The 189,838-nt window shown below is 74.0% G+C and carries 158 protein-coding genes, 6 tRNA genes, 1 other RNA gene and 1 riboswitch; of the genes, 84 read left to right on the top strand and 81 right to left on the bottom strand.

Translation table 11 applies throughout. The annotated features are described in order from the left end of the window. Positions 1-209 precede the first annotated feature (209 nt). The 11 genes from glgB to ACUXPL_RS10690 form a co-directional block, all read right to left on the bottom strand. Positions 210-2,540 (bottom strand): 1,4-alpha-glucan branching protein GlgB, encoded by a 2,331-nt coding sequence (gene glgB, locus ACUXPL_RS10640; RefSeq protein WP_454183738.1) that lies wholly within the window; start codon positions 2,538-2,540, stop codon positions 210-212. A gap of 40 nt (positions 2,541-2,580) precedes the next feature. Next, positions 2,581-4,680 carry an alpha-1,4-glucan--maltose-1-phosphate maltosyltransferase gene (locus ACUXPL_RS10645; protein ID WP_454183740.1) on the bottom strand — a complete coding sequence of 700 codons (2,100 nt, stop codon included), beginning with the start codon at positions 4,678-4,680 and terminating at the stop codon, positions 2,581-2,583. A 101-nt stretch (positions 4,681-4,781) separates the two neighbouring features. Beyond that, positions 4,782-5,573: an ABC transporter ATP-binding protein gene (locus ACUXPL_RS10650; RefSeq protein ID WP_180536880.1), complete on the bottom strand. Its 792-nt coding sequence runs from the start codon at positions 5,571-5,573 to the stop codon at positions 4,782-4,784. Next, positions 5,566-6,555: an ABC transporter permease gene (locus tag ACUXPL_RS10655; RefSeq protein WP_454183742.1), complete on the bottom strand. Its 990-nt coding sequence runs from the start codon at positions 6,553-6,555 to the stop codon at positions 5,566-5,568. Before ACUXPL_RS10655 ends, ACUXPL_RS10650 begins: the two co-directional genes overlap by 8 nt. A gap of 129 nt (positions 6,556-6,684) precedes the next feature. After that, positions 6,685-7,695 (bottom strand): ABC transporter substrate-binding protein, encoded by a 1,011-nt coding sequence (locus ACUXPL_RS10660; RefSeq protein WP_454183744.1) that lies wholly within the window; start codon positions 7,693-7,695, stop codon positions 6,685-6,687. 231 nt (positions 7,696-7,926) lie between these two features. After that, positions 7,927-8,916 (bottom strand): 23S rRNA (guanosine(2251)-2'-O)-methyltransferase RlmB, encoded by a 990-nt coding sequence (gene rlmB, locus ACUXPL_RS10665; protein WP_454183746.1) that lies wholly within the window; start codon positions 8,914-8,916, stop codon positions 7,927-7,929. Positions 8,917-8,987: 71 nt separating this feature from the next. After that, positions 8,988-10,583, bottom strand: coding sequence for a DUF6297 family protein (locus ACUXPL_RS10670; RefSeq protein WP_454183748.1), 1,596 nt, complete (start codon positions 10,581-10,583; stop codon positions 8,988-8,990). After that, on the bottom strand, positions 10,580-11,299 hold the full coding sequence (locus ACUXPL_RS10675; protein ID WP_454183750.1) for an ABC transporter ATP-binding protein: 720 nt from the start codon (positions 11,297-11,299) through the stop codon (positions 10,580-10,582). Before ACUXPL_RS10675 ends, ACUXPL_RS10670 begins: the two co-directional genes overlap by 4 nt. Before the next feature lie 28 nt (positions 11,300-11,327). Continuing rightward, complete coding sequence (cysS, locus tag ACUXPL_RS10680) at positions 11,328-12,785, bottom strand: cysteine--tRNA ligase (protein WP_454183752.1); 1,458 nt, start codon at positions 12,783-12,785, stop codon at positions 11,328-11,330. 74 nt (positions 12,786-12,859) lie between these two features. Beyond that, positions 12,860-14,158, bottom strand: coding sequence for a 2-C-methyl-D-erythritol 2,4-cyclodiphosphate synthase (ispF, locus tag ACUXPL_RS10685; protein ID WP_454183754.1), 1,299 nt, complete (start codon positions 14,156-14,158; stop codon positions 12,860-12,862). Positions 14,159-14,287: 129 nt separating this feature from the next. Continuing rightward, complete coding sequence (locus ACUXPL_RS10690) at positions 14,288-14,770, bottom strand: CarD family transcriptional regulator (RefSeq protein ID WP_002858073.1); 483 nt, start codon at positions 14,768-14,770, stop codon at positions 14,288-14,290. Positions 14,771-14,971: 201 nt separating this feature from the next. Between ACUXPL_RS10690 and ACUXPL_RS10695 the strand changes: the two genes are divergently transcribed. Further along, the gene (locus ACUXPL_RS10695; protein ID WP_454183756.1) at positions 14,972-15,523 is read left to right on the top strand and encodes a hypothetical protein; all 552 of its coding nucleotides are present in this window, start codon (positions 14,972-14,974) and stop codon (positions 15,521-15,523) included. 91 nt (positions 15,524-15,614) lie between these two features. On the opposite strand, the gene ACUXPL_RS10700 is transcribed toward ACUXPL_RS10695, so the two are convergent. Next, positions 15,615-16,295 (bottom strand): response regulator, encoded by a 681-nt coding sequence (locus ACUXPL_RS10700; protein ID WP_454183758.1) that lies wholly within the window; start codon positions 16,293-16,295, stop codon positions 15,615-15,617. Continuing rightward, positions 16,292-17,521, bottom strand: coding sequence for a sensor histidine kinase (locus ACUXPL_RS10705; RefSeq protein WP_036384686.1), 1,230 nt, complete (start codon positions 17,519-17,521; stop codon positions 16,292-16,294). Before ACUXPL_RS10705 ends, ACUXPL_RS10700 begins: the two co-directional genes overlap by 4 nt. 163 nt (positions 17,522-17,684) lie before the next feature. Between ACUXPL_RS10705 and phoU the strand changes: the two genes are divergently transcribed. Beyond that, positions 17,685-18,353, top strand: coding sequence for a phosphate signaling complex protein PhoU (gene phoU / locus ACUXPL_RS10710; protein WP_180536871.1), 669 nt, complete (start codon positions 17,685-17,687; stop codon positions 18,351-18,353). A 97-nt stretch (positions 18,354-18,450) separates the two neighbouring features. Here phoU and ACUXPL_RS10715 read toward each other — a convergent pair whose 3' ends face one another. Beyond that, complete coding sequence (locus tag ACUXPL_RS10715) at positions 18,451-19,209, bottom strand: phosphoglyceromutase (RefSeq protein WP_180536870.1); 759 nt, start codon at positions 19,207-19,209, stop codon at positions 18,451-18,453. 49 nt (positions 19,210-19,258) lie between these two features. On the opposite strand from ACUXPL_RS10715, the gene ACUXPL_RS10720 reads away from it, so the two are divergent. After that, positions 19,259-20,101 carry a hypothetical protein gene (locus ACUXPL_RS10720; protein WP_002858066.1) on the top strand — a complete coding sequence of 281 codons (843 nt, stop codon included), beginning with the start codon at positions 19,259-19,261 and terminating at the stop codon, positions 20,099-20,101. A gap of 23 nt (positions 20,102-20,124) precedes the next feature. Here the strand turns inward: ACUXPL_RS10720 and ACUXPL_RS10725 are convergent, their stop codons facing one another. Further along, positions 20,125-20,421, bottom strand: a complete 297-nt coding sequence (locus ACUXPL_RS10725; protein ID WP_180537524.1) for a DUF2516 family protein — start codon at positions 20,419-20,421, stop codon at positions 20,125-20,127. Between the two features lie 81 nt (positions 20,422-20,502). Here ACUXPL_RS10725 and tmk point away from each other — a divergent pair, with 81 nt between their 5' ends. Continuing rightward, a complete protein-coding gene (tmk, locus tag ACUXPL_RS10730; protein ID WP_454183761.1) occupies positions 20,503-21,162 on the top strand; it encodes a dTMP kinase in 660 nt (219 codons plus the stop codon). Beyond that, entirely contained in the window at positions 21,159-22,349 is a 1,191-nt protein-coding gene (locus tag ACUXPL_RS10735) for a DNA polymerase III subunit delta' (RefSeq protein WP_454183763.1), read from the top strand. The genes tmk and ACUXPL_RS10735 overlap by 4 nt, the downstream gene beginning before the upstream one ends. 29 nt (positions 22,350-22,378) lie before the next feature. On the opposite strand, the gene ACUXPL_RS10740 is transcribed toward ACUXPL_RS10735, so the two are convergent. Beyond that, complete coding sequence (locus tag ACUXPL_RS10740) at positions 22,379-23,113, bottom strand: HAD family hydrolase (protein ID WP_454183765.1); 735 nt, start codon at positions 23,111-23,113, stop codon at positions 22,379-22,381. Positions 23,114-23,295: 182 nt separating this feature from the next. Here ACUXPL_RS10740 and ACUXPL_RS10745 point away from each other — a divergent pair. Beyond that, positions 23,296-23,369, top strand: a tRNA-Thr gene (locus tag ACUXPL_RS10745). Positions 23,370-23,441: 72 nt separating this feature from the next. On the opposite strand, the gene ACUXPL_RS10750 is transcribed toward ACUXPL_RS10745, so the two are convergent. Together ACUXPL_RS10750 and ACUXPL_RS10755 are read right to left on the bottom strand one after the other, a co-directional pair. Further along, positions 23,442-23,891, bottom strand: a complete 450-nt coding sequence (locus tag ACUXPL_RS10750; RefSeq protein WP_098093612.1) for a hypothetical protein — start codon at positions 23,889-23,891, stop codon at positions 23,442-23,444. Continuing rightward, positions 23,888-24,949 carry an NAD(P)H-quinone oxidoreductase gene (locus ACUXPL_RS10755; RefSeq protein WP_454183767.1) on the bottom strand — a complete coding sequence of 354 codons (1,062 nt, stop codon included), beginning with the start codon at positions 24,947-24,949 and terminating at the stop codon, positions 23,888-23,890. The genes ACUXPL_RS10750 and ACUXPL_RS10755 overlap by 4 nt, the downstream gene beginning before the upstream one ends. A gap of 135 nt (positions 24,950-25,084) precedes the next feature. Between ACUXPL_RS10755 and ACUXPL_RS10760 the strand changes: the two genes are divergently transcribed. The 3 genes from ACUXPL_RS10760 to ACUXPL_RS10770 all read left to right on the top strand — a co-directional run bounded on the left by ACUXPL_RS10760 (position 25,085) and on the right by ACUXPL_RS10770 (position 30,367). After that, positions 25,085-25,172: transfer RNA gene (locus ACUXPL_RS10760), tRNA-Ser, on the top strand. 142 nt (positions 25,173-25,314) lie between these two features. Beyond that, a complete protein-coding gene (locus tag ACUXPL_RS10765; protein ID WP_454183769.1) occupies positions 25,315-27,579 on the top strand; it encodes a bifunctional metallophosphatase/5'-nucleotidase in 2,265 nt (754 codons plus the stop codon). A gap of 31 nt (positions 27,580-27,610) precedes the next feature. Next, the gene (locus ACUXPL_RS10770) at positions 27,611-30,367 is read left to right on the top strand and encodes an ExeM/NucH family extracellular endonuclease (protein ID WP_454183771.1); all 2,757 of its coding nucleotides are present in this window, start codon (positions 27,611-27,613) and stop codon (positions 30,365-30,367) included. An 84-nt stretch (positions 30,368-30,451) separates the two neighbouring features. Here ACUXPL_RS10770 and ACUXPL_RS10775 read toward each other — a convergent pair whose 3' ends face one another. Continuing rightward, positions 30,452-32,407, bottom strand: coding sequence for an FAD/NAD(P)-binding protein (locus ACUXPL_RS10775; RefSeq protein WP_454183773.1), 1,956 nt, complete (start codon positions 32,405-32,407; stop codon positions 30,452-30,454). A 291-nt stretch (positions 32,408-32,698) separates the two neighbouring features. Here ACUXPL_RS10775 and ACUXPL_RS10780 point away from each other — a divergent pair, with 291 nt between their 5' ends. From ACUXPL_RS10780 to ACUXPL_RS10795, 4 genes are all read left to right on the top strand, one after another. After that, positions 32,699-33,568: a PRC and DUF2382 domain-containing protein gene (locus ACUXPL_RS10780; RefSeq protein ID WP_255167716.1), complete on the top strand. Its 870-nt coding sequence runs from the start codon at positions 32,699-32,701 to the stop codon at positions 33,566-33,568. A gap of 197 nt (positions 33,569-33,765) precedes the next feature. Then, positions 33,766-33,854, top strand: a tRNA-Ser gene (locus ACUXPL_RS10785). A 574-nt stretch (positions 33,855-34,428) separates the two neighbouring features. Further along, entirely contained in the window at positions 34,429-35,184 is a 756-nt protein-coding gene (locus tag ACUXPL_RS10790) for a hypothetical protein (protein WP_454183775.1), read from the top strand. Positions 35,185-35,277: 93 nt separating this feature from the next. Next, positions 35,278-36,069, top strand: coding sequence for a hypothetical protein (locus ACUXPL_RS10795; RefSeq protein ID WP_454183777.1), 792 nt, complete (start codon positions 35,278-35,280; stop codon positions 36,067-36,069). A 195-nt stretch (positions 36,070-36,264) separates the two neighbouring features. Here ACUXPL_RS10795 and ACUXPL_RS10800 read toward each other — a convergent pair whose 3' ends face one another. Continuing rightward, positions 36,265-37,116 carry a hypothetical protein gene (locus ACUXPL_RS10800; RefSeq protein WP_454183779.1) on the bottom strand — a complete coding sequence of 284 codons (852 nt, stop codon included), beginning with the start codon at positions 37,114-37,116 and terminating at the stop codon, positions 36,265-36,267. Positions 37,117-37,312: 196 nt separating this feature from the next. Between ACUXPL_RS10800 and ACUXPL_RS10805 the strand changes: the two genes are divergently transcribed. Continuing rightward, on the top strand, positions 37,313-38,668 hold the full coding sequence (locus tag ACUXPL_RS10805; RefSeq protein ID WP_180536860.1) for a polysaccharide deacetylase family protein: 1,356 nt from the start codon (positions 37,313-37,315) through the stop codon (positions 38,666-38,668). Between the two features lie 45 nt (positions 38,669-38,713). Here ACUXPL_RS10805 and ACUXPL_RS10810 read toward each other — a convergent pair whose 3' ends face one another. Further along, a complete protein-coding gene (locus ACUXPL_RS10810) occupies positions 38,714-39,865 on the bottom strand; it encodes an MFS transporter (RefSeq protein ID WP_454183983.1) in 1,152 nt (383 codons plus the stop codon). 141 nt (positions 39,866-40,006) lie between these two features. On the opposite strand from ACUXPL_RS10810, the gene ACUXPL_RS10815 reads away from it, so the two are divergent. Beyond that, positions 40,007-41,482, top strand: coding sequence for a phosphomannomutase/phosphoglucomutase (locus ACUXPL_RS10815; protein WP_180536859.1), 1,476 nt, complete (start codon positions 40,007-40,009; stop codon positions 41,480-41,482). A gap of 10 nt (positions 41,483-41,492) precedes the next feature. Here the strand turns inward: ACUXPL_RS10815 and ACUXPL_RS10820 are convergent, their stop codons facing one another. Beyond that, positions 41,493-43,688: a RecQ family ATP-dependent DNA helicase gene (locus ACUXPL_RS10820; protein ID WP_454183782.1), complete on the bottom strand. Its 2,196-nt coding sequence runs from the start codon at positions 43,686-43,688 to the stop codon at positions 41,493-41,495. 71 nt (positions 43,689-43,759) lie between these two features. Between ACUXPL_RS10820 and ACUXPL_RS10825 the strand changes: the two genes are divergently transcribed. Continuing rightward, entirely contained in the window at positions 43,760-44,218 is a 459-nt protein-coding gene (locus ACUXPL_RS10825; protein ID WP_180536857.1) for an RrF2 family transcriptional regulator, read from the top strand. 95 nt (positions 44,219-44,313) lie between these two features. After that, a complete protein-coding gene (locus ACUXPL_RS10830) occupies positions 44,314-45,504 on the top strand; it encodes a globin domain-containing protein (RefSeq protein ID WP_454183784.1) in 1,191 nt (396 codons plus the stop codon). 68 nt (positions 45,505-45,572) lie between these two features. Here the strand turns inward: ACUXPL_RS10830 and ACUXPL_RS10835 are convergent, their stop codons facing one another. Then, positions 45,573-47,417: a phosphoenolpyruvate carboxykinase (GTP) gene (locus tag ACUXPL_RS10835; protein ID WP_454183786.1), complete on the bottom strand. Its 1,845-nt coding sequence runs from the start codon at positions 47,415-47,417 to the stop codon at positions 45,573-45,575. A 244-nt stretch (positions 47,418-47,661) separates the two neighbouring features. On the opposite strand from ACUXPL_RS10835, the gene ACUXPL_RS10840 reads away from it, so the two are divergent. After that, positions 47,662-47,735 (top strand) — tRNA-Arg (locus tag ACUXPL_RS10840). Between the two features lie 79 nt (positions 47,736-47,814). Here ACUXPL_RS10840 and ACUXPL_RS10845 read toward each other — a convergent pair. The 3 genes from ACUXPL_RS10845 to upp form a co-directional block, all read right to left on the bottom strand. Further along, a complete protein-coding gene (locus ACUXPL_RS10845) occupies positions 47,815-48,339 on the bottom strand; it encodes a SixA phosphatase family protein (protein ID WP_454183788.1) in 525 nt (174 codons plus the stop codon). A 70-nt stretch (positions 48,340-48,409) separates the two neighbouring features. Beyond that, positions 48,410-49,198, bottom strand: a complete 789-nt coding sequence (locus ACUXPL_RS10850) for a winged helix-turn-helix domain-containing protein (RefSeq protein ID WP_036316068.1) — start codon at positions 49,196-49,198, stop codon at positions 48,410-48,412. A gap of 474 nt (positions 49,199-49,672) precedes the next feature. Continuing rightward, a complete protein-coding gene (gene upp / locus ACUXPL_RS10855; protein WP_010079486.1) occupies positions 49,673-50,308 on the bottom strand; it encodes a uracil phosphoribosyltransferase in 636 nt (211 codons plus the stop codon). An 83-nt stretch (positions 50,309-50,391) separates the two neighbouring features. Here upp and tadA point away from each other — a divergent pair, with 83 nt between their 5' ends. Both tadA and ACUXPL_RS10865 read left to right on the top strand, forming a co-directional pair. Beyond that, positions 50,392-50,898: a tRNA adenosine(34) deaminase TadA gene (gene tadA / locus ACUXPL_RS10860; RefSeq protein ID WP_454183790.1), complete on the top strand. Its 507-nt coding sequence runs from the start codon at positions 50,392-50,394 to the stop codon at positions 50,896-50,898. Positions 50,899-50,972: 74 nt separating this feature from the next. After that, positions 50,973-51,063: transfer RNA gene (locus ACUXPL_RS10865), tRNA-Ser, on the top strand. A gap of 66 nt (positions 51,064-51,129) precedes the next feature. Here the strand turns inward: ACUXPL_RS10865 and ACUXPL_RS10870 are convergent. Further along, positions 51,130-52,218: a CocE/NonD family hydrolase gene (locus tag ACUXPL_RS10870; RefSeq protein WP_454183792.1), complete on the bottom strand. Its 1,089-nt coding sequence runs from the start codon at positions 52,216-52,218 to the stop codon at positions 51,130-51,132. Between the two features lie 105 nt (positions 52,219-52,323). Between ACUXPL_RS10870 and ACUXPL_RS10875 the strand changes: the two genes are divergently transcribed. From ACUXPL_RS10875 to ACUXPL_RS10910, 8 genes are all read left to right on the top strand, one after another. After that, a complete protein-coding gene (locus tag ACUXPL_RS10875; RefSeq protein ID WP_180536852.1) occupies positions 52,324-52,782 on the top strand; it encodes a 23S rRNA (pseudouridine(1915)-N(3))-methyltransferase RlmH in 459 nt (152 codons plus the stop codon). Beyond that, the gene (locus ACUXPL_RS10880) at positions 52,779-57,833 is read left to right on the top strand and encodes an ATP-dependent helicase (RefSeq protein WP_454183795.1); all 5,055 of its coding nucleotides are present in this window, start codon (positions 52,779-52,781) and stop codon (positions 57,831-57,833) included. Before ACUXPL_RS10875 ends, ACUXPL_RS10880 begins: the two co-directional genes overlap by 4 nt. Before the next feature lie 133 nt (positions 57,834-57,966). Then, positions 57,967-58,479: a VOC family protein gene (locus ACUXPL_RS10885; RefSeq protein ID WP_454183797.1), complete on the top strand. Its 513-nt coding sequence runs from the start codon at positions 57,967-57,969 to the stop codon at positions 58,477-58,479. Between the two features lie 14 nt (positions 58,480-58,493). After that, positions 58,494-59,435: a DNA-formamidopyrimidine glycosylase family protein gene (locus tag ACUXPL_RS10890; RefSeq protein WP_454183799.1), complete on the top strand. Its 942-nt coding sequence runs from the start codon at positions 58,494-58,496 to the stop codon at positions 59,433-59,435. 76 nt (positions 59,436-59,511) lie between these two features. Further along, positions 59,512-60,762, top strand: coding sequence for a glucose-1-phosphate adenylyltransferase family protein (locus tag ACUXPL_RS10895; RefSeq protein ID WP_454183801.1), 1,251 nt, complete (start codon positions 59,512-59,514; stop codon positions 60,760-60,762). Positions 60,763-60,808: 46 nt separating this feature from the next. Continuing rightward, positions 60,809-61,855 (top strand): pseudouridine synthase, encoded by a 1,047-nt coding sequence (locus ACUXPL_RS10900; protein ID WP_454183803.1) that lies wholly within the window; start codon positions 60,809-60,811, stop codon positions 61,853-61,855. Further along, positions 61,852-62,457, top strand: coding sequence for a DedA family protein (locus ACUXPL_RS10905; RefSeq protein ID WP_454183805.1), 606 nt, complete (start codon positions 61,852-61,854; stop codon positions 62,455-62,457). Before ACUXPL_RS10900 ends, ACUXPL_RS10905 begins: the two co-directional genes overlap by 4 nt. Before the next feature lie 2 nt (positions 62,458-62,459). Next, positions 62,460-64,796, top strand: a complete 2,337-nt coding sequence (locus ACUXPL_RS10910; protein WP_454183807.1) for a hypothetical protein — start codon at positions 62,460-62,462, stop codon at positions 64,794-64,796. 12 nt (positions 64,797-64,808) lie between these two features. Here ACUXPL_RS10910 and ACUXPL_RS10915 read toward each other — a convergent pair whose 3' ends face one another. Then, positions 64,809-65,132 carry a hypothetical protein gene (locus ACUXPL_RS10915; protein ID WP_454183809.1) on the bottom strand — a complete coding sequence of 108 codons (324 nt, stop codon included), beginning with the start codon at positions 65,130-65,132 and terminating at the stop codon, positions 64,809-64,811. A gap of 126 nt (positions 65,133-65,258) precedes the next feature. Here ACUXPL_RS10915 and ACUXPL_RS10920 point away from each other — a divergent pair, with 126 nt between their 5' ends. The 6 genes from ACUXPL_RS10920 (at position 65,259) to ACUXPL_RS10945 (ending at position 70,432) form a co-directional block, all read left to right on the top strand. Next, a complete protein-coding gene (locus ACUXPL_RS10920; protein WP_454183811.1) occupies positions 65,259-66,386 on the top strand; it encodes an oxidoreductase in 1,128 nt (375 codons plus the stop codon). A gap of 56 nt (positions 66,387-66,442) precedes the next feature. Next, positions 66,443-66,982 carry an NUDIX hydrolase family protein gene (locus ACUXPL_RS10925; protein ID WP_036316089.1) on the top strand — a complete coding sequence of 180 codons (540 nt, stop codon included), beginning with the start codon at positions 66,443-66,445 and terminating at the stop codon, positions 66,980-66,982. Between the two features lie 2 nt (positions 66,983-66,984). Continuing rightward, positions 66,985-67,884: a DUF6707 family protein gene (locus ACUXPL_RS10930; protein ID WP_454183813.1), complete on the top strand. Its 900-nt coding sequence runs from the start codon at positions 66,985-66,987 to the stop codon at positions 67,882-67,884. A gap of 116 nt (positions 67,885-68,000) precedes the next feature. After that, entirely contained in the window at positions 68,001-68,573 is a 573-nt protein-coding gene (locus ACUXPL_RS10935; RefSeq protein ID WP_454183815.1) for a GNAT family N-acetyltransferase, read from the top strand. A gap of 74 nt (positions 68,574-68,647) precedes the next feature. Beyond that, on the top strand, positions 68,648-69,442 hold the full coding sequence (locus ACUXPL_RS10940) for a glutamine amidotransferase (protein WP_454183817.1): 795 nt from the start codon (positions 68,648-68,650) through the stop codon (positions 69,440-69,442). 30 nt (positions 69,443-69,472) lie between these two features. Further along, positions 69,473-70,432 (top strand): ornithine cyclodeaminase family protein, encoded by a 960-nt coding sequence (locus ACUXPL_RS10945; protein WP_454183819.1) that lies wholly within the window; start codon positions 69,473-69,475, stop codon positions 70,430-70,432. A gap of 47 nt (positions 70,433-70,479) precedes the next feature. Here ACUXPL_RS10945 and ACUXPL_RS10950 read toward each other — a convergent pair whose 3' ends face one another. Beyond that, a complete protein-coding gene (locus tag ACUXPL_RS10950; protein WP_454183821.1) occupies positions 70,480-71,427 on the bottom strand; it encodes a LuxR family transcriptional regulator in 948 nt (315 codons plus the stop codon). 228 nt (positions 71,428-71,655) lie between these two features. Between ACUXPL_RS10950 and ACUXPL_RS10955 the strand changes: the two genes are divergently transcribed. The 3 genes from ACUXPL_RS10955 to ACUXPL_RS10965 all read left to right on the top strand — a co-directional run bounded on the left by ACUXPL_RS10955 (position 71,656) and on the right by ACUXPL_RS10965 (position 77,326). Then, positions 71,656-74,691, top strand: a complete 3,036-nt coding sequence (locus tag ACUXPL_RS10955; RefSeq protein WP_454183823.1) for a S8 family serine peptidase — start codon at positions 71,656-71,658, stop codon at positions 74,689-74,691. A 114-nt stretch (positions 74,692-74,805) separates the two neighbouring features. After that, positions 74,806-76,149: a tRNA guanosine(34) transglycosylase Tgt gene (gene tgt / locus ACUXPL_RS10960; RefSeq protein WP_454183825.1), complete on the top strand. Its 1,344-nt coding sequence runs from the start codon at positions 74,806-74,808 to the stop codon at positions 76,147-76,149. Positions 76,150-76,384: 235 nt separating this feature from the next. After that, positions 76,385-77,326, top strand: coding sequence for an endonuclease domain-containing protein (locus tag ACUXPL_RS10965; protein WP_454183827.1), 942 nt, complete (start codon positions 76,385-76,387; stop codon positions 77,324-77,326). Positions 77,327-77,425: 99 nt separating this feature from the next. Here the strand turns inward: ACUXPL_RS10965 and ACUXPL_RS10970 are convergent, their stop codons facing one another. After that, positions 77,426-78,640: an acyl-CoA dehydrogenase family protein gene (locus ACUXPL_RS10970; RefSeq protein ID WP_454183829.1), complete on the bottom strand. Its 1,215-nt coding sequence runs from the start codon at positions 78,638-78,640 to the stop codon at positions 77,426-77,428. Positions 78,641-78,766: 126 nt separating this feature from the next. Between ACUXPL_RS10970 and ACUXPL_RS10975 the strand changes: the two genes are divergently transcribed. Continuing rightward, the gene (locus tag ACUXPL_RS10975; RefSeq protein ID WP_454183831.1) at positions 78,767-79,372 is read left to right on the top strand and encodes a TetR/AcrR family transcriptional regulator; all 606 of its coding nucleotides are present in this window, start codon (positions 78,767-78,769) and stop codon (positions 79,370-79,372) included. 10 nt (positions 79,373-79,382) lie between these two features. On the opposite strand, the gene ACUXPL_RS10980 is transcribed toward ACUXPL_RS10975, so the two are convergent. The 3 genes from ACUXPL_RS10980 to ACUXPL_RS10990 form a co-directional block, all read right to left on the bottom strand. Next, positions 79,383-80,018: a GNAT family N-acetyltransferase gene (locus tag ACUXPL_RS10980; protein WP_454183833.1), complete on the bottom strand. Its 636-nt coding sequence runs from the start codon at positions 80,016-80,018 to the stop codon at positions 79,383-79,385. Between the two features lie 99 nt (positions 80,019-80,117). Beyond that, on the bottom strand, positions 80,118-80,441 hold the full coding sequence (locus ACUXPL_RS10985) for a putative quinol monooxygenase (protein WP_010079505.1): 324 nt from the start codon (positions 80,439-80,441) through the stop codon (positions 80,118-80,120). Beyond that, positions 80,438-81,064, bottom strand: coding sequence for a DUF4126 domain-containing protein (locus ACUXPL_RS10990; RefSeq protein ID WP_454183835.1), 627 nt, complete (start codon positions 81,062-81,064; stop codon positions 80,438-80,440). Before ACUXPL_RS10990 ends, ACUXPL_RS10985 begins: the two co-directional genes overlap by 4 nt. A gap of 131 nt (positions 81,065-81,195) precedes the next feature. Here ACUXPL_RS10990 and ACUXPL_RS10995 point away from each other — a divergent pair, with 131 nt between their 5' ends. The 3 genes from ACUXPL_RS10995 to ACUXPL_RS11005 all read left to right on the top strand — a co-directional run bounded on the left by ACUXPL_RS10995 (position 81,196) and on the right by ACUXPL_RS11005 (position 83,728). Then, positions 81,196-82,041 (top strand): hydroxymethylpyrimidine/phosphomethylpyrimidine kinase, encoded by an 846-nt coding sequence (locus ACUXPL_RS10995; RefSeq protein ID WP_180536832.1) that lies wholly within the window; start codon positions 81,196-81,198, stop codon positions 82,039-82,041. A gap of 56 nt (positions 82,042-82,097) precedes the next feature. Further along, positions 82,098-83,153, top strand: coding sequence for a hypothetical protein (locus tag ACUXPL_RS11000; protein ID WP_454183837.1), 1,056 nt, complete (start codon positions 82,098-82,100; stop codon positions 83,151-83,153). 89 nt (positions 83,154-83,242) lie between these two features. Beyond that, positions 83,243-83,728, top strand: coding sequence for a hypothetical protein (locus ACUXPL_RS11005; RefSeq protein WP_020624818.1), 486 nt, complete (start codon positions 83,243-83,245; stop codon positions 83,726-83,728). Between the two features lie 251 nt (positions 83,729-83,979). Here ACUXPL_RS11005 and ACUXPL_RS11010 read toward each other — a convergent pair whose 3' ends face one another. Both ACUXPL_RS11010 and ACUXPL_RS11015 read right to left on the bottom strand, forming a co-directional pair. Next, positions 83,980-85,239 (bottom strand): sensor histidine kinase, encoded by a 1,260-nt coding sequence (locus ACUXPL_RS11010; RefSeq protein WP_454183839.1) that lies wholly within the window; start codon positions 85,237-85,239, stop codon positions 83,980-83,982. A gap of 21 nt (positions 85,240-85,260) precedes the next feature. Then, positions 85,261-85,434 carry a hypothetical protein gene (locus tag ACUXPL_RS11015; protein WP_406892197.1) on the bottom strand — a complete coding sequence of 58 codons (174 nt, stop codon included), beginning with the start codon at positions 85,432-85,434 and terminating at the stop codon, positions 85,261-85,263. Between the two features lie 151 nt (positions 85,435-85,585). Here ACUXPL_RS11015 and ACUXPL_RS11020 point away from each other — a divergent pair, with 151 nt between their 5' ends. Continuing rightward, complete coding sequence (locus ACUXPL_RS11020; RefSeq protein WP_036383951.1) at positions 85,586-86,269, top strand: response regulator; 684 nt, start codon at positions 85,586-85,588, stop codon at positions 86,267-86,269. A gap of 11 nt (positions 86,270-86,280) precedes the next feature. Here the strand turns inward: ACUXPL_RS11020 and ACUXPL_RS11025 are convergent, their stop codons facing one another. The 3 genes from ACUXPL_RS11025 to gcvP form a co-directional block, all read right to left on the bottom strand. Beyond that, positions 86,281-87,114 (bottom strand): thermonuclease family protein, encoded by an 834-nt coding sequence (locus ACUXPL_RS11025; protein WP_180536828.1) that lies wholly within the window; start codon positions 87,112-87,114, stop codon positions 86,281-86,283. A gap of 116 nt (positions 87,115-87,230) precedes the next feature. After that, entirely contained in the window at positions 87,231-88,397 is a 1,167-nt protein-coding gene (gcvT, locus tag ACUXPL_RS11030) for a glycine cleavage system aminomethyltransferase GcvT (RefSeq protein WP_454183842.1), read from the bottom strand. 12 nt (positions 88,398-88,409) lie between these two features. Beyond that, positions 88,410-91,346, bottom strand: coding sequence for an aminomethyl-transferring glycine dehydrogenase (gcvP, locus tag ACUXPL_RS11035; RefSeq protein WP_454183844.1), 2,937 nt, complete (start codon positions 91,344-91,346; stop codon positions 88,410-88,412). A gap of 161 nt (positions 91,347-91,507) precedes the next feature. Then, positions 91,508-91,624, bottom strand: a riboswitch (glycine riboswitch). A 202-nt stretch (positions 91,625-91,826) separates the two neighbouring features. On the opposite strand from gcvP, the gene ACUXPL_RS11040 reads away from it, so the two are divergent. Both ACUXPL_RS11040 and ACUXPL_RS11045 read left to right on the top strand, forming a co-directional pair. Next, positions 91,827-92,198, top strand: a complete 372-nt coding sequence (locus ACUXPL_RS11040; RefSeq protein ID WP_454183846.1) for an ectoine synthase — start codon at positions 91,827-91,829, stop codon at positions 92,196-92,198. An 89-nt stretch (positions 92,199-92,287) separates the two neighbouring features. After that, entirely contained in the window at positions 92,288-93,028 is a 741-nt protein-coding gene (locus ACUXPL_RS11045; RefSeq protein WP_454183848.1) for a YoaK family protein, read from the top strand. Here the strand turns inward: ACUXPL_RS11045 and ACUXPL_RS11050 are convergent. Next, positions 93,003-94,211 (bottom strand): acyl-CoA dehydrogenase family protein, encoded by a 1,209-nt coding sequence (locus ACUXPL_RS11050; RefSeq protein ID WP_454183850.1) that lies wholly within the window; start codon positions 94,209-94,211, stop codon positions 93,003-93,005. The genes ACUXPL_RS11045 and ACUXPL_RS11050 overlap by 26 nt on opposite strands. Before the next feature lie 150 nt (positions 94,212-94,361). On the opposite strand from ACUXPL_RS11050, the gene ACUXPL_RS11055 reads away from it, so the two are divergent. Together ACUXPL_RS11055 and ACUXPL_RS11060 are read left to right on the top strand one after the other, a co-directional pair. Further along, positions 94,362-96,134 carry an AMP-binding protein gene (locus ACUXPL_RS11055; protein WP_454183852.1) on the top strand — a complete coding sequence of 591 codons (1,773 nt, stop codon included), beginning with the start codon at positions 94,362-94,364 and terminating at the stop codon, positions 96,132-96,134. Between the two features lie 78 nt (positions 96,135-96,212). Then, the gene (locus ACUXPL_RS11060; RefSeq protein ID WP_454183854.1) at positions 96,213-96,770 is read left to right on the top strand and encodes a MarR family winged helix-turn-helix transcriptional regulator; all 558 of its coding nucleotides are present in this window, start codon (positions 96,213-96,215) and stop codon (positions 96,768-96,770) included. Positions 96,771-96,799: 29 nt separating this feature from the next. On the opposite strand, the gene ACUXPL_RS11065 is transcribed toward ACUXPL_RS11060, so the two are convergent. Next, entirely contained in the window at positions 96,800-97,573 is a 774-nt protein-coding gene (locus tag ACUXPL_RS11065) for an SDR family NAD(P)-dependent oxidoreductase (protein ID WP_454183856.1), read from the bottom strand. Between the two features lie 179 nt (positions 97,574-97,752). Between ACUXPL_RS11065 and ACUXPL_RS11070 the strand changes: the two genes are divergently transcribed. Genes ACUXPL_RS11070 through ACUXPL_RS11085 form a run of 4 tightly spaced genes read left to right on the top strand, consistent with a single transcriptional unit; the run spans position 97,753 to position 102,209 of the window. Beyond that, entirely contained in the window at positions 97,753-99,279 is a 1,527-nt protein-coding gene (locus ACUXPL_RS11070; protein ID WP_454183858.1) for a CoA-acylating methylmalonate-semialdehyde dehydrogenase, read from the top strand. Positions 99,280-99,313: 34 nt separating this feature from the next. Beyond that, on the top strand, positions 99,314-100,231 hold the full coding sequence (mmsB, locus tag ACUXPL_RS11075; RefSeq protein WP_454183860.1) for a 3-hydroxyisobutyrate dehydrogenase: 918 nt from the start codon (positions 99,314-99,316) through the stop codon (positions 100,229-100,231). Beyond that, positions 100,228-101,025, top strand: a complete 798-nt coding sequence (locus ACUXPL_RS11080) for an enoyl-CoA hydratase (protein WP_036383972.1) — start codon at positions 100,228-100,230, stop codon at positions 101,023-101,025. The genes mmsB and ACUXPL_RS11080 overlap by 4 nt, the downstream gene beginning before the upstream one ends. Further along, the gene (locus tag ACUXPL_RS11085; RefSeq protein WP_454183862.1) at positions 101,022-102,209 is read left to right on the top strand and encodes an enoyl-CoA hydratase/isomerase family protein; all 1,188 of its coding nucleotides are present in this window, start codon (positions 101,022-101,024) and stop codon (positions 102,207-102,209) included. The genes ACUXPL_RS11080 and ACUXPL_RS11085 overlap by 4 nt, the downstream gene beginning before the upstream one ends. An 87-nt stretch (positions 102,210-102,296) precedes the next feature. Here ACUXPL_RS11085 and ACUXPL_RS11090 read toward each other — a convergent pair whose 3' ends face one another. Then, positions 102,297-103,430 (bottom strand): acyl-CoA dehydrogenase family protein, encoded by a 1,134-nt coding sequence (locus ACUXPL_RS11090; protein WP_180536818.1) that lies wholly within the window; start codon positions 103,428-103,430, stop codon positions 102,297-102,299. A 165-nt stretch (positions 103,431-103,595) separates the two neighbouring features. Here ACUXPL_RS11090 and ACUXPL_RS11095 point away from each other — a divergent pair, with 165 nt between their 5' ends. Next, complete coding sequence (locus ACUXPL_RS11095; RefSeq protein ID WP_180536817.1) at positions 103,596-104,543, top strand: PaaI family thioesterase; 948 nt, start codon at positions 103,596-103,598, stop codon at positions 104,541-104,543. A 138-nt stretch (positions 104,544-104,681) separates the two neighbouring features. On the opposite strand, the gene ACUXPL_RS11100 is transcribed toward ACUXPL_RS11095, so the two are convergent. Genes ACUXPL_RS11100 through ACUXPL_RS11110 form a run of 3 tightly spaced genes read right to left on the bottom strand, consistent with a single transcriptional unit; the run spans position 104,682 to position 108,287 of the window. After that, the gene (locus ACUXPL_RS11100; RefSeq protein WP_257643185.1) at positions 104,682-106,418 is read right to left on the bottom strand and encodes a cytochrome b/b6 domain-containing protein; all 1,737 of its coding nucleotides are present in this window, start codon (positions 106,416-106,418) and stop codon (positions 104,682-104,684) included. Positions 106,419-106,470: 52 nt separating this feature from the next. Continuing rightward, the gene (locus ACUXPL_RS11105; RefSeq protein WP_454183865.1) at positions 106,471-107,508 is read right to left on the bottom strand and encodes an electron transfer flavoprotein subunit alpha/FixB family protein; all 1,038 of its coding nucleotides are present in this window, start codon (positions 107,506-107,508) and stop codon (positions 106,471-106,473) included. Continuing rightward, positions 107,505-108,287, bottom strand: coding sequence for an electron transfer flavoprotein subunit beta/FixA family protein (locus tag ACUXPL_RS11110; protein WP_180536816.1), 783 nt, complete (start codon positions 108,285-108,287; stop codon positions 107,505-107,507). Before ACUXPL_RS11110 ends, ACUXPL_RS11105 begins: the two co-directional genes overlap by 4 nt. 179 nt (positions 108,288-108,466) lie before the next feature. On the opposite strand from ACUXPL_RS11110, the gene ACUXPL_RS11115 reads away from it, so the two are divergent. From ACUXPL_RS11115 to ACUXPL_RS11125, 3 genes are all read left to right on the top strand, one after another. Beyond that, on the top strand, positions 108,467-109,381 hold the full coding sequence (locus ACUXPL_RS11115) for an NUDIX hydrolase (protein WP_454183867.1): 915 nt from the start codon (positions 108,467-108,469) through the stop codon (positions 109,379-109,381). Between the two features lie 184 nt (positions 109,382-109,565). Continuing rightward, positions 109,566-110,984: an L-serine ammonia-lyase gene (locus ACUXPL_RS11120; RefSeq protein ID WP_454183869.1), complete on the top strand. Its 1,419-nt coding sequence runs from the start codon at positions 109,566-109,568 to the stop codon at positions 110,982-110,984. 107 nt (positions 110,985-111,091) lie between these two features. Beyond that, entirely contained in the window at positions 111,092-112,189 is a 1,098-nt protein-coding gene (locus ACUXPL_RS11125) for a YihY/virulence factor BrkB family protein (RefSeq protein ID WP_454183871.1), read from the top strand. Positions 112,190-112,277: 88 nt separating this feature from the next. Here the strand turns inward: ACUXPL_RS11125 and ACUXPL_RS11130 are convergent, their stop codons facing one another. After that, positions 112,278-113,279 (bottom strand): thermonuclease family protein, encoded by a 1,002-nt coding sequence (locus tag ACUXPL_RS11130; protein ID WP_454183873.1) that lies wholly within the window; start codon positions 113,277-113,279, stop codon positions 112,278-112,280. Between the two features lie 150 nt (positions 113,280-113,429). Further along, complete coding sequence (locus ACUXPL_RS11135) at positions 113,430-114,362, bottom strand: tryptophan-rich sensory protein (protein WP_454102168.1); 933 nt, start codon at positions 114,360-114,362, stop codon at positions 113,430-113,432. 114 nt (positions 114,363-114,476) lie between these two features. On the opposite strand from ACUXPL_RS11135, the gene ACUXPL_RS11140 reads away from it, so the two are divergent. Together ACUXPL_RS11140 and poxB are read left to right on the top strand one after the other, a co-directional pair. Next, entirely contained in the window at positions 114,477-115,373 is an 897-nt protein-coding gene (locus ACUXPL_RS11140) for a haloacid dehalogenase (RefSeq protein WP_454183874.1), read from the top strand. A gap of 130 nt (positions 115,374-115,503) precedes the next feature. Continuing rightward, on the top strand, positions 115,504-117,219 hold the full coding sequence (poxB, locus tag ACUXPL_RS11145) for a ubiquinone-dependent pyruvate dehydrogenase (RefSeq protein WP_135040504.1): 1,716 nt from the start codon (positions 115,504-115,506) through the stop codon (positions 117,217-117,219). 87 nt (positions 117,220-117,306) lie between these two features. On the opposite strand, the gene ACUXPL_RS11150 is transcribed toward poxB, so the two are convergent. Further along, positions 117,307-118,869 (bottom strand): amino acid carrier protein, encoded by a 1,563-nt coding sequence (locus tag ACUXPL_RS11150; protein WP_406892647.1) that lies wholly within the window; start codon positions 118,867-118,869, stop codon positions 117,307-117,309. Positions 118,870-119,086: 217 nt separating this feature from the next. After that, positions 119,087-119,172, bottom strand: a tRNA-Ser gene (locus ACUXPL_RS11155). A gap of 155 nt (positions 119,173-119,327) precedes the next feature. Between ACUXPL_RS11155 and ffs the strand changes: the two genes are divergently transcribed. Continuing rightward, positions 119,328-119,424: signal recognition particle sRNA small type (gene ffs / locus ACUXPL_RS11160), an RNA gene on the top strand. 16 nt (positions 119,425-119,440) lie between these two features. Beyond that, positions 119,441-120,427, top strand: coding sequence for a tRNA glutamyl-Q(34) synthetase GluQRS (gene gluQRS / locus ACUXPL_RS11165; protein ID WP_454183877.1), 987 nt, complete (start codon positions 119,441-119,443; stop codon positions 120,425-120,427). Between the two features lie 39 nt (positions 120,428-120,466). Here gluQRS and ACUXPL_RS11170 read toward each other — a convergent pair whose 3' ends face one another. Next, the gene (locus tag ACUXPL_RS11170) at positions 120,467-121,132 is read right to left on the bottom strand and encodes a malonic semialdehyde reductase (RefSeq protein ID WP_454183879.1); all 666 of its coding nucleotides are present in this window, start codon (positions 121,130-121,132) and stop codon (positions 120,467-120,469) included. 78 nt (positions 121,133-121,210) lie between these two features. On the opposite strand from ACUXPL_RS11170, the gene ACUXPL_RS11175 reads away from it, so the two are divergent. Together ACUXPL_RS11175 and recR are read left to right on the top strand one after the other, a co-directional pair. Then, positions 121,211-124,696: a DNA polymerase III subunit gamma and tau gene (locus tag ACUXPL_RS11175; RefSeq protein ID WP_454183881.1), complete on the top strand. Its 3,486-nt coding sequence runs from the start codon at positions 121,211-121,213 to the stop codon at positions 124,694-124,696. A gap of 115 nt (positions 124,697-124,811) precedes the next feature. Further along, positions 124,812-125,411 carry a recombination mediator RecR gene (gene recR, locus ACUXPL_RS11180; RefSeq protein ID WP_454183883.1) on the top strand — a complete coding sequence of 200 codons (600 nt, stop codon included), beginning with the start codon at positions 124,812-124,814 and terminating at the stop codon, positions 125,409-125,411. 43 nt (positions 125,412-125,454) lie between these two features. Here recR and ACUXPL_RS11185 read toward each other — a convergent pair whose 3' ends face one another. Both ACUXPL_RS11185 and ACUXPL_RS11190 read right to left on the bottom strand, forming a co-directional pair. Next, positions 125,455-126,711: an ABC transporter permease gene (locus ACUXPL_RS11185; protein ID WP_454183885.1), complete on the bottom strand. Its 1,257-nt coding sequence runs from the start codon at positions 126,709-126,711 to the stop codon at positions 125,455-125,457. Further along, positions 126,708-127,721, bottom strand: a complete 1,014-nt coding sequence (locus ACUXPL_RS11190; protein WP_454183887.1) for an ABC transporter ATP-binding protein — start codon at positions 127,719-127,721, stop codon at positions 126,708-126,710. Before ACUXPL_RS11190 ends, ACUXPL_RS11185 begins: the two co-directional genes overlap by 4 nt. A gap of 228 nt (positions 127,722-127,949) precedes the next feature. Between ACUXPL_RS11190 and ACUXPL_RS11195 the strand changes: the two genes are divergently transcribed. Continuing rightward, positions 127,950-129,236, top strand: coding sequence for an aspartate kinase (locus ACUXPL_RS11195; protein WP_430754230.1), 1,287 nt, complete (start codon positions 127,950-127,952; stop codon positions 129,234-129,236). 245 nt (positions 129,237-129,481) lie between these two features. Here the strand turns inward: ACUXPL_RS11195 and ACUXPL_RS11200 are convergent, their stop codons facing one another. Beyond that, a complete protein-coding gene (locus ACUXPL_RS11200; RefSeq protein ID WP_454183890.1) occupies positions 129,482-132,466 on the bottom strand; it encodes a S8 family serine peptidase in 2,985 nt (994 codons plus the stop codon). 266 nt (positions 132,467-132,732) lie between these two features. Here ACUXPL_RS11200 and ACUXPL_RS11205 point away from each other — a divergent pair, with 266 nt between their 5' ends. From ACUXPL_RS11205 to ACUXPL_RS11215, 3 genes are all read left to right on the top strand, one after another. Continuing rightward, positions 132,733-133,803, top strand: a complete 1,071-nt coding sequence (locus tag ACUXPL_RS11205) for a 3-methyladenine DNA glycosylase (RefSeq protein ID WP_454183892.1) — start codon at positions 132,733-132,735, stop codon at positions 133,801-133,803. A gap of 95 nt (positions 133,804-133,898) precedes the next feature. Further along, positions 133,899-135,758, top strand: a complete 1,860-nt coding sequence (locus tag ACUXPL_RS11210; protein WP_454183894.1) for an alpha/beta hydrolase — start codon at positions 133,899-133,901, stop codon at positions 135,756-135,758. 191 nt (positions 135,759-135,949) lie between these two features. Then, a complete protein-coding gene (locus tag ACUXPL_RS11215; RefSeq protein WP_010079551.1) occupies positions 135,950-136,105 on the top strand; it encodes a hypothetical protein in 156 nt (51 codons plus the stop codon). A gap of 37 nt (positions 136,106-136,142) precedes the next feature. Here the strand turns inward: ACUXPL_RS11215 and ACUXPL_RS11220 are convergent, their stop codons facing one another. Beyond that, a complete protein-coding gene (locus tag ACUXPL_RS11220) occupies positions 136,143-136,589 on the bottom strand; it encodes a YchJ family protein (RefSeq protein ID WP_454183896.1) in 447 nt (148 codons plus the stop codon). After that, positions 136,586-136,750, bottom strand: a complete 165-nt coding sequence (locus tag ACUXPL_RS11225) for a hypothetical protein (protein ID WP_454183898.1) — start codon at positions 136,748-136,750, stop codon at positions 136,586-136,588. The genes ACUXPL_RS11220 and ACUXPL_RS11225 overlap by 4 nt, the downstream gene beginning before the upstream one ends. A gap of 176 nt (positions 136,751-136,926) precedes the next feature. Between ACUXPL_RS11225 and purS the strand changes: the two genes are divergently transcribed. From purS to ACUXPL_RS11245, 4 genes are all read left to right on the top strand, one after another. Further along, positions 136,927-137,193: a phosphoribosylformylglycinamidine synthase subunit PurS gene (gene purS, locus ACUXPL_RS11230; RefSeq protein ID WP_180536795.1), complete on the top strand. Its 267-nt coding sequence runs from the start codon at positions 136,927-136,929 to the stop codon at positions 137,191-137,193. Then, positions 137,190-137,984 carry a phosphoribosylformylglycinamidine synthase subunit PurQ gene (gene purQ, locus ACUXPL_RS11235; protein ID WP_454183901.1) on the top strand — a complete coding sequence of 265 codons (795 nt, stop codon included), beginning with the start codon at positions 137,190-137,192 and terminating at the stop codon, positions 137,982-137,984. The genes purS and purQ overlap by 4 nt, the downstream gene beginning before the upstream one ends. Beyond that, a complete protein-coding gene (gene purL, locus ACUXPL_RS11240; protein ID WP_454183903.1) occupies positions 137,981-140,287 on the top strand; it encodes a phosphoribosylformylglycinamidine synthase subunit PurL in 2,307 nt (768 codons plus the stop codon). The genes purQ and purL overlap by 4 nt, the downstream gene beginning before the upstream one ends. 241 nt (positions 140,288-140,528) lie before the next feature. Further along, positions 140,529-140,909: a YtxH domain-containing protein gene (locus tag ACUXPL_RS11245; protein ID WP_454183905.1), complete on the top strand. Its 381-nt coding sequence runs from the start codon at positions 140,529-140,531 to the stop codon at positions 140,907-140,909. A gap of 63 nt (positions 140,910-140,972) precedes the next feature. Here ACUXPL_RS11245 and ACUXPL_RS11250 read toward each other — a convergent pair whose 3' ends face one another. The 3 genes from ACUXPL_RS11250 to ACUXPL_RS11260 are packed head-to-tail and all read right to left on the bottom strand — an operon-like array spanning position 140,973 to position 143,906. Next, entirely contained in the window at positions 140,973-141,719 is a 747-nt protein-coding gene (locus ACUXPL_RS11250; protein WP_454183907.1) for a hypothetical protein, read from the bottom strand. Next, complete coding sequence (locus ACUXPL_RS11255) at positions 141,716-142,426, bottom strand: Tat (twin-arginine translocation) pathway signal sequence (protein ID WP_454183909.1); 711 nt, start codon at positions 142,424-142,426, stop codon at positions 141,716-141,718. The genes ACUXPL_RS11250 and ACUXPL_RS11255 overlap by 4 nt, the downstream gene beginning before the upstream one ends. 58 nt (positions 142,427-142,484) lie before the next feature. Then, positions 142,485-143,906, bottom strand: a complete 1,422-nt coding sequence (locus ACUXPL_RS11260) for an LLM class flavin-dependent oxidoreductase (protein ID WP_454183911.1) — start codon at positions 143,904-143,906, stop codon at positions 142,485-142,487. Between the two features lie 496 nt (positions 143,907-144,402). On the opposite strand from ACUXPL_RS11260, the gene ACUXPL_RS11265 reads away from it, so the two are divergent. The 3 genes from ACUXPL_RS11265 to ACUXPL_RS11275 are packed head-to-tail and all read left to right on the top strand — an operon-like array spanning position 144,403 to position 147,133. Then, complete coding sequence (locus tag ACUXPL_RS11265; protein ID WP_454183913.1) at positions 144,403-145,251, top strand: ABC transporter ATP-binding protein; 849 nt, start codon at positions 144,403-144,405, stop codon at positions 145,249-145,251. Then, a complete protein-coding gene (locus ACUXPL_RS11270; protein ID WP_454183915.1) occupies positions 145,248-146,267 on the top strand; it encodes an aliphatic sulfonate ABC transporter substrate-binding protein in 1,020 nt (339 codons plus the stop codon). Before ACUXPL_RS11265 ends, ACUXPL_RS11270 begins: the two co-directional genes overlap by 4 nt. Beyond that, positions 146,264-147,133, top strand: coding sequence for an ABC transporter permease (locus ACUXPL_RS11275; protein WP_454183917.1), 870 nt, complete (start codon positions 146,264-146,266; stop codon positions 147,131-147,133). Before ACUXPL_RS11270 ends, ACUXPL_RS11275 begins: the two co-directional genes overlap by 4 nt. A gap of 31 nt (positions 147,134-147,164) precedes the next feature. On the opposite strand, the gene ACUXPL_RS11280 is transcribed toward ACUXPL_RS11275, so the two are convergent. Beyond that, entirely contained in the window at positions 147,165-148,421 is a 1,257-nt protein-coding gene (locus ACUXPL_RS11280; protein ID WP_454183919.1) for an acyl-CoA dehydrogenase family protein, read from the bottom strand. 211 nt (positions 148,422-148,632) lie between these two features. Here ACUXPL_RS11280 and acs point away from each other — a divergent pair, with 211 nt between their 5' ends. Next, positions 148,633-150,837, top strand: a complete 2,205-nt coding sequence (gene acs, locus ACUXPL_RS11285; RefSeq protein ID WP_454183921.1) for an acetate--CoA ligase — start codon at positions 148,633-148,635, stop codon at positions 150,835-150,837. Here acs and ACUXPL_RS11290 read toward each other — a convergent pair. From ACUXPL_RS11290 to ACUXPL_RS11315, 6 genes are all read right to left on the bottom strand, one after another. Beyond that, positions 150,786-152,075: a M20 metallopeptidase family protein gene (locus tag ACUXPL_RS11290; RefSeq protein WP_454183923.1), complete on the bottom strand. Its 1,290-nt coding sequence runs from the start codon at positions 152,073-152,075 to the stop codon at positions 150,786-150,788. The genes acs and ACUXPL_RS11290 overlap by 52 nt on opposite strands. Positions 152,076-152,126: 51 nt before the next feature. After that, positions 152,127-152,843, bottom strand: a complete 717-nt coding sequence (locus tag ACUXPL_RS11295) for a hypothetical protein (RefSeq protein WP_454183925.1) — start codon at positions 152,841-152,843, stop codon at positions 152,127-152,129. A gap of 50 nt (positions 152,844-152,893) precedes the next feature. Beyond that, positions 152,894-153,772, bottom strand: coding sequence for a siderophore-interacting protein (locus ACUXPL_RS11300; protein WP_454183927.1), 879 nt, complete (start codon positions 153,770-153,772; stop codon positions 152,894-152,896). A 108-nt stretch (positions 153,773-153,880) separates the two neighbouring features. Next, positions 153,881-155,260: an LLM class flavin-dependent oxidoreductase gene (locus ACUXPL_RS11305; protein WP_454183929.1), complete on the bottom strand. Its 1,380-nt coding sequence runs from the start codon at positions 155,258-155,260 to the stop codon at positions 153,881-153,883. Beyond that, positions 155,257-156,636: an MFS transporter gene (locus tag ACUXPL_RS11310; RefSeq protein WP_454183931.1), complete on the bottom strand. Its 1,380-nt coding sequence runs from the start codon at positions 156,634-156,636 to the stop codon at positions 155,257-155,259. Before ACUXPL_RS11310 ends, ACUXPL_RS11305 begins: the two co-directional genes overlap by 4 nt. Beyond that, positions 156,633-158,021, bottom strand: coding sequence for an acyl-CoA dehydrogenase family protein (locus tag ACUXPL_RS11315; protein ID WP_454183933.1), 1,389 nt, complete (start codon positions 158,019-158,021; stop codon positions 156,633-156,635). The genes ACUXPL_RS11310 and ACUXPL_RS11315 overlap by 4 nt, the downstream gene beginning before the upstream one ends. 187 nt (positions 158,022-158,208) lie before the next feature. Between ACUXPL_RS11315 and ACUXPL_RS11320 the strand changes: the two genes are divergently transcribed. The 7 genes from ACUXPL_RS11320 to hutG all read left to right on the top strand — a co-directional run bounded on the left by ACUXPL_RS11320 (position 158,209) and on the right by hutG (position 164,797). Beyond that, positions 158,209-159,093, top strand: a complete 885-nt coding sequence (locus ACUXPL_RS11320; RefSeq protein WP_454183935.1) for an EamA family transporter — start codon at positions 158,209-158,211, stop codon at positions 159,091-159,093. A gap of 9 nt (positions 159,094-159,102) precedes the next feature. After that, the gene (locus ACUXPL_RS11325; protein WP_454183937.1) at positions 159,103-159,909 is read left to right on the top strand and encodes a DUF1648 domain-containing protein; all 807 of its coding nucleotides are present in this window, start codon (positions 159,103-159,105) and stop codon (positions 159,907-159,909) included. Positions 159,910-159,917: 8 nt separating this feature from the next. Then, entirely contained in the window at positions 159,918-160,454 is a 537-nt protein-coding gene (locus ACUXPL_RS11330) for a metallophosphoesterase family protein (RefSeq protein ID WP_454183939.1), read from the top strand. Positions 160,455-160,660: 206 nt separating this feature from the next. Continuing rightward, on the top strand, positions 160,661-161,593 hold the full coding sequence (locus tag ACUXPL_RS11335; RefSeq protein WP_454183941.1) for a hypothetical protein: 933 nt from the start codon (positions 160,661-160,663) through the stop codon (positions 161,591-161,593). Between the two features lie 193 nt (positions 161,594-161,786). Then, the gene (locus ACUXPL_RS11340) at positions 161,787-163,157 is read left to right on the top strand and encodes an O-acetylhomoserine aminocarboxypropyltransferase/cysteine synthase family protein (RefSeq protein WP_454183943.1); all 1,371 of its coding nucleotides are present in this window, start codon (positions 161,787-161,789) and stop codon (positions 163,155-163,157) included. A gap of 3 nt (positions 163,158-163,160) precedes the next feature. After that, positions 163,161-163,676, top strand: coding sequence for a CoA-binding protein (locus ACUXPL_RS11345; RefSeq protein WP_044658668.1), 516 nt, complete (start codon positions 163,161-163,163; stop codon positions 163,674-163,676). Between the two features lie 74 nt (positions 163,677-163,750). Then, positions 163,751-164,797 (top strand): formimidoylglutamase, encoded by a 1,047-nt coding sequence (gene hutG, locus ACUXPL_RS11350; RefSeq protein ID WP_454183945.1) that lies wholly within the window; start codon positions 163,751-163,753, stop codon positions 164,795-164,797. Positions 164,798-164,837: 40 nt separating this feature from the next. Here the strand turns inward: hutG and ACUXPL_RS11355 are convergent, their stop codons facing one another. Then, complete coding sequence (locus tag ACUXPL_RS11355; RefSeq protein WP_454183947.1) at positions 164,838-165,515, bottom strand: GntR family transcriptional regulator; 678 nt, start codon at positions 165,513-165,515, stop codon at positions 164,838-164,840. 103 nt (positions 165,516-165,618) lie between these two features. Here ACUXPL_RS11355 and ACUXPL_RS11360 point away from each other — a divergent pair, with 103 nt between their 5' ends. Together ACUXPL_RS11360 and ACUXPL_RS11365 are read left to right on the top strand one after the other, a co-directional pair. Beyond that, positions 165,619-166,281, top strand: coding sequence for a flavin reductase family protein (locus ACUXPL_RS11360; protein ID WP_134377008.1), 663 nt, complete (start codon positions 165,619-165,621; stop codon positions 166,279-166,281). Beyond that, the gene (locus ACUXPL_RS11365) at positions 166,278-167,588 is read left to right on the top strand and encodes an MFS transporter (protein WP_454183949.1); all 1,311 of its coding nucleotides are present in this window, start codon (positions 166,278-166,280) and stop codon (positions 167,586-167,588) included. Before ACUXPL_RS11360 ends, ACUXPL_RS11365 begins: the two co-directional genes overlap by 4 nt. 121 nt (positions 167,589-167,709) lie before the next feature. Here the strand turns inward: ACUXPL_RS11365 and hutH are convergent, their stop codons facing one another. The 4 genes from hutH to hutU form a co-directional block, all read right to left on the bottom strand. Further along, complete coding sequence (gene hutH / locus ACUXPL_RS11370) at positions 167,710-169,314, bottom strand: histidine ammonia-lyase (protein WP_454183951.1); 1,605 nt, start codon at positions 169,312-169,314, stop codon at positions 167,710-167,712. Positions 169,315-169,343: 29 nt separating this feature from the next. Beyond that, positions 169,344-170,549: an imidazolonepropionase gene (hutI, locus tag ACUXPL_RS11375; protein ID WP_454183953.1), complete on the bottom strand. Its 1,206-nt coding sequence runs from the start codon at positions 170,547-170,549 to the stop codon at positions 169,344-169,346. Between the two features lie 48 nt (positions 170,550-170,597). After that, positions 170,598-171,974: a YjiH family protein gene (locus tag ACUXPL_RS11380; RefSeq protein WP_454183955.1), complete on the bottom strand. Its 1,377-nt coding sequence runs from the start codon at positions 171,972-171,974 to the stop codon at positions 170,598-170,600. Between the two features lie 116 nt (positions 171,975-172,090). After that, the gene (gene hutU, locus ACUXPL_RS11385; RefSeq protein ID WP_454183957.1) at positions 172,091-173,788 is read right to left on the bottom strand and encodes a urocanate hydratase; all 1,698 of its coding nucleotides are present in this window, start codon (positions 173,786-173,788) and stop codon (positions 172,091-172,093) included. Between the two features lie 150 nt (positions 173,789-173,938). Between hutU and ACUXPL_RS11390 the strand changes: the two genes are divergently transcribed. Next, the gene (locus tag ACUXPL_RS11390) at positions 173,939-174,652 is read left to right on the top strand and encodes an IclR family transcriptional regulator (protein WP_180536764.1); all 714 of its coding nucleotides are present in this window, start codon (positions 173,939-173,941) and stop codon (positions 174,650-174,652) included. Between the two features lie 113 nt (positions 174,653-174,765). On the opposite strand, the gene ACUXPL_RS11395 is transcribed toward ACUXPL_RS11390, so the two are convergent. Then, positions 174,766-175,305: a hypothetical protein gene (locus ACUXPL_RS11395; RefSeq protein ID WP_180536763.1), complete on the bottom strand. Its 540-nt coding sequence runs from the start codon at positions 175,303-175,305 to the stop codon at positions 174,766-174,768. A 136-nt stretch (positions 175,306-175,441) separates the two neighbouring features. Beyond that, positions 175,442-176,227, bottom strand: coding sequence for a carbon-nitrogen hydrolase family protein (locus ACUXPL_RS11400; RefSeq protein WP_454183960.1), 786 nt, complete (start codon positions 176,225-176,227; stop codon positions 175,442-175,444). Between the two features lie 170 nt (positions 176,228-176,397). On the opposite strand from ACUXPL_RS11400, the gene ACUXPL_RS11405 reads away from it, so the two are divergent. Then, a complete protein-coding gene (locus tag ACUXPL_RS11405; RefSeq protein WP_454183962.1) occupies positions 176,398-178,617 on the top strand; it encodes a catalase in 2,220 nt (739 codons plus the stop codon). 117 nt (positions 178,618-178,734) lie between these two features. On the opposite strand, the gene ACUXPL_RS11410 is transcribed toward ACUXPL_RS11405, so the two are convergent. After that, complete coding sequence (locus tag ACUXPL_RS11410) at positions 178,735-180,024, bottom strand: adenylosuccinate synthase (protein ID WP_069941931.1); 1,290 nt, start codon at positions 180,022-180,024, stop codon at positions 178,735-178,737. Between the two features lie 136 nt (positions 180,025-180,160). Here ACUXPL_RS11410 and ACUXPL_RS11415 point away from each other — a divergent pair, with 136 nt between their 5' ends. Continuing rightward, positions 180,161-180,712, top strand: a complete 552-nt coding sequence (locus ACUXPL_RS11415; RefSeq protein ID WP_454183964.1) for a hypothetical protein — start codon at positions 180,161-180,163, stop codon at positions 180,710-180,712. 21 nt (positions 180,713-180,733) lie between these two features. Here ACUXPL_RS11415 and bioD read toward each other — a convergent pair whose 3' ends face one another. The 9 genes from bioD to ACUXPL_RS11460 all read right to left on the bottom strand — a co-directional run bounded on the left by bioD (position 180,734) and on the right by ACUXPL_RS11460 (position 189,557). Then, positions 180,734-181,441, bottom strand: a complete 708-nt coding sequence (gene bioD, locus ACUXPL_RS11420) for an ATP-dependent dethiobiotin synthetase BioD (RefSeq protein ID WP_454183966.1) — start codon at positions 181,439-181,441, stop codon at positions 180,734-180,736. After that, positions 181,423-183,894 (bottom strand): aminotransferase class I/II-fold pyridoxal phosphate-dependent enzyme, encoded by a 2,472-nt coding sequence (locus tag ACUXPL_RS11425; RefSeq protein WP_454183968.1) that lies wholly within the window; start codon positions 183,892-183,894, stop codon positions 181,423-181,425. The genes bioD and ACUXPL_RS11425 overlap by 19 nt, the downstream gene beginning before the upstream one ends. After that, complete coding sequence (gene bioA, locus ACUXPL_RS11430) at positions 183,891-185,270, bottom strand: adenosylmethionine--8-amino-7-oxononanoate transaminase (RefSeq protein ID WP_454183970.1); 1,380 nt, start codon at positions 185,268-185,270, stop codon at positions 183,891-183,893. The genes ACUXPL_RS11425 and bioA overlap by 4 nt, the downstream gene beginning before the upstream one ends. A gap of 7 nt (positions 185,271-185,277) precedes the next feature. Then, entirely contained in the window at positions 185,278-186,516 is a 1,239-nt protein-coding gene (gene bioB / locus ACUXPL_RS11435) for a biotin synthase BioB (RefSeq protein ID WP_454183972.1), read from the bottom strand. A gap of 107 nt (positions 186,517-186,623) precedes the next feature. Beyond that, positions 186,624-187,001: a hypothetical protein gene (locus ACUXPL_RS11440; RefSeq protein WP_454183974.1), complete on the bottom strand. Its 378-nt coding sequence runs from the start codon at positions 186,999-187,001 to the stop codon at positions 186,624-186,626. Between the two features lie 125 nt (positions 187,002-187,126). Then, positions 187,127-187,720 (bottom strand): GNAT family N-acetyltransferase, encoded by a 594-nt coding sequence (locus tag ACUXPL_RS11445; RefSeq protein ID WP_454183976.1) that lies wholly within the window; start codon positions 187,718-187,720, stop codon positions 187,127-187,129. Between the two features lie 269 nt (positions 187,721-187,989). Continuing rightward, positions 187,990-188,481: a hypothetical protein gene (locus ACUXPL_RS11450; protein WP_454183978.1), complete on the bottom strand. Its 492-nt coding sequence runs from the start codon at positions 188,479-188,481 to the stop codon at positions 187,990-187,992. 140 nt (positions 188,482-188,621) lie between these two features. Continuing rightward, a complete protein-coding gene (locus ACUXPL_RS11455; RefSeq protein ID WP_454183980.1) occupies positions 188,622-189,308 on the bottom strand; it encodes a helix-turn-helix domain-containing protein in 687 nt (228 codons plus the stop codon). A 24-nt stretch (positions 189,309-189,332) separates the two neighbouring features. Further along, positions 189,333-189,557, bottom strand: a complete 225-nt coding sequence (locus tag ACUXPL_RS11460) for a recombinase family protein (RefSeq protein WP_257643179.1) — start codon at positions 189,555-189,557, stop codon at positions 189,333-189,335. Positions 189,558-189,838 lie beyond the last annotated feature (281 nt).

Raw genomic sequence — 189,838 nt, forward strand, 5'->3', positions numbered from 1 at the left:
ACCCCGCCTCCCGGTCACCCGGTCGGCGTCTTGAGCACGAGATGGAACTCTACACACGAATCCCACCGAACACAAAATCAGGGGTGACACCCGACCTGCAGTCAAGGGTGGGTGGCCGGTTTCCGCCTGTTCTCGCGGATTCCTTCGGCCTGGCCGGCTCCGTTCGACGCTCCCGAGCCGAGACCGCCGCCCGTGACGTGCACCACGCCTCAGCGCGTGCCCGTCGTGTCCGGGTTCGGCTGGAGCCACAGGGTGGTCAGCGCCGGCACGTTCACCGTGACGTGAGCCGGCTGCCCCTGCCACTGGCCCTCATGGGCAGCGACCACCTCGGACTGGCCGGTCTGCTCCCGCCAGCCGTCACCGTGGAAGTCGGTCGCGTCGGTGTCCAGCACCACCGTCCACTCCCCCGCGGACGGCACCCCGACGCGGAGCCCCTGACGCGGCGAGCCCGAGAGGTTGGTGATGCACAGCAGCGGGGCACCGCCCTGCTCGGCGGCCGGGGCCGCGGCGCCGTCGTCGTCGATCCGGGGCTCCGGCACCACCTGCGCAGCGGGCAGGCGGAGGAACACGAGCGTGTTGCCGTCGGCGTCGCCGCCGTCCACCCACGCGAATCCCTCCGGGCTGTGGTCCTGAGACCACAGCGCCGGCTTGCTGCGGTAGAGCGCGTTGAGCTCCCGGATCGTCAGCTGGACCCCGCGGTGCGCCTCGTCCCACGAGACGGGCCAGTCCAGGCCCTCGCCCTCGGACCACTCGCTCGGCTGCGCATACTCCCCGCCCATGAACAGCAGCTGCTTGCCGGGGTGCGCCCACATGTATCCGTAGTAGGCGCGCAGGGTGGCCAGCTGCTGCCGACGGTCGCCCGGGATGCGGCCCAGCAGGGAGCCCTTGCCGTGGACGACCTCGTCGTGGGACAGCGGCAGCACGTAGTTCTCCGAGTAGGCGTACACCATGGAGAACGTCCACTGCCCGTGGTGCCACCGGCGGTTGACCGGGTCCTGGGACAGGTAGGCCAGGGTGTCGTGCATCCAGCCCATGTTCCACTTCTTGCCGAAGCCGAGACCGCCCGCGTCCACGGGAGCGCTCACCCCGGAGAAGGCCGTGGACTCCTCCGCGATCATGTGGACGCCGGGGTGCAGGCGGTACACGGTCGCGTTGACCTCGCGCAGGAAGTCGATGGCCTCGAGGTTGTGGTTGCCGCCGTGCACGTTGGGCTCCCACTGCCCGTCCTCGCGCGAGTAGTCCAGGTAGAGCATCGAGGCGACGGCGTCCACGCGCAGCCCGTCGATGTGGAACTCGCCGAGCCAGTAGAGCGCGTTGGCCACGAGGAAGTTGCGGACCTCGGTGCGGCCGAAGTCGAACACGAGGGTGCCCCAGTCCGGATGCTCACCCCGCCGGGGGTCCGGGTGCTCGTACAGGGCGGTCCCGTCGAAGCGCGCGAGCGCCCACTCGTCCTTCGGGAAGTGCGCCGGCACCCAGTCCACGATGACGCCGATCCCCGCCCGGTGGAGCGCGTCCACCAGGTGCTTGAACTCGTCCGGGGAGCCGAACCGGGAGGTGGGGGCGTAGTAGCCGGTCACCTGGTAGCCCCAGGACCCGCCGAACGGATGCTCCGCGACCGGCAGGAACTCCACGTGCGTGAACCCCAGCCACTGCACGTACTCCACGAGCTGCTCGGCCAGCTCGCGGTAGTCCAACCCGGGCCGCCACGAGCCCAGGTGCACCTCGTAGATGCTCAGCGGGCGCTCGTGCGGGTCCGTGACGCGGCGGCGCTCCATCCAGGTGCGGTCCCCGAAGGCGTAGTCGGACTCCAGCACACGGGAGGCCGTGGCCGGAGGGGCCTCCGTCCAGCGGGCCATCGGGTCCGCCTTCTGCCGCCAGAGCCCGTCCCGGCCGAGGATCTCGAACTTGTAGCGGTCGCCGTGGCCGACGCCGGGCGCCAGCAGCTCCCACACGCCGGAGGAGCCCAGGGACCGCATGGCGTGGGTCCGGCCGTCCCAGCCGTTGTGGTCGCCCACCACGCGCACGGCCCGCGCGTTCGGCGCCCAGACCGCGAAGGCCGTGCCGACGGCCTCGTCGGCGGAGGTGCGGACCACGCGGGCGCCGAGCACCTCCCACAGCCGTTCGTGCCGGCCCTCCCCGATCAGGTGCAGGTCCAGCTCGCCGAGCGTGGGCAGGTGCCGGTACGCGTCGTCCTGCTCCTGGACGGGGCCGGTCGTGCCGTCCTCGGTCTCGTACGCCACCTCGACGCGGTAGTCGCCTGCGGCGGCCCCGGCCACGCGGGGCGTCGGGGCCACGCCCGCGAACACGCCGTCGTGCTCATGCGTCAGCTCCACCCGCTGCCCGTCGCCGGCGCGGACCACCGTGACCGTGCGCGCCAGCGGGCGCAGCACGCGGTAGGTGACCGCGGCGCCGTCGGGATGCGGGTGGGCGCCCAGCACGGTGTGCGGATCGTGGTGCCGGCCCTGCGCGACGGCGGCCAGCACCTCCGGGTCCACGGCGAGCGGGGCGACGGCGGGGCGGGGGGCGGCGGACGGGGTCATGGCGGTTCCTGTTCTGGGGACGGCGGGCGTCGGGAGCGGCTCAGCCGTTCCGGACGACCCGCAGGACGTGGGCGGGCTCGACGTTCGGGTCCAGGCGGACGTACGGGGTGCGGCCCCACTGCCAGCGCTGGCCGGTGAGCAGGTCCTCCACCTCGACGGCCCCGGACGCGTCACGGTCCTCGGGGCGCAGACGCAGCGCCTCGAGGTCCAGGTCCAGGGTCGCCTCGACGACATCGTGCGGGTTCGTGGTGACGACGACGATCAGGGTGTCCTCCGCGGGACCGGCGTCGGTGACCGCCTCGGCGTCCCGGTGCGCACCCTCGGGCCGGGCCGAGCGCGTCTTCGAGAACACGAGCAGGTCCGGGTGCGTCGAGGCGTGCAGGGTCAGGTTCTGCAGGTCGCCCAGCGCCGGGTGCGCGGCCCGGATCTCATTGAGCCGGGTGAGGTACGGGGCGAGCGAGGCGCCCGCGGCCTCCGCGCCCTCCCAGTCCCGGGGGCGGTACTCGTACTTCTCGTTGTCGATGTACTCCTCCGCGCCGGGCCGGGCCACGTGCTCGAACAGCTCGAACCCGGCGTAGACGCCCCACAGCGGGCTGGCCGTGGCCGCGACGACGGCGCGGATCCGGAACGCGCCCGGGCCGCCGTGCTGCAGGTACTCCGTGAGGATGTCCGGCGTGTTGACGAAGAGGTTGGGGCGGTAGAACGCCGGCGTCTCGTGCGAGATCTCCTGGAGGTACTCCGCGAGCTCCTCGGCGGTGTTCCGCCAGGTGAAGTACCCGTAGGACTGCTGGAACCCGACCCTGCCCAGGGCGTGCATCATCGCGGGACGGGTGAAGGCCTCGGCGAGGAACACGACGCGCGGCTCCTCGGCGCGGACCTGCGCGATCAGCCACTCCCAGAACCACAGGGGCTTGGTGTGCGGGTTGTCCACGCGGAAGATGTGCACGCCGCGGGCCACCCAGCCCCGCACCACGTCCAGCACCGCCTGGGCGAGGCCGTCCGGGTCGTTGTCGAAGTTCAGCGGGTAGATGTCCTGGTACTTCTTCGGCGGGTTCTCCGCGTACGCGATGGTGCCGTCCACGCGGGTGGTGAACCACTCCGGGTGCGCGGTGACCCACGGGTGGTCCGGGGAGCACTGCAGGGCCAGGTCCAGGGCCACGTCGAGGCCCTCGTCCGCGGCCGCGGCCACGAACGCCTCGAAGTCCTCGACGGTGCCCAGGTCCGGGTGCACGGCGTCGTGTCCGCCCTCGGGCGCGCCGATCGCCCACGGCGAGCCCGGGTCCTGCGGCCCGGCCGTCAGCGTGTTGTTCGGGCCCTTGCGGTGCGTGGTGCCGATCGGGTGGATCGGTGGTAGGTAGGCCACCTGGAAGCCCATCCGGGCGACCGCCGGGAGCCGGCGGGCCGCCGTCGCGAAGGTGCCGGAGGACCACGTGCCGGAGGCCTCGTCGAAGCGGGCGCCCTCGGAGCGGGGGAAGAACTCGTACCAGGCGCCGCGGCCGGCGAGCTCGCGCTGCACGTCCAGCGGGTAGAGCTCGGAGCTCGTGAGGTGCTCCCGTACGGGGCGGGCGTGGAGGACGGCGGACACCTCCGCCGACTCGGCGGAGGCCAGGCGCTGGGCCGGGATGAGCGACTCGTCCTCGAGGCCGCGAACGACCTCCTCGAACACGGCGCGGTCCTCGGCCGAGCGCTCCGCGTCCTCGGCGGCCCGGCGGAACAGGGCGGCGCCCTCGGCGAGCATCAGCTCCACGTCGACGCCGGCGGCGATCTTGACGGTGGCCGCGTGCTTCCACGTGCCCACCGGGTCGTCCCAGCCCTCGACCACGAACTGGTGCAGGCCCGGCTCGGCGGGCCGCAGCGTGGCCACGACCTCGTCCAGCCCGGGCCGGCCCGGACGCATCTGCACCCGCTGCACCTCGGCGCCGGCCGGGTCGAGCAGGCGGACGGTGGCGCGCACGGAGTCGTGGCCCTCGCGGAACACGGTGGCGCGGACGGGGATGTCCTCGCCGACCACGGCCTTCGCCGGGAACCGGCCGTCCAGCACGACGGGCTGCACGTCCGTCACCGGGATGCGCCCCGTGACGGTCTGGAGGCGGACATCGGCTGCGGTGGCGCTCTGGGTGTCGGGCTTCACGGTGCTCACGCCACGACGCTACCCCGCGGCCGCGCCGGTGAGAACGGCCGGCCCGCCCGCCCGCCGTGGGGCGGAGGGGCGGGCCGGGGACGGGGCGCCGGACGGAGCGCTCAGGACAGCATGGTCTTGTCGTCCACGACGGCGCCCTTGATCTTGCCGAACTCGGCCAGCAGGTCCGCCGGGGTGCGCCCGGCCTTCTCCTGCTCGTCCAGCTCGAGGATGATCCGGCCGTCATGCATCATGATCAGCCGGTTGCCGACCTCGAGGGCCTGGGACATGTTGTGCGTGACCATCAGCGTGGTGAGCCGGTGCTCGGCCACCACCTGCCGGGTCAGGCGGGTCACCAACTCCGCCCGGGACGGGTCCAGGGCGGCGGTGTGCTCGTCCAGCAGCAGGATCTTCGGGCCGGAGAACGTCGCCATGAGCAGGCTCAGCGCCTGACGCTGGCCACCGGAGAGCAGCCCCACCTTGGCGGTGAGGCGGTTCTCCAGGCCGAGTTCGAGCTTCGTGAGCTCGTCGCGGAACATCGCGCGCCGGGCGCGGGAGACGCCCCGCGAGAGCCCACGGGCGTGCCCGCGTCGCCAGGCCAGGGCCATGTTCTCCTCGATCGTGAGGTTCGGGGCCGTGCCCGCCGTCGGATCCTGGAACACCCGGCCGATCGAGGCCGCGCGGCGGTGGTCCGGCATGCGGGTGACGTCCCTGCCGCCCACGGCCACGGTGCCGGTGTCCGGGAGCAGCTTGCCGGCGATCGTGTTCAGGATCGTGGACTTGCCGGCCCCGTTGGAGCCGATCACGGTGACGAAGTCGCCCTCGGCCAGGTGCAGGTCGATGCCCTGCAGGGCGCGCCGCTCGTTGACGGTGTTCGGGAAGAAGGTCTTGGAGACCTGCGAGATCTCAAGCACGGGGGGCCTCCTCGGAGACGGATGCGGCGGGGGTGGCCCCGCCCGGCTCGCCGGTCAGGGGCATGCCGGCGGTGGCCGGAGCGGCGGCGGCCGGCCCCGGGGTCGCGGCCGTGCCCCGCGTGCGCAGGCTCAGGCGCGTGGCGAAGCCGAAGCGCGGCAGCAGCAGGGCCACGACGACGAGGGCCGCGGAGATCAGCTTCATGTCGTTCGGGCTCAGGCCCGCGTTGAGGGCGAACTGGATGATCAGCCGGTAGAGCACGGCGCCGACGATCACGGCGAGCGTGGCCCAGAAGACCGTGCGCTGGCCGAACACGGCCTGGCCCACGATCACGGACGCCAGGCCCACGAGGATGAGGCCGATGCCCATGGAGATGTCCGCGAAGCCCTGGTACATGGCCAGCAGGGAGCCGCCGAGGGCCACGAGGCCGTTGGAGATCATCAGGCCGAGGATCTTCATCCGGTCCGTGGAGACGCCGTACGAGCGGATCATCTCCTCGTTGTCGCCGGTCGCCTGCAGGGCGAGGCCCAGGTCTGTGTGCAGGAACCAGTCGAGGATCAGCTTCACCACGAACACACCGAGGAAGAGCACGAGGATCGAGCCCCAGTTCCGGGCCAGGCCCAGATCGCCGAGCCACGTGAACAGGGTGTCCTGGCCGAGCAGGGGGATGTTGGCCTTGCCCATGATCCGCAGGTTGATCGAGTAGAGCGCGATCATCGTGAGGATGCCGGCGAGCAGGCCGTCGATCCGGCCCTTGGTGTGCAGCAGGCCGGTGACGAGGCCCGCGAGCGCGCCCGCCACGAACGCGGCGAGCATGGCCAGGGGCACCGGCGTGCCGCCCGTGATGAGCACGGCGGCCGTGGCGGCGCCGGTGGTGAACGAGCCGTCCACCGTGAGGTCGGGGAAGTCGAGGATGCGGAAGGTCAGGTACACGCCGAGCGCGACGACGGCGTAGATCAGACCCAGTTCCACTGCGGTCAGCATGGGGTGGGTGCCTTTCGGGCGGTGCGAGGGGGACGGACGACGGCGGGCGGGGTGGGCCGGCCGTCGACGTGCTCCGCGGCGGCCCGGACCCCGTGGTCCGGGCCGCCGCGGAGGCGGGCGGGCGCGGGATCAGCCCTCGACGAGCTGGTCGGCCTTGTCCTTGAGCTCGGCGGGGATCTCGACGCCGTAGGCCTCGGCGGCCTTCGGGTTCAGCACGAGCTGCAGGTTGGCCGGGTCGGCGTAGCCCACGGGCAGCTCGGCCGGCTTCGCACCGTCCTTGAGGATCTTCACGGCCATCTCGCCGGCCTGCTTGCCGTGCGCCGTGTAGTCGATGCCGTACGTGCCCAGGGCGCCGCGCTCGACGGAGTCGATGTCCGCCGAGATGACGGGGACGCGCTGCTCCTTGCCGTAGCCCACCACGGTCTCCAGCGCCGAGACGACGGCGTTGTCCGTGGGCACGTAGATGCCGTCCACGCCGGACAGGGACTGCACGCCCTGCTGGACCTCGGACGAGTTGGTGATGGTGGCCTCCTTGACCTCGAGGCCCAGCTCCTTGCCGGCCTCCTTGGCCTGGTCCACCTGGACCTTGGAGTTGGCCTCGCCGGAGTTGTAGACGATGCCGACGGTCGTGGCGTCCGGCTTCACGTCCTTGAGCAGCTGCAGCTGCTCCTTGACCGGGTTGCGGTCCGAGACGCCGGTGACGTTGCCGCCCGGGGCCTCGTCCGAGGCCACGAGCTCAGCGCCCTTCGGATCGGTGACCGCCATGAACACGACGGGCTTGTCCTTCACGGCCGAGGCGGTGCCCTGCGCGGCGGGGGTCGCGATCGCGGCCACGAGGTCCACGTCCCCGTCGTTGGCGAAGGTGGAGGCGATGGAGGTGACGGTGGCCTGCTCGCCCTGGGCGTTCTGCTCCTCGAACGTCACGTCCAGGCCGGCGTCCTCGAACGCCTCCTTGAAGCCCTCGGCCGCACCGTCGAGCGCCGGGTGGGAGACGAGCTGGTTGATGCCCACGGTGTAGGAGCCGTCGCCGCCGGCGGCGGAGGACGAGCCGGAACCGCCGGAGCCGGAGTCGCCGCACGCCGTGAGCCCGAGGGCGGCGACGGCGAGGGCGGCGGTGAGGGAGAGGGAGCGGTGCTTCATGAGACGGACCTCGTTCTGACGGTGCGGTGCGGGATGCGCTTGCCGACGGGGCCCGTCGGACACAGTGCAGACACTGTGCGCGGTGACGCGCGTCACGGGCAAGACGTGGGCGTGTCCACGCGACATCCTGCCATGTGACCGGCGTCACTGTGGACACTCTGCCCGCGTTGGCGCTGTGTGCGACACCCGCGTCCCGCCCGGCCGTCATCCCGGGCGGGGGCGTCGTCGAGGTCAGCGCCCGCCGGCGCGCTGCACCGAGATCTCGTACAGGGAGATGCCCACCGCCATGGAGGCGTTGAGGGACTCCATCGTCGAGTCGATCGGGATGGACACGATCTGCTGGCAGTGCTCCCGCACCATGCGGGACAGACCCTTGCCCTCGGCCCCCACCACGAGCACGAGCGGCTCCGTGGCCAGGGCGAGCCCGGGCAGGGAGACGTCCCCGCCGCCATCGAGGCCCAGCACGAAGTAGCCGGCCTTGTGCAGGTCGACGAGGGTGCTGTTCAGGTTGCCGGCCTGGGCCACGGGCACCCGCGCGGCCGCGCCGGCCGAGGTCCGCCAGGCGGTGGCGGTCACGCCGACGGAGCGCCGCTCGGGCACGATCACGCCGTCCGCGTCGAACGCGGAGCCGGCCCGGATGATGGCGCCGAGGTTGCGGGGATCGGTGATGCCATCGAGTGCGATCAGCAGCGGCGGGGTCCGCAGGTGCCCCTTCTCGTGCTTGGCGAGCGCGTCGAGGGCCAGGGCCGTGGCGTCCGCGTACTCATAGGGCGGGATCTGCAGCACGATGCCCTGGTGCACGGCCTCGCCGGAGAGGCGGTCCAGCTCCGGCTTGGTGTTCTCCAGGACCGGCACGCCCTGCTCGAGGCAGAGGCGCAGGGCCTCCTTGACGCGGTCGTCCATCTCGATGCGCACGGCCACGTGCAGCGCCTTGGCCGGGATGCCGGCGCGCAGCGCCTCGAGCACGGGGTTGCGGCCGGAGACCGTCTCGTCCGTGAGCTTCACGCGGCCGCGGACCTGATCCTTCACGGGGCCGCGCTTGGCGGCCGAGCGCTCGGCCAGCTGCTTGGCGCGGTGTGCCTTGTGGTAGACCCGGTCCTCGGCCTTGGGGGTGGGTCCGCGGCCCTCGAGCGCCTTGCGACCGTGGCCGCCGGTGCCCTTCATGGGGCCCTTCTTGCCCTTGGGCTTGCGGGATCCGCCGGAGCGGGGTGCGGTGGACATGGCGGGACTCCTGCGTGCCGGGGACGGGGTCGACGCGCTCGGGCGCGCCGGATCGGCCTCCAGTCTAGGTGTCAGCCCGCGGGACGCACGTGCCGGCCGATCCCCCAGGCGATCAGCGCGACGACACCGGCCACCCCGGCGAAGCCGAGCGGCACCGCGGAGAGCAGCGGGGTGAGGGCCAGCGGCGCCACGGCGAGCACGGCCGCGTCCGCGCCGCGCACGGCGTCTCGGACCAGCGGGCCCGCCGCGCGCGTGGTCTGGGCCGGCTGCATCACCGCGCCCCAGTCCACCGGGTCCGGCGTGGCGGTGCGCACCACGGCGCCGGCCAGGCCCACACCGGCCAGCGCGCCGCACAGCACCACCGGCCCGAGGGAGGGTCCGACGCCGTGCGTCCCCAGGGCCAGCACCAGGCCGAGCCCGGCGCCCCACGGCACGAGCACGAGCGCGGGGGCCACGGTGTGGACGCTCCAGGCCGCGTCCCGGCCGATCGGCAGCAGGCGCTCGAGCTCCAGGCTCCGGCCGACCTCCTCGGCGCCCGCGCCCACCGCCCGGGTCGCCAGGACGGCCGCCACCGCGACGCCGAGGGCCAGGACCAGGGGCAGTCGCCCCGGCTCGGAGAGGACCAGCAGCGCCGGCAGGGCCCACGCCGAGGCGAGCCGTCGCCCCACCCCCGGCGTCCGCGCCAGGACCGCCAGGTCGGCCCGCGCCCACGCCCCCGCCGGCGAGGCCCGCCCGACGCGCAGCAGCGGGCTCACGCCGCGGCGCCGACGGCCCGGCCCCTCCTCGAGCGCGAGCGCCGCGCCGGCCTGGCGCACGCTCAGCAGGAACATGGCCGCCCCGAGATGGGCCGCCGCGTCTCCCGCGGACCGCAGGTCGCGGTGCGGGATCCGGTGCAGGCGGGAGCGCGTCGCCGCCAGCAGGGCCGCGGCACCGAGGCCCGCGACGGCGGCCGCCCCCAGCAGCGTCCCGGCGCCGGCGCCGCCCGCGCCGCGCGCCAGGCCGGCCGCGACGTCCGCGCCCGCCAGGGCCGGCAGGACGGGCAGCAGCGCCGCCACCGGGGACCAGCGCAGCAGGGCGAGCAGGTCCCGACGCCGCCCCGAGGCCTGGACGAGCGCGCAGCCGGCCAGGACGAGCGCCGTCGTCGCCCCGGCGAGGAGCCCGGCCGCGAGCGCGTGGGACCAGGCCTCGCCCGCGGAGATCCCCGCGCCCCCGCCCGCCGTGGTGCGCGCGTAGAGCAGCCCGTGGGCCGTCGCGAGCCCCGCCCCGCCGCCGAGCGCCGCGCCGGCGACGACGCGCAGCAGCAGGGCCCGCCACAGCCAGGGGGCCGTGGGCGCGGGCAGCCGCAGCCACCACTGCGCCTGGGCCCGGTCCACGGCCACCGGGCCCAGGGTCGCGCCCAGCCGGAGGAGCCCGGCCAGGGCCAGCACGACGGCGGCCGCGGCGAGGGCCGCCCCGCTCACCGGCGCCTCGCCGGGCAGGCGCCCCCACTGGACGGCGGCGCGCTGGAGCTGGGTGGCGGCGCCCACGATCCCTGTGAGGAACGCGCCCAGGGTGAGAGCCGCCAGCACCGCGACGTAGACGTCCGTGATGCGCTCCCACCGCCGGGCCCTGGCCCGCGGGCGCTCCTGGCGGGCGACCCACAGGTCCGGCCGGAAGCCTGGGCTCACGTGCGCTCGCGGATCCATGCGGCCCCCTCCGCCACGGCGGCCTCCCGCACCCGGCCGTCCACGATGAGGCACCGCGTGGCGGCCCCGGCCAGGACGTCGGGGTCATGGGTGACCAGCACCAGGGCGGACGCCGGCTCGAGCGCCGCCAGGCGGGCGGTGAGGCGCTCGCGCATGCCGGCGTCCAGGCGCTGCTCGGGCTCGTCGAGGGCGAGCAGGCGGAAGGGGCGCAGCAGGGCCGCGGCCAGCAGCAGGCGGCGTCGCTGCCCGGAGGACAGCCGGGACGGCGGCGCGTCGGCGGCGTCCCGGAGGGCGAAGAAGTCGAGTTCGCGATCGACGACGCGGTCGGGCTCGGGGACGCCGTGGCCCAGGGCGACGAGCGTGAGGTGCTCGGCGACCGTGAGGGTGGGGAAGTACGCGTCCTCGTCTGTCAGGACGCTCAGGGCCCGCCGGTGCGCGGCGGACTCCGGCAGCACCGGCAGCCCCTCCAGGCGCACGCGCCCGGCCACCGGCTCCTGGTCGCCGACGAGGGTGCGCAGCACCGTGGACTTGCCCGCGGCGTTGGCCCCGACCACGCCCACGCGCTCGCCGGGCCGCACCACCAGGTCCAGGCGCCCCGTCACCGGGACCCCGGCGTAGCCGCACTCGAGCGCCTCGGCGTGCAGCAGCGCCGGCTCCGTCACCGCGTCCGCCGTCCCGTCCACGTCAGCCCCGTCCATGTCAGGCCCCCTCCCGACGTGATCCCGGTCAGTCCGCCAGGCGCCATGTGGCGCCGTCGGCGCTGTCCTCCACCACGACGCCGGCCGCGGCCAGCGCGTCGCGGATGCGGTCCGCGGTGGCCCAGTCCTTGTCCGCGCGGGCCTGCGCCCGCGCCTCGATCTGCGACCGGACGAGCGAGTCGAGCGCGTCGGCCACCGGGCCGGCCGCGGCGTCGTCACCCTCGGGCACGTCGTCCAGGCCCAGCACCGCGGTCATGGCCTCCACCTCGGCCAGGCGGGCGGCCGCGGCGGCGAGATCCTGCCCGGCCAGCGCCGAGTTGCCGGCGCGCACGGCCTCGTGCAGGGCCGCGAGCGCCTGGGGGACGTTGAGGTCGTCTTCCATGGCGGTGCGGAAGGCGGCGGGCACGCGGTCCGCGAGCGCCCCGTCGGGGGCGGGCGGGACGGCGCCGGCGGCGCGGGCGCGTGCCGTGAAGCCCTCGATGCGCTCGACGGCGGCCTCGGCCTCGTCGAGGGCGCCGGGCCGGTAGTCGAGCTGGGAGCGGTAGTGGGCCTGCCCCAGGAAGTAGCGCACCGCCGTCGGGCGGGCCATGCCGAGCATCTCCGCGGGGGAGATCGTGTTGCCCACGGACTTGGACATCTTCTCCCCGCCGTAGGTGACGAGCCCGTTGTGCAGCCAGAAGCGGGCGAAGCCGTCACCGGCGGCCGCCGACTGGGCCAGCTCGTTCTCGTGGTGCGGGAACCGCAGGTCCAGGCCGCCGCCGTGGATGTCGAACTCGGCGCCGAGGTACTTCGTGGACATGGCCGAGCACTCCAGGTGCCATCCGGGGCGGCCGGCGCCCCAGGGCGACTCCCACACGGCGGTGGCGGGCTCGCCGGGCTTGGCGCCCTTCCACAGGGCGAAGTCGCGGGGGTCGCGCTTGCCGCGCGGGTCGGCGTCGGGCGCGTCCTGCATGTCCTCCACGCGCTGTCGGGTGAGCTCGCCGTAGCGCTCCCACGACCGGACGTCGAAGTAGACGTCGCCCGAGCCGTCCTGCGCGGGGTAGGCGTGGCCGCGCTCGATCAGGCGCTCGATGAGCGCGAACATCTCGGGCACGTGCCCGGTGGCGCGGGGCTCGTAGGTGGGGCGGCGGACGCCGAGGGCGAGGTAGGCGGCGTCGAACGCCTTCTCGAACCGGTAGGCCAGGGCCCACCACGGCTCGCGGGCCGGGTAGAGGTCCGAGGCCTCGAAGCCGGCCTCGTGGGAGGCGGCCGAGCGGTCGAGGATCTTGTCGTCGATGTCCGTCACGTTCCGCACCGAGGTGACGCGCAGCCCGGTGGCCTCGAGCCAGCGGATGAGGATGTCGAACACGATCGCGCTGCGCACGTGGCCCACGTGCGGCATGCCCTGCACCGTGGCTCCGCAGTAGTACACCGACGCCTCGCCGGGCACGAGGGGCTCGAAGTCCCGGATCTGCGCGGTGCGGGTGTCGTAGAAGCGCTGGGCCATGGGGGGCGCGGTCCTTCCGGAGGGGCGGGGTCCTGACGGGGCTCTGCCAGCCTAGTCGGTGCGCCGGCTCGGGCTCAGGCCGCGGGGATGACGAGCGCGGTCGCGATCCCCACCAGCCCCTCCCTGCGCCCGATGAACCCCAGCCGGTCCGTCGTGGCGGCGGAGACGGACACGGGGGCCCCGCCGAGGGCGGCAGACAGGGCGGCCTCCATCTCCGCGCGGCGCGTGCCCACCTTGGGCCGGGGTGCGACCACCTGGACCGCCACGTTCCCGACGGCGAGGCCCGCCTCCGTCAGCAGGCGCAGGACCTCGCGGAGCATGTCCGCGCCGGAGGCGTCCGCCATCTCGGGCCGGTCGACGCCGAACACGGCCCCGAGGTCGCCGAGGCCGGCGGCGGAGAGCAGGGCGTTGCACGCCGCGTGGGCGGCCACGTCCCCGTCCGAGGTCGCGGCCACGCCCCGCTCGCCGGGCCAGTGGATGCCGCCGAGCCACAGGGGCCGGGGGGCGTCCTCGGGTGCCCACGCGTGCACGTCGGTGCCGATCCCCACACGCGGCAGGGGGGCGGGCGCGGCGGCGGGGCGGGTGGGCTGGCTCATGGAGGCCTCCTGGGGGGTGCGGCGGGCGAGCTCGAGGCGGGCGAGGTCGAGGTCGGCGGGGGCGGTGACCTTGAACGCGGCCGGGTCGCCGGGCACCACCACCACCTCGTGCCCCGCGGCCTCCATGACCATCGCGTCGTCGGTGAGCGCCGCGGCGTCGAGCGTGGGGTCCATGCGCACGGCCTCGTGGGCCGCCAGCAGGGTGTCCAGGTCGAAGCCCTGCGGCGTCTGGACCGCGCGCAGTCCGGCGCGGGCCGGTGTGGCCGCGACGACGTCGACGCCGCCCCGGCCGGGGGTGACCTGCTTGACGGTGTCCGTCAGCGGCAGGCCCGGGACCGCGGCGACCGCGCCGGCCTCGAGCGCCGCCGCGACGGCCGCGAACACGCTCGGCGGGGTCAGCGCGCGGGCCGCGTCGTGGACGAGGACGCGGCGGGGCGCCCCGACCGGGACGAGGTCGGCCAGAGCGCGGGCGGCCGCGGCGAGCCCGGCGCGGACCGAGTCCGCCCGCTCGGCGCCGCCGGGCACGCAGTGCACGGGCACGTCCAGGCGCGGGCCGGCGTCGACCTCGGCGGCCACGCAGCCGGCGTCGGCCCTCGCCTGCGGGGTGAGGACCACGACGGCGTCCAGGGCGAGCCCGGCAGCGCGTGCGGCGGCGACGGACTCCAGGCAGTGGTGCAGGAGGGTGCGGCCGTCCGCGAGGGGGGCGAGGGCCTTGGGCAGCCCGGCGCCGAGGCGGGTGCCGGCGCCGGCGGCGGCGATCACGAGGGCGGTGGGCATGGCCTCATCCTAGGGAGCACGCCAGGGGTCCGCGGCCCGCCCCCCTGGCGGCGACGGCCGTGGCCGGGACGAGACAGGGGAGGGGCCCGCGTCGTGGACGCGGGCCCCTCCCCTGTCGTGTGCTGCTCGTCAGCCCTCGAGCACCTTGTCCAGGCGGCCCTCGGCCTCCTCCTCGGTGACCTTCTTGGCCAGCGCCAGCTCGGACACGAGCACCTGGCGGGCCTTCGAGAGCATGCGCTTCTCGCCGGCGGACAGGCCGCGATCCTGGTCGCGGCGCCACAGGTCGCGGACGACCTCGGCCACCTTGTTGACGTCGCCGCTGGCGAGCTTCTCCAGGTTCGCCTTGTAGCGGCGGGACCAGTTGGTGGGCTCCTCCACGTGCTCGGCGCGCAGGACCTCCATGACGTGCTCGAGCCCCTCCGCATCCACGACGTCACGCACGCCGACGAGGTCGACGTTCTCCGCAGGGACCTCGATGGTCAGGTCTCCCTGCGCCACCTTGAGCTTGAGGTACATCTTCTCCTCCCCCTTGATGGTGCGCATCTTGATCTCCTCGATCCGCGCAGCACCGTGATGGGGGTAGACGACGGTCTCTCCGACCTCAAAAACCATGTTGTTGTGCCCCTTTCAGTCGTCTCATTCTATCATGCGGCCCCGTCATGCCGCGCGTGCCGTCACATCTTCGGCCTCCGGATGTGATAGTGGACGACCCGGCGCCACAGGCCGGCCGGCGTCCCGGGATGCGGTAGCCTGACCTGGCAGGACCCCTGCCTCGGGGCTCCTGAGCACGTCATCGCACCTGAGGAGACCTCTGTGAAGAACGCATCCCGGCCCGCCCGGCGCCACCTCGCCGCAGGTGCGCTGGCCGCGGTCGCCCTGCTGGGCGCCACCGGCTGCTCCGCCGTGAGCCCGATCGCCACCGCCATCCAGTACTCCGCCTCGGACGGCATCAACGGCCAGGAGCAGGACTTCCTGAGCTACCGCAACCTCGCCCTCGTCGGCGACGGCGAGTCGGGCCCCGCCCGCTTGATCGGCACCGTGGAGAACACCTCCGGCCAGGACCAGACCTACACCTTCCAGGCCGAGGGCGGCGGCTCCGCGACCCTGCAGGTCCCCGCCGGCGAGAGCCGCAAGCTCGAGGACGACGCGAACACGACCGTCCTGGAGCGCGAGGGCGTGTGGGTCGGCGAGAACCTGCCCGTGACCGTCTCCGGCACCGGCGGCACCGCCGACCTGGCCGTCCCGCTGCTGGGCGCCACCCAGGAGCAGTACCGTGACCTGCTCCCCGAGGGCGTCGAGCCCGCGGACGAGGATCTCGTCGGGCACCTCCACGAGGAGACCCACCACTACGGCGAGGAGCACTGACCTCCGCCGGGCCCGCGCCCGGCACGCCACGGCCCCGGCCCCACCGCGAGGTGGAGCCGGGGCCGTCGTCGTCCCGGGCGGAGCGCGCCGGTCAGGCCTCGAACTTGTAGCCCAGACCGCGCACCGTGACGAGGTAGCGGGGGCTCGAGGGGTCGGGCTCGATCTTGGAGCGCAGGCGCTTCACGTGCACGTCGAGGGTCTTGGTGTCCCCCACGTAGTCGGAGCCCCACACGCGGTCGATCAGCTGGCCGCGGGTGAGCACGCGCCCGGCATTGCGCAACAGCATCTCCAGCAGCTCGAACTCCTTGAGCGGCAGGGACACCTGCTCGCCGTCCACGGAGACGACGTGCCGCTCGACGTCCATGCGCACGGGGCCGGCGCTGATGGTCGCCGACATCGGCTCCTCCTGCTCCCCCTGACGGCGCAGCACGGCGCGGACGCGGGCCACCAGCTCGCGCGAGGAGTACGGCTTGGTCACGTAGTCGTCCGCGCCGAGCTCGAGGCCGACGACCTTGTCGATCTCCGAGTCCTTCGCGGTCAGCATGATCACGGGGACGTTGGAACGCTGGCGGACCTGACGGCACACCTCGGTGCCGGACATCCCCGGGAGCATCAGGTCCAGGAGGATCAGGTCCGTGCTGTCGCGCTCGAAGACGCTCAGCGCCTCGTTGCCGTCGGCGGCGACGGTGACCTCGAACCCCTCCTTCTCCAGGAGGTAGGACAGGGGGTCGCTGAACGACTCCTCGTCCTCCACGATCAGAATGCGGCTCATGCGCTCGTCTCCTTCCGGGTCGGGGGTGCGGCCGAGGCGGTCACCCGGTGACCGCGCCGCTCGGTGACGTGGGCGGCGCCCGGCGCGCCGTCGACGGCGACACCGTCCCCCCACTCGGGCAGGCGGATGGTGAAGGTGGACCCGCGGCCCGGCTGGGACCAGAGGGTGACCTCCCCTCCGTGGTTGATGACGACGTGCTTGACGATGCTCAGCCCCAGGCCCGTGCCGCCCGTCTGACGCGACCGCGCCGCGTCCACGCGGTAGAAGCGCTCGAAGACCCGCTCCTGCTCCTCCGGGCTGATGCCGATGCCCTGGTCTGTGACGGTGACCTGCGCGAGCCCGTCCACGGAGCTCAGGCCGATGCCCACCGTGGTGCCCTCCGGGGAGTAGCGCACCGCGTTGTCCACCAGGTTGCGCACCGCGGTCATCAGCTGGTCCTGGTCCCCGTGCACCACCGCGTCCACGCGGCCGCCCACGCGCAGCGCGATGCCGCGGTCCTCGGCGGTGAGGCGCAGGCGGTCCACGGCGTCGGCGACGACGGCGTTGAGGTCCACGGGCCCCCCGTCCTGGACCACGTCCTTGGCCTGCAGCCGGGAGAACTCGATGATGTCCTGCACGAGGGCCGAGAGCCGACGGGACTCGACGCCCAGCCGCGCGGCGAAGCGACGCACCGCCTCCTCGTCCTCCGCGGCGTCGCCGATGGCCTCGGAGAGCAGGGAGATCGCGCCCACCGGCGTCTTGAGCTCGTGCGAGACGTTGACGACGAAGTCGTGGCGCATGGCCTCGGTGCGGGTCACGTCCGTGCGGTCGTCGGCGAGGATCAGGATGTACTCCTCGTCCAGCGGGGCCACCCGCAGCTCGACGACGAGGCTCGACTGCCCGAGGGGTCCTCGGGGCAGCTCCATACGACGCTCGACGATGACGCCGTCGGCCCGCACGGTCCGCGTGAGCTCCCGCAGCTGGTCCTGGACGAGCGAGTGCCCCCGCACCAGGCCCAGGGCGTAGGCCGCGGGGTTCGCGCGCACCACGCCGTCGACGTCGTCCACCACCGCGTACGCGCGGCCGACCACGGAGAGGACCTCGGCGGCGCCCGGCGCCAGGGTGGGTTCGCCGACCGTCAGGTCCACCGTCCGCGAGCGCTCGGACGCCCGGAAGGCCAGCATGGAGGCCACTCCGGTGAACAGTCCGACCGCTCCGCACAGCAGGCCGATGATGACGGGATCCACGGCACCAGACTAGCCTCTGGCGGCCCGGAGACGGGCTGCCCCGGCGACGCCAGACGCCGGACGATCGGCGTTCATGGGCCGTTCATCTTGCCCTGCCAGGGTGGACCGTTGCCCCGGGGAGTCGGGGGCGGCGGCGCACGGGCGTCGCCGGGGAGAGGAGACCATGCGCGAGCTCTACCGGGCCGACCTCGAGCGGCTGGGCCGCGACCTGACCGAGATCGCCCGCCTCGTGCACCGCGCCATGATGGACGCGCAGGCCGCCCTCGAGGCGGCCGACGTGCACGGCGCCGAACGGGTCATCTCGGAGGACGCGCGGATCGACCAGCTGCAGGAGTCCCTCGACGAGCAGGCCGTGCGCATCCTGGCGCTCCAGGCGCCCGTGGCCACGGACCTGCGCACCGTCGTCGCCACGCTGCGGATGAGCTCCTCGCTCGAGCGGATGGGCGACCTCGCCCGCCACGTGGCCCAGCTGACCCGGCTGCGCTACCCCGAGCACGTCATCCCGGAGCAGGTCCGGGCCGTGATCACCGCGATGTGCGACGCCGCCGTGGAGGTGGCCGAGGAGGTCGTCCTGCTGCTCGAGACCCAGGACCTGGCGCACGGGGACCGGATCGACGCCCTCAACGAGGACGTCAACGCGCTGCACCTGTCCGTCTTCCGCGCGATCGCCGCCCCGGACTGGAGCGCGACGCCGGCCACCACCACGGACGTCACGCTGGCCTCGCGCTACCTCGAGCGGTTCACGGACCACGGCCTGTCCGTGGCCGCCAAGGTGCGCTATCTCGTCACGGGCGAGTGGGCGACCCACCGTCCGGACGCCACCGGCTCCTGACCGTCCCCGACGCCACGGGCCGGGCCCCCAGCGGGGGTCCCGGCCCGTCGTCGTCGGGCGGATGCGGCGGCCGCCGGGGCGGACGCCGCCGGCCGCGTCAGTGCGCGGAGCCCTGCGCGGCCACGGCGGCGGCGCCGGCCGCGGCGGCCTCCGGGTCGAGGTAGCGGCCGTTCGCGGTGATCGGCTTGAAGTTCTGGTCCAGCTCGTAGACCAGCGGGATGCCCGTCGGGATGTTCAGGCCCGCGATGTCCTCGTCCGAGATGCCGTCAAGGTGCTTGACCAGCGCGCGCAGCGAGTTGCCGTGCGCGGCGATCAGCACGGTCTTGCCGGCCTTGAGGTCGGGCAGGACCTGCTCCTCCCAGTAGGGCAGCAGGCGGTCGATGACCTGCTTGAGGGCCTCGGTGCGGGGGGCGTCCTTGCCCAGGTCCGCGTAGCGCTCGTCGCCGACCTGGGAGAACTCGGAGTCGTCGTCCAGGGCGGGCGGCGGGCTGTCGAAGGACCGGCGCCAGACCATGAACTGCTCCTCGCCGAACTCCTCCTTCACCTGGGCCTTGTCCTTGCCCTGGAGGGCGCCGTAGTGGCGCTCGTTCAGGCGCCAGCTGCGCTTGACCGGGATCCACTGGCGGTCCGCGGCCTCGAGGGCCAGGTTGGCCGTGGTGATGGCGCGCTTGAGCAGGGACGTGTGGACCACGTCCGGGCGGATGCCCTCCGCCTCCAGCAGCTCACCGCCGCGGGCGGCCTCGGCGCGCCCCTTCTCGGTCAGCGGGACGTCCACCCAGCCGGTGAACAGGTTCTTCTCGTTCCATTCGCTCTGACCGTGCCGCAGCAGGACCAGCGTGTACGTGGTGTTCGCCATGTCACCATCCTAGGCGGACCCGTCCCGCCGCTCCCCTACGCTGGAGCCCATGGTGGAGAAGGCCCGGCGGCTGCGCGCGCGCACGACGCCCGGCCCCGGCCCGGCACGGGGCCCGCAGGGCCACATCACCCGCGGCACGACGGCGGCGCAGCGGATGCGCCGGGTGGACCGCTGGCTCACGGACGTGCACGGCCCCCTGTTGCGGCGCACGCCCCGGCCGCTGGCCGTGGACCTGGGCTTCGGCGCGGAGCCGGTGACCGCCGTCGAGATGGCCCAGCGGCTCCGCGTGCAGAACCCGGCCCTCGAGCTGGTGGGCCTCGAGATCGACCCCGCTCGGGTGGCCCGGGCGCGGGAGCGGGCCGGCGGCCTGCCGGGGGTCACCTGGGCGGTCGGCGGCTTCGAGCTGCCCGTGCCGCGGCCGCCCACCGTGGTGCGCGCGTTCAACGTGCTGCGCCAGTACCGGGAGGAGGACGTGCCCGCGATCTGGTCCCTGCTGTGCGCGGGGCTCGCCGACGACGGCGTCCTCGTGGAGGGCACCTGCTCCGAGGACGGCCGGCGGGCGGCCTGGGTGGACCTGCGTCGGGACGGGCCCGCGAGCCTGACCGTGGCCCTCAGGCTGGGGTCCTTCGCCCGCCCCTCGGACGTGGCGGCGCGCCTGCCGAAGGTCCTCATCCACCGGCACGTGCCCGGGGAACCCGTCCATCGGCTCCTGGCGGAGGCCGACGCCGCGTGGGCCGCGCACGCCCCGCTCGCGGCCTACGGGACGCGGCAGCGGTGGCTGGCGACGGTCGGCACGCTGCGCGCGGCGGGCTGGCCCGTGCTGGGCGGCCCGCACCAGTGGCGGCGCGGGGAGCTGAGCGTGCGCTGGGCGGCGGTGGCGCCGTCGTCGTGAGGGCTGCGCCGACGGCGGGGCCCTCAGCGGCGCAGGGCCGGGCCCATGTCCTGGCGGGGGCCGGCGAGGTAGACGCACGCCACGCACGCGGCCACGAGGCCGAACATGCCCATCCCGCCGCCCGCGAGCACGCCGAGGAGCCCGACGACGGCGGCGACGCCGGTCAGGATCAGCCAGAAGCTCCTGTCCCGGCCCCCGATGCGGGCGAAGTCGTCGGGGCGGCGCCGGACGACGTCCACCAGCGCCCAGACCTCGAGCACGAGCGCGGCGATCGCCAGGACGCGGAACAGCCAGTGGTCGAAGAGCAGGGCGAAGTGCATGGGGGCGCTCATGCCGGTCAGTCTAGGCGGTCGGCCCGGTCGGGTTCCTTCCCCGTCCGGGGCGGCGTCTAGGCTCGAGGCGTGAGCACCCAGACCGAGCATCGCGGCCTGTTCGTCGCCGTCGAGGGACCGGACGGATCCGGCAAGTCCACCCAGGCCCGCGCCCTGACCGAGGCCCTGCGCGCCGCGGGCCACGAGGTGGTGCTCACGCGCGAGCCCGGCGGCTCGGACCTGGGCGAGACGCTGCGGGAGCTGCTGCTGGACCCCGGGCACGCCCCCATGGACCCCCGCACCGAGGCGCTGCTGTTCGCCGCGGCCCGGTCCGCCCACGCCGTCCGCACGCTGCGCCCCGCACTGGCCCGGGGCGCCGTCGTCGTCACGGACCGGTATGTGGACTCGTCCGTGGCCTACCAGGGCGCGGCGCGCGGGCTGGGCGAGGCGCGGATCGCCGCCCTGAACGAGTGGGCCACGGACGGCCTCGTCCCCGATCTGACGGTGCTGATCGACGTGGACGCGGCCACCGCCGCAGACCGGCGTGACCGCCGCGCGGCGGGGGGCGAGGGCGCCCCCGACCGCATGGAGCGGGAGACGGCGGACCGGCACGAGACCCTGCGCGCCGCCTTCCTCGCGCGCGCGGCGGCCGCGCCCGAGCGGTACCTCGTGCTCGACGGCGCGCTGCCGCCGCAGGAGCTCACCGCCCGCGCGCTGGCCCGCGTCACCGCCCAGGCGGCCGACCGATGACGCCCCCCGCACCCGCCGTGTTCGCGGACCTCGCGGGCCAGGAGGCCGCGGTGGCCCAGCTGCGCCGCGCCGCGGCCGAGGACCATCCCACCCACGCCTGGATGTTCACGGGACCGCCCGGCTCCGGCCGGTCGACGGCGGCGCGTGCGTTCGCCGCGGCCCTGCAGTGCGAGGTCGCGGACCCGGCGGCGCGCGGCTGCGGCGAGTGCCACGCGTGCCGCACCGTCCTCGGCGGCACCCACCCGGACGTGACCGTGCTGGCCACCGAGGCGGTGAGCTATCGGATCGAGGACGTCCGCGCCCTCGTGGAGGCCGGCCAGTCCACCCCCGCGACCGGGCGCTGGCGGATCTTCCTCATGGAGGACGCGGACCGCATGACGGAGCGCGCCACGAACGTGCTCCTCAAGGCCATCGAGGAGCCGCCGGCCCGCACGATCTGGATGCTGTGCACCCCGTCCCCCGCGGACGTGCTCCCCACCGTCCGCTCCCGCTGCCGGCTGATCACGCTGAGCATCCCCGCCGTGGAGCAGGTGGCGGAGCTGCTGCACCGCCGCGACGGGCTGGACCGCGAGACGGCGCTCACCACCGCCCGGATCTCGCAGTCGCACGTGGGCATGGCCCGCCGCCTCGCGCGGGACCCGGAGGCCCTCGAACGCCGCGAGCGCATCCTCTCCCTGCCGCTCCAGGCCACCGCCGTCTCCGACGCGATGGCCCTGGCCGCCACCTTGGCCGAGGTGTCCAAGGCGGAGGCCGAGTCCGCCGCCGAAGCCCGGGACGCCGAGGAGCTCGAGGCCCTGCGCCGCTCCCTGGGCCTCGAGCCCGGCGAGCCCGTCCCGCCCAAGCTGCGCCACCACGTCAAACGGCTCGAAGAGGACCAGACCCGCCGGCGGCGCCGCGCCGTCCGGGACTCGCTGGACCGGGCCATGATCGACGTCATGGGCCTGTTCCGGGACGTGCTGCGCGTGCAGCTGGGGGCCGACGGCGAGCTCATCAACGAGCACCGTCGGGGCGAGATCGAGGCGTACGCCCGCGGCGCCGCCGGCGACTCGGCCGAGGTGCTCGCCCGGATCGACGCCGTCACCACGGCCCGCGAGCGCATCGCCGCCAACGTGCCGGAACAGCTGGCCCTCGAAGCCATGATGCTGGCCCTGCTGCCCCGCCGGGTGCGCACCCCGCGACGTCGCTGAGCGGCCGCGCCGGGTGGACCGGCGCCGGCTCAGCGGGTGCGGACCACCAGGTCCGGCACGTCGGCCAGGCCCGGCACCACCCGGTCCGCGCCCGCCGCCAGCAGGACGTCGTCCGCGTCGCGACCCGTGCGCACGCCGACCACGAGTCCGGCCCCCGCGCGGCGCCCGGCCGTCATGTCCTCCGCGGTGTCCCCGACCACGAGGACGCTGCGGACGTCGTCCAGGTCGAGACCGAGCAGGGCGGTGAGGATCATGTCCGGGTAGGGGACGCCGCGGCCGGCGTCGTCCGGGGAGAGGCTCAGATCCGCCAGGCCCATCCACCCCAGCGACTCGAGGATCATGTTCTGGGTGTGGCGGGCGTAGCCGGTGCAGAGACACACGTGGAGGCCGAGGGCGCGCAGGCGGACGAGCGCCTCCTCCGCGCCCGGCACGGCCTGGACGCCGTGCTCGGCCAGCAGCGCGTCGAAGGTCGCCTCGAACGTGCGGGTCGCCGCCGCGGCCACCGCCCGGTCGGCGAACACGCGGGGGAACACGGCCGTGCGCGAGGTGGGCCGGAGCGCGCGGAACCGCCGCGCGGCGTCGTCGTGCTCCGGTGTGCCCGCCGGGACGCCGTGCTGGTCCAACGTGCGGGCGAACGCCGTGTCCTGGAGCCCGTGCTCCACGATGGACGTGCCGGACATGTCCACCACGGCCAGGCGGAGGGGCGCGACCGATGAGGCCGCGGCAGGGGGTGCCGGGGTGCGAGGGGCGTGGGGCAGGCTCATGCGTCTCCCGTCGACGGTGTGTGCCCACCAGGGAACCGTCCCCGTCTGGCCGCGGCGTGGCCTGGGGGTGAACGCCCGCGGAAGGGGCGGGCCACAGTCGGTGGCCCGCGCACTCGGCCGCGCGGTGGAATCGGGGCCGCGAAACCGGTATGCTCGTCAGCCGTGGCCGTTCACGGCCGCGTGCCTCCTTAGCTCAGCTGGCCAGAGCAGCTCCCTCGTAAAGAGCAGGTCGCCGGTTCGAATCCGGCAGGGGGCTCCCCCGGACCCCGCCGCGTGATCACGCGGCGGGGTCCTCTCGTCTCCGGGCCGGCCCTCCGGGGCGCCGCTGTCAGAGCCCGGCTCCCAGCTCCTCCGCCCGGTCCAGGTGGCCGAGGGTGCGCTCGGCGTGCCGGCCGACCGACTCCGCCGAGCCCTGACCGAGCCGGTACAGGGCGAGGGCCTGGGCGGTGGCCGCCAGCTCGTGTGCGGCGCGGGAGAGCTCACGGTGGACGTCGGCGGCCTCGGCCGGGATGTGCTCGCCGTCGCCCTCGTGGTCCCGGTGCAGGCGGACGCACAGGGCACGGACCGCGGGGAGCCGTTCCGTGAGGACGTTGCCGGCGTGGACCACGCCGTTGCGCTCCTCGGGGCTCAGCACGTCCGTGCCCCGCTGGCCCTCCAGCACCTGCCAGTAGCGGTCCATGGCCCGGCCGAGGCGGTCGTGGGCACGGCGCCACAGCCCCGTGCCGAGCTCACGGTCGTCGGCACGCTCCTGACGGAAGCGTGCGAAGGGCCCCCTCATGCGCGGTCGCCGGACGGCCGGCGCACGTCGGCGGGGTCGGTGACGAGCACGACCTTGCCCGTGCGGGTGGCGGAGTCGAACCAGTCGAACGCCTCGGCGGCCTCGGCGAGCGGGAAGCACGCCCCGACGCTCGCGTCGATGCGGCCCGCCGCCACCAGGGGCCACACGGCACGTTCGGCCGCGGCCACGATCCCGGCCTTGTCCACGACCGAGCGGGAGCGGAGCGTCGCCCCCGTGAGCCAGCCGCGCTTGACCACCAGCTTCATGATGTTGAAGTCGTCCGGGACGGCGCCGCCCTGGACCGCGAGCGTCACGATGCGTCCCTCGGGGGCGAGCGCGGACACGTTGGGTGCCAGGTACGGGGCGCCGACGACGTCGAGGATGACGTCCGCGCCGTGGCCGTCCGTGACCTCCTTGACCCACGGGGCGAACGCACCGGGCTCGGCGGCGCGGTGGTCGAACATGTGCTCGGCGCCCAGCCGCCGGCCGAGCGCCACCTTCTCCGGGCCGCCGGCGGTGCCCAGCACCCGTGCGCCGAGCGCGGCGAGGAACTGGACGGCGAAGGAGCCGATGCCACCGGTGGCGCCGTGCACGAGCACCCGGTCCCCGGCCTGCACGCCCGCACGGCCCACGAGCGTCGAGTGCACCGTGCAGGCCACCTCCGGCAGGGCCGCCGCCTCGACGAGGCCGATGCCGTCGGGGACGGCCATGAGCTGGCCCGCCGGCACGGCGACGTACTCGGCGAAGCCGCCGCCGGCCAGGAGCGCGCACACCCGGTCACCGACGGCGAAGCGCCCCTCACCCGGCATCCCGGCCTCGGGTCCCAGCGCCGCCACGGTGCCGGAGACCTCGAGCCCGGGGATCTCGGAGGCGCCGCGCGGCGGCGGATAGCGGCCCTCGCGCTGCGCGATGTCCGCCCGGTTGAGACCCGCGGCGGCCACCTGCACCAGCACCTCGCCCGGGCCGGGGTCCGGCACGGGCTCGTGGCCCACGCGGACGACGCCGTTGTCGCCGGCCCCGGTGAATCGCACGGCGTGCATCTGTGCGGGGACGTCCATGGGGTCTCCTCCTCTGGTCGGGGGTCGAGGGTCCATCCTCGCGCGCGGGGGCCGGACTCGCCACCGGTCGCCCGCCGGGCCACGGGCTAGAGTGGGTCCTCGACGCGGCGGCCCACGCCGTCGCGGTCAGGCCCGGGATGGTTGTCCGAGCGGCCGAAGGAGCCGGTCTTGAAAACCGGTGTGCGGTGACCCCGTGCCGAGGGTTCGAATCCCTCACCATCCGCGTGCACACGACGAGAGGCGGCGGGCCGGACGGCCCGCCGCCTCTCGTTCACCTGGGGGCCACCTGGATGTGATGGACTCCGCGCGTCACCCCGCCGTCCACCGGCGGCGCACCTCTGTCATCACGCATCCCCGGGAGAGCCATGCCCAGCCTGTTCCGCCGCCGTGCCGTCACCACGGCCGCCTGCACCGTCCTCGTCCTCGCGCCCGCGAGCGCGGCGCCCGCCCTGGCCGTCGAGACGGCCGCCGCGGACGAGACCACCATCTCGATCCTGTCCTTCAACGACTTCCACGGCGCGCTGTCCGCGGACTACATCGGCACGCAGTTCGCGGACACCGTGGAGGACTACCGCACCGCGTTCGAGGCCGAGCACGGCGCCGGCTCCACGCTGCTGACCAGCGCCGGCGACCTGATCGGCGGCTCGAAGTCCGTGTCCAACGTGCAGCAGGACAACCCGACGATCGACGTGATGAACGCGCTCGGCCTGGCCTCGCTGACCGCCGGCAACCACGAGTTCGACAAGGGCCTGGACGACCTGCAGGGCCGCGTGGAGTCCCGGGCCCAGTTCCCGGTGCTCTCCGCCAACCTGGTGGACCCGACGAGCAAGGAGCCCGTCCTCACCTCGCACGCCGTCTTCGACGTCGACGGCGTGCGCGTCGCCGTCATCGGCGCCGCCCCCAACGAGCTGTACGCGACCACCACCGGCGCGGGCCTGAAGGGCAACGAGGTCCTCGACGAGGTCGCCGCCGTGAACGCCGTCGCGGACGAGCTGGAGGCCCAGGACGCCGCCGACGTGATCGTGGCCTCGTACCACGACGGCGCCGCCGGCGCGGGCGAGCTGGCCGCCGAGCGGGCGGCCCGGGCCGAGTTCGACCGCATCGTCGGCGAGACCTCCTCCGCCGTGGACGTCATCTTCAACGCCCACACCCACCAGCTCTACCAGTACGACACCGCGGCCGGCGGCGCCCACCGCCCCGTGATCCAGGCGGGCGCCTCCGGCAGCCACCTGGCCGCCGTCGAGCTGACCGTGGGCGCCGACGGCGAGGTCACCGGGCTCACCCCGCGCCTGCTGGCCCGGTCCACGCAGGCCCCCGCCGAGGCCGCCGCGGAATCCCCCGTCACCGCCCAGGTGTACGCGATCGAGCAGGAGGCCGTCGCGGTCTTCGAGGACCTGCAGGGCGAGGTCGTGGCCGACCTGTCCGCCTCCATCACCACCGACTACCAGAAGCTGATCGACGCCGGCGGCTCCTGGAAGGCCGGCGGCACGCGCGCCGCCGAGACCACCCTGGGCACCTGGGTGGGCGACGCCGTCAAGCACGCCGCCGAGCAGGCGAACCCCGAGGTGGACCTCGGCGTGACCAACCCCGGCGGCCTGCGCTCCGAGCTGCTGACGGACCGCTTCACCGACGGCGGCGCGTTCCCGGCCAAGCCGGCCGACCTCGTCGGTCGCCTCACCCTGGGCGAGCTGCTCGACATGGCGCCGTTCGGCAACACCATCACCTACTTCGACATCCCGGGCTCCTCCATCAAGCTGGCCCTCGAGGAGAACTGGCGGAACGACGTGCGCAAGTTCACCCTCGGCTGGTCCGAGGAGCTGACCTGGACCTACGACGAGTCCCGCCCGCAGGGGGACAAGGTGACCGGCGTGTGGATCGACGGCGAGCCGCTCCAGGCGGACCACATGTACACGGTGGCCAGCCAGTCGTTCCTGGCCGACGACACCTGGACGACGCTCGGGGACCCGACCAAGGCCCCCGACGGCTACACCGCCTTCGCGACCGGCCGCCAGAACTTCGTGAACATGGGCCTCCTGGACTCCCAGGCGATCACGGACTACGCCCGCGCCCAGGACGCGGCCCACGGCGCCGTCGCCCCGGACTTCGGCAAGAACGGCGTGCCGGTCACCGACGCCCCCGCCTCGGTCGAGGCCGGGCAGGCCGTCGGCCTGACCCTCGGGGACCTCGTGGTGGACTCCGACGGCGCCCCCGCGGCGACCGCGGTCGACGTCGCCTTCCGCACGGCCGACGGCGTCGAGACCGCCCTGGGCACCGTGGCCGTCCCCGCGGGCTCCGAGACCGTCACGCTCTCCGGGATCACCGCCCCCGCCGCCGCGGGCACGGGCGAGCTCGTGATGACCGTGCGCTACGCCGACGGCAGCACGACCGTGGTGCGCCATGCCCTCGAGGTCACCGCGGCCCCGGCCCCCACCGAGCCGGAGCAGCCCGCCCCGACCCACCCGGGCAAGGGTCATGGCAAGGGCCATGACAAGGGCGCCGACCACCCGGGCAAGGGCCGCGTGAAGGGCGAGGACCACCCGGGCAAGGGCCGCGGCGTGCAGCGCGGCGCCGCCACGCACCCCGTCTTCTCCGCCCATGCCTGGCTGACCGCCGCGGGCCTGCCCCGCTGACCCATCGAGAGAGATCGAGACTGAGGACGACATGATCCCCCTGCCCCGCTTCGCCGCGCGCACCGCGGTGACCACCGCCGCCCTGGCCCTGCTCGCCCCCGCCGTGGCCCTGCCCTCCCAGGCCAGCCCGGCCGGCGACTCCCTCGTCATCAACGAGGCGTACACCAACGGCGGCTCCGCGAACGCCGTGTACACCCACAAGTTCGTGGAGCTCTACAACCCCACCGACCAGCCGATCAGTCTCGACGGCTGGTCCCTGCAGTACCGCTCCGCCGCCGGCACGGCCGCGACCCAGGGCACGGTCGCACTGTCCGGCACGGTGCCCGCGAAGGGCCACTTCCTGGTCTCCGGCGGCTCCAACGGCACCGCGGGCGCCGCCCTGCCGCAGGCGGACCTCGTGGCCGGCGGGGCGTTCAACCCCGCGGGCACCAAGGGCACGATCGTGCTCGCGCGCCAGGCGGGCACCGTGACGGACCTGCCGGTCGGCTCCGTGGTGACCGGCCAGGTGCCGGGCGTCGCGGACGTGCTCGGCTACGGAGCCACGAACACCTTCGAAACGGCGGCCGCCGGCGCCCCCTCGGCCAACTCGGACCCGAAGTCCCTCACCCGCACGAACGGCGTGGACACGGACGACAACAGCGCCGACTTCACCGTCACCGACCAGGTCACCCCGACCAACGCCGCCGCCACCGGCGGCGAGCCGACCCCGGAGCCCGAGCCGCAGCCGACCCCGGCCGAGCGGATCACCATCGCCCAGCTCCAGGGCACCGGCACGGCCACCCCGTACGCCGGGCGCCAGGTGACCACCACCGGCGTCGTCACCGCCGTGTACTCCACGGGCGGCTACGACGGCTACTACATCCAGACCGCCGGCACCGGCGGCGACACCCCCGACGCCACCCCGGGCGCCTCCGACGGCGTGTTCGTGTACTCGCCGGACACGGTCGGCTCCGTGACGCTCGGCGACCACGTCCAGGTCACGGGCGAAGCGGCCGAGCACTACGGCCTCACGCAGATCAAGGTCGCCGCCGGCGGCGTGCTGCCGGTCGCCGAGCCCGGCGCCGTGGCCCCCACGCCGGCGGAGTTCCCGCTGGAGGAGGCCGACCGTGAGGCCCTCGAGGGCATGGTCCTCGCCCCGCAGGGCGACTGGACGGTCACGGACAACTACTCCCTCAACCAGTACGGCTCCCTCGGCATCGTCCCCGGCACCACGCCGCTGGACAACCCGACGTCGGTGGCCCGGCCCGGCGCCGAGGCACAGGCCGTCGCGGCCGCCAACGCGCAGCAGCTGATCGTGCTCGACGACGGGGCCACCACGAACTTCATGCGCTCGCCGGGCAACCAGAACCCACTGCCGTACCTGGACGCGGACCAGCCGGTGCGCGTGGGCGCGGGCCTGGAGTTCACCACCGGAGTCATCCTCGACTGGCGCTTCGACGCGTGGTCCTTCCAGCCGCTGGGCCACCTCACCGACGCCACGGCGGCCGCCGTCCAGCCCGTGACGATCGAGGACACCCGCCCGGCCGAGGCCGCCCCCGAGGCGGTCGGCGGCAATGTCACCGTCGGCAGCTTCAACGTGCTCAACTACTTCACGACCCTGGGCCAGGACGTGGCCGGCTGCAGCGCCTACCGCGACCGCGCCGGCACCCCCGTCACCACGAACGGCTGCCTGCCGCGCGGCGCCTACACCCCCGAGGCGTTCGCCCGCCAGCAGGAGAAGATCGCGGCCGCGATCAACGGTCTCGACACGTCGGTGGTCGCGCTCGAGGAGATCGAGAACTCCGAGAAGTTCGGCCTCGACCGGGACCACGCGCTGGCCCACCTCGTGGAGGCCCTCAACGCGCAGGCCGGCGAGCAGCGCTGGGCCTTCGTCGCCTCCCCGGCCGAGCGCCCCGCGCTCGCGGACGAGGACGTCATCCGCTCCGCGTTCATCTACCAGCCGGCCGAGGTCACCCCGGTGGGCGAGTCGGTGATCCTGGACGACCAGACGAACTTCGACAACGCACGCGAGCCGATGGCGCAGCTGTTCCGCGCCGCCGACGGCACGTCCGAGGGGGCGGCCGGTACCGAGTTCGTGGCGATCACCAACCACTTCAAGTCCAAGGGCGGCTCCGGTGCGACCGGGGGCAACGTGGACGCGGGCGACGGCCAGGGCGCGTACAACGCGGACCGCGTGGGCCAGGCCGAGGCCCTCGTGGCCTTCGCCGAGCGCATGAAGGCCGAGACCGGCACCGACCGCGTCCTGCTGATGGGCGACTTCAACGCCTACGAGAAGGAGGACCCGATCCGCGTGCTCGAGGCGGCCGGGTACGTCTCGCAGGGCGCGCTCACGGGCGAGTACTCGTACGCGTTCGGCGGCGCCGTCGGCAGCCTGGACGGGATCTACGCCTCGCCGTCGGCGGCGACGGCGATCACCGGCCAGGACATCTGGATGATCAACGCGAACGAATCCGTGGCCCTGGAGTACTCGCGCCACAACTACGTGGCCGAGGACCTGTACTCCGCGGACCAGTGGCGGTCCTCGGACCACAACCCGATCTTGGTGGGCCTCCAGCTCGACGCGCCCGTGACCGAGCCGACCCCGGAGCCGGAGCCGGAGCCGGAGCCCTCCCCGGGCGAGACCTGCGACGGCGTGACCGATCCGCGCGGCGTGCCGGGCAAGCCCGCGAACTCCGTGCGCGAGTGGCTGCGCTGCGTGGGCGCGACCCCGGGCCACGGCGGTGACCACCCGGGCAAGGGCCACGGCCCGGAGCACCCCGGCAAGGGCCGCGGGCCGGCCCGTCCCTGACGGGGCGCGGGGCGCCGCCCCCGGCATGACGACGGCGGGGCCGTCCGGGAGCCACCCGGGCGGCCCCGCCGTCGTCGTGGGGGCTCAGCCGGCGAGCACGGCCGCCGCGGCGGCGTCGGCGTCGGCGAGGAAGAGGGCACGTCCGGCCGGATCGGCCCCGGCCTCGGCCGCGATCGCGGTGCCCCACTGCACGCCCGAGAGCTGCAGGCCCAGCACGAACACGTCCGCGTGGACCGTGCCGTCCGCGGCCCGCAGCCGGTACGGGCGGGCCGTGACGTCGAAGCCGGTGGCGGGCACGCGCACACCCTCCTCGTCCTCCCACGTCCCGGCCGCAGCGACGCCGTCCGCCAGCATCTGACGGACCAGCGGGGAGGCGGCGGCCTGCACGCGGTTGGGCGGCATCATCGCCTCCACCAGCCAGGCCCCCTCGACGACGGCGGGCCCCAGCGAGTCCTGCGCTCCCACCTGGGGGCTGTGGGCGGTGAATGCGTGTTCCTCGGCCTCGACCACGGGCGCGGGGCCGGCCCAGGTGAGCAGGCCGGCCCGGTGCACCGCCAGCATCTGCTCGACGCGCCACAGGGGCGGCCCGGAGGCGAGGCCCTCGACCAGCGGCTCGAACCAGCCCTGGACGTCCCGGATGCGGGAGGCCTCGGCGATCCGGCCCTCGGCGATCCACGCCTTGATCCGCAGTCGGCCGGCATGGAGCGCGCCGACGGCCATCATGAACGGGGACTCCTCCCCGAGGGCGGCCTCCACGCAGGCCTGCTCCATGAGGTCCGCGACGGCCCGCTGATAGTCCTCATGGGAGGCGAACACGGCGTCCTCGAACGGGGACCCATAGGCCAGGATGTCGAGGAAGCGGCGGCCGGGGGCGTACCGCTGGAGGAGCTCCTCGGCGTGCGCGGAGGTCACGGGGGCGCCGCGGCCGGCCTCCTCGAGCTGGCCGACGAGCTCCCCGAGGAATCGGCGCGCCTCGACGGGGCCGCCGAGGATCTCGGGCTGGGCCCGGACGAGCGTGGCGTAGTAGTGCCGGACCACGTCGCGGTGCAGCAGCGGCCAGAGGTGCTCGGCGAGGTCCAGGGCCCCGTGCCGGGCGGCGAGGGCGTCCACGGCGGCGTCGGAGAGGTAGCTGAGGGTGACGCCGCGGGGCACGAAGGCGTCCACCTCAGCCTTGGGCAGGTACGGGATGCCGCGGCGGGACATCAGGTGCAGGCGCGGCTCGTCCCCCGACGGCTCGTACCGCAGGGCCCGGCCGGGTCCGTCGCCGGTGCGGCGGTACACCCCGCCCCGGCCCTGGGTGAGCTGGGCCAGCAGGTCGAACGCGTTCAGGCCCATGCCCCGCACGAGGACGTCCGCCCCGGCCTCCACGGTCTCCCAGTCCACGTCCGAGGGGATCTGCGGGCCCTGGTAGTGCAGCTCGTCCCGGCCCCGCGCGGCGGCGGCCATCCGGTTCTGGCCGGGGCTGAGCTCCGCCGGCTGATGGCCCAGGCAGAGCACGACGGCGTCCGCGTCGAGCCCGGAGACCGCGCCGTCGGCGTCGCGCAGCTCGAGGCGGGCGCCGCCGTCGGGCCGGGGGTGCAGGGCGGTGGCCTCCGCGCGGTGCTCGACGACCTCGACGACCTCGGGGCGGGCGCGCAGCCCCGCGACGACGTCCTTGTACAGGTGCCGGAGGTAGCGCCCGTAGACCGCTCGGGCCGGGTACTGGTGGCGGCGTACGCCGAGGCTGGCCTCCGGGTGCACGCGACGCCACTGGTCGAAGGTCTGCGCGGCGGTGGAGGGGCGCAGACCGGGGTTGTCGGCGGCGCACGCGGTCGGGAAGAACGCGGGGGTGTTCATGAGGTACAGCTCGGACTGGTCCGTGCGCCACACCCGCCCCGGCCCGGGCGGGTAGGGGTCCACGACGTCGATGCGCAGGCGCCGGGGGTGTGCGTCCGGGGCCGCGCCCTCGAGTCGGGCGAGGATCCGCTCCAGCAGCATGACGCCGCGGGGGCCGGCACCCACCACTGCGAGGCGGCGCTCGGCCACCAGGGGCTCGGACATGGGGCCTCCACTCTCCTCGGGATCGTTTTCACGCCTGCGGCGCGCGTATTCCACACAATATCGGTGGCCGTCAAGGGTCGCGGACCGCATGCTCCACACTCCCACCGATCCCCCAGGATCCACCGCAGGCCCGGACGAAGAATCCGCGGAATCATGCGGATCGCACTGAGATTCTGGGAGAAGTCTGGGAATTGGGAATCTGGGGGGCCGATGGTTGACGCCACTCGGGCCCATGGGGAATTGTGAATGAGCGTAAGGCAACAAAACACCAATTCAGAAGGAGAATTCCTCATGGACCGCAACGCTCTCGACCAGCTGCAGAACTCCACCGTCTTCGCCACCGACGGCGACAAGATCGGCTCCGTCGGTCAGGTCTACCTCGACGACGTCACCAACGAGCCCACCTTCGTCACGGTGAAGACCGGCCTGTTCGGCGCCCGCGAGACCTTCGTCCCGCTGCAGCAGGCCCAGACCACCGCCGACGGCATCACGGTGCCCTTCGAGAAGTCCTTCGTGAAGGACGCCCCCAACGTGGACGCCGACGGCTCGCTGACCCCCGAGGAGGAGCAGCGCATCTACGAGTACTACTCCATGGAGTACTCCGCCGTGGATCACGACGGCGACGTGCGTCGTGACGACGTGCGCACCGACGCCGGCGCCGCCGGCGTGGCCGGCACCGCGGGCGTGGCTGGCGTGGCCGACCGCCGCGACGAGGCCGTCGTGGACGGCGACCGCCGCGACGTGGCCGACCGTGACCGCCGCGACGTGACCGACGCCGACTCCGTCGTCGTCAAGGACGAGCAGCTGAACGTCGGCACCGAGCGCCGCGCCTCCGGCCGCGTCCGTCTGCGCAAGCAGGCCTACACCACCACCGAGACCGTCGAGGTGCCCGTCACCCGCGAGGAGGTCGTGGTGGAGCGCGAGTCCGTCGACCCGAACTCCGCCGAGGCCCGCACCGCCGGCCGCGACGGCGACGTCGAGGTGACCACCTACGAGGAGACCCCGGTCGTCGACAAGACCGTGGACGCCGAGAAGGTCTCCCTGGGCAAGCGCCAGGTGCAGGACACCGAGACGGTGACCGAGGAGGTCCGCCACGAGGACGTCAAGGTCGACGGCGACGCCACCGATCGCGACCTCGACGGCCGCAAGGACCGTATCTGATCTGAACGGACGCGTCGGCCTCAGGCCGGACGGCTGACAGATCACGCGGGGCCCCGGATCCATGAATCCGGGGCCCCGCTCGTGCGCGGTGATGATCCCGCCCGTGAGCACGGCGTTCCTTTGCCCTGCCCTGGCTTGGCGCGCTAAGCTGGACCGGTCTGACCGCGCGTTGCCCCGTGCGAGGCGCGCCGGATGGAGGAGACGTGCCAGAGCGGCCGAATGGACTTCACTGCTAATGAAGGGCTCGACGAAAGTTGGGCCGGGGGTTCAAATCCCCCCGTCTCCGCGAGAAGGCCCCGTGACCCCAGTGGTTACGGGGCCTTTCGCATGTCTGCGCGGATTTTGGCGGGTGGGCCACGGGTACACAAGGTGACAGAGGGGCGCAGGAATTAGCACGGTCACTGACTACTGACTGACCAAACAGGGACGGTCACCCCGTGCCCCCCCTCTCGCAAGGTCACCAAGCTCACCGCCGATGTCACCCTGAACCCCGGCGGCAAGTACCGCGTGCGGGCATTCCACGACGGGAACATGTTCAGCCTGGGCACGTTCGCCACCCTGACTGATGCCCGTGCCACGCTCGCTGTCGCCCAGGGCGAAATAGCCCGGGGCACATTCACCCCGCCTGCGCTCGCGGCCGCCTGAACTGCTGAGGCGGACGCCCCCGGCGGCCCGGAGCACCTGGCGATGCCCGGGCCGCCGGTGGGACGGGCACGCAAGGCATGGCGGTCACCAAATCCACTCGCCCGGGAGACCCATAAATGACGACGAGATCGGCCCATGGGCACGCTGTGGAACTCGGGGAGAGCCGCATCGACAAATCGCTTCCCCTGACGACCCCATGTTGACAGGATCAGGTGATGCGCTCAGAAGACATGGGAGACCACCCCGAGACTCTGCCGGAACCGACCTTCGACGACTTCCCTGCGACCCTCTTCCTTGAAGAGATACAGCGGCATTGCAAGATGGGTGCCAATGCTGTGATGAACGTTCGTCTAGCTGCGTCCCGCAGGCCGCCCAACCACACTGACGTGTTCCGCCATGCTGGCACCGCCGCCAACGCGGCCGCCATGATCAGTAAGATCCTCTGGCCCTTGCCCCGTCGGCAGAAAGAACACGAGTCGAAGGATGAGTTTGCCGCCCGGGCTAGGTTCACCGAACTCCGGGGCCGAGAGCTGCGCCGCATGTTGCACGTCTCAGAGAACAGCGTCCTCAGTAATCCCCAGGTGCGACATGGGGTCGAACACTTCGACGAGCGCCTAGACCGGCGACTGATGACCCCGGAGAGGATCATCGTCCGCTCCATGATCGGGGGTCGCCAGGCTGTGAGGATCGATAGCGAAGAAGGTGAGCAGTTCTACCTGCACAGGTATGACCCCGCCACGACTGAGTACGAGATTCTGGAGGACCGCATCGTCTTGGCAGATGTCCGTCAAGCAATGGAAGACCTCTCACGGCGAGCCGGCCAGGAACTCAGGCGGCTGGAAGCCAAACGCTTTGATAGGACCTGCAGGTCCAACTTGCCCCCTCTTCCGCACGGTGACAGCCCCAGCACCGCAAGCGATGACAACCCACGAGAGAGACAACCCAAGCCCTGCCCTCTGAGGAAGGCATGATGGTCGAGCTATCTACCACTTTCGGAGTAGGCCCAGGGGTCGTCATCCTGCGCTGGTGGAGCACTAGGCACAGACCGGAGAGGGACGAAGGACATGCGCCGCGTTATCGGAGAGTTCCCGGTCGCAGGAACTACCACCTGGGCTAGAGAGGACGTAGCCCGGTTAGTCCGTCGCTATGGGATCGCAGCCGGGCGGCATGTCCAGACAGAGGCGACCCTCAAAAGCGCTCACCGGAACGAGCCTGAAGCGTTCCGCACTCTTCCCATCGTCGCCCTCATCGATGGGCTCACGGTCGGGGCGCTGTGGAGCGAGCACGCCCGAGAGATGCAGTTTGGGCGGGAGGAAGTCATCACCGTCCCTGCACAGTTGCACGTCCTGGCTAGCTCGGCCGACGGCACCAGCTTTAAGACTGGGGCATTCGTGTGGCTGGGAAGCACTAAACCCGAATGGACCTACACCGCGTCCAACCCGATGCCGCCTAGCCAGCCCCCGACGGAGCCCCGCCGCTCCCCCCGATCGGTTTCGCACCTGCTCACACCTGATGCCTCTCTCACGAGGGCCATCGCTAGGGGCAAGGTGACGGGCTACGGGCCTCACGAACTGATCGAGCCTATAAGGGAACTGAAGCGACAGCAGCGCTACAGGGAGGCTTTAGTGCTGATCTACACCGCTATTGGGCAGGAAGAGGACCGCGCACGCACTGACGGATCTACGCCTGCCCCGTGGTTTACGGAGCAGGCAGCGATCGTCCATAGGAAGCTCAAGGAGCGAACGGAAGAGGTCTCAGTGCTCCGATGCTTCCTCGACCATGTGCCTGCCGAGCGTCGAAGCCGGGCTGGCCGGGAACTTGCCGTCCGGCTCGCTCGGATTGAAACCACTACGTGACCCGTCTTCCACACGCAAGATCGCGTCCTGACTGACTACGGGCTGACTAGGAAGGGTTGCCTATTGGCATCGCCCCTTGTCAACAACCAGTTAGCGGAGACTCCCCCCGTCTCCGCCAGAGAGGGCCGGAATCCACGCGATTCCGGCCCTCTTCGCGTCTGCGCGCGGGGACCTGACATGCCGACCGGCTGGTGGCTAGCCCTCCCCGCGACGCTCGCGCATGCGGCGCAGCAGCTCGTACGCCTCCGGCACGGAGAGCTCCGAGTGGCTGGACAGCTGGACGGCGGCGGACTCGAGGTTGCCGTCCCGCACCATGGCGGAGAGCTGGTCGCGGAGCCACGGCGGCAGGTCCTGCGAGGAGAGGCGGACGGACTCCGTCCCCCGCATCACCTCGACCTCGAAGGGGAGCTCCTCCTCGGCAGGGGCGGCGGTCCACTCGGCCGGGACGGTGAGACTCGTCAACTCGTCTGCGGGCGGCGCCGTCGGACGCGGCGCGGCCGAGGCGTGGTCGGTGCCCTGCCGGGCGTCGTCCTCGGCCACGGCGTCAGGGGTCTCCCCCTCGGTCGTCTGGGCGTCCGGCTCCCTCCGCCCGTTCGGATCCTGTCCGGGCCGCTCCGGCCCGAGGTTCTCGGCCGGGGCCGCATCGTCCCGGTGGGGCTCCCCATGATCGGCGGGAACGGGCCCCGCGACTCCGGCGGACGTGACGTCCGGTTCCTGCACCGGCTCGGAGTAGACCTGCGGATGCACGGCGAGGGACTGCACGTCCATGACGGCGTCCTTCAGGCCGCGTCCCGTGTGGGCGCGGTAGTCGCGCACGGCCTCCATCACGCGGCTCTGGGCGATGTGCCCGTACACGCGCCGATGGGCGTCCTCGTCCAGCAGCCCCGCCGCCAGACGCGCCCGCTCCGGTCCGATGTCCAGCCCGCGACCGGACGACGTGCGCTGGTCCGCCGCCTGACGCGCTCGACCGGCCGACATCCACCGGGCGGCGGCGAACGCGAGGGCGCCGATGACGACCACCGCGAGGACAGGGACGAGATATTCCATGCCTCCAGTCTAGGTGTGGCCCACGAGGGCCATACCGGCAGCCGCGCCGCCACATCACAACCTGGTCACAGTTCTGCCAGGGCTCCAGAGCCACCGAGGGGCCTCCCCTACGGTGGAACGTGGAGTCCTCCGTGCCTGGCCACGGCGGCCATGGAGGAGACACTCCGCCCGCCACTCGACCGAGCCAGGAGACCGCATGTCCTTCCCCCGCCCGTCCGCCCGCACCGTCGACACCCCCTCGCCCCGGCGACGCCGCTGGTGGGGGACGTCGGTGGCTCTCGCCCTCGTGTTGGCCGGCTGCGCCGCCCCGCAGGGGGACGAGGGGACGGCGGCCGGGTCCTCGGGCTCCACGGACGCTGCCGCCTCGTCGCCCGCATCTGCGGACGGCTCGACCGCCTCGTCGTCGCAGGGACGGTCCTCGGATGCGGCCTCCTCGCCGGCTGCGGAGTCGTCCGGCGAGGGCTCGCCGTCGGCCGCCGCGGACCCCGCGCTCCCCCTGGCCGCCCGCTCCCATGAGGGCGTGCCGATGCGGGCCTTCACGGCGGAGGAGCGCCCGCCGCAGTTCGTCCTCTTCTCCTTCGACGGCGGCCGTCAGGACGCGCGCTGGAAGACCTTCCTGGACGCGGCGGCGGACTCCGACGCGAAGTTCACGGTGTTCCAGTCCGCGATCAACCTCATCGAGACCGCCAACCGGGAGAACTACACGGCGCCCGGCAACGAGCCCGGCTACGTGGGCACGGAGTTCGGCGGCGACGAGGCCGAGGTGGCGCAGCGCATCGAGAACATCAACACGGCCCACGCCGCCGGCCACGAGATCGGCACCCACTACGCGGGCCACCTGTGCGCACCCACGAAGTACGGCGCTGACCAGTGGTCCACGGCCGAGTGGGAGCAGGAGTACGGCTCCTTCAAGGACATCCTCTCCGACCCCGGCGCCTACAACCCGGGCAGCACCCTGCCAGCGCTGGAGGTCACCCCCGAGGACGTCAAGGGCGGACGTCTGCCCTGCCTCGACGGGGAGTGGGACCAGCTCGTCCCGATGTGGAAGGACAACGGACTCGAGTACGACACGTCCCGTGCCGCGGCCGCCTCCGGCGTCGCCTGGCCCTACCAGGAGGACGGGATCTGGGAGTTCGAGATGCCGATGACCTGGTCCCCCGTGCTCGCCGAGAAGGACGCGGCCAGCCCGTTCGTGATGGCGATGGACTACAACTTCTGGATCTCCGGCAACGGCGGCAAGGACATCCCGGAGGACGTCTCCCGACTCACCGACTTCCAGTACCGCACCTACCGCTACATGTACGACTCGGCGTTCGCGGGCAACCGCGCCCCGCTGGTCTTCGGCAACCACTTCAACGACTGGGGTCTCAACGCGTTCAACCCGGCTGTGGAGAAGGTCATGCGGGAGGTCTGCGTCGAGGAGGACACCTACTGCGTGACCTACCAGCAGATGATCGCGTGGCTCGAGCTGCAGGACCCCGAGGTCCTCGCCGCCTGGCGCGACCAGGCCCGGTCCGCCACCGGCACGGATGCCGAGGCCCTCGGCTGGTGACCCGCGGCTCGGCCCACTGACACCCGCCCCCAGGACGGCCCCGGCTCAGCGCGCCGGGGCCGTCCCGCGTCCGCGCAGCACGACGACGGCGCTCGCCAGGGCCGTCAGCACCAGGGCCAGGACCATCAGCACCGTCCCCGGCCACCCGTGGGACTCGTGGAACACGCCGCCCAGCCAGCCGAAGAGGCTCGAACCGGCGTAGTACGCGAAGTTGTACAGGGAGGTCGACTGGGCGCGGCCCGTGGGGGCGGCCGTCCCGGACCACGCGGAGGCCACGGCGTGGGCGGCGAAGAACGCACCCGTCACGAGCACGAGGGCGGGCACCAGCACCGCCGGATGCGGGACCGACGTGAGGGCGACGCCCGCCGCCATGGCCGCCGTCGCGCCGGCCAGGACGGGCAGCCGGCCCACCCGCGCGGCCAGCCGACCCGCGCGCGGCGACGACCACGTGCCCGCGAGATAGGCGAGGAAGACGAGGCCGGCCGCCGTCGGCGTCCAGGAGAACGGCGGGTCGAGCAGGCGGTACCCCACGAAGTTGTACAGCGCCACGAACCCGCCCATCAGCAGCGCACCCTGCAGGTAGACGGCGACGAGCTCCGGCGAGCGCAGGTGGCCGCGCACGATGCGCACGAGCGTCGCCGGGGAGGTGGGCGACGGCGTGAAACGTCGGGCGCGCGGCGTGATCGCCAGGAAGCCGACCGTGCACAACACCCCGACCACGGTGACGGCCAGCATCCCGCCGCGCCACGAGGACGCCTCCGCGACGGGCAGAGCCAGGAGCCGGCCGAAGAGACCGCCGAGGGTGGTGCCGGCGATGTAGGTGCCGGCGGCCGCCGCTACCGCGTGCGGGACCACCTCCTCCGCCAGCAGCGCCACGGCGAGTCCCGCGACGCCCCCGTGCGCCATGCCCTCGAGCAGGCGCAGGCCGAGCATGGCCTCGAACGTGGGCGCGAGGACGCCCGCGAGCGCGCACGCGCTGGCGGAGACCATCGAGACCACCATGGCGCGTCGGCGGCCCCACCGGTCCCCGGCCACGGACCACGGCACCACCGACAGGGCGAGGCCGAGCGTGCTGGCGGAGACGAGCAGGGCGGCGCGGTCCGCGGGGACGCCCAGGTCGTCGCTGACCAGTGGCAGCAGGCCCTGCGGGGAGTAGAGCTGGGCGAACGTGGCCACCCCGGCCAGGAACAGCCCGATCAGCAGCCTGCGGTACGCAGGATCCCCGGGGGCGGCCGGCGCGGGTCCCGACGGCGGAACGGCCGGGGGCCCCGCGGGCGGGGGCGGAGTGGTCGGGGGCACGCCATCACTGTATCCAGGCTGTCCACTACGATCGGTCGGGTGACTACCTCGACCCCCTCCCTCGACCTGCACGATTCCTTCAAGGCGTACGACGTCCGCGGCATCGTGGGCGAGTCCATCACGGCGGAGAGCGTCCGCGCGGTGGGCGCGGCCTTCGTGGACGTGCTGGGCCTGGCCGGTCAGACCGTGCTGGTCGGCGGGGACATGCGCCCCTCCTCGCCCGCGTTCATGACGGCCTTCGCCGAGGGTGCCACGCGCCGCGGCGCCGACGTCGTCACCCTGGGGCTGATCTCCACGGACATGCTCTACTACGCGGCGGGCGTGAAGCAGGCCGCGGGCGTGGTGTTCACCGCCTCGCACAACCCGGCCGAGTACAACGGCATGAAGATGGCCCAGGCCGGCGCCGTGCCGGTCTCCTCGGACACCGGGCTGTTCGAGATCCGCGATGCGGCCCAGGCCTACCTCGACGCCGGTGAGATCCCCGCCGCCGAGACCGCCGGCACCGTGACGGAGGAGGACATCCTCCCCGGCTACGCCGCGTACCTGCGCTCGCTCGTGGACCTGACGGGGGTGCGCCGCCTGAAGGTCGTGGTGGACGCGGGCAACGGCATGGCGGGCAAGACCACCCCGGCCGTCCTCGGCGACGCCGAGCTGGCCGCCCTGCCGCTGGAGATCGAGCCGCTCTACTTCGAGCTGGACGGCACCTTCCCGAACCACCCGGCCAATCCGCTGGAGCCGGAGAACCTGCGGGACCTGCAGGCCGCGGTCGTGGAGCACGGCGCGGACATCGGCCTGGCCTTCGACGGCGACGCCGACCGCTGCTTCGTGATCGACGAGCAGGGCGCCCCGGTCTCCCCCTCCGCGATCACCGCCCTGGTGGCCCGCCGCGAGATCGCCCGCGCGAAGGCCGACGGCGAGCAGACCCCCGTGGTCATCCACAACCTGATCACCTCCCGCGCCGTCCCCGAGCTCGTGGCGGCCGACGGGGGCCGGGCCGTGGAGACCCGCGTGGGCCACTCCTTCATCAAGGCGGTCATGGCCGCCGAGTCCGCCGTGTTCGGGGGCGAACACTCCGCGCACTACTACTTCCGCGACTTCTTCAACGCGGACACCGGCATGCTCGCGGCCATGCACGTGCTGGCGGCCCTGGGCGGCCAGGAGCAGCCGCTGTCCGAGCTGGCCGAGGAGTACGAGCCGTACGTGGCCTCCGGAGAGATCAACTCGCAGGTCGCGGACAAGGACGCCGCCGTGGCCGCGGTGGTGGCGCAGTTCGCCCCCGCCGTGGGCGAGGGCGTCGGCGAGGGACAGGCCGTGCACGAGGACTTCGCCGGGGCGGCCACCACGGTGACCCGCATGGACGGCACCACGGTCGCCGCCCAGGACGGCACGTGGTGGTTCAACCTCCGCCCGTCCAACACGGAGCCGTTCCTGCGCTACAACGGCGAGGCCCGCACGGCCGCCACCATGGAGGCGCTCCGCGACGCCGTGCTGGCGATCGTCCGCGCGGAGCGCTGACCGCGGCGGCTCATCCGGCCTGGGCGAGGACGAGCGGCAGCACCCCCTGCGCGCCGGCCTCGCGCAGCACCCGCGCAGCCTCGGCGAGCGACCACCGCGAGTCGACGAGGTCGTCGACCAGCAGCACGGGGCCGTGGCGGCCGGCGTCCGGGGCGGTGCGCAGCATCTGCGCCATCGCCTCGGGGACGGCGAACCGGCCGTACACGGACCCGAGCCGGTAGGCGCTGTTGCCGCCCGGCCCGGCCGTGGGGCCGCCGCGCGCGTGCTCGAGCGAGCCGAGGAACGGCAGCCGGCCGATCCGGGCGATCCCCTCGGCGAACGACCCCACCAGCTGTGGGCGGGTGCGCGCGGGCATCGCGACGACGGCGATCGGCCGCGTCCGCCACCCCCAGCCGGCCAGGACGTCGACGGCGCCCCGCAGGACCTCCTCCGGCACCGGGGCGTCCTCCCGGTCCAGCAGGTCCCGCAGGACGGTGCCCCACCCGAGGTCTGTCAGGCGGGCGAGCGCGCGGCCCTCCTCGGCCTGTGACTCGGGCGCGATGCGCCCCTTCACGGGCACGCCCAGCCGGTCCATGCCCGAGGGCCACATGCGACGGGGCTCGATCGGCACGCCGGTGCGGCGCAGGGCGGCCTCCGCGCGCTCCCGCGCCGCCCCGTCCGATCCCGTCGGGTACCAGGGGCCGGCACAGACGTCGCAGCGGCCGCACGGCGCGGCGGTGGGGTCGTCCAGGGTGCGGGCCAGGAACTCCATGCGGCACCGGTCCGTGGTCTGGTAGTCGAGCATGAGCCGCTCCTCGGCCCGGCGCGCCTCGGCCACGCGGGCGTACCGCTCGGCGTCGTACGTCCACTCCCGCCCGGTGGCGCGCCAGCCGCCGCCCACCCGCTCGACCGCCCCGTCCACGGCGAGGACCTTGAGCAGCAGCTCCAGGGTGGTGCGCTTGATCCGCACGGCCGGCTCGAGCGCCGCCACGGAGAGGGCCCCGCCGTGGTCCGCGAGCGCCCCCAGCACGGCGCGCGCCTGCTCCTCGTCCGGCATGGAGGCGGTGGCGAAGTACTCCCAGATGCGGCGGTCCTCGGGTCCGGGCAGCAGGAGCACGTCCGCGTGGTCCGTCCCGCGGCCGGCGCGGCCGACCTGCTGGTAGTACGCCACGGGCGAGCCCGGCGCGCCGAAGTGCACCACGAACGTCAGGTCCGGCTTGTCGAAGCCCATGCCGAGCGCCGAGGTGGCCACGACGGCCTTCACCCGGTTGGCCTTGAGGTCCTCCTCGATCTCGGCGCGCCGCTCCGGGTCCGTGCGGCCCGTGTAGGCGACCACCTCGTGCCCCGCCTCGCGCAGGGCGCGCGCCGTGTCCTCGGCGGCGGAGACGGTGAGGGCGTAGACGATCCCGGAGCCCGGCAGGTCCCCGAGGTGGTCGAGGAGCCAGGCCAGGCGCGCGGCCGGGCTGGGCAGGCGCAGCACGCCCAGGCGCAGCGAGGCGCGGGCCAGGGGGCCGCGGAGCACGAACACGTCCTGCTCGGAGGCGACGCCGAGCTGCTCCACCACATCCGCCACCACACGGGCGTTGGCCGTGGCGGTGGTGGCCAGCACGGGCACCGCGCGCGGCCCCTCGGGGGGAAGCAGCCCGATCAGGTCCCGGATGCGGCGGTAGTCCGGCCGGAAGTCGTGGCCCCAGTCGGAGATGCAGTGGGCCTCGTCCACCACGAGCAGGCCCATGCGCGCCACGAGGTCCGGCAGCTGCTCGTCCCGGAACCGGGGGTTCGTGAGGCGCTCGGGCGAGATCAGCAGCACGTCCACCTCGTCCGCCGCGAGCCGGGCCCGGACCTCGTCCCACTCCGTGGCGTTCGCCGAGCTCACGGACACCGCGCGCACGCCCGCCCGGGCGGCGGCCGCGACCTGGTCCCGCATGAGCGCGAGCAGCGGGGAGACGATCAGCGTGGGCCCCGCGCCGCGGGCGCGCAGCAGGAGGGAGGCCACGAAGTACACGGCGGACTTGCCCCAGCCGGTGCGCTGCACCACCAGGGCGCGGCGGCGGTGGGCCACGAGCGCCTCGATCGCCTCGAACTGCCCGTCCTTGAATCGCGCGTCCGGCCGGTCCACGAGCCGACGCAGCACGGCCAGAGCCTCCTCGTGCAGCGCGGCGTCGCCCCCCGGCGCGGAGGTCTCGGGGAGGCGGGGGCCGGCGTCGGGGTGTGAGGTGGCGTCCATGGCGTCAGTATGCCAACCGGCCCGGACACCGCAGGCGCGGCGGCGCCGTGCACCGGTGGGATGATGGCGGGATGAAGCTGAGCGCCTACACCGACGTGTGCCTGCGTGTGCTGATGACGCTCGCGGCCGCCGAGGGGGAACGGCTCACCAGCCAGCAGATCGCGGACCGGATCCAGGTGCCCTACAACCACGTGATCAAGGCAGTCGCCGAGCTGCGCCGCCGCGGGACCATCGAGGTGCTGCGCGGTCGGCACGGCGGGGCCATGATCGCCGCGGCCGGTCTGGACCAGCGTGTGGGCGAGCTCGTGCGCGCGTTGAGCAGCCGCGACGAGGTGATCGACTGCGCCGGGCGCGACTCCGGGGTGGCGTGCCCCTACGCCGGCGACTGCCGCCTGCGCGGCGCCCTGCACCGCGCACGCGAGGCCTTCCTCGCCGAGCTCGACACCGTGCGGATCCGGGATCTGGTGAGCGCCGGGCCTGTCGGCGGACCCGTGCTGCTGGGCCTGCCGGAGATCCCCGTGACGCACTGAGGGAACGGGCCGGGGGGCGAGTTCCCGACGGCGACGGCCGGGTGTAATCTGGCAAAACCAGCGCAAGATTCGCCACCGAGGAGACGGAGACCCCCGTGCTGTCCGAGAAGTCCCGCCCCGTCATCGAGGCCACCGCCGCCGTCGTCGCCGAGCACATGCCGGAGATCACGCCCCTGTTCTACGCCCACATGTTCGAGGCCCACCCCGAGCTCCTCGACGGCGTCTTCTCCCGCGCCAACCAGCGCAACGGTGAGCAGGCCCAGGCCCTCGCCGGCTCGATCGTGACGTTCGCGGTGCACCTGCTCGAGAACCCGGGCACCCTGCCCGAGGCCGTCCTGTCCCGCATCGCCCACAAGCACACCGCCCTCGGCATCGTCGAGGAGCAGTACCCGATCGTCTACGAGAACCTCTTCTGGGCCATCGGCGAGGTGCTCGGCGACGCCGTCACGCCCGCGGTGGCCGAAGCCTGGACCGAGGTCTACTGGCTGATGGCCGACGCCCTCATCAAGATCGAGAAGGGCCTCTACGCCCAGCAGGCCAACGACAGGATGTGGACGGACTGGAGGGTCGTCGCGAAGGAGCCCACCGGCAACGCGGCCGTCACCTTCCGCTTCGAGCCGGCCGACGACACCCCGCAGACCCGCGGCAGGGCCGGCGGCTACGTGTCCGTGCGCCTGAAGGTCGAGGACGGCCTGCGCCAGTGCCGCCAGTACTCCCTCTCCGAGAAGGCCGAGTCCACCACCGAACGTGTCATCACCGTGAAGCTGGACGAGGGCGGCGAAGTGTCGCCGATGCTCATCCAGAACGTGGAGGTCGGCGACGTCATCGAGCTGTCCAACCCCTACGGCGACATCACCCTCGAGGACGAGGACTCCACCGCTCCCCTGGTCCTGGCGACCGCCGGCATCGGCATCACCCCGGCCGCCGCGATCCTGGACGCGCTCGCCCAGCAGGGCTCGGACCGCCAGGTCCTCTTCTTCCACGGCGACGCGTCCTGGGAGGCGGTGGCCCTGCGCGAACAGGTGGCGGAGTCCCTGGCGGCGCTGCCGCACGGCGACGCCCGTCTCTTCCTCGGGGTGCGGCCGGAGCAGGACCCCGAGGGCGTCACGACCGTCGAGGGTGTGATGCACTTCGACGACGTCGAACTGCCCCGCGACGGGCACTACATCCTGTGCGGCCCGCTCGCGTTCATGCAGTCCACCCGCTCGAAGCTGATCGACGCCGGCGTGCCCGCGACGTCCATCCGCTACGAGATCTTCGGCCCGGACCTCTGGCTCGCCGCCTGATCCGGCCCCGGAACGCGGAACGGCCCGCACCCCTCACGGGGTGCGGGCCGTTCCGCGTGCGGCGGGGCTCAGGCCTGGGCGAACCGGGCCTTCTGCGCCTCGAAGCGCTCGCGCACGACGGCGGGCAGCGACTCGCCGAACCGGTCGAGCCACTGCTCGATGAGCTCGTTCTCCTCGGCCCACTCCGCGGCATCGACCTTGAGGGCGTCCTCGAGGTCCTCGGCCGACACCTCGATGCCGGACAGGTCGAGCGAGCCCGCGGCGGGCACGAGGCCGATCGGGGTCTCCTCGGCCTCGGCCTTGCCCTCGAGGCGCTCCACGACCCACTTCAGGACGCGCGAGTTCTCGCCGAAGCCGGGCCAGGCGAAGCCGCCGTCGCGGTTGCGTCGGAACCAGTTGACCAGGTAGATGCGCGGCAGCTTCTCCGGGTCGGCCTTGCCGGACTCCCTGACCCAGTGGGCCAGGTAGTCGCCGGCGTCGTAGCCGAGGAACGGCAGCATGGCCATCGGGTCGCGGCGCACCACGCCGACGGCGCCGGCGGCGGCCGCGGTGGTCTCCGAGGAGAGGGTGGCGCCCTTGAGGATGCCGTCCTCCCAGTCGAAGGCCTCGGTCACCAGCGGCACGGTGGTCTTGCGGCGGCCGCCGAACAGGATGGCGTCCAGCTTCACGCCCCGCGGGTCGCGGTACTCGTCGGCCAGCATGTCCGTCTGCTCGATGGGCGTGCAGAACCGGGAGTTCGGGTGGGCGGCCGGGGTGCCGGACTCGGGCGTCCAGTCGTTGCCGCGCCAGTCGGTGAGGTGCTCGGGGACCTCGTCCGTCATGCCCTCCCACCACACGCCGCCGTCGTCGGTGAGGGCGACGTTGGTGAAGATGGAGTTGCCCTTGGAGATCGCGCGCATGGCGTTCGGGTTGGTGGACCAGCCGGTGCCGGGGGCGACGCCGAAGTAGCCGGTCTCCGGGTTGATCACGCGGAACTCGCCGTCCTTGCCGGCGCGGATCCAGGTGATGTCGTCGCCCAGGGTCTCGGCCTTCCAGCCCTCGATTGTGGGGTCGATGAGGGCGAGGTTGGTCTTGCCGCAGGCCGACGGGAAGGCGCCGGTGATGTGGTAGGACCGGCCCTCGGGGTTGGTCAGCTTGAGGATCAGCATGTGCTCGGCGAGCCAGGCCTCGTCCCGGGCCATCACGGAGGCGATGCGCAGCGCGTAGCACTTCTTGCCGAGCAGGGCGTTGCCGCCGTAGCCGGAGCCGAAGGACCAGATGGAGCGCTCCTCGGGGAAGTGCACGATCCACTTGGTCTCGTTGCACGGCCACGGCACGTCCTGCTCGCCCGGCTCCAGCGGGGCGCCCACGGAGTGCACGGCCGGCACGTAGAAGGCCTGCTCGCGGGACATCTTGTCCAGCACGTCCTGGCCGATGCGGGCCATGATGCGCATCGACAGGACCACGTAGGCGGAGTCGGTGATCTCCACGCCGTACTTCGGGTCCTCGGCGTCGAGGTGGCCCATCACGAACGGGATCACGTACATGGTGCGGCCGCGCATGGCGCCGGTGAACGCGTCGTCGAGGATCCCGTGCATCTTCGCCGGGTCCATCCAGTTGTTGGTGAAGCCGGCGTCCTCCTCCTTCTCGGAGCAGATGAAGGTGCGGTCCTCCACACGGGCGACGTCGGCGGGATCGGAGAACGCGGCGAAGGAGTTGGGGAACTTGTCCTCGGCCAGGCGGGTCAGGGTGCCCGCCGCCACGAGCTCGTCCGCGAGGCGGTCGCGCTCCTCCTCGGAGCCGTCGACCCACTGGACGGAGTCCGGCTGCGTCAGCTCTGCGATCTGGGCGACCCACTCGCGCAGCTGGGCGTAGTCCGTGGGCGCGTCCGCCAGGGCGCGATCCGCGAACGAGGTGGTGGCGTTGTCAGCCATGGTGGAGAGTCCTCCCATTGGGGTCCGGGGCCGTTCCGTCCCGTCCACTCCGATGCGTGCATCGCCGAAGCGCGCACCACATCGTTGTGGCCGCACGGTCCTGCCATGGTACCCGAGCGCGGCTATCATGACCGCGCCTCCACCACACCCCCGGCACAGGTTGCTGCCGACCATCGATTTGCACTTCGTCGGAGAGGTCCTGTAGTGTTCTACGAGTTCGAGCCGCTCCGGTGGATCGGATGATGCGCCCATAGCTCAGCTGGATAGAGCGTCTGTCTACGGAACAGAAGGTCAGGGGTTCGAATCCCTTTGGGCGCACGATCGGAAGGCCCCGCTCCTGTCGGAGCGGGGCCTTCGTCATGTCGGCGCGCCTCTGCCACGCCCGCCGCCGCGGAGGTCAGCGCCCCGGAACCACGAAGTGCGTCAGGGCGGCGCCGCGGCCGTCGAGCTCGGCCCACGGCTTCTCCACCCGGAACACCTGCATCCCGAGCGTCGGGTAGTGCTCGCTCATGCGCAGCGCCGCGTCCTGGTCCGAGTCCAGGCTCATCAGCCGCATGCCCAGCTCCTGCACCCACGGCATGTGGCCCACCACCAGCAGCCGTCGCGTGGTCTCCTCCGTCTCGTTGACGACGGCCAGGGCCCGCGCCGCGTCGGCGCCGTAGAGCCGCGGGTCCAGGTAGGGCGTGGGCGCCAGCTCGCCCAGGCGCTCGCACACCCACACGCACGTCTGACGGGTGCGCAGCGCGTCGGAGCACACGACGGCGTCCGGGACGAGGTCGTGTTCGCGGAGCCAGTCGCCGGCGGCGGGCGCCTGGGCGTGGCCTCGCTCGGCGAGCGGGCGGGCGTGGTCGTCGGCCGCGTCGGGCCAGCCGGCCTTGGCGTGCCGGAGGACGATCAGGGTCTTCGCGTCGGCGGTGCTCATGCGGCCAGGCTACGGCGACGGCCCCCGCTCGGGTGAGCGGGGGCCGTCGTCGGACACGGGCGGGCGCGGGTCAGATGCTGTACTCCGGCGCCGCCCACACGACCACCTCGGGGTGGCGGTAGAAGCGGTAGCCCTGGCCGCGCACGGTGCGCACGGTGTTCGCGAGGCGGCCGAGCTTGGCGCGCAGGCGGCGGATGTGCACGTCGATGGTGCGCTCGTTGGGCACCTCGTCGGCGTTGCGCCACAGGGCGTCGAGCAGCTCCTCGCGGCCGACGGTGCGCTCGCCGTTCTCCACGAGGTAGTTCAGGAGCTCGAACTCCTTGAAGGTGAGGTTCAGCGACTCGCCGTCCAGCTGCACCTCGCGCCGGGACAGGTCGATCAGCACACCGGGCTGGCGCGTGGACACGGGGGCCGGCGCCTGCGCCAGGTCGGGACGGGTGCCGCCCTGCACGGTCGGGTCGCCGAGCACCTGGCGCACGACCTCGATGTCGCGGCCCTCCGCGCCGGCGGGGGCCAGGGCGACGGCGGCGTGCGACTCCGCCCCGGGGACGAGGGACTCCACGTAGTGACGCAGCTCGTTGGCCAGCCGCGTGAGGGAGGTGCCGGCGGCCGAGGCGGCCAGCTCGTCCATGCCCACGTAGATGACGAACCCACGGGCCTCGTTCTCCCGGGCCACCGCCTGGGGACCCGGGATGCCGTTCGGCGCCAGGACCGGTGTCGGCGCCGTCTGGGAGTCGGGGGCGTCGGTGCCACCGGCCAGGCGCAGGCCTGCGCGGGCCTGGCCTCGGCGGGACATGCCGTCGGCCCGGCGTTGCGCGTTGCGGACGGAGATGTGCACGTATCCGGCGGACTGACCCATGGCCACCACTCCTCTTTCGGCTCATGGCCCCTCCACCGCTCGGTCGGTGCGGCGGACGAGGCGTCACATGACAAGAATGTGACTTCACCGAGGGGACTGGCAAGTAACGTTCGCGCTTTTGTCTCACCATATGAGAAGAAGAGTCCTGAATGTGCGCAACATCACTATTCGCGGATCCGAATAGCATCGCGCCGCCGCTCGGCTCGCCCGCGTGACTCTTTCATTGTTCAACAGGTGGGAGCGCGCCGCAGGACCAATGAGTATGCGGAATATTTATGCAGGCGACTTCCAAGTTTTCCATGTGACGCCATGATGACGGGTCACAGCGGGTCGTGATGTCCACTAGATGGACGACACATTCGCGGCCCCGCTTGACGTCCCCGCCGGAGACGCTCCCGTGAGACGACCACGGCCCCCGCCGGGTGGGGGCGGGGGCCGTGGTCGTCTCGTGGCGGACGCGGAGGTCCGTTCAGGTCATTCCGCCAGACCGTAGAGCCGGTCGCCGGCGTCGCCGAGGCCGGGGACGATGTAAGACCGCTCGTCCAGGCGCTCGTCGACGGCGGCGAGGTACAGGTCCACCTCGACGTCGCCCAACGAGGCCTCCAGCCGCTCGATGCCCTCGGGCGCCCCGAGCAGGCAGAGGCACGTGACCCGCGCCGCGCCGCGCTGGTAGAGGAAGCGGATGGCCTCGATCAGCGTGCCTCCCGTGGCCAGCATGGGGTCCAGGACGAACACGTGACGCCCGGACAGGTCGGCGGGCAGCCGCTCCGCGTAGGTGACGATGTCCAGCGTCTCCTCATTGCGGGCCATGCCGAGGAATCCGACCTCGGCGGACGGCGCCATCTTGGTCATCCCCTCCAGCATCCCGAGCCCCGCGCGCAGGATGGGCACGACCAGCGGACGCGGGCGGGCCAGCCGGAAGCCGGTGGTCTCGGTCACCGGGGTCTCGATCCGCACCTCCTCCATGGCCACGTCGCGCGTCGCCTCGTAGGCGAGCAGCATCACGAGCTCCTCCGTGAGCTGCCGGAAGATCATGGACGGGGTCTTCTTGTCCCGCAGGACGCTGAGCTTGTGGGCCACGAGCGGGTGGTCGACGATGTGGACGCGCATGGCGCCCACGGTACCGCCCACGCGCGTCCCTCCGCCCCTCCCCGCGCCCGCGGGGGCGCCGACACCGCCGCTAGGCTGGCCGCGTGTCCGCCCCCGTCCCCTCCCCCGCGCCCACGGCCGAGCAGGAGCATGCGTGGATGGGCCTGGCCCTCCGGGCCGCCCGCGCGGCCGGAGCGGCCGGCGACGTGCCGATCGGCGCCGCGCTCGTGGCCGGCGACGGGACCATCCTGGCCGTCGTCGGGAACGAGCGCGAGCAGCACCACGACCCCACCGCCCACGCCGAGGTCCTCGCGCTGCGCCGCGGGGCGGAGCTGCGGGCCGCCGCCGGGGCGGGCGACGGCTGGCGCCTGACGGACTGCACCCTCGTGGTGACCCTCGAGCCCTGCCCCATGTGCGCCGGTGCGCTGCTGCTGGCCCGCATCCCGCGCGTCGTGTTCGGGGCGTGGGACCCGAAGGCGGGCGCGTGCGGCTCGGTGCTGGATGTGGTCCGCGACCCCCGCTTCAACCACCAGGTGCAGGTCCGCGCCGGCGTCCGCGCCGAGGAGAGCGCGGCGCTGCTGCGGGGGTTCTTCGCGGCACAGCGCGACTGAACGCGCCCGCGCCCGACGACGGCGGGCGGCCGGTTTGGGCGCGCCGCCACGGCTCGGGTAGGGTGTCCTGGTCTGGTGACGTGTCCGAGCGGCCGAAGGTGCAGCACTCGAAATGCTGTGTACGGTAACCCCGTACCGTGGGTTCAAATCCCACCGTCACCGCCAGATGTGAAGCCCGGGAGCCTTGCGCTCCCGGGCTTTCGCCATGCCGGGGCGGGTCCGGCCGCCGCCTCAGCGCGGCAGGACGGCGTCCAGGAACGAGGCCACCGCGGACCACGAGATGGAGGCGTGCACGGCGCTGGCCGGCACACCGTTGCGGAGCACCTCCGCGCTGCGGGTCTTCGCGGTCATCATGCCCAGGTCGTGGCCGCCCTCGGCCACCGAGTAGAACGCGGTGCGCAGTCCGGCGGCCTCGGCGGCCCGGTACAGCTCGAGGCTCTGCCCCCACGGGACCGTGACGTCCTTGCGCCCGTGGACGACCAGCAGGGGCGGCGAGTCCGGGCGCACGTGCGCGATCGGGGAGGCCAGCCGGGTCAGGCCGCCCGAGGCCAGGACCGGCACCCCCAGCATGTCCGACTTGGTGCTGTGGTCGTCGAGGTGGCAGTGCTCGAGTCGGTTCGCGCGGTTGTAGTCCGCGCACGCGCCCGGGAGCATCTGACGGTTCATCGTCAGGAAGTCCGTGGGGCCGAAGAAGTCCACGATCGCCTGGACGCGGTCCTCCTCCGGGATCGCGTGGCCGCCGTCGGGCACCTCCCGGCCGGGCGGCGGCACCTGCTCCCGGTTCAGGTCCTGTCCGCCCGTGAGGCCGGCCATGAGGGCGTTCCAGCCGCCCGACGACGAGCCGGCCACGGCCACCCGTCCCGCGTCCAGCTGCAGGCCCAGGGCGTTGCGTCGCACCCAGCGGACCGCCGCCGTCGCGTCCTCCACCTGGGCGGGGAACGTGCCCTGCTTGGAGCTGCGCACCGAGAACGCGGCGACGGCGTAGCCGTGCGGGACCAGACCGCGGGCGACGTCGGCGCCGTCGCTGTAGCCGCGGTCGCCGCGCCAGCCGGAGCCGGCGTTCCACACGAGGACCGGGAACGGACCCTGGCCCGGCGGCCGGTACACGTCGATGCGTCCGGCGCGCCCGGGCAGGGGTGCGTACGTGTGGCCGGTGGAGCTGCGCATGCCGTACAGGGCCGTCGCGTTGGCGCCCAACGGCCCGGCGGGCGCACCGACCAGGTCGGCGACGACGGCCGCCCCGCCCACCGTGAGCGCGCCGAGCCCGAGGCCGAGCGCGGCACGGCGGGACACCTTCGCGGACCGTGCCGTCGACGTCATGGGCCCCCTTCCGGTGCGGGGCCAGGCACCCCGCCCCGGCGAGCGTAACCGAGCGGCGGGGGCCGACCCCCGTACCGTGTCCGCGGCCGGTGCGATCATGGGGCCATGTCTGTTCGGGTGCTGGCCATCGGCAAGAAGCATGAGGCGTGGGTCGTCGACGGGATCGACCGCTACGAGCGGCGTCTCAAGAAGCCCTACGACCTCTCGTGGCGTCTGCTGCCGCACTCCGCGCGGCAGGAGGAGGCGGCGCGCACGGAGGAGTCGGACCGGATCCTGAGCGCGGTCGGCGCGGACGAGCACCTGATCCTGCTGGACGAGCGGGGGACGGCGTTCGACTCGCCGGGCCTGGCGCGGCACCTGCAGAGCCGGTTCGACGTCGGCGCCCCGGTGACGATGGTCATCGGAGGCGCGTACGGGGTGGACGCCCGGGTCCACGCCCGCGCGGACCGCGTCTGGTCCCTGTCCCCGCTCGTCTTCCCGCACCAGCTCGTGCGGCTGATCCTGGCGGAGCAGGTCTACCGGGCCCAGGAGATCTCCGCCGGCCGACCGTACCACCACGCATGAGCGAGCCCGCGGAGACCGCAGCGGACGCGCCCACGCCCGCGGCCGACGTCGTCCTGGGCCGGTTCACCGAGCCCACGCGCGCCTGGTTCACGGGCGCGTTCGAGGCCCCGACGCCGGCCCAGCTCGGCGCGTGGGACGCGATCTCCTCGGGGCGGCACGCGCTGGTGATCGCGCCGACCGGCTCGGGCAAGACCCTCTCCTCCTTCCTCTGGGCGCTCGACTCGTTCGTGCGCGAGCCCGCCGCCGAGGGGACGGCGGCCACCCGCGTCCTCTACGTCTCGCCGCTGAAGGCGCTCGGCGTGGACGTGGAGCGGAACCTGCGGGCCCCGCTGGTGGGCATCACGCAGACTGCCGCGCACCAGGGCAGGCCCGTGCCGCGCGTCCGGGTGGGTGTGCGCTCCGGGGACACCCCGGCGGCCGAGCGGCGGCGTCTGCAGCAGGATCCGCCGGACATCCTCATCACCACGCCCGAGTCGCTGTACCTCATGCTCACCTCGCAGGCCCGCGCGGCACTGGCCGGGGTCCGCACGGTGATCGTGGACGAGGTGCACGCCGTGGCCGGGACCAAGCGCGGGGCCCACCTGGCCGTCTCCCTCGAGCGCCTGGACGCCCTGCTGGACGCCCCCGTGCAGCGGATCGGCCTGTCCGCCACGGTCGAGCCGGCCGCCGAGGTGGCCCGGTTCCTCGGCGGCACACAGCCGGTGACGGTGGTGCGGCCCGCCTCGGCCAAACGCTGGGACCTGACGGTCACGGTGCCGGTGCCGGACCTGACGGACCTCTCCTCCCCCGCCGCAGCCCACGACCTGGGGCCCGGCTCCTCGACGGGCGGGCTCGGCGACGAGGGCGCGGGGTCGGGCGGGTCCATCTGGCCGCACGTCGAGGAGCGGATCGTGGATCTGGTGGCCGAGCGGCGCTCGACGCTCGTGTTCGCCAACTCCCGGCGCCTGGCCGAGCGCCTCACCGGTCGGCTCAACGAGATCTGGGAGGCCCGCGCCGAGGCCGCCGCCGCGGCCGAGCACCCGGACGCCGTCCCCGGCTTCCGCACGCCGGATCCGACCGGCTTCCACGGCCCCGCCCAGGTGGCCGGGCAGACCGGCACCGGATCGGGCACCGTCTCCGACTTCGCCCGCGCCCACCACGGCTCCGTGTCCAAGGAGCAGCGCGCCATCGTCGAGGAGGCGCTGAAGACCGGCCAGATCCGCTGCGTCGTGGCCACGAGCTCGCTCGAGCTGGGCATCGACATGGGCGCGGTGGACCAGGTGATCCAGGTGGAGTCGCCGCCCTCGGTGGCCTCCGGCCTGCAGCGCGTGGGCCGCGCCGGCCACCAGGTGGGCGAGGTCTCCCGCGGCGTGTTCTTCCCCAAGCACCGGGGCGACCTCGTGGACACCGCCGTCGTGGCCGAGCGCATGACGGCCGGGCGCATCGAGTCGCTGCGGATCCCCGCCAACCCGCTGGACATCCTCGCCCAGCAGACCGTGGCCGCCGTCGCCGTCGCGGACCTGGACGCACAGGAGTGGTTCGACCTCGTGCGCCGGTCCGCGCCGTTCGCCACGCTGCCGTTCTCCGCCTACGAGTCCGTGCTCGACCTGCTGGCCGGCCGCTACCCCTCGGACGAGTTCGCCGAGCTGCGCCCGCGCATCCTGTGGGACCGGGAGAACGGCACCCTCGCCGCCCGCCCCGGCGCCCAGCGTCTCGCGGTCACCTCGGGCGGCACCATCCCGGACCGCGGCCTGTTCGGGGTGTTCCTGGCCTCCGACGGCGGCGCGGACGGCGCCCCCGGCGGCGCGGCGGCCGGGGACACGGCCGAGTCGGCGGGCACCGCGTCCGCGGGCTCGGCCCGCTCCGGCGGGCGCCGGGTCGGCGAGCTCGACGAGGAGATGGTCTACGAGTCCCGCGTGGGGGACGTCATCCTGCTGGGCGCCACGAGCTGGCGGATCGTGGACATCACCGCGGACCGCGTCCTGGTGCTGCCCGCCTACGGGCAGCCCGGCAAGCTCCCGTTCTGGCGGGGCGACGCCGCGGGCCGGCCGGCGGAGCTGGGTGACGCCGTCGGGCGCTTCCGCCGCGAGCTGGACGCGGACCCCGAGGCCGGCCGCACCCGGCTGGCCGCCGCGGGCCTGGACGAGTGGGCGCGGGACAACCTGCTGAAGTACCTCGCCGACCAGCGCGAGGCCACCGGTGTGCTGCCCACCGAGCAGACGCTCGTGGTGGAGCGGTTCACGGACGAGCTCGGCGACTGGCGCGTCGTGCTGCACTCCCCCTACGGCATGGCGGTGCACGCCCCGTGGGCGCTCGCGGTGGGGGCGCGGCTGGCGCAGCGGTACGGGCTGGAGACCGGCTCGGGCGCGGCGATGGCGGCCGACGACGGGATCGTGCTGCGCATCCCGCTGATGGACGTCGAGCCGCCGGGCGCGGAGCTGTTCGAGTTCACGGCCGAGGAGCTGGACGAGATCGTCACGGCAGAGGTCGGCGGGTCCGCGCTGTTCGCGGCCCGGTTCCGGGAGAACGCGGCCCGGTCCCTGCTGCTGCCGCGCCGTGACCCCGGGCGGCGGACCCCCCTGTGGCAGCAGCGGCAGCGGTCCGCGCAGCTGCTGGACGTGGCGCGGAAGCACCCGCGGTTCCCCGTGATCCTGGAGACCGTGCGCGAGGTGCTCCAGGACGTCTACGACCTCCCTGCGCTCAAGGAGCTCGCGGGGCGGGTGGCCTCGCGGGCCGTCCGGCTCGTGGAGGTCACGACGACGGCGCCCTCGCCGTTCAGCCAGTCCATCCTGTTCGGCTACATCGCGCAGTTCATCTACGAGGGCGACTCCCCGCTGGCCGAGCGCCGCGCCGCCGCGCTCTCCCTCGACCCGGCACTGCTGTCCGAGCTGCTGGGCACGGAGGAGCTGCGCGAGCTGCTGGACGCCGGGGTCATCGCGGAGGTCGAGGCCCAGCTGCAGCGGCTCGCGCCCGACCGGCGCGCCCGCGGGGTCGAGGGCGTGGCGGACCTGCTGCGCCTGCTGGGACCGCTGTCCGTGGCCGAGGCCGCGCGGCGCACACGGGCCGAGGGGGAGGCGGAGGAGGCCGCGGACGAGGCCGCCGTCGCCGGCATGCTGGCGGAGCTCGAGCGCGCCGGCCGCGCGTTCCGCCTGCGCCAGGACGGGGTCGAGCGGTTCGCGGCCGTCGAGGACGCCGCCCGCCTGCGGGACGCGCTCGGCACGCCGATCCCGCACGGAGTGCCCACCGCGTTCCTCGATCCGGTCGACGACCCGCTCGGGGACCTCGTGGGCCGCTACGCCCGCACCCATGGCCCCTTCACCGCCGCCGAGGCGGGGGCCGCGCTGGGGCTGGGGGGCGCCGTCGTGCTCTCGGTGCTGCAGCGCCTGGCCACCGAGCGCCGCGTGAGCACGGGCGCGTTCCGGCCGGAGGGCACCCCTGGAGCCGCCGGCCTGAACGCCGAGTGGTGCGACGCCGAGGTGCTGCGGCGGATCCGCATGCGCTCCCTCGCCGCGCTGCGCGCCGAGGTCGAGCCGGTGGACCAGGCCGCGTACGCCCGGTTCCTCGCCGACTGGCAGCACCTGCGGCCGCGGACGGGGCGCGACGGGGCCTGGCGGCCGCCGGCCACGCTCGAGGGCGTGGACGGGGTGGCCACCGTCCTGGACCAGCTGGCCGGCACGCCCCTGCCCGCGAGCGCGTGGGAGTCCCTCGTGCTGCCCGCCCGCGTGCGGGACTACGCCCCCGCCCTGCTCGACGAGCTGCTGGCCACGGGCGAGTACGTGTGGTCGGGCGTCGGGGAGGCCGCCGGCAACGACGGCTGGGTGGCCCTGCACCCCGCCGACGCCGTGGACCTCACGCTGCGCCTGCCCGAGCCCACCGAGGCGCCCCCGGCCGACGCCGCCCTGCGTGCGGCCGTGCTCGAGGTGCTCGCCGGCGGCGGGGCCTGGTTCTTCCCCCAGCTCGTGGAGCGGGTACGGGCGGCGCAGGCGGCGGGCGACGACGGCGGCACGGAGGCTGCAGGCGGGGCGGGCGGCCCCGACCCGCACCGCGACCCGGCCGACCTGGCCCGCGGCCCCGCGGTGCTGGGCGCGCTGTGGGGCCTGGTGTGGGACGGCCGGGTCGGCAACGACACGTTCGCCCCCGTCCGCGGCCTGCTCTCGCTCGGCAAGACCGCGCACCGCACCGGACGGCAGACGCCGCGGGCCCGCACCGCGCGGACGGGCGGGGCCGCGGGGGCGGCGGCCGGGCGCGGGCTCGGCGGGCGGCTGGCCGGGGTGCGCGGGCGTGGCCGGTATGCGGGGCTCGCCTCGCCCGAGGGCGGCGCCCGGGGCTCGCCCGGCCTCGCGGCGGGGACCGTCGGGCTCTCGGCCGCGGAGCAGGCCCGCTCGGCCGGCCGCTGGTCCCTGCTGCCGGCCGCCGAGCAGGACCCCACGATCCGCGCCCACGCCACCGCCGAGCTGCTGCTGGACCGGTACGGCGTGATCACGCGCGGCTCCGTGGTGGCCGAGGAGGTCCCCGGCGGATTCGCGGGGCAGTACCGGCTGCTCACCCGGATGGAGGATGCGGGCCAGGTGCGCCGCGGCCACTTCGTCGACGGGCTGGGCGGCGCGCAGTTCTCCACCGGCGCCGTCGTGGATCGGCTGCGAGGGTTCCAGCGGGACGAGGAGGACGCCGCCGTCGACGCCGCCCCCCTCGCCCTCGCCCTGGCCGCGACGGATCCGGCGAATCCCTACGGCGCCGCGCTGGACTGGCCGTCCGTGCCGGCCGGGCCGGACGGCGTCGTGCCCACGGGCCACCGCCCGGGCCGGAAGGCGGGCGCCGTCGTCGTGCTGATCGCGGGGCGGCTGGCGCTCTACATGGAGCGTGGCGGGCGCACGCTGCTCGCGTTCACGGAGGAGCCGGGCGAGCTGCGGGCAGCGGCGGAGGCGCTCGTGTGGGCGCTGCGCACCGGCCGGACCGAGCGGCTGAGCCTGGAGAAGGTCAACGGCGGGCCCGTGCTCGGCACGCCGCTGGCCGAGGCGCTGCTGGCCGCGGGGTTCTACTCGAGTCCATCGGGCATCCGGTTCCGGAACTGAGAGCTCGTGTCCGTCCGTCCGCAACGCGGGTTGAGTTGTCACGGGTCCCGCCGCCGACCACCCGCGACAACTCAACCCGCGTTGCCCGGGGTGGCCCTGTCGCGACGGCGGGTCCCGGGGGTAGGTTCGGCCCATGAGCATCGACGCCGCCCCGCCCGAGGACGTGGGCACCGCCCCCACGGGCACGTCCCCCGCCCCCGAGGCCCTCGAGGACTCATTGCCGCACCCCTCGGACCCCTCCGTCACCCCGTTCCTCCTGTTCGAGGGTGACGCCGGTGCGGCCATGGACGCCTACCTCACCGCGTTCGTGGAGCACCTGCCGGTCACCGAGGTCCGCCGCGACCTCTTCGACGACTCCTCCCCGCGCGGCGCCGCATGGGCGGGCAAGGTCCTGCACGGCGAGCTCGAGATCGCCGGCCAGCGGCTGCGGTTCTTCGACTCCTTCACCCCGCACGGGTTCACGTTCACCCCGGCCATCAGCCTGTTCGTCGAGCTCCCGGACGCCACCGCGGTGGACGCGATCCACGACGCCTTGATCGCCGGCGGCGGCCGGGACTACATGCCGCCCGACGACTACGGCTTCTCGCGCCGCTTCGCGTGGGTCGGGGACCGCTTCGGCGTGACCTGGCAGCTCAACGCGGCCTGAGCCGGTGACGGCCCGTGCCTGAAGGCGACTCCCTCGTCCGCGTCGCGCACCGGCTCCGCCCCGTGCTCGAGGGCCGGGTCCTGACGCACGCGGATCTGCGCGTGCCCCGCCACGCCACCGCGGACCTGACCGGCTGGACGGTGGCCGAGGTCCTGCCGCGAGCCAAGTTCCTGCTGATGCGGCTGACCCCGCCCGCGGCCCGCCCCGGCGCCCGTGCGCTCACCCTGATCTCGCACCTGAAGATGGAGGGGCGCTGGCTCGTCTCGGCCGTCGACGCGCGGTGGGGCGCCCCCGCCTGGCAGGTGCGGGCGGTGCTGGAGACGGCGGAGCACCGCGTGCTCGGCGCCCAGCTGGGCCTGCTCACCCTCGTGCCCACTGCCGACGAGGCCACCGTCCTCGGCCACCTCGGCCCCGACCTGCTGGACCCGGCCTGGGACACGCCCGACGACGGTGCCGCGCTGCTCACCGAGGGGGTACGGCGACTCACGGCCCGGCCCGAGCGGCCGGTCGGCCTGGCCCTGCTCGACCAGCGGCTCGTCTCCGGGATCGGCAACATCTACCGCTGCGAGACCCTCCTGCTGGCCGGGATCGACCCGCATCGGCCGATCGGCGAGGTCGAGGACGTCGCCGGACTCGTGCTGCTCGCCCGGGACCTGCTGCGCGCCAATGTCCCGCCCGCCGCCCCCGCCGCGGGCGCCCGGCGCCGGACCACGGGCGTGCGTCCCAACCCGGGGCGACCCTTCGGGGTCGAGGTGCTGGTCCCGGCCGGTCCGCCACCCGGCACGGCACCCGGCCGGACGGCCGGCGCGCGCGGCGGGGGGACGCCGTCGTACTGGGTCTACGGGCACGACCGCGCCCCGTGCCTGCGCTGCCGCGGCCCCGTCCGCCAGGAGGACTACGGCTCCCCCGAGGACGACGCGCGGCGGCTGTGGTGGTGCCCGCACTGCCAGCGCTGAGCCGGACGCGCCCGAGCGGTGGCCACGTGTGGTCCCCGTTCCCTACGCTGAACCCGCCCCGACCCGAGGAGGAGTCATGGCCGACCCGTTCCCGAAGGACCCGGAGGGCGCCGTCGTCGCGCTCGTGCTGGCCGGCGGCACCGGCGGCCGCCTCATGCCGCTCACCGCGGCCCGCGCCAAGCCGATGGTGCCGCTGGCGGGCCAGTACCGGCTGATCGACGTCGTGCTGTCCAACCTGGCCCACTCGCGCCTGCGGGACGTGTGGGTCGTGGAGCAGTACCGTCCCTTCACGCTCAACCAGCACCTGGCCGGCGGCCGGCCGTGGGATCTCGACGGCACCCGCCACGGCCTGCGGCTCCTGCCTCCCGCGCAGGGCCGCGCCGAGGAGGGCTTCGCCCGCGGCAACGGCCACGCGATCGCCCAGCAGCTGCCGCTGCTGGAGCAGTTCGGCGCCGAGACCGTGGTGGTGCTCTCCGCGGACCACCTGTACCAGCTGGACCTGCGCCCCGTGCTGGCCGAGCACGCCCGCTCCGGCGCCGAGCTCACCGTGGTCACCACCGAGACGGACGAGGACCCCTCGCGCTTCGGCGTCGTGCAGGTGGACGACGACGGCGCCGTGACCGACTACGCCTACAAGCCGGAGGACCCGGCGGGCACGCTCGTGGCCACCGAGGTGTTCGTGTTCGACGTCGCCGCGCTCTCCGAGGTGGTCGGCGACCTCGTGGCGGGCGAGGACGAGACGGCCACCAAGGACGAGGGCGAGACCGATGAGGACGGCGACCCCGTGGGCTCCTCCCTCGGCGACTACGGGGAGAGCATCATCCCGGCGTTCGTGGCGCGCGGACGCGTGCGGGAGCACCGCCTGGTGGGGTACTGGCGGGACATCGGCACCCTGGACGCGTACGTCCGCGCCCACCGGGAGATCCTCGAGGGCACCGGCCTGGACGTCGCCGCCGAGGGCTGGCCGCTGATCACCAACCCCCACCAGGCGCCGCCGGCGTGGGTGGCCCCGGACGCCCGCGTCTCCGGCTCGCTGCTCAGCCCGGGCTGCCGGATCGAGGGCGAGGTGTCGGACAGCGTGGTCGGCCCCGGGGTGGTCGTGGTGGCCGGCGCCACGGTGCGCGGCAGCCTCCTGCTCGGCGACTGCGAGGTCCCCGCGGGCGCGGTGCTGGACACCGTGGTGGTCGACGTCGGCGGGGCGGTCCCGGCGCACGAGGTGACGGGGCGCGCCGCGCCGGCCGAGGAGGTCGTGGTGCTCACCCCGCAGGACCGGGGCCCGGCCGAGGACGAGACCACCGGCTCCGGCCGGCCCGGCCGGTCGGACTGAGCGGCGCCGGTCGGACGCAGCCGCGCCGGGCTGGGAGGATGGACCCGTGGCCGCCCCCTCTCCCCTCCCCCCGCGCAACGGCGTCAACGCCACGCGCCTGCGCCTGCCCGCCTCCGGCTGGCCCACCGCGCAGGACTACGTGCTCCACCGGTTCGGTCACGTGGACCCGGACGGCATCCGCGCGCGCTTCGCCCGCGGCGAGGTCGTGGCGGCGGACGGCACCGCACTGACGCCGGCGACGCCGCTCGGCGTGCACGACGACCTCTGGTACTACCGGGACGTCCCCGACGAGGCCCCGCTGCCCGTGACGCACACGCTCCTGCACCGCGACGAGCACCTCGTGGTCATCCACAAGCCGCACTTCCTGCCCACCACCCCGGGCGGCCGCTTCGTCCAGGAGACCGCGCTGGTGCGGCTGCGCAACGAGCTCGGCCTCGACGACCTCGTGCCCCTGCACCGGCTCGACCGGGCGACGGCCGGCGTCGTGATGTTCTCCGCCAACCCGGCCACCCGCGGCGCCTACCACCTGCTCTTCGAGCGGCGTGCCGTGGCCAAGACCTACGAGGCCGTGGCGCTCTTGCCGGACGCCCCCGACGACGGCGCACGCGGCCCCGGCGCCCCGGCCGACCCCGTCCTGGGGCGGTTCCCGCTGACCGTGCGCAGCCGGATCCGCAAGGACAAGGGGATCCTGCGCTCCGTCGTGGAGGAGATCCCGCCGGCCGCATCGGGACGCCGGGCGGGCGCGCCGGTGCGGACCCGGCGGTCGAACCGGCCCCACGCCGGGGCGAACGCGGAGTCCCGGGTGGAGCTGCTGGGCGTCGGCGTCTCCGCCGGGACCCTGGCGGGGCGGCGCGTGGCACACCTGCGGCTCACCCCGCGCACGGGCCGCACCCACCAGCTGCGCATCCACCTGGCCGCCCTGGGCCTGGGCATCGCGTTCGACCCGTTCTACCCGGACCTGCTCGACCTCGCCCCGGACGACGTCACACGGCCCCTGCAGCTGCTCTCCCGGTCGCTGCGCTTCACGGACCCGGTGACGGGCGCCGAACGGGAGTTCACCTCCCCCGCCGAGCTGCAGGAGCGACCGCGGTGACGGGCGGGGACCCGGCCGCCCTGATGGACGCGCTCGGCGCGTGGTTCCACCCGCTCACCGCGCTGCTCGTGGCCCTGGACGCCCCGATCCCGCCCGTCCCGTCGGAGGTGGTGGTCATCGGCTCGGGGGCGCTCGCGGCGGAGGACCGGGTCTCCCCCGTGGCCGCGGTGCTGGCGGCGTGGCTGGGCTGCTGGGCCGGGGACGTCGGCCTCTACGCGCTGTTCCGTCACGGCCTCGCCGACCGCCTGGACCGCTGGGCGTGGTGGCGGCGGATCCACCGAGGGATCCGGACCCTGTTGGTGCGGGTGGGCCCGGCGGGCAGCCTGGCGGGGCTGTCCGTGCTGCGGTTCGTCTCGGGCGGACGGACGGCGTCGATGGCGGCGGCCGGGATCGGCGGGATCCGCTGGCCCGTGTTCCTGTGGCTGTCCGGGGCGGGCTCGCTCGCGTGGTCCGGGTCCATGGTGGGGCTCGGCTGGATCACCGGCCGGGCCACCGGCCTGCCGTGGTGGGCGTCCGCGGTGGTCGGCATGGTGTTCGGTACCCTTGCAGGGTTGATGATCGCGGGGATCGTGGCCCACCGTCGCCGGGGCCGGAAGGGGTGAGCATGCAGGACGCGTCCTCCGAGTCCCGCGCCGCCCTCGAGCGCCTCCGGAACGCCTCGGCGCCCCGTCCCGACGACGACGCGACGCGTGCCCCCGCCGCGCGCCCCCGCCGCGCCCTGGCCGCGCCCGGGGAGATCTCCCGCCGCGATCTGCGACGTCACGAGCGCGCCCTGCGCTCGGGCCGACCCGAGACCGCCGCCGAGCGCCGCGTGCGCGAGGACCGCCGCGCGGACGTGCACCGCGCCATGGACCGCCTGCGCACTCCGGGCGCTCCCGCCCAGCAGCGCCCCCGCCGCGACCTCAGCGAGATCCTGGACCGCCTCGGCAGCCCGGACCTCGCCCGTTTCACCGACCCGCTCGTCGGCACGGTCGAACGCATCCTCCCCGCCCCGGGGCGGGACCCGGAGAAGGCCGCGGAGGCCGCACGCCGCCGCACCGCGGCCGAGGAGCGCCGGCGGGCCCGCCTGCGAGCCGGCCGGGAGCGCGCCGCCGAGGCCGCCCGTCGCCGGGCCGCTGAGCATGAGCGGCTCGCCGCCGAGGCCGCCGCCGCCGCCCAGGCCCGCGACGCCGCCCGGGCTCGCGACGCCGCCGCCCTCCAGGCACGCCTCGACGAGGAGGCCCGCCGGGCCCGGGCCGTGCGGGTGGCCCGCCGCCGCCGCGAGGAGGAGAAGCTGCGCCGTCGGCGTGACGCCGAGCGGCGCCGTCGGGTGGCGGCCGAGGAGAAGGCCCGCGCCGCCGCCGAGGCGGAGGCCCGCCGCCGGGAGCGGGAGGAGCGGCGCCGCCGGGAGGCGGAGGTCGCCGCCGAGCGCGCCCGCGTGCAGGCGGAGCGGCGGGCCCGCGAGGAGGCCGCGCTCGCCGAGCGGGAGCGGCTGCGGCTCGAGGCGGAGGCGGAGGCGGAGCGCCATCGGCAGGCGGCCGAGGCCGAACGCCGTCGCCTCGAAGCCGAACGCATCGAGGCCGAGCGGCGCCGTCGGGCCGAGGAGGCCGAGCGGCGCCGTCGCGAGGCGGAGGAGGCCGCCCGCCTCGAGGCCGAGCGACGTCGTCGCCAGGCCGCACGCGTCCGCGCCCACACCGTGCTGCACGCCGAACGCGCCCTCGCCCAGGCCCGGCTCCTCGAGGACCGCGCCCGGGAGGCCGAGCGCCGCGCGGCGGAGGACGCCGCCCGCCGCCGCCGCGAACACGAGGAGCGGGAGTCCCGCGCGCTCGCCCGGGCCGCGCGCGAGCTCGAGGGCCCCGAGGTCTTCCCGGCCGCCGCCGACCGGCCGCTGCTGTCCGACCCGGAGGAGCGGCTCACCGATGAGGAGCTGTTCGCCCGGGCCCGAGTGGCCCTGCCCGAGTGGCGGCGGCGGCAGCGACTGTCCACGAAGGCGCAGGCCGTCCGGGCCGAGGCCATCGCCCACTCCTCGGCGGGGCCGGTCACGGGCGCCCTTCCCCTGATCCCCGGCTACACCCCCGCCCCGCCCGAGGAACCGGCCGGCTCACCGACCCCTGCGGACCGGCGCGGCCAGGCGCTGCTGACCGTCGTGTGGGCGCTGTTCGTGCTCTCCGGTGCGTGGGGCCTCGGTCTGGCCGGGCGCGTCCCGGGGCTCGCCGCGCTCGACGCCGGCGCCTATCCGTTCACCGCCGACGGCCGACACGGCCCGGGCGCGAGCGTGTTCGGGCTGTCCCCGCTGCACCCGGCGATCTGGCCGGTGCTGTGGCTGCTGACCGGGATGTACGTGCTGCGGCAGTGGGGACGGGGCCAGGGCGCGGCGCCGCGGCATCGCCGCATCCGGGGCGCGGTCGCGGGGACCCTGCTGGCGCTGGCGCTGTGGTTCCCCCTGGCCGTCCTGGCCCCCGGGGGCCTCGACGTCGTCCCGTGGCTGCTCGCCCTGGTCCTCATGCTCGGCGTGGTCCGGCGGCTCGGCGCACGCCCGGCGGCCCGCCGCGTCGCACGGGTGGCCGAGGACGGCGCGCTCGGCGTGCTGCTGGGCACCCTCCTCGCCGGCGCGCCCACCGCGGTGGGTGCCGCCCTCCACGCCTGGGGTGTGCACGTCGACTGGTTCCCGACTGAGCTGCTCGCCCTGCTGGTGCTGGTGGCCCTGCTGCTGGCGGCCCTGCGCCTCGTCCTCGGGGGGCGCGGCCGCATGGGTGTGGCCCTGGGCATGGCCTGGACCCTGCTCTGCCTCGCCCTGCCCCGCCTGCTGCCCAGCCCGCTCGGGGCACAGCAGAGCGCGTGGGTGGGCTTCGCGGCCGCCTTCGGGGCGCTGCTGCTGCTCACCACCGCGGCCGTGCGCCGCTCCTGGGTCCGCCAGATCGAGCGCGACGCCGCCCGCCGGCCGCTCCCGGCCGGCGCCTGAGCCCGACCCCGTTCAGCGCCCGGGCCCAGCGGGCACCGGGACCCACCGGCCGCCGTCGCGCCGGAGCACGTCCAGCCGGCCCGTCACGGCGACGCCGGACACCGCCTCCGCCATCCGCCGCGCCACCTCGGCGGCCTCGGCGTCCTCGCCGGCCCGGTGCGAGCCGGCCACCGTGAAGCGCAGCACGATCCGCGGGACGCGCGCGACGACCTCGATGTCCTTGGCCGCGAGCACATGCGTGGCCTGGACGGCCGCCTCGGCCAGGTCCATGACCTCTTCGGGCCGGTGGCTGGGCAGGAGGTCGCCGATCTGCAGGCGGGCGCGGTAGGAGGGCATGGGCCCAGGGTAGGGGTGGCCGCAGCAACGGTGACGACTTCCCTCGTCGCACGGGCCGGGCCCACCCTTCCGCCCGCGGCGGACGCGTGCCCTCCCGTGTCCGGACCCGCTCGTAGGCTGGGGCGCATGACTCAGACCGCCACCCCGCAGACCGCCGCCCCCGCCGTGCCCGCGATCTTCGAACCGATCGAGATCAACGGCGTGCGCGTGCGCAATCGCCTGATCCTGCCGCCGATGTGCCAGTACTCGTGCGAGGCGCGCGACGGCGTCCCGCACGGATGGCAGTTCCAGCACCTCGGAGCCCGCGCGGCCGGCGGCTTCGGGATCGTGGTGGCCGAGGCCACCGCCGTCACGCCCGAGGGGCGCATCTCCCCGTGGGACACCGGCCTGTGGAACGACGAGCAGCGGGACGCGTGGGCGCCGATCGCCGAGTACATCGCCTCCGAGGGCGCCCTGCCCGCCATCCAGCTCGGCCACGCCGGCGCCAAGGCCTCGACCGTCCCCATGCACCCGGGCGCGCCCGCCGGGCAGCCGATCCTCGAGGGTCCCGACTCCTGGGAGACCCTCTCCCCCTCCGGCGTGGCCACCAACTCCATGGAGATCCGCACCCACGCGATGCGGGTGGATGAGATCCGGGAGACCGTCCAGGCCTTCGCCGACGCCGCCGAGCGCGCCGACCGTGCCGGCTTCGGCGCCGTGCAGCTGCACGCCGCCCACGGCTACCTCATCCACCAGTTCCTCTCGCCGCTGACCAACACCCGGACCGACGAGTACGGCGGGGACTTCGAGGGCCGCACCCGCTTCCTCAAGGAGGTCGTGGCGGCCGTGCGCGAGGTGTGGCCCGCGGACAAGGTCCTGGGCATCCGCATCTCCGGCTCGGACTGGGTCGAGGGCGGCTGGAGCATCGAGGAGACCGTCCGCCTGGCGCAGGAGCTGCAGGGGCAGGTGCACTGGTTCGACCTGTCCTCCGCGGGCATCGGGGACACCTACGAGGGCCCCCAGGGCCCGGGCTATCAGGTGCCGCTGGCCACCGCCGTGAAGGAGGGCACCGAGGGGATCGTGGTGTCCGCCGTCGGCTCGCTGACCGGCGCCGAGGAGGTCGCGGCCGTGGTGGACGAGGACCGCGCCGACGCCGTCTGCGTGGGCCGCGCCGCCCTGGCGAACCCGAACTGGCCGACCGCGGCCGCCCTCGCACTCGACGTCCCCTCGGAGCAGGTGCCGATGGCCCGGCAGTACTTCCGCGCCAAGTGGTGAGCGGAACACGCGGGACCCGGTGTGCCCCCGGCGCGGAACTCCGGTAGAACAGAACCATGAGCGTGCGCACCCCCGACCCGAATCCGGGCTGGCTGTCCGACGAGGACCTCTACGAGGCCCGGCGTCGGCTGCCCATGGTGTATGTGGAGGCCATCCCGGTGCGGCTGGACTCCCTCGGCTACGTCACCGAGATCGGCCTGCTCTACGTGGCGGACGAGACCGGCACGTTCCAGCGGACGTTCGTCTCCGGCCGCGTCCAGTACCGGGAGACCATCCGCGCCGCGCTGATGCGCCACCTGGAGAAGGACCTCGGCCCGCTCGCCTTCCCGCAGCTGCCGCCGTCGGTGGTCCCCTGCACCGTCGCCGAGTACTTCCCGGCGCCGTCCGAGACCGGGCTGACGGACGACCGCCAGCACGCCGTGGCCCTGGTCTACGTGGTGCCGGTGACGGGTGAGTGCCAGCCGCGCCAGAACGCGCTCGAGCTGACCTGGCTCACCCCCGAGGAAGCCCTCGGCGAGGACATCCAGGCCGAGTTCATCGGTGGCCGCGGGGACCTGGTGCGCCAGGCCCTCGCCCACGTGGGATGGGGGCGCTGAGCATGGCACCGGTCGTCGGCGGCTATCTCCGCCATCTGAAGTCCCAGGACGTGCAGCCCGGGGACAGCTTCCTGACCCGCCGCGGCGAGCCCGCCCCGCCCGTGGCCTCGACCCGGGTGATGCGGGACGACTTCGGCACCCCCGCGCTCGTGATCGCCACCCTCGAGGGCGGCCGCGAGGTCAAGATCGCGCACGGCTCCGTGATCCGGGTCCGCACGGACCGCCCGGAGGAGCGCAGGGCCGTCCCGGACACCACGTTCTCCCCCGTGGACGCAGGGTCCCCCGAGGAACGGATCGTCGCCGTCGGCAAGCGCCACCTCGAGGACACCGAGCTGACCGCCACCGCGGCCCGGCTCTCCCACGGGTTGAACCTGCGCTCCGGCTCCCAGCTGGAGGACGTGTTCGGCATGGCCGAGCGGCTCTACCTGCTGCACGAGGACACCGAGGGCACGCTCGCCACCCTGGGCCTGCTGACGAACCTGCCGTGGGACGGGGCCGTGGGGCGGTGGAAGTCCATCCAGGCCGCGCTGTCCCTGGCGGCGCTGATCCTGCGCGAGGAGGGCGAGCACATCGCCGCCGCCAACCTCGGCCGGCGCCTGCTCGAGGCGGACGAGGTCCCCTCCGAGCCGGGCCGGGCGGCCCGGGTGCTCGAGGTGCGCCAGCGCCAGCTCAACGAGCCGCCGCTCTACGACCGGGAGATCTCCCGCGCCCTGCAGGCCCGCGACGCCGAGGCCGAGTATCAGTGGCGCCGCGCCCGGTTCGACCAGCTGCTCTACCTGCGCGCCCGCGGCGGCTCGGAGACGCTCACGGACGCCGATCTGGATTCTCGGATCGCCCGGGAGCTCGGCACGCTGCGCACCCTCGCCGACGAGCTCGAGGCGAAGGCCGCCACGCGCCGGTGAGGCCCGTCCGCGGGACGGGCGTCGAGGGCCGGCCCCGTCCCCGGTGACACGCCGTCGGGGTCCGGTTCGTGTGGCGCACCTCACTTTCCAGCGCCTGTCGGGGCTATGCTCCCGGCATGACCGGCTCCGCACCCGCCCAGCTCCGCCCCCTCCGCGCCACGGACGCGCCCGCCGTCCTGGCGGCCTTCCACGCGGGCACCGTCGGCATGGCCGACCCCGGGGAGGTCACCGACGAGGCCTCCGCCCGCGCCTACGTCGACGGACTGGTCCAGGCGGAGGGGACGGACGCCGTCGCCGTGGTGGAGCGCGGGACGGACGCGCTGATCGGCCTGGTCGCCGTCGTGCGCGACGAGGCGCACGGCAGCGGCGCGCTCACCGCCTGGCTGCATCAGGGCTGGCGCGGGGACGCGATCATGTCGCGTGCGGCGACCACCGTGGCGGACGCCGAACTGGCCGAGGGCGGCCTCGAGCGGATCGAGCTGGCCCACCGGGCGGACAGCCCGACGGCGGGGGCCGTCGCCCGGGCCGCCGGGCTCCGTCACGAAGGCATGCAGCGCGGCCGCCTCCGCGCGGGCGGGCGGCGGCTCGACGTGCACCGCTACGGCCGGCTGGCCACGGACCCGCTGCCCGAGGAACGCGTCCGTCCTCTGCCGTGGGCCTCCGACGCCCGCCCCTGGGCCGACCGCTGACCGCGGCCCGCCCCCGACGACGCCCCACGACGCCGCCACGCCCTTCCGGCCCGATGCCCCGCTAGTCTGCCGAGATGACCACCCCGACCGACGCCGTCCCGAGCCCGCACCCACGGCCGTTCCTCCTCGTCCAGACGCGCCCCGAGGACGACGCCGCGGCCGCCGAGGTCGAGGCCGTCGAGCGGCTCGGCGGCTACCCGGAGGGCCGGCTGCGGGTGCTGCGCCTGGACCGCGTCGTGCAGCGCCCGGACGTGGCCACGGACGGTCTGGACTGGGAGGCGGAGCTCGCGGACGTCGCCGCCGTGATCCTGCCCGGCAGCCCGTTCACGGGCACCGATCCCGAGGAGACCAAGTCCCCCGTGCAGCGCGCCGTGGAGGCGGAGCTGGGCCGGATGCTCGACGTCGTCCGGCGTCGCGACCTGCCGTTCCTCGGCTGCTGCTACGGCGTCGGCACGCTGGGCCGGCACGCCGGCGGCGTCGTGGACAACGCGTACGGCGAATCGGCCGCGCCCGTCGAGGTCACGCTCACCGACGAGGGCGCCGCGGATCCGCTGCTGGCCGGGGTGCCGCGCACATTCGCGGCGTACGTCGGCCACAAGGAGGCGATGAGCGCGCTGCCGCCCGGCGCGGTGCTGCTCGCCGCGGGCGCCGACTGTCCCGTGCAGATGTTCCGGCTCGGCACCCGCCAGTACGCCACCCAGTTCCACCCGGAGCTGGACCAGGCCGGGATCCTCGAGCGCCTCGAGATCTACCGCGACCACGGGTACTTCGCGCCGGGCGAGTACGAGCCCACGGTGGCGGGGCTGGCTGCCGTCGACCCCGAGCACCCGCGCCGGATCCTGGCGAACTTCCGCACACTGTTCGGCTGAGCCGCCCGCCCCACCCCGTAGCGTGGCCGCATGGACACGCACCTCGCCACCGCTCCCCTGCCCTGGATCGACGGCCCCGCCGTGCGCGCCGCCCTGAGCCCGCGCGCCGCCGTCGACGCGCTGGAGGCGGCCCTCGCCGCCGGCCTGGACCCGGAGGCCGACGCCCCCCGCACCCGCGTGGCCACCGCCGCCGGGCAGCTGCTGCAGATGCCCTCGACGCGCGGGGACGAGGTCGGCACCAAGCTGCTCACCCTCACGCCGGACAATCCGGAGCGCGGTCTGCCCGTCATCCAGGGCGTCTACGTGCTGTTCGGCGCCCCGGGCACCCCCGGCCAGGCACCGCGGGCCGTGCTGGACGGCGTCGAGCTCACGGGCCTGCGCACCTCCGCGGTGTCCGCGCTCGGGGTGCGGCTGCTCGCAGACGCCTCGCCCCGGCACCTGGTCGTGTTCGGCACGGGCGTGCAGGCGTGGGAGCACGCGCTCACCTTCCAGGACGTGTTCGGGCTGGAGCGGGTGTCCGTGGTCGGCCGCGACGCCGACCGGGCCGCCGCCCTGGCCGCGCGCATCGAAGCGGAGCTGGGCGTGACCGCGCGCGCCGCCGGCCCGGAGGCCGTGGCGGAGGCGGACGTCGTGGTGACGTGCACGGCCGCGCCGGCCCCGCTGTTCGACGGGACGCTCGTGCCGGAGCACGCGACGGTCGTGGCCATGGGCTCGCACACCACGGACGCCCGCGAGACCGACGACGCCCTGGCCCGCCGCGCGACCGTGGCGGTGGAGTCGCGGGACTCGGCCGCCCGCGAGGCCGGGGACGTGACCCTCGCGGTGGCCTCCGGGGCCCTGGCCGGGATCGAGGACACGGTGACGCTGGCCGAGCTCGTGGCCGGGACCGCGCGTCGTCGGGAGGGAGCGCCCGCCCTGTTCGTCACCACCGGCATGCCCTGGCAGGACCTGGTGGTGGCGAGCGCGGTGGCGCGGGAGGTGCTGGGCTGAACCGGGGCGGCCTGCGGCGCCCGCCGGCGCGGCGGTGACCTCGGCCGTCACACCCAGCCGCGGCGCGCAGCCTGCACGCCCAGCTGGAACCGGCCTTCCGCGCCCACCCGTCGGGCAAGATCGGCCAGGCGTCGTTGCACGGTGCGGTGTGAGAGCCCGATGGCGCGGGCCATCGCCTCATCCGTCATCCCGGAGCTGAGCATCGCCACGAGCCGCCGTTCCACCTCGGTCAGGACGTCGCCCCCGAGGCCGTCAGCCCCGTCGTCTCCGCCCCGGGCGACGTCGGCGATCGGCAGGGCCAGCTCCCACTGGAGTTCGAACAGCCGCACGAACGCGTCGACGAGCAGGGATCCACGCACCACGAGGGCCTCCCCCTGGCCGGCCGCACCGGCCAGGCCGACGAGCGCGGCGTCGTCGTCGGCGATCAACAGCTTGAACGGCAGCCGCGGCAGGATCCGGCCGGTCTCTCCGGGCGTCGAGCCGAGGTGCTCCCACCGCTCCGGCGGCTCGGCCTGCAGGGACCGCCCCTCGTAGACCACGCGCCACGGCACACCGCGCGTCCAGGAGCGGGATTGCGCGTCGTCCGGCAGGGAGCCGGCATGGAAGTAGGGGCCGCGGTCGAAGCCACGGACGAGCCGGCGCGCCCGCCGCGCGATCTGCACGGCCGCGCCGACGATCTCCGGCCCTCCGACCACCACCTCCACGGCGTCGCGGGCGGCCCCGGGACGACGGTGGAACTCCGCCCGCAGCGTCTCCGCGGTCTCCCGCAGGGCGTCCGCACGGGACTGTGCCCGGTGCGCCTCCGCCAGCAGGGGCCGGTGCGGGGGCAGTGCGGCGAGGGCCCCGTCGACGCCGCGGCGCACCAGGCCGAGCGCCTCCAGGCGGTCGACCGCGGCGGGGTCGAGGTCGGCGGCCAGAGTCTCGGGCCGGGCCAGGAGGGCGCGGAAGACGTCGATGTCGGCCGGGTCCAGCCCGGCGTGGCCCGCCATGTCCATGCGGCCCCTCCCTTCCTGCCGGGCGAGCGGCCTCGGGCGCGGCCCGACGCGCGGACCTCCCCCGGGTGGCGGGATCACGCCATGGCGTGTTCACGCTAGCGCACACCGCCCTGTGACGGCTCTCACAGTGGTGGGATGGCTCGAACGGCCCGCGGGCGGGCCTGCGCGGGTCCGAGGAAGCACCCCGTCCCCACCCGCGGGCCGGACCCACTCACCGAAGGGCTTTCCATGACTCACTCGCACTCCCGCCGCCGGCAGGCGCTCGGGATCACCTCTGCGCTCGCCCTGGTCCTGGCGGGCGCGGGCTCGGCCTCCGCCACGACCGACCCGGCCGGCTCCGCCGCCGACGACGCCGTCGCCGCGGCCCCCGCGCCGACGCCGGATCCAGCGCAGCCGCGCACCGCCCCCGAGACGTTCGACGACGGCGGCTACATCGTCCTGCTCGCCGAGCAGCCCGTGGCCTCCTATGACGGCGGCACCCCCGGGTTCGCCCCCACCAAGCCCGGCAAGGGCAAGGGCCGGGACAACGGGTTCCAGCCGAAGAGCGCGAACGCCAAGGCGTACTCCGCCCACCTGAAGAAGAACCAGGACGCGACCCTGCGACGCGCCGGCGCCGGTCCCGACACCCCGCACACCCGCTACACCACGGCCCTCAACGGCTTCGCGGGCACCTTCACGGCGGAGGAGGCCGCCGCCCTCGCGGCGGACCCGGCGGTGCTGGCCGTCGTCCCGGACGAGATCCGTCCGCTCGACACCGTCTCCTCCCCCGACGTCCTCGGGCTCACCGGCAAGAAGGGCCTCTGGGCCCAGGTGGTGGGCAAGAAGACGCCCGCACAGGACGCCGGTCGCGGTGTCGTCGTGGGGATCGTGGACTCGGGGATCCGCCCGGAGGCGCCGTCCTTCCAGGACCAGGGGCACCCGGCCGTCCCTGCCGACTGGGCCGGCGGATGCGAGACCGGTGATGAGGACGCGTTCCCCACCGACTCCTGCAACGACAAGCTGATCGGCGCGAAGTACTTCGTCAACGGCTTCGGCACGGGGCGCCTGGCGCCGGTCGAGACCCTGTCCCCGCTGGACGCGGGCGGTCACGGCACCCACACCGCGTCCACCGCCGCGGGCAACTCCGGGGTGAGCGCCGTCATCGACGGTGTCGAACGCGGCCAGATCTCGGGCATGGCCCCCGGCGCCCACGTGGCCGCCTACAAGGCATGCTGGGAGGGCGTGCCCTCCGGCGGCTGCGCCACGTCAGACACGGTCGCGGCGATCAACGCCGCCGTCGCCGACGGCGTGGACGTGCTCAACTACTCCATCTCCGGCACCACGACCAACGTGGTGGACCCGGTGGAGGTCGCGTTCATGCACGCCGCGAGCGCCGGCGTGTTCGTGGCCGCGTCCTCCGGCAACTCCGGGCCCACGGTCTCGACGACGGCGCACCCGTCCCCGTGGATCACGACGGTGGCCGCCTCCACCCACGCGGTCTACGAGCAGACCCTCGTCACCGGGGACGGCCAGCGTTTCATCGGCTCGTCCATCACCGCCCCGCTCGAGGCAGAGACCCCGATGGTCTACGCCGGCGACGTCGCCGCGGCCGGTGCCACCTCTGCCTCGGCGGCCCTCTGCCTGCCCGGCACCCTCGACCCGGCGGCCACCGCGGGCAAGCTCGTGGTCTGCGACCGCGGCGAGAACGCCCGCGCCGAGAAGTCCCAGGTCGTGGCCGACGCCGGAGGCGTCGGCATGGCCCTCGTGAACGGGACCGACTCCGGGCTCAACGCGGATCTGCATGCGATCCCCGCCGTTCACCTCTCCCACACGGAGCGGGACCGGCTGCTCGCCTACGTGAAGACGGACCGCCCGACCGGCCGCATCCTGGCCGCGAACGAGGGCACCGCGGCCCGCGTGCCCGAGGTCGCCGGGTTCTCCTCGCGCGGGCCGTCGCTGGCGGCGAAGTCCGGCCTGCTCAAGCCGGACGTCTCGGCCCCGGGCGTGGACGTCCTCGCGGCCTACTCGCCGGACAACGGCGGCGAGCGGTTCGCCTACTCCTCCGGCACCTCCATGTCCTCCCCGCACATCGCGGGCCTGGGGGCACTCCTGAAGCAGGCGCGCCCGGATCTGAGCCCGATGGGCGTCAAGTCCGCCCTGATGACGACGGCACGCGACCACGCCTCGGCCACCTCGCCCTTCGCGGGCGGCGCCGGGTTCGTCGACCCGCTGAAGGCACTGGACCCGGGCCTGGTCTTCGACTCGGACCAGCAGGACTGGTACGACTACCTCGCAGGCCAGGGCATCGCGTGGTCGAACACGGGTGAGCCGGTCTCGGAGCACCCCATCCCGGCCGCCGAGCTGAACGTCCCCTCCCTGGCGATCAGTGAGCTGTACGGCTCGCAGACCGTCACCCGCACCCTGAAGAACGTGGGCGGCAACAACGGCACCTGGACCGCCCACGTGGAGGGACTCCAGGGCCTCGACGTCACCGTGTCCCCGAACGTCATCCGGCCGACGCGCGGCAGCGAGCAGGACGTGGCGATCACCGTCACCGCCGCGGGTGCGCCCGCGGGCCAGTGGGCCACCGGCCACGTGGTGTGGTCCGGCCCCGCCGGCAAGCAGGTGCGGATCCCCGTGGTGGTGCGCCCCGGCATCGCCGACGCACCGGCCGCGATCACCGTGGCCCGCGACGCGGACACGCTGGAGCTGCCCGTGGTCTCCGGCATCGACGGCACGCTGTCCACCCGCGTGAACGGGCTCGTGCGTGGTGACCAGTACACCGGCACCACCGTGCGCCGCGCCGTGTTCGACGCCTCGGACGCGGCTCTCACCGCCCACGACTTCGCGTACCCGCGGGGCTACCCCAAGGTCCGCATCGAGGCGGAGGCCGCGGACCCGGATGTGGACCTGGACATCTACGTGACCAGCTCGTGGTCCAGCTACCCGGTCGCACGGTCGATCACACGCGGCACCGGAATGGAGGTGCTGGAGCAGTCGATCATCAGCTCGGCCCCGCAGCACAGGATCCACGTGGTGGCCAAGCCCGGCGCGGACCTGCAGGACTCCGACGCGCCGATCGACTACACCCTGCGCGTGTTCTTCCCGAAGGACGGAGACGCGGGGAACCTCGTGTTCGACCCGGCGTCCGCGGACGTGAAGCCCGGGGCGGAGCACGTCTTCCAGGGCACCCTGGACACGGACGGCACGAGCGTGTACCTGGGCACCGTGGACATCCTCAACGGCGGCACGGTCGTCGACTCCACGAAGATCCGCGTGGAGTGACCTGTCCCGGCGACGGCTGCCGGGCCTGAGGACGGGGCGGTCTCCCAGCGGAGGCCGCCCCGTCGTCGTCCGCGCGCCTGCTCCGCCCGACGCCTGCGCACTACCCTGGGTCCCATGTCTGAGACCCCCGCCGCCCCGACGCCGCAGCCCGCCTCCGGTGCCCCCGCGCATCCCTCGCAGTTCGGCTTCGAGGTGACGCACCGGCTGGAGACCGGCGGCGCGGACGGCGCCCCGCTCGGGCGCACCGGCGTGATCACCACGCCGCACGGACGGATCCAGACGCCGGCGTTCATCCCCGTCGCGACGCAGGCCTCGGTGAAGGCCGTGCTGCCCGAGTCCATGGCGGAGCTCGGCGCGCAGGCGCTGCTGGCCAACGCGTATCACCTGTACCTGCAGCCCGGTGACGACCTCCTGGACGAGGCCGGCGGCCTCGGCGCGTTCATGAACTGGCCCGGGCCGACCTTCACGGACTCGGGCGGCTTCCAGGTGATGAGCCTCGGCTCGGGCTTCAAGAAGGTCATCGACATGAAGGGCCCCGGCGCGCCCGAGGGACAGGGCGCCGACGACGCCGTCGCCCCCGGAAAGGAGCGCCTGGCCAACGTCGACGACGACGGCGTCTGGTTCAAGTCCCACCTCACCGGGGACCGGCACCGGTTCACCCCCGAGGTGTCCGTGGGCATCCAGCACAACCTCGGCGCGGACATCATGTTCGCCTTCGACGAGCTGACCACCCTGCACAACTCCCGCGGCTACCAGGAGGAGGCGCTCGAGCGCACCCGTCGCTGGGCCCAGCGCTGCCTCGACGAGCACGCCCGCCTCACCGGGGTCCGCGCGGCGCGGCCGTACCAGGCGCTGTTCGGCGTGATCCAGGGGGCCCAGTACGAGGACCTGCGCCGCAAGGCCTGCCGCGACCTCGCGGCGATGCGGGCCGACTTCCCGGCCGCCGGGGAGCTCGACGGCGTGGCGTCCGGCTTCGACGGCTACGGCGTCGGCGGGGCCCTGGAGAAGGAGAACCTCGGGACCATCGTGGGCTGGTGCGCGCAGGAGCTGCCCGAGGACAAGCCGCGCCACCTGCTGGGCATCTCCGAGCCCGACGACCTGTTCACCGCCGTCGAGAACGGCGCCGACACCTTCGACTGCGTCTCACCCACCCGGGTGGCCCGCACCGGCGCGTTCTACACCCGCGACGGGCGCTACAACCTGCCCGGGGCGAAGTACCGCCGCGACTTCGGCCCGCTGGACCCCGAGTGCGACTGCTACACGTGCGCCCACTACTCCCGCGCGTACCTGCGGCACCTGTTCAAGGCGAAGGAGATGGTGGCGCACACGCTCCTCTCCATCCACAACGAGCGGTTCACGGTCTCGCTCGTGGACCGGATCCGCGCGGCCATGCAGGACGGCACGCTCGCGGAGCTCAAGGCCGAGACCCTCGGCCGGTACTACGCCCCGAAGGGCTGAGGGGTGCTGGGTGCGCCGGCACGAGCCGACACGCTGCGTCGACGCGAGCCAGACGTTTCTGCTGTTCTGAGGGGGCTGTCACGACAGATTCGTCTGGCTCAGCGCCGCTCGGACGCGAGGGGGACGTGAGCCAGACGATTCGGCCGCTCCTGCACAGGGCCGCCGGCCCGGCTCGCCCTCCACGGCCCACGCCGTCGCGGCACCGGGCCCGCCCGTGGAAGGGCACGCTGGCGGCATGGTCGCACCTCCTCCGCACGACGACGACGCCCTCGGCCCCGTCTTCCCGGTCGCCGCGGGGCTGCAGGCCGGTCTGACGGCCTCGCAGCTGCGCGGCCCCCGGTTCGACGCCCCGCACCACGGGCTGCGGCACACCTCCGGGGGTCAGCCCTCGCTGGCCGACGTCGTCCGCGCCCTCCAGCGGACGAACCCCGGCACCGCGGCCACCCACGCCACCGCCGCTCGCCTCTGGGGGATGTGGCTGCCGCGGCAGTGGGAGCGCGGCCCCATCCATCTGGCGCGCACGCGGGCCGAGGGCGGGGCGCCGCGCCGCAGCGGCGTCGTCGGGCATGAGCTGCACCCGCAGGACCCCGTGCTGGTGCGTGCCGGGGTGCGGATCACGACGCCGGCCGCCACCTGGGCGGCGCTGGCGCAGCTGGGTCTGCCGTTGGGCGACGTCGTCGCCGCCGGGGACAGCCTGCTGCAACGCGCTGACGGCCCCGCGGGCCGGCGTCACCCCGGCGAGCACCCACGGTGCATCGTGCGTGATCTGGAGGCGGAGGTGCTCCGGGTGCGCGGCAGGCGAGGGACGCGGACCCTGCGAGCGGCCCTGCCGCTGCTCAGGGACGGCGCGGATTCGAGGGCCGAGACGCTCCTGCGCCTGGCGCTGACCCACGCGGGTGTGCCGGAGCCGGAGGTGAATCCGCTGCTGCTGCTGAGCGACGGGTCCACCGTCCGGCCGGACCTGGTGTGGCGGGAGGCCCGCGTCTGCGTGCAGTACGAGGGCGATCATCACCGGACGGACCCGCAGCAATGGCGCCGTGACATCGAGCGCGACCGCCGGATGCAGGCCGAGGGGTGGATCGTGCTGCGCGTGACCGCCAGCGTCGTCACTCGGCGCGGCCTCGACGCCCTGCTGCGCGACCTCGCCGCCCACCTGCGGCTCCCTCTGCCTGCGTGAGCCAGACGAATCGGTCGCCGAGCCAGACGAATCGGCGAGCGGGGGGCGTGCGTACCAGCAGAAATCTCTGGCTCACGCCGCCGCCCCGCTCGCGTCATCTCACACGAACGCGCCGACCCCCGTGATCTCGCGGCCGATGATCAGCCCCTGCACGGTCTCGGTGCCCTCGTAGGTGTGGATCGCCTCGATGTCCGCGAAGTGGCGGGCCACCTCGTTCTGGATGAGGATGCCGTTGCCACCGAGCAGGTCGCGCGCGTTCGCGGCGATGGACCGCGCCGCGCGCGTCGCCGAGTACTTGGCCATGGACGCCATCGGCCCGGTGAGCCGTCCCTCATCCTCGAGCCGGGTCGCACGCAGCACGAGCAGCTGGACCTGGGTGAGCTGGGAGAGCATCTCGGCCAGGCGGGTCTGCACGTTCTGCGCCGCCGCCAGCGGTCGGCCGAACTGGACGCGCTGCCCCGCGTACTGCACCGCCGCCTCGTAGCAGCCCACGGCCTTCCCGAGGGCGGACCACGCGACGCCCACGCGCGTGGCGAAGAGGACGCGGGAGGTGTCCTTGAAGGAGCGGGCCTCGGGCAGGACGTCGGCGTCGGGCACGAACACGCCGTCGAGGGTGATGTGGGCCTGGTCGATGGCCCGCAGCGCGACCTTGCCCTTGATGACCTCGGCCGTGTAGCCCTCGGACTCCTGGCGCACGATGAACCCGCGGACCTTCTCGTCCTCGGCGCTGCGCGCCCACACCACGGTCACGCCGCCGGCGGCCCCGTTGCCGATCCACTTCTTGTGCCCGTGCAGCCGCCAGCCGCCGTCGACGCGCTCGGCGCGGGTCTCCAGCGAGACCGAGTCAGAGCCGTGGGTCGGCTCCGTGAGGGCGAAGGCGCCGTAGAGCTCGCCGCGCGCCATGGCCGGCAGGTGCTCGGCGCGCTGCTCCTCGCTGCCGCACAGCTGGATCGAGCGCATGGCCAGACCGCCCTGCACTCCCGTCATCGTGGCGATCGAGCCGTCCAGGCGCGAGAGCTCCATCATGGCCAGGCCCGCGGCCACGCGGGAGACGTCGGGCAGCCCGTCCACGGGGACGCCGTCGCGCAGCAGGTCGGCCTGCCCCAGGCGGGCCACGAGGTCCAGCGGGTACTCGTGACGGTCCCACGCCTCCCGGATCCGGGGCAGCACGTCCGGCTCGAGCGCGAAGGCGCGGGCCCGACGCCACACGTCCTTCTCGGCGTCGGAGACGTCCGCGAGCGCCAGGTAGAAGTCGGTGTCCAGCGGCGTGGCGACGTCGTACTCGGGCTCGACGGTGGGCAGGGTCTCGGTCATGGTGGCCTCCCGGGCGGGGTCGGAGAGATGGGTGTGTCCGTCATCACCGTACACCGGCTGACACGCCATCTCACAGATTCAGACGCAGTCTCACCCTCGGGCCGCGCCCGTGGCACCATGACCCGCATGACGACGCCCGCCGAGGACACCCTCACCGCCCTGATCCACCTGCTGGACCGCGAGGGCTACGACGCCGTCACGGCCGACCAGCTCGCCCGCCAGGCCGGCATGAGCCGGGCCAGCTTCTTCCGCCACCTCGGAGGGAAGGAGGAGGTGGTCTTCGCCGACCATGCGGCGCTGCTCGCCCGCCTGGACGACTTCCTGCGCGGCACCTCCCTCGGCGTGCAGGAGGCCCTCGAGGAGGCGGTCCTCCAGGTCTTCCGGCACCACACCGCCGATCCGGACCGGGCCCGGGCGCGCGCCCGCCTGCTGCGCGGCTCCCAGGCGCTGCGCACGCGCGAGCTGCTCACCTCGCACCGCTACACGGAGCTGTTCTCCGACTGGCTCGCCACGGCCCTGCCCGACACGCCCGCGCGCGGCGGGGTCGCCGTCGGGCTGGCGGCGGCCGTGGTGGCCGTCCACAACCGCGCCCTGCGGGCGTGGCTCCACGCCCCGGCCGACGACGCCGAGGCCGGCCTGCGCGCGGACCTCGCGGAGGTCATCGCGCGGCTCACGGCCGAGCCGGCCGAGGCCGAACGGACGCTCGCCGCCGTGCGCCGACTCCTGGGCTGACGCCGGGCTCTCAGCGGCCGGCGACCTGCGCGTTCTCCGCCCCGAACGCGGGCGGGTAGCGGAACTCGCCGGCCGGCACCTCGGCCCCGTCCTGGAGCGTGAGGACCTGCAGCGCCTCGGGCTGCCGGGCGAAGGCCGCGTGCACGCCGTGCTCGGAGGCCTGGTGGAAGCCGAACTTCGCGTAGTACTCGGGCCAGCCGTAGACCACCACGACCTCCTCGCCGTCGGCCTGCGCCTTCTGCAGCAGGGCGTTGACGAGCGCGGTGCCGGCGCCCTCGCCCTGATGCTCGGGCAGGACGCCGTGCGGAGCGAGGGCGAGCACCTCGGCGTCGTCGATGTGGGCCCGGACCAGGGTGCCGTAGCCCATCGGGTCCGACTGCAGGTCCGTGCCGGGGATCGCGGCGGTCATGGCCACGAGGGAGTACTGGGGCAGCCAGCCCTCCGCGCCGCCGGCGAGCTCCTCGACGAGGTCCGCCTCGGCCGTGGACTCGAAGGCGAGCTCGGCGATCTGGCGGACGGCGCGCCGGTCCGCCGGATCGTCGTGATCGGCCTCGCGGGTGGACCAGCGGTGGCCGAGATCCTGGCCCGCCGGGACGTGGGCGACACGGTAGCCGGGGGTCTGGGTGCTGCTCTGCTCGGCGCTCATGCGCTCACCGTAGCCGGGGTGTGACCCCGGATACAGGGACGGCGCCCTGCGTCACGCTCGTGACGCGGGCGCCGTCGCCTCCTCCGGCCGGGGGCGGGCTCAGTCGATCTGCAGCTCGCCCATCGGGCCGAAGCCCTCTGCACCGACCTGCTCGGAGATGATCTGGGGCGTGCTCGCCAGCAGCGGGCGCATCGCGTCCAGGCCCTCCTGGAAGTGCGGGGACGCGACGTGGGCCTGCGCACCCTCGTCCGTGAACCCCTCGAGCAGGAAGTACTCGTTGGGGCCACCCTCCACCGGGCGGTACCACTCGAAGAACAGGTTGCCGGGCTCGGAACGCACGTCCGCGGTGTACTTCGCGACGGCGTCCATCCACTCGTCGGCACGCTCGGGCTGGACGGTGAACTTCAGGTTGATGAGGATCATGCCGTCCATTCTGGCCCACCCGCGGCGGCCCCGGCACGGCCTCGCGTCCGCCGGGCGCGGAACCGCCGGGCCAGTAGCCACAGGCCCACGACGACGGCGACCACCAGCACGGCGACCAGCACCGGCAGGAACAGCGCGGCCGCGACGAGGCCGGCCGCCGAGACGTCCTCGGCCGCCGAGAGCACGGGCGCGGCGGCCCCCACCGTGACCGTGTTGGCGCCCACGCGGGTGCCGGCCTTGGCCAGGTGTACCGCGAGCGCGATGCCCGCGCCGATGATCACCGGCACCCAGCCGGACCCGGCGAAGAGGGCGCCGGGGTCGTGGACCGCCGTCGTCTCGGTGCCGACGCCGGAGGCGAACACGATGCCGCCGGCCGCGGGGCGCACGACCGTCTGGACGGCGTCGTTGACCGCGTCCACCCCGGGGATCTTGTCCGCGACGAGCTCGAGCGCGAGCAGGACGCCGAGGATCCAGAGGGAGGCGTCGGCGGAGAGCCACGTCCAGCCCGCGGGCAGGTCGACGAGCCCCGTGAACCGGTCCAGCAGACCCAGGGCGAGCAGGGGGATGTAGGCGTTGAGCCCGGCCGAGGTGGCCAGGCCCGTGCCGGTGAGGAACTCGAGCACGTCCGTCCCCTTCCGTCGCGGGTCGCTCGGGGCGCCCGGGCGGACGCTCCGGGTCCGAGGACCCTCGCTCCCCAGTGAACACCGCCGGCCGTCGGGCGCTTCCCGTCCGGGGCCGGACCTACCATGGGCGCATGCCCCAGACCGCTCACTCCCCCCAGCACTCCGCCTCCGCCCCCGCGCTCGCCCTGACCATCGCCGGGTCCGAGGCCACCGGCGGCGCCGGCGCCCAGGCCGACCTCAAGACGTTCCAGGAACTGGGCGTCTTCGGCATCGTGGCGCTGACCTGCATCGTCTCCTTCGACCCGGAGGACGACTGGAACCACCGCTTCTTCCCCGTGCCCACCGAGATCCTCCAGCAGCAGCTCGACGCCATCCAGGGCGACTACCCGGAGCTGCTGCGCACCGTGAAGCTGGGCATGCAGGGCTCCCCGGAGGTCATCCGCACCTCGGCCGCGGCCCTGCGCCGCACCGAGTGGGACCACGTGGTCCTGGACCCCGTGCTCATCTGCAAGGGCCAGGAGCCGGGTCACGCCCTGGACACGGACCAGGCGCTCAAGGCCGAGCTGCTGCCGCTGGCCACGTTCACCACCCCGAACCACTTCGAGACGGAACAGCTCTCCGGCATGACCGTGCGCTCGGTCGAGGACCTGACGGCGGCCGCTCGGCGCATCCACGAGATCTCCGGCGCGGCCGTCCTGGCCAAGGGCGGGATGCACCTGCCCGGCCCGGACGCCGTGGACGTGTTCGTGGACGGGGACACCGTGGAGGTGCTCTCCGCCCCGAAGATCGGCCAGTCCGGCGTCTCCGGTGCGGGCTGCTCGCTCGCCGCCGCCGTCACCGCCGAGCTGGCCAAGGGCGCCACCGCGCTCGAGGCCGCGCGCCGTGCCAAGGAGTTCGTGCGGGCCGGCATCGCGCAGGCGGTGGAGGGCCGCACGCCGTTCGCCGCCCTGTGGCAGGGCGGCCTGCGTTCCGCGTGAGCGCGCGCGGGGGCCGCTGACTCGTCCTGAGCCGGGCGGTGCGCCACACTGGGGGCATGAAGCTCCCCTCCCCCGCCCGCCCCGCCTCCGGCGAGGTCCACTACTCGGCGTCGTACTTTCCCCTCGAGGGCGCAGAGTCAGTCTTCCCCGCGTTGCGCCAGCGCGCCCTCGCCCCGGGCGGCCGGCTCTACGGGCTGGCGGCGGCGGCCGTGGTCGGCGGGCTCACCCTGCTGGATCCGCACGCCCGCCGGGGGCGCGAGCGTCGTGCCCTCGCAGAGCTCGAGGCCGCCGTCAGCGGCACGTTCCTCGCGGCCGAGACCGCCAGCGCCCTCCACACCGCCGCGATCGCCGACGGTGAGGTGGTCCCCTCCCCCGCCGCGCGCGCCCTGCGCGGGCTCGGCGGACTGGCCGTCGGCGGCGCGGTCGCGGCGGTCGCGCTGCGCACCACCGGCCTGAACGACCGGATCGACGGCGCCGTGGTGCGCGGGCTCCAGCGGGCCGGCGTCCCCGCCCCGCGCGTCGCGCTGGCCGCAGCGGCCTCCCTGGCGATGCTGCTGGCCAACGAGGACGCCCGCCGGACCCGCCGCGACGCCGTCGAGCTCGCCGTGACCGGACCCGCCGGCCTGGACGAGGACACGGTCGACGAGGTCGAGCCGGAGGCCACCGCCGAGCTGCCGGTCGAGGTGCGCGTCCTGCTCGAGACCCTGCTCGACCCGACGCTGGCCGAGGGCCGGGACCTGCCCGGGGCTGAGGCGCTGCGCTCCCAGCTGCCGCACGCGCGCACCGTCACCTCGGTGGCCGAGGCCATCCGTGAAGCCGGCGAGGTCCCGGACTGGGTGCCGCTCGTCGTCGAGACCGACGACGACGTCCGGCGCGCGGTGCCGAACGACTGCGTCTGGCCCGTCCGCGGCCGCTTCGCCTCCGGCTCCGCCGGAGGGCACGAACTCGAGCTGCGCCTGCAGGTGATCGACGGGGAGATCGGCGCCCTGACGGTGACCCTGCCCGCGGACGCCGAGGCGGACAGCGACGCCTGGGACGCGTTCCAGGAGATCGAGTCCTTCCCCGGCGTCGAGGACCTGACCTTCCACGTGGACGGCGACCGGCGCGCCTGACCCGGGGCTCTCCCGGGGCCCGTCCAGCCCGGCCCACTACAGTGGGGACCCGCCCGACGTCGTCGATCCCCTCCCGGAGAGTTCCCGCCATGACCACCCCCGCCCCGGTCGCGTCCGCCGCCCGTGCCCGCCGCCGCGCGGCCCGTTCCGGCCCCCGCCCGCAGCTGCGCATGGGACTGAACGGATTCCTCGTGGCCTGGCTGCTGCCCAACCTGGTGATGGCCGCCGTGGTGGCGATCCTGGCCGTGGTCCCGGGCCTGCAGGCCTTCGGCAGCCTGACACCGCTGCTGACGGTGGTCGGAGTCGCCGGGCTGGTGGTGGGGCTGCCGCTGTGCCTGCTCGTGAACTGGGCGTTCCGGCACGTGCTCAACCAGTGGGTCCACGTGCTGGCGTACGCGCTGATCGGCATGCTCTACGGCCTGGTGGTGCTCACCCAGGGCGCGGCGGGCATCCTGCCGATGCTCATCCCGGTGATCGGCTTCCCGGCCGCCGTGCTCATGGCCCTGGGCCGGACGGCGGCCCGTCCCCTCGTCCGCACGGTCACCCCGGAGCCCTCGCCCGCCGAGCCGGCCTGAGCACTCCCGACAACGAGAAAGGACGATGGCCGGATGGCCATCGTCCTTCTCGGAACCGCGTCCGGGGCCCGCATCCCCTCAGGCATGTATCCCGGCTCGTGATTCGCACTGTGCACCGTCTCAATGGGGCATGACCCACTCTAGGAGGGACGACGGCGCCCCCGACAGTGGCGGAAGGTGCAGACTTTCGGGCCCTGATGTGAGGCAGCTCACATGAGGGTGGTCCGCGGCTGCGACGGCGCCGGCCCCGGTCAGACGGACCGGGGGAGCACCGCGCGCACCCGCCACCCCCAGCCCCCCGGCCCGGCCTCGACCGTGCCGCCGAAGGTGGCCACGCGATCCCGCATGGAGTTCAGGCCCACACCGGAGGAGTTCCACCGCGGCGGGCCGGACTGCTCGGTGACGGTGTTCTCCACCTCGAGCACCACGTCCGACCCCGCGTCGCGGAGTTCGATGCGCACGCGCGCGCCCTCGCCGGCGTGCTTGGCGACGTTCGTGGTGGCCTCCTGGAGCACCCGGTGCAGGGTGGAGCGCACGGAGATCGGCATCGCCCTCTGGTCGCAGCGGACGTCCGTCTCCACCGTCATTCCGAGACTGCGCAGCTCCTCGGCCAGGCGCGCCACGGAGAGCACCGGATCTGCGGACGTCGCCCCGTCCGCACCCCCCGCGGCGCCCGGCTCACCGCTCGGGTCCACGATCCCGTCCTCCTGGAGGATGGAGAGCATGCGCCGCAGGTCCCGGAGCGCGTCCTTCGCGGAGTCGCCCACCACGTCCAGCACGCCCTGAGCCGCCCCCGGGGTGCCGAGGTAGCGTGCCGTCCGGGCCTGCATCGAGATGATCGTGAGGTTGTGCGCGACCACGTCGTGCAGGTCGCGGGCCAGGGAGCGACGCTCGGCCTCGGCGGCCAGCCGGGCCCGCTCCTCCGCCTCGAACACCCGGCGGCGATCCCGCTCCCGCCGGGCCAGGCTCTCGCGGATGAAGAGCCCGCCGCCGAGGCCCATGGACATGAGCAGCAGGATGAACCACGTCGCGTTCGACTGACCCACCGCGAACGGCTGGCCGACGCACCAGGCCAGCGCCAGGACGGCGGCCGTGACGACGAACCCCCAGGAACGGGCGGTCGCCGCGACGGCCCCGAGGACCACGGGCGCGACGACGGCGAACAGCACCTCGGAACCGCCGGCGACGGTCGCGACGGCCCCGGGCAGGAGCAGGGCGAAGCCCACCGTGCTGCGCCACCACTGGGCGAGGAAGGCGCCGGTCGCCGACGCGATGGCGATCCCGTCCAGGACCGGGATGACGCCGAGGCCCGGGCCGATCAGGCCGAGGTCGGACGCGGTCGAGGCGAGCAGGAACGCCGACCCGAAGGCGAGATAGACGCGGCTCAGCGGCGCCGCGGCCCAGAACGCGCGCCACCGCAGGCTGCGCGCCTGGCGCCACGCCGAGGAGCGGCGCGCTCGGGAGGGCGCGCCGCTCCGGACGGAGGGAGTCGACGGGGTCGAATCAGGCATCAGGGGCGGACCGACCCGGGGTCAGTCGCACCAGATGCCGAAGTGGCGGCAGGTCCACTCCTTGGTGCCCTTGGTGAGGCCCTGGGTCGTGACGACGTCGTCCTCGGCCGGGGCGGCCGAGGCGGCGGCGGCCGGAGCCCCGACGAGGGTGGAGGCGAGGAGGAGAGCGGAAGCGAGGAGAGCGCGAGTCTTCATGGCCCCAGTATGTATGACGCCCGTCACAAGTGGTGCACGCCGCGCACAGGCCGCGCTGCGGCATGGCGCAGATGACGGCCAGCGGACACCCCCGCCTTGCCCCGGCGCCCGCGAGGAGGCATGCGCCACAGCACCGGTTACGCTGACGTGCGTGTCCGAAGAGCTGCGCATCCTCATCGCCGACGACCAGCCGCTCATGAGCGGCGCGCTCCGCGTGCTCGTCGCCTCCGCCCCCGGCATGACCTGCGTGGGCGTGGTCGCCAACGGCGCCGAGGCCGTGGAGGCGTGCGCCGCCGTCGAGCCGGACGTGGTCCTGATGGACATGCAGATGCCCCTGATGGACGGGGTGGAGGCCACGCGCCGGATCAAGGAGGCCCACCCCGAGATCCGGGTCCTGGCGATCACCACGTTCACGTCCGAGGACTACCTCGTGCCGGCTCTGCGCGCCGGAGCGGGCGGCTACCTCCTCAAGGACGCGGAGCCGCCGGCCATCCTGGGCGCCATTCAGGCCGTCCATCGCGGCGAGTCCGTGCTCTCCCCCGCCGTGGCGACCAAGCTGCTCGCCTCGATCGAGCGGGACCGGCCGACGGTGGGCCCCACCCCGGTGCAGCCCGGCAGCCCCGACGGCTCCGACCTCACCGAGCGGGAGCTGGGCGTGCTGCGGCTGCTGGCCCGGGGCCAGTCGAACCCGGAGATCGCCGCGAACCTCTTCGTCTCCGAGTCCACGATCAAGGCCAACCTCACGCGGATCATGGCCAAGCTGGAGGTCCGCGACCGCGTCCAGCTGATCATCCGCGCGGCCCAGCTCGGGCTCGTCACACTCGCCCTGGACTGAGCGCGGCGGGGTCAGCCGCGGGCCGCGATCTCGTTGCGCCGCGTGTTGAGGTCCTTCAGGACCTGCATCCCGTGCTCCACCACCGGGTCCGCCTCGGCCAGGAGCGACTCCTTGGCCGGGCCGTAGGCGAGGTCGGCGAACGTGCCGTTCTCCGGGTCGAGGGCCCGGACCTCCTGCTGCACCAGGCGCACCTGGTCCAGGCCGGCCGCGTACTCCACCGATCGCTCGTCGATCTTCGTCAGCGACGCCTCCGCGTCCTCCGGGATCTGGTCCAGCGCGAACTGGGCCTCGTAGAGCAGGTTCTGGTACGTGCAGGGCTCCTCGATGTCGTAGAGCCCCACGCCACGGCCCACGGCCTCCTGATTGGCCTCCGCGATCTCCTCCGCCAGGCGCTCGCTGACGGCGACCTCCGTGGGGGCGGCCATGCCGGCCTCCGCCATGGCCACGTTGACGGTGCTGCCGCCGATCGAGATGACCGCGCTCTCCATCCCCTCGGGCGCGCCCTCGTCCGAGGTGGTCATGCTCGCGGTCGCCCCCTGCGGCAGCCGATCGCGCAGCCAGGCGTAGGACTCCTCCCCCATGCAGAGGTCGGGGCCGACCTTGAGGCCCTCGGGGTTGCGGCCCGCGCTCGTGACGCCGGCGAGGACCACGGTCCGCTCGGTGCCACCCTGGTTCACCACCACGGTGTTGCCGTCCAGCACGGAGACGATGTCCACGCGGGCGGCGTCGGCGGCCACGCCGCGGAGGACGCTGACGATGCCCAGCAGGAGCAGCACGGCGGCGACGACGAGGAAGACCAGCAGCCCCTTCAGGGGGACCCGGGCACGGGCGGCGACGTGAGTCATGCGGACTTCCTGCAGGTGGACGGCGGGACGGGGGCCGCGACGACGGCCCGGAGCCCGAGTCTAGCGAAGGGCCCCGGGACCGCCGAGCGGCGGGCCGAGGGACGGCTGCGTCGGGCTCAGCGCTCCCGGCGGTAGAACGGCGTGGCCACCACGGTGAACGGCTCACCGCGGCCGCGCAGGTCCACCTGCAGGGACGTGCCCTCGGCGGCCACGTCACGGCGGACGCGGGCCAGGGCGATGGGGTGTCCGAGGGTCGGGCTGGGGGCGCCCGAGGTCACCTCGCCCACCCGCTCCCCGGACTCGTCCAGCACGGCGTAGCCGTGCCGGGCGGCACGCCGACCCGCACCCTGCAGCCCCACGACGACCTCCTCGACGTCGTCCTTGCCGACCAGCGCGGACCGGCCGACGAAGTCGGCCTCCTTGCTCGCGGGCACCGCGAAGCCGACGCCGGAGGCGTGCGGCTGGTGCCCGGTGTCCAGCTCATTGCCGTAGAGCGGCATGCCCGCCTCGAGGCGCAGCGAGTCCCGCGCGGCGAGCCCGCACAGCGTCAGCTCCACGCCCGCCTCGTCCGCGGCCGAGAGCATCGTGTGCCACACGGCGGAGCCGTGGTCGCCGGCCTCGGCGGTGGAGGCGGCAGGCAGGAACAGCTCGAAGCCGTCCTCACCGGTGTAGCCGGTGCGGGCGACGACGGCGGTGACGTCGCCGGCGTCCGTGGGCACGGTCAGGGTCAGGTGGCCGTAGTACTTCAGCTCGGCCAGCTGCGCCCCGGCCTCCGGCATGGCCCGGGCGAGGATCGTCTCGGCCTGCGGGCCCTGCACGGCCACGAGGGCGGTGGTCGAGGACTCGTCCTCGACGACGGCGTCCCAGCCCGACGCCCGCTGGTTCAGGGCGGTGTGGACCGCGGCGATGTTGCCCGCGTTGGGCACCACCAGGTAGTCGGGCTCGGAGCCGGCCTCGCCGTCGTCCATCCGGTAGACGATCGTGTCGTCCAGGATGGTGCCGGCGTCCGTCAGGCACAGGGCGTACTTGGCGCGGCCGGGCTTCAACGTGGAGAGCGCGCTCGAGAGGGCGTGGTCCAGCATGGCCCCGGCCTCCGGGCCGGTGACCCGGACCTCGCCCATGTGGGAGAGGTCGAACAGGCCGGCGGAGGTGCGGACGGCCTTGTGCTCGGCCAGCTCGGAGCCGTACTTCAGGGGCATGTTCCAGCCGCCGAAGTCCGTGAACGTGGCGCCTGCGGCCTCGTGGACCGGATGCAGCGGGGAGTTGCGCGTCGAATCGCTCATGGGGTGATCCTCTCAGTCCTCGTCGGCGGTGTCGGCCACGGCGTCCTCGAACGCCTCGGGCGGCGGGCACGAGCACACGAGGTTGCGATCGCCGTAGGCGCCGTCGATGCGGCCCACCGGCGGCAGGTACTTGTCCAGACGCAGGCTCGGCACCGGCGTGCCCGCCTGGGCGCGCGAGTAGGGGCGGTCCCATTCGTCGGCCATCAGGACGTTGAGGGTGTGCGGGGCGCGGCGCAGGACGGAGTCCGCCACGGTCTCCGGGGTGACGGCGGTGATCTCGGCGTGGATGGCCTCCATGGCCTCGATGAACCGCTCGATCTCCTCGAGGTCCTCGGACTCGGTGGGCTCCACCATGAGCGTGCCCGCCACGGGGAACGCCAGGGTCGGGGCGTGGAACCCGTAGTCGATGAGGCGTTTGCAGACGTCCTCGGCGGTCACGCCCGTGCGGGCCGTGAGCTCGCGCAGGTCGAGGATGCACTCGTGCGCCACGAGGCCGTCGTTGCCCGTGTACAGCGTCGGGTAGAGGGGCGCAAGGCGGCGGGAGATGTAGTTGGCGCCCAGCAGCGCGTGGGCGGTGGCGGAGCGCAGGCCCTCGGCGCCCATCAGGTGGATGTAGGCCCAGGAGATGGGCAGCACGCCGGCCGAGCCGTGCGGGGCCGCGGTCATCAGGGCCTCGCGGGAGGGCAGGTACGGCACGAGGTGTTCGCCCACCGCCACGGGGCCCACGCCCGGGCCCCCGCCGCCGTGCGGGATGCAGAACGTCTTGTGCAGGTTCAGGTGGGAGACGTCTCCGCCGAACTCGCCCGGCTGGGCCAGGCCCACGAGCGCGTTGAGGTTGGCGCCGTCGATGTACACCTGGCCGCCCGCGGCGTGCACCGTGGCGCAGACCTCCTTGACGTCGGCGTCGTACACGCCGTGCGTGGAGGGGTAGGTGATCATGATGGCCGCGATGCGGCCCTCGTTGGCCGCGATCTTGGCGTCCAGGTCGGCGGCGTCGATCGTGCCGTCGTCGGCGGTGGCGACGACGACCACCTTCAGCCCCGCCAGCACGGCCGAGGCCGCGTTGGTGCCGTGGGCGGAGGCCGGGATCAGGCAGATGTCCCGCTCACCCTCACCGCGGGCCAGGTGGTACTGGCGGATGGCCCACAGGCCCGCGAACTCGCCCTGCGAGCCGGCGTTCGGGGCCACCGAGACGCCCGCGTAGCCGGTGATCTCGGCGAGCTTGGCCTCCAGGTCCGCGATCAGGAACCGCCAGCCCTCGGTCTGGTGGTCGGGCGCGAACGGGTGGATGGAGCAGAACTCGGGCCAGGAGATGGCCTCCATCTCCGCGGTGGCGTTGAGCTTCATGGTGCACGAGCCCAGCGGGATCATGGTGCGGTCCAGCGCCAGGTCGTAGCCGGAGAGGCGGCGCAGGTAGCGCAGCATCTTCGTCTCCGAGTGGTGGGTGTTGAACACCGGGTGCGTCATGAACGCGGAGGAGCGGCGCAGCGCCTCCGGCACGGCCGGGGTGGCCACGGCGCCCTCGTGCGCGACCGCCGGCAGGGAGCCCGCGTCCAGGCCGAACGCCGTCAGGACGGCCACGAGGTCGGCGTCGACGGTGGTCTCATCGGCCGCGATCCGCAGGGTGTCCGCGTCCACCAGGCGCAGGTTCACGCCGTTCTCCTCGGCGGCCTGCAGGACCTGCTCGGCCCGGCCGGGCACGCGGACGGTGATCGTGTCGAAGAAGTGCTCCTCGGCGACCTCGACGCCGCCGGCCCGCAGCGCCTCCGCCAGGCGGACGGCCTGGGCGTGGGCGTGGCGCGCGATGCGGGCGATGCCCTGGGGGCCGTGGTAGACGGCGTACATCGAGGCGACGATCGCCAGCAGCGCCTGGGCGGTGCAGATGTTGGACGTGGCCTTCTCGCGCCGGATGTGCTGTTCGCGCGTCTGGAGGGCGAGGCGGTAGGCGGGCTTGCCGGCGTCGTCGTGGGAGACGCCCACGAGGCGGCCCGGCATGCTGCGCTGCAGGCCCTCCTTCACGGCCATGTAGGCGGCGTGGGGGCCGCCGAAGAACAGGGGCACGCCGAAGCGCTGCGTGGAGCCGACGGCGATGTCCGCGCCCTGCTCCCCGGGCGGGGTGATCAGGGCGAGGGAGAGGATGTCCGCCGCGACGGTCACGAGGGCGCCGGCCTCCTTGGCCTGCGCGATGACGGCGGCGTGGTCGTGGATGCGGCCGGAGTCGCCGGGCTGCTGCAGCACGACACCGCACAGGCCCTTCTCCTCGACCTCGGCGCGGACGTCCTCCGGGATGCCTGCGGAGAGGTCGGCCACGCGCACGTCGATGCCCACGGCCTCGGCGCGCAGGCGCACCACGGAGAGGGTCTGCGGGAAGAGGTCCGCGTCGAGGAGGGTGACGCCGTCGGTCCTGCGGCGGTTGGCCCGGTGCATGAGGAGCACGGCCTCGGCGGCGGCGGAGGCCTCGTCCAGCAGGGAGGCGTTGGCGATGTCCAGGCCGGTGAGGTCCTGGACCATCGTCTGGTAGTTCAGGAGGGCCTCGAGGCGGCCCTGGGAGATCTCCGGCTGGTACGGCGTGTAGGCCGTGTACCAGGCCGGGTTCTCCAGCACCTTGCGGAGGATGACGCCGGGGGTGACGGTGTCCGAGAAGCCCTGCCCGATCATCTGGGTCTTCATGACGTTGCGGCCGGCGATCTCGCGCAGCTGCTCCAGGACCGCGGACTCGGTCAGCGGGGCGGGCAGCTCGAGGGGCTTCGGCTGGCGGATGCCGGCGGGGACGGCGGTGTCCACGAGGGCCTCGAGCGAGTCGTAGCCCAGGGTCTGCAGCATGTGCGCGACGTCCGCGGGGCGCGGGCCGATGTGGCGGGCCACGAAGGGGGCCGAGGCGGTGTCCTTGGGCTCGACGCGCTCGTGGGGCAGCGCGGTCGTGCTCTCGGTGGTCTGGGGGCTGGTCACGGGGTACCTCCGGGGGATCCTGCCGTGGTCACGGCGTGGGTCTGCTCCTCCCCGCTCTGTCATGGACCTGAGAGTTTCCGACGCCCGGGCGGGCGGCTTGCACCGTCGGTGGTCTCGGTCCGGACGCGGGCGCGGCGGAGTGAGACGCTTTCCAGAGCGCCTGACCCCACGCGGTGCGGATGCCTGAGAGATTCCCGGGGAGGGTTTGCTCCTTCGGCGGCCTGCTCACGCGGCCGGCCGGGGCAGGACGCGCGCCGACGCTCTCCCGCGCGGGGCATGCGGCGTGCCGTCAGTATCCCACACGTGTAGGCCGCGTCACAGTGCGACCGGGAGGGGCCGGGCGCGGCGGATCGACGCGCTTTCGTTGAGGAAACGGGCGTCCGGGAGGGGTTGAGTCGCCCCCCGCGCCCGTGCCTACCGTGACGACGACGGGCGGGCGTGTTCCTCCGCCCCGGAGCCGACCGAGGGAGCGATCCACCCATGTACACCCGCAGCCGGAACGACGTCGAGAAGGTCGAGTGGGGCGGAGGCACCTCCGAACGCCTCATCACCGCGAAGGACGAGATGGGCTTCGCCGTCGCCCACACGATCGTGCGCGCCGGATCGTCCTCGAAGCTCCAGTACCGCCACCACCAGGAGGCCTGCTACTGCATCGCGGGCAACGGCTCCGTGGTGGAGCCGGACGGCACCGTCCACGAGATCACGCCGGGCGTCATCTACGTCCTGCCGGACCACGAGCCGCACGACCTGCGCGGCGGCACCGAGGACATGCACCTGATCTCGGTGTTCAACCCCGCCATCACGGGCGACGAGAAGCACACCCTGTCGGAGGACGGCTACTCCAGCTACTGAGCCCGACCCCGGGCACGGTGACGGGAGGCGTCGACGACGGCGCCTCCCGCGTCGGTGCCGACGGCGGCGTCCAGCCGTAGGGTGGCGGGGTGCTCGACCTGTGCGCCCCCGAGCGCACCGTGCGCCGCAACACCCACCTGGCGCTGGTGCTGACCGCGATCGCGGGGATCCTCAACTCCGTGGGCTTCGTCGCCGTGGCCACGTACACGTCCCACATGACGGGGATCGTGGCGTCCATGGCGGACGCGGCGGTCCTCCACGCCCCGGGTCTGGTCGGCACGGGCCTGCTCGCGCTGGCCATGTTCATCCTGGGCGGGGTCGTCTGCGCGCTGGTGTTCAACTGGGGCCGGGTCAACGGCCTCCGCTCGCGCTACGCCACCATCCTCCTGCTCGAGGGCGTCGGCATGCTGGTGTTCGGCCTGCTGGCCGAGCACGTCCGCGATGCGCACCGGCCGCTCGTCGTGGTGGCCGTGCTGTGCTTCACCATGGGCCTGCAGAACGCGTTGATCACCCGCATCGGGGCGTGGCCGATCCGCACCACCCACGTGACGGGCATGGTCACGGACATCGGCGTCGAGCTCGGCAAGATCCTGTACCGCAACGGCCCCGGGGCCGCGGCCCCCGTCGTCGGGGAGCCGCGGCGCGTGGGTCTGCTGGCGCTGCTCGTGGCCCTGTTCTTCCTGGGCGGGGTGGCGGGCGCGGCCGGCTATCTCTGGCTGGGCTTCGAGGTGGTCATCCCGGTGGCGGGCGTGCTGCTGCTCATCGCCCACCGCCCGCTGATCCAGGACCTGCGGGACGCGTGGCTCACACGAAGGCCGAGACGCCGGTGAGGGCCCGCCCCACGATCAGGGTGTTCATGCCGTAGGAGCCCTCGTAGGAGTAGATGGCCTCCACGTCCCCCATGATCTTGGCGATCTCGTGCTCCGTGAGCAGGCCGTTGCCACCGAGGGCGTCGCGGGCGAGCGCCGCCGAGGACCGGGCCAGCCGGGTCGAGGTGGCCTTGGCCATCGCCGCGTGCATCATCTCCATCCGCCCCTCCTGCCGCAGGGCGTCCACCTGGAGCATCATCCCGGCGGAGGCGGCCAGGTTGCCGGCGACCTCGGCGATCTGGGCCTGGATCAGCTGGAACGCGGCCAGCGGGCGGCCGAACTGCTCCCGCCGCAGCGCGTAGGAGCGCAGCACGTCCAGCACGCCCATCTGCGCGCCGACGCCCTGCCAGCCGACCCACATGCGCGAGTCGCGCAGCAGGGCGCGGGTGGCGGCGAAGGTGGTGGCGCCGGGCAGGATCGCGTCGGCGGGCAGGCGCACGTCCAGGGTGATGTCCGCGTTCTGCATGATCCGCAGGCCCATCTTCCCGCTGATCTTGGTGGCCTCGTAGCCGGGGGTGTCGGTGGGCACCACGAAGCCCTTGATCTCGCCGTCGGCGGTGTCGCGCGCCCAGACGAGCGCGACGTCGGCGATCGTGCCGGCCCCGATCCAGCGCTTGGCGCCGCGGATGACCCACTCGTCGCCGTCGCGGGTGGCGGTGGTGGCGAGGCCGCCGGCGATGTCCGAGCCGTGGTCCGGCTCGGTGAGGCAGAACGCGCCGAGGGCGTCGAAGGACTCGAGGCGTCCCTGCCATGTGGCCTTCTGCCGCTCCGAGCCCAGGCCGGCGATCATGCCGAGGTTGAGCTCGTTGTGGATGCCCACGAGGGCGGACAGGGACAGGTCCACGCGGGCGATCTCGGCGTGCACGAGCTGCTGGAACAGCGAGGACGAGCCGTCCAGGACGAGGCGCCCCAGACCCAGCTCGGCCAGGCCCGGCAGCAGGTCGAACGCGAACTCCTCGGCGTCCCAGTACCGGATCAGGTGCGGTCGCACGCGAGTCTGCAGGTGGTCCTCGATCGCGTCGAGCCGGGCACGCTCGGCCGGCTCGAGGCGGTCCCGGAGGCGCAGCAGGTCCACGTGGGGCAGGCCGGGGGTGACGGCGGGCGCGCCGGAGGCGGGGACGGGGCGGTCGGCGATGGCGGTCATGGCTCTCCTTCGGGGGCGGTCCGACGACGGCGGGCGGTTTCGCCGCGAATCCGACTGTAGGACTTCCAACTATCCAGGTCTGCCACTAGTGTTCCAGATCACAGGCCCCCGGCCAAGGATCCGTTCAGCAGCCACCCCGAGGAGGGACCCATGACCGTCCAGGACCCCACCGCCCCGTCGCCGACGGAGGTGTTCCGCGCGGCCCGCGACCTGCTGGTCGAGTGCCAGACCGACGACGAGCGCGCCCGCGCCGAGTTCGAGTGGCCCCGCTTCGAGCACTTCAACTTCGGCTTCGACTGGTTCGACCGCCTGGCCCAGGACCCGGCCCGCGCGGACGTGCCGGCGCTGATCATCGCCGAGGACGACGGGCGCAGCACCGAGCGCACCTTCGCCGAGCTCTCCGCGGCCTCCAACCGGGTGGCGAACTGGCTCTCCGCGCAGGGCCTGCGCCGCGGCGACCGCCTCATCCTCATGCTGAACAACCAGGTGGAGCTGTGGGAGTTCATGCTCGCCTGCATCAAGCTGCGGGTGGTCATGGTGCCCACCACCACGCAGATGACCTCCGGGGACCTCGAGGACCGCGTGACGCGCGCCGGCGCCGCGTGGGCCGTGGCCGGCGCCGAGGACCTGGCCAAGTTCGCCGGCGTCGGCGAGGGCCTGCACCTGGTGCACGTGCCGGGCGTCTTCGCGGAGGGCCCGGCGCGCCGCGCCCCCGAGGTCGCCGGCCACACCGTGCTCTCCTACGACGACGCCGCCGACGCCGCCACGGAGCTGACCCCGGCCGAGCCGACCCCCGCGGACGAGACACTGCTCTTCTACTTCACCTCGGGAACCACCTCGAAGCCGAAGCTCGTGGAGCACACCCACACCTCGTACCCGGTCGGCCACCTCACGACGCTCTACTGGATCGGTCTGGAGCCGGGCGACGTGCACCTCAACGTGGCCTCCCCGGGCTGGGCCAAGCACGCGTGGTCCAACTTCTTCGCCCCGTGGATCGCGGAGGCCACGATCTTCGTGCACAACGCCCGCAAGTTCGACCCCGCGGCCCTGATGGCCAACATGGAGCGCTACGGCGTCACGAGCTTCTGCGCCCCGCCCACCGTGTGGCGCATGCTCATCAAGGCGGACCTGGCGCAGCTGAAGACCCCGCCGACCAAGACCATCTCCGCGGGCGAGCCGCTCAACGCGGAGGTGATCGACCAGGTGCACCAGGCGTGGGGCACCACGATCCGCGACGGCTTCGGCATGACCGAGACCACCCTGCAGGTCGCCAACACCCCCGGCCAGAAGGTCGTCATCGGCGCGATGGGCCGCCCGCTGCCCGGCATGGACGTCACCCTGATCGACCCGCTCACGGGCCAGGAGGCCGAGGAGGGCGAGATCTGCCTGCGCCTCGACCCGCGTCCGGTGGGCCTGCTGAAGTCCTACTACGGCAACCAGGAGAAGACGGACGAGGTGTTCCGCGACGGCGTCTTCCACACCGGCGACATCGCCCGCCGCGACGAGAACGGCGTGCTGACCTATGTGGGCCGCGCGGACGACGTCTTCAAGTCCTCGGACTACAAGGTGTCCCCGTTCGAGCTGGAGTCGGTGCTGGTCAAGCACCCGGCCGTGATGGAGGGCGCGATCGTCCCCACCCCGGACGAGCTGCGCCTGGCCGTGCCGAAGGCCTTCGTCACCCTCGCCCCGGGCCACGAGCCCACCGCGGAGACCGCCCGGGCGATCCTGCAGTTCACGCTCACCCAGCTGCCCCCGTACAAGCGCATCCGCCGCATCGAGTTCCTCGAGCTGCCGAAGACCATCTCGGGCAAGATCCGCCGCGTGGAGCTGCGCAAGGCCGAGGTCGAGCGCGCCCAGACGGGCGCCGCCCCGGACGGCTACGGCACCGAGTTCCGCGAGGAGGACCTGGACCTGCAGCGCTGACCGGCCGTTCCCCGCCACCGCCCCGTCCGTGTCCGGCGGTGGCGGGGGACCCCCGGTGCGCCGCTAGTCTGGAGCGCCATGAAGAAGCCACCCCTCGCCCAGGACCCCATCCGGGAGGCCGCCCGGAACTGGGAGCGTCACGGATGGGGTGACGTCGCCCGCCCGATGGCCGCCATCACCTCGATCATGCGGGCCCAGCAGATCCTGCTGGGTCGGGCGCAGGCCGCGCTCAAGCCCTACGGGCTCACCTTCGCGCGGTACGAGCTGCTGGCGCTGCTGAACTTCTCGCGCGAGAAGCGGATGCGGATGTCCAAGGCGTCCGCGCTCCTGCAGGTCCACCCCACCTCGGTGACCAATGCGGTGGACCGGCTCGAGGCCGCCGGGCTGGTGGAGCGCACACCCCACGAGTCGGACCGCCGCGCGCTCGTGCTCGCCCTCACGGACGAGGGCCGGCGCGTCGCCGTCGCCGCCACGGAGACGCTCAACGCCGAGGTCTTCGGCCGTTCCGGCTTCGATCCGGCGGACGTGGACACCCTCATCGACGTCCTCGGCCGGTTCCGCGCCCAGGCCGGTGACTTCGAGGCCGACGGCCCCGACGCCGGCGCGCCCGCGACGTCGGAGCACACCTCCTCCTGACGTGCTCCCCGGCCTCCGGGCCGTCCGGCTCAGCGGGGCTCGAGGCGCACGGCGCCGTCGAGCCGGATGACCTCGCCGTTCAGGAACGGGTTGGACACGATCTGCTCGACGAGCAGCGCGTAGTCCTCGGGCCGGCCGAGGCGGGCCGGATGCGGGGTCTTGGTGGACAGCGCCTCGCGGGCGGCCTCGGGCAGGCCGGCCATCATGGGCGTCTCCATGAGGCCGGGGGCGATCGTGACCACGCGGATCTGCGCGGAGGCGAGCTCGCGGGCCGCCGGCAGGGTCAGCGCGACCACGGCGCCCTTGGAGGCGGCGTACGCGATCTGGCCGATCTGCCCGTCGTAGGCCGCCACGGACGCGGTGTTCACGATGACGCCGCGGTCCTCGCCGAGCGGCTCCTGCGCCTTCATCGCGGCGGCGGCCTGGGCCATCATCGACACGGTGCCGACCGTATTGATCGCCAGGACCCGGCTCAGCGCCTCGGCGGACAGCGGCCCGTCGCGACCCACGAGCTTGCCCGGCGTCGCCACGCCGGCGCAGTTGACCAGCACCCGCAGCGGCCCGGCCTCCAGCGCGGCGGCCACGGCCTCCCGGGCGGTGTCCTCGGCGGTGACGTCGCCCGTCACGAAACGCGCGCGGGGACCGAGGGCGGCCACAGCGTCCGCGCGGACGGTCTCGCCCTCGCGGTCCGGCAGGTCCACCACCACGACGGCGGCGCCCGCGTCCGCCAGGCGGCGGGCGGTGGCATGGCCGAGGCCCGAGGCCCCGCCGGTGACGATCGCGCTCTGGTTCGACAGGTCCATGGGCGGACCCTCCCTTCCTCCTCGGGATACCCCCCGAGTTCGATAGTTGCATGTCCTACGTTCTCATCCTAGATTAGCGGATGAGTAACCCAGATCACACGCACGGCCGGGCCCGCCACGCCCGCCGTGGGCGGCGTCGCCCGGCGTCCGCCTTCCGCCTGGACCCGCGAGGAGCCCCCATGTCCGAGAAGACCGCGCCCACCGAGACCGCCCCCGTGATCCCCCACTTCGTGCACGGCGAGCGGCGCGAGGGCGCCTCCGGCCGGCACAGCGACGTCTACCACCCGGCCACGGGCCGCGTGGCGGGCCGCGTGCCGCTGGCCTCCGCCGAGGAGATCGACGCCGCCCTGGCCTCCGCCGAGGAGGGCTTCGCCGCATGGTCGACGCTGAACCCGCAGCGCCGCGGCCGCATCCTGCTGCGCTGGGTCGACCTGATCAACGAGAACATGGACGAGCTGGCCACCGTGCTCGCCCAGGAGCACGGCAAGACCTTCCCGGACGCCAAGGGTGACATCCAGCGCGGCATCGAGGTCGTGGAGTTCGCCGCGGGCGCCCCGCACCTGCTCAAGGGCGAGTTCACCGCCGACGCGGGCACCGGCATCGACGTGCACTCCATCCGCCAGCCGCTCGGCGTGGCCGTGGGCATCACGCCCTTCAACTTCCCGGCGATGATCCCGCTGTGGAAGGCCGGCATCGCCCTGGCGGCGGGCAACGCCTTCGTCCTCAAGCCCTCCGAGCGCGACCCCTCCGTGCCGGTGCGCCTGGCCGAGCTGGCCCTCGAGGCCGGCATGCCCGCCGGCGCCCTCAACGTGGTGCACGGCGACAAGGCCGCCGTGGACGCGCTCATCGAGGACCCGCGCGTCAAGGCCGTCGGCTTCGTCGGCTCCACCCCGATCGCGCAGTCCATCTACGCGCACGCCGGCCGCATGGGCAAGCGCGCGCAGTGCTTCGGCGGGGCCAAGAACCACGCCGTGGTCATGCCGGACGCGGACCTCGAGATGACCGCCGACGCCCTGGTCGGCGCCGCCTTCGGCTCCGCCGGCGAGCGCTGCATGGCGATCTCCGTGGCCGTCCCGGTCGGCGAGGAGACCGCCGACCGCCTGATCGCCCTGCTCCGCGAGCGCATCAAGGACCTCACGGTCGGCCCGTCGCTCGACGCGTCCTCGGACTTCGGCCCCGTCGTCTCGAAGGACGCGAAGGAGCGCATCGAGGGCTGCATCGCGGCCGGCGTCGAGGCGGGCGCCGACCTGGTCGAGGACGGCCGGGGCGTCGTCGTCGAGGGCCACGAGGACGGGTTCTACGTGGGCGCCACCCTGTTCGACCGCGTCACCCCGGAGATGAGCATCTACCGCGAGGAGATCTTCGGCCCGGTGCTCTCCGTGGTCCGCGCGAAGGACTACGAGGAGGCGCTCACGCTCGTGAACGAGCACGAGTTCGGCAACGGCGTGGCCATCTTCACCCGCGACGGCGACGCCGCCCGCGACTTCTCCACCCGCGTGGACACCGGCATGGTCGGCGTGAACGTGCCGATCCCCGTGCCGATCGCCTACTACACCTTCGGCGGCTGGAAGGCCTCCGGCTTCGGCGACCTGAACCAGCACGGCACGGACGGGCTGAAGTTCTACACCAAGACGAAGACCGTCACCACGCGCTGGCCCTCCGGCGTGCGCGAGGGCGCCAGCTTCGTGATGCCGGCCGGCTCCTGACCTCCCCGCAACCCGTCCTGACCAGGAGGACCCCATGACCACCGTTCTGTTCATCGGCCTCGGCCACATGGGCGGCCCCATGGCCGCCAACCTCGCCGCCGCGGGCCACCGCGTGCTCGGCTTCGACCTCGTCCCCGAGGCCCTCGAGAAGGCCCGTGCGGCCGGCGTCGAGACCGTCACGGACACGGCCGCGGCGGCCGCGGAGGCCGACGTCGTGCTGACCATGCTCCCCCACGGACGCCTGGTGCTGGACGTCTACCGGGGGGAGGACGGCGACGGCGGCCTGCTCGCCGCCGCCCGGCCCGGCACCGTGTTCCTGGACTGCTCGACCATCGACGTCGCCGAGGCCCGCGAGGCGGCCGCGGCGGCGGAGGCGGCGGGCATGCGGGCGGCCGACGCACCGGTCTCGGGCGGCCAGGTGGGCGCCGAGGCCGGCACCCTCGCCTTCATGGTGGGCGCCTCGGACGAGGTGTACGCCGAGGTGCTGCCGCTGCTCGAGGTCATGGGCGCGCGGATCGTGCACTGCGGGGCCGCCGGCCTGGGCCAGGCCGCGAAGATCTGCAACAACATGGTGCTGGGGGTCACGCAGATCGCCGTCGCCGAGGCCTTCGTCCTGGGCGAGCGCCTGGGCCTGCAGCACCAGGCCCTGTACGACGTGATGAGCAAGGCCTCCGGGCAGTGCTGGTCCCTGACCACCAACTGCCCGGTGCCCGGCCCCGTCCCCGGCTCCCCCGCGAACCGGGACTTCCAGCCCGGCTTCGCCGGCGCCCTGATGGCCAAGGACCTCGGGCTCGCGCTCGCGGCCCTGGACGAGCAGGGCGTGGCGGCCGACCTGGGCCGCCTCGCGCAGGCCAAGTACGCCGAGTACGCCGCCGGAGAAGGCGCCGCCCGCGACTTCTCCGGCATCATCGAGGACATCCGAGCATCACACACGGACAGGAGCGAGGCATGAGCGAGCAGACCACCCCGGACGGCGCCGAGTCGCCGATCATCGTCGAGCGGCAGGGCCGGGTCGGCCACATCCGCCTGAACCGGCCGAAGGCCCTGAACGCGCTGAACGAGGCGACGATGCGCGCCGTCGTCGCGGCGGTGCAGGAGCTGGACACCGACCCGGAGATCGGGGCGATCCTGCTCTCCGGCTCCCCCAAGGCGTTCGCCGCCGGCGCGGACATCAAGGAGATGGCCACCAAGGAGTTCTCCGAGATGTACGCGGCCGACTGGTTCGCCGGCTGGGACGGGCTCACCCGTGCCCGCACCCCCATCGTGGCGTGCGTGACCGGCTACGCCCTCGGCGGCGGCTGCGAGCTGGCCATGATGGCCGATGTGCTCGTGGCCGGCGAGGGCGCGAAGTTCGGTCAGCCCGAGATCAACCTCGGCGTCATCCCCGGCATGGGCGGCTCCCAGCGCCTGACCCGCGCCGTGGGCAAGGCGAAGGCCATGGACATGATCCTCACCGGCCGCATGATCGGGGCGGAGGAGGCCGAGCGCATCGGGCTCGTCTCCCGCGTGGTGGCCGACGAGAAGGCCCTCGAGGAGGCGCTGGAGGTGGCCGCGACCATCGCGTCCAAGTCCAAGCCGGCCTCCTGGATGGCCAAGGAGGCCGTCAACGCCGCGTTCGAGACCACGCTCGCCCAGGGCATCGCCTTCGAGCGCCGCGTGTTCCACTCCGCGTTCGCCACGGCGGACCAGAAGGAGGGCATGGACGCGTTCGCGGCCAAGCGCGAGGCGGGGTGGCAGCACCGATGAGCGACGCGCAGACCACCGCGACGACGGCCCCCGCGGCCGCACAGGAGGGCGCGGCGGGCGAGGTGCTCCTCGAGGTCCGCGACGGCCTCGGCCGCATCACGCTGAACCGTCCGCGCGCCCTGAACGCGCTGACGCAGGACATGGTCCAGGCGATCGACGCGGCCCTGACCGACTGGGCCGCGGACCCCGCCGTGCGCGGCGTGCTGATCCGCGGTGCCGGCGAGAAGGGGCTGTGCGCCGGCGGCGACGTCGTCTCCCTGCGCTCCTCCCTCCTGGCCGGGCGGTTCGCGGAGGCCGAGCAGTTCTTCCGCGACGAGTACGCGATGAACGAGCGCATCGCCGCCTACCCCAAGCCGTACGTGGCCTTCATGGACGGGGTCGTCCTGGGCGGCGGCATGGGCGTGTCCGCGCACGGCTCGCACCGCGTGGCCACCGAGCGGACCCGCGCCGGCATGCCCGAGACGGCGATCGGGTTCACCCCCGACGTCGGCGGCTCCTTCCACCTCGCCCGTGCGCCCTTCCAGGCGGGCCGGCACCTGGCCGCGACCTCGGCGCACGCCTCCGGTTCCGACGCGGTGGCCCTGGGCCTGGCGGACGTCTTCGTGGAGTCCGCCCGGCTGGACGAGCTCGAGCAGGCCCTCGCCGCGGCGTTCGGCGCCCTCGGCTCGGCCGCGGACGCGGGCGCGCGCGACGAGGCCGCCTTCGCCGCCGCCGACGAGGTGCTGGCCCGGTTCGCGGTGGCCGAGGGCGCTCGGCCCGCCTCCGCCCTGGTGGCCGGCCGGGAGTGGATCGAGGACGCCTACGGCCGGGAGACGGCCGCCGAGGTCCTCGCCGCCCTGGACGAGCGCGCCGCCGCGGGCGGGGAGCACGCCGAGGCCGCGGGGAGGGCCGCCGAGGCCATCCGCACCAAGTCCCCGACCGCCGTCGCCGTGGCCCACGAGGCCCAGCGCCGGCTGGCCGCGCGCGGGGCGGACCTGACCGTGGCCGACGCGCTGCGCCAGGAGTTCACGATCGGCACCCACCTGATGCGCGAGCCGGACATGGCCGAGGGCATCCGCGCGCTGCTCGTGGACAAGGACAAGGACCCGACGTGGAGTCCGGCCCGGCTCGAGGACGTCTCGGCCGAGGACGTGGCCGGGCACTTCGAGCCCGTGTCCGGGGTGGACCCGCTGCAGCTCGGCTGAGCCCGCCCCGACGGACGGCGCCCCGTGGCCACGTGTGGTGGCCGCGGGGCGCCGTGCTGTGGGGGCGACCTGGCGGGCCCCCCGGCGTCAGCCGATCAGGCCGCGACCCACGATCATGCGCATGATCTCGTTGGAGCCCTCGAGGATCCGGTGCACGCGCAGGTCGCGGACGAGCTTCTCCACGCCGTACTCGTGCAGGTAGCCGTAGCCGCCGTGCAGCTGCAGGGCGGTGTCGGCGGCCTCGTAGCCGGACTCGGTGGCCACGAGCTTGGCCATGGCGCACAGGCGCACGGTGTCCGGGTCGTTGCGGTCCAGGGCGTCCGCGGCGCGCATGAGCATCGTGTGGGCGGTCTCCAGCTTCACGGACATGTCCGCGAGCTCGAAGACGAGGGCCTGCTTGGTGGCGAGCGGCTCGCCGAACGCGCTGCGCTCCTTGAGGTAGCGGGTGGCCTTGTCCAGGGCGGCCAGGCCGCCGCCGATGGAGCAGGCGCCGATGTTCAGGCGGCCGCCGTTGAGGCCCTTCATGGCGATGCGGAAGCCGTCGCCCTCCTCGCCGAGGCGGTCGGCCACGGGCACGCGGACGTCCTCGAAGATCACCTGGCGCGTGGGCTGGGTGTGCCAGCCCATCTTCTTCTCGTTGGGGCCGAAGGACAGGCCGGGGGTGTCCCTGCGGACCACGACGGCGGAGATCCCCCGGGCGCCCGTGTCCGCGGTGCGGCACATCACCACGTAGCAGTCGGACGCGCCGGCGCCGGAGATGAACTGCTTGACGCCGTTGAGGACGTAGTGGTCGCCGTCGCGGACGGCGCGGGTCTTCAGCGCGGCCGCGTCCGAACCGGCACCGGGCTCGGTGAGGCAGTAGCTGGCCAGGTGCTCCATGCCCACGAGGTCGGGGATCCAGCGGGCGCGCTGCTCGTCGCTGCCGAAGGAGTCGATCATCCAGGCGACCATGTTGTGGATGGAGATGTAGGCGGCGAAGGCCGGGTCCGCCTTGGCGAGCTCCTCGAAGATCAGGATCGCGTCCGTGCGCTCCAGGCCGGTGCCGCCATGCTCCTCCCCCACGTAGATGCCGCCCAGGCCGAGCTCGCCGGCCTCGGCGAGGACGTCCACCGGGAAGTGCTTCTCGGCGTCCCAGTCGAGGGCGTGCGGGGCGACGCGCTGCTCGGCGAAGTCGCGGACGGCGTCGACCAGGGCCTTCTGGTCGTCGGTGATGGGGAACATGGGTTCGTCCTCCTGGGGCTCGGTCCGGCCGCGCGGGCGGCCCACGACGGGGTGGGGCGGGGGTGGCACCGCGGGCGGCGACAGGGTGTGACTGTCATCACCATGATACTAGGACATCCAATGATTCGCCGTGTCGCCGCCGGGCCGTGGGCTAGCGTGCTCCCCGTGCAGACCACCACCAGCCCCACCGCGGACTCGCCCACCGGCCCCCGCTCCCACGCCTCCGGCCGCACGGAACAGCTGTTCGGCATCCGCCGCCACGCGCTGATGACCGAGCGGGACGGCGCCCTCAACCCGGCCGCGTTCGAGGTCGGCCCGTGGTGCCTCGACCTGGACGGCCGGCCCACCGGTGCGGCGGCCACCGTGATCATGGACAACGCCACCGCGGTGGCCGTGCACCACGCAGCACGGGACATCGAGACCGTGGTCACCACCGAGCTGCAGGTCAACGTGCTCGGCCCCCTGCCCGCCTTCGACGCGGCGGCCGTCACGGCCGGGGACGACGACGGCCCGCTGCTGGAGTGCTGGACCCGCCCGCTGTCCTGGGATGCCGGCGGCGGCGTGGCCCGTGCGTGGCTCGAGGACACGGACGGGCGTCGTGTCGTCGAGGCGACCGGCTGGTTCCAGTCGGTGCCCGCCGGAGCACCGGAGCGGATGGCCGAGTTCGTCGCCGCCGGACGGCTGCCCCGCGGGGCCGAGACCCGCGTGCCCATGCCGGGGCTGCTGGCCGCCCGCCCCGAGTCGCTGCCGACGGCCGATCCGGACGTGCGCCCCGCCGTCGCCGCCGCGGCGACCGCGGGCGCCCGCTTCGCCCCGAAGCCGGAGCTGGCCAACCCGTCGGGCGCCGTCCACGGCGGGGCCATGACGCTGCGGGCGGTCACCGCCGCGCAGGCGGCCATGCCGGACCGCGAGCGCTACGACGTCCAGGCCGTGCACGTGGTGTTCGTGCGCCCGGGTCACGGCGAGATGGTCGCCCTCACGCGGGTGCGGCATGCCGGCCGGTCCCTGCGCCTCGTGGAGGTGGACCTCGTGCCGGTCGGCGCCGACGGCGTCCCCGTGGCCGACAAGCCGATGGTCCAGGTGCAGGTCACCTTCCGCGCGACCCGGAGCTGACGCCCCGCCCGCCCGAGCGCCCGAGTGCTTTCGAACGTGAGAGAGGGCCTATCCCACGTTCGAAAGCGCTCATTCCCCCGACATCACGTTCGAAAGTCCCGGGGGGGGAGGAGGAGGCGCCGTCGTCGTGGGGTCGGCTCAACGGCCCACGGTGCCGAACCGGGAGGCCACGGGGGCCGTGAAGGCGGGCTTCAGGAAGAACCAGGCGGCGGCGGTGACCGCCACGCTCACGAGGAAGACCACGAGGCCCCACGCGTCGGTGGCGCCGCCGCGCGAGGTGTACATGTGGTTCAGGTTCGTCAGCAGGCCCGTGAAGGCCACGAGGAACACGTGCACCAGGATGAACGCCACGAAGAAGACCATCACCGGGAAGTGCACCTTGCGGGCCACCTCCATGGGGAACGCCTTGTTCAGTCCCTTGGCCTCCGTGGGGAACCACGAGGACATGCGCCAGCCCGTGAGGGCGGCGAGCGGGGCGGCCACGAACACCACCAGCGCGTAGGAGATCATCTGCAGCGCGTTGTAGTGCACCCAGCCGTTCTCCGTGGGCCAGTCCAGGGACAGGTACTGGATGCCGGCGGACAGGGCGTGCTGGAACACGTGCGGGTCCGTGGGCACGATCCGCGCCCAGTGGCCGGTGACGATCAGCAGGACCACGAAGATCGCGCCGTTGAGCAGCCACAGCGCGTCGAGGGCCTGATGCATCCAGATGGTGAGCGAGAACTTCTTCGGGGTGTTGCCCCGCGCCGAGAACAGGCCGTCCTTCGTCGGCGTGAAGTTGGCCGGAGGCCGTGTCTCGTGACGGATCTGCAGCCCCGTCCGGATGATCAGCACCATCAGGAACATGTTCAGGAAGTGCTGCCAGCCCATCCACCAGGGCATCCCCTCGGGGGTGCCCTCGGGCAGGACCGGGTGCCCGTCATAGGTCGCGATGAAGTCCGCCACCGGGTCGAGGCTCCGCAGCCAGCGTGCGGCCAGCACCGCGAGCAGCGCCAGCACCACGACGCCGGCCACCGCCGGCAGCGCCTTGCGCAGACGGGACGGGGGGGCGGCCTGGTCCACGTCCGTGTCCGCGGCGCGGGCGGGCGTGCCGGTGGCGGCCCCGGGGGCGGCCCGGGGCGGCTGCGCGGCGGAGGCCGGCGGGGCCGAACGGGTGTCCGGCGCGGTGGGGGCCGGCTCCGGGGCCGGTGCCGCGGCCACGGGGGCGGCGACGGCCGGTTCCGCATCGGCCGGCTCGGCGACGACCGGCCGGGCCGGCGCCGCGGCGGCGGGCTCGGCCGTGGGCTCGGCGGTGGCCTGCTCCGGTGCGTCGACCTCCTGCGCCACCGTCTCCGGCGCGGTGGGGGCGCCCACGGCGGCCAGCTCGGTGAACCACTCCCCCTCCCGGGCGAACGGCACGTACCCGGCCATGCGTCGCCGCTCCGCGAGCGGCACGAGGTCGGAGTCCACGGGCGCGCCCACCCCGGCCGCGGCGGGCGCACCGGCCGCGGAGGCGGCGACGGCGGCCGCCACGTCCGGCACGACGGGCTCGGTCTCCGCGGGTGCGGGGGCCCGCGTCGGGGACGCTGAGGCGGCGATGGGCTCGGGGGCGGCGGGCAGCGGCGGAGTGGCGGGCGGGGTCGAGCCCGCGGCCGGGGCGGGGGCACCGCCGAGCCACTCGGCCTCGCGGGCGAACGGGACGTACCCGGCCATGCGGCGTCGCGCGGACAGGGGCGTCAGGTTCGACACCGGCGCGGACGACACCACCGGGACGGCGGCCGCGACCACCGGGGCCGGGGCCGCCGTCGTGGTGTCCTGCGCCGGGGCGGGGGCGGGCTCGTTCTCGGCCGGGGCGCCCTTCAGGGGGACGTAGCCGGCCATTCGCTGCTTGGGCATGCTTCTCCTCGTCCGAGGGGCGCGATCCGCTGCGGACCGCGCCCGCACCGGTTCAGCCGCGGCGGGTGCGCAGCTGCTCGATGACCTGCGGGACCACCTGGAAGATGTCCCCGACCACGCCGAAGTCGGCGTGCTCGAAGATCTCGGCGTCCTCGTTCTTGTCGATCGCCACGATGGTCTTGGCGGTCTTCATGCCGGCCAGGTGCTGGATGGCGCCGGAGATGCCGAGGGCGATGTACAGGTTCGGGGACACGATCACTCCGGTCTGGCCCACCTGGCGCTCAGCCGCGGTGTAGCCGGAGTCGACGGCGGCACGCGAGGCACCCACGGCGGCGCCGAGCTCGTCGGCGAGCTGCTCGACGATCGCGAAGCCCTCCTCGGAGCCCACGCCGCGTCCGCCGGCGACGACGGTCTTCGCGCCGCGCAGGGGCGGACGGGCGGAGTTCTGCGTGCGGGCGTTCACCTCGAGCACCCGGGCGCCGGCGGTCACCGGGCCGAGCTCGGCGGCGGCCAGCTCCACGACCTCGGGCGCCTCGACGGCCGGGGCCCGGTCCGCGACGGCGCCGGGGCGCATGGTGATGATCCGGGGGCCGCCCTCGCCGGTGGACTCGCTGAGGTAGTCGCCGCCGAACACGGAGTGGCGGGCGATGACCTCGTCGTCGGCCCAGCGCAGTCCCACGGCATCCGCGCAGACGGGGCCGCGGGCGCGGACGGACAGGCGGCCGGCCACCGCGCGGGACTCGGGGCTGCCGGAGAGCAGCACGGCCACGGGCGCGGTGCGGGCGGTCGCGGCGGCGAGGGCCTGCACGGCGGCGTCGCCGAGGGTGGTGGCGGCGTCGTCGGCCACGAGGACGTGGACGCGCGTAGCGCCGTATTCCCCCAGACGGGCGACGGCGGCGTCCCTGCCCTCCGCGCCGGTCACGAGGACGGCCTCGGGCACGCCCACGGTGGCCGCGGCGCCGAGCAGCTCGGCCACGACCGGGCGGAGCGCGCCGTCCGCGCCGATCTCGGCGTGCACCAGCACGGTCTGACCGCTGTTCGCGGCGTCGGTCTGCGTCGTCATCTCGGTCTCCTCCACGTTCGCGCTCACACGAGCCCCCGACCCGCGAGGAACTCCACCAGCCGCTCGGCGGCGGTGCCGTCGTCGGTGATCTTCTCGCCCGCGGCACGCTCGGGACGCGTGTCCGCCGAGACCATCACGGAGCGGTAGGCGGCCTCGGCCGGGCCCGCGGCGATGCCGAGGTCGGCCAGGGACAGCACGGTGAGCGGCTTCTTCTTGGCCGCCATGATGTTCTTGAAGTTCGGGAACCGCGGCTCGGCGGTCTTCTCCGTCAGGCCCGCCACGGCGGGCAGGGCGACGGCGGCGCGCACGTCCGCGTCCGAGGTCGCCACGGTGCCGGTCAGCTCGCCGTCGGCCAGCTCGGGGGCCTCGACGTGCGGCAGGTAGGGCCGATCCAGGAGCTCGGCGACCATGGCCGGCACCACGCCGGTGCCGCCGTCCGTGGACAGCGTGCCGGCGAGCACGAGGTCGGCGCCCTCCTTCTCGACGGCCGCGGCGATCACGCGGGCCGTCTCCACGGCGTCCGAGCCGACGAGCGCGTCGTCGGTGATCTGCACGGCGGAGTCCGCGCCCATGGCCAGCATCTTGCGCAGGGTCTTCGAGGAGTCCTCGGGGCCCACCGTCAGGGCCACGACCTCGACGTCCGCGCCGGCGTCCCGCCAGCCCAGGGCGACCTCCATGACGCGCTCGCTGATCTCGTCCGGCACGGGCTCGGCCGCGCCGTCGCGCACCACCCAGCCGGTCTCCAGGCTCAGCTCACGCTCCTGCCACGTGTCCGGCACCTGCTTGGCCAGCACCAGGATCTTCACGGCCTCTCCTCCTTGGGTCGCGGTCTCGCCCCGGGGCCTCCGCCCCGAGCGCGGTGACTTACGCTACAGACTACGGGTCCGCGCACGTGCGGGCCGCATGACCCGCGCGCGGGAGCGGCCGGAGCCGCCGTCGTCGGCCCGTGCGTCCGGACCATGATCGCCCGAACCGAGGAGGCACCGTGAGACCCGCCGCCCCGCCAGCCGAACCGCCGGCCGCCGAGGACCGGCCCCGGGTCCCGGCGGTGCCCGCCTCCTCCCTCGTGCTGGTCCGACCCGGGGCCGGCGGCGAGACCTCGGTGTTCACCGTCCGCCGCGCCGGGACCATGGCCTTCAGCGCCCACGCCACGGCCTTCCCCGGCGGCCGCGTGGACCCCGCGGACGACCTGCCGGACCGGCTGTGGGAGGGCACGGATCTGGCCGACTGGGGCCGGCGCCTGGGGCTGCCGCACGAGCCCGTGGACGCCCACGGCACCCTCACGGGACTCGACCCCGCCGAGGGCGCCGGCCGCGTGCTGGCCGCCGCCGTCCGCGAGACGTTCGAGGAGACCGGAGTGCTCCTGGCCCGGGACGCCGACACCGGCACCCCCGTGGACCCGGCCCGGGTGGCCGCGTTCCCGGACGAGCTGCGCGGCGCCGTCGAGCGCCACGAGGTGGACTTCGGGGAGCTGCTCGACCACGAGGGGCTGCGCCCCGACGCCGGCGCGCTCGTGCCCTGGTCCCGGTGGATCACCCCGCACGGGGGCCCGCGCCGCTACGACACGTTCTTCTTCGCCGTCCACCTGCCGCAGGGCCAGTCCCCCGAGCGGATGTCCTCCGAGGCGGCCAGCCACGGCTGGGCGTCGCCCGCCGAGCTGCTGCGCCGTTTCCGGGCCGGCGAGGTCAACCTGATGGCCCCCACGTGGTGGCAGCTGCGCACCCTGGTCGACGCCGGCGAGGACATCCACGCGGGCCGCTCCCGGTTCGAGCCCCTCGAGGGGGTCATGCTCGTGGCCGGGCAGGGGCCCGTGTTCCCCCACGCGGACGAGTATCTGCGTGATCTGACGGCGTTCCGCGCGGCCGCGCAGGTGGAGGAGTCCAAGGACAACATCCTCTGAGCGCTCCCGGCTCCGGTCCGTGCGGCGGGCGACGGGCCGGAGAGCACCGCGGACCACGACCCGCGGCCCCATGGCCTGCAGGGCCCCGTGCCCCTAGTCTGGTCTGCACCGGATCACCCGGCCCCGCGCGTCCGGCCCCCACCCCCGGCCACCGCGCGTCCCGCTCGCACCCTAGGAGCACTGCATGGCGCTCAGCGTCCTCGACCTGTTCTCGATCGGCATCGGCCCGTCCTCGTCCCACACCGTGGGACCCATGCGCGCCGCCCGCCGCTTCACGGACAGCATGGGCCAGCACGGCGTCCTCGAGCGGACGGCCCGCGTGCACGCCGAGCTGTTCGGCTCGCTGGCGGCCACCGGCGTGGGCCACGGCTCGGACACCGCGGTGCTGCTCGGCCTGGCCGGCCAGGACCCCGAGACCATCGACCCGGACGCCTGCACCGGGCTCGTGGAGGAGATCGTCACGGGCGGTCGGCTTCCCCTGGACGGGCGCCACGAGATCGCCTTCGACCGGCAGGCGGACCTGACGCTGCACCTGCGCGAGTCCCTGCCCGGGCATCCGAACGGCATGCGTCTGACCGCCTACGACGACGCCGGCGAACAGCTCCACACCCGCGACTACTACTCGGTGGGCGGCGGCTTCGTGGTCACCTCGGACGAGCTCGAGGCCGAGCTGGACGCCACCAAGGACGTCAACCGCACCGACGACGGCGACACCGGCGAACCGTACCCCTTCTCCACGGGCGCCGAACTCGCCGCCCGCTGCCACGAGGCCGGCCTGAGCATCGCGGAGCTCATGCTCGCCAACGAGGCCACCCGGCACGACCTCGACGAGCTGCGCACCCAGCTGCTGGCCATCTGGGCCGTCATGGAGGAATGCGTCCACAACGGCGTGACCCGCACCGAGCCGATCCTGCCCGGCGGACTGCAGGTCCGCCGTCGGGCCCCCGCGCTGCGGGAGCACCTGCTCCAGACCACCAACCGCACCGACCCGATGTGGGCCATGGAGTGGGTCAACCTCTTCGCGCTCGCGGTGAACGAGGAGAACGCCTCGGGCGGGCGCATCGTCACCGCGCCCACGAACGGCGCCGCGGGCATCATCCCGGCCGTCATGCTCTACTACATGCGCTTCGTGCTCCCCGAGGGCGCCACGCAGCAGGAGCGGGACGACAAGGTGGTCGAGTTCCTGCTCACCGCGGCGGCGATCGGCATCCTGTACAAGCGCAACGCCTCCATCTCCGGCGCCGAGGTCGGCTGCCAGGGCGAGGTCGGCTCGGCCTGCTCCATGGCGGCGGGCGCGCTGTGCGCCGTGCTCGGCGGCACCGTGGACCAGGTGGAGAACGCGGCCGAGATCGGGATCGAGCACAACCTCGGGCTGACGTGCGACCCCGTGGGCGGCCTCGTCCAGGTGCCGTGCATCGAACGCAACGCGATCGCGTCCGTGAAGGCCATCAACGCGGCCCGGCTGGCGCTGCTCGGGGACGGCTCGCACCGGGTGACCCTGGACCAGGCCATCAAGACCATGCGCGACACCGGCGCGGACATGAAGTCCAAGTACAAGGAGACCTCGCGCGGCGGCCTGGCCGTGAACGTCATCGAGTGCTGATCGCCCGGGTCCGCGGCCCAGCGCCGCTCCGGTCGGGACGGACGGGGCACCCGTCCGCTACCGTGGGGCCCGACCCGCACCCTGCCCCCGAGCGCGAGAGGACCGACGTGGCCATTCATCCTGTGGACGCGACCCTGGAGGCCGCGAAGATCGATCCCGACCAGCGCGCCGAGAGGCTCAAGGGCGTGAAGCTCGACGGCGCCGGCTGGAAGTACGCGTTCACGCGCGCGCTCAAGGAGTTCGGCAACGACGGCGGCACCGACCTGGCCGCGAAGCTCACCTACTACCTGGTGCTCTCGCTGGCCCCCTCGCTGCTGGCCGTGTTCTCCATCCTGTCCCTCGTGCTCGCCTCCAACCGCGGGGCCATCGACGATCTGCTGGGGCAGCTGACCGGCCTGGTCCCGAGCGACTACCAGCCGCTCGTCACGAACCTGGTGACCACCATGAGCGACTCGGCCAGCTCAGGCGGCGGGATCATCGCCCTCATCATCGGCATCGCGACCGCCCTGTGGTCCGCCTCCGCGTACGTGAAGGCGTTCAACCGCTCGGCCAACACGGTGTACGGCTACGAGGAGGGCCGCGGCCTGGTGAAGCTGACGCTGACCAACCTGCTCACTACGCTCATCCTGATCGTGGGCATCGTGGTCGTGCTGCTCTCGCTGGCGCTGAACCGCTCGCTCGTGGACGGCTTCCTCCAGCCGATCGCCGGCCCGCTCGGCATGACCGGCGTGGTGAACTTCCTCTCGGACACGTTCCTGCCGGTGTGGGCGTGGGTGAAGTGGCCCGTCGTCGTCCTGATCCTGCTGGTGCTGATCGCGACCCTCTACTACACCACCCCGAACGTCCAGAAGCCGCGTTTCCACCTCTTCGGCCCCGGCAACATCGTGGCGCTGGTGGGCATGGTGCTGGCCGCGGTGGCCCTGTCCGTGTACTTCACGCAGTTCGCCGGCTACTCGGCGTACGGCGCGATCGGCACGATCATGGCGTTGCTGTTCGCCCTGTGGATCTTCAACATCGTGCTGCTGCTCGGGCTGGAGGTCGACACCGAGGTGGAGCGTGCCCGCCAGCTCGAGGCCGGCCTGCCCGCCGAGGCTCGGGTGCAGCTGCCCCCGAAGGACGTGGCCGGGGTGGAGAAGCGCGCCGAGAAGCAGACGACTGTGGAGGAGCGCGGCTACGAGCTGCGGGCCGTCCACGAGGGCCGCTGACCGCACCCGGCGCCGAGCACACGTTCGGCATGGACGACGACGGCCGCTCACCTGTCGAGGTGGGCGGCCGTCGTCGTGCGCGGGGCCCTCAGCGCTGGGCCGCGCGGTAGCCGTCCGCCTGGGCCGCGGAGGCGGAGGCGTAGCAGTGGCGCGCGTTGGTCCTGCCGTAGTGCTGCTGACCGGGCACGTGGTAGATGCCCGAGTTGTCGTTGGCCTTGACCGGGTGGGAGTCCGGGCACACGGAGTCGGCTCCGCTCACCGGCCCCGCGTCGCCGGCCGCGGGGGCGGCTCCGGGTGCGGGGGCCGCCTCCGGGATGGGCTCGGCCGCGGCGCCGCACTCCCCGGAGAACCTGCCGACGCCGTTCGCCCGGGCCTGCTCCCACGCCGCCTCGACCTCGGGCAGGAAACGGTCGTTGCCGTCGAAGACCGCCGGCTCGCCGTAGCCCAGGCGGGCCATCTCGGCGTTGACCAGGACGCCGTCTGCGTACACGCCGGCGAGGAGGCGGTCATAGCGGTCGTGGAGCCGGCGGTCGTACCGCAGCACCACCGTGTCGCCGGGGCTGATCATCGACTTCAGCGCCGCCGTCGCCTCCGGGCCCATGCACTCGACCGGCTTCGAGGGGTGACGGGTCTCGGGGGTGTCGATGTTGAGCAGGCGCACCCGTGTGGACACCTCGCCGAGTGTCACGCGGAGCGTGTCGCCGTCCGAGATCGACTCGACCGTGACCACGTCGCCCTCGACGTCGGCCGGGGCGGCGGACGCCGCCGGCTCGGCACTGCGGGAGCCCTCAGCAGTACGCGACTCCTCCGCGGCACGTGCGGCACGCGACTGCGCAGCCTTGATCGAGGACGACGCCGCGGCGCGCGAGCTCTGCGCGGCGGAGGAGGCGGCCAGCGACGACGCAGCGGCACGGCTCGTCGCAGCCGCGTCGACGGAGGGGGTGGGCGTCGTCGGCATCGTGTTGCCCGACGCGGAGGTGTCGGCATCGCTCGCCGGGGTGACGCCGTCGTCGGTGGCGGTGCAGCCGGTGAGCAGGAGCAGGGACAGTGCGGCCGCGGGGAGCGCCGCGCGCAGACGGGCAAGGGGCACGAGGATCCTGGAGGGGAAGGGACGGGGACATGACGAAGGCCCCGCCGTGAGGCGGGGCCCTCGGATCACCACATCATCGCATGTGGGAGGCACAGGTGTTGCCGCGCGTCACGACAGCATCGGTCCCCGTTCCGTCAATGACGACGGGGGTCAGCGGCGGCCGTCGATGGGGTCGCCGCCGCCGTCGAGGGCGTCGAGGACGAGGTCGCGGGCCTCGCCCGTCGCGGACCGACGGGAGAGCAGCAGCGCGGCCAGCCAGCACAGCAGGACGATCGCGGCGCCGCCCCACGCCAGGAGGGCGAGGCTGCCCGAGAGCAGCCCCGTGCCGTCCGCGCGGCCGACGCCGATCCACACCAGACCCCACGCGAGCGCGAACGCCGGAGCCGGGCGGCCTCCGTTGTACACGGCGGTGAACGCGCCGATCAGCACGGCCACCACGAGCATCACCTTCGCCCAGAGGGACGACTGCCCCGGATCGCCGACGACGCCGGTCGAGGCCAGCCACGCGGCCAGGTTCGCCACGGCGGCGATCGAGACCCAGCCCAGATGCAGGCCCTGCACCCCGTCCAGGAGGATCCGCTCGCCCCAGCTGTGCGCGCGGACGGATTCGAGGAGCACCAGGATCCACGCCAGGCACGCCAGCAGCAGCGCGATCACCACGACGCTCAGCCCCAGCAGCCCGGCCTGCACCGTCCAGATCCACGCGGCGTTGAGCAGCACCGAGACCAGGATCCACGGTCGCAGGCGGTCGTGACGGGCGGACTGGGCCGAGGGGAGGAACTGCCACACGGCGTAGGCGAACAGGCCCGCGTAGATCACGGACCAGATGCCGAACGCGGGGGTCGCCGGGGACACCCAGGTGGCGTCCGGGCCGAGCCAGCCGCCCGCGGCCTCGGCCACGGGGGTCAGGCCGCCGACGACGCCTGAGCCCAGGAACGCGGCCACGATCGCGAGGATCACGACCACGAGCATGGCCACCCGGCCGCCCGTCGAGGACAGCCCCGTCCCCGAGCTGGGGACGCGCGCCGCGGCGTCGGGGCCGAAGGGGCTGCGGGACGGGCCGAGGTCGGTGGCGGTGCTCATGGGTGCTCCCGTGGGGTGATCGTCGGGGGTGCGCCCCGGGCGGGGCGGGTCTCAGGGTCAGCGTAGCCGCCGGGCCCATCGCGGGCACGGGCCACCGCGGCCTAGGGTGGGGGCATGCACACTTCCTCCCCGATCGGACTCCTGCTGGACGTGGACGGCCCCGTGGCCTCCACCGAGACCCGGACCGTGCCGGAGGGGATCATCGACGTGCTCGTCCGCCTCGCGCGGCGCGGGGTGCCGGTCGTCTTCAACACGGGCCGCTCCACGGACTTCCTCCTGCACAGCGTGATCGCCCCGCTGCGCGAGGCGGGCCTCCCGGACGACGCTCCCTTCCACGCGATCTGCGAGAAGGGCGCCGTGTGGTTCCCGTTCTCCGCGGTGCCCTCCGGGGACCTGCCCGACGTCACTGTGGACGGCACCGCCCCGGACTGGCTCCGCACCGACCCTGACATGGCCATCGACGCGGACACCCGTGACGCGATCTGGGCCCTGAACGATGAGCGTGCCGGGGACCTGCAGTTCACCGACCGCACCAAGCTGGCCATGGTCTCCCTCGAGAAGACGGTGGGCGCGGACCAGACGGAGTACGAGCGGGTGCGCGACGACGTCGCCGCGGGCGTCGAGGACCTGCTCGCCGAGCGCGGACTCGCCGAGGACGTGCGCGTGGCCCCCTCGGTGATCTCGGTGGACGTCGAGCACCGCTCCTCCGGCAAGGACCTGGGCGTCGAGCGCTGCTTCGACCTGCTGGCGGAGGCGGGCACCCCGGAGCCCGAACGCTGGCTCACCGCGGGCGACTCGCGCAGCGACTACGCCATGGCCGACCGGCTGCACGAGCGCGGACTGGCCGTGGAGCATATGGACGTGCGCCCCGCCGACGGCGTCCCCGAGAAGCCCTACGGCGTGGTGACGGCGGCGATCCTCGCCGAACGCGGCATCGGCGACGCCGACGACATCCACGAGCGGGCGGGCGAGTCCCTGCTGCGCTGGGTCGAGCGCGACCTGCTGCGCTGACCAGGTCGGACGCCCCCTGCGGGCGGCCGCCCCTCCCCGGGCCGGGACCTCGACCCCTAGCGTGGAAGGCAATGCGGCGCCCACTGCCGAACCGGCCCGGGCGCCTCCCGACCAGAGAAGAGGTTCCACCGTGGCCACTGTCGCCCAGAACATCGTCGAGACCCTCCACGCCTCGGGCGTGCGCCGCATGTACGGCGTGCCCGGGGACTCCCTCAACGGGCTGACCGAGGCCCTGCGCTCCCACGGCGGCATCCAGTGGGTGCACACCCGGCACGAGGAGACCGCCGCCTTCGCCGCCTCCGCCGAGTCCCAGCTCACGGATGAGCTCGCGGTCTGCGTGGGCTCGTGCGGTCCGGGCAACCTCCACCTGATCAACGGCCTGTTCGACGCGCAGCGCTCCCGCACCCCGGTGCTCGCGATCGCCGCGCACATCCCCTCGGAGGAGATCGGCTCGGGCTACTTCCAGGAGACCCACCCGCAGGACCTGTTCCGCGAGTGCTCCGTCTACGTGGAGCACGTCTCCTCGGCGGACCAGATGCCCCGCATGCTGCGCACCGCGATGCGGGCCGCCGTCGAGCAGCGGGGCGTGGCCGTGCTCGTGATCCCGGGCGACGTGGCCCTCACCGAGCTCTCCGCGAAGCCCGAGGTGATCCGTCACACGCCGTCCCGCGTCATCCCGGCCGACTCCGTGCTGCGCGAGGCCGCCGAGGCCCTGGACTCGTCCAAGCGGATCACCATCCTGGCCGGCGCGGGCGCGGCCGGCGCCCACGACGAGGTCGTGGCCCTGGCAGAGCGGTTGCAGGCCCCGATCGTCCACGCTCTGCGCGGCAAGGACCGGATCGAGTACGACAACCCGTATGACGTCGGCTTGACCGGCCTGCTCGGCTTCGCCTCCGGCTACCACGCGCTCAAGGAGGCCGAGACGCTGCTGATCCTCGGCTCCTCCCTGCCGTACCGGCAGTTCTACCCCGAGGACGCCACGGTCATCCAGGTGGACGTGCGCGGCGAGCAGATCGGCCGACGGGTGGCCGTGGACGTGCCGCTCGTGGGCGGCGTGAAGGAGACGGCCCAGGCCCTGCTGCCGCTGCTGCGCGGGAACTCGTCGTCGGCGTTCCTGGACAAGGCGCTCAAGCACTACGCCAAGACCCGCAAGGACCTCGACCAGCTGGCCACCCCGGGCCGCGGACGCGTGCACCCGCAGTATGTGGCCCGCCTCCTCGACGAGCTGGCCGACGACGACGTGGTGTTCCTGCCCGACGTCGGCTCCCCCGTGGTCTGGGCCTCCCGATACCTGACGATGAACGGGCGCCGCCGGATCGTCGGCTCGATGTCCCACGGCTCCATGGCCAACGCGGTCACGCAGGCGGTCGGCGCCCAGGCGGTCGACCCCACCCGCCAGGTGGTGGCGATGGCCGGCGACGGCGGGCTGGCCATGATGCTCGGCGAGCTGATGTCGTTCGTGCAGAACGGCCTGCCCGTGAAGACGCTCGTGTTCGACAACGACTCGCTGAACTTCGTGGAGCTCGAGATGATGGCCGCCGGGTTCGTCCCCTACGGGACGAGCCTGGAGAACCCGGACTTCGCGGCGATCGCGGAGGCGATCGGCATCAAGGGCTTCCGCGCGGACCACACGACGGACCTGCCCGCGGTGATGCGCGAGTTCCTCGCCCACGACGGGCCGGCGCTGCTGGTGGTCAAGACCGAGCGTCAGGAGCTGACGATCCCGCCGAGCATCGAGTTCGAGCAGGCCAAGGGCTTCGCGCTCTACGCCATGCGCACCGTCCTCGACGGCAAGGGCACCAAGCTGCTCGACCTCGCGAAGGCGAACCTGCGCCAGCTCTTCTGACCTGCCGCGCACGACGACGGCCCGGACGCTGGCGGCGTCCGGGCCGTCGTCGTGGTGGGGCGGGGAGAGCCCAGCCCCGCCGGTAGGTCAGGCGCGGTGGGCGCCGCCCTCGGCGACGATCGGGTGCTCGGCCGTGCCGGCGACGCCCTGGGTGATCAGGCCGTCGGCGCGGTGCTCCCAGAAGTCCGCGTTGCGGATGCCGAGCGGGCGCGGGTCGAACTGCGGGTCGAGACCCTGGCGCTTCTGTGCGCGGTAGTCCTTGAGGGCCTTGAGGGCCGGGCCCTGCAGCACGAGGATGCCGAGGATGTTCAGCCAGGCCATGGAGCCCACGCCGATGTCGCCGAGGCCCCAGGCCGCACCCGTGGTGGCGACGGCGCCGTAGGCCACCGACACGAGGATCAGGGCCTGCAGGAAGCGCAGCGCGACGCGGCGGACCATGCCGTTGCGCAGGTTGCGCGTGAGGAACACGAGGTTGACCTCGGCCATGTAGTAGTACGCCACGATCGTGGTGAAGGCGAAGAACGCCAGCGCCACGGCCACGAACGTGGGGCCGAAGCCGGAGAACATGGCGTCGAAGCCGGTCTGGACGAAGGCCGGGCCCTCGGAGGCCGTCGGCGAGACGATGCCCTCGAACAGCAGGCCGGAGCCGGACCCGTCCGAGTACACCCGGTAGGCGCCCGTGGAGATGATGATGAACGCGGTGGCCGAGCAGACGAAGAGCGTGTCGATGTACACGGCGAACGCCTGCACGAAGCCCTGCTTGGCCGGGTGCGAGACCTCGGCGGCCGCGGCGGCGTGCGGGCCCGTGCCCTGGCCGGCCTCGTTGGAGTAGACGCCGCGCTTCACGCCCCACTGGATGGCGAGGCCGAGGATCGCGCCGAACACGGCGTGCACGCCGAACGCGCTGGCGAAGATGGAGCCGAAGACCTCGGGGATCTGGTCGAAGTTCAGGAACAGCACGATCAGCGCGAGGATGATGTACAGCACGGCCATGACGGGCACCACGTAGACGGCGAACGTCGCGATGCGCTTCACGCCGCCCAGGACGATGAAGGCCAGCAGGATGACCATGGCCAGGGCCACGACCCAGGCGGGCACGGCCCACGCCTCGCCCACGGCCGCGGCCACGCCGTTGGCCTGCACGCCCGGCAGGAAGTAGCTGGTGGCGAAGACGGTGACGACGGCGAACAGGATGGCGTACACCTTGAACGCGGGGGCGGCGGCCGTGTGCTTGTAGGCCTTCTCGAAGTAGTACGCCGGGCCGCCGCGGTACTCGCCGGTGTCCGGGTCGCGCTCCTTGTAGATCTGGCCGAGCGTGGACTCGATGAAGGACGTGGCGGCGCCGAGCAGGGCCATGACCCACATCCAGAACACGGCACCGGGGCCGCCGAACGCGATGGCCGTGGCGACGCCGCCGATGTTGCCCATGCCGACGCGGCCGGCGAGCGACATCATGAGGGACTGGAGGGACGAGGTGCCGTCCGCGGAGTCCTGGCCCTCGCGGAGCTGCTTCACCATGTCCGGGATGTTCACGAACTGCAGGAACATGGTCCGGATGGTGAAGTAGAGGCCGACGATCAGGCAGAGCCAGATCAGGGCCGGGGACCAGATGACGTCGTTCACGGCGGTGATGAGATCTGCGAAGGACATGGGGTCTCCAGATCGGGTGGGGATGGCCGGTGCGGTGCGAGCTCCGAGCGGCGGCCGCCGGCGGTCCCGGGCGACTGGGGAGAAGGATACGCGTAAATGTGACGCGCGTCTCGCATCCAGCGCGGCGGATCGGGAGTCCGGGCGCACCCTCTCCCGTCGACAGCGGTCCCGGACATGCGAAAAGCCCCGGGACCACTGGGGTCCCGGGGCTTACCCGCGGAGGATGGGGGATTTGAACCCCCGAGGGCTGTTAACCCAACACGCGTTCCAGGCGTGCGCCATAGGCCGCTAGGCGAATCCTCCTTGGTGCGCCCTCATGCGGCGGACCGCGCGAGGGCAGGCTCCATCATAACCAGATCGTCCTGGGCCGCGCCAATCCCCCGCGGGAGGCGCGGGCCCTGCCCGGGTCTCGCCGTGGCCCGAATCGCCGCGCCCGCCGCCGCCCTGGTAGAGTCGTGGGCGGCCCCTCACGTGGTGTCATCTCGCTGAACTCCCCCAGGACCGGAAGGTAGCAAGGGTAGGTGGGCTCTGGCAGGTGCGTGAGGGGTCTTCACTTTCCCCAGGAGATCCCATGCCCGCCGGACGCTACGCCCCCTCCCCCACGGGAAGCCTGCACCTGGGCAACCTGCGCACCGCGCTCGTCGCGTGGCTCGCCGCGCGCGCCACGGACCGCGCCTTCCTGCTGCGGATCGAGGACCTGGACCGCGTCCGCTCCGGGGCCGAGGCCGACCAGCGGGCGGACCTGGCCGCCGTCGGGCTGGACTGGGACGCCGAGCCGGTGCGCCAGTCCGAACGCACCGCCCTGTACGACGCCGCCGTGGCCGCCCTTCGCGCCGCGCACGGCGCGGACGCGGTCTACGAGTGCTTCTGCTCGCGCAAGGACATCGCGGAGGCGACGTCGGCCCCGCACCCGAGGCCCGACGACGGCGCCCCCGCCTCCGGCGGCGCCGTGCCGCTGCGTCCGCCCGGCTTCTATCCGGGCACCTGCCGGGGCCTGACGGAGGCCGAGCGGGCCGATCGACGGCGGGTGCGCCCCGCCGCCCTGCGGATCGATGCGGCGAAGGTCGCGGGCCTGCCGACGGGTGAGATCCCGCGCGCCACCGCCGTGGACGTGCTGCACGGCGAGGTCACGGGCCTGGTCGACGACCTGGTGCTGCGCCGGAACGACGGGGCGTACGCGTACAACCTGGCCGTCGTCGTGGACGACCTGGCGCAGGGCGTGGACCAGGTGGTCCGCGGCGACGACCTGCTCGACTCGGCCCCGCGCCAGCGCTGGCTGGCCGAGGCGCTGTGCGCCGCGCGCGGGGAGCCGACGCCTGCGGTGGAGTACCTGCACGTGCCGCTCGTGCTGAACGCGGAGGGGCGGCGACTGGCCAAGCGGGACGGTGCCGTGACGCTCGAGGACCTCGCCGCGCAGGACCCGGCGTGGACCCCCGAGCGGGTGCGGGACCGGCTGCTGGAATCCCTCGGCCTGCCCGCGGGGCCGCTCTCGGCCGCCGTGCCCGCGTTCGACCCGGCCGCCCTGCCGCGCGATCCGTGGGTGTTCACCGGGCTCTGAGCGGGCCGGCGCCCTGGCCCGCCGCAGACCCGGCCCCGGTCAGAGGACCTGGGCGGCCTGGCCGAAGTCGAGGCGGCCCTGGCGGGGCTGCTGCGCCTTCTCGTCGTCCGCGGCGGCGTGGCCCACGTTGATCACCAGGAGGGACTTCCACGCACGGTCCGCGTGGAACTCGGCGTCCACGGCGGCGGCGTCGAACCCGGCCATGGGGCCGACCTCGAGCCCGTGCGCGCGCAGGGCCACGAGCAGGTAGCCCACCTGGATGAGCGCGTTCATGCGGCCCATCCCCTCGCGCATGCCCGGCTTGCCCTCGGCATCCTCCTCGAAGCCCTGCCGGAACGGGGCGAGGTGGCCCATGTGGCGGTGCCAGTCGAGGTCGTAGGAGGCGATCAGCGTGAGCGGGGCGCGCTCCGTCTTTTCCCGGTTGAACTCGATCATGAGCGGGGCCAGGCGGACGCGGGCCTCGGGGCTGTCCACGACGTCGAGCCGCAGCGGCTGGTTGTTCATGGCGGTCGGCGCCCAGCGGAGGTCCGCGTAGGCCCGCTCGATCAGCGCGAGGTCGACGGGCTCGTCCGAGAAGAGCTGCGTCGTGTGGCGGTCCGCGAAGAGGCGGTCGATCTCGGCCTGACTCAGCGGTCCCGCGTCCGGGGCCGGCTGCGTGGGGTGGATCGTGTCCTCGGCATCGGTGTGCATGTGCGTGGTGGTCATGGGCCTGGGAACGGGCCGGCGGGCGTGCGCATTCCCCGGCTCCCCTAGCCCGTCCGCCCGCCGGATAGGCTTTCAAGGGTGAGCACCGCCCTGTATCGCCGCTACCGCCCGGACCGTTTCGAGGACGTGATCGGGCAGGACCATGTCACGGTCCCGCTGCGCACCGCACTGGCGAAGGACCGCGTGAACCACGCCTACCTCTTCTCCGGCCCGCGCGGCTGCGGCAAGACCACGTCCGCCCGCATCCTCGCGCGCTGCCTGAACTGCGCCCAGGGCCCCACGCCCACGCCGTGCGGCGAGTGCGACTCGTGTCGGGACCTGGCCACCGGCGGGCCGGGCTCCCTGGACGTGCTGGAGATCGACGCGGCCTCGCACGGCGGTGTGGAGGACGCCCGCGGCCTGCGCGAGCGGGCCACGTTCGCCCCGGTCCGGGACCGCTACAAGATCCTCATCATCGACGAGGCGCACATGGTCACCGCGGCGGGCTTCAACGCGCTGCTCAAGATCGTGGAGGAGCCGCCGGAGCACCTGAAGTTCATCTTCGCCACCACGGAGCCGGAGAAGGTCATCGGGACCATCCGCTCCCGCACCCACCACTACCCGTTCCGGCTCGTGCCGCCGGAGCCGCTCATCGCCTACCTCGAGCAGCTGTGCGCGGAGGAGGGCGTGTCCGTGGAGAAGGGCGTGCTGCCGCTCGTGGTGCGCGCCGGCACGGGCTCGGTGCGTGACACGCTCTCCGTGCTGGACCAGCTGATCGCGGGCGCTCAGGAGGGCCAGGTCTCGTACGAGCTCGCGGTGAGCCTGCTCGGCTTCACCCCGGAGGCCCTGCTGGACGACGTGATCGACGCCGTCGCCGCGGACGACACCCCCACCGTGTTCCGCGTGGTGGACCGTGTGGTGCAGTCCGGCCAGGACCCGCGCCGGTTCGTCGAGGACCTGCTGGACCGCTTCCGCGACCTCGTGATCGCCCGTGCCCTGCCGGAGGAGGCCGGGGCGATCCTGCACGGCATGCCGGAGGACCAGGTGCGGCGTCTGTCGGCGCAGGCCGCGCAGCTCTCCCGCGCGGAGCTCTCCCGCCTCGCGGACATCACCAACCTCGCGCTGACGGACATGGTGGGGGCCACCAGTCCCCGCCTGCACCTCGAGCTGCTCATGGCGCGCCTACTGCTGCCCGCCTCGGACGAGACGCACCGCGGCCTGGCCGCCCGCCTCGAGGCCCTCGAACGGCGCCTCGAGCTCGGCGGCGCCGCGCCCGTCGAGGACGGCGCCCCGGAGGGCACGACGACGCCGGCCCGGTCCGGCACGCCCGCCCCGGACGGCGGCGGATCGGCCGGGAACGCGGACGGCTCCGGCCCCCTGACCGGCGCCGCGCTCGCCCGGGCCGCCATGCGGCGGCCGGAGGAGTCCGCGCCGACGGCGCCCACCGCCCCGCCGGAGCGCTGGACGCCGCCTGCCCCGCAGTCCGTGGCAGAGGCGCCGGAGGGGGACGCGGCCGCCGGGGCCACGGGGTCCGAGCGCGCGCAGCAGCCGCCGCAGCCCGGGCGGCCCGAACCGGCTGAGGTCGGGGCCCGTCCCGAGGACGCGCGCCGCCCGGAGGCCGGGAGCCGCCCCGAGCCTGAGGGCCGCCCCGAGCCCGAGGGCCGGCCCCAGGCCCAGGAGCGCACCGGTGCCGCACCGGCCCCCGCCCACGGGCCCGAGGCGACGGCCGCGCCGTCGAGCCCCACGCCCGCCCCGGCGGCGAGCCAGGTGGAGATGATCCGCCGGGCCTGGCCGGACATCCTCGCGGCCCTCGAGGACGCCTCACGCCTGGTGTGGATGCTGGTGAAGGACAACGCGAGCGTCGCGGGCTACGACGGCTCGCTGCTGACGATCGGCTTCCAGCAGGACGGGCCCCGCCAGTCGCTGCTCGGCCGGGGCGGCGACCGCGTGCTCGGCGAGGCCGTCCACCAGGTGCTCGGCATCCGCCCGCGGCTCGACCTGATCCTCGGTGGGGACGCGCCGACCGGAGACGCCCGCGCACAGTCCGGCGCTCGCCCGGCCGGCCCGGCGCGGACGGACCGGCCTGAGCGCCCGGCCCCGCCGCAGGAACGGCCCGACCGACCGGCGGCGCAGCCGAACCGGCCCGCTCCGGCACCGGGTCCGGCCCCGCGCGAGCCGGAGTCCTCCCGCCCCGCCCCGCCGCGCTCCGCCGCACCCTCCACCGTGGAGGACGACCCGGCGCCGCCGGCGGCTCCGCCCCGGGCCACGCAGCAGCGCGAGACGCCGCAGCCGTCCCCCGCCTGGACGCCCGCGGCCCCCGCCACCTCCTGGGGGCCGGTGCCGACGTCGTCGACGACGCCCGCCCCCGCGCCGCCGGCGGACGGCTGGGGCGGCCCGGACGAGGAGCCGCCCGCCTGGGACGATGCTCCCCCGCCCGAGGAGGACCCGTGGGATTCGCTGCCCGCGTTCGACCCGGACGCGGAGCAGGACGACTCGGACGGCCCCGAGGGCTGGACCCCGCCGGCCCGCGACGCCGAGGAGCGGCCCGTCGGCGCCGCCGGCTGGGACGGCCCCGTGCCGTCGGTCGAGGACTGGGGGGCGCCGCCGCAGGCCGCACCGGCCCCCGGCGGCGCCGCGCCGGACGCCGGCCAGGACTCCCCGGTCCGGCCCGACGCCCCGGCCCCCGTCGAGAGCGAGCCGAGCGCCGAGGAGGTCCGTCGGGCCTACGACCCGGGGCCGCTGGTCCGCGAGGAGGAGCACGCGATCCCCGTGTTCGCCCGTCCGGAGGCGGAGCTGCGCGCCGAGTTCGCGAAGCGCTTCGGCGCGACCCGTCCCGCCGGCTTCGACGACGGCGCGGGCGGAGCCGCGGACGGTGACTCCGCCCGGCCTGCCACGCCGTCACCCGCCCCGGATGACGACGCAGCGGCCACGGAGCGACGCGATCTCCACCCGGCCGCCTCGGGTGCCGGCCCGTCCTCGGACGAGCAGCGGCGCCCCACGGGCGCGCCCACGGCCGACGCGACCCCCGATCCGGGTGTGCCCGCCGACGACTCGGACGCTACGCCGCGCGCGGCTGCCGGCCCGACCGGTTCGGACTTCCCGGGCTCGGGCCATCCGGCGAGCATGTACCCGCGGCTCATGGAGCGGCTGCGGGCCGGAGGGCCCCTCGAGCCTCCGGTGAACGCGGGCTCGGGCGGCGGCCGCGGGACGGGAGGCGGCCCCGGCGCTCCCGGCGGCCCCGGCCCGGACGCCACGCCGGGCTCCCCCGCCGGGGGCCGGCCGAGCGCGGCCTCGCTCGGGGCGCGCCCCGCCGACGCCGAGCCCGCCGGGGGAGCCTCGGCGCCGCCGTCGTTGGACGCGCGGGCCGCGGCCATCCGCGCCGCCCGCGAGGCCGCCCAGGGTCGCGGCCCGGCCCGGCCCGCCGACACCGGCCCCACCGCCCCGGCAACGTCCGGGGTGGGGTGGGAGGACGAGGTCGCCAGCGACGACGACGTCCCGCTCGAGGACTCGGGCCTCGTGGGCCGGGCCGTCGTCGAACGGGTGCTCGGCGGCCGTCTGCTCGAGGAACGCCCCAACGACGCCTGAGGCGAACGCGCCCGTACGCCGTCCGGGGCCGCGGGCATGATGGACGCGGCGCCGGACCACGGCGCCGCGTCGGGGCGCACGCCCCACGAGACGCACCATCGGACGAGGGAGACGGATGTACCAGGGCGCGGTGCAGGACCTGATCGACGAGCTCGGCCGCCTGCCGGGCATCGGGCCGAAGTCCGCCCAGCGCCTCGCCTTCCACATGCTGGAGGCGGACCGGGAGGACATGCTGCGGCTCGCGGACGCCATCCGCACGGTCAAGGACAGGGTGCGGCTGTGCTCGGTCTGCTTCAACGTGTCCGAGGACGAGGTGTGCTCGCTCTGCCGGGATGAGCGCCGGGACCGCTCCCAGATCTGCGTGGTCGAGGAGTCGCAGGACGTCATGGCCATGGAGCGCACCCGCGCCTTCCAGGGCCGCTACCACGTGCTCGGCGGGTCTATCAATCCGATCGCCGGCATCGGCCCCGAGCAGCTGCACGTCCGCGAGCTGCTCACCCGGCTGCAGGACGAGGCCGTGCAGGAGGTCATCCTCGCCACGGATCCCAACCTCGAGGGCGAGGCCACGGCCACCTACCTCGGCCGGCTCCTGGGCGCCACGGGCATCCGCGTCACGCGCCTGGCCTCCGGTCTGCCCGTCGGCGGGGACCTCGAGTACGCGGACGAGGTCACCCTCGGCCGTGCCTTCGAGGGACGCCGCCTGATCAGCGGCTGACACGGGCCGGCGTCGAGCAGGTCCTGCCCGACGCCGGCCCGGTTCAGGCCACGCGAGTGCCGGCGGGCAGCCGCCCGGCCGGGGTGTCCAGGCGACGGTGGCCCCACCAGACCAGCCCGGCCACGAGCACACCCTGCATCGCCAGACCGAGCGGCCACACCGGCCAGGTGCCCTGCCGGTCCGGCACGCCGCTCTGGTCGAGACCGCGCAGCTCGCCGTCGAGGCACTCGACGTCCCGGACGGGGTCGCGCTGGGTCCAGCGCAGCCCCACGGACAGCAGGTTGAGCGGCCCGGGATCCGCCCGGGTCCCGTTCTCGAGGAGCCCTGCCTCCCAGGGGGAGGCATCCGCGAGGACGGCGTAGGGGTTCGCCGCGAGCAGCCATCCGCTGCGCCGCGGGTCGGGGATCGTCCGGGCGGTCACCGGGCCGACGCACCGGTCGGCGATCCCGTCGTACAGTTCCGGGTGCGCCGCCTCCCACTCGGCCCAGGCCTGCTCCGCCTCCTCCGGGGTCATCTGCTCGAGCTCCGCCTCGGTGAACGGCTCCGCCGTCATGGAGCCGTACTCGGCGTCGTTGGCCCGCACCTCGGTCTGCAGGAACTGCAGGGACAGCCCGAAGGCCACCAGGGTGCCGATCGTCAGCGCCGCCACGATCAGGTACGTCACCACGACGGCGAACAGCGTGCGCCCGGTGATCGCCGACACGGCGACGCCGATCCCCGCGATCATGCCGAACTCCACGAGGATCATCACGAGCCCCACCAGCACGGCCCACGGGGACACGCGCCCCACCACGGCCGCGACCGCCAGCCACGGCAGCGCCGCCGCGAGGAACGCGGCGGAGGCGATCCACGCGGCCAGCCACTTGCCCGCCATCAGGTGCCCGGTCCGCAGCAGGGTGACCTGGGTGATGGCCAGGGTGCCGCCGGCACGGTCGCCCGAGATCGCGTTGGCCGCCAGGGCGGGCGAGACCAGCAGCGAGAGGGTGAGGACGAAGAGCAGGACGCCGTCGAAGAGCGTCCGCCCCAGGGCGCGCATCTGCTGCTCCGCCAGCTCCGGCTCCAGGCCGGACGCCTCCATCTCCGCCACGCCCAGGCTTCGCAGCCCGAGGGCACCGAGGGTCACCGCCCCCACCACCACGAAGAAGACGCCCAACAGCACGTACCAGCCGCGCGAGCGCAGCCGCTGACGCAGTTCCATGCCCACCACGGTGGCCACGGCCTGGGCCGCGCCGAGGCGTCCCCCCGGCTGCGGCTGCGGCGGGCGGCGGTCGTGGATCGAGGTCGCGACGGCGGTGCTCACGGCCGGTCTCCTTCGGTGCGGGGGCCCTCCAGATGGAGGCCCAGGTAGGCGTTCTCGAGGCGGGAGCCCTCCGGCGCGAAGTGGCTGACGAGCACACCCTCGCGCACGAGGTCCGCGAGCAGCGCGGCCGCGGCGGCCTCGCCCCGCAGCTGCACCACGACGCCGTCCCGGCGCTGGCCCGCGCCGGCGCCGGTGGCCGCGGTGACGGTCAGGCCGCGGGTCTCGAGGGCGCGGACGAGGGTGTCCCGGGCCGTCGGGTCGGGCCCGGCGATCCGGTAGGGGCGGGCGAGGTCGTCGGCGGCGCGGAACTCCTGGGTGGCCACCGTGGCACCTTCGCGGAGGAACACGGCGCGGTCGGACATCTCCTCGAGCTCGGCGAGCACGTGGGAGGAGACGAGCACGGCGGTGCCGGCTGCGGCCATGGCGCGCAGGTCGTCCCGCAGCCGGATGCGGGCGGCCGGGTCGAGGCCGTTGGCGGGTTCGTCCAGGAGCAGGACGGAGGGCCGGTGCACGGTGGCCCGTGCCAGGGACAGGCGCTGCTGCTGGCCGCGGGAGAGCACGCGGGCGGGCCGGTGGGCGAACTCCGTGAGCTCGACCCACGCGAGCTGCTCATCCGCGCGCGCCGACGCCTCCGCCTTCCCCATGCCGTAGAGCCGGCCCAGGCTGGCGAGGATGTCGTGGCAGGTCAGCTCCTCCCACACGCCCAGGGTGTCGGGCATCCAGCCGAGCCGCCGCCGGGCCTCGACGGGCTCGCGCACCGCGTCCACCCCGGCCACGGACACGGCGCCGGCGTCCGGGCGCAGCAGGGTGGCCAGGATCAGCAGGAGCGTGGTCTTGCCCGAGCCGTTCGGGCCGACGAGGGCCGTCACGGAGCCGGCGGGCACGGTGAGGGAGACGTCCCGCACCGCATGGACGGCGCCGAACGAGCGGGCGAGGCCGTGGGCCACGATCCCGTCGTGGGCGGCCACCCCCAGGACGGGTGAGGCGGGCGGGGGTGCTGGAGCGGTCATGGCCCCATCCTTGCCGCGCCGTGCACGGACGCGGATCCACCCGGGGGATGATCCCGGCGCCGATCCCGGCCCGACCGGGGTCGCAGGCGGGGCCGCGGGCGCCGTCGTCCCGGCCTGCCGCGGGCGCCGGGTCCAGCATCCGGAACAGGGGTTCACCTGGCGGACCCGCGCGGGTGCGCGCCCCTAGACTTGGCCCAAACCGACCCTCGACCCTGTCCGGAGCGACCCATGAGTCTCATCGTCCAGAAGTTCGGCGGCTCCTCCGTGGCCGACGCCGCCGGCATCCAGCGCGTGGCCCGCCGCGTAGCGGACACGGTACGGGCCGGGAACCGCGTGTGCGTCGTGGTCTCGGCCATGGGCGACACCACGGACGAGCTGCTCGACCTCGCCGCCGAGCTCACCCAGGACGCGCCCGCGCGCGAGATGGACATCCTGCTCTCGGCCGGCGAGCGCATCTCCATGTCCCTGCTGGCGATGGCGATCCACGCCGAGGGCGTCGAGGCCCGCTCCTACACCGGCTCCCAGGCCGGCATGCTGACGGACACCTCGTACGGCCGGGCCCGGATCGTCAAGGTCAACCCCCACCGCGTGCAGGAGGCCCTCGACACCGGCCGCGTGGCCATCGTGGCCGGATTCCAGGGCATGAGCCCCGAGTCCAAGGACATCACCACCATGGGCCGCGGCGGCTCGGACACCACCGCCGTCGCCCTCGCCGCCGCGCTCGGCGCGGACGTGTGCGAGATCTACACGGACGTGGACGGCGTCTACTCGGCCGACCCGCGCGTCGTGCCGACCGCCCGCAAGCTCACCGAGCTCTCGTCCGAGGAGACCCTCGAGATGGCGGCCTCCGGATCCAAGGTGCTGCACCTGCGCTCCGTGGAGTACGCGCGCCGCTTCGGCGTGCCGCTGCACGTGCGCTCCTCCTTCTCCGACCACGAGGGCACCTGGATCATGCCCGACCCGAACGACACCATCACCCTTCAGGAAGGCGCTCCCATGGAACAGCCCATCGTCTCCGGCGTCGCCCACGACCGCTCCGAGGGCAAGGTCACGATCGTCGGCGTCCCCGACGTGCCCGGCAAGGCCGCCGAGATCTTCCGCGTGATCGCCGTGTCCAACGTGAACATCGACATGATCGTGCAGAACATCTCCCGCGAGGGCTCGGGTCGCACGGACATCTCCTTCACCCTGCCGATCGTGGAGGGCAAGGACGCCATGGCCGCCCTGCGCGCCGCCCAGGACCGGATCGGCTTCCAGGACATCGTCTCGGACCCGGAGATCGGCAAGCTCTCGCTGATCGGTGCGGGCATGCGCTCCAACCCGGGCGTCTCCGCCACCTTCTTCAAGGCCCTCGCCGACGCCGGCGTGAACGTGGACCTCATCTCCACCTCGGAGATCCGCATCTCCGTGGTCACCGCCGAGAGCAAGCTCGACGACGCCGTCCGCGCCGTGCACGCCGCCTTCGGCCTCGACGCCGAGGAGGAGGCCACGGTCTACGGCGGCACCGGCCGCTGACGCCGCACCCGCCCCTGCCCCACCACCCGGGCGACTTTCGAACGTGAAATCGGGCGAATGGGCGCTGTCGAACGTGAGATAGGGCCTATCCCACGTTCGAAAGCGAGGGGGCGGGGGCGCTTCCACCCTCCCCCCTCCCCCACCCACCACGACGCCGGCCCCGCACCTTCAGCGTGAAGGTGCGGGGCCGGCGTCGTGCGGGCGGTTCCTCCCGTTCCGTCAGCGAGGACGGAGGGGGTCGGCGGTCACGGGACCTGGACGGTCACGTCGGTCGTGACGCCCGCGTCCCAGGTGACGAGGCCCTTCCAGGTGCCCGAGGTCAGGCCGGACCAGGAGAGGGTCGCCTCGGTGGCCTTGCCCGAGGTCACGGGGACCGGGTTCGGGGAGACGGTGAGGTTGCCCGCGTCCTCGCGCAGCTTGAGTGTCTCGAGGGTGCCGGTGTCCTTGCCGCCGTTGGCCGCGTACAGGTGGCCGACCACGGTGTAGGCGCCCGGGGCGGGGTCGGCGATCGTCAGCGTCTCGGACTCGGCCGCGGTCGCCCGGGAGAGCTGCTTGCCCTCGGGGGTGATCACGTACAGGTCCCAGTCGGCGCCGGCGGCGCCCGCGTTGATCGAGGCCGCCAGGGACTTGGTGCCCTCCTCCACGGTCACCGTGGACACGGCGAGTGCGCTGGACACGAGCGAGTTGCTCGCGGTGGCGGCGGCCACGGTGGAGTCCACCTTGCCCAGGCCCAGGACCTGCGGGGTCAGCTCACCGGTCATGCCGGGGGTGATCTCCACGTCGGCGGAGCCGGTGGCGCCGGAGCCCTCGACGGCGGAGGTGACGGTCGCGGACTTCGCCTTCACGGTGACCGGGGAGGTCACCTCCGGGACGGCCTTGCCCTTGGCGGTGGTCCAGGACATGGAGCCGTGGGTCCAGGTGTTCACCGCGGCGTCGGTGCGGGTGACGGTCAGCTCGACGTCGGCGGACTGGCCGGCCTTCAGGTCCAGCACGGCCGGGGAGGCGGTCACCTCGAAACCGGGCACGTTCGCGGAGAACTGCCAGCGGCCGTTCTCCAGGGCGGTCACGGTGCGGGTCACGGTGGCCGAGCCGACGACGTCGGGGATCGCCAGGGACGGGGCGTTCACGTCACGGCCGGCGATGTCGCCGCGCAGCAGCGCGTCCCACTGCTCCTTGCCGGAGTCGTAGACCAGGCCCGGACGGGCGGCGGCGGCCGGATCGGCGGAGCCGGCGCCCGTGGCGAAGTTGTCCGTGTTCACGGTGCCGTCGGCGTTGTACACGTCGCCGGCGGTGGTCATGAGGGCGGACTTCACGGCCATCGGGGACCACGCCGGGTACTTGCCGATCAGCAGCGTGGCCATGCCGGCCAGGTTCGGCGAGGCCATGGACGTGCCGGACATCAGGCCGAACGTGTTGCCGTGGTAGTCGGGGTCCAGCGGGGAGACGCCGGCGATCACGTTCACGCCGGGGGCGGCGAGGTCGGGCTTCAGGAGCTCCTGGTTCACGGCGTTGGCCGGGCCGCGAGAGGAGAAGCCGGCGATCTGGGGAAGCGGGTCCTCCGGCAGGCCGGTGGTGTCGCCCGGGACGATCGTGGCGGTGAGGTCGGAGGACTTCACCTTCTCGATCACGCCGTTGTCGTTCATGTGCACGGTCGGCACCGCGTGGATGTCCGCGTCCAGCGAGCCGGACGGGGTGTTCACGAGGATCATGCCGACGCCGCCGGCCTCCTCCACCACCTGCGACTTCTCGGTGCGGGCGTTCACGCCGCGCTCGCAGAGCACGATCTTGCCGGCGGCCTCCTCGGTGAGCCCGCCGGGCAGGCAGAGACGCGCGGCCTCGGCGTCGCCGGCGGCGACCTCGGACGCGTGGATGACCTCGGCCGGGCCCACGCCGGTGCGGGCCGAGGAGGCGCCGCGGAGCTGCGTGCCGTCGGAGAACTGCACGGTGGCGGTGAGCTCGTTGGAGAACGTCTCCGCGGCCACGGTGGTCAGCCACGGGGAGCCGTGGTTCACGGTGTTGGGGCCGGGGCCGGAGTTGCCGCCGGAGGCGGCCACGAAGATGCCGGCCTCGGCGGCGGACTTGAAGGCCATGGCCACCGGGTCCACGATCGAGGTGTTGGAGCCGGAGATCGAGTAGTTCAGCACGTCCACGTTGTTCTCGATGGCCTGCTCGACGGCGGCCACGGAGGCGGAGGTGTAGCAGCCGCCGGTGTCCGGGTCGGTGTCCTCCCAGCAGATCTTGTAGGAGATCAGGTGGGCGGCCGGGGCCACGCCCGCGCCCTCGCCGAAGGAGTCGCCGTTGATGGTCTGCTCCACCCCGGTGTTGCCGAGGATGGTGGTGGCCACGTGGGTGCCGTGGGAGAACACGCCCAGCGGGGAGATGCGCTCCTCCGGGGCCCGCTCGTCCACCGGGACGAAGCGCTCGAAGTCGTCGGAGAAGGCGTAGGCGCCGATCAGCTTGGAGTCGCACGACGACGCCGGGAAGTCCGGGCCGGTCTCGCAGTCGGCCGTGGCGGTGGTGCCGTCCGCCTTGAGCACGGTGATCTGGCCGTCCGCGGTGCGGTAGGGCACGCCGACCTTGGCCTTGCCCTTCAGCGGCTGGACGGGCTGGCCGTCGATGAACGGGTTGTCCGGGTGGATGCCGGAGTCGATGACGCCGACCACCACGCCCTTGCCCGCGTTCTCCGCCTTGCCGTACACGGACTTCCAGGTGCCCTTCTTGCCGGGCAGGCCGAGGAACTCGGTGGAGCTGTAGTCCGGGGCCACCTGCTCGTCCGGTGCGACGCCGAGCACGGCCGGGTCCTTCGCGATCGCCTGGGCCTCCTCGGCGGTCAGCTCGGCGACGAACGCGTTCACGGCGCGCTGGAAGGAGATCTCGGACTTGGCGCCGTGGGCCTTCGCGACCTTCGCCTGCTGGCGCTGGAGCTTGGCCTCGTAGTTCTTCACGCGCGGGTGCGAGGGGTCGAACTTCGCCTTCGGGGCGGCGCCCGGAACGGCGCCGGCCTCGGGGGCGGTCACCGACGGCTGGTCCTTCAGGACCACGAAGTAGCGGCCGTCCTCGAACTGCTGCTGGACCTGCACCTCGCCCTGCGGGCTGGAGACGGTGCTGCCGTCGGGCAGTTCGACGGCGGTGGCCGGGACCGCGAGCGCGGGAGCGGCCACGAGGCTCGCGCCGGCGACGGCCGCGGCCAGGGCCCGACGGCGCCGGGCAGGGGTGGGGTTCTGAGGCATTGCCTCCGCCTTTCTCATCAAGGTCCGCCCAGCTCTCGCCCGTGGCACGCCGGCGGGGATGGCGCCGGGGGACGGGGAGATCGGCGCCCATGTGATGGGCGCCACAGCGAGACACGTGCAATCTACCGTCCGGTAGGGCGTTTGACCAGATCTTTGTCAGGCAACGTCCAGGACCGTCGAATAAGGGCCGCCGGGGCGCGCTCCCCGCGTCGGCGTCGCGGACCCGCTCGCCCATGAGGAGCGCCACGGGGGAGGATGGTGGGGCCATGCCCGAGCCACGCACCGCCCCCGCGTCCCCGCCGACCGCCGTCGTCGCCCTGCCCGCCGACGTGTGGCGGGCCCACGCGCGGGCGCACCGCGAGCGCATCGCCCGACGCACGGACCCGCTGGTGGCCCTGCGGATGCGCGGCCAGAAGCACCCGGTGCAGGACTTCCTCTTCGGCTACTACACGCACTCCCCTGCCGCACTGCAGCGCTGGCACCCCGGGCCGGGGGTCCTCCTCGCGGACGACGACGGCGCCGCGGCCCGTGCAGAGGCGGCCGAGCTGGGCACGACCCCACGGGGCGAGTGGAAGCACTACCGGCGCGTCGAGGCCGGCGAGGTGGCGGGCGCCGTCGTCGACGGCCGCGCGGTGGGCGGCTGGCTGGTGGACGTGGCGGCGGTGCTGGCCGACCGCGCGTCGGGGGTGGCGTTCACGCGGGACCTGCTCGCGCGCACGGCGGAGCGGGCGCCGCGCCTGGGCTGCTTCGGGCTGCACGAGTGGGCGATGGCGTACCGCTCGGACGTGCACGGGGTGCGACACTCCCAGCTGCCGCTGCGACTCGGGGCCGGGGGGACGGACGCGGTGGTGGAGGGCTCGCGGATCCGGTGCACGCACTTCGACGCGTTCCGGTTCTTCGCACCCGAGGCCCGCGACCGCAACGAGGGCGACGACGGCGTCCTGCCCACGCGCGCCGGGATGCGGGAGATGGAGCAGCCCGGCTGCCTGCACGCGGGGATGGACCTGTACAAGTGGGCGTACAAGCTGGTGCCGGTGGTCGACTCGGACCTGCTCGCGGACTGCTTCGACCTCGCGTGGGACATCCGCCGGCTGGACATGGAGGCCTCGCCGTACGACCTGACCGGGGTGGACGACCTCTCCGACGGGCGCGGCGGCTACGCGGCCGTGCGGATCGAGGAGCCGGCCGGGCGTGCCGAGTACGCGCGGCGACAGCGCGAGTTCGCCGCGCGGGGCCAGGCGTTGCGGGCGCGGTTGCTGGCGGTGCTGGACGCGGCCGTGGGGGCGGCCCCCGGGACCGGGCCGGACGCCGAGTGGATTTCCAGCGCGCGTCCATGATTAGGATGGCCGCTATACAGGCTGTGAGGCGCATCACTCGCGTCATCCGGTGACCGCCCCGGCCCTCTCCGCACCGAACGACTCGAGGACCTGACGTGATCAGAACCGTTCCAGCTCGCCGCCGCACCACGCTCGCCGCCGCCGTCGCGGCCGTCTCGCTCGCCGTCACGGCCGCCGCCCCCGCGCTCTCCGCGCCCGGCAACGGCAACGGGTCCGCGACGCAGGGCCAGGCCCGCTCCAACGACCTCTCCGCCACGCGCGGCAACAAGGTCAACGACGCCGCCGCGCTCGCGCCGCACCTCGTGGGCCAGACGCTGGACTGGGAGGCCTGCGACTTCGGCAGCGAGAGCCTCAACGCCCGGTTCAGCGCGATCCCCGGCACCGCGTGCGCCGACGTCACGGTGCCCCGCGACTGGAAGAACCCCGAGGACGGCCACACCATCACCCTGCGCGTGGCCAAGACCGAGACCTCGAAGGGCAACCCGGAGCGCCAGGGCATCGCGCTGGTCAACCCCGGCGGCCCGGGCGGCTCCGGCCTGCCCTGGGGGCCTGCCATGGCCGAGCGCGCCCCGGAGCTCGCCGAGCAGTACGACTTCATCGGCTTCGACCCCCGCGGCGTGGGCCAGTCCACCGCCCTGGAGTGCACCTACACGCCGAACCCCGAGCACGACGTGTGGCAGGACACGAAGGCCCAGGTCGACGCGTGCCTCGAGAACGAGCTCACCCCGTACATCACCACCGAGCAGACCGTGTACGACATGGACTTCATCCGCGCCGTCCTGGGCGAGGAGAAGACCTCCTACATCGGCTACTCGTACGGCACGTGGCTGGGCAGCTGGTACCAGCGCGTGTTCCCCCAGCACGCGCACCGGTTCCTGCTGGACTCCGCCGTGGACATCTCCCGCGACGGCCTCCAGACCACCTGGGACCTGCAGCCGCGCTCCCGCGACCGTCAGTTCCAGGACGCGATGCTCCCCTACGTGGCCCGGCACGACGAGATCTTCGGCCTCGGCGACGACCCGATGCAGATCCGGCAGCGCTGGGAGGACGCGGGCGGCACCCGCACGCAGCTCGGCGTGATCGTCGCCGGCTCGTTCCTGCTGCCTGCCATGTACGACACGTCCCAGTACCTCGACGCCGGGTCCGTCATCGCCGCCTACATCCGCATCATGGAGTCCGAGGCCGCGGCCACGGACCCCGCGGGGCAGCGCACCCAGATCGAGCGCATCCTGGCCGAGGCCCGTGCGTCGCTGCCGGCCGAGGAGCGCGACTCCTTCGATCGCTTCGCCGCCCGCGGCCTGGAGACCGTGGGCGAGCGCGAGCAGCTCGTCGCCGCCACCCAGACCGGTGACGCCGTCACCTTCGAGGGCGCGTTCTCGGCGATCCGGTGCCAGGACGGCCAGTGGAACACCTCGCAGGGCTACTGGACCTCGTGGGTGGACGACCTCGGCCGCAAGGCCCCGTGGATCGGTGTGCTGATGGGCCCGTCGGAGTGCATGTACTGGCCCGCCCAGACCTCCATGCCCTCCCAGCCCGGCGGCAAGTCGGCCCCGAACACCGTGATCGTGCAGTCCGAGCTGGACGCGGCGACCCCGTACGAGGGCGGCCACCGCGCCGCCGGCGTGCTGCGCAACACGTCCCTCATCTCCGTGGACAACGAGGGCACCCACGGCCTGTTCCCGTACGGCACCGAGTGCGTGGACGCGCCCATCCGTGACTACTTCCTGACCGGCGCCCAGCCGGCCGAGAAGTCGCTGTGCGACGCCGTCCCGCTCCCGCTCGAGACCCAGCCGGTCCAGGTGGCCGGGACCCCGACCCACAAGGGCGACATCAAGATCTCGATGCGCACCGACGCCGTGCGCGAGGCCAACCGCATCACCCACGACGCGATCGAGCGTCAGCTGATCGACTCCCGCGCGGTGACCCCGGACGTCGAGGCCTTCCTGGAGGACTGACGGCCCGGGCACCCGGAACCCGATCCGCCCCCGACGGCCCGGCGACTCCCCCGCGGAGACGCCGGGCCGTCGTCGCGCCCGGGGAGGCCCTGCAACGCGGGTTGGGTTGTCGCGGGTTAGAGCGCCCAGCACCCGTGACAAGTCAACCCGCGTTGAGCCCGGGGCGGCGCGGGGCGTGAGAGGCTGGGGCCATGGATCGAGAGCTGCGCACCCCTCCGGAGCTGGAGGGCGTGGACTGGCACGACGACGCCCCGCGTCGCCCCCGTCCGATCGTCACCCTGGTGGCGTGGATCGCCATCCTGGGCCTGGTCCTCAGCGTGGGTGCCGGGATCTTCTCGGCCTTCTGACGCGTCACTGCCGGCCGCGGTCCGACGCGCCCCGGCCTCAGCGCACGTCGCCGTCCACGTAGCGCCAGACCCCGTCCTCACGGCGGAACCGGCTGACCTCATGGAGTCGGAACCGCCCCTCGGCCCCCGCGCCGACGGCCACGAACTCCACGGTCCCGGCGTCCTGGAACGGCCCGCCGTCCCGCACGTCCAGCACCGCCAGGCGGGTGAACCGCGGCGCCTGTTCCCCCGCGGCCGGCAGCAGCTCGGCCACGGTGGGCCGGTGCTCGGGAACCCAGGTCGCGGCGAGGTACTCGGCCATCGCCCGGGCCTCTGCCGGCCCGGCCTCGCCCAGCCGCGCGAACGCCGTGTACCGGGAGCGCATGAGCGCCTCGGCGGTGGGCGCGGTCAGGGCGCCGTCCTGGGCGAAACGCGCGTGCCGGCAACCGCAGCACGTCGCGAGCCCGGCTCCGGACCCGCAGGGGCAAGGCTCGGGACGGGTCACCGGCGCGGGCACCCGGCCGCGCGACGCCGGGCGGACCGGGCCTTGATGCGGCGCACTCCCGTCAGCACGACGCCGGCCGCCGCGGCGAGCAGCGCGGGGCCGAGCGGGCTGATCGGCCGACGGCGGCCGAGCGGGGACACACGGGTCTGCTGAGGTCTCATGCCGCCAGGCTACGCCGGGCCGGCTGCCGCGTGGCGCCCCCATCACACCCACGATCCCGCGTCCGGGCGGCCGAGTAGACTGGGCGGGCAAGCACGCGGAGCGCCCCGGGCCGGGCGTGAGACGGCATCTACACCGTCCTGCTCCGCGGCATCGTCCCGCACCCAGGAGCGTGTTCATGCCCATCATCGTCGTCGACGTCATGCCCAAGCCCGAGATCCTCGATCCGCAGGGCAAGGCGATCAACGGGGCCCTGCCCCGCCTCGGCTTCACCGAGTTCAGCCAGGTCCGCCAGGGCAAGCGCTTCGAGCTCACCGTGGAGGGCGAGGTCACCGACGAGATCCTCGCCCAGGCCCGCACGGCCGCCGAGGAGATGCTGTCCAACCCCGTCATCGAGGACGTCGTGAACGTGGCCGTCCTGGACGAGGTCGAGGGCGCCCGATGACCGAGCTCCCCCTCATCGGCGACTACTCGACGCCGACGACGCCGCTCAGCGGCGCGCGCATCGGCGTCATCACCTTCCCCGGCACCCTGGACGACGTGGACGCGCTGCGCGCCGTCCGCCTCGCCGGCGCCGAGCCCGTCTCCCTGTGGCACGCCGACGCGGACCCGCAGCGGACGCTCGCCGGCGTGGACGCCGTCGTGATCCCGGGCGGCTTCTCCTACGGCGACTACCTGCGCGCCGGCGCGATCGCGCGCTTCGCCCCCATGATGGACGCGGTGGCGACGGCGGCCGGCGGCCCCGAGGGCGACGCGGACGGCCTGCCGGTGCTCGGCATCTGCAACGGCTTCCAGATCCTCACCGAGTCGCATCTGCTGCCGGGCTCGATGGTCAAGAACGACCACCTGCACTTCATCTGCCGCGACCAGGAGCTGGTCGTGGAGAGCACGGAGACCGTGTGGACCCGCGACTTCGAGCAGGGCCAGACCATCACCGTGCCCCTGAAGAACCAGGACGGCCAGTACGTGGCGGACGAGACGACCCTCGACGCCCTCGAGGCCGAGGGCCGCGTGGTGTTCCGCTATCAGGGCTGGAACCCGAACGGCTCGCGCCGGGACATCGCGGGCATCGCGAACCCGGCCGGCAACGTCGTCGGTCTGATGCCGCACCCGGAGCACGCCGTGGAGCCGGGCTTCGGCCCGGACACCGCCGCCGGCCCCCGCTCCGGCGTGGACGGCCTCGGCTTCTTCACGTCCGCCCTGACCACCCTCGCCAGCCGTGGAGGCCATGCATGAGCCAGCAGTTCAACATCGAGACGGTCGCGGACGCCCAGGCGACGCCGGACGTCGAGCAGCCCTGGGCCGAGCTGGGCCTGAAGGAGAACGAGTACGCCGAGATCAAGAAGATCCTCGGCCGCCGCCCCACCGCGGCCGAGCTGGCCATGTACTCGGTCATGTGGTCCGAGCACTGCTCGTACAAGTCCTCGAAGGTGCACCTGCGCCAGTTCGGCGACAAGCTCACCGACGAGATGAAGCAGCACATGATGGTGGGCATCGGCGAGAACGCCGGCGTGACCGACCTCGGTGACGGCTGGGCCGTGACGTTCAAGGTCGAGTCCCACAACTCGCCCTCCTACGTGGAGCCCTACCAGGGCGCGGCCACGGGCATCGGCGGCATCGTGCGCGACATCATCTCCATGGGCGCCCGCCCGGTGGCCGTGATGGACCCGCTGCGCTTCGGCGCGATCGACCACCCGGACACCGCCCGCGTGTTCCACGGCGTGGTGGCCGGCATCGGCGGCTACGGCAACTCCCTGGGCCTGCCGAACATCGGCGGCGAGACCCGCTTCGACCCGATCTACCAGGGCAACCCGCTCGTCAACGCCCTCGCCGTGGGCGTGCTCAAGCACGAGGACCTGCGCCTGGCCAACGCCTCCGGCGTGGGCAACAAGGTGGTCCTGTTCGGCGCCCGCACCGGCGGTGACGGCATCGGCGGCGCCTCCGTGCTGGCCTCCGAGTCCTTCGACGGCGACGGCAAGCCCGCCAAGCGCCCCTCGGTGCAGGTCGGCGACCCCTTCTCCGAGAAGGTGCTCATCGAGTGCTGCCTCGAGCTGTTCCGCGACTCCCTCGTCGAGGGCATCCAGGACCTCGGCGCCGCCGGCATCTCCTGCGCCACCTCCGAGCTCGCCTCCAACGGCGAGGGCGGCATGCGCGTGGAGCTGACGGACGTGCTGCTGCGCGACTCCACGCTGACCCCGGGCGAGATCCTCATGTCCGAGTCGCAGGAGCGCATGATGGCCGTGGTGACTCCGGAGAACGTCGCCGCGTTCGAGGCCGTCATGGCCAAGTGGGACGTCGAGTACTCCTGGCTGGGCCAGGTCACCGGTGACGGCCGCCTGATCATCACCTGGGACGGCGAGGTCATCGTCGACGTGGACCCGCGCACCGTGGCCCACGACGGCCCGGTCTACGAGCGCCCGTACGCGCGTCCGGCATGGCAGGACGAGCTCCAGGCGGACACGTTCCGCTCCTCCGAGGCCGGTCAGCACCTGCCCGCCACGGGCGAGGAGCTGCGCGCCGCCGTCGTGGAGCTGATGAGCTCCCCGAACCTGGCGGACACCTCCTGGATCACCCGCCAGTACGACCGCTACGTCCGCGGCAACACCGCCCTGGCGGCCCCGGACGACGCGGGCGTGGTGCGCGTGGACGAGGAGACCGGCATGGGCGTGGCCCTGGCCACGGACTGCAACGACCGGTTCACCTACCTGGACCCGTACACGGGCGCGCAGGCCTCCCTGGCCGAGGCGTACCGCAACGTCACCACCGCCGGGGCCGTGCCCCTGGCCGTCTCCGACTGCCTGAACTTCGGCTCCCCCGAGGATCCGGACGTGATGTGGCAGTTCGCGGAGGCCGTGCGCGGCCTGGCGGACGGCTGCCAGACCCTCGGCATCCCGGTGACCGGCGGCAACGTGTCCCTGTACAACCAGACGGGCAGCACCCCGATCCACCCCACCCCCACGGTGGCGGTGCTCGGCCAGCTCGACGACGTCCTGCGCCGCACCCCGTCCGGCTTCGCCCCGGACGCGGACGGCCAGGCGATCTACCTGCTCGGCGAGACCGGGGACGAGCTGGACGGCTCCGAGTTCGCGCGCCTGCGCGGCCACCTCGGCGGCCTGCCCCCGAAGGTCGACCTGAAGAAGGAGCGCCTGCTCGGCGAGCTGCTGGTCAACATGTCCCGGGACGGCATGATCGACGCCGCCCACGACGTCTCCGGCGGCGGCCTCGCGGCCACCCTGTCCGAGATGGTGCTGCGCTTCGGCGTGGGCGCCCGCGTGGTGCTGGACGAGGTGCTGCGCCGCGACGGCGTGGACCTGTTCACCGCGCTGTTCTCCGAGACGCAAGCGCGCGCCGTCGTGGCCGTGCCCCGCACCGAGGAGGTCCGGTTCACGGACATGACCACGGCCCGCGGCTACGCGGCCGTGCGCATCGGCGTGGTGGACGCCGACTCCGCGGCCCTCGAGGTCCAGGACGCCTTCACCCTGCCGATCACGGAGCTGCGCGAGGCCTGGGAGGCCACCCTGCCGAAGCACTTCGGCTGACCCCGTGGGCCCCACGGGCCCCGGCTCGACGACGGCCGCTCACCCCCGGGGGTGGGCGGCCGTCGTCGTGGGGCGGGGCGGTGGGGACGAACGCCACCGGCCCGCGGCTATGCGGCCGTGCGCCTCAACCGTTGACGCGGCGGGCTCCGGTGACCAGAGTGATCCCAGGACAGCGCGCCAGCGCGCCGCCCGGCCCGTCCAAGAGGGTCGACGCGGTCCCGACACACGAAGGAGACCACCCATGCGCCTCATCACCCTGGGCCTCGGCGCCGCACTCGGCTACCTGCTCGGCTCCGCCGAGGGCCGCAAGAACCTCGAGAAGATGACCCAGAACGCCCAGAAGCTCTGGAACGACCCCAAGACCCAGGAGAAGGTCGGCCAGGTCCAGGAGACCGCCCAGCAGAAGTTCGCTGAGGTGAAGAACTCCGATCCGGTGCAGAAGGCCACGACGAAGGTGGAGGATGCCATGCAGGGCAACGACAAGAAGAACGACGTCCGCGACGACCGCGTGACCGAGGCCAACAACGACAACGTCACCTCGGCGGCCAGCCACGGTGCCGAGCCGGACACCGTCTCGGACCCGTCCACCCCGCTGGGCGCCGAGGGTCCGCAGACGCGCTGACCCGCGCAGACACGGCGGCCCGCCTCCCCTCGGGGAGGCGGGCCACCGTCGTCGTGGGCCGGGTCAGCCGTCCTCCGTCAGGACCTCATCGGCCGGCGGGGCCTGCACCGGATCCACCTCGCCCATCTCGGACAGGGTCACCACGGCCTTCGTGCCGGCGGACTCGGTCTCCACGGTGAGCAGGCGGCCGTCCTCCTTGGACACCGTGAACGCGGTCAGCGCCACGCCCTCCTGCGGTCCCGAGACGGGCTCGTCCAGCACGTAGCGGATCGCGTCCTGACCGCTGCGGCGGATGCCGTCCGCGTCCGCCTCGACGTCGTCCAGGCCGCCCGACTCCGGCAGGGAGCCCAGCAGCGAGCTCACCATCGCGCCCATGCCGGTGGCGCGGGGATCGCTCTCGTACGGGGTGGCGGTCCAGCGCTCCACATAGGCGGGGCGGTCCTCGCCGCTCGCGCCGGCGCGCTCCACCGTGAACCGGGAGTACGCGGTGCCGTCCACGATCCGGGACTCGTCCCGGGTGATCAGACCGTCGTCCTTGTACACGGACACGTACCGCATGGACGAGCCGTCCACGGGACCGGAGATGTCCACCGAGTCCGGGACCGCGCGGCCGTTGCTCGGAGCCTCGGACCGCAGCTCGGTGACCATGCGGACGGAGTCGGCCTCCTCGAGCTGGGTGCGGGCGCGGTCCCAGGCGCCGGGGGCGTCGTCGCCCGAGGCGCAGCCGGTCAGCAGCAGGGCGGCCGCCCCGACGGCGGCGAGGGACAGGCCGCGGCGGGTGCGGCGGGTCTGGGTCTGGCGCTGCCTCACTCGGCCACCTCCTCCGGCGCCTCGGCCGGCTCGATCTGGTTCCAGTCGCTCAGGGCGTACTGCTGGGTGGCCCGGCCGTCGTCGACGGTGAGCGCGACCAGCTCGCCGTCGTCGTCCACCGTGAAGGAGTGCACCCGGGTGGCGTCGCCCTCGGCCATCGCCGCGTCGGCGACCTCCTCGGGCACGGCGTAGCGGTAGGCCGTGCCGCCGTTCCAGTCGACCTCCTCGGCGTGCACCTCGGCGCCGTCGAGGGCGTCCGCCGCGGGGAAGCCCACCTGGTCGAGGAGGGACTTCAGGGGCGGCTCCTGCCCCTCCCCGGCCGAGACACGGCGCCACTGCGGGTCGGAGTACATCATCTGGACGTCGTCCGGGACGTCGGACCCGTCCACGTCGACCCGCACGAAGAGGTCCTCGCCGACCTGGCGGGACTCCATGGTGATGTGCGAGTCGCGGCCGACCTGCATGACGCCCTTCGACTCGGCGTCGCCGCCGTCGAGCCGACCGGCGATGTCCCAGCGGACCGACTGCGGGCCCTGACGGCCGGTGGTGTAGGCGGTCTCGAGTCGGACGGTCTCGGCCTCGTCCAACTGGGTGCGGGCCTGATGCCAGGCCTCCCCCGCCGACTGCGGCTCGGATGCGCACCCGGCCAGGGCCAGGGCGCCCACGACGCCGAGCCCGGCCGCGCGGACGGCACGTCTGCGCTGCATGTTCTCCTCCTGGGGCTGCTGCCGGCCGAGGCAGGGCGCCGCGGCCACTGGCGTCACCCTACCGGCGGCGCAGGGCGAAGGAGGCGCCGTGGTGGTTCTGCGGCAGGTGGTCGCCGCGGCCGAAGAGCTTGTGGCGCAGCGTGCCGTCCGTGTACGCGGTCTTGTAGCGGCCCAGCTTCTGCAGCTCCGGGACCACGAACTCCACGATGTCCTCGAAGGTGCCCGGGGTGATGTGGTAGGCGAGGTTGAAGCCGTCCACGTCGGTCTCGTCGGCCCACTCGACGAGCTGGCGGGCCGCGGACTCGCCGCCGCCCACGATCACGGGGCCGAAGCCGCCGATGCCCACCCACTCGGCGAGCTTGCGCACGGTCCACTCCTCGTCCGTGCCGGAGGCCTTCTGGAAGGTCTCCACGGCGGACTGGATGGCGTTCGACTTCACGTCCCCGATCGGCTCGTCCAGGTCGTACTGGGACAGGTCGATGCCCATCCAGCCGGACATGAGCACGAGGCCGCCCAGCGGGTCCACGTACTGCGCCAGGTCGTCGTACTTGGCCCGCGCGTCCTCGTCGGTGGCCCCGGTGACGATCGTCTGCATCGCGAAGATCTTCACGTCGTACGGGTCACGGCCGGCGTCCACCAGGGCCTGGCGGATCTTCTTCACGGTGGCGGCCGCCAGCTCCTTCGTGGGGGAGTTGATGAACACGGCCTCGGCGTGCTTGCCGGCGAAGGCGCGGCCGCGCGTCGAGGCGCCGGCCTGGTAGATCACGGGAGTGCGCTGCACGGACGGCTCGGTGACGGCGTGGCCGGGGACCTTGAACCACGTGCCCTCGTGGGCGATGTCGTGGACCTTGGCCGGGTCCGCGAACACGCCGGACTCCTTGTCATAGACGACGGCGTCGTCCTCCCACGAGCCCTCGAGGAGCTTGTAGACGACGTCGAGGTACTCGTCGGCGTGCTCGTAGCGCTCGTCGTGCTCCATCTGGTCGTCCTGGCCCATGTTCTGGGCGGCGGAGGGCAGGTATCCGGTGACCACGTTCCAGCCCACGCGGCCGCCCGTGAGGTGGTCGAGCGTGGCGAGGCGGCGGGCGAACGGGTAGGGGTGCTCATAGGCGGTGCCGGCGGTGACGCCGAAGCCGAGGTGCTCGGTGACCGCGGCCATCGCGGAGACGAGCAGGAACGGGTCGTTCACGGGGGTCTGCGCGCCGGTCTTGATGGCGGCCTCGGAGGTGCCGCCGTACACGGAGTACGGGCCGAGGACGTCGGCGATGAACAGGCCGTCGAACAGACCCTTCTCCAGCGTCTGCGCCAGGTGCGTCCAATAGCCCAGGGTGTTGTAGTCGCGGGCGTGGTCGTCGGGGTGACGCCAGAGCCCCGGGGACTGGTGGGCGACGCAGTTCATGTCGAATGCGTTGAAGAGGATCTCGCGGTGCTCGTCCGGGCGGGTGGGTGCTCCGGCTCCAGCGTTCTCGGCGGTGCTCATGGGTCTCCTTTCCAAGGCCGCCCGGCGCAGGGGCACGGACGGGCGGGCGACGGTTCCGCACCATGCAACGCCGACGCGGCCGGCGGTGGAAGTCGGTCCGGCCCAGGGGTTCATGACGGCCCTGCCGGGCCCGGCCACGCGTCCGGCGCCCGGTTCGTGACATGCCCTGACCGTGACGGAGGACACGTCCGTGGGTGGCGGCCCTGCGGCGACCCAGCGGCGACCCAGCGCTGGGCCAGTGACGCCCCAGCGCTGAGCCAGAGAAATCTGCTGTTTCCACCCTGCGGAGACGACCGAAACGTCTGGCTCGGCGCTGGGCCCGGGCCGTGACGGCCGGCCGGGCCAGAACCGGCGGCGCCCCCGGTATGACGCCCGTGTGACCCCTCCGGCGCCGGCGGCCGGGCGAACGCGCGGCCGACCGGGCCCACGGTGGTCTACTGGCATCCGTGTCCGTCCGGCGCCGACACCGACGACGAAGCGACGATGGGAGCCCTCCATGAGCGTGCACGCGCCTTCCCGTGCCACCGCCTCCACCCCGGTCCGGGACGAGGACCGCCACAGCCTCGACGTCGTCTTCCGCGGCGTCGGGCGCACGTTCCCCACCGCGGACGGACCACGCGTCGTCCTGCGCGACGTGGACCTGACCGTGGCGCCCGGCGAGGTGCTCGCCGTGATCGGCGCCTCCGGCTGCGGCAAGTCCACGCTGCTGCGCGCCGTGGCCGGCCTGGACCCGGACTTCGACGGGGAGCTGCTGATCGACGGCTCGCCCGTGCGCCCCTACGACGAGCGCACCGCCGTCGGCTTCCAGGAGCCGCGCCTGCTGCCCTGGCGCACCCTGCGCCGCAACGTGGAACTCGGCCTGCCCCGGGGGCTGGACCGCGCTGCGGGCCGGTCCCGCGTGCAGGAGCTGCTCGAGCTCGTGGGCCTCGCGCCCTTCGCGGAGCACCGCCCCCGGGAGGTCTCCGGCGGCATGGCCCAGCGGGCCTCGCTCGCCCGCGCCCTGGCCCGCCGCCCCGGCGTGCTGCTGCTCGACGAGCCCTTCGGCGCCCTCGACGCCCTGACGCGCCTGAAGATGCAGGACCTGCTGCTGGACGTGCACGCCGCCACCGGCACCACCGTCCTGCTCATCACCCATGACGTGGAGGAGGCCCTGCAGCTCGCCGACCGCGTGCTGCTGCTCGCCCGTGACGTCCCCGCGCCCGACGGCGCGGCCCGCCCCGGAGCGACCGTGGGGCGCATCGTGGACGTGCCGGGGGCCCGGCCCCGCGACCGCGCGGACGCCCGCCTGGCCCAGTTGCGCTCCGAGCTCCTCGAGGGCCTCGGCGTCGAGAGCCACGCCCGATGAGCGGCGCCGGCTCCGCCCGCCTGACCCGCCGGACGGCGCTCGGCCTGCTGGCCGCGTCCCTGCCCCTGGGCCTGAGCGGATGCGTCCTGCAGGGTGAGGCGGGGGCCGGCCCGGTGAATGACCGGGACACGCTGAGCATCGACTACGCCACCTACAACCCGCTCTCCCTCGTGATCCGCCACCAGGGATGGCTGGAGGAGACGCTCGCGCCCCGCGGCGTCCGGGTGAACTGGGTGTTCTCCGCCGGCTCCAACAAGGCCAACGAACTCCTGCGGTCGAACTCCGTGGACATCGGGTCGACGGCCGGCTCGGCCGCGCTGCTGAACCGGGCCAACGGAGCGCCCACGCGCATCGTGGGCATCGCCTCGCGGCCGGAGTGGTCCGCGCTCATGGTCCCGCCCGGCTCTGACATCACGGACGTCGCCCAGCTCGCGGGCCGCACGGTGGCCGCCACGCGCGGGACGGACCCGTACTTCTTCGCCGTGCAGGCGCTCGAGGCCGCCGGGGTGGACCCGGCCGACGTCGAGATCCAGAACCTGCAGCACGCCGACGGCCGCGCCGCCCTCGCCGGCGGATCGGTGGCCGCGTGGTCCGGGCTCGACCCGATCATGGCCAAGGCCGAAGCCGAGGGCGCCCGCTTCCTGCACCGCGACCTCGCCCTGAACACGTTCTCCGTCCTCAACGCCACGGAGTCCTTCCTCGAGGAGGACCCGGAGACCGCCCAGACCGTCCTGGACACGTACGAACGCGCCCGCGCCTGGACGCTCGAGCACCCGGACGAGACCGTCGAGATCCTGGCCGAGGCCGCGAAGATCTCTCCCGACGTCGCCCGCACCGTGATCCTCGAACGCACCAACGCGGACGTCAGCCCCGTGCCGGGCCAGGAGCTGCTCGACGCCCTGACGGGGGTCGGACGGATCCTGGTCGACACCGGGTCCGTCGACTACCAGCACCAGGTGGACGCCGCCCTGGCGAGCATCCTGGACACCCGTTTCGCCGAGGAGGCCATCCGATGAGCACCGCCCCGACCACCCCCGCCGCGACGACGGGCCCCGAGGCGCGCGAGCGGTCGGGTCACGACGACGGGGAGACGGGGGCGCGCCGACGGCAGCGCTCCTCCCGGGTGCTGGACCGGCCCGGCGCCCGGGCGGTGGTGGGCCTGGCCGCGCCCGCCGTCCTCCTGGTGCTGTGGTGGGCGGTGACGGCCGCCGGGCTGCTCTCCGCGGTGCAGCTGCCCTCCCCCGGCGCGGTGCTGAGCGCCGGCGTCAACCTGCTGGAGCGGGGCGACCTGTGGCTGCACGTCGGCATCTCCACTCAGCGCGTGCTGCTGGGCTTCCTGCTCGGCGCCGCACTCGGGCTGGCCGTGGGGTCCGCGCTCGGGCTGTCCCGGTGGGCGGACGCGCTGTTCGCCCCGCTGATCGGGGCGCTGCGCGCGGTGCCCTCGCTGGCCTGGGTGCCGCTGCTGATCCTCTGGATGCAGATCGGCGAGGAGTCCAAGGTCACCCTCATCGCGATCGGCGCGTTCTTCCCGGTGTTCACCACCGTCTACGCGGCCCTGCGCCACGTGGACCCGCACCTCGTGGAGGCCGGGCGGGCCTTCGGCTACCACGGGCTGTCCCTGCTGCGGACGGTGCAGCTGCCCGCCGTGGTGCCGGCCGTGTTCTCCGGCCTGCGGCTGGCCCTGGCCCAGGCCTGGCTGTTCCTGGTGGCCGCGGAGCTGATCGCCTCCTCGATGGGCCTGGGCTTCCTGCTCACCGACTCGCAGAACAACGGACGCACGGGCCGCCTGATCCTGGCGATCATCCTGCTCGCCGTCCTCGGCAAGCTCACCGACTGGCTGCTCGGCCTGCTGGAGCGCCGGGCCCTGCGCCGCTGGGCCTGAGCCCGGCACGTCCGGCCGCCCGGTCGTCGGGTCAGTCCCCCTCGGGGGCCTCGCCGGCCGACGTGTACGCGGTCGGCGGGGTGCCGTTCACGAGCCAGTCGCCGGCCATGCGCACCTTGAACGCCGCCGGGTCGTGGGTGGCGAGGGTGCGGGCGTTGCGCCAGTGCCGGTCGAGCCGCAGCGTGGCCGACGTCGCCGACGCGCCGAGCGTGTCGAAGATGCGGGTGCACACCTCGAGGACGGCCTCCGGCACCACGGCCTGGGCCCGGTACGCGGCGGCCATCGCCTCGGCGGACGCCGCCACGACGTCGGCCTCCGCCGGGCCGGCCCCGTCGGCACGGTCCTCCCCCTCGTCGAGCAGACGCCCGATCTCGCGCACCATCAGCTCGGCCGCGGCCTGCCGCCCGGCCAGCTGCCCCATGATCTCGAGGAGCTGCGGGTCGTCCTTGGGCAGCGCGGCCGTGCCGGTGTTGAAGGTGCGGCGCCGCTGCCGCAGCAGCTGCGTGCCCTCCGTGAGCGCCGCCCGACCGATCCCGGCCTGCAGCGCCAGCAGGGTCGCCTCCATGAGCACGGGCACCGGCCCGTCCTGCCGCGGCACCTCGAGCAGCTCCTCGGCCGCGGCGTCGTCGAGCACCACGGACCCGGTGGCGGTCAGGCGCTGGCCGAACCCGTCCCAGTCGTCCTTGATGCCCACGCGCGGCTGACGCACGCGCACGACGGCGACGGCCCGGTCCGGCTCGCGGACCGCGCCCCCGGCCCGCTTCGAGTTCCGGCGGGAGACGAGGTCCGCCCCCTCGATGCCCACGGTTGCGGCGGTCCACGTGGCGAAGGCCGAGCCGGTCGCGTAGTACTTCTGCCCCCGCACGACCCAGGTGCCGCCCTCGTCCCGGCTGGCCAGGGTGGCGGCGCGGCCCGGCGCGGCCCCGCCGGCGCGTTCGGCCAGGGCGGAGCCGGCCCAGTCCCCCGCGACGATGTGCCGCAGCCACCGCTCCCGGCGGGCGGGCGCCTGGTCCATGGCCGTGGCGATGAACACGAGGTGGGAGCGCCAGACGTGCGCGGTGTTCACGTCCCGGGCGGCCAGATCCATGAGCAGGCGCAGCACGGTCTCGCTGCCGCCGCCCTCGCCGCCCGCGTCCACGGGGACGCCGACCTTGCCGAACCCGGCGGCCTGCAGCTCCCCGAGCGCGGCGAACGGCAGGTGCCGACCCGCCTCGCGGGCCCGCTCGCCGTGGGCGACGGAGTCGAAGGCGTCGGCGTACCGGGCGGCGAGGGTGGCGTAGGTGGTCATGGACCTACTCTGACACGCGCGGGCGGCCCGGCGGCCGGGACGCCCCGGCCGTGGGACGGGGTCCACACCGGCCGCCGTCGCCCTGGCCCGCGCCGGACGCCCGCGGGGCCCCGGCGGGCCGAGCATGACCGCCGGTGACGACGGCGGGCGCGGCGCCGTCATCGTCGTCCCTACCCTGGTCGGACCCGCCGACCAGGAGGAACCGCCGCCCATGACGCCCACCGAGGACCCCGCCCGCACCGACCCGGCCGAGGAGGGCGCCTCCGGGGCCGTCCGCGGACCGAACGACGGCGTGCCCGCCGCGGCCCTCGCGACGCTGCCCGGCCCCCTCCCGCAGGCGCTCGTCGACGCCGCCGACCCGGACGTCCACCCCGGTCGCCCGACGGACCGGCTGCACGGCGGGCGCGGCGACGGCCGTCCGGTGGCCGAGGCGGACCGGCTCGCGTTCTGGGAGGCGGCCGGCCGACGTCTGAGCTGGGAGCGGCCCTTCACCCGGACGCGCTCCCTCACCGCCCCGGACCCGGCCGCCGAGCGCGGCCCGGAGATCCGCTGGTACGAGGACGGCACCCTGAACGTGGCCGTGAACTGCGTGGACCGGCACGTGGCGGCGGGGCGCGGGGAGAAGGTCGCCCTGTACTTCGAGGGCGAGCCCGGCGACCGCCGCGCCGTCACCTACGCGCAGCTGCAGCGCGAGGTCGCCCAGGCCGCGAACGCCCTCGAGGAGCTGGGCATCGAGGCGGGCGACCGCGTCGTCGTGTACCTGCCCGTGCTCGTGGAGACGATCGTCATCACGCTGGCGTGCGCGAGGATCGGCGCCGTGCACTCGCTCGTGTTCGGCGGGTTCTCGGCGGAGGCGCTGCGGTTCCGCGTCGAGGACACGGGCGCCAAGCTACTCGTCACCACCGACGGCCAGTTCCGCCGCGGCGCCGCCGTCCCCGTGAAGGCCAACGCGGACGAGGCCGTGTCCGGGAACAACGCGATCGAGCACGTCCTCGTCCTGGACCGCACGGGCCACCGGGACATCCCGTGGACCGAGGGCCGGGACCTGTGGTGGCACGACGTCGTGGACCGCCAGCCGGACACCCACACCCCGCGCGCCTTCGACGCGGAGCACCCGCTGTTCATCATGTACACCTCCGGCACCACGGGACAGCCCAAGGGGCTCGTGCACACCTCCGGCGGGTACCTCGCCGCGGCCTCGTGGACGCACGACTTCCTGTTCTCCCACCCGGACCCGGCGCGGCGCGACGACGACGTCCACTGGTGCACCGCGGACCTGGCCTGGGTCACCGCGCACACCTACGAGATCTACGGTCCGCTCTCGAACGGGGTCACGCAGGTGATCTACGAGGGCGTGCCGAACGCCCCGCACCCGGGCCGGCACTTCGAGGTGATCGAGCGCTACCGGGTGACGAGCTACTACACGGCGCCCACCCTGATCCGCTCGCTCAAGGGCTGGCATCCGGACGGGATCCCGGCGCACGCGGACGGCGGCCCGGACCTGTCCTCGATCCGCCTGATCGGCACCGTGGGCGAGTCCGTGAACCCGGAGGCCTGGACGTGGGCCCGCACCCAGATCGGCCGGGGCACCCCGGACCTGCCGATGGTGGACACGTGGTGGCAGTCCGAGACCGGCGCCACCGTGCTCTCCCCGCGCCCCACGGACACGGCCTTCAAGCCGGGCTGCGGCTCCCGGCCCCTGCCGGGGGTGGACGTGGCCGTGGTCGACGACGACGGCGCCCCCACGCCCGAGGGCCTGCAGGGCCGGATCGTGGTCACCCGCACCTCGCCGTCGATGGCCCGGACCGTGTGGCGGAACCCGGCCCGCTACTTCCACTCGTACTGGGAGGACTACGCGGACCAGGGCGAGGCGGGCTGGTTCCTCGCCGGCGACGGCGCCAAGCGGGACGAGGACGGCGACGTCTGGATCCTCGGCCGCGTGGACGACGTCATCAACATCTCCGGGCACCGGCTGAGCACCATCGAGATCGAGTCCGCCCTCGTGGCGCACCCCGAGGTGATCGAGGCGGGCGTGTGCCCCGTGCCGCACGAGACCACCGGGCACGCCGCCGTCGCCTTCGTGGTGGCGCACGAGGGCTGGCTGGCCGGCGCCGACGGCCCCGGCGCCTCCGCCGCCGACCGCGCCGAGGAGCTGCGGCGGCACGTGGGGCGGGTGATCGGGCCGGTGGCCAAGCCCGCCGAGGTGGTCTTCGTCCCCGACGTGCCCAAGACCCGCTCGGGCAAGATCATGCGGCGGCTGCTGACGCAGCTGCACCAGGGCACCGCGCTCGGGGACACCACGAGCCTGCAGAACGAGCCGTGCGTCGGGCAGATCGCCGAGGTGCTCCGGGCCGGCCGCCGCGCTCAGGACGCCGGCACCGGCGCCGTCCGCAGCGCCAGCTCGGCCAGCACCTGAGCGGCCCGCGGCACCGCGGCGTCGTCGAACACGGCCTGCGGGGAGTGGTTGACCGGGGCCTCGTCCGGGGCCACGCCCTCCGGGACCGCCCCGAGCAGGACGTAGGCGCCGGGCACCCGCTGGAGGACCTCGGAGAAGTCCTCGCTGCCGGGCTCGGGCTCGGACAGCTCCCGGTAGGCGTCGGCCCCGTAGAGGTCCTCCACGGTCCGGCGGACGAAGGCCACCGCGTCCGCGTCGTTGGCCGTCACCGGGAACGCGCAGTCCGTCCGGACCTGGGCGCTCATGCCGTGCGCCGCGGCGATCCCGTGCACCATGCGCTCCACGGCCGCGCGCAGCCGGGCTCGGGCGGGCGCGGAGAAGGTCCGCAGGGTGAGGGCGAGGGTGGCGCTGTCCGGGATGATGTTGGCCGCCGTGCCCGCGCTCAGGTGCCCGACGGTCGCGACCACCGGGTCGAAGGCGTCGAACTGCCGGGTGACCACGGACTGCAGCGCCAGCACCATCTCGGCGGCCACGGGCACCGGATCCAGGGCGAAGTGCGGCACGGAGCCGTGCCCGCCTCGGCCGTGCACCGTCACCACCAGGTCGTCGCAGCCGGCCTGGATCGCCCCCGGGCGGCTGAGCAGGACGCCGCGCGGGTACGTGCCCGAGGAGACATGGATCGCATAGGCGGCGTCCACCGGTCGCCCGGCCGCCTCCAGCAGTCCCTCCTGGATCATGTGCAGGGCGCCGCCGCCGGTCTCCTCCCCGGGCTGGAACATGGCCACCACGTCGGCGGTGAGCTCCCCGCGACGGCGCACCAGCCAGGCCAGCGCACCGTAGAGGCCGGCGGTGTGCAGGTCGTGACCGCAGGCGTGCATGGTGCCCGGCACGGCGGGGGCGTACTCCAGCCCGGTCTCCTCCGTGACGGGCAGGGCGTCCATGTCCCCCCGCAGCAGCACGACCGGCCGCCGGGCCCCCTCCGGCAGCGGGGCCCCGCCGCGCAGCACCACGACGACGGAGCTCAGCGCCCGGCCCACGCTCGTCTCCAGCGCGGGGCGGCGGGTGGCGGCGTCCTCCCCCGCCTCAGCGCGCAGGGCCTCGAGCCGCTCGAGGACGGCGGCCTGGGTGCGGGGCAGGTGCAGGTCCAGCTCCGGATGCCCGTGGAGGAGGCGGCGGAAGGCGATCGCCTCCCGGGCGATGTCCTCCGGCAGGTCCGGGGCGAGGGCGTTCGCGGGCGGGGTGGGGGCGGCGCGGTCCATCAGGACATCATGCCGTGGCGTCCCGCCGGCCCACCCGGATCGCGCAGCGGGTCAGCCGGCCAGCTCCTGCAGCTCGGCCAGGTCGAAGACGTCCTCCTTGGCGGGGGCCTCGGGCGCCTCGACCGCGTTCCACTCGGTGAAGGTGGCGTTCGCGTCCACGTCCTCGTCCTCCGAGTTCACGTCCTCGAGGCGGTAAAGGGTCGTGCTCTCCGGGTCGATCAGCATCGTCCGACCGAACTCGTGGTGCTCCTCGGGCAGCGCGTACTTGAGGTACTTCTTGCCCTCGAGCTCCACCTCCTCGGGCTTCAGGTCCTTGCCGTCGAAGGCGTCCGCGGCGGGCATGTCCTCCTCGAGGTCGGACATGATCTCCTCCAGTGAGATGTCCATCTGCGCGGCCTGATCGGCGTTCGTCTTGATCCAGCGGTCGCCCACGAGGGTGGAGAACATGCCCATCTCCTGGGGCAGGTCGTCACCGTCGGCCTTGAGCTTGAAGAACACGTCGGCGTCCCGGCGCAGAACCTCGATGTCCATGGTGGCCGCCCCCATGTCCACGTTCATGGTGCCCTTGAGGTGGGAGTCGTCGGTGGCGCCGGCGAGGTCCATGTTCGCGGACTGGATGGCGTCCGCGCCCAGGGAGGCGGAGGGCGACGCCGAGGCCGACGCGTCCTCCTTCTCCTCCTCCGTGTCGGCGGCGGTGCCCTCCATCCTCAGGCGCAGGCTCTCGGCGTCCACGACCTTCTGGCGGATCTCGGGCCAGCTCTCGTCCAACGTCGGGTCGGAGGCGCAGCACAGCCGCGGCTGTGCCGATCCTGTGCGGGTCAGCCGCCGGTGGTGCCGTCCTCGAAGATCTGCCCCGCCGGGGTCTGCTTCTCCGCCTGGAACACGTCCTCGGCGCGGCCGTAGGCCCAGTACGCGCTCACCGACAGCTGCCGCCGGTCCACACCACGCACATCCGTGAGGTACGCCCGGACGCGCTTGACCTGCTCCCGCTCGCCGTGCACGAACGCGTGCACCCGTCCGTCCCGCCACGCCGCGTCCTCGACGGCGGCGGCGAACCTCGTCGTCTCCGGGGTGAAGGGGCCGCCGCGGTGCAGCCAGCGCACCTCGACGCCGGCCGGCGCGGTCAGGGGCACCTCGTCGCGGGCGTCGGTCACCTCGATCAACGCGAGACCGGCCGCCGCGGCGTCCGTGGCGGCGAGGTCCTCGAGGGCGGCGGCGATCGCCGGCAGCGCGGACTCGTCGCCGGCGAGCAGGTGCCAGTCGGCGGTGGGGTCGGGTCGGTAGGCGCCGCCGGGGCCCAGGAACGCGACCTGCTGCCCCACGGGCTCGGAGGCCGCCCACGCCGCGGCCAGGCCGCCGTCGTGCCCGGGGGCAGCGCCGTCGTCGTCCGCGCCGTGGACCACGAAGTCGACGTCCATGGTGCGGGCGGCCGCGTCCATGCGGCGCACCGTGTAGGTGCGGCGGACCGGCAGCTGCTCCGGGGCGAGACGCTCGCGGAGGGCGTCCAGGTCGTACGGGGGTTCGAGGCCGAGCGCGGGGTCGGCGAAGAGCAGCTTCACGTACTGGTCCGTGGCGCCCTTCTCCGCCCAGCGGGCGTGGACGGCGTCGAACTGCTCGCCGCCGAGGGTCAGGCGCACGAGGTGCGGGGTGAGCCGGCGGGCGGCCAGCACGGTGAGGACGGTCTGGGGCCGGGCCATGCGGGCCTCCTGGGGTCGGGGCGGGGTCTGCGCGGGCGCGCGTCCCCCACTCTCCCATGACGAGGCGGATTAGCGCACGTCAGCGTGATGTTTTCCGCGGCCTCGGGGTCAGCGGAATCGGGCTCCCCGGTGGTCCTCGGGCAGCAGCGGTCCCGCGCCGGCCACGTTCTCGCGCAGGGTCCGCCCGGCCTCGGGCTCACGCAGCAGGCCGCGCCGCCGCAGCTCGGGGCTCACGAGCCGGGCGAACCGCTCGAGGTCCGTCGGGCGCACGGCCGCGGAGATGTTGAAGCCGTCCACGCCGGTCTCGCGGTGCCAGCGCTCGAGCTCGTCGGCCACGGTGGCCGGGGACCCCACGATCACCGGCCCCCGCCCGCCCACGCTCACGAACTCGGCCACCTCGCGCACCGTCCAGCGCCGGTCCGGCGACTGGGTGGTGAACGCGGCCAGCGCCGTCCGCGAGGCCTCGCTCTCCACGTGCTCCAGCTCGGCGTCCGGGTCCAGGCCGGACAGGTCCACCCCCGTCCAGCCGCCGAACAGCGCGAGCGCGGACTCCACGTCCACGTGCTCGTGGTACGAGGCCAGCCGCGCCTGCGCCTCCTCGTCCGTGTCCGCGACGACGACGGTCACCATCGCCAGCACGCGGATCGCGTCCTCGGGGCGGCCGGCCTCCCGCAGGCCCTCGCGGGTCTGCTCGACGAACCGCCGCACGTGCGCCGTCGTCGGGCCGATGTAGAAGACCGCCTCCGCGTGCTCGAGCGCGAACCGTCGCCCCCGCGAGGACGCGCCGGCCTGGAACAGGAACGGGGTGCCCTGCGGTCCGGGGTGCGCGAGCGCGACGCCGGGCAGGCGCACGTGCGGGCCGTCCACGCCGATCGGGTGCACCTTCGCCGGGTCGGCGAACACCCCGGACTCGTGGTCCGCCACGACGGCGTCCCGCTCCACGGACCCCTCGAACTGGCGGTACATGGCGTCGAGGTAGGCGTCGGCGCGGTCGTAGCGCTCGTCGTGGCCGGGCTGCCGGTCCAGGCCGAGGTTGCGCGCGGCCGAGTCCTGGTAGCCGGTCACCACGTTCCACGCGATGCGCCCGTCCGTGAAGTGGTCCAGCGAGGTCAGCGTGCGCGCCAGCAGGTAGGGCTGCTCGTAGGTGACGGACGCGGTGACGCCGAAGCCCACCCGCTCGGTGACGGCGGCCATCGCCGAGACCACCGTGAACGGGTCCAGCAGCGGCCACTGCACGCCGCCGCGCACCGTGGCGTCCACGCCGCCGCCGTGCACGTCGTACAGCCCGAGGATGTCCGCGAGGAACACGGCGGTGAACCCGCCCTCCTCCACGGTGCGGGCCAGGTCCGTCCAGAAGGACAGCCGGTCGAACTCGTGGGCACGGGACTCGGGGTGCCGCCACAGCCCGGGCGACTGGTGCACGGGCGTCACCATGTCGAACGCGCTGAGGATGAACGGGGCGGGGGCGGGGGTGGGGGTCGCGGTCATCGGGTCTCCAGGGTCACGGGGGCACGGTCGGCCGGCACGACGGCGGCCGGCCCGTCCGCCTGTGCGGCCAGGATGGCGGCGTCGTCGGCCACGAGGTCCGTCTCGGGGCGGGCCACGGGGTCACGGGCGAAGCGCGAGGCGATCAGCGAGAGCGTGGCCAGCAGCGTCAAGTACGCGGCGATCAGCCACGGCGTGTGGCCGCCGGCCTCGTACAGCAGCGCCGCGATGAACGGGGCGAACCCGCCGCCCACCACCGTGCCGAGCTGATAGCCCAGGTTCACGCCCGAGTACCGCACGCGCACCGGGAACTGCTCGGCGAACCACGCGGCCTGCGGGCCGTAGACGCTGTCGTGGGCCACGTTGATCACCAGCACGACGACGAGCGGCAGCACCGCCAGCGCACCGGCATCCACGACGGCGAACAGCACCCAGCCCGACACCGCCGTGAGCGCGTACCCGACCCGGGACACCCGGGCGCGGCCCACGCGATCCGAGACCGCGCCCCAGAAGGGGGTGCTCAGCAGCCCGATGGCCGAGGCGACCATGATGGCGGAGACGAGGACGCCGTCGTCGGCGCCGCGGAGCACGAGGTAGCTCACCAGGTACGCGGTGACGAGGTAGTAGAGGCCGTTCTGACCGAGACGCAGGCCCGCGGTCACGAGCACGGGGCGGGCGTGATGGCGCAGCAGCTCGACGACGGGCGCGCGGCTGACGGTCCCCGCGTCCCGGTGCACGCGGAACTCCGCCGAGTCCTCCACGCCGAGGCGGATGGCCAGGCCCACCACCACGAGCAGGCCCGAGGCGAGGAACGGCAGGCGCCAGCCGAACGCGGCGAACTGCTCGTCGGTGGTGACGAGCTTGACCAGGGAGAACACGCCGGTGGCCAGGAGCATGCCGGCCGAGGAGCCGACCTGCGTGAACGAGCCGAACAGGCCGCGTCGGCCCGCGGGGGCGTGCTCCACCGACATCAGGGCGGCCCCGCCCCACTCCATGCCGGCCGAGACGCCCTGCAGGCAGCGCAGCAGCACGAGTCCGGCCACCGCCCACCAGCCCGCCTGGGCGAACGTGGGCAGGACGCCGATGAGCATCGAGGCGCCGCCCATCAGCAGCAGCGAGATGACCAGCAGGGCCTTGCGGCCCACACGGTCCCCGAAGTGGCCGGCCACGATCCCGCCCAGCGGGCGCAGCACGACGCCGACGGCGAGCGTGGCGAACGAGGCGAGGGTCGCCCCGAACGCGGTCTGGCCGGGGAAGAACTGCACGTTGAACACGAGCGCGGCGGCCAGGCCGTAGAGGTAGAAGTCGTACCACTCGATGGTGGTGCCGATGAACGAGCCGAGCGCAGCCCGGCGACGGTGGGTGCGCAGGGTGCTCATCGGGCGGCCTCCCCGGGGGCGGAGGCGTCGGCGCCGAGGGGCGCCGAGGCGGCCGGGGCGTCACCGATCGCGTTGAGGCCCTCGGGCACGGTGCCGTTGATCCAGTAGTCACCGATCGCCCGGGCGCGGAACGCGATGGGGTTGTGCGTGGCCACGGTCTGCGCGTTGCGCCAGTGCCGGTCCAGGCCCTTGGCGGTGCTCGTGGCAGAGGCCCCGCCGGTGAGGAACAGCTCCTGGGCGGCGCCGAGGGCCAGCTCCGGGACGGTCACCTGGGCGTGCTCCACCGCGAGCTCGGCCCACGTGAAGGAGGCGGGCACCTCCTCGGGGGCGCCGGAGCCGGTGCGGCCGGCGTCGTGGTCCGCGAGCGCCGCGTCCAGGGCGTCCGCCGCCGAGAGCACCGCGGCCTCGGCCGTGAACGCCTTGGCCGCGATCCGTCCGACGGCCTCCTGGATCAGCGGGTCCTCCCGGAACGGCAGGCCCAGGCCCGTGTTGAAGGTGCGCACGCGGGCGGCCACGGCGTCGGCGGCGTCCCGGCGGGCGGCCCGGGCGATCCCGGCGAGGACGGCGAGGAGGATGAGCTGGAACCACGCCGCCTCGTAGACGGCCTCGGCGCTGCCGGGCACCCGGTCGAGCACGTCCTGCGGCGGCACGGCGACGCCGTCGAACACCGCGGTGCCCGTGCCGGTCAGGCGCTGGCCGAACCCGTCCCAGTCGTCGTCCAGCCGCACGCCCGGGGCCTCCACCGGCACGACGGCGAAACGCCGGCCCGGGGCCGGACGCCCGTCCGCGTCGGTCTGGGCGGCGGACACGCGCGTGTGCGAGGAGAAGATCGAGCCGGTGGCGTAGAACTTGGTCCCGGTCAGGGTCCACGGGTCGTCGCCCGCAGGCGCCGGGGTGAGGACCGTGTTGAGCGTGCCCAGCGCGTTGCCGCCCTTCTCGGTGGACGCGTTGCCGACCGTGGCGCCGGCCAGGATGCGGGCGTGCCAGCGCTCGCGGACGGCCGCGGGCTGGAAGCGGAGCGAGTCGAGGAAGCCCAGGTGCGAGCGGTAGAGGTGCGCGACGTTCGCGTCCGCCTCCGCGAGGTCGATCAGCAGGGCCACGGCGGTCCGCACGTCCACACCGGGCCCACCGGCCTCCGCGGGGACCCGCAGCGTGGCGAAGCCGGCCTCGTTGAGCGCGCGGACCTCCTCGAACGGGAGGATCCGGCGGCGGTCGCGCTCGCGGGAGCCTTCGGCGATCCGCGCGAACACCGGGGCGAAGTGGCGGCGCAGGCCGGTCAGGTCGCGGGGCAGGTCCGCGGGGCGCACGAGCGGCGGGACGGTGCCGAGCGGGGTGGGCGCGGCGGCGGGCGGCGCGGACGCGTCCGTCGGGTCGGTGAGTGGCATGTCGATCTCCTGGGTCCGGAGGCGGGCACCCCGCCGGGCACGATGCCGCGGGGCGTGGGGCACGTGGCGTCCCACGCTAGGAGCGGCGCCGGGGCGGTGTGCCGGCCGCGGTCACATTCGGCGGGCCGGGCGCGAGGAAGGCTCCGGCCGGGCCCGGGGTGGCGCGGCGCGCCCCTAGGCTGAGCCCGTGCGTCTCGTCCTGCTCGTCCTGCTCTCGCTGCTGAGCCAGCAGCTCGGTGCGTCCGTGGCGGGCCTGCTGTTCGACGACGTCGGCGCGTCCGCCATGGTCGCCCTGCGCGTGGTGTTCTCCGCGGCCGTGCTGCTGCTCGTCACCCGGCCCAGCCGCGCCGCCCTCGCCGGACTGGGCACCCGGGGGTGGGCCGCCGTCGTCGGGCTGGGGGCGGCCATGACCGGCATGAACCTGGCCATCTACGAGGCGTTCGCGCGGATCCCGCAGGGCGTGGCCGTGACGTTCGAGGTGCTCGGGCCGCTGGCGCTGTCCGTGGCGGCGCGGCCGTCATGGCGGTCGGCGGCGTGGGCGGCCCTCGCGCTCGCCGGGATCGGGGTGCTCGGCCGGGAGGGGTTCAGCGCGGACGGTGGGATCGGCGGGGCGGGGCTGGACCCGGTGGGGGTGGCGCTCGCGCTGGCCGCGGCGGCGTGCTGGGCGGGGTACATCCTGCTCTCGCGGCGTGCGGGGACCCATCTGCCGGGGGTGCAGGGGCTGGCCCTGGCGACGGCGGCCGGGTCCCTCGTGGCGCTGCCGGTCGGCGTCGCGACGGCGGGGGCGGCCCTGCTCTCTCCCGTGGTGCTGGGCGTGGGACTGGCCGTGGCGCTGCTGTCCACGGCGGTGCCGTACGGGATCGACCTGCAGGTGCTGCGCCGCATGCCGACCGCCCTGTTCTCCCTGCTGACGTGCCTCTCTCCGATCGCGGCGGCGTTGACGGCCTGGGCCGTGCGCGGGCAGGAGCTCACCCCGCTGGACCTGGCAGGGATGCTGCTGGTGATCGCGGCGTGCGCGGCCGCCGTCTGGACGGGCCGGTCACCGGGTGTGGCGGGCGGGGGCCGAAGTTAGCCTGGGTCGATGACCCACCCGCCCCATCCCACCCCCGACGACGTCCCCGCCGCCGAGCGCGCCGCCCTGCGCCGTGGCCGGCTGCGTCCGTGGCTGCCGTTCCTGCTCGCGGCCGCCCTGTGCCTGGCACTGCTGGGGTGGGCACTCGTCGCCCTGCCGGGCCTGCCGGCGCGGGTGCCCACGCACTGGGGGATCGACGGGCGGCCGGATGCGTGGGAGGACACCTCGTTCGGCACGGTGGCGACGGGGCCGCTGATCGGCCTCGGCATGACGGGGTTCCTGGCCCTGGTCTCCGCGATGGTCACCGCCCTCACCCCCACGGATCCGGGGCTGTCACCGTGGCGGCGCGTGCGCCAGACGGGGGTGCACCGCGGGGTCCAGGAGGGCATCGGCTGGCTGTGCGTGCTCATGGTCCTGGCGCTGGCCCCGTCGACAGTAGAGGTGCTCGCCGCCGGGGCGTGGACGATGCCGTGGTGGCTCCTGCCCCTCACGCTGACCGTTCTCATGGTGGGTGTCTTCCCGGCACTGCGGGCTGGAACGCAGCGGTGGGCGCGCTGGTCGGACCGCGTCGCGGCGGAGCTCGGGTACCGACCCACGGCCGCGGAGCTCGCCGAGGACGAGGTGTGGACGCCCCTGGGGCTCAAGCGCGACCCCGACGACCCGGCCGTCTTTCCCGCCAAGCGCCCCGGCTACGGCGCGGGCGTGACGGTCAACCTCGCCACCCCGGCAGGCCGGTGGCTGGTGCGCGGATTCGTGGCCGTGTTCATCGTCGGCCTGCCGCTGGCGATCTGGCTCGGCGCGTACGCGGCTCGGTGAGGCGGACCGTGCCCGACGACGTCGCCGCCCGCCTGCTCCTGATCGCCGACACCCACATCCCGCGGCGCGCCCGCGCCCTGCCCGCGCAGGTGCGGGCCGAGGTGGCGCGGGCCGACGTCGTGCTCCACGCCGGGGACTGGGTGGCCGAGGACGTGCTCGACGACCTCGACGCGCAGGCCGCCCGGCTGGTGGACGTGTGGGGCAACAACGACGGGCCTCGGCTGCGGGCGCGGCTGCCCGAGGTGGCGCGCGTGGAGATCGGCGGGGTGCGGATCGCGATGGTCCACGAGACGGGCCCGGCGGCCGGCCGCGAGCGCCGCATGGCCGCGGCGTTCCCGGACGCGGACGTGCTGGTCTTCGGGCACAGCCACATCCCGTGGGACACCGTGGCCGGGCCGGACACCGCGAACCCGGGACTGCGGCTGCTCAACCCCGGCTCGTGCACGGACCGGCGGCGGCAGCCGGTGTGCACCCTCATGCGGGCCGTGGTGCGGGGCGGGCGGCTCGAGGACGTGGAGCTGGTGCCCGTGGACCGCACGCCGTGACCGACGGGCCGGCCGCTCCCCGCAACGCGGGTTGAGTTATCGCGGGTCCAGGCGGCTTGCACCCGTGATAACTCAACCCGCGTCGCGCCGGTGCCACCGTGAACGGCGGGCCGGCCGCTCCTGCACAGCCACCACGACGACGGCGGCCCTCCCCAGGGCGCATCGGTTCGGCTCGTCGCAGGGTCCGGGGGCGGCAGGCTCGCCCCATGACCGCGCGCACGCCCCTGCCGCCCGCCCTCGCCGCGGGCGCCTTCACGACGGCCGAGCTGCACGCCGCCGACCTGCCGTGGCGCCGGACCCTCGCGGCAGACCTCGCCCGGATCTGCCGCGGCGTGCACACCGCGGGCGCCCCCGACCCGTGCTCCCCGGACGGCGCGGCCGCGCTGGTCCGCCTCACGGGCGGGGTGGTCTCCCACGTCTCTGCCGCCCTCTGGCACGGACTGCCGCTGCCGCCCCGCCTCGCGCCGCCGGCCGGACTGCACCTGACCTTCGACCGTTCCGCGCGCACGCACCGGACCGACCTGGGCGGCGTCGTCAGCCACCGGATGCGGCTGCCCTCCGACCACGTGCTCGAGCTTCCCGGCGGCCAGCGCGTCACGACGGCTGCGCGCACCTGGTTCGACCTCACCGGGATGCTCCGCCCCCACGAGGTGGACTGGGTCATCGCGGCCGGCGACCACCTGGTGCGTCCGCCGTGGACGCCGACGGGCCGGGCGGATCCCGTGGCCACCGTGTCCGAGCTGTCGGAGGTGCTCGCCCGCTGCCGTGGCCGGCCGGGTGTCCGTCTCGCACGTGCCGCGCTGGCGGAGGTGCGCGTCGGGGCCGACTCCCCGCCCGAGACCTTCCTCCGGCTCGCGCTGATCCGGGCCGGGCTGCCGGAGCCGGAGCTGCAGGTCGCCGTCGAGCCGGCCGACCCGGCCTCGCCCGTCGTGGACCTCGGGTACCGGGCGGCGCGCCTGGCCCTCCAGTACGACGGCGCCGGCCACCGCACGGCTCAGCAGCAGGCGAGGGACGCCCGTCGGGACGCGTACTGCCTCGAGCGGGGATGGACGACCCTGCGCTGCACCTGGGAGGACCAGCGCGCTGGGTTCGGGCGGATCGTGGGGCTGGTCCGGCGTCGGCTCGCCCGCACGCGCTGATCCGCCCCCGCCCGGCCAACGCGGGTTGAGTTGTCACGGGTCCAGGCCCGCGTAACCGGTGATAACTCAACCCGCGTTGCATGCCACCGGCCTGCGCCGCGTGACGCTCTGCGACGTGCCCACCCTGCCCCCGGCGCACCTCGCCCGGGACAATGGGTCGGACTGTCCCGAAGCCTCCATCGAAAGGACCCCCGTGGCTGACCACGAGTTCGGCTTCCGCACCCAGGCGCTGCACGCGGGCGCCGTCCCGGACGCCGTCCACGGCTCCCGTGCGGTGCCGATCCACCAGACCAGCTCCTTCGTGTTCGAGTCCGCCGAGGACGCCGCCAACCTCTTCGCGCTGCAGAAGTACGGCAACATCTACTCGCGGATCGGCAACCCCACGGTCGCCGCGTTCGAGGAGCGGGTCGCCACGCTCGAGGGCGGGATCGGGGCCGTCGCGACGGCGTCCGGCATGGCCGCCGAGTTCGTCACCTTCGCGGCCCTCGCCGGGGCCGGCGACCACATCGTGGCGTCCTCGAAGCTCTACGGCGGCACGATCACCCAGCTGGACGTCTCCCTGCGCCGGTTCGGCGTCGAGACCACGTTCGTGGACTCCGCCGAGGCCGCGGACTTCGAGGCCGCCCTCCAGCCCAACACGAAGGCCGTCTACACGGAGATCGTCGCCAACCCCTCCGGTGACGTCGTGGACCTGCCGGGCCTGGCCGACGTCGCCCACCGGCACGGCGTGCCGCTCGTCGTGGACGCGACCCTCACCCCGCCCTACCTGATCCGGCCGATCGAGCACGGCGCGGACATCGTCATCCATTCGGCCACGAAGTTCCTCGGCGGGCAGGGCACCACACTCGGCGGCGTCGTGGTGGAGTCCGGCCGCTTCCCGTGGGACAACGGCAAATTCCCGTCCATGACCGAGCCCGTGCCCTCGTACGGCGGCGTCTCCTGGTGGGGCAACTTCGGCGAGTACGGCTTCCTCACCAAGCTCCGCTCGGAGCAGCTGCGCGACTTCGGCCCGTCGCTGGCCCCGCAGTCGGCGTTCCAGCTGCTGCTCGGCGTCGAGACGCTGGCCCCGCGCATGGACGCCCACCTCGCCAACGCCCGCGCCGTCGCCACCTGGCTGGACGAGGACCCGCGCGTCTCCTGGGTCCGCTACGCGGGGCTGCCCGACCATCCGCACCACGCCCGCGCGCAGCAGCTGTTGCCCCGGGGCGTCGGCTCGGTGTTCAGCTTCGGCGTGGCCCCGGCAGCCACGGACACCGACGACGGCGCCTCCGGTCCGGAGGCCGGGCGCGCGACGGCGTCGCGCTTCATCTCCGCGCTGCAGCTGGCCTCCCACCTGGCCAACATCGGCGACGCGAAGACGCTGGTGCTGCACCCCGCCACGACGACCCATCAGCAGCTCACCGCCGAGCAGCTCGTGGCCGCGGGCATCCCGGCGGACCTGATCCGCATCTCGGTGGGCATCGAGGACCTCGAGGACATCCTCTGGGACCTTGACCAGGCCCTGACCGAGGCCACCGGCCGCACCCGCGACGACGCCGTCGTCCCCGCAGAGCAGGAGGCCTGAGCCATGAGCACCACCCACCCCGAGCGCACCTGGACCGGTCCGGGCGCCCCCGAGCGCCTGGCGATCCTGCGGCGCACCCGGTCGATCGCGATCGTCGGCGCTTCGGACAAGCCCGCCCGCGCGTCGTACTTCGTGGCCACGTACCTGCTGAGCTCGACCACGTACGACGTCTACTTCGTGAATCCCGTGCTCGCCGCGGCCGGCAAGGAGATCCTCGGCCACCGCGTGTACGCCTCGCTGGACGACCTGCCCGTCATCCCGGACCTCGTGGAGGTGTTCCGCAAGTCCTCCGACGCCCCCGAGGTGGTGGCGGACGCCGCCCGCGTGGGCGCCCGGACCGTGTGGCTGCAGCTGGGCATCTGGAACGAGGACGCCGCGCGTCAGGCCGAGGCCGCGGGCCTGGAGATCGTGATGGACCGCTGCGTGAAGATCGAGCACGCCCGCTTCCACGGCGGGCTCAACCTCGCCGGCTTCGTCACCGGCGTGATCAGCTCGCGGCGCCAGGAACTGGACCGCTAGGCGGGCGACGCCCCGTGTCGGGCGTCGTCCGGCCGTCGTTGCGCACCCGCCCGTCGATGGCGTGGGATGGTCCCATGACCTCCGAGCTCCCCTCCTCGTCCCTCTCCCCCGCCTGGACCGGCCGCACCGACGGTGACACCCCCGAGCACCTGCGCTGGCACCAGGTCGTCCGCCCCGCCGACGGCCGCGGCGAGCCCACGACGCCGCAGCGCGACCCCGGCGCCGGCGCTCCGACGTCGGGCGCGCGGTCCACGGCGCTCATCGGCTTCGCCTCGGACGAGGGCGTGCGCCGGAACCACGGCCGCGTGGGCGCCGAGGACGGCCCGGAGGCGCTGCGCGGCGCGCTCGCCTCGCTCGCGTACCTCGAGGGCACGGGCGCGCTCGTGGACGCGGGCGACGTGTCCGTGGACCGCGGCGACGACGACGCCCCGGGCGAGCTCGAGGCGGGCCAGGCCGAGCTGGGCACGGTGGTCAGCGGGCTGCTGAACGCCCACGACCTGGCCATGGTGCTCGGCGGCGGGCACGAGACCGCCTACGCCTCGATCACGGGCCTGACCGGCTCCACGCGCGTGGGTGCGGGCACCCGCGTGGGCATCCTCAACCTGGACGCGCACTTCGACCTGCGTGAGGCGCCGCGGCCCAGCTCCGGCACCCCGTTCCTGCAGGCGCTGCGCGACGCCGAGGGGGCGGAGCATCAGCTCTCCTACGCGGTGGTGGGCATCAGCGAGGCCAACAACACCCGCGTCCTGTTCGACACCGCGCGCGAACGCGGGGTCACGTGGGTGACCGACGAACAGGCCCAGACCGCCGACGTCACCGGCGTCCGCCGCTGGGTGCGCTCGTTCATCAACGCCGTGGACGTGCTCTACCTGACGATCGACCTGGATGTGCTGCCGGCCGCCGTCGCCCCGGGGGTGAGCGCACCGGCCGGCTTCGGCGTGCCGTACGAGGTGATCCACGCGTGCGCGCTGGAGGCCACCCAGTCCGGGAAGCTGGCCCTGGCCGACGTCGTGGAGCTCAACCCCGCCCTGGACGTGGACGGCCGCACGGCGAAGGCCGCGGCCCGGCTGATCCACACGATCGTCAGCCGTCACCGGACGGACGCGTCGCTGCTGGCCTGAGCGGGCCGGGGGTCCCTTCAGGCGCGGGGGGCCGCGGGCGTCAGCGTCCCTCCGCCCACGGGGCCGGGGGCTCGGCGCTGCCGTGGGCCGCTCGTCGGGCGGCGTAGTCCAGCGCCGAGCCTGCCAGGAAGTCGTGCAAGGCCAGCACCCCGGCCCGGGCTCCCGCCGAGTCCCTCCGGGTCACCGCCTCCAGCGCCGGGACGTAGAACGCCCGGCCGCGTTCGACCTCGTCGGGCAGGCCCTTCGTGGTGGCGAGCCAGAACCGGCGGCACAACCCCTGGAGCGGGACCAGGGAATCGGCGAGATAGCGGTTGTTCGCGATCGTGCGCAGGAGTTCGTGCGAGCGCCCGACGGCGGCGACGTACGCCGCCAGGTCCTCCACCGTGCGCAGGTGCCGCACGTGGGCCGCGACGGCGGCCAGCTGCTCCTCGTCCGCCCGCGCGCAGGCCAGTCCCACGGCCAGCGCCTCGAGCGACCGCCGCACCTCCAGCCTCTCCAGCTGGTCGTCCACGGAGATCGGGGGCACCTGCAGGCCACGTCCCCCACCGGCCAGGAGCCAGTGGTCTCGGATGAGGCGCTGCGCGGCCTCGCGCAGGGGCGTGCGCCCCGTCTCGGCGGCGGCGATGAGGTCCGCCTCGCTGAGGATGGCGCCCGGTGGCAGCTCCCCGGTCTCGATCTTCTGCGTCAGGCGGGCGTAGGCCTCCTCCGACTTGTTCATGGGGCCCAGCCTAGGCAGTCATCTGCCCCCATCCTCTTGATATATCCGGAATATGCGGCGTAGCGTGGCCCACATCCTGTTACCGGCATCACATGGAGGACTCATGAAGTACCGCCCGCAGCACGAGGCCAACCCCCTGCCCTTCTCCCCCTTCAAGAGCTCCACCGTGCCGCGGCCCATCGGCTGGCTGTCCTCCGTGAGCACGGACGGCCGGGAGAACATCGCCCCCTACAGCCAGTGGCAGAACCTCACCTTCGACCCGCCCATGGTGATGTTCTCCGCGAACCAGTACCCGGACGGACGCCGCAAGGACACCGTCCTCAACGCGGAGCAGACCGGCTGGTTCGTGTGGAACATGGCCACCTACGACCTGCGTGAGGCCGTCAACGTCTCCGCCATGGCCCTGGAGCCGGGCGAGAGCGAGTGGGACCGCATCGCGGAGCACGGCGTCACCAAGGTCTACGCGGACAACCACCCCATCCCGATGGTCGCCGAGTCCCCCGTGCGCTTCGAGTGCCGCTACCACTCGACGCACCGCATCAAGGGCGACTCGAACGTCGGCACCATCGACGTGGTCTTCGCCCACGTGGACACCATCCACATCGACGACGACGTCATCACCGCCGACGGCCGCATCGACATCCCGCGCATCCAGCCGATCGCCCGCCTGGGCTACTTCGACTACACCGTGGTGCGGGAGACCTTCGAGATGCGGGTGCCCGGCGCCGACGGTGATGCCCAGGCCGGCCTCGAGGGACGGGCATGAGCACCGCGGCCACCGGCGCGGCCCGGCCCGCTCCCGTGCCCCGGGCCCGCCCCCGGAGCCTGAAGGACATGTTGGCCGTGAACTTCGGCAACGCGCTGGAGTGGTACGACTGGAACGTCTACACGATCTTCGCCCCGGTCTTCGCGGCGCAGATCTTCCACGCGGACAATCCCACCTCCGAGCTGCTCGCGACCCTGGCCGTCTTCGCGGTGGGCTTCGTCGCCCGCCCCATCGGCGGCTACGTGTTCGGCGCCTACGCGGACCGGGTGGGCCGCAAGCGCAGCCTCTTCGCGGCGATGATGATCACCGCGCTCGGCAGCCTGATCATCGCCTTCACCCCCACCTACGGCACGGTGGGCGTCCTCGCCTCGGTGATCCTCGTCATCGCCCGCCTGCTGCAGGGCCTGGCGCATGGCGGCGAGATGGGCACCTCCGTGACCTACCTCGTGGAGCGGGCGCCGCAGGGTCGGCGCGGGCTGTTCGGGGCGACGTCGTGGGTGTCCGTGGTGGTGGGCACGATCCTGGCGACGCTCGTGGGCCTGGCCATCAACACGCTGCTCTCCCACGAGCAGGTGGCGTCCTGGGGCTGGCGCGTGGCGTTCGGCATCGGCGGCGTCCTCGGCCTCTACGCGCTGTACCTGCGCCGGAGCCTGACGGAGTCGGAGCACTTCACGGCGGCGCAGCAGGTGGTGCCCACCGCCGACGAGGCCCCGCGCCGGGAGCCGGGCGCGGTGTGGCGCGGCCTGCTGACGATCTTCCTGGTCTCCGCGGGCGGATCCCTGATGTTCTACACGTGGCTGATCTACCTGCCCACGCACGCGCAGGTGGCCCATCAGATGGACAAGTCCACCACCCTCTCGGCCTCGCTCCTGGCCCAGGTGATCTTCCTGGCCGCCATCCTCGGGGCGGGCCTGCTGGGCGACCGGGTCGGCCGCCGTCCGCTGGTCATCGCCTTCGGCCTGCTCTTCGTGCTGCTGCCGTTCCCGCTGTTCGGCATGCTCGACGGCACCTTCGCCTCGTTCCTGCTCGTGCAGACCATCGCCCTGCTGGCCGTGGCGCTGCTGTTCGGCGTCAACGGCGCCGTCTGGTCCGAGGTGCTGCCCACGGCGGTGCGCGCCAAGGGCGTGGCCACCATGCTCTCGCTGGCCACCGCGATCTTCGGCGGCACGGCGCCGTACCTGATCACGTGGCTGACGGCGCAGGGGTGGACCAGCGCGTTCCCGATCTACCTCATGGTGGTCGGCGGCCTCACCGGGCTGACCGGCCTGTTCATGAAGGAGACGAAGGACGTGGACCTGGCGGCCTGAGCCGGGGCGACCGGGCCCGCAGGCCACCCCCTCCGCACACAGAGTGGTCACGACACGCCGTCTCGTGCAGACGCACGCGGCGTGTCGTGACCACTCTGTGGCCTCTGACCGCTCTGCGGCGTCAGTGCCCCTCAGCCTCGGCGCCCTCGGACTCCTCGGCCAGGTCCTGCGGCTCGGCGTCGACGGACGCACCCGCGAGCGCCTCCGCCACGGCGGCCAGCACGGACCCGTCGCGCAGGGCCTGCTCGGCGGCGGCCAGCTGCGGGGCCATGTACTGGTCCGGGCCGGGGCCGGGGACGCCGGCCTCGCGGATCACGCGGACAGCGGCACCCGTCGCGGCGGAGGGCTGCAGCGGCGCGCGCAGCTCGATCGCGCGGGCGGCGGCCACGAGCTCGACGGCGAGCACGCGGCGGAAGTTCTCCACGGCCGAGCGCAGCTTGCGGGCGGCGTGCCAGCCCATGGAGACGTGGTCCTCCTGCATCGCGGAGGACGGGATGGAGTCGACGGACGCGGGCACGGCCAGGCGCTTCATGTCCGAGACGAGCCCGGCCTGCGTGTACTGGGCGATCATCATGCCGGAGTCCACGCCCGGGTCGTCCACGAGGAACGCGGGCAGCCCGTGCGAGCGGGCCGGGTCCAGCATGCGGTCGGTGCGGCGCTCGGACATGCTGGCGACGTCGGCCACCGGGATGGCCAGGAAGTCCAGCACGTACGCCACGGGCGCCCCGTGGAAGTTGCCGTTCGAGCTCACCCGGCCGTCGTCGAGCACCACCGGGTTGTCCACGGTCGCGGCGAGCTCGCGCTCGGCCACGGTGCGCACGTACGCGAGGGTGTCGCGCAGGCCGCCGGCCACCTGCGGGGCGCAGCGCAGCGAGTAGGCGTCCTGCACGCGGGAGTCGCCCTCCTTGTGGCTGGCCACGATCGGCGAGCCCGCCAGGATCTTCAGCATCCGGTCGGCGGAGGCCGCCTGGCCCGGGTGGGGGCGCAGCGGCAGGTGCAGCTCCGGCACGAACACGCGGTCGGTGCCGAGCAGCGCCTCCACGGACATCGCGGCGGTGAGGTCCACGGTGTCGGCGAGCTCCTCGAGGTCGGCCAGCGCCATGATCAGCATGCCGAGCATGCCCTCGGTGCCGTTGACGAGGGCCAGGCCCTCCTTCTCCCGCAGCTCGACCGGCTCGATCCCGGCCTCGGCGAGCGCCTCGCCGGCCGGACGCAGGGCACCGTCCGCCCCGACGACGTCGCCCTCGCCCATCAGCGCGAGGGCCACGTGGGAGAGCGGGGCGAGGTCGCCGGAGCAGCCCAGGGAGCCGAACTCGCGCACGGCCGGGGTGATGCCCGCGTTGAGCATGGCCACGAAGGTCTCGACCACCACAGGGCGCACGCCCGTGCGGCCGGAGGCCAGCGTGGTGGCGCGCAGGAACATCAGCGCGCGGACAACCTCGCGCTCCACCACGGGGCCCATGCCGGCGGCGTGGGAGCGGATCAGCGACTTCTGCAGCTGCGCGCGGGACTCGAGCGGGATGTGCTTGTCCGCGAGCGCGCCGAAGCCGGTGGACACGCCGTAGGTGGGCGTCTCGGCCTCGGCCAGCGCCTCGACGTGGCGGCGGACCGCGCCGACGGTCTCGAGCACGTCGTCGGCGAGCACCACGCGGGCGTCGTGGCGGGCCACGGCGAGGACGTCGTCCAGGGTGGCCCCGGACGTGCCGAGGGTGACGGTGGTGGTCATGGTGATGCGTTCTCCTTGATGTCGGTCGATCAGACGGCCCGGCGGCCGGCACGCCAGACCGCATGGGTCAGCGGCATGCCGGGGCGGTAGGCCAGGTGGATGGCGGCGGGGGCGTCGAGCACGTGCAGGTCGGCGCGCTTGCCGACCTCGAGGCTCCCGACGCGGTCCTGCGCCCGCAGGCCGATGGCCCCGCCGAGGGTGGCGGCGCGCACGGCCTCGGCGAGGGTCAGGTGCATCTGCAGCACGGCGGTGCCCACGTTGAAGTTCATGGACGTGGTGTAGCTGGTGCCCGGGTTGCAGTTCGAGGCCAGGGAGACCTCGATGCCGGCGTCGAGCAGGCGACGCGCGGGCGCCAGCGGGGCGCGGGTGGACAGGTCGCACGCCGGCAGGCAGCCGGCCACGGTGCCGGGCGTGCCGGTGGCCGAGGCGCGGTCCCAGCCGGTCCAGGTGCCGGCCAGGGCCTCGACGTCCGCGTCGGAGAGGTGGTTGACGTGGTCCACGGAGGCGGCGCCGAACTCCACGGCCACGCCCACACCCGGGCCCTGCTCGATCTGGTTGCCGTGCAGGCGCACGCCCAGTCCCGCCGCCACGCCCGCGGCGAGCACGCGGCGGGTCTGCTCGGCGTCGAAGGCGCCGGTGTCGCAGAACACGTCCACCCAGCCCGCGTGCTCCCGCACGGCCTCGAGCATCGGCCCGACGACGTCGTCGAGGTAGTCCTCCACATCCCGGCCCGGGGGCACGAGGTGGGCGCCGAGGAAGGTCACCTCGTCCACGAGGCCCTCCTCGCGCAGCCCGGCCAGCAGGCGCGCGTGGCGCGCCTCCTCCTCCACGGTGAGCCCGTAGCCGGTCTTGGTCTCGAGGTACGTGGTGCCGCCGGCCACCGCGTCGGCCGCCCGGCCGCGGACCAGCTCGGCCAGGCGGTCGTCCGAGGCGGCACGGGTGGCGGAGGTGGTCACGCCGATGCCGCCGGCCGCGTAGGACTCACCGGCCATGCGGGCCTCGAACTCGGCGGAGCGGTCCCCGTCGAACACGAGGTGCGTGTGGGAGTCCACCCAGCCGGGCAGCACGGCGCGGCCCTCGACGGACACCCGGTCGTCCGCGTCCGGGGCGTCCGCGGCGGCGCCGATCCAGGCGATGCGCTCGTCCTCGACGACGACGGCCGCGTCCGTGAGCACCCGCCCTTCGGGGTCGACGGTGGTCAGCTCGGCGATGTCGGTAATGAGCGTGGAGCGCATGGGGGCCTCTCTGCGGGACGGACGGGGGGTGGGGCGGTGGGGTGGGCCTCAGGTGAGCGCGGCCACCAGGTGGGCCAGCGGCGTGGCCAGCACGATGGTGAGCGCCACGCGCTCGACCCAGATCACCAGGAGGTGCCACATCTTCACGGGGATGTCCGTGGCCAGGATGGCAGGAACCACCGCGGAGAAGAAGATGATCGCGGAGACGCAGACGACGCCGATCACGAACCGGGCGACGAGGTCCTCGTGACCGGCCGCCATCGTGGCCGGGATGAACATCTCGGCGATCGAGGTGGCGGAGGCCGAGGCCAGCAGGCCGGGGTCGGAGTAGCCGAGCGCCCAGAACAGCGGGTAGAAGATCACGCCGATCCACTCGAACACGGGCGTGTACGTGGCCAGGACCAGGGCGATCAGGCCCACGGACATGATGGACGGCAGGATCTGGAGCACCATCACGAGGCCGTCCCGGAAGTTGACCCAGATGTTCTTCGGCAGGGACGGGGCCTCGGCGAGGGTCTGCTCGGCGGCGCGCAGGGCCACGCGGAAGCGGTCCCGGGTGACGGCCTGCTCGGGCGAGTGCACCGCGCCGGGGTACACCTCGTCCGGGATGCGGCTCAGTGGAGGGATGCGCACGGTGATGGCCGTGACCACGAACGTCACCAGGAGGGTGCCGAGAAAGTACCAGAGCCAGATGTCCATCAGGCCCAGCGTCTTGGCGACGATCACCATGAAGGTCGCGGACACCGTGGAGAAGCCGACGGCGATGATCGCCGCCTCGCGGGCCGTGTAGCGGCCGCCGGTGTACATGCGGTTCGTCAGCAGCAGGCCCAGGGCGTAGGAGCCCACGAAGGAGGCGACGGCGTCGACGGCGGCGCGGCCGGGCACGCGCCAGATCGGCCGCATGGCCGGGCGCAGGTAGACGCCCACGAACTCCATGAGGCCGTAGCCGATCACGAGGGCCAGGAAGACGCCGCCGATGGGGACGATCAGGCCCACGGGCACCACGAGCTTGTCCATCAGGAACGGGCCGATGCTCTTGTCCAGGATCCAGCTCGGGCCCACGCCGAACACGACCATCGCCGAGGCGACCAGGCCGAGCACGGCGAGGAAGGCGAAGACCGTCCGGGTGGTGCTGGTCCGCCAGCGGCCCGAGGCGAACGGGTACACGGCGCCGGCGGCGATGATGGCCAGGCCCACCCAGCGGTCGGCCGGGCCGAGCAGCCCGCGCACCCAGGTCACCAGGTGGTCCAGCGGGATGGAGCTCGCCCCGTTGATCGTGACGGGCACGAAGAACATGACGATGCCGATCGCCGAGTAGACGATCATGCGCCAGCGCGCCGGCGGGCGGGGCGCGTCGGCCTCGATCGCGGCCATCGCGGTGGTGTCGGTGTGCAGCTCGTGGTCTGCGGGGCGGGACGAGTCCATCGTGGTGTCCTTTCGATCGCGAGCCGGACGGGCGGCCGCCCGTCCGGCTCGCGGCGGTGAAGCCGTCGGACGGCGACGGCGCGGCGGCACCGTCGCCGTCCGACGACGTGACCGGGTCAGTCCCGGATCGTGGCCTCCATGGGCACACGGACGCCGCGCTCGGCGGCGACCTCGACGGCCCGGGAGTAGCCCGAGTCGACGTGACGGAAGACGCCCATGGCGGGGTCGTTCGTCAGCAGGGCGGTGAGCTTGGCCGCGGCCAGCTCGGTGCCGTCGGCCAGGCCGACCTGGCCGGCGTGGATGGAGCGGCCGATGCCGACGCCGCCGCCGTGGTGGATCGACACCCAGGTGGCGCCGGAGGAGGTGGCGGTCAGCGCGTTGAGCAGCGGCCAGTCGGCGATCGCGTCGGAGCCGTCCAGCATGGACTCGGTCTCGCGGTACGGGGAGGCCACGGAGCCGGAGTCGAGGTGGTCGCGGCCGATCACGATCGGCGCCTTGACCTTGCCCTCGGCCACGAGCTGGTTGAAGAGCAGGCCGGCCTTGTGGCGCTCGCCGTAGCCCAGCCAGCAGATGCGGGCCGGCAGGCCCTCGAACTCCACGAACTCGGCGGCGCCGTCGAGCCAGCGGTGCAGGTGCTCGTTCTCGGGGAACAGCTCCTTCAGGGCCTGGTCGGTCACGCGGATGTCCTCCGGGTCGCCGGAGAGCGCGGCCCAGCGGAACGGGCCGAGGCCCTCGCAGAACAGCGGGCGGATGTAGGCCGGGACGAAGCCCGGGAACTCGAACGCGCGGGAGTAGCCGGCCTTGCGGGCCTCGTCGCGGATGGAGTTGCCGTAGTCGAACACCTCGGCGCCGATGTCCTGGAAGCCGACCATGGCCTCGACCTGGCGGGCCATGGACTCCTGGGCCTTCTTGGTGAAGGTGTCCGGGTCGGCCTCGGCCTCGGCGTGCCAGTCCTTCTCGTCGATCTCGATCGGCAGGTAGGACAGCGGGTCGTGCGCGGAGGTCTGGTCGGTGACGATGTCGATCTCGACGGTGCCGGCCTTCTGGCGCTCGAGCAGCTCGGGGAACACCTCGGCGGCGTTGCCCACGAGGCCCACGGAGACGGCCTCGCCGTCGCGCTTGGCCTGCATGACGCGCTCGACGGCCTTGTCGATGTCCGTCTCCACCTCGTCCAGGTAGCGCTTGCCCATGCGGCGGCGCAGGCGGTCCTCCGAGACGTCCACGATCAGGCAGACGCCGCCGTTGAGGGTGACGGCCAGGGGCTGGGCGCCGCCCATGCCGCCGCAGCCGCCGGTGAGGGTCAGGGTGCCCTTGAGGGAGCCGTCGTAGCGCTTGCGGCCGATCGCGGCGAAGGTCTCGTAGGTGCCCTGCAGGATGCCCTGGGTGGCGATGTAGATCCACGAGCCGGCGGTCATCTGGCCGTACATCATCAGGCCCTCGGCCTCGAGCTCGCGGAAGGTCTTCCAGTCGGCCCAGTCGCCCACGAGGTTGGAGTTGGCGATCAGCACGCGGGGAGCCCACACGTTGGTCTTCACGACGCCGACCGGCTTGCCGGACTGCACCAGGAGGGTCTCGTCCTCGTCGAGGTCCTTGAGGGTGGCGACGATGGCGTCGTAGGCCTCCCAGGAGCGGGCCGCGCGGCCGGTGCCGCCGTAGACGACGAGGTCCTCGGGACGCTCGGCGACCTCGGGGTCCAGGTTGTTCATGAGCATCCGCAGCGGGGCCTCGGTCTGCCAGGACTTGGCGGACAGCTCGGTGCCGCGCGGGGCGCGGATGGTGCGGGACGGGTCGTGCTGGGTGAAGCCCACGGCCATGGCAGTTCCTCTCGACGGGGTGCGTGCGCCGCCGGGACGGGTGGCCCCGGTGATTTCACGGCTCGGCATGCACTTTCCGATCATTGAAACAGTGACTCCCCTCACGCGCAAGCCTGATCCGCGTGTCCCGCACCCGTTACGCTCCCTGTCATGACCACCACCCCCACCGCCTCGACGCGCACCGTGGACCGGGCCCTGGACCTGCTCGCCGCCGTCACCGAGCAGCCCCGGCTGAGCCTGACCGAGGCCGCCCGCGCCACGGAGCTGCCGGCGTCCACGGCGCTGCGCCTGCTGCGCAGCCTCGAGGGGTCCGGCTTCGTGGCCCGCGACGACGACGGCGCCTACCGCCCCGGCGTGCGCCTCATTCAGCTCGGGGCGCGGGCCTTCTCCCGGGACTCGCTCGTGCAGCTGGCCCGCGGGCCGATGGACCACGTCGTGGCCGCCACGGGCGAATCCGTCTATCTCTCGGTGACGACCCCTCCGGACTCCGCCGTCTACCTGGCGATCGTGGAGGGCACGCACTCGGTCCGCCACACGAACTGGGTCGGACGCACCGTCCCCCTGGCGGGCACGGCCGTGGGCGATGCCCTGCGCGGCGGCGTGGCCGCGGGGGACTACACGCTGCGCACCCGTTCCGTGGAGAGGGACGTCACCTCGCTGTCCGCCCCCATCAGCGTGGCGGGCACGGTGGTGGGTGCGCTCAGCACGCTCGTGCCGGCCTACCGCTGCACGGACGAGCTGGCGGACCGGTGCGGGGCGGCCCTCGTCGCCGCCACCGACGAGCTGGCGCACCTGCTCGGGGCGGCCGACACTCCCAGGGAACGCCCAGCCGACTCCCCTGGAAAGCCCAAGGCGAGTTCGTAGGCTGAAGCCACCTCATCGAAGGTGCGAGTGATGACGGAGAAGGCCCCGGGCCCGGCGAGAGCCGGAACCGGGGCCTTTCTCTGCGACCGGCGCCCGAGGCGCCGGTCCGGGGATCAGCGGCGGGAGGAGACGACGCCCGCCCAGAGGCCGGCGAGCAGGCCGGCCACCGGCAGCATCCAGAACAGGTGCACGCCCGACCCGTAGAGGACGGTGTTGGAGAACACCGCGAACAGGCCCACGGCACCGAGGAAGCCGCCGACCACGCCACCGACCACGTAGCGCACGACGGAGCGGGCGGACCCGCCCATCAGCAGCACGATCAGGTAGCCGGCCGCACCCGCCAGGGCGCCGCCCACCAGGCCGAACATGAGGGACTGCAGCAGCACGACCCAGCCGCGGCCGGTCTCGCCCAGCGCCACGGAGCCGTTCGGATCACCCAGGCCGCCGGTGAGCACGCGCACGACGTCGCCGATGATCACGACGAGCACCGAGACGAGGATGACGCGGTTGGTGAAGCCCCAGCCGTCCACCGGGCGCAGCGGCTCGAGCACCTCCTCCTCCACCACGGCGTGGCGCACGGGGCGGGCCGGGGCGGTGTGGGCGTTCGCGGCGTGGGGCTGGACGGCGTGGCTGCCGTCGGCGTTGATGGTCATCTCTGATCTCCCGTCCCGCCCCGGGCGGGGCGCGTTCCGAGCGCCGGGGCGCCCGTCTGGTTGCACATCTGACGTGATTTTAGGCTTTTCCCAGCCCGAGGGGGTAATGGTGACCCGTCCGCCGGGCGGGGGCGGTTCAGAGGACGTCGGTGCGCCGGTTGGCGAGCGAGGGGAGGAACTCCCGGACCTCGTCGATCCGCTCGCGGGTGACCTCCGCGGTCACCACGGCCTCCCGCTCGTCGGCGAGCTCGGCGACGGGCAGCGCCAGCGGGTCCACGATCATCGAGTGGCCCACGGTGCCGTCCGAGCACGTGTCCGCCGCGGCCACCCACACCGTGTTCTCCACCGCGCGGGCCTGGAGCAGGGTGCGCCAGTGCTCCACCTTGTGCTCGCCGGAGAACCACGCCGCGGGGATCACGAGCACGTCCGCGCCCTCCACCGCGAGACGCCGGGACAGCTCGGGGAAGCGCAGGTCGTAGCAGGTGAGCAGGCCCAGGCGGAGCCCGCCGAGCTCGATCGCCGCGACGCCGCCGTCGCCGGGGGTGATCCGGTCCGACTCGCGGTGCGCGAACGCGTCGTAGAGGTGGAGTTTGCGGTACGCGCCCAGCCGGGCGCCGTCCGCGCCCACCGCCAGCAGCGTGTTGTAGGGACGCCGGTCCGGTCCCGGCTCGTAGCCGCCCGCGACGACGGCTATCCCGTGCTCGCCCGCCAGCGCGGCCAGGCCCGCGGCGAACGGCTCCCAGGCCGCGGCGACGGCGTCGGGGAACTCCTCCCCCACCGCGCGGGCCCCGAGCATGGCCTCCTCGGGCAGCACCAGGAGGTCCGCCCCCTCGCCCGCGGCGCGGGCGGCGAGGCGGGCCATCGCGGCCAGGTTCGCCTCGACATCGCCCACGGGCCCGAACTGTCCGACGCTGATCCTCATGCCCCCAGGGTAGCCAGGCCCCTGCCGGTGGCCGTCAGCCCTGGTCAGCGCCGAGGCCAGCCGCCACGCTGGAAGCTGGGCACGACGTCGGCCCGCATCGGCCGCCGTCGTCGTCCGCCCCCGATCCGCGCGGCACCGCGCGGCAGGTCGACACCACAGGAGCAGACGCGATGACCACCCAGCAGCCCGACATCCCCGGCACGCCGGGGCCGATCACCCCCGACCTCGAGGAGCACACCGCCCTCACCCACCCGGACCAGCCCGTGGCCGTCCCGGCCCCGGATCAGCGCGGTCCGGCACAGGTCTCCCCCACCGGCCAGGACACCGGCGCCGACCCCGCGACCGCCGCGCAGGGCTGCCCGTACCTGACCACCGCACACGGTGTGCGCCTGCAGGACTCGGACCACTCGCTCAAGGCCGGCCGCCGCGGCCCCACCCTGCTGCAGGACCACCACCTGCGGGAGAAGCTCAGCCACTTCGACCACGAGCGCATCCCCGAGCGCGTGGTCCACGCCCGCGGCGCCGGCGCCCACGGCGTGTTCCGCGGCTACGGCACCGCCGCGAAGATCAGCCGGGCCGGGCTGTTCGCCAAGGACAAGGAGACGGAGGTGTTCGTCCGCTTCTCCACCGTGGCCGGCTCCCGCGGCTCCATGGACCTGGCCCGCGACACCCGCGGCTTCGCCACCAAGTTCTACACGGACGAGGGCACGTGGGACCTGGTGGGCAACAACATCCCCGTGTTCTTCGTGCAGGACGCCATCAAGTTCCCGGACGTGGTGCACTCGGTGAAGCCGCACCCGGACCGGGAGATCCCGCAGGCGCAGTCCGCGCACGACACGTTCTGGGACTTCGTGTCCCTGCACACCGAGGCGCAGCACCACACCCTGTGGAACATGTCCGACCGCGGCATCCCGCGCTCCTACCGGACGATGGAGGGCTTCGGCGTCCACACCTACCGCCTGATCGCGGCGGACGGCTCCACCGTGCTGGTCAAGTTCCACTGGAAGCCGATGCTCGGCGTGCACTCCGTGACCTGGGAGGAGGCGCTGCTCACCAACGGCATGGACCCGGACTTCCACCGGCGTGACCTCGCCGACGCGATCGAGGCCGGCGCCTTCCCCGAGTGGGAACTCGGCGTGCAGGTGTTCGAGGACAACGAGGAGCAGATGTTCGAGGGGATCGACCTGCTCGACCCCACGAAGCTGGTCCCGGAGGAGCTCGCCCCCGTGCAGCCCCTCGGCCGCATGACGCTGAACGCCAACCCGTCCAACTACTTCGCGGAGACGGAGCAGGTAGCCTTCAACCCGGCCAACCTCGTGCCCGGCATCGACGTCACCAACGACCCGCTCCTGCAGGGCCGCCTCTTCTCCTACCTGGACACCCAGCTCACCCGCCTCGGCGGGCCGAACTGGACCCAGCTGCCCATCAACCGCCCGCACGCCCCGGTCAACGACATGCTGCGTGACGGCTTCCACCAGAGCGCCGTGCATCGCGGCGTGGCCCCGTACCGGCCCAACTCGCTCGACGGCGGCCTGCCGTACGAGACCCCCGCGGACGGCCACGCGTTCATCGACCACCCGGAGCCGCTGCCGGCGTCGGTGAAGGAGCGCGCGCACGCCGCGTCCTTCGACGACCACTTCTCGCAGGCGCGCCTGTTCTTCCTCTCCCTCTCCGAGGTGGAGCGTGAGCACGTGGCGCAGGCGTACACGTTCGAGCTCGGCAAGTGCTACGAACAGACCATCCGCGAGCGCCAGCTGGCCCACCTCGCCGCGATCGACACGCGACTGGCCCAGCAGGTCGCGGACGGCCTGGGCATCCCCGTTCCCGCGCCGACCGAGACCCCGGCCGACGTGCAGCCCTCCCCCGCGCTGTCCCAGGTCGGCGGCGCGTGGCCGCTCGACGGCCGTCAGGTCGGCGTCGTGGTGGGCGAGTCCGTGGACGAGAAGGAGCTGGACGCCCTCGTGCAGGGCATCCACGGTGCGGGCATGGTCCCGCTGGTCATCGCGCCGAAGGGCGGCCCCGTGGCCGGGGAGATCGTGGCCCAGCGGACCTACCTGACCGCCGCGTCCATCGAGCTGGATGCCGTGGTCGTGGCCTCGCCGGCGGCCCCGGCCGCTGACGCCGCCCCCAGCCTGGACGCGAAGGCCGGCGCCGCCGACTCCGAGGCGGTGGACCCGCGCGTCGTCAAGGTGCTGCAGGAGATGTGGCGCCACTCCAAGGCGATCCTCGCCCTCGAGCCGGCGGAGGCCGTCCTCGCGGCCGCCCAGGTGTCCGGCAAGGGCGTCGAGTCCGCGGCGGACGGCGCCTCCGCCGTCAACCGGCTGACGGAGCTGCTGCCCGCGCACCGCGTGTGGGACCGTTTCCCGACGACGGGCCGCCTGGCCGACTGACTCGGCGAACCCCCGGGCGCTTTCGAACGTGAGATAGGGCCTATCTCACGTTCGAAAGCGCCCATTCGCCCTCTTTCACGTTCGAAAGTGCGGGCCGGGCCGGGGCGGCGGGCCGGGTCAGTCCTCGATGAGGTCGCGGACCTGGACCACCTGGTCGCGGCCCGGGCCCACGCCGATCGCGGAGATCCGGCACCCGGAGAGCTTCTCGAGGGCCTCCACGTATCGCTGGGCGTTCAGCGGCAGATCCGTGAACGCGCGGGCGCCCGAGATGTCCTCGGTCCACCCGTCGAAGTGCTCGTAGACCGGCTTCGCGTGGTGGAACTCGGTCTGGGTCATGGGCATGCGGTCGTGGCGCACGCCGTCCACCTCGTAGGCCACGCACACCGGGATCTTCTCGATGCCGGTGAGCACGTCCAGCTTGGTGAGGAAGTAGTCCGTGAAGCCGTTGATCCGCGCGGCGTAGTGCGCCATGACGGCGTCGTACCAGCCGGTGCGCCGCGGGCGACCGGTGTTCACGCCGAACTCGCCGCCGGTGGTGCGCAGCTGCTCGCCCATCTCGTCGAAGAGCTCCGTGGGGAACGGGCCGGCGCCGACGCGCGTGGTGTAGGCCTTCACGATGCCGATGGTCCGGGAGAAGCGGGTGGGGCCGATGCCCGCGCCCACAGCCGCGCCGCCGGCGGTCGGGTTGGACGAGGTCACGAACGGGTAGGTGCCGTGGTCCACGTCCAGGTAGGTGGCCTGGCCGCCCTCCATGAGCACCACCTTGCCCTCGTCCAGGGCGTCGTTGAGCAGGTTCACGGAGTCCACGACCATGGGGCGCAGACGGTCCGCGTAGCCCAGGAAGTACTCGGCGATCTCGTCCACGGTGACGGCGCGGCGGTTGTAGAGCTTCACCAGCAGCTCGTTCTTCTGCCGCAGGGCGCCCTCGATCTTCTGGCGCAGGATCGACTCGTCGAAGATGTCCTGCACGCGGATGCCCAGGCGGGCCACCTTGTCCATGTAGGTGGGGCCGATGCCGCGGCCGGTGGTGCCGATCGCACGCTTGCCCAGGAACCGCTCGGTCACCTTGTCCATGGTCTGGTGGTACGGCGCCACGAGGTGGGCGTTGGCGGAGATCTTCAGGTGCTCGCACGAGTGGCCGCGGGACTCGAGCCCGTCGATCTCCTCGAACAGCGCCTCCAGGTTCACCACCACGCCGTTGCCGATCACCGGCACCGCGTTGGGCGAGAGGATGCCGGCGGGCAGCAGCTTGAGCTCGAACTTCTCCCCGTTGACGACGACGGTGTGCCCGGCGTTGTTGCCGCCGTTCGGCTTGACGACGTAGTCCACTCGGCCGCCCAGCAGGTCGGTGGCCTTGCCCTTGCCCTCGTCGCCCCACTGGGCTCCGACGATCGCGATCGCTGGCATCTGCATCTCTCCTCAGGGCCGCGGGTCGCCCCGGACCGGCCCGTACATGGAAAACGCCCCCTTGCGGTGCACGCGGAGGCCGTACCCCCGAATCCTACCAGCGTGACGGATGCCACCCTCTGGCTACGCTGGCTCCATGAGCACCGCAGCGCCCGGCACCCAGCACTCGGACTTCGCCTCCCCGGCCCCCGCCCGCAAGGGCCCCAGCGTGGGCACGTGGCGACCCTGGGCCGTGCTGCCATGGGCGCTGGCCCTCCTCGCCCTGCCCTTGATCGCGCTCGCCCTGCGCTCCAACTTCGGCGCGAACGGCTGGATGACGGTCATCTACATGGTCTTCGGCGCCCTGCCCCACGAACTCGTCCTCATGCTCATGGTGGGGAGCCTGTTCCTCCTGCCCCGCGTGAACCCGCAGGATGAGCAGCGGGGCGGCATCCGGCTGGGGCGCCTGCTGCACACGCTGTTGGGCGTCTCCTGGGGGTCCTTCGCGCTGGCCGCGATCATCTTCCCCGACGGCGGCGACCACCCGGACTCCGGCGCCACGACCCCGGTGCTCATGGACCTGCTCGGCAAGAGCACCGCGATGGACGTCGGCCTCGTGGGCGGCCTCGCCCTCGCGGCCGTCAGCGTGCTCGCCGGTCTCGCGGTGATCGTGGTGTGCGTGGTGCGGCGGATCCGCGCCGTTCGCTGAGCACGCTCCCGACGACGGCGGTCAGCGCGCCGACATGACGCGCGGCGGGGTGCCCCGCGGCACCGTCTCCAGCACCGCCCCGTGGGCGCCGGCCAGGCGGGCCAGGAACACGAGGTTGGCCCGCTCGACGGGGTCTGGGTCCGCGGCCACGCCGCTGACGAGGATCCGCTCGGGCGCCACGCCACGGGCGGCGGCGTGCTCCACCGTGAGGCGCGCGTGGTTCTGCGTGCCCAGCCCGGGGCGCGCCACGACCATCAACCCTGCGTCAAACCCGGCCGCCCGCAGCGCGCGCACGGCGTCCACAGGCCCCTCGTCGGCCTCGGTCCACGCCACGGTGATCCCGCCGGCGCCCTCGATGAGCAGGTGGTCGACGCCCGCGGCGAGGCCACGCCACCGGCCCAGCTGCTCACCCAGAGGCGGCAGAGGGGGCGTCCCCTCCCCCGCGTGGGCGACCGCGTCCACGGGGGCCATCGCGGGGCCGACCCGCGCCCCCTCGGACACGGTCAGGCGGGCCGGGGCGGCGGCGTCGAGCGCGCCGGATGCGGCGGCCGCGGCCACCAGGTCCCGGACGGTCTCGGCGTCGCCGGCCTCCCCCGGTGCGACGCCCGTCTGCACCGGCTTGTCCACGTGCACGCGGAGCCCGGCCGCCAGGGCATGGGCCGCGAGCGCGGCGGTGCCCCACGTCTTGCCGACGTCCGTGTCCGTGCCGGTCACGACCTCGATGCGCATGCGTCCACTCCACTCTGCTCGATCTGGGTGTCCTCGCCGCCGTGCCACGGCCCGGGCGTCACGAGCACGTGCTGCGGCGCCTGGAAGGAGAGCAGGCGCAGCCACGTCGCCGGCGGCCCGGTGAGCCGGGCGTCCGGCAGCAGGCGCGCGACCTCGCGGACCACGAGGGCGGCCTCGAGCTCCGCAAGCCCGGCGCCGAGGCAGCGGTGCAGACCGAAGCCGAAGGCGAGCCGGGCGTCCTCGTGCTGTTCGCCGCTGAGGTGCAGCAGGAGCTCGTCGCCGGCGCGGACCTCGTGCTCGCCGACGCGGACGTCCGCCGTGGCGAGGCGCCGCCAGGTGGGCACCGAGGAGCTCGTCCGGAGGCACTCGGCCACGAGCTCGGCCGCGGCCGCCTCCGCCGCATCGGCTCCGGCGCCCCCGTCCGCCCCGGCGCCGAGCGCGGCCCAGCGGGCGGGGTCGGCCAGGGCGCGGGTGAGCGCGGTGGAGATGAGCAGCCGGGTGGTCTCCTGCCCGGCGATCACCAGGAAGTAGCCGAGGGAGACGATCCGCTCGTCGTCGACGCCGGCCTCGTGCAGCGCCGCGAACAGGTTGCCGGGCTGTGCGTCGTCCCCGCGCGCCTCGACAACGGCCCCGCGCAGCCACCGGTGGAAGTCGGCGGCGGAGCGGGCGAGCCGCAGCTGGCGGTCCTCATCCGGCCAGCCCCAGAACAGTTCGAGGGAGTCGGCGCTCCAGCGGTGCAGCTGCGCCTCGGGCGGGTTGGGCACGCCGGTCAGGGCGGACATCACGCGCGCCGGGACCGCTGCCGCCACGGTGGTCGCCAGGTCCACGGCACCGCCTGCGCGGCCCGTGTCGGCGAGGGCGGCCGTGAGGGCCGTCCGGGCGGTCGCGAGGATCCGGCCCCGGGCTTCGCGCACCTTCGCCGGGGAGAAGAACGGCGCCACGACGCGACGCACCGCCCGGTGGTCCTCCCCGCCGGCGGAGGCCAGCACGGGCGGCAGCCGGAAGCGGGCGGCGGCCAGGATGCGGCGGGCCGGGCCGCTCAGCGGGACGACCGCCGTGAGGGCGTTGTCCGAGGCGAACGTCCCGGGGTCGGTGAGCACGCGCCGCAGGTCGGCGGGATCGGAGATCCGCAGGTGGTCGCCGCGCACGGCCTCCGGCCGCGGGTCGCCGTGGGCGAACGGGCAGCCCGTGGACGCACCCCACGCCCGGGCGGCCACGCTCGCCACCGCCTCCAGCGCCGCCCGCAGCCGGGGCTCGGGGACGGCGGTGGTCACGCTCACGCGGAGGCGGGCGACACCGTCGGGCACGCTGGGCGGGCGGAAGCATCCCACGAGGACGCCGTGCGCGCGCAGCTCCGCGGCCGCGGCGACGGCCTGCTCCGGTCCGGGCATGCGGATCGAGTGGACGGCGCCCGCCCCGACCTCCACGTGCCCGGCCAGCTCGGGCCGGCGGGTGAGGACGTCCACGGCCGTCTCCCGGGCCCGCGCGAGCCGCGCCGCGGGCTCCCCCGTGGCGGCGATCCGGCAGGCGGCCGCCGCGGAGGCGGCGAGCACGGGGGCCAGGGCCGTGTCGAAGACGAAGGTCCGGGCGGTGTTCAGCACGTGGTCGCGCCAGGACCGCGCGTCGGGCCCGCCGAACAGGGCCAGCCCGCCCTGGCCGCCGAGGGCCTTCGAGCAGGTGGCGGTGACCACGACGGGCGCCTGCCCCGCCCACAGCCCCAGGGCGCCCGTGCGGCTGCCGCCGGGGACCACGCCGAGCGAGTGGGCCTCGTCCACCACGAGCAGGGCGCCGTGTTCGGCGGCCAGGGCGGCCAGGGCGGGCAGGTCGGCCTCGTCCCCCAGCACGGAGTACAGGGACTCGACCACGACCACGATCCGTCGCGCCCGCCCTTCGGCGCGCAGCCGGTCGAGGGCGGCCCGGAAGGCGGGCACGCTGTTGTGCTCCACCGTGGTGACCGACGCGCCCGGCAGGGGGGCGGACGCCCCTGAGCGGGCGGTGGCGGCGAGGGCGGCGCCGTCGCGCAGGCTCGCGTGGGCGTGCTCGTCCAGGAGGAAGGCGGTGCCCGGCCCGGCCAGGGCGCCGAGGACGCCGAGGTTCGCGGTGTAGCCGGAGGAGAAGGCGAGGGCGGCATCCGCGCCGGCCAGCGCGGCGGCGGCGGACTCGAGGTCGGCGTGAGCGGGATGCGTCCCCGTCACGACGCGGGAGGCCCGCGCGCCGACCGGTCCCTCGGTGGCGATGCGCGCGGCGGCGGCCCGCACGTCCGGGTGGACGGCCAGGCCCAGGTAGTCGTTGGCGGCCAGGTCCACGACGCCCGACGACGGCGCGCCCGGCTCCGGCGGGTCCGCGCGACGCTCCAGGCCGCGGCGCGCGCGGACGGCGGCCCGGGAGCCCAGCCACGAGGACCAGGGGTCGGCGGGCGTGCTCGTGGCCGCGCCGGCCTCGGCGGTGCTCATGCGCAGACCTCCTCGACGGCCCCGGTGACGGCCGCGCAGATCGTGGCGACGTCGTCGTCGGTGCTCACGTAGGGCGGCATCACGTACACCAGCCGCCGGAAGGGGCGCACCCACGCACCGCGGGCGACGGCGGCCCGAGTGACGGGCTCGACGTCCACGGTCCGGTCCAGCTCCACGACGCCGACCGCACCCAGGACCCGCACGTCGGTGACGGCGGGCAGGTCGGCGGCCGCCGCCAGCCCGGCGCGCAGCCCGGCCTCGACGCGGGGCACCTGGGCGGCCCAGCCGTCCCGCGGGTCGGTGAGCAGGTCGAGGGACGCGGAGGCGACCGCGCACATCAGCGGGTTGCCCATGAACGTGGGCCCGTGCAGGAGTGCCCCGGGCATGCCCCGTTCCCGCCGGGAGACCGTCTCCGCGACCTCGGCGGTGCACAGCATGGCCGCGCCCGTCATGGTGCCGCCGGTGAGCGCCTTGCCGAGGCACAGCACGTCCGGGACGACGCCGGCCCCTTCGCACGCGAGCCAGCGGCCGGTGCGGCCGAAGCCGGTGGCGATCTCGTCGGCGATGAGCAGGAGTCCGTGCTCGTCGCACAGCTCACGCAGCACGGCGAGGCAGCGCGGGTCGTAGACGCGCATGCCCCCCGCCCCCTGGAGCACGGGCTCGAGGATCACGCCGGCGATCTCGTCCGCGTGCGCGGCGGTGAAGGCGCGGGCCTCGTCCTCCCACGCGGCGAGGGCGGCGTCGTCGGTCTCCCAGTGGCCGGCCGGAGCGGCGTCGGGTGCCGCGGTGACGCCCTCGGGCACCCAGCGTGCCGCCGGCGGGCGGGGCAGGAACAGATGCCGTGCCACGAGCGAGGTGAAGGCCGCGTGCATGCCGTCCACGGGATCGCACACGCCCATGGGCGCGGCGGTGTCCCCGTGGTACCCGCCGCGGACCGTGAGGAATCGGCGGCGGCTGGGCCGGCCGCGCGTCGCCTGGTACTGGAGGGCGAGCTTGAGCGCGACCTCCACCGAGACCGAGCCGGAGTCGGCGAGGAACACGTGCTCGAGCGCGGCGGGGGTGTGCGCGACGAGCCGTTCCGCCAGGTCGATGGCGGGCGCGTGCGTGAGCCCGCCGAACATGACGTGCGGGAAGGCCGCGGCCTGCCGGGTCAGGGCCTCGACGAGCGCGGGGTGCCCGTGCCCGTGCACCACGGACCACCAGGACGCCATCGCGTCGATGGCGCGGTGACGTTCCCCGCCCGGCCCCTCGAGGTCGAGGTGGACGCCCCGGGCACCGCGCACGGCGTAGAGCTGGCGGGCGCCGGCGGCCCCGTAGGGGTGCCAGAGGTGGGCGGCGTCGCGGTCGAGGAGGCCGGCTTCAGCGGGGGCGGTCACGGTGCGTTCAGGCGTTGGCGGGCTCGGCCGTGCCCGCGCCCCGGCGGCGCAGCTCGGGCTTCACGGTGCCCTCGGCGCCCGTGTCGGGGCGGGCGACCTCCGCGGCCCCGGCCTCCGAGGCGACGGCGGCACCGGAGCCGCACGGCCCGGCGTCGTCCGCGCCGCCGCAGCAGCCGCCGGCCGGGGCGCCGTCGTCGGCCGCGGCCCGCTGCGCACGCTTCTCGGCGCCGAGCACGGTGAAGCCGGCGTCGGCGATCATCTGCAGGTCCGCCTCGGCGTCCTGGCCCTCGGAGGTGAGGTAGTCGCCGAGGAAGATCGAGTTGGCCACCTGCAGGCCGACCGGCTGCAGGGAGCGCAGGTGCATCTCGCGGCCGCCGGCGATGCGCAGCTCCTTGTCCGGGCAGGCCAGGCGGACCATGGCGAGGATCCGGAGGCACTCGAGCGGCGTGAGCTGCTGGTGGCCCTGCAGCGGGGTGCCGTCGAAGGGCATGAGGAAGTTGACGGGGATGGAGTCGGAGTCCAGGTCACGGAGCGCGAGGACGGCCTCGACGAGCTGCTCGTGCGTCTCCCCCATGCCCGCGATCAGGCCGCTGCAGGAGGACAGGCCGGCGGCGCCGGCACGTTGCACGGTGTCCACGCGCTGCTCGTAGGTGTGGGAGGTGCAGATGGACTCGTAGTGGGACTCGGCCGTGTTGAGGTTGTGGTTGTAGGCGTCGACGCCGGCGTCCTTGAGCTTCTCGGCCTGGCCGTCCTTGAGGAAGCCGAGGCACGCGCACACCTCGACGTCCGGGTGCTGGGCCTTGAGGTCGCCGACCATGCCGGCCACGCGGTCGACGTCGCGGTCCGTGGGGCCGGTGCCCGAGGCGACCATGCACACGCGCGAGGCGCCGCCGGCGATGCCCAGGCCCGCCTGGCGGACGGCCTCCTCCGGCTTGAGCCACGTGTAGCGCAGGATCTCGGCCTCGGTGCCGAGCCGCTGGGAGCAGTAGGTGCAGTTCTCGGGGCAGAGACCGGTCTTGAGGCTGACCAGGTAGTTGACCTTGACCGTGCGGCCGAAGTGCTTCTCGCGCAGGCGCGAGGCCGCCGCGACGATGCGGAACGTGTCCGCGTCCGGGGCGTCCAGCACAGCGACGGCCTCTTCAGCGGTGAGCACGTGGCCTGTCTCGATGCGGTCCACGAGGGCCTCGGGGTCGAGGGCGGCGGCGGGGCGGGGGTCGACGGCGGGGGCGTCCTGGGTGGCGGTCATGCGGGCCTCTCCGGTGGGCGGGGCTCGGCCCCGGGTGGGTCTGACCCGAGGGACTCTAACAGTGTTCATTGAACAGCGTTCAGGAGCGCGGGACCATGACCCCGACGTCAGCGAGTGCGCCGGTCCAGAGGGACCGGCTCGGGCCGGGGCTGCTCCTCGAGCGTCGTCGTCGCCGCGAGGATGCCGTGGGCGGCGGCAGCGAGCGCCGCGCCGAGCAGACCGGCCCCGACCGCCCGGACGCCGGCGTCGTCGATCACGTTCAGCACCAGCCCCGGAATGACCGCGGCCCCCATCAGCAACATCACCCACGCGGTGGAGCCGGCTCCGGCGTAGAACACGTTGCGGCGAGCCCGCTCCGCCTCGACCCGGTGATGCACCCCTCGCAAGGCGAGCATCGCTCCGAGGGCCCTGACGGCCACCAGCGTCAGACCCCAGCCCAGTCCCAGGTCCTGCCACAGTCCCGCGAACACACCGGCCGAACCCACCAGGGCAGACGCCCCACCGATGCGCCACCGCCACTCACGCTCTTCCCCCACCCGGCTCGCAGCCCCACGCTCGCACACGGCCCTCGGAGGCGGAGCGGCGGATCATGCGGTCACGGCCGCCGGGATCACTCCTGCGTGAGGGGCGAATGGAACTCCGAGGCGAGCATCGCGTAGGTGGCACCATCCACCCAGCCGCGCGTGAGATGCAGAGACTCCTCCTTGAACGTCCCCTCGTGACGCATCCCCACCTTCTCCATGATGCGCAGACTCGGAGCGTTGTCCGCGAAGGCATGAGCCTCCACGCGCCGCACACCCAGATCGTTGAACGCGAAGCCCAGCAGGGCTCGCGCAAGCTCGGTGCCATAGCCCTGCCCCGCCTGGCGCGGATCGATCGTCCAGCCGAGCTCGGCCTGGGCGTCCCGGGCTTCCTCCCGCGGGCCGCCCTGACTCCACGCGTCCTGCACCGCGACCTTCCCGACACCGACAACGACGTCCCCGACCCGCACGGTGAGACGGTCCCCCGCCCCGAGGTAGAACTCGCGCAGCGCGTCCTCACTCTCCGGGCGGCCGGAGGTCCACGTCCACACCTGCTCCAGACGGCAGAAGCCCCATACGGCGGGCGCATCGAGACCCCGGAACGGGGTGAGGGTCAGCCGGCGGGCCCGCAGCGGGAAGCAGACGCCTCGACTCGCGGCGAGCTCCAGGAGAGGGGTGGCCATGACAGACAGGGTACGAACAAAAGTCCTCGAGTCAGCCCCCGGACAGACCAGTGCCCACACCCTGCGTCGATGCCGGATCCACGCGGCCTCTCAGGGCCCGTTGACCTCGGGCAGATCCCGCCACGGAGTCCCGCACCTGCACCGGTAGATGATCGCTTCGCCCATCGTGCGGTCTGGGGCAGCGGGGCGATCAGTTCCCATCGGGCGTCGGAGACGACCTGGAACCGGGACATGGCCTCCCGGGTCTTAGCGGGTCCCTGGATCCATTCTCAGACACGCCCTAGGCCATCTCCAGCGTCTAGGCCCGCCTCACATCCGAGGAGGTCCTCCACGGCGATTGCCGCGTCCGCTGCCTCGTCACGGCCGATTCCGGCATCTACCAGCCGGCGGCCCTCGCCCATCCACCCCAGGAACCAGCGAAGCCGCGTCGCGGCGCTTCCGTGCAGAGGTGGGTCCGGTGCGGCATCGTCGAGCAGACTCGCCAATGCCACGGCGTCCTGTAGGTGCCTCTCCCGGCCCCGGGAGTCCACACGGTACGCCTCGATCTTCAGTCCCAAGGCCCCGATCGGATCCGGGACAGCGATGGCCACAGGGCCCTGCGGCGTGAGAACCGCGACGTGGAGGGGCCGCTCGAGCGCATTACGACCACCCGGCGCCTGCACGGACAGCGGCTGGGTCAACTCCTGCACGGCAGGCGGGGGCACGTGGTCGGCGATGAGGAAGTCCGCCTGCATGTCCCCGTCACCCTCCGCGCGGGTCATGCGGTGCGAGGGGGCCGAGGTGTCAATCGGGTCCTTGTCCTCATACCCCAGAGCGCGAAGACCGCCGCGCAGAGCCGTGAGGTGTTGACGCCAAGCGACCTCCACACGCGCCAGCGTGTCGATGTCCAGGGTGGCGCGGCTCAGACACGATGCAACAGTCGATCGAGGGCCTCTCGCCCAGCGGCCCGCTCACGGACGTCGTCGGAGTCCATGAGGTCCAGCGCCACGACTGCCTCAGTGCCAAGCAGGGTGGAGGGATCCACGGGGGCAGGTACGTGGCGGATCACCACTTCCCCCGCCGCGGAGGCGTCGAGGCGGAGCCGGGACTGGAGAGCCTCCAAGTCGCCGAGCAGATAGCCCTCCTCTCGCTGGCTCCCTTCGACAGCGGCGAGCCCGAAGCGGCGGGCGAGATCCGACTGACCCAGGGCGGAGACCCCCGAGGGCACGAGAACGTCGGCGAGCTTGGCTCGGGCTCGAGGCGAGGCGTGGAACCGGTGGGGCCGGGCCCTGTTCTCAGCCAGTCGGTGCATCTCGGCAGCGGTGAGCGTTCGCAGCCGGGAGCGCAGACGGGAGATCCGCGGCTGGTCGAGGAAGGCCCGTCCGTTTCCTCCGGCAAGGAGGTCGACGGCGGCCCAGACGGTCCGCGGAGCCCAGGTGCGGCCTATACCCGGCGCCCTGCGGGCACGACGGGTCAGATCGCGCTCATCGATGAACCAGGATTCCCCGAGGCGGCGGGCCGGCACATCACCGTCCTCGACGAGACGCCGCACATAGCGGTTGGAGACCTTGAGGCGCTCGGCGGCCTCCCCCACCGTCAGAAGAGTCATGCCAGAAGAGTACCGGATCCGGACCTATTCATGCATGCCCGGGAGCCCTGACTTTGAGACCCTGTCATGCCATGCACCGAGAGCGCGTGGCCCTCTCACCAGAGCCGTACTCCACCAGAGCGGAGACGGAAGGGCCATCGACAGCAGCGCCTGGAAGGGGGCAACACGCCCTGGGGCGATCCCTTCGGCCTGGCGCTCCTTGATCCGTCGACGCTCGAACTCAGCGAATGCGGCCTTGATGCCGAGCATGAGTCCATCTATGGGGGAAGTGCCGGACCTGCGCACCGTGATCCCACTCGGACGAGACCTGCACGGTGCACCCCTTGTCGGTGAGCTCGTCCACGCTCGCGTACAGATTCCGGGTGACCCGGCCGAGCCGGGCCACGACGTCGTCGACCACTGGGGGATCGACCGCGCCGGCACCCTCGTCAGCTAGGGCGTGTTGCTAAAGGGTTCCAAGGGGTCGATGCCTCAGTCTTGAGGGATGTCGCGTGACGTGATCTCAGACGAGGTCTGGGCCGTGATCGGCC

The sequence above is a fragment of the Micrococcus sp. 140720015-1 genome (assembly GCF_053627595.1).

Excerpts from the sequence above, each read along its gene's own strand:
- ACUXPL_RS11195 (WP_430754230.1), top strand. The coding sequence starts at position 127,950 with ATGAGTCTCATCGTCCAGAAGTTCGGCGGCTCCTCCGTGGCCGACGCC.
- purS (WP_180536795.1), top strand. The coding sequence starts at position 136,927 with ATGCCCATCATCGTCGTCGACGTCATGCCCAAGCCCGAGATCCTCGAT.
- ACUXPL_RS11140 (WP_454183874.1), top strand. The coding sequence starts at position 114,477 with ATGCACACTTCCTCCCCGATCGGACTCCTGCTGGACGTGGACGGCCCC.
- ACUXPL_RS11260 (WP_454183911.1), bottom strand. The coding sequence starts at position 143,906 with ATGAGCACCGCCGAGAACGCTGGAGCCGGAGCACCCACCCGCCCGGAC.
- ACUXPL_RS11170 (WP_454183879.1), bottom strand. The coding sequence starts at position 121,132 with ATGACCACCACGCACATGCACACCGATGCCGAGGACACGATCCACCCC.
- ACUXPL_RS11390 (WP_180536764.1), top strand. The coding sequence starts at position 173,939 with ATGACCACCACCCCCACCGCCTCGACGCGCACCGTGGACCGGGCCCTG.
- ACUXPL_RS10975 (WP_454183831.1), top strand. The coding sequence starts at position 78,767 with ATGACGACGCCCGCCGAGGACACCCTCACCGCCCTGATCCACCTGCTG.
- ACUXPL_RS10870 (WP_454183792.1), bottom strand. The coding sequence starts at position 52,218 with ATGACGTCGACGGCACGGTCCGCGAAGGTGTCCCGCCGTGCCGCGCTC.
- ACUXPL_RS10965 (WP_454183827.1), top strand. The coding sequence starts at position 76,385 with ATGGTCGCACCTCCTCCGCACGACGACGACGCCCTCGGCCCCGTCTTC.
- ACUXPL_RS10770 (WP_454183771.1), top strand. The coding sequence starts at position 27,611 with ATGATCCCCCTGCCCCGCTTCGCCGCGCGCACCGCGGTGACCACCGCC.
- ACUXPL_RS11360 (WP_134377008.1), top strand. The coding sequence starts at position 165,619 with ATGAAGTACCGCCCGCAGCACGAGGCCAACCCCCTGCCCTTCTCCCCC.
- ACUXPL_RS10875 (WP_180536852.1), top strand. The coding sequence starts at position 52,324 with ATGTCTGTTCGGGTGCTGGCCATCGGCAAGAAGCATGAGGCGTGGGTC.
- ACUXPL_RS10970 (WP_454183829.1), bottom strand. The coding sequence starts at position 78,640 with ATGACCGAGACCCTGCCCACCGTCGAGCCCGAGTACGACGTCGCCACG.
- ACUXPL_RS10915 (WP_454183809.1), bottom strand. The coding sequence starts at position 65,132 with ATGCCCTCCTACCGCGCCCGCCTGCAGATCGGCGACCTCCTGCCCAGC.
- ACUXPL_RS10880 (WP_454183795.1), top strand. The coding sequence starts at position 52,779 with ATGAGCGAGCCCGCGGAGACCGCAGCGGACGCGCCCACGCCCGCGGCC.
- hutG (WP_454183945.1), top strand. The coding sequence starts at position 163,751 with ATGACCTCCGAGCTCCCCTCCTCGTCCCTCTCCCCCGCCTGGACCGGC.
- ACUXPL_RS10740 (WP_454183765.1), bottom strand. The coding sequence starts at position 23,113 with ATGAGCCTGCCCCACGCCCCTCGCACCCCGGCACCCCCTGCCGCGGCC.
- ACUXPL_RS10720 (WP_002858066.1), top strand. The coding sequence starts at position 19,259 with ATGGTGGAGAAGGCCCGGCGGCTGCGCGCGCGCACGACGCCCGGCCCC.
- ACUXPL_RS10945 (WP_454183819.1), top strand. The coding sequence starts at position 69,473 with ATGGACACGCACCTCGCCACCGCTCCCCTGCCCTGGATCGACGGCCCC.
- ACUXPL_RS10795 (WP_454183777.1), top strand. The coding sequence starts at position 35,278 with ATGCGCCGCGTTATCGGAGAGTTCCCGGTCGCAGGAACTACCACCTGG.
- tgt (WP_454183825.1), top strand. The coding sequence starts at position 74,806 with ATGTCTGAGACCCCCGCCGCCCCGACGCCGCAGCCCGCCTCCGGTGCC.
- ACUXPL_RS10825 (WP_180536857.1), top strand. The coding sequence starts at position 43,760 with ATGAAGCTGAGCGCCTACACCGACGTGTGCCTGCGTGTGCTGATGACG.
- ACUXPL_RS10980 (WP_454183833.1), bottom strand. The coding sequence starts at position 80,018 with ATGAGCGCCGAGCAGAGCAGCACCCAGACCCCCGGCTACCGTGTCGCC.
- gluQRS (WP_454183877.1), top strand. The coding sequence starts at position 119,441 with ATGCCCGCCGGACGCTACGCCCCCTCCCCCACGGGAAGCCTGCACCTG.
- ACUXPL_RS11445 (WP_454183976.1), bottom strand. The coding sequence starts at position 187,720 with ATGGCCACCCCTCTCCTGGAGCTCGCCGCGAGTCGAGGCGTCTGCTTC.
- recR (WP_454183883.1), top strand. The coding sequence starts at position 124,812 with ATGTACCAGGGCGCGGTGCAGGACCTGATCGACGAGCTCGGCCGCCTG.
- ACUXPL_RS10920 (WP_454183811.1), top strand. The coding sequence starts at position 65,259 with ATGACTCAGACCGCCACCCCGCAGACCGCCGCCCCCGCCGTGCCCGCG.
- ACUXPL_RS11380 (WP_454183955.1), bottom strand. The coding sequence starts at position 171,974 with ATGGACTCGTCCCGCCCCGCAGACCACGAGCTGCACACCGACACCACC.
- ispF (WP_454183754.1), bottom strand. The coding sequence starts at position 14,158 with ATGCCCACCGCCCTCGTGATCGCCGCCGCCGGCGCCGGCACCCGCCTC.
- ACUXPL_RS11190 (WP_454183887.1), bottom strand. The coding sequence starts at position 127,721 with ATGACCGCTCCAGCACCCCCGCCCGCCTCACCCGTCCTGGGGGTGGCC.
- ACUXPL_RS11040 (WP_454183846.1), top strand. The coding sequence starts at position 91,827 with ATGTACACCCGCAGCCGGAACGACGTCGAGAAGGTCGAGTGGGGCGGA.
- ACUXPL_RS11010 (WP_454183839.1), bottom strand. The coding sequence starts at position 85,239 with ATGCCTGATTCGACCCCGTCGACTCCCTCCGTCCGGAGCGGCGCGCCC.
- ACUXPL_RS11100 (WP_257643185.1), bottom strand. The coding sequence starts at position 106,418 with ATGCCCAAGCAGCGAATGGCCGGCTACGTCCCCCTGAAGGGCGCCCCG.
- ACUXPL_RS11405 (WP_454183962.1), top strand. The coding sequence starts at position 176,398 with ATGACCACCCAGCAGCCCGACATCCCCGGCACGCCGGGGCCGATCACC.
- ACUXPL_RS11000 (WP_454183837.1), top strand. The coding sequence starts at position 82,098 with ATGAAGCTCCCCTCCCCCGCCCGCCCCGCCTCCGGCGAGGTCCACTAC.
- ACUXPL_RS10850 (WP_036316068.1), bottom strand. The coding sequence starts at position 49,198 with ATGGGTCAGTCCGCCGGATACGTGCACATCTCCGTCCGCAACGCGCAA.
- ACUXPL_RS11310 (WP_454183931.1), bottom strand. The coding sequence starts at position 156,636 with ATGAGCACCCTGCGCACCCACCGTCGCCGGGCTGCGCTCGGCTCGTTC.
- ACUXPL_RS11400 (WP_454183960.1), bottom strand. The coding sequence starts at position 176,227 with ATGAGGATCAGCGTCGGACAGTTCGGGCCCGTGGGCGATGTCGAGGCG.
- gcvT (WP_454183842.1), bottom strand. The coding sequence starts at position 88,397 with ATGAGCGATTCGACGCGCAACTCCCCGCTGCATCCGGTCCACGAGGCC.
- upp (WP_010079486.1), bottom strand. The coding sequence starts at position 50,308 with ATGCGCGTCCACATCGTCGACCACCCGCTCGTGGCCCACAAGCTCAGC.
- ACUXPL_RS11085 (WP_454183862.1), top strand. The coding sequence starts at position 101,022 with ATGAGCGACGCGCAGACCACCGCGACGACGGCCCCCGCGGCCGCACAG.
- ACUXPL_RS11205 (WP_454183892.1), top strand. The coding sequence starts at position 132,733 with ATGCCCGAGCCACGCACCGCCCCCGCGTCCCCGCCGACCGCCGTCGTC.
- ACUXPL_RS10750 (WP_098093612.1), bottom strand. The coding sequence starts at position 23,891 with ATGAGGGGGCCCTTCGCACGCTTCCGTCAGGAGCGTGCCGACGACCGT.
- ACUXPL_RS11055 (WP_454183852.1), top strand. The coding sequence starts at position 94,362 with ATGACCGTCCAGGACCCCACCGCCCCGTCGCCGACGGAGGTGTTCCGC.
- ACUXPL_RS10935 (WP_454183815.1), top strand. The coding sequence starts at position 68,001 with ATGACCGGCTCCGCACCCGCCCAGCTCCGCCCCCTCCGCGCCACGGAC.
- ACUXPL_RS11225 (WP_454183898.1), bottom strand. The coding sequence starts at position 136,750 with ATGAGACCTCAGCAGACCCGTGTGTCCCCGCTCGGCCGCCGTCGGCCG.
- ACUXPL_RS10895 (WP_454183801.1), top strand. The coding sequence starts at position 59,512 with ATGGCCGACCCGTTCCCGAAGGACCCGGAGGGCGCCGTCGTCGCGCTC.
- ACUXPL_RS11255 (WP_454183909.1), bottom strand. The coding sequence starts at position 142,426 with ATGCAGCGCAGACGTGCCGTCCGCGCGGCCGGGCTCGGCGTCGTGGGC.
- rlmB (WP_454183746.1), bottom strand. The coding sequence starts at position 8,916 with ATGTCCACCGCACCCCGCTCCGGCGGATCCCGCAAGCCCAAGGGCAAG.
- ACUXPL_RS10775 (WP_454183773.1), bottom strand. The coding sequence starts at position 32,407 with ATGTCCGAGCCCCTGGTGGCCGAGCGCCGCCTCGCAGTGGTGGGTGCC.
- ACUXPL_RS11265 (WP_454183913.1), top strand. The coding sequence starts at position 144,403 with ATGAGCGTGCACGCGCCTTCCCGTGCCACCGCCTCCACCCCGGTCCGG.
- ACUXPL_RS10660 (WP_454183744.1), bottom strand. The coding sequence starts at position 7,695 with ATGAAGCACCGCTCCCTCTCCCTCACCGCCGCCCTCGCCGTCGCCGCC.
- ACUXPL_RS11050 (WP_454183850.1), bottom strand. The coding sequence starts at position 94,211 with ATGACCGCCATCGCCGACCGCCCCGTCCCCGCCTCCGGCGCGCCCGCC.
- ACUXPL_RS10910 (WP_454183807.1), top strand. The coding sequence starts at position 62,460 with ATGCAGGACGCGTCCTCCGAGTCCCGCGCCGCCCTCGAGCGCCTCCGG.
- ACUXPL_RS10800 (WP_454183779.1), bottom strand. The coding sequence starts at position 37,116 with ATGGAATATCTCGTCCCTGTCCTCGCGGTGGTCGTCATCGGCGCCCTC.
- cysS (WP_454183752.1), bottom strand. The coding sequence starts at position 12,785 with ATGGCCCAGCGCTTCTACGACACCCGCACCGCGCAGATCCGGGACTTC.
- glgB (WP_454183738.1), bottom strand. The coding sequence starts at position 2,540 with ATGACCCCGTCCGCCGCCCCCCGCCCCGCCGTCGCCCCGCTCGCCGTG.
- ACUXPL_RS11270 (WP_454183915.1), top strand. The coding sequence starts at position 145,248 with ATGAGCGGCGCCGGCTCCGCCCGCCTGACCCGCCGGACGGCGCTCGGC.
- ACUXPL_RS11450 (WP_454183978.1), bottom strand. The coding sequence starts at position 188,481 with ATGACCCGCGCGGAGGGTGACGGGGACATGCAGGCGGACTTCCTCATC.
- ACUXPL_RS11395 (WP_180536763.1), bottom strand. The coding sequence starts at position 175,305 with ATGACCATCAACGCCGACGGCAGCCACGCCGTCCAGCCCCACGCCGCG.
- ACUXPL_RS10950 (WP_454183821.1), bottom strand. The coding sequence starts at position 71,427 with ATGGACATGGCGGGCCACGCCGGGCTGGACCCGGCCGACATCGACGTC.
- ACUXPL_RS11460 (WP_257643179.1), bottom strand. The coding sequence starts at position 189,557 with ATGCTCGGCATCAAGGCCGCATTCGCTGAGTTCGAGCGTCGACGGATC.
- ACUXPL_RS11410 (WP_069941931.1), bottom strand. The coding sequence starts at position 180,024 with ATGCCAGCGATCGCGATCGTCGGAGCCCAGTGGGGCGACGAGGGCAAG.
- ACUXPL_RS11070 (WP_454183858.1), top strand. The coding sequence starts at position 97,753 with ATGTCCGAGAAGACCGCGCCCACCGAGACCGCCCCCGTGATCCCCCAC.
- ACUXPL_RS11290 (WP_454183923.1), bottom strand. The coding sequence starts at position 152,075 with ATGGACCGCGCCGCCCCCACCCCGCCCGCGAACGCCCTCGCCCCGGAC.
- ACUXPL_RS10835 (WP_454183786.1), bottom strand. The coding sequence starts at position 47,417 with ATGGCTGACAACGCCACCACCTCGTTCGCGGATCGCGCCCTGGCGGAC.
- ACUXPL_RS11365 (WP_454183949.1), top strand. The coding sequence starts at position 166,278 with ATGAGCACCGCGGCCACCGGCGCGGCCCGGCCCGCTCCCGTGCCCCGG.
- ACUXPL_RS10690 (WP_002858073.1), bottom strand. The coding sequence starts at position 14,770 with ATGGTTTTTGAGGTCGGAGAGACCGTCGTCTACCCCCATCACGGTGCT.
- purQ (WP_454183901.1), top strand. The coding sequence starts at position 137,190 with ATGACCGAGCTCCCCCTCATCGGCGACTACTCGACGCCGACGACGCCG.
- ACUXPL_RS11120 (WP_454183869.1), top strand. The coding sequence starts at position 109,566 with ATGGCGCTCAGCGTCCTCGACCTGTTCTCGATCGGCATCGGCCCGTCC.
- ACUXPL_RS11060 (WP_454183854.1), top strand. The coding sequence starts at position 96,213 with ATGAAGAAGCCACCCCTCGCCCAGGACCCCATCCGGGAGGCCGCCCGG.
- ACUXPL_RS10755 (WP_454183767.1), bottom strand. The coding sequence starts at position 24,949 with ATGGACGTCCCCGCACAGATGCACGCCGTGCGATTCACCGGGGCCGGC.
- ACUXPL_RS11305 (WP_454183929.1), bottom strand. The coding sequence starts at position 155,260 with ATGACCGCGACCCCCACCCCCGCCCCCGCCCCGTTCATCCTCAGCGCG.
- ACUXPL_RS10715 (WP_180536870.1), bottom strand. The coding sequence starts at position 19,209 with ATGGCGAACACCACGTACACGCTGGTCCTGCTGCGGCACGGTCAGAGC.
- ACUXPL_RS11425 (WP_454183968.1), bottom strand. The coding sequence starts at position 183,894 with ATGAGCACCGCCGAGGCCGGCGCGGCCACGAGCACGCCCGCCGACCCC.
- bioB (WP_454183972.1), bottom strand. The coding sequence starts at position 186,516 with ATGACCGCCACCCAGGACGCCCCCGCCGTCGACCCCCGCCCCGCCGCC.
- ACUXPL_RS11065 (WP_454183856.1), bottom strand. The coding sequence starts at position 97,573 with ATGGACCTGTCGAACCAGAGCGCGATCGTCACCGGCGGGGCCTCGGGC.
- ACUXPL_RS10735 (WP_454183763.1), top strand. The coding sequence starts at position 21,159 with ATGACGCCCCCCGCACCCGCCGTGTTCGCGGACCTCGCGGGCCAGGAG.
- ACUXPL_RS10675 (WP_454183750.1), bottom strand. The coding sequence starts at position 11,299 with ATGGACGGGGCTGACGTGGACGGGACGGCGGACGCGGTGACGGAGCCG.
- ACUXPL_RS10925 (WP_036316089.1), top strand. The coding sequence starts at position 66,443 with ATGAGCGTGCGCACCCCCGACCCGAATCCGGGCTGGCTGTCCGACGAG.
- ACUXPL_RS11335 (WP_454183941.1), top strand. The coding sequence starts at position 160,661 with ATGACCGCGCGCACGCCCCTGCCGCCCGCCCTCGCCGCGGGCGCCTTC.
- ACUXPL_RS10765 (WP_454183769.1), top strand. The coding sequence starts at position 25,315 with ATGCCCAGCCTGTTCCGCCGCCGTGCCGTCACCACGGCCGCCTGCACC.
- phoU (WP_180536871.1), top strand. The coding sequence starts at position 17,685 with ATGCGCGAGCTCTACCGGGCCGACCTCGAGCGGCTGGGCCGCGACCTG.
- ACUXPL_RS10725 (WP_180537524.1), bottom strand. The coding sequence starts at position 20,421 with ATGCACTTCGCCCTGCTCTTCGACCACTGGCTGTTCCGCGTCCTGGCG.
- ACUXPL_RS10955 (WP_454183823.1), top strand. The coding sequence starts at position 71,656 with ATGACTCACTCGCACTCCCGCCGCCGGCAGGCGCTCGGGATCACCTCT.
- hutH (WP_454183951.1), bottom strand. The coding sequence starts at position 169,314 with ATGACCACCACCGTCACCCTCGGCACGTCCGGGGCCACCCTGGACGAC.
- ACUXPL_RS11080 (WP_036383972.1), top strand. The coding sequence starts at position 100,228 with ATGAGCGAGCAGACCACCCCGGACGGCGCCGAGTCGCCGATCATCGTC.
- ACUXPL_RS11455 (WP_454183980.1), bottom strand. The coding sequence starts at position 189,308 with ATGACTCTTCTGACGGTGGGGGAGGCCGCCGAGCGCCTCAAGGTCTCC.
- bioD (WP_454183966.1), bottom strand. The coding sequence starts at position 181,441 with ATGCGCATCGAGGTCGTGACCGGCACGGACACGGACGTCGGCAAGACG.
- ACUXPL_RS11275 (WP_454183917.1), top strand. The coding sequence starts at position 146,264 with ATGAGCACCGCCCCGACCACCCCCGCCGCGACGACGGGCCCCGAGGCG.
- ACUXPL_RS11315 (WP_454183933.1), bottom strand. The coding sequence starts at position 158,021 with ATGCCACTCACCGACCCGACGGACGCGTCCGCGCCGCCCGCCGCCGCG.
- ACUXPL_RS11025 (WP_180536828.1), bottom strand. The coding sequence starts at position 87,114 with ATGACTCACGTCGCCGCCCGTGCCCGGGTCCCCCTGAAGGGGCTGCTG.
- ACUXPL_RS10845 (WP_454183788.1), bottom strand. The coding sequence starts at position 48,339 with ATGAGCACCGCCGACGCGAAGACCCTGATCGTCCTCCGGCACGCCAAG.
- ACUXPL_RS10700 (WP_454183758.1), bottom strand. The coding sequence starts at position 16,295 with ATGAGCCGCATTCTGATCGTGGAGGACGAGGAGTCGTTCAGCGACCCC.
- ACUXPL_RS11280 (WP_454183919.1), bottom strand. The coding sequence starts at position 148,421 with ATGACCACCTACGCCACCCTCGCCGCCCGGTACGCCGACGCCTTCGAC.
- ACUXPL_RS11415 (WP_454183964.1), top strand. The coding sequence starts at position 180,161 with ATGAGCACCGCAGCGCCCGGCACCCAGCACTCGGACTTCGCCTCCCCG.
- purL (WP_454183903.1), top strand. The coding sequence starts at position 137,981 with ATGAGCCAGCAGTTCAACATCGAGACGGTCGCGGACGCCCAGGCGACG.
- ACUXPL_RS10985 (WP_010079505.1), bottom strand. The coding sequence starts at position 80,441 with ATGATCCTCATCAACCTGAAGTTCACCGTCCAGCCCGAGCGTGCCGAC.
- ACUXPL_RS11135 (WP_454102168.1), bottom strand. The coding sequence starts at position 114,362 with ATGAGCACCGCCACCGACCTCGGCCCGTCCCGCAGCCCCTTCGGCCCC.
- ACUXPL_RS10930 (WP_454183813.1), top strand. The coding sequence starts at position 66,985 with ATGGCACCGGTCGTCGGCGGCTATCTCCGCCATCTGAAGTCCCAGGAC.
- ACUXPL_RS11325 (WP_454183937.1), top strand. The coding sequence starts at position 159,103 with ATGACCCACCCGCCCCATCCCACCCCCGACGACGTCCCCGCCGCCGAG.
- ACUXPL_RS11215 (WP_010079551.1), top strand. The coding sequence starts at position 135,950 with ATGGATCGAGAGCTGCGCACCCCTCCGGAGCTGGAGGGCGTGGACTGG.
- ACUXPL_RS10940 (WP_454183817.1), top strand. The coding sequence starts at position 68,648 with ATGACCACCCCGACCGACGCCGTCCCGAGCCCGCACCCACGGCCGTTC.
- ACUXPL_RS11300 (WP_454183927.1), bottom strand. The coding sequence starts at position 153,772 with ATGGCCCGGCCCCAGACCGTCCTCACCGTGCTGGCCGCCCGCCGGCTC.
- mmsB (WP_454183860.1), top strand. The coding sequence starts at position 99,314 with ATGACCACCGTTCTGTTCATCGGCCTCGGCCACATGGGCGGCCCCATG.
- ACUXPL_RS11245 (WP_454183905.1), top strand. The coding sequence starts at position 140,529 with ATGCGCCTCATCACCCTGGGCCTCGGCGCCGCACTCGGCTACCTGCTC.
- acs (WP_454183921.1), top strand. The coding sequence starts at position 148,633 with ATGACGCCCACCGAGGACCCCGCCCGCACCGACCCGGCCGAGGAGGGC.
- hutI (WP_454183953.1), bottom strand. The coding sequence starts at position 170,549 with ATGCGCTCCACGCTCATTACCGACATCGCCGAGCTGACCACCGTCGAC.
- ACUXPL_RS10820 (WP_454183782.1), bottom strand. The coding sequence starts at position 43,688 with ATGGACGCCACCTCACACCCCGACGCCGGCCCCCGCCTCCCCGAGACC.
- hutU (WP_454183957.1), bottom strand. The coding sequence starts at position 173,788 with ATGGCCGTGGGCTTCACCCAGCACGACCCGTCCCGCACCATCCGCGCC.
- ACUXPL_RS10790 (WP_454183775.1), top strand. The coding sequence starts at position 34,429 with ATGCGCTCAGAAGACATGGGAGACCACCCCGAGACTCTGCCGGAACCG.
- ACUXPL_RS11015 (WP_406892197.1), bottom strand. The coding sequence starts at position 85,434 with ATGAAGACTCGCGCTCTCCTCGCTTCCGCTCTCCTCCTCGCCTCCACC.
- ACUXPL_RS11355 (WP_454183947.1), bottom strand. The coding sequence starts at position 165,515 with ATGAACAAGTCGGAGGAGGCCTACGCCCGCCTGACGCAGAAGATCGAG.
- ACUXPL_RS11200 (WP_454183890.1), bottom strand. The coding sequence starts at position 132,466 with ATGCCTCAGAACCCCACCCCTGCCCGGCGCCGTCGGGCCCTGGCCGCG.
- ACUXPL_RS11150 (WP_406892647.1), bottom strand. The coding sequence starts at position 118,869 with ATGTCCTTCGCAGATCTCATCACCGCCGTGAACGACGTCATCTGGTCC.
- ACUXPL_RS11345 (WP_044658668.1), top strand. The coding sequence starts at position 163,161 with ATGAGCACCACCCACCCCGAGCGCACCTGGACCGGTCCGGGCGCCCCC.
- ACUXPL_RS11090 (WP_180536818.1), bottom strand. The coding sequence starts at position 103,430 with ATGTTCCCCATCACCGACGACCAGAAGGCCCTGGTCGACGCCGTCCGC.
- ACUXPL_RS10655 (WP_454183742.1), bottom strand. The coding sequence starts at position 6,555 with ATGCTGACCGCAGTGGAACTGGGTCTGATCTACGCCGTCGTCGCGCTC.
- ACUXPL_RS10995 (WP_180536832.1), top strand. The coding sequence starts at position 81,196 with ATGCCCCAGACCGCTCACTCCCCCCAGCACTCCGCCTCCGCCCCCGCG.
- ACUXPL_RS11005 (WP_020624818.1), top strand. The coding sequence starts at position 83,243 with ATGACCACCCCCGCCCCGGTCGCGTCCGCCGCCCGTGCCCGCCGCCGC.
- ACUXPL_RS10780 (WP_255167716.1), top strand. The coding sequence starts at position 32,699 with ATGGACCGCAACGCTCTCGACCAGCTGCAGAACTCCACCGTCTTCGCC.
- ACUXPL_RS10805 (WP_180536860.1), top strand. The coding sequence starts at position 37,313 with ATGTCCTTCCCCCGCCCGTCCGCCCGCACCGTCGACACCCCCTCGCCC.
- ACUXPL_RS10885 (WP_454183797.1), top strand. The coding sequence starts at position 57,967 with ATGAGCATCGACGCCGCCCCGCCCGAGGACGTGGGCACCGCCCCCACG.